The 230686-nt window shown below is 64.1% G+C and carries 184 protein-coding genes, 1 tRNA gene and 7 pseudogenes (2 of these 192 only partly in view); 109 read left to right on the top strand and 83 right to left on the bottom strand.

Features of this window, described 5'->3' with window-relative positions; genetic code table 11:
• Window positions 1–1108, bottom strand: the 5' portion of a protein-coding gene (locus ACFOPO_RS09310; protein ID WP_386702925.1) for a sensor histidine kinase. 17 nt of this gene lie to the left of the window's left edge; the window shows 1108 of its 1125 coding nt (coding positions 1–1108); it begins with the start codon at window positions 1106–1108; the stop codon falls past the left edge of the window.
• A gap of 216 nt (window positions 1109–1324) precedes the next feature.
• Between ACFOPO_RS09310 and ACFOPO_RS09305 the strand changes: the two genes are divergently transcribed.
• From ACFOPO_RS09305 to ACFOPO_RS09275, 7 genes are all read left to right on the top strand, one after another.
• Window positions 1325–1831, top strand: a complete 507-nt coding sequence (locus ACFOPO_RS09305; protein WP_386702924.1) for a YybH family protein — start codon at window positions 1325–1327, stop codon at window positions 1829–1831.
• Complete coding sequence (locus ACFOPO_RS09300) at window positions 1828–2289, top strand: DUF3617 domain-containing protein (RefSeq protein WP_386702923.1); 462 nt, start codon at window positions 1828–1830, stop codon at window positions 2287–2289. Before ACFOPO_RS09305 ends, ACFOPO_RS09300 begins: the two co-directional genes overlap by 4 nt.
• Before the next feature lie 50 nt (window positions 2290–2339).
• Window positions 2340–3332, top strand: a complete 993-nt coding sequence (locus ACFOPO_RS09295; RefSeq protein WP_386702922.1) for an aspartyl protease family protein — start codon at window positions 2340–2342, stop codon at window positions 3330–3332.
• A 759-nt stretch (window positions 3333–4091) separates the two neighbouring features.
• Window positions 4092–5150 (top strand): alpha/beta fold hydrolase, encoded by a 1059-nt coding sequence (locus tag ACFOPO_RS09290; RefSeq protein WP_386702921.1) that lies wholly within the window; start codon window positions 4092–4094, stop codon window positions 5148–5150.
• Between the two features lie 18 nt (window positions 5151–5168).
• Window positions 5169–5675 (top strand): cytochrome P460 family protein, encoded by a 507-nt coding sequence (locus ACFOPO_RS09285; protein ID WP_386702920.1) that lies wholly within the window; start codon window positions 5169–5171, stop codon window positions 5673–5675.
• 15 nt (window positions 5676–5690) lie between these two features.
• The gene (locus ACFOPO_RS09280) at window positions 5691–6536 is read left to right on the top strand and encodes an oxidoreductase (RefSeq protein WP_386702919.1); all 846 of its coding nucleotides are present in this window, start codon (window positions 5691–5693) and stop codon (window positions 6534–6536) included.
• Between the two features lie 27 nt (window positions 6537–6563).
• A complete protein-coding gene (locus tag ACFOPO_RS09275; protein WP_386702918.1) occupies window positions 6564–7340 on the top strand; it encodes an alpha/beta fold hydrolase in 777 nt (258 codons plus the stop codon).
• 128 nt (window positions 7341–7468) lie between these two features.
• Here the strand turns inward: ACFOPO_RS09275 and ACFOPO_RS09270 are convergent, their stop codons facing one another.
• The 4 genes from ACFOPO_RS09270 to ACFOPO_RS09255 all read right to left on the bottom strand — a co-directional run bounded on the left by ACFOPO_RS09270 (window position 7469) and on the right by ACFOPO_RS09255 (window position 11484).
• Window positions 7469–8299, bottom strand: coding sequence for an alpha/beta fold hydrolase (locus tag ACFOPO_RS09270; RefSeq protein WP_386702917.1), 831 nt, complete (start codon window positions 8297–8299; stop codon window positions 7469–7471).
• Window positions 8300–8362: 63 nt separating this feature from the next.
• Entirely contained in the window at window positions 8363–8764 is a 402-nt protein-coding gene (locus ACFOPO_RS09265) for a response regulator transcription factor (protein WP_386702916.1), read from the bottom strand.
• A 108-nt stretch (window positions 8765–8872) separates the two neighbouring features.
• A complete protein-coding gene (locus ACFOPO_RS09260) occupies window positions 8873–9523 on the bottom strand; it encodes a response regulator transcription factor (protein ID WP_386702915.1) in 651 nt (216 codons plus the stop codon).
• Complete coding sequence (locus ACFOPO_RS09255) at window positions 9520–11484, bottom strand: ATP-binding protein (RefSeq protein ID WP_386702914.1); 1965 nt, start codon at window positions 11482–11484, stop codon at window positions 9520–9522. Before ACFOPO_RS09255 ends, ACFOPO_RS09260 begins: the two co-directional genes overlap by 4 nt.
• A gap of 209 nt (window positions 11485–11693) precedes the next feature.
• On the opposite strand from ACFOPO_RS09255, the gene ACFOPO_RS09250 reads away from it, so the two are divergent.
• The 5 genes from ACFOPO_RS09250 (at window position 11694) to ACFOPO_RS09230 (ending at window position 15857) form a co-directional block, all read left to right on the top strand.
• Window positions 11694–12212 carry a Dps family protein gene (locus ACFOPO_RS09250; protein WP_386702913.1) on the top strand — a complete coding sequence of 173 codons (519 nt, stop codon included), beginning with the start codon at window positions 11694–11696 and terminating at the stop codon, window positions 12210–12212.
• Window positions 12213–12228: 16 nt separating this feature from the next.
• Window positions 12229–13548, top strand: coding sequence for an alpha/beta fold hydrolase (locus ACFOPO_RS09245; RefSeq protein WP_386702912.1), 1320 nt, complete (start codon window positions 12229–12231; stop codon window positions 13546–13548).
• Between the two features lie 62 nt (window positions 13549–13610).
• On the top strand, window positions 13611–14528 hold the full coding sequence (locus ACFOPO_RS09240) for an SDR family NAD(P)-dependent oxidoreductase (RefSeq protein WP_386702911.1): 918 nt from the start codon (window positions 13611–13613) through the stop codon (window positions 14526–14528).
• A 463-nt stretch (window positions 14529–14991) separates the two neighbouring features.
• Window positions 14992–15315 (top strand): hypothetical protein, encoded by a 324-nt coding sequence (locus ACFOPO_RS09235; protein ID WP_386702910.1) that lies wholly within the window; start codon window positions 14992–14994, stop codon window positions 15313–15315.
• A gap of 107 nt (window positions 15316–15422) precedes the next feature.
• Complete coding sequence (locus ACFOPO_RS09230) at window positions 15423–15857, top strand: hypothetical protein (RefSeq protein WP_386702909.1); 435 nt, start codon at window positions 15423–15425, stop codon at window positions 15855–15857.
• A gap of 2357 nt (window positions 15858–18214) precedes the next feature.
• On the opposite strand, the gene ACFOPO_RS09225 is transcribed toward ACFOPO_RS09230, so the two are convergent.
• The 8 genes from ACFOPO_RS09225 to ACFOPO_RS09190 all read right to left on the bottom strand — a co-directional run bounded on the left by ACFOPO_RS09225 (window position 18215) and on the right by ACFOPO_RS09190 (window position 25328).
• Complete coding sequence (locus ACFOPO_RS09225; RefSeq protein WP_386702908.1) at window positions 18215–18649, bottom strand: cupin domain-containing protein; 435 nt, start codon at window positions 18647–18649, stop codon at window positions 18215–18217.
• A 25-nt stretch (window positions 18650–18674) separates the two neighbouring features.
• Window positions 18675–19433 (bottom strand): 2-dehydro-3-deoxy-D-gluconate 5-dehydrogenase KduD, encoded by a 759-nt coding sequence (gene kduD / locus ACFOPO_RS09220; protein ID WP_386702907.1) that lies wholly within the window; start codon window positions 19431–19433, stop codon window positions 18675–18677.
• Window positions 19434–19441: 8 nt separating this feature from the next.
• Window positions 19442–20287: a 5-dehydro-4-deoxy-D-glucuronate isomerase gene (kduI, locus tag ACFOPO_RS09215; RefSeq protein WP_386702906.1), complete on the bottom strand. Its 846-nt coding sequence runs from the start codon at window positions 20285–20287 to the stop codon at window positions 19442–19444.
• 227 nt (window positions 20288–20514) lie between these two features.
• Window positions 20515–21612, bottom strand: a complete 1098-nt coding sequence (locus tag ACFOPO_RS09210) for a LacI family DNA-binding transcriptional regulator (protein ID WP_386702905.1) — start codon at window positions 21610–21612, stop codon at window positions 20515–20517.
• Window positions 21613–21643: 31 nt separating this feature from the next.
• The gene (locus ACFOPO_RS09205; protein ID WP_386702904.1) at window positions 21644–22924 is read right to left on the bottom strand and encodes a TRAP transporter large permease; all 1281 of its coding nucleotides are present in this window, start codon (window positions 22922–22924) and stop codon (window positions 21644–21646) included.
• Window positions 22924–23481, bottom strand: coding sequence for a TRAP transporter small permease (locus tag ACFOPO_RS09200; protein ID WP_386702903.1), 558 nt, complete (start codon window positions 23479–23481; stop codon window positions 22924–22926). The genes ACFOPO_RS09205 and ACFOPO_RS09200 overlap by 1 nt, the downstream gene beginning before the upstream one ends.
• Window positions 23482–23490: 9 nt before the next feature.
• Window positions 23491–24489 carry a TRAP transporter substrate-binding protein gene (locus tag ACFOPO_RS09195; RefSeq protein ID WP_386702902.1) on the bottom strand — a complete coding sequence of 333 codons (999 nt, stop codon included), beginning with the start codon at window positions 24487–24489 and terminating at the stop codon, window positions 23491–23493.
• Window positions 24486–25328, bottom strand: a complete 843-nt coding sequence (locus ACFOPO_RS09190; RefSeq protein WP_386702901.1) for a 2-keto-4-pentenoate hydratase — start codon at window positions 25326–25328, stop codon at window positions 24486–24488. The genes ACFOPO_RS09195 and ACFOPO_RS09190 overlap by 4 nt, the downstream gene beginning before the upstream one ends.
• A gap of 227 nt (window positions 25329–25555) precedes the next feature.
• Between ACFOPO_RS09190 and ACFOPO_RS09185 the strand changes: the two genes are divergently transcribed.
• The gene (locus ACFOPO_RS09185) at window positions 25556–26824 is read left to right on the top strand and encodes a polysaccharide lyase family 1 protein (RefSeq protein ID WP_386702900.1); all 1269 of its coding nucleotides are present in this window, start codon (window positions 25556–25558) and stop codon (window positions 26822–26824) included.
• 171 nt (window positions 26825–26995) lie between these two features.
• On the opposite strand, the gene ACFOPO_RS09180 is transcribed toward ACFOPO_RS09185, so the two are convergent.
• The 4 genes from ACFOPO_RS09180 to ACFOPO_RS09165 form a co-directional block, all read right to left on the bottom strand.
• Window positions 26996–27736 (bottom strand): rhamnogalacturonan acetylesterase, encoded by a 741-nt coding sequence (locus ACFOPO_RS09180; protein WP_386702899.1) that lies wholly within the window; start codon window positions 27734–27736, stop codon window positions 26996–26998.
• Window positions 27737–27749: 13 nt separating this feature from the next.
• Window positions 27750–28886 (bottom strand): pectinesterase family protein, encoded by a 1137-nt coding sequence (locus tag ACFOPO_RS09175; protein WP_386702898.1) that lies wholly within the window; start codon window positions 28884–28886, stop codon window positions 27750–27752.
• Window positions 28887–28913: 27 nt separating this feature from the next.
• Window positions 28914–30266 (bottom strand): polysaccharide lyase family 1 protein, encoded by a 1353-nt coding sequence (locus ACFOPO_RS09170; protein WP_386702897.1) that lies wholly within the window; start codon window positions 30264–30266, stop codon window positions 28914–28916.
• Between the two features lie 145 nt (window positions 30267–30411).
• Window positions 30412–33252 (bottom strand): TonB-dependent receptor, encoded by a 2841-nt coding sequence (locus ACFOPO_RS09165; RefSeq protein ID WP_386702896.1) that lies wholly within the window; start codon window positions 33250–33252, stop codon window positions 30412–30414.
• A 247-nt stretch (window positions 33253–33499) separates the two neighbouring features.
• On the opposite strand from ACFOPO_RS09165, the gene ACFOPO_RS09160 reads away from it, so the two are divergent.
• From ACFOPO_RS09160 to ACFOPO_RS09150, 3 genes are all read left to right on the top strand, one after another.
• On the top strand, window positions 33500–34510 hold the full coding sequence (locus tag ACFOPO_RS09160) for a sugar kinase (protein WP_386702895.1): 1011 nt from the start codon (window positions 33500–33502) through the stop codon (window positions 34508–34510).
• On the top strand, window positions 34497–35132 hold the full coding sequence (gene eda / locus ACFOPO_RS09155) for a bifunctional 4-hydroxy-2-oxoglutarate aldolase/2-dehydro-3-deoxy-phosphogluconate aldolase (RefSeq protein WP_386702894.1): 636 nt from the start codon (window positions 34497–34499) through the stop codon (window positions 35130–35132). The genes ACFOPO_RS09160 and eda overlap by 14 nt, the downstream gene beginning before the upstream one ends.
• Before the next feature lie 184 nt (window positions 35133–35316).
• Entirely contained in the window at window positions 35317–35703 is a 387-nt protein-coding gene (locus tag ACFOPO_RS09150) for an HU family DNA-binding protein (protein WP_386702893.1), read from the top strand.
• A gap of 101 nt (window positions 35704–35804) precedes the next feature.
• Here the strand turns inward: ACFOPO_RS09150 and ACFOPO_RS09145 are convergent, their stop codons facing one another.
• Both ACFOPO_RS09145 and ACFOPO_RS09140 read right to left on the bottom strand, forming a co-directional pair.
• The gene (locus ACFOPO_RS09145; protein WP_386702892.1) at window positions 35805–36407 is read right to left on the bottom strand and encodes an NTP transferase domain-containing protein; all 603 of its coding nucleotides are present in this window, start codon (window positions 36405–36407) and stop codon (window positions 35805–35807) included.
• On the bottom strand, window positions 36404–37384 hold the full coding sequence (locus ACFOPO_RS09140) for an XdhC family protein (protein ID WP_386702891.1): 981 nt from the start codon (window positions 37382–37384) through the stop codon (window positions 36404–36406). Before ACFOPO_RS09140 ends, ACFOPO_RS09145 begins: the two co-directional genes overlap by 4 nt.
• Window positions 37385–37494: 110 nt before the next feature.
• Here ACFOPO_RS09140 and ACFOPO_RS09135 point away from each other — a divergent pair, with 110 nt between their 5' ends.
• Genes ACFOPO_RS09135 through ACFOPO_RS09125 form a run of 3 tightly spaced genes read left to right on the top strand, consistent with a single transcriptional unit; the run spans window position 37495 to window position 40734 of the window.
• Window positions 37495–37950, top strand: coding sequence for a (2Fe-2S)-binding protein (locus ACFOPO_RS09135; protein WP_386702890.1), 456 nt, complete (start codon window positions 37495–37497; stop codon window positions 37948–37950).
• A 17-nt stretch (window positions 37951–37967) separates the two neighbouring features.
• Window positions 37968–40133, top strand: coding sequence for a molybdopterin cofactor-binding domain-containing protein (locus tag ACFOPO_RS09130; protein ID WP_386702889.1), 2166 nt, complete (start codon window positions 37968–37970; stop codon window positions 40131–40133).
• A gap of 10 nt (window positions 40134–40143) precedes the next feature.
• Entirely contained in the window at window positions 40144–40734 is a 591-nt protein-coding gene (locus ACFOPO_RS09125) for a hypothetical protein (protein ID WP_386702888.1), read from the top strand.
• A 50-nt stretch (window positions 40735–40784) separates the two neighbouring features.
• On the opposite strand, the gene ACFOPO_RS09120 is transcribed toward ACFOPO_RS09125, so the two are convergent.
• Genes ACFOPO_RS09120 through ACFOPO_RS09105 form a run of 4 tightly spaced genes read right to left on the bottom strand, consistent with a single transcriptional unit; the run spans window position 40785 to window position 46940 of the window.
• Window positions 40785–43949, bottom strand: coding sequence for an efflux RND transporter permease subunit (locus ACFOPO_RS09120; protein ID WP_386702887.1), 3165 nt, complete (start codon window positions 43947–43949; stop codon window positions 40785–40787).
• 10 nt (window positions 43950–43959) lie between these two features.
• Window positions 43960–45219 (bottom strand): efflux RND transporter periplasmic adaptor subunit, encoded by a 1260-nt coding sequence (locus tag ACFOPO_RS09115; protein WP_386702886.1) that lies wholly within the window; start codon window positions 45217–45219, stop codon window positions 43960–43962.
• Window positions 45216–46499 (bottom strand): TolC family protein, encoded by a 1284-nt coding sequence (locus ACFOPO_RS09110; RefSeq protein ID WP_386702885.1) that lies wholly within the window; start codon window positions 46497–46499, stop codon window positions 45216–45218. Before ACFOPO_RS09110 ends, ACFOPO_RS09115 begins: the two co-directional genes overlap by 4 nt.
• Window positions 46500–46553: 54 nt before the next feature.
• Window positions 46554–46940, bottom strand: a complete 387-nt coding sequence (locus tag ACFOPO_RS09105; RefSeq protein WP_386702884.1) for a hypothetical protein — start codon at window positions 46938–46940, stop codon at window positions 46554–46556.
• Between the two features lie 170 nt (window positions 46941–47110).
• Here ACFOPO_RS09105 and ACFOPO_RS09100 point away from each other — a divergent pair, with 170 nt between their 5' ends.
• The 3 genes from ACFOPO_RS09100 (at window position 47111) to hemC (ending at window position 49627) form a co-directional block, all read left to right on the top strand.
• The gene (locus tag ACFOPO_RS09100; protein ID WP_386703288.1) at window positions 47111–47809 is read left to right on the top strand and encodes an alpha/beta hydrolase; all 699 of its coding nucleotides are present in this window, start codon (window positions 47111–47113) and stop codon (window positions 47807–47809) included.
• A gap of 99 nt (window positions 47810–47908) precedes the next feature.
• The gene (locus ACFOPO_RS09095; protein ID WP_386702883.1) at window positions 47909–48649 is read left to right on the top strand and encodes a LytR/AlgR family response regulator transcription factor; all 741 of its coding nucleotides are present in this window, start codon (window positions 47909–47911) and stop codon (window positions 48647–48649) included.
• Between the two features lie 63 nt (window positions 48650–48712).
• On the top strand, window positions 48713–49627 hold the full coding sequence (hemC, locus tag ACFOPO_RS09090; RefSeq protein WP_386702882.1) for a hydroxymethylbilane synthase: 915 nt from the start codon (window positions 48713–48715) through the stop codon (window positions 49625–49627).
• A gap of 164 nt (window positions 49628–49791) precedes the next feature.
• Here hemC and ACFOPO_RS09085 read toward each other — a convergent pair whose 3' ends face one another.
• From ACFOPO_RS09085 to ACFOPO_RS09060, 6 genes are all read right to left on the bottom strand, one after another.
• Window positions 49792–50451 (bottom strand): DUF481 domain-containing protein, encoded by a 660-nt coding sequence (locus ACFOPO_RS09085; RefSeq protein ID WP_386702881.1) that lies wholly within the window; start codon window positions 50449–50451, stop codon window positions 49792–49794.
• 88 nt (window positions 50452–50539) lie between these two features.
• A complete protein-coding gene (locus tag ACFOPO_RS09080) occupies window positions 50540–51526 on the bottom strand; it encodes a dimethyl sulfoxide reductase anchor subunit family protein (protein WP_386702880.1) in 987 nt (328 codons plus the stop codon).
• A gap of 14 nt (window positions 51527–51540) precedes the next feature.
• Window positions 51541–52317, bottom strand: coding sequence for a 4Fe-4S dicluster domain-containing protein (locus ACFOPO_RS09075; RefSeq protein WP_386702879.1), 777 nt, complete (start codon window positions 52315–52317; stop codon window positions 51541–51543).
• Entirely contained in the window at window positions 52314–52532 is a 219-nt protein-coding gene (locus tag ACFOPO_RS09070; RefSeq protein WP_386702878.1) for a hypothetical protein, read from the bottom strand. Before ACFOPO_RS09070 ends, ACFOPO_RS09075 begins: the two co-directional genes overlap by 4 nt.
• The gene (locus ACFOPO_RS09065; RefSeq protein ID WP_386702877.1) at window positions 52529–55384 is read right to left on the bottom strand and encodes a molybdopterin oxidoreductase family protein; all 2856 of its coding nucleotides are present in this window, start codon (window positions 55382–55384) and stop codon (window positions 52529–52531) included. The genes ACFOPO_RS09070 and ACFOPO_RS09065 overlap by 4 nt, the downstream gene beginning before the upstream one ends.
• Window positions 55385–55428: 44 nt before the next feature.
• Window positions 55429–56037, bottom strand: a complete 609-nt coding sequence (locus tag ACFOPO_RS09060; RefSeq protein ID WP_386702876.1) for a hypothetical protein — start codon at window positions 56035–56037, stop codon at window positions 55429–55431.
• 200 nt (window positions 56038–56237) lie between these two features.
• Between ACFOPO_RS09060 and ACFOPO_RS09055 the strand changes: the two genes are divergently transcribed.
• The 12 genes from ACFOPO_RS09055 to hslU all read left to right on the top strand — a co-directional run bounded on the left by ACFOPO_RS09055 (window position 56238) and on the right by hslU (window position 67857).
• Window positions 56238–57206, top strand: coding sequence for a helix-turn-helix transcriptional regulator (locus tag ACFOPO_RS09055; protein WP_386702875.1), 969 nt, complete (start codon window positions 56238–56240; stop codon window positions 57204–57206).
• A 220-nt stretch (window positions 57207–57426) separates the two neighbouring features.
• Entirely contained in the window at window positions 57427–57747 is a 321-nt protein-coding gene (locus ACFOPO_RS09050; protein ID WP_386702873.1) for a hypothetical protein, read from the top strand.
• 161 nt (window positions 57748–57908) lie between these two features.
• Window positions 57909–60041, top strand: coding sequence for a prolyl oligopeptidase family protein (locus tag ACFOPO_RS09045; RefSeq protein ID WP_386702871.1), 2133 nt, complete (start codon window positions 57909–57911; stop codon window positions 60039–60041).
• A gap of 48 nt (window positions 60042–60089) precedes the next feature.
• Entirely contained in the window at window positions 60090–62237 is a 2148-nt protein-coding gene (locus ACFOPO_RS09040) for a S9 family peptidase (protein WP_386702869.1), read from the top strand.
• On the top strand, window positions 62237–62623 hold the full coding sequence (locus ACFOPO_RS09035; protein ID WP_386702867.1) for a YbaN family protein: 387 nt from the start codon (window positions 62237–62239) through the stop codon (window positions 62621–62623). Before ACFOPO_RS09040 ends, ACFOPO_RS09035 begins: the two co-directional genes overlap by 1 nt.
• Window positions 62624–62708: 85 nt before the next feature.
• Entirely contained in the window at window positions 62709–63005 is a 297-nt protein-coding gene (locus ACFOPO_RS09030) for a lipoprotein (protein ID WP_386702866.1), read from the top strand.
• Entirely contained in the window at window positions 62998–63867 is an 870-nt protein-coding gene (gene dapF, locus ACFOPO_RS09025; protein ID WP_386702865.1) for a diaminopimelate epimerase, read from the top strand. Before ACFOPO_RS09030 ends, dapF begins: the two co-directional genes overlap by 8 nt.
• Window positions 63864–64538: a DUF484 family protein gene (locus tag ACFOPO_RS09020; protein ID WP_386702864.1), complete on the top strand. Its 675-nt coding sequence runs from the start codon at window positions 63864–63866 to the stop codon at window positions 64536–64538. Before dapF ends, ACFOPO_RS09020 begins: the two co-directional genes overlap by 4 nt.
• Before the next feature lie 4 nt (window positions 64539–64542).
• A complete protein-coding gene (xerC, locus tag ACFOPO_RS09015; protein WP_386702863.1) occupies window positions 64543–65478 on the top strand; it encodes a tyrosine recombinase XerC in 936 nt (311 codons plus the stop codon).
• Between the two features lie 135 nt (window positions 65479–65613).
• Window positions 65614–65832: a DUF3079 domain-containing protein gene (locus ACFOPO_RS09010; protein WP_386702862.1), complete on the top strand. Its 219-nt coding sequence runs from the start codon at window positions 65614–65616 to the stop codon at window positions 65830–65832.
• 78 nt (window positions 65833–65910) lie between these two features.
• Entirely contained in the window at window positions 65911–66462 is a 552-nt protein-coding gene (gene hslV, locus ACFOPO_RS09005) for an ATP-dependent protease subunit HslV (protein WP_200607354.1), read from the top strand.
• 6 nt (window positions 66463–66468) lie between these two features.
• Window positions 66469–67857, top strand: coding sequence for an ATP-dependent protease ATPase subunit HslU (gene hslU / locus ACFOPO_RS09000; RefSeq protein ID WP_386702861.1), 1389 nt, complete (start codon window positions 66469–66471; stop codon window positions 67855–67857).
• A gap of 55 nt (window positions 67858–67912) precedes the next feature.
• Here the strand turns inward: hslU and ACFOPO_RS08995 are convergent, their stop codons facing one another.
• From ACFOPO_RS08995 to ACFOPO_RS08965, 7 genes are all read right to left on the bottom strand, one after another.
• A complete protein-coding gene (locus ACFOPO_RS08995) occupies window positions 67913–68362 on the bottom strand; it encodes an OsmC family protein (RefSeq protein ID WP_386702860.1) in 450 nt (149 codons plus the stop codon).
• Window positions 68363–68407: 45 nt separating this feature from the next.
• Window positions 68408–69475: a hypothetical protein gene (locus ACFOPO_RS08990; RefSeq protein ID WP_386702859.1), complete on the bottom strand. Its 1068-nt coding sequence runs from the start codon at window positions 69473–69475 to the stop codon at window positions 68408–68410.
• A 43-nt stretch (window positions 69476–69518) separates the two neighbouring features.
• Window positions 69519–70235, bottom strand: coding sequence for a helix-turn-helix domain-containing protein (locus ACFOPO_RS08985; protein WP_386702858.1), 717 nt, complete (start codon window positions 70233–70235; stop codon window positions 69519–69521).
• A 115-nt stretch (window positions 70236–70350) separates the two neighbouring features.
• Complete coding sequence (locus ACFOPO_RS08980) at window positions 70351–70806, bottom strand: nucleoside deaminase (RefSeq protein ID WP_200607345.1); 456 nt, start codon at window positions 70804–70806, stop codon at window positions 70351–70353.
• A gap of 27 nt (window positions 70807–70833) precedes the next feature.
• Window positions 70834–71310, bottom strand: a complete 477-nt coding sequence (locus ACFOPO_RS08975) for a GNAT family N-acetyltransferase (RefSeq protein WP_386702857.1) — start codon at window positions 71308–71310, stop codon at window positions 70834–70836.
• 31 nt (window positions 71311–71341) lie between these two features.
• On the bottom strand, window positions 71342–72460 hold the full coding sequence (locus ACFOPO_RS08970; protein ID WP_386702856.1) for an HlyD family secretion protein: 1119 nt from the start codon (window positions 72458–72460) through the stop codon (window positions 71342–71344).
• Window positions 72457–74121, bottom strand: coding sequence for an MFS transporter (locus ACFOPO_RS08965; RefSeq protein WP_386702855.1), 1665 nt, complete (start codon window positions 74119–74121; stop codon window positions 72457–72459). Before ACFOPO_RS08965 ends, ACFOPO_RS08970 begins: the two co-directional genes overlap by 4 nt.
• 70 nt (window positions 74122–74191) lie before the next feature.
• Here ACFOPO_RS08965 and ubiE point away from each other — a divergent pair, with 70 nt between their 5' ends.
• From ubiE to ACFOPO_RS08930, 7 genes are all read left to right on the top strand, one after another.
• Complete coding sequence (ubiE, locus tag ACFOPO_RS08960; RefSeq protein WP_386702854.1) at window positions 74192–74968, top strand: bifunctional demethylmenaquinone methyltransferase/2-methoxy-6-polyprenyl-1,4-benzoquinol methylase UbiE; 777 nt, start codon at window positions 74192–74194, stop codon at window positions 74966–74968.
• 181 nt (window positions 74969–75149) lie between these two features.
• The gene (locus ACFOPO_RS08955; RefSeq protein WP_386702853.1) at window positions 75150–77093 is read left to right on the top strand and encodes a M1 family metallopeptidase; all 1944 of its coding nucleotides are present in this window, start codon (window positions 75150–75152) and stop codon (window positions 77091–77093) included.
• An 81-nt stretch (window positions 77094–77174) separates the two neighbouring features.
• On the top strand, window positions 77175–78149 hold the full coding sequence (locus ACFOPO_RS08950) for an alpha/beta fold hydrolase (protein ID WP_386702851.1): 975 nt from the start codon (window positions 77175–77177) through the stop codon (window positions 78147–78149).
• Window positions 78146–78883 carry a hypothetical protein gene (locus ACFOPO_RS08945; RefSeq protein ID WP_386702850.1) on the top strand — a complete coding sequence of 246 codons (738 nt, stop codon included), beginning with the start codon at window positions 78146–78148 and terminating at the stop codon, window positions 78881–78883. Before ACFOPO_RS08950 ends, ACFOPO_RS08945 begins: the two co-directional genes overlap by 4 nt.
• A gap of 40 nt (window positions 78884–78923) precedes the next feature.
• Entirely contained in the window at window positions 78924–79589 is a 666-nt protein-coding gene (locus ACFOPO_RS08940) for a transcriptional regulator (RefSeq protein ID WP_386702849.1), read from the top strand.
• The gene (locus tag ACFOPO_RS08935) at window positions 79567–80016 is read left to right on the top strand and encodes a hypothetical protein (RefSeq protein ID WP_386702848.1); all 450 of its coding nucleotides are present in this window, start codon (window positions 79567–79569) and stop codon (window positions 80014–80016) included. The genes ACFOPO_RS08940 and ACFOPO_RS08935 overlap by 23 nt, the downstream gene beginning before the upstream one ends.
• Before the next feature lie 121 nt (window positions 80017–80137).
• A complete protein-coding gene (locus ACFOPO_RS08930; RefSeq protein ID WP_386702847.1) occupies window positions 80138–80605 on the top strand; it encodes an aminoacyl-tRNA deacylase in 468 nt (155 codons plus the stop codon).
• A 48-nt stretch (window positions 80606–80653) separates the two neighbouring features.
• On the opposite strand, the gene ACFOPO_RS08925 is transcribed toward ACFOPO_RS08930, so the two are convergent.
• Window positions 80654–81586, bottom strand: a complete 933-nt coding sequence (locus ACFOPO_RS08925; RefSeq protein WP_386702846.1) for a carbohydrate kinase family protein — start codon at window positions 81584–81586, stop codon at window positions 80654–80656.
• Between the two features lie 277 nt (window positions 81587–81863).
• Here ACFOPO_RS08925 and ACFOPO_RS08920 point away from each other — a divergent pair, with 277 nt between their 5' ends.
• From ACFOPO_RS08920 to ACFOPO_RS08860, 13 genes are all read left to right on the top strand, one after another.
• On the top strand, window positions 81864–82910 hold the full coding sequence (locus tag ACFOPO_RS08920; protein ID WP_158732703.1) for a rod shape-determining protein: 1047 nt from the start codon (window positions 81864–81866) through the stop codon (window positions 82908–82910).
• A 173-nt stretch (window positions 82911–83083) separates the two neighbouring features.
• Window positions 83084–84133, top strand: coding sequence for a rod shape-determining protein MreC (gene mreC, locus ACFOPO_RS08915; RefSeq protein WP_386702845.1), 1050 nt, complete (start codon window positions 83084–83086; stop codon window positions 84131–84133).
• Window positions 84130–84615, top strand: coding sequence for a rod shape-determining protein MreD (gene mreD / locus ACFOPO_RS08910; RefSeq protein WP_386702843.1), 486 nt, complete (start codon window positions 84130–84132; stop codon window positions 84613–84615). Before mreC ends, mreD begins: the two co-directional genes overlap by 4 nt.
• A gap of 2 nt (window positions 84616–84617) precedes the next feature.
• A complete protein-coding gene (gene mrdA / locus ACFOPO_RS08905) occupies window positions 84618–86651 on the top strand; it encodes a penicillin-binding protein 2 (protein WP_386702841.1) in 2034 nt (677 codons plus the stop codon).
• Window positions 86648–87760, top strand: coding sequence for a rod shape-determining protein RodA (rodA, locus tag ACFOPO_RS08900; protein WP_386702840.1), 1113 nt, complete (start codon window positions 86648–86650; stop codon window positions 87758–87760). The genes mrdA and rodA overlap by 4 nt, the downstream gene beginning before the upstream one ends.
• Before the next feature lie 244 nt (window positions 87761–88004).
• Window positions 88005–89165 carry a lytic murein transglycosylase B gene (mltB, locus tag ACFOPO_RS08895; RefSeq protein ID WP_386702838.1) on the top strand — a complete coding sequence of 387 codons (1161 nt, stop codon included), beginning with the start codon at window positions 88005–88007 and terminating at the stop codon, window positions 89163–89165.
• Window positions 89166–89176: 11 nt separating this feature from the next.
• The gene (locus ACFOPO_RS08890; protein ID WP_386702836.1) at window positions 89177–90340 is read left to right on the top strand and encodes a septal ring lytic transglycosylase RlpA family protein; all 1164 of its coding nucleotides are present in this window, start codon (window positions 89177–89179) and stop codon (window positions 90338–90340) included.
• A 71-nt stretch (window positions 90341–90411) separates the two neighbouring features.
• The gene (locus ACFOPO_RS08885; protein ID WP_386702834.1) at window positions 90412–91632 is read left to right on the top strand and encodes a D-alanyl-D-alanine carboxypeptidase family protein; all 1221 of its coding nucleotides are present in this window, start codon (window positions 90412–90414) and stop codon (window positions 91630–91632) included.
• A 320-nt stretch (window positions 91633–91952) separates the two neighbouring features.
• Complete coding sequence (locus ACFOPO_RS08880) at window positions 91953–92231, top strand: DUF493 family protein (RefSeq protein ID WP_386702832.1); 279 nt, start codon at window positions 91953–91955, stop codon at window positions 92229–92231.
• 68 nt (window positions 92232–92299) lie between these two features.
• Window positions 92300–92938 carry a lipoyl(octanoyl) transferase LipB gene (lipB, locus tag ACFOPO_RS08875; RefSeq protein ID WP_386703287.1) on the top strand — a complete coding sequence of 213 codons (639 nt, stop codon included), beginning with the start codon at window positions 92300–92302 and terminating at the stop codon, window positions 92936–92938.
• Between the two features lie 13 nt (window positions 92939–92951).
• On the top strand, window positions 92952–93968 hold the full coding sequence (gene lipA / locus ACFOPO_RS08870; protein WP_386702831.1) for a lipoyl synthase: 1017 nt from the start codon (window positions 92952–92954) through the stop codon (window positions 93966–93968).
• A gap of 305 nt (window positions 93969–94273) precedes the next feature.
• Complete coding sequence (locus tag ACFOPO_RS08865; RefSeq protein WP_386702830.1) at window positions 94274–96523, top strand: carboxy terminal-processing peptidase; 2250 nt, start codon at window positions 94274–94276, stop codon at window positions 96521–96523.
• Window positions 96524–96666: 143 nt separating this feature from the next.
• Window positions 96667–97497, top strand: a complete 831-nt coding sequence (locus ACFOPO_RS08860) for a methylated-DNA--[protein]-cysteine S-methyltransferase (RefSeq protein ID WP_386702828.1) — start codon at window positions 96667–96669, stop codon at window positions 97495–97497.
• Between the two features lie 146 nt (window positions 97498–97643).
• Here ACFOPO_RS08860 and ACFOPO_RS08855 read toward each other — a convergent pair whose 3' ends face one another.
• A complete protein-coding gene (locus ACFOPO_RS08855) occupies window positions 97644–98117 on the bottom strand; it encodes an Lrp/AsnC family transcriptional regulator (RefSeq protein WP_386702827.1) in 474 nt (157 codons plus the stop codon).
• Window positions 98118–98332: 215 nt separating this feature from the next.
• On the opposite strand from ACFOPO_RS08855, the gene yedA reads away from it, so the two are divergent.
• The gene (yedA, locus tag ACFOPO_RS08850) at window positions 98333–99277 is read left to right on the top strand and encodes a drug/metabolite exporter YedA (RefSeq protein ID WP_386702826.1); all 945 of its coding nucleotides are present in this window, start codon (window positions 98333–98335) and stop codon (window positions 99275–99277) included.
• The gene (gene rarD / locus ACFOPO_RS08845; RefSeq protein WP_386702825.1) at window positions 99274–100185 is read left to right on the top strand and encodes an EamA family transporter RarD; all 912 of its coding nucleotides are present in this window, start codon (window positions 99274–99276) and stop codon (window positions 100183–100185) included. Before yedA ends, rarD begins: the two co-directional genes overlap by 4 nt.
• A gap of 95 nt (window positions 100186–100280) precedes the next feature.
• On the opposite strand, the gene ACFOPO_RS08840 is transcribed toward rarD, so the two are convergent.
• From ACFOPO_RS08840 to ACFOPO_RS08790, 11 genes and pseudogenes are all read right to left on the bottom strand, one after another.
• The gene (locus tag ACFOPO_RS08840) at window positions 100281–101588 is read right to left on the bottom strand and encodes an ABC transporter permease (RefSeq protein ID WP_386702824.1); all 1308 of its coding nucleotides are present in this window, start codon (window positions 101586–101588) and stop codon (window positions 100281–100283) included.
• Between the two features lie 15 nt (window positions 101589–101603).
• Window positions 101604–102761 carry an ABC transporter permease gene (locus tag ACFOPO_RS08835; RefSeq protein WP_386702823.1) on the bottom strand — a complete coding sequence of 386 codons (1158 nt, stop codon included), beginning with the start codon at window positions 102759–102761 and terminating at the stop codon, window positions 101604–101606.
• A gap of 21 nt (window positions 102762–102782) precedes the next feature.
• On the bottom strand, window positions 102783–103478 hold the full coding sequence (locus ACFOPO_RS08830) for an ABC transporter ATP-binding protein (RefSeq protein WP_386702822.1): 696 nt from the start codon (window positions 103476–103478) through the stop codon (window positions 102783–102785).
• Between the two features lie 60 nt (window positions 103479–103538).
• Window positions 103539–104798 carry an efflux RND transporter periplasmic adaptor subunit gene (locus tag ACFOPO_RS08825; RefSeq protein WP_386702821.1) on the bottom strand — a complete coding sequence of 420 codons (1260 nt, stop codon included), beginning with the start codon at window positions 104796–104798 and terminating at the stop codon, window positions 103539–103541.
• Window positions 104799–104916: 118 nt separating this feature from the next.
• On the bottom strand, window positions 104917–106290 hold the full coding sequence (locus ACFOPO_RS08820; RefSeq protein WP_386702820.1) for a leucyl aminopeptidase family protein: 1374 nt from the start codon (window positions 106288–106290) through the stop codon (window positions 104917–104919).
• On the bottom strand, window positions 106287–107003 hold the full coding sequence (locus tag ACFOPO_RS08815) for an HAD-IA family hydrolase (protein ID WP_386702819.1): 717 nt from the start codon (window positions 107001–107003) through the stop codon (window positions 106287–106289). The genes ACFOPO_RS08820 and ACFOPO_RS08815 overlap by 4 nt, the downstream gene beginning before the upstream one ends.
• Window positions 107004–107131: 128 nt before the next feature.
• Window positions 107132–108148, bottom strand: a complete 1017-nt coding sequence (locus ACFOPO_RS08810) for an AI-2E family transporter (RefSeq protein ID WP_386703286.1) — start codon at window positions 108146–108148, stop codon at window positions 107132–107134.
• A 101-nt stretch (window positions 108149–108249) separates the two neighbouring features.
• Window positions 108250–108684, bottom strand: coding sequence for a hypothetical protein (locus ACFOPO_RS08805; RefSeq protein ID WP_386702818.1), 435 nt, complete (start codon window positions 108682–108684; stop codon window positions 108250–108252).
• Window positions 108685–108840: 156 nt separating this feature from the next.
• Window positions 108841–109269 (bottom strand): annotated as a pseudogene (locus tag ACFOPO_RS08800) (phage holin family protein); the annotation flags it as partial.
• Between the two features lie 9 nt (window positions 109270–109278).
• A complete protein-coding gene (locus tag ACFOPO_RS08795; RefSeq protein ID WP_386702817.1) occupies window positions 109279–109641 on the bottom strand; it encodes a hypothetical protein in 363 nt (120 codons plus the stop codon).
• 68 nt (window positions 109642–109709) lie between these two features.
• Window positions 109710–111143, bottom strand: a complete 1434-nt coding sequence (locus ACFOPO_RS08790; protein ID WP_386702816.1) for a trypsin-like peptidase domain-containing protein — start codon at window positions 111141–111143, stop codon at window positions 109710–109712.
• Between the two features lie 538 nt (window positions 111144–111681).
• Between ACFOPO_RS08790 and ACFOPO_RS08785 the strand changes: the two genes are divergently transcribed.
• From ACFOPO_RS08785 to ACFOPO_RS08770, 4 genes are all read left to right on the top strand, one after another.
• Window positions 111682–113850, top strand: a complete 2169-nt coding sequence (locus ACFOPO_RS08785) for an adenosylcobalamin-dependent ribonucleoside-diphosphate reductase (RefSeq protein WP_386702815.1) — start codon at window positions 111682–111684, stop codon at window positions 113848–113850.
• A 297-nt stretch (window positions 113851–114147) separates the two neighbouring features.
• On the top strand, window positions 114148–114693 hold the full coding sequence (locus tag ACFOPO_RS08780; protein WP_386702814.1) for a hypothetical protein: 546 nt from the start codon (window positions 114148–114150) through the stop codon (window positions 114691–114693).
• A gap of 93 nt (window positions 114694–114786) precedes the next feature.
• Window positions 114787–115572: an NrdJb gene (locus tag ACFOPO_RS08775; protein WP_386702813.1), complete on the top strand. Its 786-nt coding sequence runs from the start codon at window positions 114787–114789 to the stop codon at window positions 115570–115572.
• Window positions 115573–115967: 395 nt separating this feature from the next.
• Window positions 115968–116441, top strand: a complete 474-nt coding sequence (locus ACFOPO_RS08770) for a hypothetical protein (RefSeq protein ID WP_386702812.1) — start codon at window positions 115968–115970, stop codon at window positions 116439–116441.
• 747 nt (window positions 116442–117188) lie between these two features.
• Here ACFOPO_RS08770 and ACFOPO_RS08765 read toward each other — a convergent pair.
• The 5 genes from ACFOPO_RS08765 to ACFOPO_RS08745 all read right to left on the bottom strand — a co-directional run bounded on the left by ACFOPO_RS08765 (window position 117189) and on the right by ACFOPO_RS08745 (window position 123904).
• On the bottom strand, window positions 117189–118286 hold the full coding sequence (locus tag ACFOPO_RS08765; protein ID WP_386702811.1) for a hypothetical protein: 1098 nt from the start codon (window positions 118284–118286) through the stop codon (window positions 117189–117191).
• Window positions 118287–118348: 62 nt separating this feature from the next.
• Complete coding sequence (locus ACFOPO_RS08760; protein ID WP_386702810.1) at window positions 118349–120256, bottom strand: hypothetical protein; 1908 nt, start codon at window positions 120254–120256, stop codon at window positions 118349–118351.
• Window positions 120256–121359, bottom strand: coding sequence for a hypothetical protein (locus ACFOPO_RS08755; protein ID WP_386702809.1), 1104 nt, complete (start codon window positions 121357–121359; stop codon window positions 120256–120258). The genes ACFOPO_RS08760 and ACFOPO_RS08755 overlap by 1 nt, the downstream gene beginning before the upstream one ends.
• 2 nt (window positions 121360–121361) lie before the next feature.
• A complete protein-coding gene (locus tag ACFOPO_RS08750) occupies window positions 121362–123314 on the bottom strand; it encodes an HAD-IIB family hydrolase (protein WP_386702808.1) in 1953 nt (650 codons plus the stop codon).
• Between the two features lie 8 nt (window positions 123315–123322).
• Entirely contained in the window at window positions 123323–123904 is a 582-nt protein-coding gene (locus ACFOPO_RS08745; RefSeq protein WP_386702807.1) for an NADAR family protein, read from the bottom strand.
• 388 nt (window positions 123905–124292) lie between these two features.
• Between ACFOPO_RS08745 and ACFOPO_RS08740 the strand changes: the two genes are divergently transcribed.
• The 6 genes and pseudogenes from ACFOPO_RS08740 to ACFOPO_RS08715 form a co-directional block, all read left to right on the top strand.
• A complete protein-coding gene (locus ACFOPO_RS08740) occupies window positions 124293–124691 on the top strand; it encodes an antitoxin Xre-like helix-turn-helix domain-containing protein (RefSeq protein ID WP_386702806.1) in 399 nt (132 codons plus the stop codon).
• Entirely contained in the window at window positions 124691–125365 is a 675-nt protein-coding gene (locus ACFOPO_RS08735; RefSeq protein WP_386702804.1) for an RES family NAD+ phosphorylase, read from the top strand. The genes ACFOPO_RS08740 and ACFOPO_RS08735 overlap by 1 nt, the downstream gene beginning before the upstream one ends.
• 866 nt (window positions 125366–126231) lie before the next feature.
• Window positions 126232–126795 (top strand): hypothetical protein, encoded by a 564-nt coding sequence (locus ACFOPO_RS08730; protein ID WP_386702803.1) that lies wholly within the window; start codon window positions 126232–126234, stop codon window positions 126793–126795.
• A gap of 43 nt (window positions 126796–126838) precedes the next feature.
• Window positions 126839–127612 carry a hypothetical protein gene (locus ACFOPO_RS08725; protein WP_386702802.1) on the top strand — a complete coding sequence of 258 codons (774 nt, stop codon included), beginning with the start codon at window positions 126839–126841 and terminating at the stop codon, window positions 127610–127612.
• Between the two features lie 378 nt (window positions 127613–127990).
• On the top strand, window positions 127991–130690 hold the full coding sequence (locus ACFOPO_RS08720) for an AAA family ATPase (RefSeq protein ID WP_386702801.1): 2700 nt from the start codon (window positions 127991–127993) through the stop codon (window positions 130688–130690).
• Window positions 130691–130835: 145 nt separating this feature from the next.
• Window positions 130836–131282 (top strand): annotated as a pseudogene (locus ACFOPO_RS08715) (hypothetical protein); the annotation flags it as partial.
• Window positions 131283–131930: 648 nt separating this feature from the next.
• Here ACFOPO_RS08715 and ACFOPO_RS08710 read toward each other — a convergent pair.
• Both ACFOPO_RS08710 and ACFOPO_RS08705 read right to left on the bottom strand, forming a co-directional pair.
• Window positions 131931–132137 (bottom strand): hypothetical protein, encoded by a 207-nt coding sequence (locus tag ACFOPO_RS08710; protein WP_386702800.1) that lies wholly within the window; start codon window positions 132135–132137, stop codon window positions 131931–131933.
• Between the two features lie 99 nt (window positions 132138–132236).
• Window positions 132237–132452, bottom strand: a complete 216-nt coding sequence (locus tag ACFOPO_RS08705; protein ID WP_386702799.1) for a hypothetical protein — start codon at window positions 132450–132452, stop codon at window positions 132237–132239.
• Window positions 132453–132922: 470 nt separating this feature from the next.
• Between ACFOPO_RS08705 and ACFOPO_RS08700 the strand changes: the two genes are divergently transcribed.
• Window positions 132923–133195 carry a hypothetical protein gene (locus ACFOPO_RS08700; protein ID WP_386702798.1) on the top strand — a complete coding sequence of 91 codons (273 nt, stop codon included), beginning with the start codon at window positions 132923–132925 and terminating at the stop codon, window positions 133193–133195.
• 250 nt (window positions 133196–133445) lie between these two features.
• On the top strand, window positions 133446–133685 hold the full coding sequence (locus ACFOPO_RS08695; protein WP_386702797.1) for a Wadjet anti-phage system protein JetA family protein: 240 nt from the start codon (window positions 133446–133448) through the stop codon (window positions 133683–133685).
• 358 nt (window positions 133686–134043) lie between these two features.
• Here the strand turns inward: ACFOPO_RS08695 and ACFOPO_RS08690 are convergent, their stop codons facing one another.
• Window positions 134044–134295: a helix-turn-helix domain-containing protein gene (locus ACFOPO_RS08690; RefSeq protein ID WP_386702796.1), complete on the bottom strand. Its 252-nt coding sequence runs from the start codon at window positions 134293–134295 to the stop codon at window positions 134044–134046.
• Between the two features lie 922 nt (window positions 134296–135217).
• On the opposite strand from ACFOPO_RS08690, the gene ACFOPO_RS08685 reads away from it, so the two are divergent.
• The 5 genes from ACFOPO_RS08685 (at window position 135218) to ACFOPO_RS08665 (ending at window position 144913) form a co-directional block, all read left to right on the top strand.
• Window positions 135218–135784, top strand: a complete 567-nt coding sequence (locus tag ACFOPO_RS08685; RefSeq protein WP_386702795.1) for a cyclin-dependent kinase inhibitor 3 family protein — start codon at window positions 135218–135220, stop codon at window positions 135782–135784.
• Window positions 135785–135787: 3 nt separating this feature from the next.
• Complete coding sequence (locus ACFOPO_RS08680; RefSeq protein ID WP_386702794.1) at window positions 135788–136153, top strand: hypothetical protein; 366 nt, start codon at window positions 135788–135790, stop codon at window positions 136151–136153.
• Window positions 136154–136603: 450 nt separating this feature from the next.
• Window positions 136604–140857: a DUF6531 domain-containing protein gene (locus ACFOPO_RS08675; protein WP_386702793.1), complete on the top strand. Its 4254-nt coding sequence runs from the start codon at window positions 136604–136606 to the stop codon at window positions 140855–140857.
• Complete coding sequence (locus tag ACFOPO_RS08670; RefSeq protein ID WP_386702792.1) at window positions 140809–143352, top strand: RHS repeat-associated core domain-containing protein; 2544 nt, start codon at window positions 140809–140811, stop codon at window positions 143350–143352. Before ACFOPO_RS08675 ends, ACFOPO_RS08670 begins: the two co-directional genes overlap by 49 nt.
• A 706-nt stretch (window positions 143353–144058) precedes the next feature.
• Window positions 144059–144913, top strand: a complete 855-nt coding sequence (locus ACFOPO_RS08665) for a hypothetical protein (RefSeq protein ID WP_386702791.1) — start codon at window positions 144059–144061, stop codon at window positions 144911–144913.
• A gap of 1286 nt (window positions 144914–146199) precedes the next feature.
• Here ACFOPO_RS08665 and ACFOPO_RS08660 read toward each other — a convergent pair.
• Entirely contained in the window at window positions 146200–147405 is a 1206-nt protein-coding gene (locus ACFOPO_RS08660) for a tetratricopeptide repeat protein (protein WP_386702790.1), read from the bottom strand.
• A 175-nt stretch (window positions 147406–147580) separates the two neighbouring features.
• Between ACFOPO_RS08660 and ACFOPO_RS08655 the strand changes: the two genes are divergently transcribed.
• Window positions 147581–149014: a glycosyltransferase gene (locus ACFOPO_RS08655; RefSeq protein ID WP_386702789.1), complete on the top strand. Its 1434-nt coding sequence runs from the start codon at window positions 147581–147583 to the stop codon at window positions 149012–149014.
• A 114-nt stretch (window positions 149015–149128) separates the two neighbouring features.
• Here ACFOPO_RS08655 and ACFOPO_RS08650 read toward each other — a convergent pair whose 3' ends face one another.
• From ACFOPO_RS08650 to ACFOPO_RS08635, 4 genes are all read right to left on the bottom strand, one after another.
• A complete protein-coding gene (locus ACFOPO_RS08650; RefSeq protein ID WP_386702788.1) occupies window positions 149129–149410 on the bottom strand; it encodes a hypothetical protein in 282 nt (93 codons plus the stop codon).
• Between the two features lie 252 nt (window positions 149411–149662).
• Window positions 149663–150259 carry a DUF3011 domain-containing protein gene (locus tag ACFOPO_RS08645; RefSeq protein WP_386702787.1) on the bottom strand — a complete coding sequence of 199 codons (597 nt, stop codon included), beginning with the start codon at window positions 150257–150259 and terminating at the stop codon, window positions 149663–149665.
• Between the two features lie 1521 nt (window positions 150260–151780).
• Window positions 151781–152125 (bottom strand): excalibur calcium-binding domain-containing protein, encoded by a 345-nt coding sequence (locus ACFOPO_RS08640; RefSeq protein WP_386702786.1) that lies wholly within the window; start codon window positions 152123–152125, stop codon window positions 151781–151783.
• Between the two features lie 914 nt (window positions 152126–153039).
• On the bottom strand, window positions 153040–156207 hold the full coding sequence (locus ACFOPO_RS08635; protein ID WP_386702785.1) for an autotransporter outer membrane beta-barrel domain-containing protein: 3168 nt from the start codon (window positions 156205–156207) through the stop codon (window positions 153040–153042).
• Between ACFOPO_RS08635 and ACFOPO_RS08630 the strand changes: the two genes are divergently transcribed.
• Together ACFOPO_RS08630 and ACFOPO_RS08625 are read left to right on the top strand one after the other, a co-directional pair.
• A complete protein-coding gene (locus tag ACFOPO_RS08630) occupies window positions 156200–156700 on the top strand; it encodes an autotransporter-associated beta strand repeat-containing protein (RefSeq protein WP_386702784.1) in 501 nt (166 codons plus the stop codon). The two genes, ACFOPO_RS08635 and ACFOPO_RS08630, sit on opposite strands and share 8 nt — an antisense overlap.
• Before the next feature lie 1039 nt (window positions 156701–157739).
• Window positions 157740–158051 carry a hypothetical protein gene (locus tag ACFOPO_RS08625; protein ID WP_386702783.1) on the top strand — a complete coding sequence of 104 codons (312 nt, stop codon included), beginning with the start codon at window positions 157740–157742 and terminating at the stop codon, window positions 158049–158051.
• Between the two features lie 884 nt (window positions 158052–158935).
• Here the strand turns inward: ACFOPO_RS08625 and ACFOPO_RS08620 are convergent.
• Both ACFOPO_RS08620 and yecR read right to left on the bottom strand, forming a co-directional pair.
• Complete coding sequence (locus ACFOPO_RS08620) at window positions 158936–159253, bottom strand: excalibur calcium-binding domain-containing protein (protein ID WP_386702782.1); 318 nt, start codon at window positions 159251–159253, stop codon at window positions 158936–158938.
• 237 nt (window positions 159254–159490) lie between these two features.
• Window positions 159491–159700, bottom strand: coding sequence for a YecR family lipoprotein (yecR, locus tag ACFOPO_RS08615; RefSeq protein WP_386703284.1), 210 nt, complete (start codon window positions 159698–159700; stop codon window positions 159491–159493).
• A 616-nt stretch (window positions 159701–160316) separates the two neighbouring features.
• On the opposite strand from yecR, the gene ACFOPO_RS08610 reads away from it, so the two are divergent.
• Both ACFOPO_RS08610 and ACFOPO_RS08605 read left to right on the top strand, forming a co-directional pair.
• Window positions 160317–161258: a helix-turn-helix domain-containing protein gene (locus ACFOPO_RS08610; protein ID WP_386702781.1), complete on the top strand. Its 942-nt coding sequence runs from the start codon at window positions 160317–160319 to the stop codon at window positions 161256–161258.
• Between the two features lie 28 nt (window positions 161259–161286).
• A complete protein-coding gene (locus ACFOPO_RS08605) occupies window positions 161287–164142 on the top strand; it encodes a TonB-dependent receptor plug domain-containing protein (RefSeq protein ID WP_386702780.1) in 2856 nt (951 codons plus the stop codon).
• A 909-nt stretch (window positions 164143–165051) separates the two neighbouring features.
• Here ACFOPO_RS08605 and ACFOPO_RS08600 read toward each other — a convergent pair.
• The 4 genes from ACFOPO_RS08600 to ACFOPO_RS08585 form a co-directional block, all read right to left on the bottom strand.
• Window positions 165052–165468 (bottom strand): hypothetical protein, encoded by a 417-nt coding sequence (locus ACFOPO_RS08600; protein WP_386702779.1) that lies wholly within the window; start codon window positions 165466–165468, stop codon window positions 165052–165054.
• A gap of 650 nt (window positions 165469–166118) precedes the next feature.
• Window positions 166119–166355: a hypothetical protein gene (locus ACFOPO_RS08595; RefSeq protein ID WP_386702778.1), complete on the bottom strand. Its 237-nt coding sequence runs from the start codon at window positions 166353–166355 to the stop codon at window positions 166119–166121.
• Between the two features lie 401 nt (window positions 166356–166756).
• The gene (locus ACFOPO_RS08590; protein WP_386702777.1) at window positions 166757–167443 is read right to left on the bottom strand and encodes a response regulator transcription factor; all 687 of its coding nucleotides are present in this window, start codon (window positions 167441–167443) and stop codon (window positions 166757–166759) included.
• Window positions 167444–167730: 287 nt separating this feature from the next.
• Window positions 167731–168138: a hypothetical protein gene (locus ACFOPO_RS08585; RefSeq protein ID WP_386702775.1), complete on the bottom strand. Its 408-nt coding sequence runs from the start codon at window positions 168136–168138 to the stop codon at window positions 167731–167733.
• A gap of 195 nt (window positions 168139–168333) precedes the next feature.
• On the opposite strand from ACFOPO_RS08585, the gene ACFOPO_RS08580 reads away from it, so the two are divergent.
• Both ACFOPO_RS08580 and ACFOPO_RS08575 read left to right on the top strand, forming a co-directional pair.
• A complete protein-coding gene (locus ACFOPO_RS08580) occupies window positions 168334–168504 on the top strand; it encodes a helix-turn-helix transcriptional regulator (protein WP_386702774.1) in 171 nt (56 codons plus the stop codon).
• A 198-nt stretch (window positions 168505–168702) separates the two neighbouring features.
• Window positions 168703–169257 (top strand): AAA family ATPase, encoded by a 555-nt coding sequence (locus ACFOPO_RS08575; protein ID WP_386702773.1) that lies wholly within the window; start codon window positions 168703–168705, stop codon window positions 169255–169257.
• Between the two features lie 390 nt (window positions 169258–169647).
• Here the strand turns inward: ACFOPO_RS08575 and ACFOPO_RS08570 are convergent, their stop codons facing one another.
• Window positions 169648–170010, bottom strand: coding sequence for a hypothetical protein (locus ACFOPO_RS08570; protein ID WP_386702772.1), 363 nt, complete (start codon window positions 170008–170010; stop codon window positions 169648–169650).
• Between the two features lie 6 nt (window positions 170011–170016).
• A pseudogene (locus tag ACFOPO_RS08565) lies at window positions 170017–170223 on the bottom strand (DUF1120 domain-containing protein); the annotation flags it as partial.
• A 365-nt stretch (window positions 170224–170588) separates the two neighbouring features.
• Between ACFOPO_RS08565 and ACFOPO_RS08560 the strand changes: the two are divergent.
• The 6 genes from ACFOPO_RS08560 to ACFOPO_RS08535 all read left to right on the top strand — a co-directional run bounded on the left by ACFOPO_RS08560 (window position 170589) and on the right by ACFOPO_RS08535 (window position 177246).
• Window positions 170589–170942, top strand: coding sequence for a hypothetical protein (locus tag ACFOPO_RS08560; protein ID WP_386702771.1), 354 nt, complete (start codon window positions 170589–170591; stop codon window positions 170940–170942).
• Between the two features lie 8 nt (window positions 170943–170950).
• Complete coding sequence (locus ACFOPO_RS08555) at window positions 170951–171163, top strand: hypothetical protein (RefSeq protein ID WP_386702770.1); 213 nt, start codon at window positions 170951–170953, stop codon at window positions 171161–171163.
• Window positions 171164–171750: 587 nt separating this feature from the next.
• Window positions 171751–172005, top strand: a complete 255-nt coding sequence (locus ACFOPO_RS08550) for a hypothetical protein (RefSeq protein WP_386702769.1) — start codon at window positions 171751–171753, stop codon at window positions 172003–172005.
• Between the two features lie 291 nt (window positions 172006–172296).
• A complete protein-coding gene (locus tag ACFOPO_RS08545) occupies window positions 172297–174402 on the top strand; it encodes a peptidase domain-containing ABC transporter (RefSeq protein WP_386702768.1) in 2106 nt (701 codons plus the stop codon).
• A 280-nt stretch (window positions 174403–174682) separates the two neighbouring features.
• On the top strand, window positions 174683–175948 hold the full coding sequence (locus ACFOPO_RS08540) for an HlyD family secretion protein (protein ID WP_386702767.1): 1266 nt from the start codon (window positions 174683–174685) through the stop codon (window positions 175946–175948).
• A complete protein-coding gene (locus ACFOPO_RS08535) occupies window positions 175945–177246 on the top strand; it encodes a sensor histidine kinase (RefSeq protein ID WP_386702766.1) in 1302 nt (433 codons plus the stop codon). Before ACFOPO_RS08540 ends, ACFOPO_RS08535 begins: the two co-directional genes overlap by 4 nt.
• 48 nt (window positions 177247–177294) lie before the next feature.
• On the opposite strand, the gene ACFOPO_RS08530 is transcribed toward ACFOPO_RS08535, so the two are convergent.
• Both ACFOPO_RS08530 and ACFOPO_RS08525 read right to left on the bottom strand, forming a co-directional pair.
• The gene (locus tag ACFOPO_RS08530; protein ID WP_386703318.1) at window positions 177295–177459 is read right to left on the bottom strand and encodes a hypothetical protein; all 165 of its coding nucleotides are present in this window, start codon (window positions 177457–177459) and stop codon (window positions 177295–177297) included.
• A 132-nt stretch (window positions 177460–177591) separates the two neighbouring features.
• Window positions 177592–178125: pseudogene (locus ACFOPO_RS08525) on the bottom strand (alpha/beta hydrolase family protein); the annotation flags it as partial.
• 182 nt (window positions 178126–178307) lie between these two features.
• Between ACFOPO_RS08525 and ACFOPO_RS08520 the strand changes: the two are divergent.
• Window positions 178308–178706 (top strand): annotated as a pseudogene (locus tag ACFOPO_RS08520) (hypothetical protein); the annotation flags it as partial.
• 48 nt (window positions 178707–178754) lie between these two features.
• Here ACFOPO_RS08520 and ACFOPO_RS08515 read toward each other — a convergent pair.
• A complete protein-coding gene (locus ACFOPO_RS08515; protein ID WP_386702765.1) occupies window positions 178755–178958 on the bottom strand; it encodes a carbon storage regulator in 204 nt (67 codons plus the stop codon).
• Window positions 178959–179310: 352 nt separating this feature from the next.
• Window positions 179311–179574, bottom strand: coding sequence for a hypothetical protein (locus tag ACFOPO_RS08510; protein WP_386702764.1), 264 nt, complete (start codon window positions 179572–179574; stop codon window positions 179311–179313).
• Between the two features lie 236 nt (window positions 179575–179810).
• Between ACFOPO_RS08510 and ACFOPO_RS08505 the strand changes: the two are divergent.
• The 5 genes and pseudogenes from ACFOPO_RS08505 to ACFOPO_RS08485 all read left to right on the top strand — a co-directional run.
• Window positions 179811–179957, top strand: a pseudogene (locus ACFOPO_RS08505) (transposase); the annotation flags it as partial.
• Between the two features lie 445 nt (window positions 179958–180402).
• Entirely contained in the window at window positions 180403–181467 is a 1065-nt protein-coding gene (locus ACFOPO_RS08500; RefSeq protein ID WP_386702763.1) for a hypothetical protein, read from the top strand.
• On the top strand, window positions 181458–182606 hold the full coding sequence (locus ACFOPO_RS08495; protein ID WP_386702762.1) for a hypothetical protein: 1149 nt from the start codon (window positions 181458–181460) through the stop codon (window positions 182604–182606). The genes ACFOPO_RS08500 and ACFOPO_RS08495 overlap by 10 nt, the downstream gene beginning before the upstream one ends.
• Before the next feature lie 27 nt (window positions 182607–182633).
• On the top strand, window positions 182634–183281 hold the full coding sequence (locus ACFOPO_RS08490) for a hypothetical protein (RefSeq protein ID WP_386702760.1): 648 nt from the start codon (window positions 182634–182636) through the stop codon (window positions 183279–183281).
• A gap of 3 nt (window positions 183282–183284) precedes the next feature.
• Window positions 183285–184814, top strand: coding sequence for a CsgG/HfaB family protein (locus tag ACFOPO_RS08485; protein WP_386702759.1), 1530 nt, complete (start codon window positions 183285–183287; stop codon window positions 184812–184814).
• A gap of 1251 nt (window positions 184815–186065) precedes the next feature.
• Here ACFOPO_RS08485 and ACFOPO_RS08480 read toward each other — a convergent pair.
• From ACFOPO_RS08480 to ACFOPO_RS08460, 5 genes are all read right to left on the bottom strand, one after another.
• Window positions 186066–186287 (bottom strand): hypothetical protein, encoded by a 222-nt coding sequence (locus ACFOPO_RS08480; protein ID WP_386702758.1) that lies wholly within the window; start codon window positions 186285–186287, stop codon window positions 186066–186068.
• Between the two features lie 106 nt (window positions 186288–186393).
• The gene (locus tag ACFOPO_RS08475; RefSeq protein WP_386702757.1) at window positions 186394–187278 is read right to left on the bottom strand and encodes a hypothetical protein; all 885 of its coding nucleotides are present in this window, start codon (window positions 187276–187278) and stop codon (window positions 186394–186396) included.
• Window positions 187279–187528: 250 nt separating this feature from the next.
• Window positions 187529–187605 (bottom strand) — tRNA-Met (locus tag ACFOPO_RS08470).
• A gap of 296 nt (window positions 187606–187901) precedes the next feature.
• Window positions 187902–188165, bottom strand: coding sequence for a hypothetical protein (locus ACFOPO_RS08465; protein ID WP_386702756.1), 264 nt, complete (start codon window positions 188163–188165; stop codon window positions 187902–187904).
• A 479-nt stretch (window positions 188166–188644) separates the two neighbouring features.
• Window positions 188645–188947 carry a hypothetical protein gene (locus ACFOPO_RS08460; RefSeq protein WP_386702755.1) on the bottom strand — a complete coding sequence of 101 codons (303 nt, stop codon included), beginning with the start codon at window positions 188945–188947 and terminating at the stop codon, window positions 188645–188647.
• A 467-nt stretch (window positions 188948–189414) separates the two neighbouring features.
• On the opposite strand from ACFOPO_RS08460, the gene ACFOPO_RS08455 reads away from it, so the two are divergent.
• The 6 genes from ACFOPO_RS08455 (at window position 189415) to ACFOPO_RS08430 (ending at window position 198958) form a co-directional block, all read left to right on the top strand.
• Complete coding sequence (locus ACFOPO_RS08455) at window positions 189415–189828, top strand: hypothetical protein (RefSeq protein WP_386702754.1); 414 nt, start codon at window positions 189415–189417, stop codon at window positions 189826–189828.
• Window positions 189829–192124: 2296 nt separating this feature from the next.
• The gene (locus tag ACFOPO_RS08450) at window positions 192125–192778 is read left to right on the top strand and encodes a DUF1120 domain-containing protein (protein WP_386702753.1); all 654 of its coding nucleotides are present in this window, start codon (window positions 192125–192127) and stop codon (window positions 192776–192778) included.
• A gap of 259 nt (window positions 192779–193037) precedes the next feature.
• Window positions 193038–193760: a fimbria/pilus chaperone family protein gene (locus tag ACFOPO_RS08445; protein ID WP_386702752.1), complete on the top strand. Its 723-nt coding sequence runs from the start codon at window positions 193038–193040 to the stop codon at window positions 193758–193760.
• 285 nt (window positions 193761–194045) lie between these two features.
• Complete coding sequence (locus ACFOPO_RS08440; protein ID WP_386703280.1) at window positions 194046–196346, top strand: fimbria/pilus outer membrane usher protein; 2301 nt, start codon at window positions 194046–194048, stop codon at window positions 196344–196346.
• 518 nt (window positions 196347–196864) lie between these two features.
• Window positions 196865–197548: a DUF1120 domain-containing protein gene (locus tag ACFOPO_RS08435; RefSeq protein WP_386702751.1), complete on the top strand. Its 684-nt coding sequence runs from the start codon at window positions 196865–196867 to the stop codon at window positions 197546–197548.
• 678 nt (window positions 197549–198226) lie between these two features.
• The gene (locus ACFOPO_RS08430; RefSeq protein ID WP_386702750.1) at window positions 198227–198958 is read left to right on the top strand and encodes a response regulator; all 732 of its coding nucleotides are present in this window, start codon (window positions 198227–198229) and stop codon (window positions 198956–198958) included.
• A gap of 5 nt (window positions 198959–198963) precedes the next feature.
• On the opposite strand, the gene ACFOPO_RS08425 is transcribed toward ACFOPO_RS08430, so the two are convergent.
• Window positions 198964–199569: a response regulator gene (locus ACFOPO_RS08425; protein ID WP_386702749.1), complete on the bottom strand. Its 606-nt coding sequence runs from the start codon at window positions 199567–199569 to the stop codon at window positions 198964–198966.
• A gap of 351 nt (window positions 199570–199920) precedes the next feature.
• Here ACFOPO_RS08425 and ACFOPO_RS08420 point away from each other — a divergent pair, with 351 nt between their 5' ends.
• The 4 genes from ACFOPO_RS08420 (at window position 199921) to ACFOPO_RS08405 (ending at window position 208193) form a co-directional block, all read left to right on the top strand.
• Window positions 199921–200643, top strand: a complete 723-nt coding sequence (locus tag ACFOPO_RS08420) for an Hpt domain-containing protein (protein ID WP_386702748.1) — start codon at window positions 199921–199923, stop codon at window positions 200641–200643.
• A 112-nt stretch (window positions 200644–200755) separates the two neighbouring features.
• Window positions 200756–203383, top strand: coding sequence for an ATP-binding protein (locus tag ACFOPO_RS08415; protein ID WP_386702747.1), 2628 nt, complete (start codon window positions 200756–200758; stop codon window positions 203381–203383).
• A 1595-nt stretch (window positions 203384–204978) separates the two neighbouring features.
• Complete coding sequence (locus tag ACFOPO_RS08410) at window positions 204979–205617, top strand: DUF1120 domain-containing protein (protein ID WP_386702746.1); 639 nt, start codon at window positions 204979–204981, stop codon at window positions 205615–205617.
• A 2303-nt stretch (window positions 205618–207920) separates the two neighbouring features.
• The gene (locus ACFOPO_RS08405) at window positions 207921–208193 is read left to right on the top strand and encodes a zinc ribbon domain-containing protein (RefSeq protein ID WP_386703278.1); all 273 of its coding nucleotides are present in this window, start codon (window positions 207921–207923) and stop codon (window positions 208191–208193) included.
• Here the strand turns inward: ACFOPO_RS08405 and ACFOPO_RS08400 are convergent.
• From ACFOPO_RS08400 to ACFOPO_RS08390, 3 genes and pseudogenes are all read right to left on the bottom strand, one after another.
• The gene (locus ACFOPO_RS08400; RefSeq protein ID WP_386702745.1) at window positions 208100–211384 is read right to left on the bottom strand and encodes an autotransporter outer membrane beta-barrel domain-containing protein; all 3285 of its coding nucleotides are present in this window, start codon (window positions 211382–211384) and stop codon (window positions 208100–208102) included. The two genes, ACFOPO_RS08405 and ACFOPO_RS08400, sit on opposite strands and share 94 nt — an antisense overlap.
• Window positions 211385–212342: 958 nt before the next feature.
• Window positions 212343–212520: pseudogene (locus ACFOPO_RS08395) on the bottom strand (IS3 family transposase); the annotation flags it as partial.
• A gap of 1141 nt (window positions 212521–213661) precedes the next feature.
• Window positions 213662–214294 (bottom strand): hypothetical protein, encoded by a 633-nt coding sequence (locus ACFOPO_RS08390; protein ID WP_386702744.1) that lies wholly within the window; start codon window positions 214292–214294, stop codon window positions 213662–213664.
• A 1053-nt stretch (window positions 214295–215347) separates the two neighbouring features.
• Between ACFOPO_RS08390 and ACFOPO_RS08385 the strand changes: the two genes are divergently transcribed.
• From ACFOPO_RS08385 to ACFOPO_RS08355, 7 genes are all read left to right on the top strand, one after another.
• Window positions 215348–215929 (top strand): fimbrial protein, encoded by a 582-nt coding sequence (locus ACFOPO_RS08385; RefSeq protein WP_386702743.1) that lies wholly within the window; start codon window positions 215348–215350, stop codon window positions 215927–215929.
• An 89-nt stretch (window positions 215930–216018) separates the two neighbouring features.
• Complete coding sequence (locus ACFOPO_RS08380; protein ID WP_386702742.1) at window positions 216019–216564, top strand: fimbrial protein; 546 nt, start codon at window positions 216019–216021, stop codon at window positions 216562–216564.
• Window positions 216545–217468 (top strand): molecular chaperone, encoded by a 924-nt coding sequence (locus tag ACFOPO_RS08375; RefSeq protein WP_386702741.1) that lies wholly within the window; start codon window positions 216545–216547, stop codon window positions 217466–217468. The genes ACFOPO_RS08380 and ACFOPO_RS08375 overlap by 20 nt, the downstream gene beginning before the upstream one ends.
• Window positions 217469–217558: 90 nt before the next feature.
• On the top strand, window positions 217559–220258 hold the full coding sequence (locus ACFOPO_RS08370; RefSeq protein WP_386702740.1) for a fimbria/pilus outer membrane usher protein: 2700 nt from the start codon (window positions 217559–217561) through the stop codon (window positions 220256–220258).
• 143 nt (window positions 220259–220401) lie between these two features.
• Window positions 220402–221583: a hypothetical protein gene (locus ACFOPO_RS08365; protein WP_386702738.1), complete on the top strand. Its 1182-nt coding sequence runs from the start codon at window positions 220402–220404 to the stop codon at window positions 221581–221583.
• Window positions 221584–221777: 194 nt separating this feature from the next.
• Window positions 221778–223367, top strand: a complete 1590-nt coding sequence (locus tag ACFOPO_RS08360; protein ID WP_386702737.1) for a ShlB/FhaC/HecB family hemolysin secretion/activation protein — start codon at window positions 221778–221780, stop codon at window positions 223365–223367.
• A gap of 303 nt (window positions 223368–223670) precedes the next feature.
• Window positions 223671–230686, top strand: partial view of a hemagglutinin repeat-containing protein gene (locus tag ACFOPO_RS08355; RefSeq protein WP_386702736.1) — the 5' portion only. Its footprint extends 1201 nt past the window's final position; 7016 of the gene's 8217 nt are visible here — the first part of the coding sequence; the start codon lies at window positions 223671–223673; its stop codon lies off the right edge, out of view.

Below are 230686 nucleotides of genomic sequence, written 5' to 3'. Positions count from 1 at the left end.
TCAGGGCTTCCGCGGGCGCGAGCGGGAAACGCACACTGGCACGGAACCCATGCGGCAGCGGCTCCGCTCGCAGCGTGCCGCGCCCACCGTAGAGTACGTCCAGGCGCTGACGCACGTTGGCGAGGCCAACGCCGGTCCCCTTGCGCACATCCGTGACCTTGGCCGGGTCGCCATCGTCCTCGACGGTGACGACGAGATCGTCACCGTCCTGCGCCACGGCGATGCGCAGCGTCACGGCGTACCGGGTCGGCGCCACCGCATACTTCACTGCGTTCTCTACCAGCGGCTGCAGGAGGAAGCTTGGCACAAGCGAATCCTCGAGCTCGGGCGGACAGTCGAGTACGACGCGCAGTCGTTCGCCAAAACGGACCGCCTCGACGTCGAGATAGGTCTCGACGGTGGTGAGCTCCTGCCCGATCGTCACCGTGCTCTGCGGATCGGTGACGAGCGTGCTGCGCAGAAACGCGGACAGCTTCGCGAGCAGCGCTTCGGCCTGTTCGTTGCGGTGGTTGACGACCAGCGAAGAGGCGGCGTTCAGTGCGTTGAAGAGCAGATGCGGATTGAGCTGGTATGTGAGTGCCGCCAGCCGCGCGGCGCTCGCCGCGGCCTCGGCCTTCGCCGCGAGCGCTCGAGCTTCGATCTCGGCTGCACGCGCATCGGCGAGTTCGCGCTCGCGTTCGCGCACCGTCCGGTTGACCTGGATGACGACGAGGATGGCCGCGATCAGCCCGTAGAGCCAGAAATACCCTACGACGTTGTTGAGCGTCCTGGCGATCGTCGCGAACGGGTCATCCCGCGCGGCCAGGCGAAGCCACCACGTGGCCACGAAATCCGCGACGCCGAGAAGAATCGCAGCGACGGCTACGGCGACGAACATCGTGATCAGCTTGGTCGCGATCGAGCGATCCCGGACACGCACGGCGGCGAGATGTATCAGCGTGGTGAGCGCGATCCCGACGACGTAGAGCGCGCTGACGTGTTCGAGTACCCGTGCCGGCAACTCGCCCGCGCCGAAGTACGTCGGCAGCACGAACAGCCCGCATGACACCGTCCAGACACTGAAGCCCAACCATGCAGCTTGTCGCGTGTCCGCGCTGAACCTTTCCATCACTGCCCCTCGTTTCCCAACGGTTGGACCTTAGCGAAACGGCGTCGACGGGGCCCGGTTTTCGTCTCGCCATTCCGGACTTTCGTCGACGCGCCCGGGCTTTGTCGACAGGCTGCGTGTTCCCGTCGAAGCGCGCTCGCGAGGTCCTGCGATGGCTCCTAGCATCCTCTCATCGACACAGCGGTGTCGCCATCCGATTCGCCCGAGGACCCACCGATGATGCGCAAACTGCTCCTGGCCGCCGCGGCGGCCCTCATGGCCCAGGCCGCCTGCGCGGCCCCGCCCAACGATGCCGACCGGGTCGCGCTGGAGAAACTCGCCGCCGACCTGGATGCCGTCTGGGACAGCGGCGACCCCGCGGCGGTGTCCGCGCTCTACGCCGCTGACGGCAGCCTGCGCATGGGCAGCCTTCCGGTCGTCGAGGGGCGTGACGCCGTGCAGCGCTACTTCGTGGAAACGCTTGGCCGGCGGCCCGCCGGCGCGCGGCATGTCACGCGGGTCGAGAACATCGACATGCTCACGCCGGACCTTGCGCTGGTCGATACGCGCGCGAGCATCGAAAGGGACGGTGCGCAGGGAAGCCGGGAAGTGCTGGCCGAGTTCCACAACCAGACCCTGGCCTTGCGCCAGGCCGATGCTTGGCGGTTCCGCGCAGTGCGCGCACAACGGATGGCGGAGCCGGGCCGGGCTGCCGCACCCGTCCAGCAGGGGGGCAAGCGATGAACGCAAAGACGCTTGCCGCCGGCCTGGTCGGCGCGATCACCCTTGGCACCGTGGGCGCGGCCTTCGCCGACGCAATGTTCCTGCCCGGGCTGTACGAGGTGCGGGTGAGCTACCCGGGCGACGGCTCGGGCGTCGAGACGACGCGCGAATGCCTCACGTTGGCCGAGGCGAAGGAGGAATCACTCGAGCGGCAGCTGGGCGAAGTCCTCAACGATGCGAGTTGCCAGTTCACTCAACGGAACATCGGCGCAGGGCGATTCGCAATCTCAGGCACCTGCAACAACGGGGGATTCAGGTCGAATCTCAAGCAGTCCGGCACGTACTCGCCCACCGCCATGACGATGGACATGAGCATGACTCTGGCGCCCGTGCCCGGCGCCGGGCCGGTGAGCATGCAGATGACCATGTCCAGCCGCCGCATCGCTGCGAACTGCCCGGCAGGTAGCGATAACGATTGAGCCGGCGCAGCCCGCTCAGTCCGGCATTCACCAACCAGGAGCACCCGACAATGCACCGCCTGACGATCGGTATCCTCGCGCTCGCCACCGCGCTCTCGCTTGCCGGTTGCACCCAGGTGGAGCTTGCGCGCCTCTATCTCGCGAACAACGGCACGGCGGCCGAAATGACGAAGCCGCTGCCCCTCACCTTGCCCTACAAGGACGTCGACGGCTGGGTGCTGTTACCGGCGCGCGTCAATGGCCGCGCTTCCATCGACTTCGTGCTCGACACCGGCGCCTCGGTCGTGGCGCTCATCGCGGACCAGCGCACGACGCATCTCGATCTCGATATGCGGGGGGTGCGCCGCCTGGGCGCGCCCGACGACCTGGCTGCACCCGTCGGCGCCAGGCAGGACGGGCTGGCCATCGATTTTGGCGGCGTGGTGCTGGAGAACCAGACAGCGCTTGCCATCCCGGCCGAGAGCCTCGACTGCAAGGGCGAACAGCGGAGAGTGGCGCCGTTCAACGGTGTCATCGGCCACGACCTGTTCCGCCGCTTCACGGTGGAGGTCAACCGCGACAACGGAACCGTCACGCTTCACGATCCGGACTCCTATCACTACCGCGGCAGCGGCCGGATCGTGCCCGCGGAGATCGCCGGCCGCCAGCCTTTCATCGACGCCAGGGTTGCTCCGTCAACGGGCGCTCCGTATCGAGCCCGCCTGCATGTCGACAGTGGCGCGGGCATCGATATGACGCTGTTCCCGGGGTCGAGCCCGGCCATCAAAGCGCCGCCCGGCGGGCGCGGGCGAGAGGCGTGCTTCGTGGGCGGCCGCGCCACCTACACGGTCGGTGCACCCGTTCACCTCGGTCTGGCCGGCGGCGTCATCACCACGCCGGTCGAATACGCCACCGGCCGGGAGGTAATCGCCGCCGGACAGAACGGCCGCCTCGGCGCCCGTTTCCTGGCGCGATTCAACGTGGTTTTCGACTACGCGCGCGAACGCATCATCCTCGAGCCTCGGCGCCGGCCCGTGGTCGTCGCGCATGCTCCCGGGCACTGAATCGGAATGACGATCCTGAGTCGGTACTCCGACGCCGACGCAGTGCTAGGGGCCTTTCGCCTTGCCGGCCGCTTTGACTCCAATGAGGCTGTCGCAAGGCTTAAGCTTGTGTCCGCAGGTCTCCCGGGTGGCGAGGCCTAACAGTTCATTCAAGCCGAAGCCGCTCCGCGGCTCGGCTTAATTCAGGCCTCGGCGAATGGCCGCTTATGGCCGATAGCGGACATTCGGACGGCGTGGCCGCTTCCGCGATGCAATGCCCGCCTGCGACCCGGAGCGGAGACAAGGAATGTCCGACAGGAAGGTTCTCGGGCGGCTGGTCGTCGCAGGGTTAGCGTCGTTGTTCGTCTCCCTTGTGACGCTGCTCGGTCTGGTCCCGGCGATGCGCTTGAACTCTCTCCGGGCGCTTCTGCTGGCGCCTTTGGCGCTCCCTGCGATAGTCATCCTCGTGGCGATCCTCGGTCGCACTCCTCACGTCGCGGAAACTGCGGTGACTCCGGGTCATACATGGGTATGGATCCATACCTAGGTGTTATCGCCCCCAGCGCCGTGCGCTGATTACATGGCGACGACCGCCCCGATTGCGTCGCGACACGTCGGTCCGCCGACCGAACATTTCGATACGAAGGGCGGCCTGTCCGGACACACGCCGGATACACGGCCCCACCAGGCTGTACGCACACGGCGCTGCCTGGCGCCGGAGAGCCGCGGATCCTCGCGCAGTGCGGCGGGCTGGCGCCATTCAACGACACGGAGATCACAATGGACCATCACGAAACCCAGTCGTTCGATCCGCTGCGCCGCAAGATGCTGGCTACCGCCGCCCTTGGCGTGGCGGTGGCCCCGCTCGCCATGGTGCGCAGCGCGCACGCCGCCGCGGCACCGTCCACCGCCGTCCCGCTGGCCCGTCGCGCGCAGGCGATTTCGTTCGCGACGTTGAAGCGGATCCGCGCAGGGCTGCTGGACGTCGAGTACGCCGAGGCCGGACCTGGCAACGGGCCGCCGGTGATCCTGCTGCACGGCTGGCCCTACGACATCTACAGCTACGTCGAAGTGGCGCCGCTGCTGGCGAAGCACGGATACCGCGTGATCGTGCCGTTCCTGCGGGGCTACGGCGGCACGCAATTCGTATCGGGTGACACGCTGCGCAACGGGCAGCCCTCGGCGCTGGCCGAGGACGTCGTGCAGTTCATGGATGCGTTGCGCATCCGCACGGCGGTGCTTGGCGGTTTCGACTGGGGTGCGCGCTCGGCCGACATTGTCGCCGCACTCTGGCCGGAGCGCGTCAAGGCGCTGGTGTCCGTCAGTGGCTATCTGATTGGCAGCCAGGCCGCTGGGCAGGTTCCGCTGTCACCGGAGGCAGAGCTGCAATGGTGGTACCAGTTCTACTTCGCCACCGAGCGCGGCCGCGCCGGCTACGAGAAGAACCGTCACGATTTCGCGAAGCTCATCTGGAAGCTCGCCTCGCCGAAATGGAACTTCGACGACGCGACCTTCGATCGCAGTGCGGCGTCGTTCGCCAACGCGGACCATGTCGATATCGTCGTCCACAACTACCGCTGGCGACTGGGCCTAGCCCAGGGCGAGGCGAAGTACGACGCCCTGGAAAGCCGCCTCGCGCAGTCGCCATCCATCCGCGTGCCCACCATCACGATGGAAGGCGACGCGAACGGCGCGCCGCACCCTCAGCCCGACGCGTACGCCAAGCGCTTCACGGGCAAGTACGAGCACCGCCTGGTCACCGGCGGCATCGGCCACAACCTTCCGCAGGAGGATCCGCACGCGTTCGCGCAGGCGATCATCGATGCGGACCGCCTCTGAGCGACGGGGGAGATCGACATGAGAACCCGATGGGTAGCGATTCCTGTCGCGCTGATCGTGTTTTGGCTGATCGCACTCACGGCCGCCGATGATGCGAAAGCCGGCAATCCGGCGTCGCCGATCTACGGCGTCACCGTGCCCGATGGCTACCGTTCCTGGGAGCTCATCGCACCTGCACGCGAGGCCGCGCCGTTCGACGAACTGCGTGTGGTGCTGGGCAACGACATTGCGGTGCGCGCGTACCGCAATGGCACGTTGCCATTCCCCGACGGCAGCGTGCTGGTGAAGCTGGCCTGGAAGGAGGTGCAGTCGCCGGATTTCGCGTCGGCGTCGATTCCGGGCGCGGCCACGACCGTGCAGGTCATGGTGAAGGATTCGAAGAAGTATGCATCCAGCGGTGGCTGGGGCTTCGGCCGCTTCATCGACGGCGTGCCCGCCGACGAAGTCCAGCACCGCACCTGCTTCGCCTGCCACGAAGCACGCGTGAAGAATCGCGATTACGTGTTCACGCGCCTGGCGCCGTGAATCCTGCATCGACTGATGGAGCGCAATGACATGACGCAACGATGGCTGATCACCGGCAGTTCCCGCGGCCTGGGCCGCGCACTCACGCTTTCCGCACTGCAAGCGGGGCATCGCGTGGTGGCGACGGCGCGCGACCCCTCGCAATTGCGGGACCTGGTCGAACGGCATGGCGACGCCGTGCGCGCGGTGGCCGTGGACGTCACCGATCCTGCTGCGGCGGAGGCCGCGGTGCAGGCGGCTTTCGAAGCCTTCGGTGGTCTTGACGTGCTGGTGAACAACGCCGGCTACGGCAACGTCAATTCCGTCGAGGACACCTCGCTCGACGATTTCCGCCGCCAGATCGAAACGAACCTGTTCGGCACCATCATCATGACGAAGGCGGCGGTTCCGCTCATGCGGGAACAAGGCAGCGGCCACATCATCCAGTTCTCCTCCGTCGGCGGCCGCCTGGGCGCGCCAGGGCGGGCGCCGTACTCGGCGGCGAAGTGGGGCGTGGAGGGATTCTCCGAGGTGCTCGCGCAGGAAATGGCCCTGATCGGCGTGCGCGTCACCATCATCGAGCCGGGCGGGTTCCGCACCGACTTCGCGGGCGCTTCGACATCCCTCGTCGAAGGCCGCCCGGAGTATGACGCCGTTGTCGGCAACGCCGCGCGCATGCAGCGCGAGTACGACGGTCGGCAGCCGGGCGACCCGGCGCGCGCGGCCCGCGCGATCCTCGCCATCGCCGCGATGCCCGAGCCTCCGCTGCGGCTTGCGCTCGGCAGCGATGCCGTGGCCGCGATCGAACACGTCGAGCGTGCGCGCCTGGACGAACTCGCGCGCTGGCGCGAGCTGAGTGTTTCCACCGATTTTCCCCGCTGAACCTGCACCCCACGAAAGGAGATCGACATGAATAACCTGCTGGCCGCGATGGCCATGGCCGCCGCCTCGCTCACCGCCACGGCCGTGTCCGCACAAACTGCCAGGCCCACGGTCGTCCTGGTGCACGGCGCCTTCGCCGACGCATCCAGCTGGAACGGCGTCATCCGCATCCTCGAGAAGGACGGCTATCCGGTCGTCGCCGCCGCCAATCCGCTGCGCGGTGTCGCTAGCGATGGTAAGTCCGTGGGCGATATCGTGAGCAGCCTCGGCAAACCGGTGGTGCTGGTCGGCCATTCGTACGGTGGCAGCGTGATCACCGAGGCCGCGCGCGGCAAACCCAACGTGAAGGCGCTGGTATACGTCAGCGCATTTGCGCCGGACGCCGGCGAAACGGCGGCTGGCCTGTCCGGCAAGTTTCCCGGAAGCACGCTCGGGCCAGCCATAGCGCCGCCGGTGAAGCTGTCATCAGGCGACAACGACCTGTACATCCTGCAGGACAAGTTCCACCGGCAGTTCGCAGCGGACGTGCCGGCGGCGGACGCCGCGCTGATGGCCGCCACGCAGCGTCCCATCACCGAAACCGCGCTCAATGAGAAGTCGGGGGCGCCGACGTGGACGGGCATCCCGTCGTGGTTCGTCTATGGCGACAAGGACCTCAACATCCCGCCGAAGGCGTTGGCTTTCATGGCCGAACGTGCGAAGTCGCGCAAGACCGAAGTCGTCGCCGGCGCCTCGCACGTGGTGATGGTGTCGCACCCGGAGGTCGTTGCCCGGTTGATCGAGCGCGCTGCGGAAGCGAAGTAACCCCCCTCACTCTTCGCTCCCCGCGTTGCCCCGGGCCTTGTGCCCGGGGCATTTTTTCTGTTCCTGGAAGAAGAAACGGCAGCCAGTCATGGCTACCGCTTCCGTGTTCCCGGTGGTGCTGCGATCGATCAGCCGCGGATGAAGGCCAGCAGATCGGCGTTGATGACGTCCGCGTGCGTGGTGCACATCCCGTGCGGATAGCCGGGATAGACCTTCAGCGTCCCGTGCCGCAGCAGCTTCACCGACAGCAGCGCCGAATCGGCAATCGGCACGACCTGGTCGTCGTCGCCATGCAGCACCAGCGTCGGCACGTCGATGGCCTGCAGGTCCTGGGTGAAGTCGGTTTCGGAGAAGGCCTTGATGCCGTCGTAGTGAGCCTTCGCGCCGCCGATCATGCCCTGGCGCCACCAGTTGTCGATCACGCCTTCGTCCACTTTGGCACCTGCGCGGTTGAAGCCGTAGAACGGACCGGACGGGAAATCGCGAAAGAACTGCGCGCGGTTGGCGGCGAGCGCGGTGCGGATGCCGTCAAACGTTTCGATCGGCAGTCCGCCGGGGTTGGCGTCGCTCTTCAACATGATAGGCGGCACCGCGCCGATCAGCACTGCCTTCGCGACGCGTCCAGCGCCGTGGCGTGCGACGTAGCGGGCGACTTCGCCGCCGCCGGTGGAATGGCCGATGTGCACGGCGTTGCGCAGGTCCAGATGCTGCACTACAGCGGCTGCATCGGCGGCGTAGTGGTCCATGTCGTGGCCGTCGCTGGCCTGGCTCGAACGCCCGTGGCCGCGGCGATCGTGCGCGACGACGCGATAACCCTTCACGAGGAAGAACAGCATCTGGGTGTCCCAGTCGTCGCTCGACAGCGGCCAGCCGTGGTGGAAGACGATGGGTTGCGCGGTCTTCGGGCCCCAGTCTTTGTAGAAGATGCTGGCACCGTCTGCGGTGGTAACGAAGCTCATTGCAGGTTTCTCCGTGAGGTTGGACACTCGGAAGAAACTACGTCGCGCCCTGCGGCGCGGGAATCAGACCAATGTATAGGGATCGGCTTCAGGAGAGCCGCCATCCAGTGCAGCGGCAATGCAACGCGTGACGGTCGGACCGTCCATCGGCTTGACCAAGTAGGCGAGAGCGCCTGCGGCGAGGACGCGTTCGCGCACCGCGTCGGACGGAAATGCGGTCATCACGATCACCGGGAATCTCCTTGCGTTCACAACCAATGCGTCCAGCAGTTGCGCGCCGGTCATGCCCGGCATCTGCATGTCGGTGATGAGGCAATCGGGATCGCCTGCATCGACATCCGCGAGGAACTGTGTCGCCGACGAATAGGTACGCACGTCGTGGCCGAGCGATCGCACCAGGCTGGAAAGCGATGTCCTGACGCCTTCGTCATCATCGAGAATCGCAATCATGGGTGCGCGCTTCATCAGGGTCCTTCGCGCCGCGCTGCGTACGAAAGGTGCATTGGACCGCGGCACGTACACGTTAACCGCGCACGCGGCACCACGAAATCATACGCAGGTATGGCCACGCGCTCACTTCGCCGCCGCAAGCCCCAGGGCTTCGGCCTGGCGAACCAGGTCGGCGAGCGTGCGCACACCCATCTTCCGCATGAGGTTGCCGCGGTGGATCTTCACGGTGATCTCGCTCAGTCCGATCAGGCCGGCCACCTGTTTGTTCATCAGGCCTGCGGTGACGTGCGCCATCACCTCGCGCTCGCGCGGCGTCAGCGTCGCGTAGTGCGCGCGCACGTCGTCCAGCGCCGCATTGTCGGCGCGGCGTTGCGCGTCGCGTTCGATCGCACCGGCCACGGCATCGAGCATGTCCTGGTCGCGGAACGGCTTGGGCAGGAAGTCGACCGCGCCTGCCTTCATAGCGCGCACCGACATGGGAATGTCGCCGTGCCCGCTCATGAACACGATGGGCAGCGCGATGCCGTTGCGCGCGAGCTGTTCCTGCAGGTCCAAGCCGCTGATGCCGGGCAGCCGCACGTCGAGGATCAGGCAGCCCGGCGAATCGGGCACCGTCGCCTGCAGCAGTTCGGCGGGCGAGGTGAATAGCAGCGTCTGCAGGCCGATCGAACGGAACAGGCTGTCCAATGCTTCGCGGACCGGCGCCTCGTCGTCGACGATCACGACCAGTGGGGCGGGGGCTGCGACACCACCGGAACTCGTGGGCGTGTTCATGCGGCAAGGTCCGTGGGCGTAGTGGAAAGCGAAAGGCGGAACGTCGCGCCGTGGCCGGGCTCGCTTTCGACGGTGAGTCGGCCGCCGTGCGCTTCGGCGATGGTCCGGCAGATCGCCAGGCCCATGCCCATTCCCTGGGGGCGCGTGGTGAAGAAGGGGTCGAACAGGCACTCCAGGTGTTCGGACGCAATTCCGGCTCCGGTGTCGGCCACCGATATCTCGATGCGCGTTTCGTCCGTGCAACCGACGGAGACGACGAGACGACGATGGCCCGCCTGCCCGGACATTGCCTGGCTTGCGTTCATCATCAGGTTGACCAGCACCTGCTGCAGCTGGATCCGATCGCCACGGACGACCGGCAGCTGGGGTTCCAGTTCGAGGTGCAGCTCGACGTTGCCCCGCACCAGTTCGTGCTGGACCAAGCGCGCGGCGTCCTCGACGGTGGCGGCGATATCGAGTGCTCCGTGGCGGGCCGGCGCCTTGCCGAGAAACGCGCGGATCCGCGCCACGATCTCGCCGGCGCGACGACCTTCCGAAACGATCCGCGTGATCGCCGTATCGACTTCGTGCAGGTCGGGCGGGTCGCGACGAAGCCATCGCATGCCGGCCTCGCCATAGGTGACCACGCTCATCAACGGCTGGTTGACTTCGTGCGCGATGGAGGCCGTCAGTTCGCCCAGCGTCGAAACACGCGACGCGTGCGCAAGTTCGGTCTGCGCCAGTAGCAGGGCGTCCTGGGTGCGCTGGCGCTCGGTGTTGTCGACCACGAACACCAGCACGCTCGCATCGCTGTCTTCCGCCGACGGGAAGGTGATGGTGAACAGCACTGGCGCACGCGCGCCGTCGCGTCGAACGATCTCCGTTTCGCCTTCATGGAACGCATCGCCGCGCGCGAATGCGAGCAATGCGGCGGCGAAGGTTCGGTCGGCATCGCCGATGACGTCCTGCACCGATGCCGGTGCCGACATCGGATCGCCAGCGCCGAACATCGCGGCAAATGCCGGGTTGACTTCGTCGATGCGCGCGATCCGGCGCATCTGTCCGACCAGCTCCGGATGTTCGAGGAGGTGTACCGCCAGCGCATCGGCATCGCAGAGTCCACGCGCGTCAAGTTCCGCGCGGACCGCGCTCCAGTCCTGCTGGAGTACGCCGATGCGGCTTTCGTCGAACATGCGGCGGAAGCGACGTTCGCTGCGCACGAGGGCCGCGTACGCCGCCTTCCGTTCGGTGATGTCGGTGTGCGTCTCCAGGACGCCGGTCGCGCGTCCCTTGTCGTCGCGCTGCAACACCCACCGGCTGTCCAGCACGAGCGTGTGGCCGTGGCGGGTGACCTGCTCCAGAACGCCTTCCCATCGTCCGGTGGCCAGCAACGACTGTTCGATGTGCTCGCGATGGTCGGGGTAACGCGTGCCCAGCAGGTCGTCCGCGTTCCGGCCAAGCGCCTGCGCCTGCGACCAGCCGTACACGCTCTCGGCGGTGGCATTCCAGAACGTGATGCCGCCCCCGATGTCGCGCACGAAGATCATGTCGTGCGATACATCCAGCAGCGTGGCCTGTGCCGACAGGGTGCGTACCGCGCTCTGGTTCTGCAGCGCCAGCAGCGCGGCGATGCCGATGGCCGACAGGCTGACGAACGCGCGCACGGTCTGCGAGCCGACGTGTTCGAGTCCATGCGAGTCTGCATAGGCAACGACGGTCAGCAGCACCGCGCCGGAAGCGGCCATGAGGATGTCGCCACGCCGCTGCGTGCCGGCCACTAGCAGCACCGCGACCACGTACAGAACCGCGACCGCACCCTCGAGCGTGGTGAAGGTGTCGAGCAGGAAGATGCCAAGCATCAGCAACACGGCCGACGTGCGAAGCAACCCGGGGCTTGCGCTTCCACGCGCCGCCACGCCTGCGTGGCGCGGGAGCGACGGATGCGGACGTACGTTCGGATGCAGGCGGGGCGGGGCGGACACGGGCGGCTCCATTGCGGTGGTCGCGCGAAACATTATCACCGCACGCACCCTCGCCGGACCGGAACGGCACGGATCGAAACCAAAGTATGAGTCGGCGAAACGATGATCCGATTCAGGCTGTCGGTACGCACGCCTACGCTCGACGACATCGGCCCACGGTCGATTCCGACGCCACGCGTCGGACCATGCCTCAAGCAAAGGATTCGTCCATGAACGCGTTTCCCGTCAAATCGCGGCAGGGAGCACCGTTGCACGCCCGCACGGACCTGCGCGCGCAGGCCGGTATCGACATCGCCGCGGCGCTTACCACGCTGCTGGCGGACATGCTGGCCCTTTACCTGAAGACCAAGAACTTCCACTGGCACATGTCCGGTCCGCACTTCCGCGATTACCACCTCATGCTGGACGAGCAGGCCGAGGAGATCTTCGCCACCACCGACACCATTGCCGAACGCGCGCGCAAGGTCGGCGGTACGACACTGCGCTCCATCGGCCACATCCAGCGCCTGCAGCGGTTGCTCGACAACGATGCCGAGTACGTCACGCCCCAGGACATGCTGGCCGAGCTCGCTGACGACAACCGACGGCTGGTGTCGTTCCTGCGCGCCACCCACGCGGTGTGCGAGCCCTACGGCGACGTGGCGACGACCAGCCTGATCGAGAACTGGATCGACGAGGCCGAGCGCCGCAGCTGGTTCCTGTTCGAGACCACACGCACGCCGCGCTGAGACAAGGAGTATCTACATGCAGTCCAACGACACGAACGCCCCAGTCGACGACGAGCGCCGCCGTTTCCTCGGCACCGCCGCCATGACGATGGCCGCAGCCGGTGCCTTCAGCCTGTTTCGGGGTGAGGCCATGGCGGCGCCTGGCAAAGCAGACGTCCGTCCCTTCCGCGCGCACATCCCGGAAGCGGACGTGCTCGAGATGCGCCGGCGTGCAGGCTCGACCCGATGGCCAGATCGCGAAACCGTCGGCGACGAGTCGCAGGGGCTGCAGCTGGATCGCCTGAAGGCACTGGTGGCGTATTGGGCGAACGGTTACGACTGGCGCAAGGTCGAGCGCGAACTCAATGCGCTTCCACAATTCGTGACCACGCTGGATGGACTCGATGTCCACTTCATCCATGTGCGTTCGCCACATTCTGGCGCGATGCCGCTCATCCTCACGCATGGCTGGCCGGGTTCGGTGCTGGAGTTCCTCAAGGTCATCGGTCCGCTCACCGATCCGGTTGCCCATGGCGGAAAGGCGGAAGATGCCTTCCATCTCGTGATTCCGTCGATTCCGGGATACGGGTTCTCCGAACGCCCGCGGGAGGCAGGTTGGGGCCCCGATCGCATCGGGCGCGCGTGGGACGTGCTCATGAAGCGCCTGGGCTACGCACGCTACGTGTCGCAGGGCGGCGATCATGGCTCGGTGATCTCCGACACGATGGCGCGACAGATGCCGGCGGGCCTGCTTGGCATCCATCTTACGATGCCGGCCACCGTGCCGACCGGGGTCATCCGCGCCATCAACGCGGGCGATCCGGCGCCGTCCGGTCTCAGCGTACCGGAACGGGCGGCGTTCGACGCGCTGAATGCATTCTTCTCGAAGAACGCCGCGTACGGCGCGATGATGGTGACGCGTCCGCAGACCGTCGGCTACGCGCTGAACGACTCGCCGGCCGGCCTCGCGGGCTGGATGTACGACAAGTTCGTCCAGTGGACCGACAGCAACGGCCAGCCCGAACGCGTGCTCACGCGCGATGAGATGCTGGATGACATCAGCCTCTACTGGTTGACCGGAACGGTGGTGTCGGCCGCGCGCTTCTACTGGGAGAACCACAACAACAACTTCAGCGCCATCGCCCAGAAGACCGAGGACATCCGCATCCCGGTAGCGATCAGCGTGTTCCCCGGCGAGATCTACCGTGCGCCGCGCAGCTGGGCTGCGCAGGCGTACCGCACGCTCTACTACTTCAACGAAGTGGGGAAAGGCGGCCACTTCGCCGCGTGGGAGCAGCCGCGCTTGTTCGCCGACGAGTTGCGCTCAGCTTTCAGGCCATTGCGGTCCTCCCTGTGAGGAGCAAGAAAGCCCCCCGGCATCGCCGCCAGATTTGCGACTTTCCCAGCGGACACAGGACCATGACGCCCAATCCCGACAGTATTCTCGAAACACCGTTGCTCCCCCGGCGTGACGGCCAACGCCATGACGCACGAACCTGGTTCATTACCGGCGCATCGAGCGGGCTCGGCAGCGCCCTCGCGGAATGCGCGCTGCTGCAAGGAGATTGCGTTGTGCTGGCAGCCAGAAGCATCGATGCCCTGCGCTCCCTCGCGTCAAGCTTTCCGGGGCGCGCACTCGCCGTCGCGATGGATGTGACAGATCGCCATCAGCGTGCTGCGGCGATCGAACACGCCTTGGCCCATTTCGGCGGGATCGATGTGCTGGTGAACAACGCAGGCATCGATTTCCTCGGGGCGATAGAGGAGCAGCGAGAAGCGGACTATCGCGCCCAGTTCGAGGTCAACTTCTTCGGTCCGGTGGAAATGATCCGTCTCGTGCTGCCAGGAATGCGCGATCGGGGTACGGGAACGATCGTGAACATCTCATCGATGGACGGTCTATCCAGCCTGCCGGCCAATGGCTACTACTCATCGAGCAAGTTCGCACTCGAAGGCCTGACCGAAGCGCTGTGGCAGGAAATCCAGCCGCTCGGCCTGCGTGCGCTTCTCGTCGAGCCTGGTTCGTTCCGCACTGGCATCGAGCATCGGACAAGGTTTTCCGGCGCCCCCATCGCCGCCTATGAGGCAACCTCCGGTGCTTTCCGGAATCTCATGGGCACCCTCACCCCGGACATGTTCCCAGGCGACCCGGCAAGAGCGGCGGCCGCCGTCTTCGAAGTCGTCACCGCCCAGCCGGAACGGCACTGGGTCGTTCTCGGCAGCGATGCGCAACGACGGATCAGGGCAAAGCTCGAGCTGCTGCAAGCCGAGTTGGAGATCGGCGAGCCGATGGCCATGAGCACCGACTTCCCCGGCAGCGGCCGGGCCGTACTGTGACAGGGCAGCGATGTTGATGTCCGCTTCCGACCCAAAGCTGACAGACTGCCGACTATTCCGTAGCACCAATGAGGGGCGGGCATGATGTTTGGATTGGCATTGGCCGCCGTGCTTGGCCTCTGGGCGCCTGGCCTTGCGCTCGTTGGGGAGGCGCTTGCTGGATCGACGCAGGACGCTCCCGCTAGCGGGCCGCTGCTCACTCGGGAGGAAGGCCTAGCTATTGCGAGGAAAGCAGCCGAAGCTCACGGATACGATCTCGCGCGCTACAAGTTGGACACTTTCCCTCTGTCGCTTTCCGAGGATGGAAGCGAGTGGACCGTAGAACGGGCGCCACGCGGGTTTTCCGGGGCGAATAAGCTTATGACCGGTCCTGGCCGATAGCGGTCATAGGGCCGGGCGCTGCGGTCGGACCAGTGCTAACGTCCGCTTCCTACCCAAAGCGGACACCCCAGAAGGGGAGGGAATGATCTGGATCGATTTCAGCATCTTCTATGCCGACAGCTCCTACGGCCACGCGAATGGCACTGTCGACCTCCCCGTTCCATGCGGGACGGGGGCGATCATCAACTTGCTTGATATTGCCGCGCAGCCTCCGCCGACCTCTTTTTCTGGTCAGTTGGTGGTGGATCATATCCTTGAGGCTGAGGGCGGCTGCGGGCAATCGTATGGCTGCGGAGATATTTGGGTGGCATCCGAGGCGGAGGCCCTGGCGCTAGGCCGTTGGCTGGACAAACTGCCGGGTTTAGCCGTGTGGCCAAACGACTCGAATGATCCCGCTTTACGGTGAGGCGTGAGTTGCTGGCGTCTGGTTCAGACTCGTTGACGAAGTTGTGCTTCGCATGTCCGCTTCCGACCCGAAGCGGACATCTTTCGAACACTCGTACGGGGGTATGAATGAAAATTGCATTCCCGCTCGCCTTGGCTGCGTTGGGCGCGTTGTCAGGCACTCAGCATGAGCTGGTCATCGGTGGAATCACGCTTGGTCAATCGGAATCATCTGTGATCGGTACCCTCGGGAAGCCGGCAAGCCGGAGCGTCAGTGAAACCACCGATTACCTGCCCGTTACCCTCACGTACCCCGGCTTCACGATTGGTCTTGACGAGCAGGGCGTTGGACGCTTGCTCTCGTCCAGTAGTCGTTATTGCACTCCCGTGGGCGCATGCCCGGGCATGCGCCTTGTCGACGTCCAACGCATCTACGGGCCCGAGATGAGGGTGGAGCAAGTCGACGGGGCGCCGAAGGGGTATGTCTTCGATGAGGGTTGCTGGCTCGCATTCGCCGTGAAGTCCGGAAACATCGACACCATTGAGGTCACTTGCATGCCTTGAGGGGCGTTGCGAGAAATGGCCGCTTCTGGCCGTTAGCGGTCATAGGGCCGGGCGGAGCGGTCGGACCAGTGCTAACGTCCGCTTCCGACCCATTGCGGACGTTCGGACAGTGGTAGTGGTCCCGAGCGTCGACTTGTCACGGGTGGCCCGGCTGCCTACGCTGAGGTCGGGGAGTTCGCAGACAGGGGCAGGTATGGATTATCTAAAGGCGGGCGGCGCATTACTGTGTTTGGTGAGCTTCTCGGCCAATGCTGCACCGGATCAATCTTTACTCGGGTGCTGGCGATCCGTTGCTGCGACTAGTTACCTCGCAGACGGCTCTGCTCAAGAGAGCAAGGCGAATTGCACGTTGGTTTTCGACGAAGCGACGATCCGATCCGATTGCATTGGCACGCGCGGACCGTTCAATATTTCGTACGTCTACCGGATAGTCTCGCCTGGGAAGTATCAGGCCACGATGGTGGCGCACGATTCCCTTTCAACGGCTGTCGGCTCCGCTCGGGAGTACGACTACAAGGTCGACGGCGATACTCTGCGCATCGAGACCTATTCACAGTCGACGACGCCTGCCCCGCTCAATATGGCAGTGAGAGTGGTTTCTACGTCTATCAGGGATGGAGCGGCTTGCGGGGCGGCAAACGTGCGCGTCGGTCACAAGAGGTGACTGGCTCCGCGAATGACCGCTTTTGGCCGAAAGCAGTCATAGCGCCTGCAAGGGCGGGCAGAGCAGTGCTAATGTCCGCTTCCGACCCATAGCGGTCATTGGCTATAACCGGACCCCCGGGTCCCATCTATTAGGTAGCTAGGCCGCATGAACAGTCCGCAGGCAAACGGTAGCGCTATGAACATCTGGCTTGCTGCAGTAGCTGCTGTCTTGGTGCAGCCGCTGGTCTTCGTGGGACGCTTGGCACCTGACTACATCGTGTCCCCGGGCCCGCTATACGGCATCGGGTTCGCCCTTGTAGCAGTCGTGGTCGTCGCGGCCGCAGCGGTCTTGCTCTTGGGGGTCCCGACTTTCCTTGTGCTTAGGCGGTTCCATCGGCTGAGTTGGGTTTCGCTGGCCATCGCCGGGGTTATGCTCGGTGCCTTGCCCGCTGTCTTTTCCTGGCCGCGAGTGCTCGAGGGGTACTCGGCCGGGCAGAGCTGGCATGGCCGATACGTAGACACATACATCAACGGTCTTCCGTCCCGGTATGCGTGGCTGATCTACGGGGAGGGCGTCGCCTTTTTTGCGCTGCACGGTCTAGTTGGCGCACTCGTGTTCTACGTGGTGTGGCGTGCTCGCGTGCGACCTTACAGTTCATTCAAGCCGAAGCCGCTTCGCGACTCGGCCTAGTTCACGCGTTGGCGAACGCCCGCTTCTCGCCGATAGCGGACATTGGGCCAAGCTCGGAGCAGGTCCCCGGGCAGTCATCGCGAGCGTGTGAGATTGAGGCAGAGTTGCTGCTGTGGCGGTGAGTCGATATCTGGGCGGGGGTACGAAGAGCATGATCGAGAAGGAAACGTTGAGGCTGCACCTCGAGCGGTCGCTGGGTCGAGATGAGCTAAGGAAGTTCCTTCTCTGCCTCCACTCAGCCTCCTTGCAACAGGCCCGCCTCACGTACTGGCAAGAACTGAAGATTGAGTCCATCAGCCGAGGACTCGGCATAGCCACGCTGTCCTTCGAAGAGGTGGCGAGTCTTTTCAACTACTGCTACCTACACAAGGATGAGCTGAGAGAAGACGACGTGCCCATTGTCTATGGGACCAGGGCGCCGGAGGCCGCCGAGGCCGTCGCTCACGCGCTGAATACTTACCCGTACGCGAACGTTGAGATGTTCGGTCCTTGCTGGGTGGAAGGCAAAACGCATTCCAAAGTCTTGTTTTGCCCGAGTTGCAGAGAAGCGTGGTTTCGGAGCCCGGAAGCACGGCGGCAGGCGGAGCATCGCGCGGAGTGCCTGGCTGATCAGGCTTCCCGACGGCAACAGCAGATCGAGTTGTCGCACAGAGTAGGTAGGCGCCAGATTGCACTGTGCGTCACTACAGGAATGGGCCTGGGCGCAATTGCAGCGCACTTCAGCGCCGTCGGTTTGGTCCTGGGTGCAGCCTGTGGCGGGTTGGGAGGGTTCGCTATTGGACTAGCCGCCGCGAGTCATGCAATGAAGCGGACATTGGAGCCATAGGAAGTGCCCCTGGCGCTACGCAAGTAGAGCTGGCCAGATCAGTTCTGTTCTACCTGCCGGTCGCACCGGACGCCGTCTACAGATGAATCGATAATCGCGGCTCGGACATTCCGCCAGCCAGAGACGTCCGCTTCTGGCCGATAGCGGGCGTCGACAAGCCGCCGCGCCTACCAAAACGAGCGCGCAGTGGCGCCGCTACCGACCCTTCACCTGCTTCCGATACGCCACGATGATCACCAGATCCTCCTTGCCGCGCTGGGCCAGCGCATGCGTGCTGCCATCGCGGGTAAGGATCGCGTCACCGGGGCCGACTTCGCGGCGCTGCCCGTCGAGCAGCAGTTCACCGCGTCCGGACAGGACGTAGTAGATCTCGTCCTTGTCGTTGCGGTGCTCGCCAATCGTCGCGCCCGGGTGCAGGGCGCGCTGGCGGAATACGAGATCGAAGTCGGCCGCATCAGCGAAGAACGGATAGGCCGTCGTGGTCCCCTGGCCCTCGTGCGGGCCGGGCTGTTGCACGGCGATATCGCTTGCCTGCTCAACGTAGGAGTCGCGGCGCGGTTCACCGGCGACAGCGTCGCCGCCGGCGAGCATGGCGACGAGGGTGATCACGGTGAAAGTGTATGCACGCATCGTCGCCTCCTTCTTACCCGTAGTGTCAGCGCGCCAGCCAGCCGCCGTCGACCGGGATGATCGCGCCGTTGACGTAGTCCGACGCACGCGACGCCAGGAACACCGCCGCGCCGCCCAGGTCCGACGGTTCACCCCAGCGCCCGGCCGGGATGCGGCCGAGGATCTGCGCATTGCGGTCCTCGTCGGCACGCAGCTGCGCGGTGTTGTTGGTGACCATGTAGCCCGGCGCGATCGCGTTGACGTTCAGGCCCTTGCTGGCCCATTCGTTGGCGAGCAGTCGGGTGATGCCGGCGATGCCACTCTTGCTGGCCGCGTACGACGGCACGCGGATGCCGCCCTGGAACGACAGCATCGAGGCGATGTTGATGATCTTGCCGCTCCCCTGGCCGATCATGTGGCGGCCTGCGGCCTGGGCGAGGAAGAACGCCGACTTGAGGTTGACGTTCATCACGTCGTCCCAGTCCTGCTCACTGAAGTCCACCGCATCGGCGCGGCGGATCATGCCGGCGTTGTTGACCAGGATGTCGAGGCCGCCGAGGCCGTCGATGGCCTCGCCGACGATGCGGTCGACCGGCTCCAGGCTCGACAGGTTGGCTTCGATCGCAATGAAGCGACGGCCGAGCGCACGCACCTTCTCGCCCGTTTCGGTCGGTGCCGAGGTGCCGGCTGCGGCGATGTCGGCGCCGGCCTGCGCCAGCGCCAGCGCGATGCCCTGTCCCAGGCCGGTGTTGGCACCGGTGACGACGGCGACCTTGCCCTGCAGGTTGAAGATGTCCGTGCCCATGCGTCCCCTTACTTCAGCTGGCAGATGTCGAGCTGGTTCATGTCGGTGTAGTCGAGGTTCTCGCCACCCATCGCCCAGATGAAGCAGTAGTTCTTGGTGCCCGAGCCCATGTGGATCGACCACGGCGGCGACACCACGGCCTCGTCGTTGGCGATGACGATGTGGCGCATGTCGGCCGGCTCGCCCATGAAGTGCATGACGCGCTCGCTGCCGAGGTCGAAGTAGAAATAGACCTCCGAGCGACGGTCGTGCAGGTGCGGCGGCATGGTGTTCCAGACGCTGCCGGTCTTGAGGATGGTCAGGCCGAGCAGCAGCTGGCACGACTTGACCGTCGCCGGGACGATGTACTGGTAGATCGTGCGCTCGTTGGACGTTTCCAGCGAACCGCGCTCGAGCGGAACCGCCTGCGAGATCGAGATGTGCTTGGCCTCGTAGCGCGTGTGCGCCGGCGTCGAAGCGAGGTAGAACTTGGCCGGGTTGGCGGCATCGTTCGACGCGAACTCGACCTTGTCGCTGCCCATCGGCACGTACAGGCCGTCCTTGGGTTCGAGCGTGTAGGCGGTGCCGTCGACGGTGACCGTGCCGGTGCCGCCACCGACGTTGACCACGCCCAGCTCGCGACGCTGCAGGAACGGCTGGCCGGCGGCCGAAGCCGGTTCGGTCTGCGCGGGCAGGGCGACCGGCGCGTTGGTCGGGGCAGCGCCGCCGATCACGAAGCGCTCGTTGTGCGAGTAGTTCAGGACGACCTGGCCGGCAACGAACAGGCCCTGGATCAGGTAGCGATCGCGCAGCTGGTCGTTGCTGGCGCCGACCATCATGTCGGGGTGGGTGGCGTGGTAGGTCTTGCAGAACATCGGGCCTCCGAAACGTACTTTTGCCGGGTGCCAACGGGGCGCACGGCGGGATGATGGGTCGATGATAACGGGGTTTTGGTAACCGGTGTCAAAAGCGCAATGCCCCCTCCCTTTCGCGAAGCGAAGGGGAGGGTTGGGGAGGGGTGCTCTTGCGCGTGAAGGGCGACTCGGCCTTCGGCCTCGACCCCCTCCCGGCCTCCCCCTGCCGGCAGGGGGAGGAGCACTTGTCAGGCCTTGGGCCGCTGGCTCGAATCGCGCACGACCAACTGCGGCGTCACCGTGCGCGGCACGGCCGGCGCGGCGGCCTCGTTGGCCAGCAGCATCTGCGCGGCCTGGCGGCCGAGGTCGCGGATCGGCGAGTGGATCGTGGTCAGCGCCGGCCACAGCTGCGAGGCCAGCGGGCTGTCGTCGTAGCCGACGACCGACAGGTCGCCGGGAATCGACAGGCCACGGCGCATCGCCGCCTTGTACACGCCGGCCGCCATTTCGTCGTTGCAGGCGAAGATCGCGGTCGGCCTTGGCGACTTGGCCAACAGGTACTCGGCGCCGGCGACGCCGGATTCGAAGGTGTAACCGCCTTCGAACATGTAGTCCGGCGGCAGCTCGATGTCGCGCTCGGCCAGGCCGGCGAGGAATCCGCCGCCACGCTCGATCGTCGACCGGTAACGGCGCGGGCCGGTGATCAGGCCGATCGTGCGATGGCCGAGCGATTCCAGGTAATTGGCCGCTTCGGTGCCGGCGCGGCGGTCGTGGGTAACCACCATGTTGCTGGCCTGGTCGAGCGGGATCGAGGCGATGCGCACGTAGCGCACGCCGATCTCGCGCAGGGCGGTCGCCAGCTGCTCGTCCTCGGACACGCGCGGGATCAGGATCACGCCGTGCAGCTTCTGCTGCTGGGCGAACCGGCGCACACCGTCGATGTAGTCCTCTTTCGAGCTGTCGCACGGGTGCACGACCAGCTCGTAGCCGGAGTCGCGCAAGGCATCCAGCGCGCCGTACTGCATGTTGACGATGAACTGCGCGGTCGGGTTGTCGTAGACCAGGCCGATCAGGAACGAGCGCCGGAACGCCAGCCCACGCGCCTGCGGGTCGGGCGAGTAGCCCAGCTGCTTCATCAGCGCCAGGACCTTCTCGCGGGTCTCCGGGTGCACCAGCGGCGAATCGTTGATCACCCGCGACACGGTCTTCTTCGACACGCCGGTGAGGCGGGCGATGTCGTTGATCGTCGCCTTGCCCGCCAGCGTCACCGGATCCGACGGCGCCGCCGTGGCGGTGGCCGAAGTGGTGCGGACGCGGCGGCGGGGTCGGGAAGAGGTGTCGGTCATGGGCAGCCCGTGGGTTGGCCCATTCTAGCCCTCACTTCATCATCGCCGGCAGCCACAGCGACAGCTGCGGCACGAAGGTCACCACCAGCAGCACCGCGAAGGCCGCCAGCCAGAACGGCCAGATCGTCTTCAGGGTCTCGCCGATGCTGATCTTGCCAATGGCCGTACCGACGAACAGCACCGAGCCCAATGGCGGCGAGATCAGGCTGATGCCGCCCTTGAGGATCAGGATCACGCCGAAGTGCACCGGGTCCACGCCAATGGCCTTGGCCAGCGGCAGGAAGATCGGCGTGCAGATGATGATCATCGGCGCCAGGTCCATGAAGGTGCCCAGCACCAGCAGGATCAGGATCATCAGCAACAGCAGCAGGTTCTTGTCGGTGGTGATGCTGGTCAGCCCGTCGACCGCGGCCGACGGCACCTGCAGGTAGGCGAGCAGCCAGCCGAACGACGCCGCCGAAGCGATCACGAACAGGATCATGCCGGTGGTGCGGGCGGCGCCGGTGACAGTCTCGAGGAAATCGCGCCAGCGCAGGTTGCGATAGACCAGCGCGGTGACCAGCAGGGCATAGACCACCGCGATCGCGGCGCTCTCCACTGCGGTGAAGATGCCGGCACGGATGCCGATGAAGATGATCGCGACCAGCAACAGGCCAGGCGCCGCGGCGACCAGGCGCCGCAGCACCACGCCGAAGCCGGGGAACGCCTCGATGGCGTAACCGCGGCGGCGGGCGATGATCCAGCAGGTGACCATCAGCGTGGCCGTCATCAGCAGCGCCGGGATGATGCCGGCGGCGAACAGGTCGGCGATGGAGATGCTGCCGCCAGCCGAGGCCGAGTACAGGATCAGGTTGTGCGAGGGCGGCACCAGCAGCGCGACCATGGCCGCGGTCATGGTGACGTTGACGGCGAAGTCGCGGTCGAAGCCGCGCCGCACCATCTGCGGGATCATCGCGCTGCCGATGGCCGACACGTCGGCGATGGCCGATCCCGACACGCCGCCGAAGAACAGCGACGACAGCACGCTGACCTGGCCGAGGCCACCACGCAGGTGGCCGACCAGCGACGACGCCAGGCCGATCAGGCGTTCGGAGATGCCGCCGCGCAGCATGATCTCGCCGGCGAAGATGAAGAGCGGAATGGCGATCAGCGAGGCCGAACCGGCACCGGCGGCGGTCTGCTGCACCATCACGATCGGCGGCAGGCCGATGTAGAGCAGCGTCGCCAGCGCGGCGGAAGCAAGCGAGAACGCGACTGGCACGCCAATGATGAGCAGCACGCCGAACACGACGAACAGGACGGTGACTTCCATCATTTACTCCGCATCGAAGCAGCGGGCGCGGTGACCACCGCGACCAGGCGCTGCAAAGCAAACAGGACCATCAGCGCCCCGGCGACGGACATCGGCGCGTACACCGCGCTCTGCGGCATCGGCGCACCCGCCATCGGGATGTCGATGCCGTCGAGCAGCAGCTCGCCGCCCCACAGCGCCAGCACGAAGCCGATGCCGGCGATCACCAGGTTGGTGATCGACAGCAGCACCTTGCGCACCGTCGGCGGCGCCCAGTGCACGAGGATGAAGAAGCCGAAGTGCGAGCCGCGGTGCACGCCGGCGGCCGCGCCGAAACTCATCGCGGTATTGAGCAGCAGCAGGGCGACAGGTTCGGTCCAGCCCGGTGAATCGTTGAGCACGTAGCGCGCGAACACCTGCAGTGCCTGCACGGCGACCATGCCGACCAGCGCGACGCCGGCGACGCCGGTGGCAATACTGGCGACGCGATCGAGCCAGGTGCGCGGGCCTTCTTCCGCCTGGCTGCCGGAATGTTCGGCATCGACGTCAGGCGCAATTGCAATGGGAGCTTCTGCCATCGTGATGCCTCAGGCCAGTGAACGGATTTCGCGGTACAGCGCTTCAATCGCCGGATCGCGGTGGTAGTCGGCCAGCAGCGGCGCGACGGCCTGGCGGAACGCGCCCAGGTCGCAGTCGTTCATGCGGACCTTGGCGGCGATCAGTTCCTGGCGTGCGGTGGCTTCGGACTCGTCCCACAGCTTGCGCATCACCGCCACGGACGCGCGCGCGATGTCGACCAGCAGGGCGCCGTCGCGCTTGCCCAGCGAATCCAGGCTGCGGCGCGAGATCAGCAGCACGTCCGGCGAATAGGAATGCTCGGTCTGCGACCAGTAGTGCGCGGCCTCGAACTGGCGGCTGGAATGGAAGCTGCGCAGGTTGTTCTCGGCGCCGTCGATCAGGTGCGTCTGCAGGGCCGAGAACACTTCGCCATAGGCCAGCGGCGTCGGATTGCCGCCGAGCAGGCGGATCATCCGCATGAAGATGTCCGAGGCCGGCACGCGGAACTTGAGGCCGTGCATGTCGGCCGGCTCGTGGATCGGGCGGCGCACGTTGTAGAAGCAGCGCGCACCGCTGTCGTAGATTGCCAGGCCGACCAGGTCGCGCTTCTCGAAGCCCTGCAGCACGGTCGCACCGACCTTGCCGTCGAGTGCGGCGCGCAGGTGCGGCACCGAATCGAAGACATAGGGCAGCGACAACGCCTGGGTCAACGGAAACGCGTTGTTGAGTGCACCGGAGTAGACGCGGGTGATGTCGATCGCGCCGAACCGGGCCATGTCGATGGCCTCCGACTCGCGGCCGAGCTGGCCGGAGTGGTACACGCGCAGGCGCAGGCGGCCACCGGTTTCCTGTTCGAGCTGCTTGCCGATCCACTGCACGGCGGCAACGGTCGGGTAGTCCTTCACGTGGACGTCGGTGGCGGTGAGGATGCGGACGTTGGCGTCGTCACGGCCGGCGCCGAGCGCAGGCAGTACCGAGGCGCCGCAGGCGGCGGCCATGCCGGCAAGGAAGCGGCGTCTTTCGATCATGCGCTTCCCTCGTTGCTGCGCTCAGCGGTGGCGATGGTGGTGCGGCACGTCAGCTCGCCCCAGCTGCCGAAGCTGATGCGCGAGTGCTGTCCGGCGATGATGTCGTGGATACCGGTGGCCGCGCCCGTGGTGACCAGCATGCCGGCCTTGAGCGGGTAGCCGCGGCTGGCGCAGCGCGAGAGTGCGAACGAAAGTGCGGCGAGCAGGCCCCCCGGAATCGAATCTGCGCCGCCGGTGCCAACCGACGCACCGTCGATGAAGGTTTCGCAGCGCAGTTGCGCGCTGTCGACGGACTGCCAGTCCGGCACTTCCGCACCGAGGATCAGACCGGTGTTGTTGCCGTAATCGGAGACCACGATCGGCGGACCCAGCACGTTGATCATCGGCAGCGGGCTGCCGGCCAGTTCGACGCCGACCAGCAGCGCATCGACGAGTGCAGCGGCTTCGGCTTCGCTGTAGCGGGTCTTGTCGGCGGGCGCATCGGCGCGCAGGCGGAACACGTACTCGGCCTCCACCGCGGCGAAGCCGCCGGTGATCACCGCGAACTCGCCCATGCCGTCGGCAGGAACCTGCACCGCACCTTCGAAGATCGGACCGACCAGGCGCTCTTCGCCCAGGCGCGCTTCCCAGTCGGCCGGGATGCGACCGACCTTCCAGCCCACGACCGGCTGGCCCCACAGCGCGATGGCGTGGTCCTGGATCGCATAGCCCTGGTCGAGCGTCGCCGGCAGGGCGCCGGGGTAGTCCGGCAACGCCACGGCCTGGCGCCGTGCCGTGACCAGCCGTTGCGCGATTGCTGCGCTGTCGGCGCTGTCCCCATCCGGCGCGAGTCTGTCCATGCGGTGCGATTTCCCCTGGTGATGTCTCTTCGATGGAGTTGTATAGGAAACCGGTGTCATTGACAATCGGGGCCTACACTCGGATCACGACTCGGGGAGAGGCACGGATGGGGACGATGGGGAAGTGGCACGTTTTTCAGGGGCTTGGGCGTGGATTTGCGGTCACCGCACTGGCCCTGGCCATCGCCGGCCCCGGCTTGGCCGCCGAGCCTGCCACGGCCCCGGCCGTGTCCCAAAGGACAGACGCGGCAACGGGCGCACTGGCTTTCCCGGGCGCGCAGGGCTGGGCCGCGCACACGCCGGGCGGCCGCGGCGGCCGGATCATCCGCGTGACCACCCTGGAGGCCTCCGGCCCGGGCTCGTTTGCCGAAGCGCTGGCGGCGAGCGGGCCGCGCATCGTCGTGTTCGAGGTCGGCGGCGTGATCGACCTGGGCATGAAGGAGCTGCGCATCACCGAGCCGTTCCTCACCATCGCCGGCCAGACCGCGCCGCAGCCCGGCATCACCTTCATCAAGGGCGGCCTGACCATCGCCACGCATGACGTGGTCGTGCGCCACATCCGCATGCGCCCGGGCGATGGCAACAAGCCCAAGTGGTCGGGCGACATCGACGCGATCACCACCGTGCGCGGCGCGCATGACGTGATCGTCGACCACTGCTCGCTGACCTGGGCCACCGACGAGAACCTGTCGGCATCGAGCACGCGCTTCTTCGGCGAGAGCGAGAAGGACTGGATGGAGGCGGCCTCGCGCCGCATCACGTACAGCAACAACATCATCGCCGAAGGCCTGGCCAACGCCACCCACGCCAAGGGCGAGCACTCCAAGGGCTCGCTGATCCACGACCACGTCAACGACGTGCTGATCATCGGCAACCTCTACGCGCACAACTACGAGCGCAATCCGCTGTTCAAGGGCGGCGCGCGCGGGCAGGTGATCAACAACCTGATCTACGACCCGGGCCAGCGCGGCGTGCACTACAACCTGATCGCCGAGGAATGGCTCGGGCATCCGTACTCGCGCGGGCAGGTGATCGCGCGCGGCAACGTCATGCGCGCGGGCATCTCGACCGAGGAGGTGGCGTTCTTCAGCGTCGGCGGTTCTGGCGATCTGGATGTCTATCTGGATGACAACCTCGCCGTCGATCGTCTTGGTGCGCCGCTGCCGCAGCAGGGGCGCTACACGACCACGCCGATCAAGGTCGATGCGCTCAAGCGGCCGCCGGCATTGCCGTTCGGCGTGACGGTGCTGCCTTCGGCGCAGGTGCAGGATGCGGTGATCGCCACCGCGGGTGCGCGGCCGTGGGATCGCGATGACGTCGATCGCCGGATCCTTGCCGACACGATCGAAGGACGCGGGCGGATCATCGACAGCCAGGAGCAGGTGGGCGGCTATCCGAAGCAGCAGGCGACGACGCAGGCGTTCGTGCCGGCGGACTGGGACCTGGACACGATGGAGCCGTTGAAGCCGCTGCCGCGGCGCGCTCCGTTGAAATGACCGTCATCCCGGCCCCCGGAACGTCATCCCGGCGAACGCCGGGATCCAGGCCTGCAAGCCCGACGTTCGTGGTGCTCTGATGCCGTGACGCTTCGAGACTGGATCCCGGCGTTCGCCGGGATGACGGTGTCGTGCGGATGACGGTGTCCGCGCGTCGACGGTGTCAGTGCATCACTTCAGCAGCAGCGCCAGCGGCAGCCCCGTCTGCCGCAGCGCAAACGCGAACTCTTCCGCCATCCGCTCCGCACCGGCCGGTGAGAAGTGCGTGTTGTCCTCGACGCCCTTGGGATAGTTCGCGCTCTCGCCAACCGCCACCCACAGGAACAACCGCTTCGACGGCTCCACGCCGGATTCCTGCAGCACCGCCGCGCTGCGTCGCTCCATGTCGATCAGTGCCACCTGCCCACTCGCCGCCAGCGCGCGCACCAGGTCCGGGTACTCACCGTGGCTGTCGAGCACGTGCCCGGCCTCGTCGAAGCGCCGGCGTGCCACCGGCGTCAGCAGCACCGGCGTGGCCTGGCGTGCGCGCACGTCGGCGACGAAGCGGGCAAGGTTGCGCGCATAGTCCGCCGGCGGCGTGTAGCGGTCCTTCTTCTCCACCGACTGGTCGTTGTGGCCGAACTGGATCAGCACCACGTCCCCCGGCCGGGTCGCATCCAGCAGTTCCTGCCAGCGACCTTCTTCGATGAAGGTGCGCGTGCTGCGGCCATTCTTCGCACGGTTGTCGACCTGCACCGTCCCCGGTTTGAACTGCGAGGCCAGGAACTCGCCCCAGCCGGTCTCCGGGCGTTTCTCCGGCAGCTTTTCGGCCATCGTCGAATCGCCGGCAAGATGGATCGTCACGGTGTCGGCCGCGTGCGCAGGCGCGATCAGCAGCATCGAAAGGCACAGCGCCAGCCCCAGCTTCAACATTGCATTCCTTCAGTCAGAGATCGGGGTGCCAGCCGGACAGCACGCGGTCGCGCGAGTAGAGCGACAGCTGGCCTGCATCGAGCTGGCGACGCGCTGGCGACTCGTGTGCGCCCGGCCCCCGGCTGTCGTGTTCGAACAGCCGCGCCAGCTCCGGCTCCAGCATCATGCGCTGGCCGTCGCGCGCGGTGTAACCCATCGCGTCCCAGCCCTTGGCGTCGATGTGCGCGTCCATCCAGCACGACAGGTACACCGCAGCGCCCAACGCATCGGGGTCGCCGTATTTGCCGTCGGCGAAGGTGCGCCCCGGTCGCCATGCGCGGCCGAGCGCAACGCTGCCGTCCGGAATCTGCGCATCGCGGCTCAGCCGGCAGCGCAGGAACGTCAGTCCGTAAGCTTGCGAAGCCTTCGTGGATGGCACCGCGACGTAGCCCTGCCGGTCCTTGCCGGGACGAAAGCGCGAATGCAGCTCGCAGTCCTCGAACAGCGCGTTGCCGCCGCCGAAGACGAAATCGACGCTGCCGCTGATGCGGCAATTGCGGAACAGGCTGCGGCCGGCATCGGCGAACAGCGTGTCCTGGTGGCCGATGAGGTCGACGTCCTCGAACAGGCTGCGATCGGCACCGGCATCGAGCATCAGCGCCACCGCCTGCGCGCCATTGGGGCCGATCGGCTCGAACTTCGGTGCAGCGAGATTGCCGACGTAGTCGAATGCATTCTCGATCGCCAGCCGCTGCACGCGGAAATCCGGGGCCCGCACGATAACGCTGGCGCAGCCCCACGTGCCCCAAGGCTCGCCGTCCGGGCGCTTCATGCCAGCGGCCGCGTCGAAAGTGAGGACGCTGGCGCTGCGGTCCTCGCCGACGAGATGGATCCACGGCCGGTCGATCACCAGTTTCTCGTGCCAGCGCCCGCGCGTGACCAGGATGCGGAACGGCGAGCGCCCGTCTACCGGCGCCGCGGCGACCGCCTCGCCGACGCTGGCGAACGTGCGCACGCCCGGGCGGGGCGTGCGCGCGACGACGGCATCGAACGGTGGCGCGGTGGCCGCGGCGCGAAGCGGCGAAATGGTTGCCATCGAGGCAGCCAGCGACGCCTGCAGCAGGCGTCGCCGTTGCATCCACACGTCATCGTTCCTGCGGTCATCGCTCATGAAGCCCCGCCCCCCGGCGGTTGACGCTCACTTGAATGGACCTGCCCCCAGGATCACCGTCAACGGCACCGACCAGGTCGGATCGATGCGTCGATACAGCGTCGGCGTCCATGTCACGGTCGGCTGCAGCGGCGTGGCGCTGGTCGCGTTGAAGGCGGCGACCACGTCGACTTCGCTGTGGCGCGTGAGTCCGTTCAGCAGGGTTCCCTGTGCCTGCAGCGCGGTGCCGTTGAAGCGTCCCACGAACAGGTCCGGCGTAACCGCGACGGGCATCAGGAAATGGTTGTTCTGGGCGAAGATCTGCCCCTCGATGCCGGCGCCCCAGCTGTAGCCGTAGGTCTGGGCACCGTCGGGGGTCAGGCTGTACTGGTTGTTGTAGACGTGGACCTGGCCGTAGCGCACCCGCGGCACGCGCTGGCCGAGGTCGTGGAACAGGTTGTGGTGCAGCGTCACGCGCAGCTTGCCGCGGTCGGCCACGGCGCTGTCGGACGAGCCGAACAGCATCGCTTTGTCGTGGTTGGCCAGCAGGTTCCACGACACCGTCACCAGGTCCGATTCGTTGGTCACGTCGACCAGACCGTCATGCACCTGGTAGAGCCGGCCGAAGTAACTGGGCTGCGTGCTGTCGGCGGTGTCGATGTCCAGGAAGGCGTTGTGGTCGATCCAGACATGGGTGGCGTTGCGGACCGAGATCGCGTCGTACAGCGAGTTCCAGTTGCCTTCGGCGCCATCGGTCGGCGCCCACTGCGGGAAGCAGTCATGGGTGTCGACCAGACTGAGGTTGCGCACGATCACGTTCATCGGCTGGTTGCCGCTGGTGCTGCTGGGGCGGATGTCGATCCACGCCCCGCGAAGGCCGGCGCCGCGACCCACACCGACGATGGTCGTGTTGGCCGGCACGCGGATGCGAACGCGCGCCTGTTGCGCCGCGGCCGAGGCCACGCGTGCGCGTTCGAGCGGCCCGCTGGGATTCACGCGTCCCCACACCGCCGGATCGTAGGTGGCGAGGAAGGCGTCGAGCGAGTAGGGCGTCGCGGTCTGCGGATCCGGGCGCGCGTAATCGGCGCAGGTCAGCGGGTTGCCGGCGTCGTCGACATTGGCGTCGATCATGCCGGTGATGCGGATGATCTTCGGCGTCGGATCGGGAAAGGCGAGGGCGGCGACCAGCGCATTGCGGTCGCTGACGTCGTGGACGCGGGTGATATCGGCGGCCGAACCACCGGTCGTGCCCTGCGGCAATGCCGCGGTGGGCAGCGCTGCCCAGCCGTCGTTGGCGGACAGGGTCTGGCGTTCAAGGGGTATCGGCGGGGCTGCGATCGCTGCGGGGGCGGACAGGGCCAGCAACAGTGCGGACAGCAGGACGGACTTGCGAGTGCTCATCGGTACCGCTCCTTCGTGGTGTGGACGGAGCGGACGTCGGCAGCGGAGGCGGCACGGCGTCCGCTGGTGGGACACGACATGCGACTGCGGCAAACAAAAACACCCCTCTCCCGCTAGCGGGAGAGGGGCTCAGAGCAAACAACCATCAGAACTTGTAGCGGGCGCCCAGGAAGTACTGGCGACCGGTGTGGTGGTAGACCGAGGCGCGATCGCCGACCGAATCCACCCACTGGTCCTGGAACTCGTCGGTGAGGTTCAGGCCTTCCAGCGTCAGCTCGAAGTGATCGTTGATCTTGTACGACGCCGACATGTCGAAGGTCAGCGTTTCGGCCGTGCCTTCCACGTCGTTGCCGTTGCGGCCCGGCACCGTGGTCAGGTAGTCGTCGCGGTAAGCGGCCGAGACGCGTGCGCTGAACTTGTCGCCTTCGTAGTAGAGCGTGGCGTTGTAGGCGTTCTTCGACAGGCCGGTCAGGTCGGTGCGCAGCGACGGCGCGCCGGTCGAGGTCACGTACTGGATCTTGGAATCGACGTAGGTGTAGTTGAGCTGCACACCGAAATCGCTCCAGAAGCCCGGCAGGAACACGAACGGCTGCTGGTAGGTGAACTCCAGGCCCTTGAGCGGACCGCCCTTGCTGTTGATCGGGACGTTGAACTGGAAGTCGTCGCTGGCCGTGGCGCCGGTGCCGATCAGCAGGCTCTCCGGCAGGCCGGAGGTCGAGTACGGGCGGGTCTCGCGCGAGGTCAGGACGAAGCTGTCGATGTCCTTGTAGAACAGGCCCAGCGCCAGCAGCGATTCCTCGGCGAAGTACCACTCGAAGCTCATGTCGACGGTGGTGGCGCGGAACGGATCCAGCATCGGGTTGCCGCCGGTGACCACGCGATTGCCGCCGCTGACGTTGACCGTGACGCCCGGCGTGAGGTTGCCCAGGCCCGGGCGTGCCATCACCTTCGCCGCCGCCAGGCGGACCAGGAAGTCCGGCGTGACGTCGGCGACCAGGTTGAACGAAGGCAGCGTGTCGCTGTAGCTGCGCGACACGGTGATCTGCTGCGCCGGGCCGCTGGCCGGCGTGGAGAAGCCGGTCGAGCTCTGGCGCGTTTCGACCTGGCGCAGGCCGACGTTGCCGCTCAGCGGCAGGCTGCCGAGCTGCGTGTTGAAGTCGCCCTGGATGAAGAAGCCCTGGTCGCGCTCCTCGACGCTGCGGTTGTTGCCGAGCACCGCCGCCACGCGGTCGCTGGTGGCGAAGATGCCCTGGTCGCTGTAGATGTTGAAGACGCGGTTTAAGGCGTCGATGTCCGGGATCAGCCAGGTGTTGTCGCCAACGCCGCTGATGCCTTCCAGTCCGATCTGCTTGGTCAGGTTGGCCAGCGTAGTGCCGGCCGGCAGCGCCGGAACGATCAGTTCGGAGACACGACGCTCTTCGCGCGTATCGAACGTGTATTCCTTGAACTGGCCACCGGCCTTCAGGCTGAAGCCGTCGCTCAGCTGCCAGGTGAAGCCGAGCTGCGCGTTGTCGATGGTGTTGTCGGCGAACTGCGGACGCAGGCGGATTTCCGAGCCCGGCACCGCGGTGGTGCCGTTGACGAAGGACCACTGCGACGGGTCGTTGACGTCGAAGCCATTGGTGATCACCGGCAGGCGGTTGTCGCCGCGGTAGTCGTAGACGTAGCCCTGCGCGTTGAGCTTGTCGATGGTGATGGTGGTCTGGATCGGATTCTCGAACTCGGACTTGGCGTGCCCGGCCTCGAAGTTCAGGCTGAAGTCGTCGGTGAGCTCGTGGTCGGCGTAGAAGTTGAACTGGGTGAACTTGGTTTCCAGTTCGTCGTAACGCGCTTCCGAACGCACGTCGACGTTGTTGAACTTGCCGTAGACCAGGTTGCCGCGGCTGTCGATGGCGCTGTCCACCACCACGGTCTGCGGCTTGCCGGCGGCGCCGGCGCGGCTGAACGACAGGCCGTTGAGGAAGTTCTCGGTGCGCGTGGCATCGAGGTCGGCGTACATCACGTCCAGGCCCATCGAGGTCTTGTCGGTCGGGTCGAACTGCAGCGACGCCGTCACGCCCAGGCGCTCCTGCTCATGCTCGAGCACGCCGTAACGCGGGATGCGCGGGTGGAACACGGTGGCGCTTTCGGCCGCCGGCGTGCCCGAGAAGCCGCCGTTGGCGTTGCCCGGATCCCAGCGCACCGTGCTGTGGCCTTCTTCGACCAGGCGGCGCTTGGTGTAGGCGACCGAGACCAGCGCGCCGAACTTGTTGTCGAACCAGGTGTTGCTCATCAGCATCGTGGCGCGCGGATCGAGATCCCCGGCCAGGTCGTTGTAGCCCAGCTGCGCACCGGTGACGAAGGTGAAGCCGTCGTAGTCGAACGGGCGCGCGGTCTGCAGGTCGACGGTGGCACCGAGCGCGCCTTCCTCGATGTCGGCCGAGGCGGTCTTGCGCACGGTGATGCTGTTGAACAGCTCGGAGGCGAACACGTTGAAGTCGAAGCCGCGGCCGCGGTTGGCACCGCCGGAACTGTCGGTGCCACCGGTGGTGGTCAACGCTTCCATGCCGTTGATGCGCACGCGGGTGAACTGGCTGTCGAGGCCACGCACCGAAATCTGGCGGCCTTCGCCGGCATCGCGCGCGATCGACACGCCCGGAATGCGCTGCAACGATTCGGCGAGGTTGAGGTCCGGGAAGTCGGCGATGTCTTCGGCGACGATCGCGTCGACCACGCCTACTTCGCTGCGCTTCTTGTCGAGGGCCTTTTCCAGGCTGCCGCGGAAGCCGGTGACGACGACCGCATCCAGATCGGTCGCGTCCTGGCGCTGCGGTGCGGCAGTATTGGCGACCGCCTCATTGGCAACCGCTTGAGCCGGTGCGGTGGTCTCATTGGTCGTGGACGCATCCTGGGCAAGCGCGCTGAGCGCCGCCATCTGGAGCGCCAGGCCTATCGAGGCCGCCAATAAGGTAACCGGTGTCTTTTTGGTGGCACGCTGAAATTGCATAGGTTCCCCTCCCTAATGACTGACAGCTTGTAAGGTGCTTGCTTGTAAGGTGCTTGTTGACTGGTCTGCGACGCTTGCTATCGTGGATTCAGTGGTGTTCGGCAGTGCTCGGCGCTGCAAATGACACCGATGGTCAAAACCCTAACAAAAGGGACAGCGGTTCGCATGCTGCGGTGCGCCATAACCGGCCAGCCGGCATGGCAGGCGCTATCTATAGGGACAACTTTCCTTCCTCCGGGAGCAGGGCGTGAGTCAACGGATCGTGTGTTTTGGGGAACTGCTGCTGCGCCTGTCGGCGCCGGGGCGCGAGCGACTGCTGCAGTCACCGGGCCTGGCGGTCCACATCGGCGGGGCCGAGGCCAACGTCGCCGTGTCGCTGGCGCGCTTCGGCCATGACGCGGCCGTGGTGAGCACGGTGGCCGACAACGCGCTGGGCGAAGCGGCGGTCGGCGAACTGCGCCGGCATGGCGTCGACACGCGACATGTGCGCACAGCGCACGGACGCATGGGCCTGTACTTCCTTTCTCACGGCGCGATGCATCGGCCGAGCGAGGTGCTGTACGACCGCGCCGATTCGGCATTCACCCGCATGACCGATTACGACTGGGATGCGCTGCTCGATGGCGCGGACTGGCTGCACCTGTCCGGCGTGAGCCCGGCGCTGGGCGCCGCCACCGCGGAAGCCACCGTCGCTGCGGCCCAGGCCGCGCGCCGGCGCGGGGCCAGGGTGTCGTTCGACGGCAATTTCCGCGGCAAGCTCTGGCAGGCGTGGAACGGTGACGCCGCCGCGATCCTGCGCCGCATCTTCGCCGAGGCCGACCTGGTCTTCGCCGACCACCGCGACATAGAAGTGGTGCTGGGCAAGCGCAGCACCGCCGAGGGCGAGGACGCCGTGGCCGAAGCCGCCGCCCATGCCTTCGCCGCGTTCGGACACCTGCAGTGGCTGGCGTGCACCCTGCGCAGCCAGCACAGCGTCGACCACCACACGCTGTCGGCGGTGATGGTCGGCCGTGATGGCGCGCGTCATCGCGCACCCGGCTACGAGCTGGAGGCGATCGTCGACCGCATCGGCACCGGCGATGCCTTTGCCGCCGGCGTGCTGCACGGGCTGATGACCGGCATGGCGCCTGCCGATCTGCTGCATTTCGGCCTCGGCGCGGCCTGCCTGAAGCACTCGCTGCCGGGCGATTTCAACCTGGTGTCGCGCGAGGATGTCGAGGCGTTCACCGCACAGGCCGGCTTCCATGTCCGTCGTTGACGCCCAGGCGCTGTTGCGCGGCAGCCGCATCATTCCGGTCTACACCCCCGGCAGCGTCGACGAAGCCGTGGCCGTGGCGCAGGCGCTGCTGCGCGGTGGCATCGATGCGATCGAGGTGACGCTGCGCACGCCGGTGGCGCTGGACGCGATTGCCGCCGTCGCTGCGCAGGTGCCGGGAATGAAGGTCGGCGCCGGCACCGTGCTCGATGCGGCGCAGATGCGCCAGGTGCAGCGCGCAGGTGCGTCGTTCGCGGTGTCGCCGGGGTCTTCGCCACAACTGCTGGCCGCCGCGCGCGAGGAATCGATCGCCTACCTGCCCGGCGTTGCCACCGGCAGCGAGGTGATGGCGGCGATGGCCGCCGGCTTCGATCTGCTCAAGCTGTTCCCGGCGCAGGCGATCAATGCACTGGCATTGCTGGCGGCCTGGCGCGGGCCGTTTGCACACGTGAGATTTTGTCCCACGGGCGGAATCGACGCCGCACGTGCGCCTGAGTACCTGCGCCAGCCCAACGTCGCGTGCCTGGGCGGCTCGTGGCTGACACCCGCCGATGCACTGGCAAACGGCGACTGGGATCGCATCGAAACGCTGGCGCGCGAGGCGTCCGCACTGTCGTCCAATTGACCGGTGAATTGACCGACGGACGGCCAAAACGGGTCGCCTTGGCGGTCAATGGCGAAGAAAGTAGCGAATTCCAGCGTTTTTTTGCCTCTTACCACTTGGCGCCGCCTTTTCCTTGCCCTACATTCCGCTTGCCTAGCGGGGAAATCCGGGCACCCATCAACTAATCGAGTATTACGAGACACATATGGCGAAGACGAAGAAAGTGGCAAAGAAGGCCGCGCCGAAGAAGGCCGCCGCCGCCAAGCCGGCTGCACCGAAGCCGATCAAGGAAGCGCTGACCAAGTCGGGCCTGGTCGCGCACATCGCCGAGGCCGCTGGCGTTGCTGCCAAGGACGTGCGCGCTGTGCTGGCTGCGCTGGAAGGCGCAGTGCACGGCTCGATCAGCAAGAAGGGCGCCGGTGCGTTCACCCTGCCGGGCCTGCTGAAGATCACCGCCGTCAGCGTTGCAGCCAAGCCGAAGCGCAAGGGCATCAACCCGTTCACCAAGGAAGAAGTCTGGTTTGCAGCCAAGCCGGCTTCGGTCAAGGTCAAGGTCCGTCCGCTGAAGAAGCTGAAGGACGCTGCGGCCTAAGCCGTAGTGATCTGCCGGGATGCGGTGAGCGCAAGCCACCGCATCCTCTCCCGGGCCGTCGCACTCGCCGGCCATGGGATGCGTATCCCGCCGATCCGCGCTCAGCGATCGAGCAGCCCCAACGCCAACGCCGCCGTGACGTCATCCTCGTGATCGATGTCCAGCCGCAATTCCGGCGCGTCCATCCGCCACACCGCATCCGCCATCGACGTCAGCCGTGCGCCCAGGCCACGGTCGCCCTGCAGCTGCGTGCTGGCCTGCATCAGCGCCATCGTGACCAGCGCCGGGATGCCGGCGGCATCGCCGTGCACGGTTGCCGCGCAACCCGACGATGCCGTGCCGGCGCCGCGCAACAACGCCTGCAGGTGATGCGCATCGAGCGCTGGCTGGTCGCAGCCGAGCAGCAGCACCGCACCGTCGAAGCCTGACAGCGCCGCTGCCGCGCGCTGCAGGCTGCTGGCCAGTCCTTGCGCCCAGTCGGGATTGTGGAGGACTTCTGCGCCGAGCCCGGCGGCCGCATCGGCGATCGCCTGCGACTCCGCGCCCGTCACCAGCAACAGCCGTTGCGGCCGGGTGGAAGCGGCCAGGCGCACCATCCGATGCACCAGCGTTTCCCCATCGCGGCGCAGCAGCTGCTTGGCGTGCCCGAGGCGTTGGCTGCCGCCTGCGGCGAGCACCACCGCGGCATGCGTCGCATCGCTCACGCACGGCCGCCGTGCAGGTGATTGTGCAGCTGCGCGGCGATGCTCAAGGCGATCGCTTCCGGCCCGCTGCCGCCCAATGCCAGCCCGACCGGCGAATGCAGGCGCGGCATCAATGCCTCGCGCACCGACGCCGGCAACACGCGGAACAGGTCTTCGCGACGCCGTACCGGTCCGAGCAGGCCGATGAAGCGGATGCTGCTGTCCGCCAGCGCCGCCAACGATTCGCGATCGAGTTCGAAATGGTGGTGCATCACCAGCGCCGCATCGAACTGGCCATCGGCCGCAGGCAGCACCTGCGCCGGTGCCAGTGCCAGGGCAACGTCGGCCGCGGTGGCGGCGGATTGCCAGCGCGGGCGACGCTCGACCAGCGTGGTGATGGCGCCGAGCAGGCGCAGCATCGGCAGCAGCAACACCGTCTCCGGCCCGGCGCCGAGCAGCAGCACCGACGGCGGGCGCGCGATGCTGAGCGTCCACGCTGGCGGCACATCCGGCCACGGCACGCTGGCGGCCTTGAAGCGATGCTGGCCCTGCTGCGAACCGACGCTCGCCGCCACCGCGCCGGAGCCATCGAGGATCACTTCGAACGGACCTTGCCGCGAGCGCCAGGCGGTGATCAGCGCCGGCCACGGCGCCAGGGTCGCAAGCGGCAGCAGCGCAATGCGCAGGCGACCACGGCAGCCGACGGCGGACCCGGAGAGCAGGTCTTCGTCGTTGCGCGTGTCGATCTCCAGCCACTGGATCGTCTGCGTGCGCACCGCTTCTTCGGCGCGCAGCGCGATCTCCGGCTCCAGGCATCCGCCGCTGAGCCAGCCGACCTGGCGGCCTTCGCCGCCGAACAGCGCCACTGCCCCGGCGTGGACGTAGGTCGACCCGGAGGTCTCCAGGACCAGGGCAAGTGCCGCCGGCTCGCCGTGGGCGATCGCGTCGGCGGCGGCTTCGAGCACGCCACGGGTGGCGCCGGGCAGGAAGGTGTCCATGGCGCGAGTCTAGAGCCAGTCCGGGCGTGCTTGCCGTGAGTGCCTGCACGCCGCAGCAGCGGGCGCGGTGCTAGGCTGCCGCGATCCCCAGCCGCCGCAAGGGAGTCGCCATGAAGTTGCTCGTCAACGGCAGCGAACACGAAGTCACCGCACCGGCCGACATGCCGCTGCTGTGGGTGCTGCGCGATCTGCTCCACCTCACCGGCACCAAGTTCGGCTGCGGCATCGCCCAGTGCGGCGCCTGCACCGTGCACGTCGACGGCGCACCGCGCCGCGCCTGCGTGACCCCGGTCGCCAGCGTCGAAGGCAAACAGATCACCACCATCGAAGGCCTGTCCAAGGACGGCACGCACCCGGTGCAGCGTGCCTGGGCCGAGCTCGACGTGGTCCAGTGCGGCTACTGCCAGTCCGGCCAGATCATGTCGGCCGCGGCGCTGCTGGCGAAGGTGCCGGCGCCCACCGATACCGACATCGACCAGGCGCTGTCGGGAAACATCTGCCGCTGCGGCACCTACCAGCGCATCCGCGCGGCGGTGCACCGCGCCGCCGACCTCGACAAGGCCTGACTGCCATGAACGCCGCGATGCAAGCCTCCCGTCGTCGTTTCCTGAAGGCCGGCGCCGCAGCGGGCGCGGGCCTGGTCGTCGCCTTCGTCATCCCCGCCGCCAGTCGCTACGCCATGGCCGGGCCCGATGCGGCCGCCGTGCCGGTGTTCGCGCCCAATGCCTTCCTGCGCGTCGGCACCGACGACACGGTGACCGTGCTGATCTCCCATTCGGAAATGGGGCAGGGCATCTGGACCGGCCTGGCGATGCTGATCGCCGAGGAACTAGATGCCGACTGGAGCAAGGTCAGGGTCGAGCACGCACCGGCCGCACCGGCCTACGCGCACACCGCTTTCGGCATGCAGATGACCGGCGGCTCGACGTCGACCTGGTCCGAGTTCGATCGCTACCGGCAGGCCGGCGCCACGGCGCGCGCGCTGCTGGTCGCCGCAGCGGCGCAGCGCTTCGGCGTACCGGTCGACCAGGTACGCACGGAGAATGGCGTCGCCATCGCCGGTGACCAGCGCGCCCGCTACGGCGAGCTTGCGCAGGCCGCCACGCAACTGCAGGTGCCGGCCGCGGTGGCCTTGAAGGACGCCAAGGACTGGAAGCTGATCGGCCAGCCGACCAAGCGCCTGGACACACCGGAGAAGATCACCGGCCGCGCGCAGTTCGGCATGGACGTGCAGTTCGACGGCCTTCTGACCGCCGTGGTCGCGCGTGCGCCGGTGTTCGGCGGCACGGTGAAGTCGTTCGACGCCACTGCGGCGAAGGCCGTGCCGGGCGTGCGCAACGTCGTGCAGGTGCCCAGCGGCGTGGCCGTCGTTGCCGACCACTTCTGGGCGGCCAAGCTGGGCCGCGATGCGCTGCAGGTCGATTGGAACCCCGGCCCGAATGCCGCGCTGGACACCGCCGCGCTGCGCGAACAGTTCCGCTCGCTGGCGGGCAGCGACGGCACCGTCGCCAGCACCGCAGGCGACGCCAAGGGCGGGATCGCGAAAGCCGCGCGCACGCTCGAGGCCGAGTACCACGTGCCGTACCTCGCGCATGCGCCGATGGAACCGCTCAACTGCACCGTCAAGATCGCCACTGACAGCTGTGAGATCTGGACCGGCACGCAGTTCCAGACGCTTGATCAGCAGATCGCGGCGAAGATCACCGGGCTCAAGCCGGAGCAGGTGCAGATCCACACCACCTTCCTCGGTGGCGGCTTCGGCCGGCGCGCGACGCCGACGTCGGATTTCGTCAGCGAGGCCGTGGAAGTGGCCAAGGCCGCCGGCACCGCGGTCAAGACCGTGTGGACGCGCGAAGACGACGTGCGCGGCGGTTACTACCGTCCCATGTACGTGCAGCACGCGCGCATCGGCCTCGATGCGCAGGGCCTGCCGGTCGCCTGGCACCACGTGCTGGTCGGCCAGTCGATCCTCGCAGGAACGCCGTTCGAGGCGATGATGGTCAAGGACGGCATCGACGCGACCTCGGTCGAGGGCGTCGCCGATTCGCCCTACCTCAAGGACATCGCCGACCACCGCGTCGAACTGCACTCGCCGCGCACCGGGATTCCCGTGCTGTGGTGGCGTTCGGTCGGGCACAGCTACAACGCCTTCGTGATGGAAAGCCTGGTCGACGAACTGGCGCACGCCACCGGCAAGGACCCGGTGGACTACCGCCGCACGTTGCTCAAGAACCATCCACGCCATTTGGCCGCATTGAACCTGGCTGCGGAGAAATCCGGCTGGGGCACGCCGCTGCCCGAGGGGCGCGGCCGTGGCGTCGCCGTGCACGAGTCGTTCGGCAGCTTCCTGGCCCAGGTCGCCGAGGTGTCGGTGGAGAACGGCGCGATCCGCGTGCATCGGGTCGTGTGCGCGATCGACTGCGGCCTGGCGGTCAATCCCGAGGGCGTGCGCGCGCAGATGGAATCGGGCATCGCCTTCGGACTGGGCGCGGCCCTGCACAGCGCGCTGACCTTCAAGGATGGCCAGGTGCAGCAGTCCAACTACCACGACTACCAGGTGCTGCGGCTGAGCGAGATGCCGAAGATCGAAGCGCACATCGTCGCCAGCACCGAAAAGATGGGCGGCGCCGGCGAACCGGGTACTGCACCGATCGCACCGGCGGTGGCCAACGCCGTCTTCGCCCTGACCGGCCAGCGCCTGCGCGAACTGCCGCTGCGCCTGTCCACCCCGCCCGCAGCGACCGCCTGAGGAGACGACCATGCGTGTTGCCATCGCATCGCTGTTCGCCTCGGCGCTGATCCTGGCGGCGACGGCCTGTACGCAGAAGGTGAGCCCGGAGCAGCAGGCCAAGGGCGTGGAGGCGTTCGCCACCATCGAGAAAGTGTTCCAGCACCCGCGCTGCAGCAACTGCCACATCCCCGGCGACCAGCCGTTGCAGTTCGATGCGCAGACGCCGCACATGATGAACGTCGTGCGTGGCCCCGACGGCAAGGGCGCAGCGGGGCTGCCATGCGCAAGCTGCCACGGCGACGCCAACCTGCCGGCCAGCTACGGGCCGAACGCACCGCCGGGCGCACCGCACTGGGCGTTGCCGCCGCCGGACCACAAGATGGCCTGGATCGGCGTGCCGGCCGCGCAGCTGTGCGAGATGATCAAGGACCGCAAGCGCAACGGCGATCGCGACTTCAACGCGCTGTTCAAGCACGTCGCCGAGGACAAGCTGGTGCTGTGGGGCTGGGCGCCCGGCGGCAATCGCGCGCCGGTGCCGGTGCCGCACGACCAGTTCGTGCTGGCCTTCAAGACCTGGATGGATGCAGGCGGGCCATGCCCAGCCGGCGCAAAGGGGTAGCGAGTCGATGGTTGCGGGAGCCAGCGTGCTGGCCCCCGCAACTGCATGCCTTAAGCGCGGTCGTTCCGGTGCAGCCAGCGATACAGCACCGGCAGCACCAGCAGGGTCAGCAGCGTCGACGACACGATGCCGCCGATCACCACCGTGGCCAGCGGCCGTTGCACCTCGGCGCCGGCGCCCTGGTTGAATGCCATCGGCACGAAGCCCAGCGACGCCACCAGCGCGGTCATCAGCACCGGCCGCAACCGCCCGAGCGCGCCTTCGACGATCGCCGTTTCCAGCGCGTTGCCCTGTTCGCGCAGCTTGCTGATGAAGGCGATCATCACCAGGCCGTTGAGCACCGCCACGCCCGACAGCGCGATGAAGCCGACGCCGGCGGAAATGGACAGCGAGATGCCGCGCAAGGCCAGCGCCACCACGCCGCCGGTCAACGCCAGCGGCACGCCACTGAACACGATCGTGGCATCGCGCACCGAACCCAGTGACCAGAACAGCAGGGCGAAGATGATCGCCAGCGTCACCGGCACCACCACCGACAGCCGCTGGCTGGCCGAGATCAACTGTTCGAACGTGCCGCCGTAGTCGATCCAGTAGCCGCTGGGCACCTCGACCTGGGTGCCGACGCGTTCGCGCAGCTCGGTGACGAAGCTGCCCAGGTCGCGACCGCGCACGTTGGCCGTCACCACCACGCGGCGCTTGCCGTTCTCGCGGTTGATCTGGTTGGGGCCGAGCTGGGTTTCGATCCTCGCCACTTCGCGCAGCGGCACGGTGCGCGGCGTGCCAGCGCTCCAGCTGCCGGCGAGGCTCGACTCGTCGGCGTCCGTCGAATCGCGCTTGAGCGGAATCGGCAGGTCGGCCAATGCGGCCGGGTCCTGACGCAGGCGCTCGGGCAGGCGCACGACGATGTCGAAGCGGCGGTCGCCTTCGAACAGCTGTCCGGCCACCTCGCCACCGACCGCCGTCGCCAGCGTGGCCTGCACATCACCGGGGTTGAGGCCGTAACGCACCAGCGCCTGGCGATCGGGAACCACGGTCAGCAGCGGCAGGCCGGTGGCCTGTTCGAGCTTGACGTCGGCCGCGCCCGGCACCGCCTTGGCCACTGCCTCGATCCGCCGGCCGACCTCGACCAGCGTGTCGAGGTCGTCGCCGTAGACCTTCACCGCGACATCGGCGCGCACGCCCGAGATCAGCTCGTTCATGCGCATCTGGATGGGTTGGGTGAACTCGTAGTTGTTGCCGGGCAGGCTGCGCGCCGCCGCCTCGAACTCGGCCAGCAGCGCCGCCCTGGGCTTGCCCGGATCGGGCCAGTCCTTGCGCGGCTTGAGCATCACGAAGGTGTCGGTCACCGACGGCGGCATCGGGTCGTTTGCTATTTCGGCCGTGCCGATCTTGCTGAAGACGCGCTCGACCTCGGGCAGCGTGGCCAGCGTGCGCTCCAGCGTCGCCTGCATCGCCAACGCCTGCGTGAGGCTCGCGCCGGGAATGCGCAGCGCGTGGATGGTCAGGTCGCCTTCGTCGAGGTTGGGGATGAACTCGCTGCCCAGCCGCGTGGCCAGCAGGCCGCAGCCCACCACCAGCGTCACCGCGGTGCCGAACACCCAGGCGCGACGGCGCAGCGCCCACGCCAGCAGTGGCGCATAGCGGCGACTGCACCACTGCATCACTCGGTTCTCTTTTTCCTCGACGCGACCGCCAAGGAACAGCGCGACCGCCGCCGGCACGAAGGTCAGCGACAGCAGCATCGCGCCGCTCAGCGCCAGCACCACCGTGATGGCCATCGGGTGGAACATCTTTCCCTCGATACCGGTGAGGGCAAAGATCGGCAGGTACACGGCGGTGATGATGCCGACGCCGAACAGGCTCGGCCGGATCACCTCGGCAGTCGCCTTGGCGGTCAGCTCGAAGCGCTCCTCTTTTTCCAGCGTGCGGCCCAGCGCGTGCTGCATTTCGCCAAAGCGGCGCAGGCAGTTCTCGATGATGATCACCGCGCCGTCGACGATCAGGCCGAAGTCGAGCGCGCCCAGGCTCATCAGGTTGCCAGACACGCCGCCGCGGACCATGCCCCAGACGGTGAACAGCATCGCCAGCGGGATCACGGCTGCAGTGATCAGTGCCGCGCGGAAGTTGCCGAGCAGCACGAACAACACCACGACCACCAGCAGCGCACCTTCGGCGAGGTTCTTCGCCACCGTGGCGATGGTGCGGTCGACCAGCGCGGTGCGGTCGTACACCGCCGTGGCGACCACGCCCGGCGGCAGGCTGGCGTTGACCTGCTTCAGCCGCGCGGCGCTGGCCTGGGCGACGTCGCGGCTGTTGGCGCCGACCAGCATGAAGACCGTCCCCAACACGACTTCGCGGCCGTCCTGGGTGGCGGCGCCGTTGCGCAGTTCGGGTCCTTCGCCGACGCTGGCGACGTCGCGCACGCGGATCGGCACGCCATCGCGGCGGTCGAGCACGATCTCGCCGATCGCGGCGATGTCGGCCACCTGGCCCGGCACCCGCACCAGGAACTGCTGGCCATTGCGCTCGATGTACCCGGCGCCGATGTTCTGGTTGTTGGCGGCGATGGCGGCCACGAGGTCGCGCAGGCTGAAACCCAGCGCCACCATCCGCGCCGGCTCCGGCGTGATGTGGATCTGCCGCGCATAGCCGCCGATCGTGTTGACCTCGGTCACGCCCGGCGTGTTGCGCAGCTGCGGCCGCACCACCCAGTCCTGCAGCGTGCGCAAGTCGGTCGCGCTCCACGGCTTGCCATCGGGCTTGCGCACCTCCGGATTCGCCTCGACCGTGTACATGAAGATCTCGCCCAGGCCGGTGGCAATCGGGCCCATCTCGGGCTCGATCCCCGCCGGCAATTGCGAGCGTGCCTGCTGCAGTCGCTCGGCGACCTGCTGGCGGGCGAAGTAGAGGTCGGTGCCGTCCTTGAACACCACCGTGACCTGCGACAGCCCGTAACGCGACAGCGAACGGGTGTAGTCGAGCCCGGGCAGGCCGGCCATCGCCGTCTCGATCGGGAAGGTGATGCGCTGTTCCGATTCCAGCGGCGAATAGCCGGTGGCTTCGGAATTGACCTGCACCTGGACGTTGGTGATGTCCGGCGTGGCGTCGATGGGAAGTTGCCGGAAGCTCCAGGTCCCCAGCGCGACCAGCGCAAGGGTGAGCACGAGCATCAGCCAGCGATGGCCGATGGCGAAGCGGATGATTTTCTCGAGCATGTCGGCGTCCTCAGTGGTCGTGCGAGGCGCCGGACTTTTCGATGTCCGCCTTGATGAGGTAACTCTGCTCGACCACGACCTGGTCGCCAGGTTCGAGTCCGGACAGCACTTCCACCCGTTGCCCGTCGCGCTTGCCCAGCTCCAGCGGGCGCACCTCGTAGGTGTCGCCGACGCGGATGAACACCACGTCCCAGTCGCGGAAGGTCTGCAACGCCGACAGCGGCACCACCAGCGCCGCCGGTTGCTGGGCGACGGTGATGCGCGCCTGCACGGCCGACCCCGGTCGCCACAGGCCGTCGATGTTGTCGAGGGTGGCGCGGGCGACCGTGCTCTGGCTGGCGGTGGCGGTGTTGGGCAACACGCGCTCGAGCTGCGTGTCGATGCTCACGCCATCGCTCAGCCGCGTGACCCGCACCGGCACGCCCGGCCGGATGTGCTGGGCATCGGCACCGAAGATGTGCAGGTCCACCCACAGCTTCGACAGGTCGGCGATCTCGAACAGCGACGCGCCCTCGGATGCGACGTCACCGACTGCGGCGTTGCGCGCCAGCACGACGCCGTCGATGGGCGAGGTGACGGTGTACGTGCTCAGGCTGAGGTTGCTTTCAATCGTCGCCAGCGCCTGGCCGGCGCGCACGCGATCGCCGAGGTTGGCGCGCAGCGAGCGCACCGGGCCGGGGAAGCGCGCGGCCACTTTCGCCTCGCGGCCCTCGACCGGCGTGAGCAGGCCCTGCACCTCATGCTCGTCGGCGATCATGCCGGCCGCTGCGGGCGCAACCCGGATACCGGACGACTGCGCGGTCGCCGCGGCAATGCGCGTGCGGCCCTCGTAGCTCGGGTAACTCCAGCGCAGCGACTTGCCCTCGACGCTGGCGAGCACTTCGACGTCGAACGAATGCGGCTCGGCGACGACCGTGGTGGCGACCAGGCTGCCGTCCGGCCGTGGCGTGAGCGTGTGGCGCTCGCTGGTGCCACCAAGCCGCCGCAATCGCACTTCGACCGTGCCGGCCGTGGCCGGCAGCGGCTTGTCGTCGCGGTACAGCCAGGCCTGGTAGCGGGGCGGCATGCCGGCTTCGGCAATGGCCAGTTCGACGCGGTAACCGGATTGCTCGAGCAGTCGACCGCCATGGGCGCCCTTGCTCACGGCCTCGGCCTCGTCGTGGGTGTCGCCGGCTTCGTGTGCGTGTCCGGCGTCGGTGGAGCGCTCACCACCGCAGGCGGCCAGCAGAAGCACCATCGCGAGCAGTGCGGTCTTCTTGAAGGTGTTCATGGGGTCTGGCCTCGGGTGGCGGCAACGACGAGTGGCTCGGCGGTAAGCCGCTGGATTTCGATCAGCGCGCGCTGTGCCGACAGCGCGGCATCGAGTTGCTGGCGGCGCGCCGCGGTGGCTTCGGACTGCAGCTGCGCAAGTTCGAGGTAGCTGATGGCGCCGGCGTTGAAGGCACGCTCGGCCGCGGCCTGGGCGCGCGCCAGCTTGGGCAGCACGTCGTCGCGCAGGCGCAGCACTTCCAGTTGCGCCACGCGGTAGCGGCCGTGCGCTTCGACCAGGGTCGAGTACAGCGCCAGCCCTTGCGCTTCGCGTTCGACTTCGTTGACGGCCAGTTCGGCTTCGGCGGCGCGAATCTGCGGCTGCGCCCGCCGGCCACTGGCCAACGGCAGCGAGAGGCCACCGATCAGGGCGACGTCGTTGTCCTCCTTGAAGCCACGCAGACCGGCCTGCCATTGCAGGTCCGGTGCGGCCTGCGCGCGGGCCAGTTGCAGGCGTGCTTCGCCGATGCGGCGCTGGTCGGCGAAGCGGGCCAGCTCTGGCGTGTCCTGCAGCAGCTGCGCGAGCGTGGCGAAGTCGGCGATCTCGGGCAGCGCCAGCAGGTCGGCGCCGGCGACCTCGAAATCGGGTTCGCGTTCGCCCCACAGCGCGGCCAGATGCTGGCGCGCGGCGTCCTGTTCCTGGGTGGTGCGGCGACGGTCGAGTTCGGCGCGTGCGAGTGCGGCCTGTGCGGTCAGCACCACCGACTCCGGCGAGGCGCCGGCCTGCAGTCGCCGTTGCGCGGCGGCGACGGTGCGGCCGCGTTGTGCGATGTCGTCGTTGGCGATCTGCAGTTGCGGGCCGCTGGCGACGACGGCGAGATAACGCCGCGCCGTTTCCGCCAGCAGGTCCAGCCGGGTGGCCTCGCGTTCCACGCCGAGCGCATCGATGCGGCTCTGCGCGAGTGCACGGCGCGCATCGCGCTTGCCGCCGCGCTCCAGCACCGAGGCCAGCGTCAGTGTCAGCTCGGCACGGTCGAGGCCGCGGTAACCGTTGCTGCCGAGCACGTTCTCGAGTTCGGCACCGGCCACCAGGGCCGGTCGTTGCGCCGCGACGTCAAGTTCCGCGGCAAGGATGTCGCCGCGGGCGCTGCCGAGGCGAAGGTCGGGATGCGGGGGCAGTGATGCAGTGCCCAGGACGCGCGCGAACGCATCGTCCAGGGTCAGGCGATCGCCGGCCTGTGCGGGCAGGGCCGCAGCAAGCACGACGACCAACGCGGCACGGGCCGCGAGTCGCGAATACATGGGGAACGCTCCGATGAAAGGGTGGGACGGAAATCCGGCACAGGGCCGGGCCGGTCACACCGCGATCGGAGGACGGAACGGAGCCACCAGGCGCGTCGGCGCGAAGGCGACCGACAGCGTTGCCATCGGCGAAGCCGTCGCCGCGGCGGGAAGATCGAACTGCATGCGCGGCAACACCGCCGCCTGCTGGCCGCAGCAGTGCGTCAGGTGCCAGTGGTCGTCATCGTGGCCGGCCTTGCCGTCGTCGGGCGCGCCGTCGTCGCCATCGACGGCATGCTCGCCAAAAGCATGGTCATGGCCGTGGCTGTCAGCCGCCGCATGCGCGGTCAGCTCGTGCACTTCCTCGGCGAACGCCAATGCCGGCTTCAGCACGAAGCCGGCCAGCAGCACGCCGAGCAGCAGCAGGCGCAGGGCGGCGACGAGGGCGGAGGGCACGGGCATGGCGGCAAGCCTACGCGCCGGGGCCGGCGATACACAATTTCGTCGCTGGCCACGCTGGCATGCCGGGTTTGCCCGAAACGGTGCCCATGTTGGCTGCAGAGGTTGTCCGGAGGCCGCAGCCCGCCCGCAAGGGCATGGCAGGGCAAGGCGGCAGCGGCGACAATGCCGCCATGGATGCCAATGTCGCCCTGCTCGAAACCGTCGAGCACGAAACCGCCCCTTCGCCGACCTGGACCGTGCTGTGGCTGCACGGGCTGGGTGCCGACGGCCATGACTTCGCCCCGATCGTGCCCGAGCTGGTGCGCCGCGACTGGCCGGCACTGCGCTTCGTCTTTCCGCATGCGCCGGTGCGTCCGGTCACCATCAACAACGGCATGCGCATGCGTGCCTGGTACGACATCGTCAGCTTCGACTTCGACGCGCTGGCCGCCGGCAAGCGTGCCGACGAAGCAGGCGTCAACGAGTCGGTGGCCCAGGTCGAAGCCCTGATCGCACGCGAAACCGCGCGCGGCATCCCGCCCGAACGCATCGTGCTGATCGGCTTCTCCCAGGGCGGCGCGATCGCCCTGGCCTCGGCGCTGGGCCGCGAGCAGCCCCTGGCCGGCATCGTCGGACTCTCCACTTATTTGCCGCTCGGGCAGCAGCAGGCGACGGCGAGACTCAAGCCTGCGGCCTTGTCGCAGCCGGTGTTCATGGCCCACGGCCAGTTCGATCCGGTGGTGCCGGCGGTGGTCGGACAGATGGGCGCGGCGACCATGAAGGACCTGGGCTTCGCCCTGGAGTGGCACGACTACCCCATGGCCCACCAGGTCTGCGCCGAGGAGATCCACGCCCTGGGCGACTGGTTGAGCACGCTTTTTGCGGGCTGAGTCGCATCCTCGCTGATCCGGTTGCCGGCCCGATTGGTAGCGGGCGCTGGCGGGGGCTACCATCAGTCCCGAGGCAGTGCCCACCGGGTAGAGGCGCCAATGAGGATAGTGATCGCCGACGACGAGCCGCTGGCGCGCGAGCGCCTGCGGGGACTATTGGCCGAACAGCGCGGCGTTGAAGTCGTCGCCGAAGCGGCCGATGGCCAGCATGCATTGCATGCCTGCGCCGAACACCATCCCGACCTGGTGCTGCTCGATATCGCGATGCCCGGCATCGACGGCCTCGAAACCGCGCGCCACCTGGCCGCGTTCGAGCCACGGCCGGCGGTGGTGTTCTGCACCGCCTACGACGCTCACGCCTTGTCCGCATTCGAAGCCGAGGCGATCGACTACCTGGTCAAGCCGGTGCGCGCCGAGCGCCTGGCGGCGGCACTGGAGCGCGTGCGCACCTTCGCCGCCGGGCGCGACCGCAACGCGCCCGCCGCCGGTGCCGGCGGCGCCGGCCAGCGCCGCAGCCACCTGTGCGCGCGCCTGCGCGGCAGCCTGCGCCTGATCCCGATCGAGGACGTGCACTACCTGCAGGCCGAAGAGAAGTACGTGGTCGTGCACCACGCCCGCGGCGAGGACCTGATCGAAGAATCGTTGAAGTCGCTCGAGGACGAGTTCGGCGAGCGCTTCGTCCGCATCCATCGCAACTGCCTGGTCGCACGCCACGAAATCGTCGAGCTGCGTCGCGCCGCTGATGGCCACGTGCAGGCGGTGCTGCGCCACGGCAAGCAGCCGCTGGAAGTCAGCCGCCGCTGCGTGGCGGGGCTGAAGGAAACGCTCAAGCACCTGTGACCCTCCCGGCGCAAGCCGGGAAGACGCGCGCCGCGAGGGTGGGATCGCTGCGATAATGCCGCCATGACCACGCTCCGCATCGCCACCCGCAAAAGCCCGCTCGCCCTTTGGCAGAGCGAGCACGTCGCAGAGCGCCTTCGCGCCGTCCACCCCGGCCTGACCGTGACCCTGGTGCCGATGAGCACCCGCGGCGACGAAGTGCTCGACCGCTCGCTGGCGGCGATCGGCGGCAAGGGGCTTTTCCTGAAGGAGCTGGAGCTGGCGATGCTGCGCGGCGAAGCCGACTGCGCCGTGCACTCGCTCAAGGACGTGCCGATGGAGCTGGAACCGGGCTTCGCCCTGCCGGCGATCCTGGCCCGCGCCGACTACGCCGACGCCTTCGTCAGCAACCACTTCGCCGACATCGCAGCGCTGCCGCAGGGCGCGCGGGTCGGCACGTCATCGTTGCGGCGCCAAGCGCAGCTGCGCGCGCTGCGTCCCGACCTGCAACTGCTCGACCTGCGCGGCAACGTCAACACGCGCCTGGCCAAGCTCGACGGCGGCGAATACGACGCCATCGTGCTGGCCTGCGCCGGCCTGCAGCGACTGGGCTTCGACGACCGCATCCGTGCACGCCTGCTGGCCCCGGACTGGCTGCCCGCACCGGCCCAGGGCGCGGTGGCGATCGAGTGCCGCGACGACGACATCGCCACCCGCGAACTGTGCGCGCAGCTGGACGACAGCATCACGCGCACCTGCGCCGAAGCCGAGCGGGCGATGAACCGCGCGCTGCATGGCAGCTGCCACGTGCCGGTGGCGGCGTATGCGCAACTGCATGGCGAACACCTGCACCTGGCCGGCCTGGTGGGTTCGGCGGCCGACGGGCGTGTCGTGCGCGCGCAGGGTGAAGGCCGCGGCGATGCGCCGGAATGCCTCGGACTGGAAGTCGCGCAGATGTTGCTGGCGCAGGGCGCCGGCGAGTTCATCGCGGCCAGCTGAGTCCGAACCCCGTACCCAAGAACCACCGACACCCGTTCGTCCTGAGCGTAGCGCCGCAGGCGCGAAGTCGAAGGAGCTGGGCGCGTGTGCCCTCCTGGAGGTCCTTCGACTTCGCTTCGCTACGCTCAGGACGAACGGGGTCCGGGTGCGGCGCGGCGAGTGACTTAGAACCGGCGCCGCAACTCCAGCTTGCTCTCGGCGGTTTCGCTGCCGCCGCCGTTCTGCGTGTCGTGGCGGATCGCGAAGTCGCTTTCCAGCGACCAGTTCGGCCACAGCTCCACGTCCAGGCTCAGCGACTGCTTGACGAAGGCCTCGCCGCGCCCACTCTCGAACTGCACGCGCTGCGTCCACTGCGCGCGCTCGCCGATCTTCTGGCCGAAATTCAGTTCGCCGCGCAGCACCGGGCCGGCCTGGTTGATGCCGTCGTCGTACAGCGGTGCGAGGCGGTAGCCGGCACCGAGGACCAGGCCGAGCTGCGTCGGACCATCGCGCATCGCCTGCACGCCGTACCGCGTGCCGATGCGGAAATCATTGGAGTAGTTGCCGCGACTTTCGCGCGGCGTGGCCGGTGCGCTGAGTTGCGCATAGCGCTGGCTGCCGGGAAGGCGGACCGACTTCGCGCGCGCCGTGGTCGCGGGCACGGTCGTGGCCGAGGTGGTCGCCAGTTGCCATTCCTCGTCGCCACAGCGGGTGGAAAAGCAGTACAGCCGCATCTGCGCCGGATCACTCGCAATGGCGATCAGCGTCGGGTCGCCATTCAACGCTGGCGAGGGCAGGGTGAGGAGGGCGCCACCCAGCAGGGCGGTCCCGAGCGCACCAAGCATGGTCCGAAGCGGTTGTGGTGGAGGGTCAGAATGATGCAGTGAAACCGGTTACAGGTCCACCCGGAAGCACGCAAACTGCTGAATTCGTTCAGTAATAGAGCGTGACCAGGTGCCGCGCCTGGGCAAAAAACAGCCAGCGCTCGACGAAGGCGCCGAGCAGCGCGGCCAGCGCCGCCAGCGGCATCGCCACCGCGGCGGACCCGGGGAGTGCCCACACCAGCACTGCCGCGAGCACCGGAATCAGTCCGAACAGGATCAGCGCGATGGTGCGCAGCTTGTGCGCATGCTTGCGCGCCACGACGAAGCCCATCTCGCGGGTCAGGTAGTTCTGCTCGCTGTGCGGCCGCTCGAACACGCTGACCTCGCGCCCCGGCAGTCCGACCGCATCGCCACGTGTCGCCGGCAGCGCCTGGACGTCGATGTCGCGCCAGTAGCGGATCTTGATTGCCACCAGGACGATGCTCACCGCTGCAAGCGCGATCGCCAACGGCGCCAGAAGTCCGGCGCCCGGCAACAGCGCCATCAACGACCCGACGATGGCCAGGCCGCCCTGCACCGCAAACCCCAGGTACGCAGGGACGACGAGCGTGTGCTGCCAGGCCGGAATCGTCGCGAGCGAGGCATAGATCATCGCCGTGCAGCCCACCGTGACCAGCGCCAGCACGGTCGTGACGATGCCCAGCGTCGCCACCGACGTCGCGAACGTGTCGGCTGCGACTCCGCCGCCGGCCCACGCCGCCAGCGCCAAGGCGACCAGCGCCACCGCCGGTACATAAGTCGCCAGCGCAAGCACGCCTTCACGCGACAGCCACGAGGTGCGCCACTGCGAAAACGCGCGCCAGGCGCGCATCGGCTTGCCCAGGTGGAAGGTGGAACTGAGCAGGCCGACCGTGACCAGGGCCAGTGCCAGCAGCAGCACGCACGCGAGCGGCAGCAGCATCGATGCCGCAGGTTCGTTGTCGCGCGCGAGCAGGTGCGCGCGAGGGCTGGCAAGCATCACGCCGATCAGCGCGAGCACGCCGTAGCCGGCGCCGGACAGCGTGGTGAAGAAAATGACGGACAGGGCGGGATGCATGCTTCAGTTCACTTTCATCGCGACAGCACCCGGTCTACCCACCGCAGCAGCGGCGACAGCGCCGCCGTGTCGAGCGCTTCGACCGGTGCCTGCGGCGCCGCCGGTGCTGCTTCGCCGGCACGGCGCGGGCGCGGCGGCAGGTATTTGTTGACAGGCTGGTAGCCCAGCTGCGGCAGCAGGTCCACGCCGCCACGCTCGGCCACCAGCTTGGACACCTTCGACTCCGGATCGCCGAGGTCGCCGAAATGGCGCGCGCGGGTCGGGCAGGCCTGCACGCACGCCGGCTGGCGTTCGGCTTCTTCGAGGTTCTCGTTGTAGATGCGGTCGATGCACAGCGTGCATTTCTTCATCACGCCTTCGACTTCGCTGTACTCGCGCGCGCCGTACGGGCACGCCCACGAGCACAGCTTGCAGCCGATGCACTTGTCCTCGTCGACCAGGACGATGCCGTCCTCGGCGCGCTTGAAGCTGGCGCCGGTGGGGCAGACCGTCACGCAGGCCGGCTGCTCGCAATGCAGGCACGAACGCGGGAAGTGGAGGGTCATGGCCGGCAGTGCCGCGGCGCTGCCGCACGAACCCGGCTCGGTCGCCGCCACTTCATAGCTGTGCACGCGGTTGAACCAGACTCCGGTCGGGTCCTTGCCATACGGCTGCTCGTCGGTCAGCGGCGCGGCGAAGCCGCCGGCATTCCATTCCTTGCAGCTCACCGCGCAGGCATGGCAGCCGACACAGGTGTCGAGGTCGATCACCAGGCCCATCTTCTTCTTCGATGGCGGTGGCAGGGCGGTCATCGGCGGTGGTCCTTGAGCAGCAACCACACGCCGACGGCAAACAACGCGATCGAGAACGTCGTGCTCGGCAGCAGGCCCATCAGCGTGGGCAGCATCGAGGTGGATCCGGTCGGCGTCACGAATGGCAATTCGAAAGCGCCGAAGCCGAGCAGCACCACCAGCACGAAGCTGAGCAGGATGCAGGTCCAGCCGGCGAGATAACGCACTGCTTTCATCGGGAGGATTTCCTGCGGAATTGCGCGCCGTAGCGCAACGGTTTGTCGTCGGCCTGTCCGAGTTCAAGCGGCGCGAACTGCGGTTCGCTCACCGTCGCCTCGCTGTCGGCCGCCTTGGCGATGCGCACGCGCAGGTCGAACCAGGCCGCCTGCCCGGTCACCGGGTCGGCATTGGCGTAATCGCCGCGCGGGGTGATGTCGGAAATCAGATGGTTGAGCAGGAAGCCCTGCCTGCCTTCCGGCGCGTCCTTGCCAAGTCGCCACGCGCCGCGGCGCTTGCCGATGGCGTTCCATGTCCAGACCGTATCGGGCTGAACGTTGGCGGCGAACTTGGCCTGCACCGTGATCGTGCCGTTGTGCGAGGTCACGTCGATCCAGTCCTCGTCGCCGATGCCGTGGCGCGCACCGGTGTCGGGATGCATGTACAGCCAGTTGCGCGCGGCGATCTGGCGCAGCCACGCGTTCTGCGAACCCCAGGCGTGGTACATGAACATCGGACGCTGCGTGACAGCACTGAGTGGAAACTCGTCCTGAGACGTCTGCGCCCCTTCAAAGGGCTCGAACCACATCGGCAACGGATCGAAGTACGCCGCCACCCGCTTGCGATGCTCCTCCGGCGGCTGCGAAGGCCCGTGCCCCTGCGCCGCCAGCCGGAACTTCTGCAGCGTCTCCGAGTACAACTGCAGCACGATCGGCTCGGCATGGCCGATGAAACCCATCCGCTGCGCCCAGTCCAGATAGCCGCGATTGGCCATCTTGAAGTAGCGCGCGTCCTCGGGCACTTCGCTGCGCCAGAAGCCGCCGTTGTCGATGTAGCGCTGCAACTGGTCCGGGTTCGGCGGTCCCTTGGCTTCTAGTTCACCATCGGCGCCACGCCAGCCGGCGAGCAGGCCCACGCCCGGCGCGCGCTCGTGGCGGGTGATGTAGTCGGCGTAATCGCGGTACTTCGCCGAGCCGTCCTCGTTGACCAGGCCCGGCAGGCCGATGCGCGCGCCCAGTTCGATCAGCACCGACTGGAAGCCGCGCACGTCGCGCCCGGGGCTCTGCTCGGCGGCGTCCAGGACCGGATGGCGGATCGCATCGGCGGCGCCGTCGGCATCGGAGATCGGCCGGTCAAGCAGGCTGATCGCGTCGAAGCGCTCCAGGTAGGTCGTGTCGGGCAGCACCAGGTCGGCGTAGGCGACCATCTCCGATGCATAGGCATCGGCGTAGATGATGCGCGGGATGCGGTACTCGCCCGACTCGTCCTTGTCGGTGAGCCACTGCATGGTCTGCGCGGTGTTCATCGCCGAGTTCCAGCTCATGTTGGCCATGAACATCATCAGCGTGTCGATCTTGTACGGGTCGCCTGCCCAGGCGTTGCGGATGACGGTATGCATCATGCCGTGCGCGGACAGCGGGTAGGCCCAGGAGAACGCATGGTCGATGCGGCGCGGTTGCCCGGCGGCGTCTACGACGAGGTCTTCGGGCGAGTGCACGAAGCCCAGCGGTGCCGCGTCGAGCACGCCATTCTCCTGGCGACGCTTGCCGGGCCGGTTCGGCGGCGGAATCGGCTTGGGGAATGGCGGCTGGTAGCGGAACGAGCCCGGCGTATCCACCGCGCCCAGCAGCAGCTGCAGCAGGTGCAGCGCGCGGCAGGTGTGGAAACCGTTGCTGTGCGCGCTGATGCCGCGCATCGCATGCATAGCCACCGGCCGGCCGCGCATGGTCTTGTGCTCGCGCCCCCAGGCATCGGTCCAGGCGATCGGCAGTTCGATGGCGTGGTCGAACGCTGCTTCGGCCAGCTCGCGGGCGATGCGGCGGATGGTGTCGGCGGGAATGCCGCAGCGTTCGCTGACCGCGTCGGGCGAATACTGCGGATCGAGGTAGCGTTCTGCAATCAGATGGAATGCCGGAACCGCGCGACGGCCGTCGGCGAGCACGACCTCGCCGACCACGGCGGGCGAGACGCCGATGTCGTTGGCATTTGCTTCCGCGCCCGCCTGGCGATCCCAGCACAGCGCATCGCCGTCGCCATTGCGCGCGAACAGGCCGTCATCGGAACCGCCCGGGTTGCGCACGACCAGCCAGTGCGCATTGGTGTAGCGCACCAGGTAATCGAGGTCGATGCGATCGGCCTTGAGCAGTTCGTGGGCGAGCGCGAACGCGAACAGGCCATCGGTGCCCGGACGGATGCCGATCCACTCGTCGGCAATCGCGCCGTAGCCCGAACGCACCGGATTGACCGCGACGATCTTGGCGCCGCGCCCCTTGAGCTGGCCCAGACCGAGCTTGATCGGATTGGAATCGTGGTCTTCGGCCACGCCCCACATCATCAGATAGCGCGTGTGCTCCCAGTCCGGCTCGCCGAACTCCCAGAAGCTGCCGCCGAGCGTGTACAGACCGCCGGCAGCCATGTTCACCGAGCAGAATCCGCCGTGCGCGGCATAGTTGACCGTGCCGAACTGCTGCGCCCACCAGCCGGTCAGCGCCTGCGACTGGTCGCGGCCAGTGAAGAACGCCAGTTCGTCGGGATTGCGCGCGCGGATCGGTGCCAGCCAACCGCTGGCGATCTCAAGCGCCTCGTCCCACTCGATTTCGCGGAACTCGCCGCTGCCGCGCTCGCCCACGCGCAGCAGCGGCTTGTCCAGCCGCGCCGGCGAGTAGTGCTGCATGATCCCGGCCGAGCCCTTCGCGCACAGCACGCCGCGGTTGACCGGATGTTCGGGGTTGCCCTGGATGTAACGGATCTGTCCGTCGCGCAGCCACACCTTGATGCCGCACCGGCACGCGCACATGTAGCACGTGGTGGTCCGGACCTCGTCGGCGGTCCGGGGTGACAGATCGATGGCTGGCTCAACGGGCGCGCGCATCCGGGCATTGTGCCTGCGACGCCAGGCGAATGGACGTCACCCGCTCAAGGTCGGCACAAGCGCTTCTCGAATTCGAGTTGTTGCTGCAGTGCCGCACTGTCGCCGGCGGCGGCGAGTTCGCCGATGTTCCTGCGGTTCTCGCGGCACGGCGCACCCGCATCCTCCGCGCCGAACAGCTTGCCGACAGTGGCGACCACGCCGGCAACGCCAGCCGGCGGTGGCTTCATGCGGAAGCGGCCGGCACCCGCGCCGGGCAAGGTGGCAGCGCGATCGGCGAGCGGGTCGGCGGCCTGGACGGGAACCGCACCGAGCTGATCGCGCGCCTGTGTGAGGTACACCGCCGACATCGGCCGGGTCGACTGCGGCACTTCCACGGCAACGACTGCAGCCGGCTGCGCCGACGGCGCAGGCGTGCGGCGCATGCTCGCCGGGCTATCGAACACGTTGGGTTTCGCTGGGCGCTCGTTCGGCGCGACGGCGACCGGCTGCGCCTTGTGGCGCGGCAACCAGACGATCTGCAGTGGTTTGTCGACTGGCGCTGGGAGCGGCGGGCGCATGGCCCGTGACAGGGCCCAGACCAAAGCCGCATGCACGATTACCGTAACGATCAATGCCAGCGCGGCTTCCAGCCGCAATCCCCGGGTCGAATCCATTCTGCCCCCTGTCGCTCCGGCGGCAGTATGGTCAGCAGGCAGTTAAGCAACAGTTATCCATGTAAACCGGCAGCCGCGCCCCTGGCGGACGCCGTTGGGCTCGGCCCGACCTTGATGGCAGACCCGATTGTCGCGGTCCGCGCTGGCGGCGGATGTGCCGGCAGTGCGATCCTTGCACCTGTTTCCCTGCCGCCACGCCCATGGAACGCATCGAACGCATCCACTCCCTGCACCGAATCCTCAGCGCTTCGCGCTACCCGGTCACGGTGCAGCGCCTGCAGGAGGACCTGGAGTGTTCGCGTGCCACGGTCTACCGAGACCTGGCCTACCTGCGCGATTACCTGATGGCACCGGTGGTGGGCAACGGCGAAGCCGGCTTCCGCTATGACCACAGCGAGGGCGAGCGTTTCGAACTGCCGGGCCTGTGGCTCAGCTCGGAGGAACTGCACTCGCTGCTGGCCGCGCAGCAACTATTGATCCGCAGCGGCGGCGGCGTGCTTTCGAATGCGCTGGCGCCGTTGCAGCACCGCATCGAGAAGCTGCTCGACGAACACGCCGGCGGCCGCCGCGTGCCGGTCGAGCGCGTGCGGGTGATCCCGCATCGCACCCGCAAGCTCGATGAAACCTCGTTCCGTATCGTCGCCACCGCGGTGCTCGACCGCAAGCAGCTGAGCTTCGAGTACCGCGCACGCTCCACCGACGAGCAGACCCGGCGCCTGGTGTCGCCGCAGCGCCTTACGCATTACCGCGAGAACTGGTACCTCGATGCCTGGGACCACAACCGCGAAGCGTTGCGCAGCTTTGCCGTCGACCGCATCAGCGCGGCCAAGCTGGGCGAGCAGGCGGCGCAGGACGTCGCGGACGACCAGCTCGACAGCCATCTGGCCTCCAGCTACGGCATTTTCTCGGGCACGCCCAAGGGCTGGGCAACGATCCTCTTCAGCCCCAAGGCCGCGCGCTGGGTGGCCGACGAGCATTGGCATTCGCAGCAGCAGGGCCGCTACCTGCCCGATGGCCGCTACGAGCTCAAGGTGCCCTATAGCGCCGGGCGCGAGTTGCTGATGGACGTGATGCACTACGGCAGCGATGCGGAGATCGTCGAACCGCCGGTGCTGCGAGAGCAGGCGCGCGCATTGCTGCAGCTGGCGCTGTCGAACTACGACCGCTGAAGATCGTCGTTCCCGCGAAGGCGGGAACCCATGGACGTTGCGTCCGGTCTTGCCGCGGTCTGATCCGTCGAGGGCCTGGATCCCGGCGTTCGCCGGGATGACGACGGACCGGGATGACGGCGGATCGGGATGACGACGGACCGGGATAGCGGCCGATACCGTCGCAACCCCTGAGACCCCGCCCCAGCACGCTCGCTCCATCCATCCAGGAGCCAGCGCCATGAACCTGCACCGCAACGACGCCACCCACCCGGACGCCGACCCGATCCAGCTGGACGACCTGTTGCGCCATGCCGTCGCCATCGGCGCGGTACTGGTGTTGCTGCTCCCGGCCGCGCGCGGTTTCAGCGACACCTTCGGCTGGATGCCGCTGTGGCTGCTGGCGATGCCGCTGTGCGCCTGGTGGGCGCTGCACCGTTTCCGCCTGCCGGCCAAGGAGAACGCGCCTGACGCCCAGCCGCGCATGCGTCGCCGCAGCGGCGAACAGGCCCGCCGCCGGCGCCCGGCCAGCCTGCGCCGGAAGCACTCGCAAGCCGCCTGAGCGGGCAAGAAGGACAGGGCGGGGCGGTCCTCCCGGCTCCTTTCGGCACGGTGTCCGCCGCGGACGCTGTGCTAGCGTTTGGCCCAGCATCTCCAGCTGCAGGTTCGTCGCAGCGCCCCCGGCGCCGACGACACGCCATCCCGCCAAACCACGGACCGCCCATGCCGACGCTGACGCAGGCCTGTCATACGTTGTTGATCACCGCAGGACTTGCCGCCTCGTCGGCCGTGGGCGCCGCCCCCAAGGAATCCCCCAACGTGTCCGAAGACCCCTATGCCTGGCTCGAGGATGTCCAGGGCGAGCGCGCGCTGACCTGGGTCAAGCAGCACAACGCCCAGTCCGAGGCCGAGCTGACGACCACGCCACAGTTCAGGCAGCTCGAGTCCGACATCCGCGCCATCCTCGACTCCGACGCCAAGATCCCCGGCGTGGAGAAGATCGGCGACCACTACTACAACTTCTGGAAGGACAAGCAGCACGAGCGCGGCCTGTGGCGCCGCACCACGCTGGCCGAGTACCGCAAGGACAAGCCGGCGTGGGAAACCATCATCGACCTCGACGCGCTCAACAAAGCGGAAGGCGAGAACTGGGTCTGGCACGGGGCTGACTGCCTCAAGCCCAAGCTCCAAGGCGAGGTGCCCGCGCGCTGCCTAATCGCGCTCTCGCGCGGCGGCGCCGACGCCGACGTCACCCGCGAGTTCGACCTCACCACGAAGACCTGGGTCGAAGGCGGTTTCTTCCGCCCCGAGGCCAAGGGCGGCCTGCAGTGGATCGACCGCGACACGGTGTACGTATTCACCGATTTCGGTGCCGGCTCCATGACCAGCTCCGGCTACCCGCGCATCGTCAAGGAATGGAAGCGCGGCACGCCGCTGGACCAGGCACGCGTGGTCTACGAAGGCGAAGCGACCGATCTGTACATCGCCGCCAGCCACGACCACACGCCGGGCTTCCCGCGCGACTTCGTCAGCCGCACGCTGGCCTTCTACAACGACGAGCTCTACCTGCGCGATGCCGACGGCAAGCTGCGCAAGGTCGACGCGCCGAACTCAGCCAACAAGTCGGTCCACCGCGAATGGCTGCTGCTGGAGCTGCGTGATCCCTACAGCGCAGGCGGCCAGACGTATGTTGCGGGCAGCCTGATCGCCACGCGCTTCGACGATTTCATGGCCGGCAAGCGCGACTTCACCGTCCTGTTCGCGCCGAGCGAGAGCACCTCGCTGGCCGGCTTCAGCTGGACCCGCCACCACCTCGTGCTCAACGTCCTCGACGACGTCAAGAACCGCCTCAGCGTGCTCACGCCCGACGACAAGACCTGGAAGCACGGCGAGTTCACCGGCGCGCCGGGCTTCGGCACGCTCGCCGTGTCGGCCGTCGACGAGGACGACAGCGATGCCGTCTGGCTGACCGCCACCGACTACCTCACCCCGACCACGCTGTCGCTGGCGCAGGTCGGTGAGCGGCCTGAAGTGCTCAAGACCATGCCGGTGTTCTTCGACGGCAGCAACAACCTGATCGAGCAGCACTTCGCCACGTCCAAGGACGGCACCCGCGTGCCGTACTTCCTGGTGCGCCCGAAGGACCTCAAGCTCGACGGCAAGGCGCCGACCCTGCTGTACGGCTACGGCGGCTTCGAGATCTCGCTGACCCCGGGGTATTCCGGCAGCGTCGGCAAGGGCTGGCTGGAGAAGGGCGGCGTGTACGCCGTGGCCAACATCCGCGGCGGCGGCGAGTACGGCCCGCGCTGGCACCAGGCCGCGCTCAAGGCCAATCGCCACAAGGCCTACGAGGACTTCGCCGCGGTCGCGCAGGACCTGGTCGCGCGCAGGATCACCTCGAAGGAACACCTGGGCATCCAGGGCGGCAGCAACGGCGGCCTGCTCACCGGCAACATGCTCACCCAGTACCCCGAGCTGTTCGGCGCGGTCGTGGTGCAGGTGCCGCTGCTCGACATGAAGCGCTACAGCCACCTGCTGGCCGGCGCGTCGTGGATGGCCGAGTACGGCGATCCGGACACCGCCGACTGGGACTACATCCGCACCTTCTCGCCGTACCACCTGTTCGACGCGAAACGCGAGTACCCGCCGGTGATCTTCATGACCTCCACCCGCGACGACCGCGTCCATCCGGGCCATGCCCGCAAAATGGCGGCGAAGATGCTGGAGGCGAACAAGGACGTGCGCTACTACGAGAACATCGAAGGGGGCCACGGCGGGTCGGCCAACAATGCCCAGGCCGCGCACATGAGCGCCCTGGCCTTCACGTTCCTGTGGAAAGAATTGAGCCAGGAATAATTGGCCCAGCGGCCAACCCATTGTGTCGTCCCCTTCCGGACCCCATCCATGAACCCGACTTCCCTCCTGCTTTCGGCTGTCCTGACCATGACCCTCTCCACCCCCACCGTCGCCGCGACGGCCGCCACCCCGCCCGACGCCGCCAAGAAGCCGCACGTGGTCAAGGCGCCGCACGGCGCGCAGCGCAACGACGAGTACTACTGGCTGCGCGACGACAAGCGCACGAACCCGGAGATGCTGGCGTACCTCAATGCCGAGAACGCCTACACCGACGCGCTGATGGCGCCGCTCAAGCCGCTGGAGAACAAGCTGTACGAGGAAATCGTCAGCCGCATCAAGCAGGACGACAGCTCGGTGCCGTACCGCGAGCGCGGCTATTACTACTACAGCCGCTTCGAGACCGGCCAGGACTACCCGATCCATGCCCGCCGCAGCGGCAACATGGACGCGCCCGAGCAGGTGCTGCTCGATGTCAACGCCATGGCCAAGGGCAAGGACTACTTCAGTGTCGGCGACTTCGAAGTCAGCCAGGACAACCAGATCCTGGCCTGGGCCGATGATGCCGTCGGCCGCCGGCAGTACATCATCCGCTTCAAGAACCTCGCCACCGGCGAGGTCTACGCCGACGAGATCCCCGGCGTGTCGCCCAACATCGTCTGGGCCGACGACAACCGCACCCTGTTCTACGTCGAGAACGATCCGGAAACCCTGCTCACCGTGCGCGTGAAGAAGCACGTGCTCGGCACGCCGGCGTCGAAGGACGTGCTGGTGTACGAGGAGAAGGACGACAGCTTCTACATGAGCATCGACCGCTCGCGCGACGACAAGTACATCTGCATCGGCGTGGAGAGCACGGTGTCGAGCGAGATGCGCTGTGCACCGGCCGCCAACCCGGACAAGTTCGTGGTGCTGGCGCCGCGCGAGCGCGACGTCGAGTACCAGGCCGACCACCTCGATGGCCGCTGGGTGATCCGCACCAACGCTGATGGCGCCGCCAATTTCAAGCTCGTCACCGCGCCCAGCGATGCGACTTCGCGCAAGCAGTGGAAGGACTGGGTGCCGCACCGCGAGGATGTCTTCGTCGAAGGCTTCGAGCTGTTCGACGGCTTCACCGCCGTGGCCGAGCGTTCCGACGGCCTCGAGCGCCTCCGCCTGATGAAGAAGGACGGCAAGGAAGAGTTCGTCAAGGCCGACGAGCCGGCTTACGCCATGGGCCTGTCGGTCAACTCCGAGCACGACACGCCGTGGCTGCGCTACAGCTACACCTCGCTGACCACGCCGGGCACCACCTACGAGGTCAATGTCGACACCGGCGAGCGCAAGCTGCTCAAGCGCGACCCGGTGCTGGGCTACGACCCCGAGAAGTACGTCACCGAGCGCGTCTGGGCGACCGCCCGCGACGGCGTCAAGGTGCCGGTGTCGCTGGTCTACAAGAAGGGCTTCGAGAAGAACGGCAAGGCGGCGATGCTGCAGTACGCCTACGGCAGCTACGGCAGCTCGACCGATCCGCGCTTCAACGGCCCGGTGGTGAGCCTGCTCGACCGCGGCATGGTCTACGCCATCGCGCACATCCGCGGCGGCCAGGAAATGGGCCGCAAGTGGTACGACGACGGCAAGCTGTTCCACAAGAAGAACACCTTCACCGACTTCATCGACGTCACCGACGACCTGGTCAAGCAGGGTTACGCCGCCAAGGATCGCGTCGCGGCCTACGGCGGCAGCGCCGGCGGCCTGCTGATGGGCGCGATCGCCAACATGGCGCCGGACCACTACCGCGTGATCCTGTCGCAGGTGCCGTTCGTGGACGTGGTCACGACGATGCTCGACCCGAGCATCCCGCTGACCACCAACGAGTACGACGAGTGGGGCAACCCGGAAAAGAAGGACTACTACGACTACATGCTGTCGTACTCGCCCTACGACAACCTGTCGAAGCAGGCCTATCCGGCGATGTTCGTCGGCACCGGCCTGTGGGACTCGCAGGTGCAGTACTGGGAGCCGGCCAAGTACATCGCGCGCCTGCGCGACCTCGACGCCGGCGCGCAGCCGGTCGTGTTCCGCACCAACATGGATGCCGGCCACGGCGGCAAGTCGGGACGTTTCCGCCGCTACCGCGAACTGTCGGAGATGTACGCGTTCATGCTCGACCAGCTCGGTCTGGCCGGCGCCGGCGCGACGGCCACCGCCGGCAAGTGATGCCGACGCCAGGCCGCTGGCGCTGGGCCTGGTGGCTGCTGGCCTACGCCAGCCTGGGCCTGGGGGTGATCGGCATCGTGATCCCCGGGCTGCCGACGGTGCCCTTCGTGCTGCTGTCGGCCTTTGCCGCTGCGCGTGGTTCGCAGCGGCTGCATGGCTGGCTGCTGGCGCACCGGCAATTCGGGCCGATGATCCGCGACTGGCAGGCACACGGCGCGGTCAGCCGCCGCGCCAAGTGGCTGGCGGTGTCGATGATGTCGGCCTGCGCGGTGATCATGTTCCTGACCGCTCCACGCTGGTGGATGGCGGCCACCGGCACCGCGATCATGACCGTGGTCGCGGTCTGGCTGTGGGCGCGACCGGAGCCGCCGCGGCCGCCGCGCTGACCGGCGGCAGGGCAGCGTCGAATCGTTCATCGCCGCGGGCTACACTGCGGCCATGAACGCTACTCCCGCCCCACGACAGATCCTCATGGCGCTGTCCCTGGTCGCGCTGCCGCTGGTCCTGGCCAGCTGCGGCAACAAGGGCCCGCTGATCCTGGCGCCGAAGTCGATCCCGGTCGACCCGTCGACGCTGCCGCCGATGACGCCGCCGGCCCAGCCGGCGCCCACCAGCGACGACCAGAAGACCGACGAGCCGGCCACGACCGTACCGGCCAGCGATGCCGAAGACGTCGACGGCAAGAAGAAGGGCACCGCCGAGCCGACCACGGTTCCGGGCACGCCTCCCGCCACGCCTCCCAAGCAGGCCGACGAAACCGATGGCTGAGTCCGTGCACGCGCGCAAGCCCGTACGGTTCAGCAAGATGCACGGCGCCGGCAACGACTTCGTCGTGCTGGATCTGCGTGGCGCCGCCGCCGCACCTTCGGCGGAGCTGTGCCGGGCGCTGGCCGATCGCCACGCCGGTGTCGGCTGCGACCAGATCCTGACCGTCGAGGATCCCGAGGGCAGCGACGCCATCGCCCGCTACCGCATCTGGAATGCCGACGGCTCGTCATCGCAGCAATGCGGCAACGGCGCGCGCTGCATCGCCGCGTGGCTGGTGCGCGACGCCCAGGCCAGCGGTCGCGCGCTGGCCACCGATTTCCTGCTCGACAGCCCGGTCCGCACCCACGCGGTGACGCAGCTCGGCGAGGGCCGCTACCGCATCGTCATGGGCACGCCCCGCTTCGCCCCGGCCAGCATCCCGCTGCACGGCTTCACCGGTGCGCAGGACGAATATGTGGTCGAGCATAACGATTCGGTGTTCACCTTCGGCGCCGTGTCGATGGGAAACCCGCACGCGGTGATCGAAGTCGAGGACGTCGACGCCGCGCCGGTCGAGACCGTCGCACCGATGCTGCAGTCGCATGCCGCATTCCCGGAGTCGGTGAACGTCGGCTTCGCCCAGGTGCAGTCGCGCCAGCGCATCCGCCTGCGCGTGTACGAGCGCGGCGTCGGCGAAACGCTGGCGTGCGGCAGCGGTGCCTGCGCCGCCGCCGCGGTGCTGATGCGGCGTGGCCGCGTCGACCGCGACGTCACCGTGTCCTTGCACGGTGGCGACCTGCAGATTTCCTGGCCGGCCGACGACGCGCTGTTGACGATGTCCGGGCCGACCGCATTCGTGTTCGAAGGGGAGTGGAACCAATGAACGAGACCCAGGAAAAGCTTGGCGCGCACGAAGTCGCGGCCTGGCTGCGCCGGCACCCGCGGTTCCTGCAGCAGTTCCCCGACCTGGCCGTCACCCTGGTGGTGCCGCGCGAGGAAGGCTCGGCGGCGTCGCTGGCCAGCTACCAGCTGGAAGTGCTGCGCGACAAGAACCGCGAGCTGTCGCGGCGCCTGCAGGAGCTGTTCGGCAACGCCCAGGAGAACGAACGCCTGTCCGTTCGCACGCACCAGCTCACGCTGGCGCTGATGCGCCAGGACAGCGCGGCCGACACGCTGCGCGCGATGGCGGCCAGCCTGGCCGAGGATTTCAACGGCGACCTGGTGCGGCTGGTGCTGTTCAAGCCGGTCGAAGGCCTGGGCGACGTCGACTGGATGCAGGTCGTGGCGCAGGACGACGCGCGCCTGCAGGCGTTCCGCGACTGCCTCGGCGATGGCGAGCCGCTGTGCGGCCGCCTGCAACCGGAGAAGCATGCACTGCTGTACGGCATGCGCGCCGAGGAAGTGCAGTCGACCGCGCTGCTGCCGCTGCCGGGCGTGGGCATGGTCGCCGTCGGCAGCCGCGATGCGAACCGCTTCTTCCCCGGCATGGGCACGCTGTTCCTGCGCATGATGGGCGAGTCGCTGGTGACGGCGCTGAAGCGGTTCGACGGCTGAGTCGATGAAGGCGAAGCGCGCGCGCGTGCAAGACGAAGCGGGCGCCGCCGGCCCTGAGCCGTCCGACCCGACCGTCGAGCAATACCTCGCCCACCTGCAGGTCGAGCGACGCATGTCGGCGCACACGCTCGATGCGTATCGCCGCGACCTGCTGGCGCTGGTGCAGTGGGCGCGCGTGCAGCCTGCCGACGTTACCGCGTTGCACGCCGAACAGGTGCGCGCGTTCGTCGCATCCGAACACCGCCGCGGCCTCTCGCCCAAGAGCCTGCAGCGCCGCCTGTCGGCCTGTCGCAGTTTCTACGCCTGGCTGGTTCGCCAGGGCCGCTTGAGCGCGAGTCCGGCTGCGGCGATCCGTTCGCCGAAGGCGCCGCGCAAGTTGCCGCAGGTGCTGGACCCGGACGAAGCCAAGGCATTGGTCGAAGTGCCGACCGATGCACCGCTGGGACTGCGCGATCGCGCGCTGCTGGAGCTGTTCTATTCGTCCGGCCTGCGTTTGTCGGAGTTGTGCGGCCTGCGCTGGCGCGACATCGACCTGGCCGACGCGCTGGTGAACGTACTCGGCAAGGGCAGCAAGCAGCGCAGCGTGCCGGTGGGCCGGCATGCGCGCGCCGCGCTGCAGGAATGGCGCGCGTCGACGGGCGCCGCCAATGACGCGGCAGTGTTCCCGGGACGCGGTGGTGGAACGATCACGCCGCGCGCGGTGCAGATGCGGCTACGCCAGCTCGCGCAGCGCCAGGGCTTGTTCAAGCGCGTGCACCCGCACCTGCTGCGACATTCGTTCGCCAGCCACATCCTGGAATCGTCCGGCGACCTGCGCGGCGTGCAGGAACTGCTCGGCCACGCCGACATCGCCACGACGCAGATCTACACCCACCTGGACTACCAGCACCTGGCGAAGGTGTATGACGCGGCGCATCCGCGGGCGAAGCGCAAAGGCTGACTTGCGACTGAACGTTTTCCGTTCTCGAGGATCGCTTTGGGCGTCCGCGGACGCCAGCGTCCTTGCCGATTGATCTGCGTCAATGCCGCGCCACGCGACTGTCCTAGAATTCCGGACAACAGGAGGTGGCCAGCGATGGCGAAGCCGTTCCCATTGAAGCCCAGGCACCCCGAGCGCATCTGCTGGGGTTGCGACCGCTACTGCCCGGCGGACTCGCTGGCGTGCGGCAACGGTTCGGGGCGCACGCAGCATCCGGCCGAGCTGCAGGGCGAGGACTGGTACATCGATTGGGGAATCGAGCCGGCCCCCGACAGCCCGAGTCACGCCCTGCTGTGCCCGCGGGAAGAGCGATAGGTTCTGGCGCCTGAAGGGCCTGGCGCTTGAACCGCCCGGGCGACGCCCCCACCCAAGGAGGCATCCCCCGGAGGTCACATGGACCCGAGCCAGAACCCCAACGTCTTCCACGCCACCACCATCGTGTCGGTGCGCCGCGACGGCCGCGTCGCCGTCGCCGGCGATGGCCAGGTCACCCTTGGCCACACCGTGATGAAAGCCAACGCCCGCAAGGTCCGTCGCCTCGGCCGCGACGGCCAGGTGCTGGCCGGCTTCGCCGGCGCTGCCGCCGATGCCTTCACCCTGTTCGAACTGTTCGAAGCCAAGCTCGAGAAGCACGGGCAGCTTGCCCGCGCCGCCGTCGAACTGGCCAAGGATTGGCGCACCGAGCGCCGCCTCGGCAAGCTCGAAGCGCTGCTCGCGGTCGCCGACCGCGACACCTCGCTCATCATCAGCGGCACCGGCGATGTGATCGAGCCGGAGGACGGCATCATCGCCATTGGTTCGGGCGGCATGTACGCGCTGTCGGCCGCGCGCGCGCTGATCGCGCACACCCAGCTCGACGCCCGCACCATCGCCACCGAGGCCATCAACATCGCCGGCGACGTGTGCATCTACACGAACCGCAACGTCGTCATCGAAGAGCTCTGATCCCCCATGCCCATCAAGCCTGACACCAGCCACGCCACCATGACTCCGCGCGAGATCGTGCAGGAGCTCGACCGCCACATCGTCGGCCAGCACGCGGCCAAGCGCGCGGTCGCGATCGCGCTGCGCAACCGCTGGCGCCGCATGCAGCTCGACGACGATCTGCGCAATGAAGTGATGCCGAAGAACATCCTGATGATCGGCCCCACCGGCGTCGGCAAGACCGAGATCGCGCGCCGCCTGGCGACGCTCGCCAACGCGCCGTTCGTGAAGGTCGAGGCCACGCGCTTCACCGAGGTCGGCTACGTCGGCAAGGATGTCGAGCAGATCGTCCGCGACCTCGCCGACACCGCGGTCAAGCTCTACCGCGAGCAGGCCAAGCAGAAGGTACGCACCCAGGCCGAGGAACGCGCCGAGGAGCGCATCCTCGACGCGCTGCTGCCGCGCCGTGCCGGCGCCACCAGCACCGTGTTCGGCTTCAACGCCACCGAAGCCGCCAGGGACGAGCCCTCGGCGCAGGACAACGAGACCCGCGCCAAGCTGCGCAAGCAGTTGCGCAGCGGCGCGCTCGACGACCGCGAGATCGAGATCGAGACCGCGGTCAACGTCGGCGTCGACATCATGGCCCCGCCCGGCATGGAAGAGATGGGCCAGCAGCTGCGGCAGATGTTCTCGCAGGTCGCCGGTGCCAAGACCCACAAGAAGTCGATGGCGATCCGCGCCGCCCGCTCGCAGCTGACCGAGGACGAGGCCGGCAAGCTGGTCAACGAGGACGACGTGCGCGAGGCCGCGATCGAAGCCTGCGAGCAGCACGGCATCGTCTTCATCGACGAGATCGACAAGGTCGCCAAGCGCGGCGAAAACGTCGGCGGCGGCGATGTCAGCCGCGAAGGCGTGCAGCGCGACCTGCTGCCGCTGGTGGAAGGTTCGACCGTGAGCACCAAGTACGGCCCGGTCAAGACCGACCACATCCTGTTCATCGCCTCGGGCGCGTTCCACCTGGCCAAGCCCAGCGACCTGATCCCGGAGCTGCAGGGCCGCTTTCCGATCCGCGTCGAACTGACCGCGCTGAGCAAGGACGATTTCGTCCGCATCCTGACCGAGCCGAAGGCGGCACTGGTCACGCAGTACATCGAGCTGCTCAAGACCGAAGGCGTCGCCGTGCAGTTCGGTGCCGACGCCGTGGAGCGCCTGGCCGAGATCGCCGCGCAGGTGAACGAGCGCCAGGAGAACATCGGCGCACGCCGACTGCACACGGTGCTCGAGCGGCTGCTCGATACGCTGAGCTATGAAGCGCCGGATCGTGGCGGGCAGGCGATCACCATCGACCGTGCTTACGTGGAATCGCACCTGGGCGAGCTGGTGAAGGATCCGGATCTGAGCCGGTACATCCTGTAGTTGCCTTGAGCCCCTCTCCCGCACGCGGGAGAGGGGTTGGGGTGAGGGCAGCGCCTCAGCGCGCCTCCACGGTCACCTGCGTCTTCACCGAATTGGCAATGAAGCAGTTCCGGTGCGCCGACTCGTGCAGTCTGGTCAGCGCCTCCGCATCCGGCCCCTTGCCCTCGGCGAACTTGATCCGCGGCCGCAACACCACCTTCGTCACCGCCAGTCGCCCGTCGCTGTTCTTCTCCAGCGTGCCGACCGCCTCGTCCTGGTAGTCGTCGACCACCCAGCCCTTCTTCGCCGCAATCGCCAGCAGCGTCAGCATGTGGCACGACGACAGCGCAGCGACCAGGGCTTCCTCCGGATCAACGCCCGCCACGTTGCCGAGATACTCCGGCGCCGCGGAGCCGGTAATGCGCTGGCCACCGTCGAACGCCCATTCGTGGTCGCGCGAATAACCGTCGGAATCGAACTGGCCGCCATTGCGCAGCCAGTGGATTGAAGCGCGATGCTCGGACATGGGCGGCTCCTGCTTGGGGGAGCCGCCACGATGCCACAGCCGCGTTTACTTCGCGTCTGCGGTGCCAGGCGCCTTGGCCTTGCGCTCGCGCGTATCCGCCAGCAGCTGGTCGCGCGCGGCCGCCTGCAGCTCGTCGATGCTGACCGCGTCCGGTGACTTGCCCAGGCGCCGGGTCAGGTCAGCGACCACGCGCTTGTTGGCATAGGTGTGCGGCGAGTTCATGTCGTCGCTCTGCGCAGTCAACATGTAGTCCAGCCGCTTGGCACTGACTTCGCGGCCCTGCGCCAGCTCGACCAGCTTGGCGCGGTACTCCAGTTCCCACGACGCCATGCCCGGAAACGCGTTCTGGTCGGCGAAGTGCTGCGTCTCGTGGCCGAGGAACACGACCCGGAACTCCTCGCTGTCGAGACCCTGGGTGTATCTGCCGACGACGGCATACAAGGCCTTGTCCGTTGCCCAGCCACCGGCGGAGCCGCGATCGCAACGACCGTAGGCCATCCAGCCGCGGCTGACGAAGTCGTCGAGCAGTTCGACGCGGACCGAGTACGGGCCCTCCGGCAGCTGCACGTCGTACATGCGCGTGTCCTGCTTGCGCCACACCATCAATTCGCGGAGCGGCGGGGTGCGGCCGAGCTGGGCGTGGTAGCCGTGCTGTTCCAGCTGCGTCTGCAGCACCGGTTCGATCTCGTCCATGTTTGTCGCCTTGACCGCGCTCGCGCCCAGGCGCTTGTGCAGTTTCGCCAGCAGCGCAGCTTCCTGTTTGTCGCGCTGCGCGGGTGCCGCCAGCGAGCGCCACCAGTAGTCCTGGTAATCGTCGAGCACGCCGCGCAGGAACGGGTCCTCGATCGAGGAGGTGGTCAGCACCGGCTTGCGGGCGTGGTAGCGCTCGAGCATGCAGGCGCGATAGTCGGCGTCCTTGCCCAGGAACTCGGTGGCCGGAGTCGCTTCCAGTGCGGCCAGGGCGCGGGCGCTGTCGCCCTGCAGGATGGCGCTGGTGGATTCGGCGATGGCAGCTATCGCGGTCTTGCTGCTGGTCGGTTCGTCGGCGGCGGTCGCGGCGAACGCCGCGCACAGCAGGGCAGACGACAGGAACACGGTGGCCTTGGACTTCATCTGGATTCCATTCGGGGTGGCGGTCGGGGTGCCGCCTTCGCCCCTATTGCAGTCGAAGGGCGGCCGACCGGTCTTGAACGCATTTGATCTGGTGGCGCAATTGCCGCGGCGTCGCCCCGGTGGCCAGCCGCAGCGTCCGGTTCAGGTGGCTCTGGTCGCTGAAGCCGCTGGCCGCCGCGACCTCGGCCAGGGCCGCGTCGCCGCCGAGCATCGCCAGCGCCTGCCGGCAACGCAGCTCGCGCCGCAGCAGCTGCGGCGGCATGCCGTGCGAACGCAGGAAGCTGCGCGAGGCATGGGCCAGGGAGACCCCGGCGCGGCGCGCCAGCACCGACACCGGCAGGTCGCCGTGCTGCAGTTCGTGCAGGAACGCGGGCTGCCAGTCGTGCAGGGCGGGGGCATCGGCACGCACGCAGGCCCGCAGCAGGTCATCGAGATGATGATGCGCGCGTGCGAACACGGCGCCTGCATCGGCCAGGTTCGCCACCCGCAGGACCCGCAACGCCAGGCCTCCGGCGCCCACCGGAAACACCTCGCCCAGGTCGAGGTTGATCACCTTGGCGCCGTTGCGCCCGAAGCGGTTGCCGTGGGCGTGCCAGCGCGGGTGCAGCACCAGCGTGCCCGGGGTGCACTCGACCGGGCCGTCGGCGCTGGCTTCCACGTAGCTGCCGTCCAGCACCAGCGCCGCATAGGCGCCGTCGTGGCGGTGCGTGCGCAGCGTGTCGCCAGCGTCGTGGCGGGTCTCGTACTCGTGGGCGGGCATGGCGGCATCCTGCGCGACGGCGGCGGTGGAGGGCATCGGGCGGAAGTCACGATCGTCTCGTTCATCCGCGCACCGGGGTTGGATGCCGCGACCGCGGCAACCGTTGAAGCTGCCCTCAATCCTCGCCGATGTCCTCGTTCCACACGTCCGGGTGCGCGGCGATGTAGTCGCCCAGCATGTCGATGCACTCGCCGTCGTTGAGGTCGATGACCTCGACGCCGTTCTCGCGCAGCCAGTCGATGCCGCCGCGGAAGTTGACCGATTCGCCCACGACCACGGTGCCGATGTTGAACTGCCGCACCAGCCCGCTGCAGTACCAGCAGGGCGCCAGCGTGGTGACCATGATGGTGTCGCGGTAGCGGCGCTGGCGGCCGGCCTTGCGGAAGGCATCGGTTTCGCCGTGCACCGACGGATCGCCTTCCTGGATGCGGCGGTTGTGGCCGCAGCCGAGCAGGTTGCCGTCGCGGTGGTACAGCGCCGCGCCGATCGGGATGCCGCCTTCGGCCAGGCCCTGGCGGGCTTCGGCGACGGCGGTGGCGAGCAGTGCGCGGTAGTCGGGCGTGGCGATCATGGAGGCACCTGTGCTTTTGCGCTGAGTCTAGCGGGGAGCGCGGCGGAGCATGTCGATGTGCGGCACGCCGTCGTCCAGATAAGGCTCCGATGACGGCACGAAGCCGTGCTTGCCGTAATAAGCCTGCAGGTGCTCCTGCGCGCCGATCTGGATATCGGCGCCGGGCCAGCGCGCTTCGATCTGTTCGAGTGCGGCATGCAGCATCGGGTCGCCGAGGCCGCGGCCACGGTAGGCCGGTGCGGTCAGCACGCGGCCGAAGCTCACCTGCGGGTAGCTCAGTCCTGGCGGCAGGACGCGAAGGTAAGCGGCCAGGTCGCCGTCGCCGGCATAACCGATCAGGTGGATGGTGTCCGGGTGCCGGTCCTTGCCGTCCGGGTCGAGGTAGACGCAGTTCTGCTCGACCACGAACACTTCAGAGCGCAGCTTCAGCAGCGCATACAGCGTGTCGATGTCGAGTTCGCGGAAGTGCCGCGCCTGCCAGCGGATCGATGGGGTCTCGCTCATGCCGACATGATGCCAGCGACGGCCGGCAATCTCAGTCGCCTTCAGCGGACGTGTCGATCTCCATCACCACCGACATGCCCGGACGCAGACGCGACGCGGCCTCCTGGCCGCCATCGATCGACACCTTCACCGGGATGCGCTGGGCGATCTTGACGAAGTTGCCGGTGGCGTTGTCGGCCGGCAGCACGCTGAACTCGGAGCCGGCGGCGGGCGAGATCTCCTGCACGCGGCCGTTCAATCGCTTGCCGCCCAGCGCATCGACGGAGAAGCGTGCCGGCTGGCCGATGCGCATGTTTTCCATCTGCGTTTCCTTGTAGTTCGCCACCACCCACAAGGTGCCCGGCACGAGCGCCATCAACTGCGTGCCGTTGGTGACATACGCGCCCTCGCGCACCGTGACCTGGCCGAGCTGGCCGTCGCGCGGCGCCTCGATGCGGGTGTGATCCAGATTGATCCGCGCCAGCTTGACCGCGGCCTCGGCACCGGCCACCGCCGCCTGCAGTGCATCGCGATTGACGCTGACGCTGCGCACGCTCTGTTCGGCCGCCTCGACCGCCGCGCGCGACTGGCTGAGCCCGGCCACCGCCTGTGCGTTGGCGGCATAGGCGTTGTCGAGGTCCTGCGCCGACAACAACTGCTGGCCGGCCAGGCTGTCGGTGCGTTTCAACGTCGCTGCCGTGCGCACGTGCAGGGCGCTGTTACTGGCCACGGCGGCACGGGTCTGCGCCACGTTGGCCTGGGCGCTGCGCAGCTGCTGGGTCCAGTTGGACAGATTGGCGCGTGCCGCCTGCAGCTGCGCACTGGCCTGGTCGACCTGCTGCCGGTACAGGCGGTCGTCGATCTGCACGAGCAGTTGTCCCTTGCGCACGTGCTGGAAATCGCGCACCGGCACCTGGGTGACATAGCCGCTGACCTGCGGGCTGATCACCGTGACCTGGCCGCGGACGTAGGCGTTCTCGGTGCTCTGGACCGGCGTGCGGAACGGCGGCAGGTGCCAGGCATACAGCACCACCAGTGCGCCGCCGATGGCCACTGCGGCGAAGATCGCAATCTGCCAGACCGGTCGCGGCGGCGGCATCGGCGGTGCGGCAGCGGCCGGCTGCGGTGGTGCTGTCGGCGGTCCAGGCGGGGTCGGGGTCGGCGTGCTCATGGCGTCGAGGCTGTGGCTGGTGCCGTGGCTGCATGCGCTGCCATCCGGCGTTCGCGCCGGGCCTGCAGGCGTGCCCGGGTGGCGACGATGGTGAGCCAGATCATGGTCATCACGGCGATGGCGGCGATGGCGAAGTACACATCGTTATAGGCAAGCACATTGGCTTCGCGTGAAGCCGTGGCGCCCAGTTGCCGCAGGCCCTGCGCGTTGCGCAGGACCGGGTCGGTGACCGCCTGCCCGTAGACGCTGGCGCCGGACTGGACGCGCGCCGCCACCAGCGGGTCGAGCAGGGTCAGGTGCTCGACCAGCTGGCTGGAGTGGAACTTCTCGCGGATCACCTGGAAGGTGCCCAGGAACGCCGAGCCGAACAGCGCGCCGACGTTCTGGGTGATGGAGAACATCACGAAGAAGGTGATCAGGTTGCGCGGCTGCGCGATCACGCTGCCGACGCCGGCGATCAGCGCCGGGGCGAGGAAGAAGGTGCTGCCGAAGCCGATCAGGAACTGGCTGACCATCAATTGCGGCGGCCGCGTCAGGTTGTTGGAATAGGCGTCCATCAGCGCGCCGGCGAGGATGCAGCCCAGCGCGATCAGTGCCGGCACGCGCGTCAGCACCGGCCTCACCGTCATCGCACTGGTGGCGATGCCGAGGATGCAGCCCAGCAGCACCACCGCGAACAGGCCGCGCATCTGCTCGTTGGTCAGGCCCATCGCCTGCAGGAACCCCACCGCGCCGACACTCTGCTCCGACAGCGCCATCCGCAGCAGGATGATCGCGATGCCCAGGCGCAGCATCAGCCCGCTGCTGAGCCAGCGCGTGTTGATCAGCGGATTGGCGCGGAAGTGTTCCACCGCCACGCCCGCGACCACCAGCACGATGGAGCTGGCCAGGCACCAGCCAATCCACGGCGCCTCCCGCCACCAGACAGTCCGCCCCAGCGACAGCACCGCGCACAGCAGCGCCATGCCGACCGATAGCAGCGTGATCGAAAGCGCATCGAGCTTTTCGAACACCTTGTAGCGATCGCCCGGCGGCAGCCGCAGCAACAGCACGGCGCCCAGCGACAGCAGCGCCAGCCCCAGCTCGAACAGGTACAGGCCGCGCCACTCGCCGAACTCGAGCAGGTCGGGGGAGATCACCCGCGCGATCGGTGCGCCGATCTGGCTCAGGCCGATGCCGACGGCCAGGGCGCGCAGGCGGTGCTGGGCCGGCAGCGCCTGGATCATGTAGAAGATGCCGAGCGTGGTCAGCGCCGCGCCGACGATGCCGTGGGCGGCGCGCACGGCGATCGCCGACCCCAGTCCGTGCACGAACAGGTGCCCGAACGTCACCAGCGCATACAGCACCAGGCTGATCTCGGTGAACAGGCGCAGGCCGAACTGCTGGCGGAACTTGATCAGGATCAGGTTGGCCGAGACGTTGGTCATCACATACGCGGCCGGCAGCCAGGCGGCTTCCACCGCGGTCACGCCCAGTGAACCCTGCAGCTGCAGCAGGTTGGTGGTGACCATGGCGTTGCCCAGGCTGCCGGTGATGGCGACCAGCACCCCGGTCAACCCGAACGCCCAGCGCAGCCAGGTCGGGTGCAGCGGGGTCGAGGGCGAGCCCGGGAACATCGGCCGCTCGTGCGGCAGCCATGCACGGGGCGCCACCTGGCTCATTGCGGTTCCTCCCGGCGCGGCCGGCCCTGGGGCCGGCCCTGAAATTGCACGTTGATGCGATAATCGCCAGATGAGCCATTCAAGCCCAGAAAAGCCCGGCGACAAGACCGGCACCACGCACTTCGGCTTCCGCGACGTTCCCACCGGCGAGAAGCAGAAACTGGTCGGCCAGGTGTTCTCCTCGGTCGCCGGCAAGTACGACCTGATGAACGACCTTATGTCGTTGGGCGTGCACCGGGTGTGGAAGCGCTATTTCGTCGGCACTGCCCAGGTCAAGCGCGGCGACCGCGTCCTCGACCTGGCCGGCGGCACCGGCGACATCGCCCTGCTGCTGCGCGACCGTGTGGGCGACGCCGGCAGCATAGTTTTAGGCGACATCAACGGCGAGATGCTGCGCGTCGGCCGCGACCGCATGACCGACATGGGCAAGGTCGCCGGCTTCGAATACGTGCAGATGAACGCCGAGAAGCTGCCCTTCCCGGATGGCAGCTTCGACCTGGTCACCATTGCCTTCGGCCTGCGCAACGTCACCGACAAGGACGCGGCGCTGCGCGAGATGCACCGCGTGCTGAAGGTCGGCGGCCAGGCGCGCGTGCTTGAGTTCTCGGAAGTGAAGGCCGACTGGTTCAAGCCGATCTACGACTTCCATTCCTTCAAGGTGCTGCCGCAGCTGGGCAAGTTGTTTGCCAACGACTCCGACAGCTACCAGTACCTGGCCGAAAGCATCCGCAAGCACCCGCCGCAGGACGAGTTGAAGGCGATGATGCAGGAGGCAGGCTTCGCCCGTTGCGACTACCGCAACCTGTCCGGCGGCATCGTCGCGATCCACACCGGCTACAAGGTCTAGCCCGTCGTCCCGGCGAACGCCGGGACCCAGACCCCCCCCAGCCTCCTCACCGTCATCCCGGCGAACGCCGGGACCCATCTTGACTGTGCTCCAGTTCACGCTGGAGGCCCCGCCGCGCCCGATGCCCACTGCCCGGCGAGGCGCTAAACTCGACCGCTCACCCTGTCCGTCGTGGGCCCACATGCGTTATTCGATCCTGTCCCTCTGCCTCGCCGCCGCCCTTGCCGCCGGTTGCTCGCGCGATGCCGCGCCCCCGGCCGCCACCGCTTCCCAGGAGGCCGCCGCCGTGGCCGCATCCGACCAGAAGTCGACTGCCATCGTCGACGAGTTCTCGTACGCCGAACCGTCCAAGGTCCGCATCAACGACCTCGCCCTGATGCTCAACGTCGACTTCGACAAGAAGCAGCTCAGTGGCAGCGCGACCTACACCCTGGACTGGACCGACCCGAAGGCGACGCAGCTGGTGCTGGACACGCGCGACATCACCGTCGAGAAAGTCGTCGGCGAGCGGGCCGACGGCAAGTGGGACGACCTGACCTGGAAGGTCGGCGACAAGGTCAAGACTCTCGGCAACAAGTTCGTGATCGATGCGCCGGCGCGCAACAAGCGCATCCGCGTCACCTACCACACCTCGCCCGATGCATCGGGCCTGCAGTGGCTGACGCCGGCGATGACCGAGGGCAAGAAGACGCCCTTCATGTTCAGCCAGTCGCAGCAGATCCACGCACGCTCGTGGGTGCCGCTGCAGGACACGCCGCAGGTGCGCTTCACCTACACCGCGCACGTGACCTCGCCCAAGGACGCGATGGTGCTCATGAGTGCGGACAACGATCCCAAGGCCGTGCGTGACGGCGACTACACCTTCACCATGCCGCAGAAGATCCCGTCGTACCTGCTGGCGATCGCCGCCGGCGACCTGGTGTTCCAGCCGATCAGCGGCCGCGCCGGCGTCTGGGCGGAACCGGCGATGGTGAAGAAGGCGGCGAAGGAATTCGACGACACCGAGAAGATGATGCAGACGGCCGAGCGCCTGTACGGCCCGTACCGCTGGGAGCGTTACGACATCCTCGTGCTGCCGCCGTCGTTCCCGTACGGCGGCATGGAAAACCCGCGCATGACCTTTGCCACGCCGACGGTGATCGTCGGCGACAAGTCGCTGGTGTCGCTGGTCGCGCACGAGCTGGCGCACAGCTGGTCGGGCAACCTGGTGACGTTCTCCACGCCCAAGGACAGCTGGCTCAACGAAGGCTTCACCAGCTACGTCGAGAACCGCATCGTCGAAGACCTGTACGGCAAGGAAGCGGCCGACATGGAGAAGGTGATCTCGCGCAACGAGCTCGCCGCCGAGTACAAGGAGATTGATCCGAAGCTGCAGGTGCTGGCACAGCGCCCGGGCACGGTGAGCGACCCCGATGATTCCAGCAGCTCGACCGTCTACACCAAGGGCGCCTGGTTCCTGCAGTTCCTCGAGGAGCGCTACGGCCGCGACGTGTTCGATCCGTTCCTGAAGGGCTACTTCGACCACTTCGCGTTCCAGAGCATCCCGACCACCACGTTCATCGAGTACGCCAAGGCCAACCTGCTCGCCAAGAACCCGGGCAAGGTCAGCGAGGCCGAACTCGACGAATGGATCTACCAGCCGGGCGTCCCGGCCGATGCGCCCAAGACGGTCTCGCCGCGTTTCGATGCGGTCGATGCCGCGCGCAAGGCATGGCTCGACGCGGGCACGATGCCGGCCAAGGACGCGACCGCGAAGTGGAGCACGCAGGAATGGGTGCACTTCATCGACGGCATGCCGGAAACGCTGAAGCCAGAACAGCTGGCCGCCCTGGATGCCGCGTACCACTTCACCGGCACGCCCAACGGCGAGATCGCCCAGCGCTGGTATCCGCTCGCCGTGCGCAGCGGCTACACGCAGGCCAATGACGCGATCGCCGCGTTCCTCGAGCGCATCGGTCGTCGCAAGCTGATCATGCCGACCTACAACGAGCTGGTGAAAACGCCGGCCGGCCTGAAGCTGGCGCAGGACACCTTCGCCAAGGCGCGACCGGGTTACCACCCGATCACCACCGAGTCGGTGGAAGCCGCGCTCGCCAAGGCGCAGCAGGCGACCGCCAAGCAGTAATCGCTCCGCGCCCTCCCTTTCGCGCCGCGAAGGGGGGGCAGGGCGGCATCGCTTACCGAACGCACACCAGGGGATCCACCCGTGACGCAGCGCAGCCTCAGGCTCCTGGCGATCGTCATTCCACTGTTGCTCGTGCTGGTCGTCGCCATCGTCCTGTGGCGCGATCCCTACAGCGTCGTCCGTGCCGACTTCACCCGCCAGCGCATCGCCGCGGGCCTGTCGCGCGACAGCGCCGTCATCGATGATCATCGCTGGGTCTACGCCTACAGCGACGATGCGCCGAAGGACGCGCCCACGGTGGTGATGCTGCACGGCTTCACCGGCAGCAAGGAGAACTGGTATCCGGTCGCGAAGCTGCTGCGCGGCAAGTACCGGCTGCTGATCCCGGACCTGCCGGGTTGGGGCGAAAGCCAGCGCGTCGACGGCGCCGACTACGGCTTCCTCGCCCAGAGCGAGCGCGTCGACCATTTCATCGGGAAGTTCGCGGCCGATCCGCGCGGCGTGGTGCTGCTCGGGCACTCGATGGGCGGTGGCATCGCCGCGGTCGTCGCCGCGCGCTATCCGCAGCAGGTCGCGCGCGTCGGCCTGATCGACGCTGCCGGCGTACGTTTCGCCGACAACCGCTTCGGTGAGCAGGTGCTGGCCGGCAAGAATCCGTTCGCGGTCGAAGACGAGGCATCGCTCAAGCGCTATCTCGAGACCGTTTTCCACGATGCCAGGGCACGACCATGGGCGCCGTGGCCGGCCAGCAGCATCTACATCAACCGCCGTCGCAGCGATGCGAAGTTCGAGCAGCAGGTGCTCGCGCGCATCGGCCGCAGCGACGAGAGCTTCCTGCCCGGCAAGGCCGCGGCCGCTATCTACCAGCCAACGCTGCTGCTCTGGTGCCGGCAGGATGCGGTGATCGATTTCAGCGCGATGGAGCTGTACGCACAGCGCATCCCTCACGCCAACCGCGTGCTGCTCGATGGCTGCGGGCACATGTCGCTGGTTGAACAACCCCAGATGGTCGCGCAGGCGATCGAGATGCTGATCGAACGAGGACAGACGCAATGATCGAACGCAGCATGGGCTCATTGACGGCAGCGGCGATGCTCGCCGCGACCCTGGCGTTGGCGGCGTGCGGGCCGGCACAGGATCCGAAGGCTGCCGAGGCGCAACAAGCGGCCGCACGCGAACAGGAGGCCGATGCGATGGCCGACGCGTTCGAAGCCGAGTACGGCAAGCAGAACTGGGAACTGGCGCGTGCGCACGGCGACGTGCTGATGGCCAAGTACCCGTCCAGTGCCGCCGCCGCGCGCATCGAGGAGCGCCACAAGGAAGTGAAGGACAAGGCCGCGAAGGCGCGCGAGCAGCGCCGGGTGGCGGCACTGTGGACCTACCAGACGCAGCCGGTGAAGGGCGGCGATCAGCTGTCGGCATCGATCTACGCCAAGGAGTACGTCGACACCGACGGCAGCGGCGCGCGTCCGGTGCAGCTGATCTTCCGCGATCATCCCGACTGGGGCCGCAGCAGCTACCTGGTGCTGGAAGCCGGCGACTTCAATTGCTACGGCGGCTGCAAGGTCAAGCTGACCGTCGACGCCGCCGCGCCCAGGGCCGTGGCCGCGAGCCGGCCGAAGACCGACCAGGCGATCGCGATGTTCATCGAGGACGAGCGCGCGCTGTGGAAGACGGTGAAGTCGGCGAAGACGATCGCCATCGAGTTCCCGGTCAAGGCCGGCGGAACGCGCACGGCGGTGTTCGAAGTCGGCGGCCTGGATCCGACGAAGCTGCCGAAGTGGAACTGACCTTGCGCCGTTACACATAATGGGTATCTAATTACCCGGAATGGGTACCAAGATCCCCGCCAGTTCCGCTTCGCGCCGCGGTCATCGCGCCACGCATCTCGACGATCCGGCGCGCGTGAGTGTCGCCGATGCGCTGTTCACCGCCACGCAGCAACGCGTGCTCGCGCTGCTGTTCGGTCAACCGGAGCGCAGCTTCTTTACCAAGGAATTGATCGGGCTTGCCGGTGGCGGTTCGGGTGCTGTGCAGCGCGAGCTTAGCCGTCTTCAGCACAGCGGCCTGATCACGCAGACCCTGGTAGGCAATCAGAAACACTATCAGGCCAACGCCAGCGCCCCGATCTACAGCGAGTTGCTCGGCATCGTCAGCAAGATGCTCGGACCGGCCGAAGTGTTAAGGGAAGCCTTGGCGCCGCTGGCCGATGAGATACAACTCTCGCTGCTCTATGGATCCGTCGCGGCACGACGCGATACCGCGTTGAGCGATATCGATGTGCTGCTGGTTTCCGACAGCCTGACGCTGGAGCAGGTGTTCTTCGTCCTGGCATCCGCCGAGAAGCGCCTCGGCAGGCCAATCAATCCGACGCTATATACGCCAGCGGAGTTTCGCCGCAGGCAAGTGCGAGGCAGTGCCTTCCTGCTAAAACTGCTGGCAGGGGACACCGTGGCACTGGTCGGGAACAGGGATGAGTTCGTCGCCGCTGGATAACCTGTTGCGCATCGGCCAGCTCAAGGCCGAGCCACCCGCAAACCTCGAGTTCCAAGGCCTGGTCCGTTCTGGGCGTGTTCGCCTTGCTGATGCCAGCAACACAACGCTCAGCCTGGAAAGTCGTTTCGACCTCGCCTACAACGCCGCGCACGCGCTGTCCCTGGCGGCGTTGCGCTGGCACGGCTACCGGTCGGAGAGCCGCTACTTGGTGTTCCAGACACTCCAGCACACGTTGTCACTGGAAAATGTCCAATGGCGAGTTCTTGACCAGGCTCATCGCAAACGCAACCTGGCTGAATACGAGGGCGACATCGAGGTCGACGAGGCGCTGGTTGACGCCTTGATCCGCGTGGCCCAACTCGTTGCCGACCGCGTCGCCGCGCTGGCAGGCGACGATGCTTACGTGGTCATTACACGCCAGGAGTAAAGTCCGGGGTGTGGCGGGACCGACGGTCCTGCCGCTGCGGCGCCCGCCCGGATGCGCGCGCCGGTCCATCCCCAGCGGCACGGCCGTGACTGGAGCGCAGCCGAGCCAGGCGGAGGCCGCCATGCTCTCACCACGCCTGCACAACCTGCTCGACCAGGGGCACGCGCCCTACACCACGCTCAACCACCCGCGCACGATCACCGCGCACGACACCGCGTCGATCGCACACATCGAGCCGGTGCATTTCGCCAAGACGGTGATGATCAAGGCCGACGGCCGGCTGGCGATGGTGGTGATGCCGTCGACGTACCGCGCCGATCTGTATCGACTGGGTCTGGCCCTGGGCGGTGCGACGGTCGAGCTGGCCGAGGAGACCGAGTTCCGCGGCGCGTTCCCCGACTGCGAACCCGGTGCGATGCCGCCGTTCGGGCATCTCTACGGCATGCCGGTGTATGTCGACTCGCGCCTGGCGCACCAGGACGAGATCGCGTTCAACGCCGGCAACCACACCGAGGTGGTGCGGATGCCCTACAAGGAGTTCGAACGCCTCGCGGCGCCCGAACTGCTGTGGCTGGCGCACATGATGTGACGCTACCCCCTCCCGGCCTCCCCCTGCGCGCAGGGGGAGGAGCAACAATTACAGCGAGTAGCCGAACTGCTGCTTGAACTGTTCGTTGAACTCGTCGTAGTCGAAGCGCTGGTTCTGCGTGCCCGGGTGTTCGACCTTGAGCGCGCCCATCAGGTTGCCCATGCGGCCGATGGTCAGCCAGTCGTAGCCCTTCTCGATGCCGAAGATCAGGCCGGCGCGGAATGCATCGCCGCAGCCGGTCGGATCGGTCACGCGGCGCTCGTGCGCCGGCGGGATGTCATAGGTCTTTTCCGGCGTGTGGATCTGCGAGCCGTGCGGGCCGCGCGTGGTGATGTACGCCTTCACCCGCTTGACGATGTCGTTCTCGCTCCAGCCGGTGCGTTCCTGCAGCAGGTTCGACTCGTAGTCGTTGACGGTGACGTAGTCGGCCTGCTCGATGAAGTGGCGCAGCTCTTCGCCGTTGAACAGCGGCATCGCCTGGCCCGGATCGAAGATGAAGGGAATGCCCAGCTCGGCGAACTCGGTGGCGTTCTGCAGCATGCCTTCGCGACCGTCGGGGCTGACGATGCCGAAGCTCACGCCCTTCACGTCGCGCACGTGGTTCTCGTAGCTGCGCATCATCGCGCCCGGATGGAACGCGGTGATCTGGTTGTTGTCGTGGTCGGTGGTGATGAAGGCCTGCGGCGTGAACAGCTCCTCGATCTCCTTCACCTGCGACAGGTTGATGCCCTGCTGCTCGAAGTGCTCGCGGTACGGGCCGAAGTCCTGGCCGACGGTGGCCATCGGAATCGGGTCGCCGCCCAGCAGCTTGAGGTTGTAGGCGATGTTGCCGGCGCAGCCGCCGAACTCGCGGCGCATACGCGGCACCAGGAACGAGACGTTCAGGATGTGAACCTTGTCCGGCAGGATGTGGTTCTTGAACTGGTCCGGAAACACCATGATCGTGTCGTAGGCCAGAGAGCCGCAGATCAGCGCAGACATCGGTCGTACCCCAAAGAAAAAAAGCGGCCGGAGCGCCGCGCGGGCGCTAGGGTAGCCGCTGCGGACCCGTACGGCCAGCAGCCCGGTCGGGCACCTGCGTTTGGCGCGTTTGACCCTGTCCCGGCTCCCCATTGCCGCCGGTTCCGTGACCGCGACCCCCGGGGTGACCACCGGCGGCACGAAGTGCCGGGAAATGCAGGTTTTTTCCTTGCTCGCAAGGGGGGCGGTTGCTAGGCTAGCGAACCCCTCGCGCCCCCATTTGACGGCCTATCCCTCGATGTTCAAGAAGTTTCGCGGCATGTTTTCCAACGACCTGTCCATCGACCTGGGCACGGCCAACACTCTCATCTACGTCCGCGGCCAGGGCATCGTCCTGAACGAACCATCGGTGGTAGCAGTCCGCCAGGACCGCCTGATCGGCGGCAACCGCACGGTCGCGGCGGTCGGCAGCGAGGCCAAGATGATGCTCGGGCGCACCCCGGGGCACATCACCACGATCCGCCCGATGAAGGACGGCGTCATCGCCGACTTCACCTACACCGAGGAAATGCTCAAGCATTTCATCCGCAAGGTGCACAAGTCGCGCTTCCTGCGCCCGAGCCCGCGCGTGCTGGTGTGCGTGCCCTGCGGCTCGACCCAGGTCGAGCGCCGCGCCATCAAGGAATCGGCCGAAGAGGCCGGCGCCCGTGAGGTTTACCTGATCGAAGAGCCCATGGCGGCCGCGATCGGCGCCGGCATGCCGGTCACCGAGGCACGCGGCTCGATGGTCGTCGACATCGGCGGCGGCACCACCGAAGTCGCAGTCATCGCCCTGAACGGCATCGTCTACTCGGCCTCGGTCCGCATCGGCGGCGACCGTTTCGACGAGTCGATCATCAGCTACGTGCGCCGCACCTACGGCACGCTGATCGGCGAAGCCACCTCCGAGCGCATCAAGATCGAGATCGGCTGCGCCTACCCGCAGACCAAGGCGGCCTCGATCGAGGTCTCCGGCCGCAACCTCGCCGAGGGCGTGCCGAAGATGATCACGATCAACTCCAACGAGGTCCTCGAGGCCCTGCGCGAGCCGCTGGCCGGCATCGTCTCGGCGATCAAGCTGGCGCTGGAGCAGACTCCGCCGGAACTGTGCGCCGACGTCGCCGAGCGCGGCATCGTGCTGACCGGTGGCGGCGCCCTGCTGCGCGACCTGGACCGCCTGATCAGCGAGGAGACGGGCCTGCACGTGCAGGTCGCCGACGATCCGCTGACCTGCGTCGCCCGCGGTGGCGGCCGTGCGCTGGAGCTGGTCGACATGCACGGCAACGAGTTCTTCGCGCCCGAGTAAGTGCGGTGCGAGTGGGGATATAAACGAGGCCGGATGGCTGCGGTTGCCGCGGCATCCGGCCCTCGCGTAACAGGCTCGCAAATCCGTTTCCTTGACCGATTCTCGCCCAGGGGCATGCGGGAAACGGGTAAAACAGTGCTCCACCCTCCCACTTCTGTCGACCCAGCCCTCCTGTGCCTTCCTACGCCGGTCCTCCCACCGCTGCCCGCACGGGTGATGTCGCCGGTACGTTGAAGTTGCTGGCCTACCTGGCCCTGGCGGTGATCCTGATCATGCTCGACCACCGCGGTGGCTGGCTGAACCAGGTGCGGCGCCAGGCCACGCTGCTGGTGCAGCCGCTGTGGATGGTCGCCGGCTGGCCCGGGCAGATGGTCGAACGCATCAGCGACGATGCCGGCACGCTGACCCAGCTGACCGCAGAAAACCGCCGCCTGCGCAACGACCTGATGCTGAACCAGGCGCGGATGGCCCGTTTGCAGACGCTTGCGGCCGACAACGCCCGCCTGCGCGGCCTGCTCGACGCCGCCGACCGCGGCAAGCTCGACGTGGTGCTGTCGCCGGTGCTCGACATCGACCTCGACCCGACCCGCCAGCGCCTGGTGCTCGATGCCGGCACGCGCGACGGCGTGCAGGTTGGACAGAGCGTGATCGACGCAGGCGGCCTGCTCGGGCAGATCATTGCGGTCACGCCGATGTACGCCAACGTGCTGCTGTTGACCGACCCTTCGCATGCCGTCCCGGTGGCGGTGGCACGCAACGGCGTGCGCCTGGTGGTCTACGGCGAGGGCCGCAGCGACCTGCTGCGCGTGCCGAGCGTGCCGCTGTCGAGCGACATCAAGGTCGGCGACGTGCTGGTGACCTCGGGCCTGGGCGGGCGTTTCGCCCCCGGTTTCCCGGTCGGCACCATCGCCTCGCTGCGTCCCGACGACAGTCGCGCCTTCCTGATCGGCGAAGTCACGCCCGCCGCCCAGCTCGACCGCGGCCGCGAAGTGCTGGTGCTGCTGAGCCAGCCGAGCCCGCTGCCGGGCGCGACCGCGTTCAACGCCACGACCGCGCCGGCCGGTGCCGCCATCGCGATCGGGCAGGGCACCGCCGCGGTCCCGGCGGCCGCGCCGGCGCAGAAGCCTGCGGCTGCCGCTCCGGCGCCCGCGCAGGAGCCCGCCGCTGCAGCGCCAACGCCCGCAAAACAACCGCAACCCGCAACGACGGAGCCGCGCCGATGACCCGCGTCCGTCCGCAATGGGTGTTGCCGCTGAGCCTGGTCGTGGCGCTGTTCCTCGGCCTGTTGCCGTTGCCGCCGACGCTTGCGCCGTTGCGCCCGTACTGGCTGGCGCTGGTGCTGGCCTACTGGGTGATCGAAGACCCCGACCACATCGGCCTGGGCGTCGCCTTCCTCATCGGCCTGGCCGGTGACCTGGTCTACGGCAGCCTGTTCGGCGAGCAGGCACTGCGGCTGGTGGTGATGGCCTACATCCTGCAGCGCTTCCGCGCGCGCCTGCGCTTCTTCCCGATGTCGCAGCAGGCGCTGGCCATCGGCGGCCTGCTGCTAAACGATCGCATCGTCACCGCCGCGATCCACATCGCAGTGGGTGAACCCACGCTGCCGGCCTCGTTCTGGCTGGCGCCGCTGACGGGCATGCTGCTGTGGCCGCTGCTGTTCGTGGGCCTGGATTCGCTGCGACTGGGCCGCTGGCGGGGGCGTTGACGATGGGTCCGCGTCGTCGCGTCCTCAAGAACGCCGCAGCCGAAGCCAACCAGTTCCGTCTGCGCTCCGCGATCGCCTTCACCTGCGTGTTGCTGGCGCTGGCCGGGCTCGGGCTGTGGTATTTCCGCCTGCAGGTCTGGCAGCACGCCGACTACGCCACGCGCTCGGAAGCCAACCGCATCAAGCTGCGGCCGGTGGTGCCGGGGCGCGGGCTGATCCTCGACCGCAAGGGCCGGGTGCTGGCCGACAACGTGCCGGCGTACCGCATCGAAGTGACGCCGTTCGAAGCCGGCAAGACCGAAACCTGGCTGCCGGAGCTGGCCAAGGTCATCGCGCTGACGCCCGAAGACATTGCCCGCTTCGAGGACGAGCGCCGCGCCACCCGCGGATTCAAGCCGATCACCCTGAAGCTGCGCGTCAGCGAGGAAGAGGCCGCGCACTTCGCCGTCGACCGCTGGCGCTATCCGGGCGTCGACCTGGTGTCCTACCTCAATCGCCGCTATCCCTATGGCGACCTGTTCTCGCACGTGATCGGCTACGTCGCGCGCATCGACGCCGACGACCTCAAGTCGCTCGGCGAAGGCGGCGCGGCGCTGACCCACATCGGCAAGACCGGGCTGGAGCGCTATTACGAAGAAGCGCTGCGCGGCAAGGTCGGTTACGAGCAGATCGAGACCAACGTCGACGGCCGGCCGATGCGCCAGGTCGGCCACGTGCCCGCCACGCCGGGCGCCGACCTGCGCCTGAGCATCGACATGGACCTGCAGCAGGCCATGGTCACCGCGTTCGGCGACATGGACGGTTCGGCCGTCGCGCTCGATCCGCGCACCGGCGAAGTGCTGGGCATGGTCAGCCTGCCGGGCTACGACCCCAACCTGTTCGTCAACGGCATCTCCAACGTCGATTACCGCACGCTGATGGACAACCCGTCGCGGCCGATGTTCAACCGCAACGTGCTCGGTGGCGGCCCGCCGGGCTCGACGGTGAAGCCGCTGATCGGCCTGGCCGGCCTCGACAGCGGCCTGCGCCGTCCCGAGGACAAGTTCTTCTCGACCGGCACGTTCTACATCCCCGGGCAGCGCCGCGGCTGGCGCGACGCCCACGGCGGCGCCGGCTGGACCGACCTGCGCAAGTCGATCTCGGCGTCGGTGAACTTCTATTACTACAAGCTCGCCTACGACATGGGCATCGAGCGCTTCGACCAGTACATGCGCAAGTACGGGTTCGGCGAACCCACCGGCATCGACCTGCTCGGCGAGAAGCCCGGCGTGGTGCCGTCGCCGGAGTGGAAGCGCAAGCGCAGCAAGGAGCCGTGGTACGCCGGCGAGACCGTCAATGCGGGCATCGGCCAGGGGTACTGGGTCGCCACCGTGCTGCAGCTGGCGCGTGGCACGGCCGCGATTGCCAATGGCGGCAACCTGGTGCGTCCGCACATCGTTGCCGACCGCCGCGATGGCTATCTCGCACCGTGGACGCCGCTGCAGCAGCCGGCGCCGACGCGCATCACCGACAACCCCGACAACCTGCGCGCGGTGCAGGAAGGCATGATCGGCACGATCCACGGCCCTGGCGGTACCGGTCGTGCGATGGCGATCGGCGCGCCGTACATGATGGCCGGCAAGACCGGCACCGCGCAGAAGATCAGCCGCAAGGGCAACATCAGCTTCGACCCGCATTCGCTGCCGTACAACCTGCGCCACCAGGCGCTGTTTGTCGGCTATGCACCTGCCGACAACCCGACCATCGTGGTCGCCATCTCGGTCGAGCACGGCGGCTTCGGCGGCAGCACCGCCGCGCCGATCGCGCGCAAGATCTTCGATGCGTGGTTGCTGGGCAAGATGCCTGAGCCGGTGCCGAGCGATCCGAAGTACGTGCGCCCGCCGCTGCCGGTGGCCGTGCTGCCGCCGGATGTCGTGGGCGCAGCGGCAGCAACGCCCGCGGCGACCGCACCCGCAGGCGCGGCGCAGGCTCCCGTGCCGCCAACTTCTCCGCCGGCCAGCGCCCGGAACAACCAGGACGCAGGCCAGACCCGATGAGACAAATCCTGCGCTGGCTGTTCGACCTGCTCGTGCGCTTCATGCGCACGCTCGACCTGCCGTTGCTCGGCGCCATCCTCGCCCTGATGGTGATCGGCATGGCCGTGCTCTACAGCGCCGCCGACCACGCTATCGGCCTGGTCGTGCGCCAGGGCGCCTTCTTCGTCGCGGGCCTGGGATTGATGTGGGCGCTGTCGCGCATTCCGCCCAACCAGCTGCGCAACTGGACGCCGCTCGTTTTCGGGCTGTCGCTTGTCCCGCTGGTGCTGGTGCTGCTGATCGGCACCGGCAAGCACGGCCGCCACTGGATCAACCTGGGCGTGGTCTACGTGCAGCCGGCGGAACTGCTCAAGCTGAGCTTGCCGATGATGGTGGCCTGGTACCTCGACCGGCAGTCGCTGCCGCCGCGGTTCCGCACCGTGCTGGTCGCCGGCGTGCTGATCGCGGTGCCGACCGGGCTGATCCTGCTGCAGCCGGACTTCGGCACGGCGATGCTGGTCGCCGTCAGCGGCGCCTTCGCGCTGTACCTGGCGGGGCTGCCGTGGTGGTGGTTCGGCATGGCCTTCGGCGCGGTCGCGGCAATCGCGCCGGTGGCCTGGTTCTGGCTGCTGCGGCCCTACCAGCAGGACCGCATCCTGACCTTCCTCAATCCCGAGTCCGACCCGCTCGGCACCGGCTGGAACATCATCCAGTCGAAGATCGCGATTGGTGCCGGCGGCCTCACCGGCAAGGGCTGGGGGCAGGGCTCGCAGTCGCACCTCAACTACCTGCCCGAGCACACCACCGACTTCATCTTCGCCGTGCTCAGCGAGGAGTTCGGCTGGGTCGGCGTGGCGACGGTGCTGGCCTTGTACCTGTTCGTGATCGGCCGCTGCCTGTGGATCGCCGCGGAAGCGCGCGACGGCTATTCGCGCCTGATCGCCGGTGCGCTGGGCCTGGCGTTCTGCGTGTACGTGATCGTCAACGGCGGCATGATCTCGGGCCTGCTGCCGGTGGTGGGCGTGCCGATGCCGCTGCTGAGCTATGGCGGCACCTCGGCGGTGTCGCTGCTGGCGGGCCTGGGCGTGGTGATGGCGGTGCGAGCGCACCGGCCGGTGTACGCGCGCTAGCTCCCTCTCCCTGGCGCTGCGCGCCTGTCCCTCTCCCACAAGGGGAGAGGGCAACGCGGATTCTCCGATGGGCTGCTGCAACCTTTACCCCTCTCCCCTTGTGGGAGAGGGACAGGCCACGAACGTGGCCAGGGAGAGGGGATGCTTCACCCTTTCCCATTCAGGTAGCCGAACCTGACTCCCGGTTCAGTCATCCCTGAACACACGGTTTTGACCTTCTTAACCGCGTGCTACCCTCGCGGCGATGACCCGACGCCACACTCTCCGTAGCGCCGCGATCAGCGCGCTCCTGTTCGCGTTGGCCGGCTGCGCCACCCAAGCTTCGGCGCCAGCCCCCCAACAAACTCCCGCCAAACCCGCTGCCCCGGCCACTTCGGTCCCGGGTACGCCGGCGCTGCCCGAGCCGCACGAGCGCAAGGCGCTGCCGGAAGCGCGGGCCGCCTTCGTGCGCGACACCGCCGCCCAGTACGGCATCGACCCGGCCTACATCGAGTCCGTGCTGGACCGCGCCGAGATCCGCGACAGCATCATCGCGGCGATGTCGAAACCGGCCGAGGCCAAGCCCTGGCGCGACTATCGACCGATCTTCATTACCCAGTCCCGCATCGACGGCGGCCGCGCCTTCCTTGCCGAGCACCGCGCCGAGCTTGATCGCGCCCAGGCGAAGTACGGCATTCCGGCGGAAGTGATCGTTTCGATCATTGGCGTGGAAACCAACTTCGGCAAGAACACCGGCAGCTATCCGGTGCTCGATGCCCTGTACACCCTGGCGTTCGCTTATCCGCGCACCGGCGACCCGGCCAAGGCCGATCGCGAGAACCGTCGCGAGGCGTTCTTCCGCGGCGAACTGGGCCAGCTGTTCGCGCTGGGCAAGGAAACCGGCCTGGACATCACCACCCTCACCGGCAGCTACGCCGGCGCGATGGGCTGGGGCCAGTTCATGCCGTCGAGCTACCGCGAGTACGCGGTCGACGGCAACGGCGACGGCAAGCGCGACCTGTTCAACAACCTCGACGACGTCTTCGCCTCGATCGCCAACTACTTCGCCAAGAAGGGCGGCTGGGTGCGCGGCGGGCCGGTCACGGTGCGCGCCAACGCCACCGTCGACGCCAAGCCGATCGATCCGGAAAACCTCGATCCGGTCTACTCGATGGCCGACCTCGCGCAGCGCGGCTTCCGCCCGCTGACCACGGTGCCGCCGGGCCAGACCGCCACGGTGGTCAAGCTCGATGGCGTCGAAGGGCCGGAATACTGGTTCGGCTTCCGCAACTACTACGCGATCACCCGTTACAACATCTCCAAGCACTACGCGATGGCGGTGTACCAGCTGAGCGAACTCATCGCCGGTCGCGCCAACGAACCCGTCGCCGCCACTGCCGCTGTCGTCGTCCCGCCCTCGCCATGAGGTCCACGGCCATGCATCGCAGCCTTGTCCGCTCAACGCTCATCGCCACGATGGCGGTGGGCCTGGTCGCCTGCGCCAGTGCGCCGAAGAAGTCCGTTTCCCAGCCTGCTGGCATCCCCGACAAGGGCGGCGTGCATCACAGCCAGCTGCCGGACGGAAAGGGAAAGAAGAAATCGCCGTACGCGCCGGCGCAGGAAGATCCGCGCACGCGTGGCAATTACACCGCCGGCGGCCTGTACAAGCCGGGCGTGTCCGACAGCACGCCTGACCATGTGCCCGATGTCGACGCGATCCCCGAGCCGGAAGTGACCAACGAACCGCGCTCGCCGATCGGCAACCGCGCGACGTACTCGGTGCTGGGCAAGCAATACAAGGTGCTCGACAACACCAAGGGTTATGTCGAGAAGGGCACCGCCTCCTACTACGGCCAGAAATTCCACGGCCGTCGCACGTCCAACATGGAGGTGTACGACATGTACGCCTTCACCGCCGCGCACAAGACGCTGCCGCTGCCGAGCTTCGCCCGCGTGACCAACCTCGACAACGGCAAGTCGGTGGTGGTGCGGGTGAACGATCGAGGCCCGTTCCACGACGGTCGCGTCATCGACCTGAGCTACGCCGCTGCGGTCAAGCTGGGCATCACCGCGCGCGGCACCGGCCGCGTCGAAGTGCGCGCGCTGCAGCCGGGTGACGACGATCGACCGGTGTACGCGTCGGAACCGGCCAAGCCTGCCGCGCCACCGGCTGCGCCGACCCCCATTGACCGCCTGATCGCCGCGATGCCGGTCGCCAGCGCCCGCGCCGGCGAATTGCCGCCAGGCGTGCGCATCGCCACCGGCAAGCCGACCTCGATGGCGGCCAGCGCCGCGACCGCGGTTGCGAGCGTGGCCACCACGCCGCTGCCAGCGGCGCCCACACCTGCCACTCCCGCCGCCAGGGCCAGCGACGGCGTGGTCCTGCAGGTGGCCAGCTTCACCGCCCGTGCCAATGCCGACCGCGCGCTGACGACGCTGCGCCAGGCCGGCATCGACACCGCCCAGATCAGCGATGCCAGCGCCAACGGCCAGACCATCTGGCGCCTGCGCGTGGGCCCGCTGCAGGCCGCACAGGCCCCGGAACTTGCAGCCCGTATCGCCGGTCTTGGTTTTGGCCAGCCGCAACGCGTGCGCGACTAGCGTGCGCGACTAGAATTCCACCCCTCAGAAAACTGGCCGGCACGCCGCCGGCCTCCGGAGCAGTTGAGACAATGAAAGTACCCGCTCTTGCCAGAGCCGCCGCCCTGGCCGCGGTCACCACGCTGGTGACTGGCCTTGCCATCGCCCAGGCGCCGACGCCGCAGCACGCCGCGCCCGCGCTGCCGGCCGCCAGCGATTCGCTGCCGGTCCCGCCGCCGCCGCAGATCACCGCCGCCGCGTGGGTGCTGATGGATGCCGCCAGCGGCAACATCCTGGCCGGCGAGAACTACGACCAGCGCGTCGAGCCGGCCAGCATCACCAAGGTGATGACCAGCTATGTCATCGCCGCCGAACTGGCTGCCGGCAAGGTCAAGGACACCGACCAGGTGATGATGACCGAGAACGCCTGGCGCACCGGCGGCGCCGGTACCGACGGCAGCTACTCCGGTTTCGAGGTCAACAAGACCGCGCCGCTGGTCCAGATGGAAAAGGGCATGGTGGTGCAGTCCGGCAACGATGCCGCGATCGCCCTGGCCGAACACGTCGCCGGCTCGACCGATGCCTTCGCCGCGCTGATGAACCAGTACGCCGCGCGCATCGGCATGAAGGGCTCGCACTTCGTCAATCCGCACGGCCTGTCGGCGGAAGGCCATTACTCGACCGCGCACGACCTGGCGCTGCTCGGCCGCGCCCTGATCCACGACTACCCGGTCGCGTACTCGTACAACAAGATCAAGGAATTCACGGTCGGCCCGATCACCCAGCCCAACCGCAACCTGCTGCTGTGGCGTGATCCGTCGGTCGATGGCATCAAGACCGGCCACCACTCCGGCGCCGGCTACTGCCTGATGGCTTCGGCCATGCGCGGCGACCAGCGTTTGATCTCGGTGGTGATGGGTTCGAGCAGCGAGAACCAGCGCGCGGTCGATTCGCAGGCGCTGCTGAACTGGGGCTTCCGCTTCTTCGAGACGCACAAGCTGTACGACGTCGGCAAGCAGATCGCCAAGCAGAAGGTGTGGAAGGGTGCTTCCGACGAAGTCCAGCTCGGCGTTGCCGAGCCGCTGCTGGTGACCGTGCCGCGCGGCAAGTACAACCAGCTCAAGCCGATGATGGACGTCCCGAAGACCCTGGTCGCACCGATCGCCAAGGGCCAGAAGATCGGCACCGTGAAGGTGATGCTGGACGGCAAGGTGATCTCGCAGCGTCCGCTGGTGGCGATCAACGCCGTCGAGCAGGGCGGCTTCTTCAAGCGCCTGTGGGACGAGCTGTGGATGTGGTGGGAGTCGGAGTGATCCGCACCTGACTGCAGCATCGAGAAGCCGGCGAAAGCCGGCTTCTTCGTTTCAGAACGTCATCCCGGCGAACGCCGGGACCCATCTTGACGTTGCTTTCGCTCCGGAGCGGCGTCGTCCGCAGGGGCGGGGAGTGCTACGTCCCGCGGACGACATCCTGTCTTTACGCGGGACGCGGGACATCCATGTCCCGCTGCTCCGCACTCCCCGCCCCTGCGGACAACGCTCCGGCAACTCATTGCGTGGTCTTCGGAGGCCACAAACCACCACCGCCCGGCTCAGACTTGGGTTCCCCCACCCTCGGACCCATAATCGCCCTCATGGAAATCAAATCCGACAACCCCGACCACGGCTTCCAATTCCCCGGCACCTTCGAGCTCAGCGCCATGGGCGCGGCCGAGAAGGACCTGGAGACGGTGCTGCCGACGTTGTTGCTGGACGCCGGGATCGAAGTCGTCAACGAATCGGTCAGCTGGAAGCACTCCAGCAACGGCCGCTACGTGTCGGTGCGCATCAGCTTCCGCGCCGAGAGCCGGGAGCAGTACGACCTGGCGCATGCGGTGCTGCGGGAGCATCCGGAAGTGAAGTGGACGCTCTGAGCGACGTGGACGTTCCGGCGGCTGGAACCCATCCCCTCCCCGGCCCTCCCCTTGAAGGGGAGGGGGCTCTGCCTTCGGCTGTTTTGAGGGATCTGGGGCGGCGCGCCTATGAGCCGGTCTGGCGGGCCATGCAGGCTTTCACCGACGAGCGCACTGCCGACACCCCCGACGAGTTGTGGCTGGTCGAGCACGACCCGGTGTTCACCCTGGGCCAGGCCGGCAAGGACGAGCACGTGCTGTTCCCCGGCGACATCCCGGTGCTGCACGTCGATCGCGGCGGCCAGGTGACCTACCACGGCCCCGGCCAGATCGTCCTGTACCCGCTGCTGGACCTGAAGCGGCTCAAGGTCGGCGTCAAGGAATACGTCCACCGGATCGAGCAGGCGATGATCGACACCCTGGCCGACTGGAACATCCACGCCGAGCGCCGCGAAGGCGCGCCGGGGGTGTACGTGAACGGGGCCAAGATCGGCGCCCTCGGCATCCGCGTGCGCCGCGGCTGCACCTTCCACGGCCTGGCCTTCAACATCGCCATGGACCTGGAACCCTTCGCCCGCATCAACCCGTGCGGCTACCAGGGGCTGAAAGTGACCTCGATGCTAGACTTGGGCGGCCCTTCGGGGCTGGACGCAGTCAAGCCGGTGCTGATCGGCCACGTCGCCCGCCAGTTCGGCCTGCAGGTCGAGCCCGCCGCTCCATCACCGTGATTTGCCCGCCCCCATGACCGACTCCACCGCCAAGTCCATCCCGCTCGCCATGGTCGGCGGCACTGCCGTGCCCGAGACCCTGCAACCGGGGGTGAAGCAGGTGGCCGGCGACAAGATCGCGCGCTCGCCGGTGCAGTTCGCCGATGCGCCGGTGCTGCGCAAGCCGTCGTGGATCCGCGTGCGCATCCCGTCGGGCAACTCGGTGCAGCAGCTCAAGGCCAAGCTGCGCGAGAACCGCCTGGTCACGGTGTGCGAGGAAGCCAGCTGCCCGAACATCCACGAGTGCTTCAGCCACGGCACCGCGACCTTCATGATCCTCGGCGAGGTCTGCACCCGCCGCTGCAGCTTCTGCGACGTCGCCCACGGCCGGCCCAAGCCGCCCGATGCCGGCGAGCCGCTGAGCCTGGCCACCACCGTCGCCGACATGGGCCTGAAGTACGTGGTGGTCACCAGTGTCGACCGCGATGACCTGCGCGACGGCGGTGCCCAGCATTTCGTCGACTGCATCGCGGCCATCCGCGAACACAGCCCCAAGACCCGCATCGAGGTCCTCACGCCCGACTTCCGCGGCAAGGGCCGCATGGAGCGCGCGCTGGAGATCCTGGCCACGAATCCGCCGGATGTGTTCAACCACAACGTCGAGACCGTGCCGGACCTGTACCGCAACGTCCGCCCGGGCGCCGACTACCAGTGGTCGCTGACCCTGCTGCAGAAGTTCAAGGCGCAGCACCCGAACGTGGCCACCAAGAGCGGCATCATGCTCGGCCTGGGCGAGACCATGGAGCAGGTGCAGGCCACCCTGCGCGACCTGCGCGCGCACGACGTCGACATGATCACCATCGGCCAGTACCTGCAGCCCAGTGCCCACCACCATCCGGTGCTGCGCTACTGGACGCCGGAAGAGTTCAAGGAGCTCGAGGTCTACGGCATGGCGCTGGGCTTCACCCACGTCGCCTCCGGCCCGCTGGTGCGCTCGTCCTACCACGCCGACCGTTCGGCGATAGAGGCCGGCGTCGTCGCCGCCAACTGAGCCCTGCGCTGCCACGGCGGCGTCACCTCTCGTTGACCGCCAAACCTGCAGCGTGACTGGGTGCCAGCTCGCCTAACGCCCGCGTAACGCCAGCCGTCGCCCAGCTGAACGCTTTTGGGTGAACGGGCGTTTGTGCACGCCATGGCACGGTTTTTCCCACCGGTGGTGGGGTGACAGCCGCTGCAACTTTAGGCACTGTGAGGCTGTCGAACACCGGTCCATGCTGTCGGTTCATGCTGTCGTTGGTTCTGTGTCCGACACCCCCCGCACCAAAGATCAGGCCGCCTGCGGCCGCGAGCCCCGCGATGAATGCCAAGACCACGTTATTCGCTTTCCTGCTGACCACGCCGCTGGCATTGCTCGCGCAGTCCTCCGATAGCGTCGACAAGAAGACCACCCAGGTCGAATTGCCGCAGCACGAGAAGCCGAACCTGATCAAGTCGATGGAACCGTCGCCGCTGCCGCGCGCGCCGACCGCCGACCAGACCACGGCTGCCAAGCTGGTGTACGGGCTGCTCTCCGACAGCCGCTACGCCTATCGCCCGGTGGCGCTCGACGACACGCTGTCGGCCGACATCTACAAGCGCTACCTGGAGTCGCTCGACGGCGGCAAGCAGTTCCTGACCGCGCAGGACGTCGCCAAGTTCGACGCCTACAAGCTCAAGTTCGACGATGCCATCAAGAGTGGCGACCTCGATCCGGCCTACGCGATCTTCGCCACCTACAAGCAGCGCGTGGACCAGCGCGTGACCTTCGCGCGCAACCTGCTCAAGCAGGACATCTTCGATTTCACCGGCAGCGATCGCTACGAGTACGACCGCGAAGACGCGCCGTGGGCCACCGATGCCGCCGCACTCGACACGTTGTGGAAGCAGTCGGTGCGCAACGACTGGCTGCGCCTGAAGCTGGCCGGCAAGAAGCCCGACGACATCCGCAAGACGCTCGACAAACGCTACGCCAACATGGGCAAGTCGATCGCCGAGCTGAAGGGCGAGGACGTCTTCCAGACCTTCCTCAACAGCTACGCCAACTCGGTCGATCCGCACACCGATTACTTCACCCCGAAGACCGCCGACAACTTCAACGTGTCGATGTCGCTGTCGCTCGAGGGCATCGGCGCGGTGCTGCAGAAGCAGGACGACGTGGTCGCGATCCGCGAGATCGTGCCCGGCGGCCCGGCCGGCAAGTCCAACAAGCTCAAGCCCGGTGACCGCGTCGTCGGCGTCGGCCAGGGCGACAGCGGCGCGATGGAAGACGTGATCGGCTGGCGCATCGACGATGTCGTCGCCAAGATCCGCGGCGCCAAGGGCACCAAGGTGCGCCTGGACGTGATCCCGGCCGAGGCCACGCTCGACAGCCAGCCGCAGCGCATCGTGCTGGTGCGCGACAAGGTGCGCCTGGAAGACCAGGCCGCCAAGTCCAAGGTCATCACCATTCCGGCAGTCAACGGCGCGCCGCAGCAGCGCATCGGCGTGATCGAGCTGCCCGGCTTCTACCAGGACTTCGAAGGCCGTCGCAAGAACAACGCCGATTACGCCTCGGCCACGCGCGACGTCGCCAAGCTGCTGACCAAGCTGCGCGAGGAGAAGGTCGACGGCGTCGTCCTCGACCTGCGCAACAACGGCGGCGGTTCGCTCAATGAAGCGATCGAACTGACCGGTCTGTTCATCGACCGCGGCCCGGTCGTGCAGGTGCGCGAATCCGGCGGCCGCGTCAGCGTCGAAGGCGACAGTGACAGCGGCATCGCCTGGGAAGGCCCGCTCGCCGTGCTGATCAACCGCGGCTCGGCCTCGGCGTCGGAGATCTTCGCCGGCGCGATCCAGGACTACGGTCGCGGCCTCGTCATCGGCGAAACCAGCTTCGGCAAGGGCACGGTGCAGAACCTCGTCGACCTCGACCGCTGGCCGGCCAACGAGGAAGCACGCTTTGGCCAGGTCAAGCTGACCATCGCCCAGTTCTTCCGCGTCAGCGGCGGTTCGACGCAGAACAAGGGCGTGGTGCCGGACCTGTCGTTCCCGGTCTCGGTCGACGCCAGCGAGTACGGCGAAAGCACCTACGACAACGCGCTGCCGTGGACCCGCATCGCGGCGGTGCCGCACACCGCGTACGGCAACTTCGCGCCGCTCCTGCCCAAGCTGGAGACGCTGCACACCGCCCGCATCGCCAAGGACAAGGAATTCCAGTGGTGGTCGGACGACGTGGCGCAGTTCCGCGAGGAGCGTGCCAAGAAGTGGGTGAGCCTCAACGAGGCAGAGCGCCGCAGCGAGCGTGACCGCGACGACAGCAAGCGCAAGCAGCGCCAGGACGAGCGCAAGGCGCTGGGCCTGGACCTGGATCCGCTGGCCGACGACTACAACGACGACGGCCTGGCCGCCAACGAGCGCGACATCGCCAAGGATGCCGAGCGCGAGAAGCTGGCCGAGAACCGTCCGGACCCGCTGCTGCGCGAATCGGCGGCGATCCTGTCCGACGCAGTGCGCCTGCTCACCAACGACCGCCAACTGTCCGCACAGGTGCTGCCGACGGCGACGACGGCAGGCCACTGGGCGGACTAAGCCCTTGAGCCCTCCCCTTCAAGGGGAGGGTTGGGTGGGGATGGTCGCGGCAGACCCACCCCCACCCCGGCCCTCCCCCTGAAGGGGAGGGAGCACAAGAATCGGATAGCGGGCGCCTGAGGGCGCCCGTTACGCTTTGAGCCATGAACACCGCCCGCCAGCTCCGCGACAAGCTCGACCACGCCCGGCAACTGCTCGACGCCGGCGAACCGACGCTGACCGACCTCGCCACCACGGTCGGCCTGAGCGCCTCGCACCTGCAGCGCCAGTTCGGCGCGCGCTTCGGCCTGAGCCCGGCCGAGTACCTCGCGCAGCGCAAACTCGGCACGCTCAAGGTCGCATTGCGCGAAGGCAACGATGTCAGCGCCGCGCTGTACGACGCCGGCTACGGATCACCCTCGCGCGTGTACGAAGGCGGCGCCGCCAAGCTGGGCATGACCCCGGCGCGCTATCGCGCCGGCGGTGCCGGCGAGCAGATCCGCTGGAGCATCGCGTCGACCGCGCTGGGGCAAGCGCTGGTGGCGACGACCGAACGCGGCGTGTGCATGATCGAGCTCGGCGAGGATGCAGAGGCCCTGGAAGCCAGGCTGCACGAAGAGTTTCCGCAGGCGCAGCTGGAGCGTGTCGATGCCGGCCGCGACGAGTTCCTCGCGCCGCGACTGCATGCGGTCGCCGATGCACTGGCCGGCAAGCAGGCGCAGGTGCCCATCGACCTCATAGGCACCGCGTTCCAGAAGAAGGTATGGGACGCGTTGATGAAGATCCCGCGCGGCGAGACCCGCAGCTACGCCGAGGTCGCAATGTCGATTGGTCAGCCCCGTTCCACGCGCGCTGTCGCCAGCGCCTGCGCCGGCAACCATCTCGCAATCGTCGTGCCGTGCCACCGCGTCATCCGCGGCGATGGATCCCTCGGCGGGTATCGCTGGGGCCTGCCGATGAAGCAGAAGGTGCTGGCGCGCGAGCGCGCCGCGTAGCAGCCCTCACCCCAACCCCTCTCCCGCAAGCGGGCGGGCGAGGGGCTCAAGCATGCCCTCTCCCGCAAGCGGGAGAGGGGCTCAAGCATGCCTTCTCCCGCTTGCGGGAGAAGGTGCCCGAAGGGCGGATGAGGGCAGCTCTTGACCTACTTCCGTCGCCGCACCGGCGCACGCGTCGGCACATGCAAGCCCGCCTTCACCACGTCGAACACCATCCGCGTTTCATAGCGCTTGATGTTGCCTTCGTCCATGAACAACCGGTCCGCCACTTCGCGGCAATGCGCCACGCCGGTGGTCGACAGGATCACCAGATAGTCCCATTCGCCGGCCAGCGTGTAGCACTGCTGCACTTCCGGCGCGGCACGCATGCGCGCATGGAAGGCGGCGTGCAGCTTGGCCGACTCGCGCTCCATCGCCACCAGCACCGTCGCCAGCGTGGTGCCCAGTTGCCGCGGGTCGAGCACCGCGATCTGCCGCAGCAGCCCGCTCTTGCGATAGCGGGTGAGCCGACGCTGCACGGCGCTGGCCGACAGCCCCACCGCCTCGCCGAGGGCGGTCAGCGTCACCGAGGCATCACGCTGCAGCAGCTCCAGCAAGCGATGGTCGAATTCGTCCAACATGTGCGCCTCGCAAAATTTTTGCGTTTCTGCGCACGATATATCAATCGGATGGCGGCCGCTGCCGTTACGATTCCAGCTATCCGAACGTTCCCAGCACCGGTGGTGCGGCGTCCCGGCCGTCGATGACGGCACGCGAGCGCCGCCTGCGCGGTGCCGGTGGCGTCGGGCAGCAGCACGTCAAGCACGCCTCACTCCCCACCCCACGTGGAATCCGCATGAGCACCGCTGCACCCACTGCCGACCGCGCCGCTCCCGGCGGGCTGGCCGTCGCCTTTGCCCTGGCCTCGGTCTACATCCTCTGGGGCTCGACCTACCTCGCGATTCGCTTCGCGCTGGAAAGCTATCCGCCGTTCCTGCTCGGCGCCGGGCGCATGTTCCTGGCCGGCGCGATCATGTTCGCCGTGCTGCGCTGGCGCGGCGTGCCCAAGCCGACCGGCAAGCAGTGGCGCACGCTGTGGGTGCTGTCGATCTGGATGGTGCTGCTGTCCAACGGCCTGGTGAACCTGGCCGAGACCGAAGTCGGCTCCGGCCTCGCAGCCATCGCCGTCGCCTCGATGCCGCTGTTCGCCGGCGTGTTCGCGATGCTGCGCGGTCGCCATCCGTCGAAGATCGAATGGGTCGGCCTGGTCATCGGCTTCCTCGGCGTCCTCTGGCTCAATGCAGGCGGTGAGCTGTCGTCGTCGATGCTCGGCCTGGTGTGCCTGGTGATCGCACCGATCGCCTGGGCCTGGGGCTCGATCTGGAGCCGCGACCAGGACCTGCCGCAACCGTTCATGTCGGCGGCCGGGCAGATGCTCACCGGCAGCGTGTGGATGCTGATCGCCGCCGTGCTGCATGGCGAACGCATGACCACGATGCCGAGCGTCAGCGCGACCATGGCGATGTTCTACCTGGTGGTCGCCGGCTCGATCTTCGGCTTCACCGCCTACATCTGGCTGCTGCACCACGTGCGGCCGGCTTTGGCCACGAGCTACGCCTACGTCAATCCGCCGATCGCGGTGCTGTTCGGCGCGCTGATCGCCGGCGAGCACTTCACCGCGCACGACCTGGGCGCGATGGCGGTGATCCTGGTCGGCGTGGTGATCATCACGCTGGCCAAGGCGCGCGCCGGCAAGCAGGTGCCGGCGCCCGCAACGGCTTCTTCCGGGCCCGCGGCATGAACGACCACGCTTCCGTGCGCGGCGGCCTCTGGGTCGCCGCGGCGTCCTTCGTGCTCTGGGGCCTGATGCCGCTGTACTGGCACCTGCTCAAGATCGTGCCGTCGCTGCAGATCGTCATGCACCGCATCGTCTGGAGCGCGCTGCTGGTGGCGGCGTGGCTGGTCTGGAAGCAGGGCCGCAGCTGGCTGCGCGCGACCCTGGCGCGGCCGCGCGCAGCGTGGATGCTCGCACTCAGCGGCACGCTGATCGCGTTCAACTGGGGCCTGTACGTGTGGGCGGTGAATGCCGGCCACGTCGTCGAGAGCAGCCTGGGCTACTTCATCAATCCGCTGGTGAGCGTGCTGTTCGGCGTGGTGTTCCTGCACGAGCGGCTCAACCGCGTGCAATGGCTGTCGGTGGCGCTGGCGGCCACTGGCGTGGCATGGCTCACGTGGCAGTACGGCCAACCGCCGTGGATCGCGATTGGCCTGGCGCTGTCCTTCGCGCTGTACGGCCTGATCCGCAAGCTGGTGGCCGTCGATTCGGTCAGTGGCCTGGGCGTGGAGAGCATCTACCTGTTCCTGCCCGCGCTGGCGGTGCTGCTGTGGACCGAAACGCACGGCACGGGCCACTTCGCCAGCGGCTGGGGCCTGGGCGTCGATGCGCTGCTGGTGTTCTGCGGCGTGCTGACCGCGCTGCCGCTGATCGGCTTCGCCTACGCCGTGCGACGCGTGCCGCTGTCGGTGGTCGGACTCATGCAGTACATCGCCCCGACCATCCAGTTCCTGCTCGGCGTGCTGGTGTTCGGCGAAGCATTCGACCGCGACCGCGCCACCGGATTCATCTTCATCTGGGTGGCGCTGGCGATATTCGCGATCGACGGGATGTTGCGCGCGCGGCGCGCGACCGTGGCGGCAGCTGCTGCCTGAAGCAACGTCCATGGGTTCCCGCCTTCGCGGGAATGACGGGCAACAAAAGAACAAGGGCGCCGAAGCGCCCCTGTTCTCACCCAGGCAAGCGCAACTTACGCCGCGCGCAATGCCTCGGTCACCGGCAACCGCGCCGCGCGCAGTGCCGGGAACAGGCCACCGACCAGGCCAATGCCGAGCGCCCACTTCAGGCCGTTCCACAGCAGCTCCGGCGAGACCTTGAACTGGAACACCACCTGGCTGAAGTTCTGCCCCAGCGTGCTGACGCTGTAACCGTTGAACACCAGCCACGCCAGCCCGGCACCGATCAGCCCGCCCAGCAGCGCCAGCAGCATCGTCTCCAGCATCACCGCCACCACCACCGGCACGCCGCGGAAACCGATCGCGCGCATCGTCGCGATCTCGCGTGCGCGCCCGGCGACCGCGGCGAACATGGTGTTGAGCGCGCCGAACACCGCACCGATCGCCATGATCGTGCCGATGACCTTGCCGAGGATGTTGATCAGCTTGGTCAGGCCTTCGGACTGCTTGGCGTAGTAATCGTGCGTGGTCTGCACGTCCAGCTTCAGGCGCGGATCGCCGGCGAGGGCGGCCTTGAGGCGGTTGAACCCGTCCTTGCCATCGAGCTTCACCGTCACCGACTGGAACGCCTGGCGCTGGTAGGCCGGTCCGAGCACGTCGACGTCGGCCCACAGCTCGGAGTCGTGCGAGTCGCCCGACGAGAACGCGCCGACCACCGTCCACATCTGGTTGGCGAGCTTGAGCTGCTTGCCCACCTCCAGGCCGACGAACTGCTTCTGCGCGCCGCGCCCGACCACCAGCTCACGCATGCCCGGATTGAACTTGCGGCCTTCGACGATCTTCAGCTTCGGCCGCAGCGTCCACGCCATCGGGCCGACGCCGCGGAACTGCACGTTGGCGTCGGTGCCGTCGGCCTTGCTGACCAGGTTGACCACCTGCGACAGCTCCGGCGAGATCACCGGCTGGCCGTCGGCACCGCGCGCGATGCCGGCCAGCGACGAGATCAGCGGCACCTGGTCGCGGGTGATGACCGAGTTGGTCTCGGCCTGCGAACCGGCGCGCAGGATGATCGCCGAACTGTCGCTGCCGGTCTGGTTGAGCGTGGCCTTGAAGCCTTCGCCCATCGCCAGCATCGCCACCAGCACGCCGACCACGCCGGCGATGCCGACCACGATCACCGACGAGGCACCCCAGCGCTGCGGCAGGCTGGCCAGGCCGATCTTCGCCGCTTCCCACGCCAGACGCCCGGAGCGGGTCAGCAGCAGCCACAGCACGAACAATGCCACCACGACCAGCACCAGGTACCAGGGCAGGAACGCCCAGGCGACCAGTCCGAGGATGAGCAGCAAGGCGATGCCGAGGTTGATCATGAACTTCTTCATCTGGATCTCCTTGGCTCAGCGGCCGGCGAGGGCATCGACGATGTTCAGGCGCATGCCACGCAATGCCGGCAGCAGTCCCACGATCACACCGATGGCCAGCATCAGCGCCAGTCCCACCGCCCAGGTCTGTCCCAGCACCGTCGGCAGCTGGATCATGCCGCCGCTGGCCTTGCTCACGCCCGGCATCAGCAGCGAGGCGATGGCCATGCCGATCACGCCACCCAGCACCACCAGCAGCACCGACTCGGACAGCACCAGCCACAGCACGCTGCGGTTGGAGAAGCCAATCGTCTTGAGAACCGCCAGCTCCGGAATGCGCTCACGCACGGCCTGCGCCATGGTGTTGCCGGTCAGCAGTAGCAGGGTGAAGAACACCGCGCCCATGATGCCGGTGACGATCAGGCCGATGTCGGCGAACTGCTTGGCGAACGCCTGGTTGAAGGCTGCTTCGGTCTGCGCCTTGGTCTCGTGGTCGGAGTTGGCCGAGAGCGAATCGATCGCCTTGGCCACACCGTCGGAACCGGCGCCGTCGGCGACCTTGACGATGTACCAGCCGACGCGACCCTTGACGTAGTCATTGGCCTCGTCGAAGTACTTCCAGTGGAAGAACAGCACGTTCTCCTGGGCCTTCATCTTCTCGTCGTCGATGCGGAAGATGCCATCGAGACGGAACGACCAGTTGTTGCTGCCCTGGGTCGGGAAGATGGTGGCCTGCAGCGGGATGGTGTCGCCGATCTTCCAGCCGTGGCGCTTGGCCAGCGACTCGCCGACGATGGCGCCGGTGCGGTTGCTCTCCCACGCCTTGCGCTGCGCGGCCGGCAGCTTGAACTCCGGGTACAGGTCCAGGTAGCCCGGCCCCACCGAGAAGTTGGCGAAGAAGTTCTTCGGATCCTGGTAGATGCCGCCGAACCAGGCCGCGTACGCGGACTTCTGCACGCCCGGGATCGCCTTGATCTGCGTGTCCAGGCTGTACGGCAACATCTGCGTGATCGACAGGCGTGAAGCCACGACGAGGCGGTTGGCGCCGGTGACGCTGCCGCCGGAGTTGAATGCCACGCGCACCGAGTCGAGCATCCCGAACAGCAGGAATGCGGTCACCACCGACAACAACGTCAAGAACGTGCGGGTCTTGCTGCGGAACAGCGCGGCCCAGATCAGGTGCAGGTATTTCATGATGCCTCCCGAACTTGGGTGTCAGTGCTCCACTGCCAGCTCACGCTCGACCAGGGTGCCCTTGTCGAGATGGATCGTGCGCTGGGCGTGATCGGCGGCCTTGGGATCGTGCGTGACCATGATGATGGTCTTGCCGTGGTCGCGATTGAGCGACTGCAGCAGTGCCAGGATCTCTTCGGCGGACTGGCGATCGAGGTCGCCGGTGGGTTCGTCGCAGATCAGCAGGGTCGGGTCGGACACGATCGCGCGGGCGATCGCGACGCGCTGCTGCTGGCCGCCGGACAGTTCGTTCGGGCGGTGCTTGCCGCGCTCGGCCAGGCCGACCAGCTGCAGGGCGATCTCGGCGTTGCGCTTGCGCTGCGCCGACGACAGCTTGGTCAGCAGCAGCGGCAGCTCGACGTTCTTCTGCGCATTGAGCGTCGGCATCAGGTTGTAGAACTGGAACACGAAGCCGACATTGTGGCTGCGCCACTGCGACAGCTGGCCGGCACCGAGCGTGTCGATGCGCTGGCCGTCGACCTGGATTTCGCCGCCGGTGGGCGAATCGAGGCCGCCGATGAGGTTGAGCAGGGTGGTCTTGCCCGAGCCCGACGGTCCCATCAGCGCGACGAAGTCACCCTTGGGGATGTCCAGGTCGATGCTGTGCAGCACCTCCACCTTTTCCGGACCGCGTTGATAGGTCTTCCTGAGATTGCGGATCGAAACCAGCGTAGACATTGCGACGTCCTCAAAACGGTAGAAGGAGGAACTGCGTTGATGCTGAGTTGGGGTGCGTGCTTATTCGCTTGCCGAATCGCTCTCGGATTCGCTGCCGGCGACGGCGACCTTGACCTTGTCGCCATCGGCGAGACCGGCGGGAGGGTCGAGCACGACCGTCTCACCGCCTGAGAGCCCTTGGGTGACTTCGCGGTCGTCGCCGAGGCTGCGGCCGACAGTCACCTCATGCTGCTGCACCTTCTCGTCGACGACGACGAAAGTCAGCTGCTTGCCGTCGCGGGTGGTGATCGCCGCAGCGGGCACCAGCACGCCCGGCTTCTGCTTCGGCGCTTCCGGCTTGGCTGCTTCCAGGAAGCTCACGCGCACGCCCATGTCCGGGACGATGCGCGGGTCCTTGGTCTTCAGCGCAACGCGCACCTTGACGGTGGCCTTGCCGCGGTCGGCGGCGGGGATGATCGCGATCACCTCGGCCGGGATCTTCCAGTCCTGATAGGCATTGAGCGTCGCCTCGACCGGCATCTTCGGCTGCACGCGGCCGATGAAGGCTTCGCCGACCTCGACCTCGATCTCCAGCGAATCCATGTCGACGATGGTGCCGATGCCGGTGCGGGTGAAACCGCCGGTTGCCAGCGGCGAAACGATCTCGCCCGGTTGCGCGGCCTTGGCCGTGACCACGCCGGCGAACGGCGCGCGCACGATGGTGTTGTCCACGCCCAGGTCGGCGATGTGCAGGCGGTCGCCGGCGACCTTGGCGTTGCGTTCGGCGGTGGTCAGCTCGGCGCGCAGCGAATCGCGCGCGGCGATGGCCTCGTCGTACTGCGCCTTCGACACCAGCTGCTGGTTGACCAGCGTCGACAGGCGACGGGCGTTGGCGTCGGCCTCGGCCACGCGTGCGCGCACGCTCTCGACCTGGCTGCGCGAAGCGCCGACCTGGGCGTTGGCAAGCGTGCGTTCGGCATCGGCGTCGATCGGATCGAGCGTGGCCATGACCTGGCCTTCCTCGACCTTCTGGCCTTCCTCGATCATCACCTCGCGCACCTTGCCGGTGATCTTCGCCGACACCGTCGCCATGCGGCGGGCGACGACATAACCGGTGGCATCGAGCACGGAGGCACTGCCGCCGTTGCCGATGGCCGTGGCGGTGGCGGTCTTCACTTCGACGCCGTGTTCGCGGCCCAGCACGGCCCACGCCGCAAGTGCCAATACGAGTACTACCGCAGCGACAGCGAGCGCGATCCACAAGCCGCGGCGAGAAGCCGGCGGTGGTGGCGCGCTACGGTCTATGCGCAATTCCTTGAGCAGGTCGGACGAGGCAGTCATATGCACACCAGACGCAAGACGGCGCCTAGTGTGCCGTCAGACGCCCGATTGCGCCAACCCGTTATCGCTACCACGCCCGTAGCCCGGGTAAGCGCAGCGCACCCGGGGAGAGCCTCGATCAAGTCGAGGACAGCTTCCTGAGCAGCCCATACGCCCCGCGCAGCCCTTGCGCTTCACCACCGGCCGGACGGCCCGGACGGTCGCTGTCGTTCCAGCTGTAAACGTCCAGGTGCGCCCACTTCTGCGCGGCCGGGACGAAGCGCTCCAGGTAGATCGCGGCAGTGATGCTGCCCGCCATCTTCGACGGGCCACCGTTGGCGATGTCGGCCACGGTGCTGGTCAGGTAGCGCAGATACGGCCGCCACAGCGGCATGCGCCACAGCGGATCGCGCTGCTCGATGCCGGACTCCAGCCACAGGCGCGCGACGTCCTCGTCGTTGCAGTAGAGCGCCGGCAGGTCCGGACCCAACGCGATGCGCGCCGCGCCGGTGAGCGTGGCGAAGTCGAGCAGCAGCGCCGGCTTCATCTCGCCGGCATAGGTGAGGGCATCGCACAGGATCACGCGGCCCTCGGCATCGGTGTTGTCGATTTCCACCGACATGCCCTGGCGCGTGGCGAGCACTTCGCCCGGGCGGAACGCATTGGGGCCGACCGCGTTCTCGACCGCCGGCACCAGCAGGGTCATGCGCAGCGGCAGCTTGCGCGTCATCACCAGCTCGGCCAGCGCGATGGCATGGGCGGCGCCGCCCATGTCCTTCTTCATGTTGCGCATGCCGTCGGCCGGCTTGAGGTCGAGGCCGCCGGTGTCGAAGCACACGCCCTTGCCGACGATGGCCACGTGCGGGTGGCTTTCATCACCCCAGCGCAGCGAGATCAGCCGCGGCGCACGGTGGCTGGCGCGGCCGACCGCATGGATCGCCGGGAAATTGCGCGTGAGCAGATCCTCGCCGCTGATGACTTCGATCTGCGCGCCGAAGCGCTCGGCCAGTTCGCAGGCGACCTGCTCGAGCTGGTCCGGGCCCATGTCCTCGGTCGGCGTGTTGACCAGGTCGCGCACGCGGATGCAGGCGGCGAGCTGGGCGAAGGCTTCGTCGTCGCCGCCGGTCTGCAACTGCGCCGGCTGCCGCAGCGGCTGCTTGTAGCGGTTGAAGCGGTAGCTGCCCAGGCCCCAGCCCAGGTGCAGGGCCGAGCGCGCCTCGGCCGCCAGGTCGGTCGCCAGCGACCAGGCGCGCAGCGGCAGCGCGTAGGGGGCGTGGCCGTACGAGTAGGGATCGAGCAGGTCGGCAACACCTATGACCGCGGCGGCGATGCCACCGTCGGCGGCGGGCAGGGTGATCGCGGTCCATGGCGACCCGTCGAACGCCTGCGCATCGAGCCAGGCCAGCACCGAAGCCTCCTGCGTCGCGCGCCACTGGCCGATCGTGTCGCGGCTGACCACGTGCAGCGGCAGGCTGTCGATGCTCGCGTCGGCGAAACCGTGCGGGATGCTCATGCGGTGAGGAGTTCCGGTTGTTGTGCCAGGTCCAGCCAGTCGGCCAGTGCGGCGAGTGTGGTGAATTCGAGGTCGGGGCGGAGGTCGGCGTGCGGCCAGCGTGCGCCTTCGCGATTGATCCAGCAGCTGCGCAGGCCGGCGCGATGGGCGCCGACGACGTCCATCTCGATGTCGTCGCCAACGTGCAGCACCTCACTTGGTGCCAGCGCGAGCTGGCGGCACGCGGCGTGGAAGATGCTCGCCGCCGGCTTGGGCGTGCCGTGTTCGCGCGCGCCGAGCTGGAACACGAAGTGCGCCGAGACGCCGACGCGTGCGAGGTCGGCATTGCCGTTGCTGATCGCCGCCAGCGGCACGCGCGCGGCCAGGCGTTCGAGCGCGGCCAGCGAGTCGGGATAGAACTCCACGCGGTTGCGCTCGGCGTAGAAGGTTTCGAACGCGGCGTCGGCGTGGAGCGGATCGTCGCCGCTGAGTTCCATCGCCCGCACCAGGCTCAGCTTGCGCAGTTGGCTGAAGTCGTGGGCGAGGTCTGGTCGCTCGATGAAAACGCGCTCGCGCAGTTCGCGCATGGCGGCGATCGGGAAACGCTGCGCGGTGCCGGGGCAGTGTTGCAGCAGCCACTCATGCAGCACCTGCTCGACCCGCGCCCCGATCGGCGCGAACGGCCACAGGGTGTCATCGAGGTCGAGGGTGATGGCGCGGACGGGGAAATGCATGGCGATATTTTAGCCTGTTATCTCACCGTCATCCCGGCGAAAGCCGGGATCCATCTGCTTTCGCGCCCAGACCGGCAGAAGGCAAGGTCAAAATGGGTCCCGGCTTTCGCCGGGACGACGGTGACCGGTCACTCCAGCAGCCGCGCCCAGCCTCCCAGCCCTTCGATCCGGTCCAGCACCAGCTTCACGCATACCAGCAGCGGCACCGCCAGCAGCAGGCCGACGATGCCCCACAGCCAGCCGAACACCATCAGCGCCAGGATCAGCACCAGCGGCGACAGCCGCATGCGCCGGCCGAGGATGATCGGGGTGACGAGTTGCCCTTCGATGGTGTGCAGCACCAGGTAGATGCCCGCCGGCAACAGCGACGGCAGCAGCTTGTCGAACGCTACGAAGCCCATCAGCAGCATGATCACGATGCCGATCAGCGGGCCCACGTACGGCGCGAAGTTGAGGATCGCCGCCATCGTGCCCCACAGCAGCGCCTCCTGCAGCGGCACGCCGAGCCAGTACAGCGCGCCGGCCAGGGCCAGGCCCACGGCGATGTTGATCAGGGTGATGGTGAGCACGTAGCGCGAGATCGCGCGCTCGATCGAATGCAGGATGTCGACCGTGAGCTTCTTCTGCTGGCGCGTGGGCAGCAGCGCGATCGCGTTGCGCTGCAGGCTGTCGCCGTAGACCATGAAGAAGAACGTCAGCAGCACCACCGCCAGCACCGACGCCACGCGTCGCGGTGTCGCGGTCAGCGCCTTGTAGGGTTCGTTGAGTTCGGTGCGGATCACCTGCACCGGCTTGCCGGTGCTTTCGCCGCCGGCGGCGCGGGCGATGTTCTGCGCGGCCTTGTTGGCGTCGAGCATCGGCTTGGTCAGGTCGCGCAGCTTGGGCGCGATCGACTTCATTTCGCGCGGCACCTGCCGTACCCATTCGCCGGCCGGTTCGATCAGCTGGTTGCCGAGCGCGCCGGCCGCCGCCAGGCCACCGACCAGCACCAGCACTGCGCCGAGGAAGCGCGGGATGAAGAGCTTCTGCAGTGTGCGGATGATCGGGTTGCCGACCAGCGCGAAGAACATCGCCAGCAGCACCGGCAGGATCAGCTCCTGCGCCGCCCACAGTGTGTAGCCGATCGCGAGCGTGGCCAGCACCATCGCGGCACTGGACGAGCGCGGTCTCTGCTGCGCCGGGCTCGGCGCAACCTCGCCGTCGTCGGACAGTACCGGCTCGGCAGGAATCTCGGGTGCTGGGATGCTCAAGGTTCGACCGGATCGACGACGGCGACGCGTGCAGCTTGCACAGTTGCCTCGGCGCGCGCCAGCGTCGCGGCGTCCTCGTCTTCGGTGGTCAGCGTTGCAGTGGCCGGGCCGGATGTGCCCGCTACGGCTTCGGCGCTGGCTGCCGCCTGCTCGGCGCCCTCGGCCGCCACCTGGGCACTGCCGCCGGCGAACAGGCCCGACACCATCGTGATCAACTGCATCAACCCGCCGCCCTTGGCGACGGTCCGCAGCGGTTCGGCGCGGCCGACGACAAATCCGGCGACGAGTCCGGCGATGACGATCCGCCCAGGCGTCCACGCCTCGCGCCAGGTATCGCGCAGCCCGCCCAGTTGCGCGGCGACGCGACGCTCGCTCGCCTCGAGCACGTCCTCGGCCTGGTCGACCTTCTGGATCAGCTGTTCAAAGCGCATGGCGATCCTGTGGACGGTGGTCAGTCATGGCGGCGCGACATCGATGCCTTGCCGGTCTTTCTTCGGCTCGCCCGACGGCGTCTGCGCGTGACGCTTGTGGACCTCGCGCGCCGACTCGCTGGAGCCCGGGCTGGGCATGAGGTCGGACAGCTCGCCGATTCCCAGTCGCGCCAGTTGCCGGCGCGTGGCCTGCAGCCGCGTGTGGTCGAAGTAATGCATCGCGCGCCAGCAGGCATAGCCGGTCACGGCGAGGCTGAGCAGTGCGGCGATGAGCATTGCCAACAACCACGACAAGCCCAGCGCGGTGAGGAAGGCGATCAGGCTGCCCATCAGGAACAACCACGCCGAGGCACCGAACACGATCGCCATGCCGGTGAAGGCCAGGGCGCGACCGAGTGCGCTGCGCGCCAGCGACAGATCGGCCGCGACGAGGCTGCGCAGCGCCTTGGCCGATTCGCCCGCGGCGCCAAGGCTGGCGCGCGCGGATGCGCCCAGCCCGCCCAGCACCTCGCCCAGGTCCGGCGGCCCACCCGGTATTTCGACCCGAGGTCCGTCAGGCTCGCGCTCGTCCCCGGCTTGGCTCACGACGTGTGCTTACTTGTCGCCGCTGCGGGCGAGCTTGGCGATGATCCAGCCGGCGGCGAATGCCACGCCGAAGGACGCCAGCGGACGCTCGCGGATCAGTTCGGCGGCGCTGTCGATCAGGTCGCGTCCCTTGTCCATCAATGCATCCACCTGCTCGCGGGCGACGCCACCGGCCTGTTCGGCCGCAGCGATTCCCGACAGGGCGGAGTCAGCCAGGTCGGCTTTCACGTTGGCCTTGCCGACACGCAGTTCATCGCCGGCCGCAGTCGCCGCGCCGCGCAATGCTTCGCCAGCATCGCTGGCTGCCTGCTTCAGATGGCCGCCGGCTTCGCCGAGGTGTGCCTTCATGCCATCGCTGGGTGTGGAATTCATCAGGTGCTCCTCCGTAAGGGTGCAGGTCGGTCCTGCCCAACATGACCTCGGATCAGGGTGACCCAACGTCACTGCATCGGCAAGTTGCCCTGCCGGCCGCCGCCGCGTACGACGCGCAGGATCAACTGTGCAGGAGCCTGCGTGAAGCTGGCGCGGAAACCTGAAAGATCTTCGAACGAACCGGACGTAGCGGCGGTGATGATGTCGTCCTTCTGCAGGCCGTTCTGCGCGGCGCGGCTGCCGCGCGCGACCGATTCGACCAGCACGCCCGAATAACCCGACTGGCGCAGGCGTTCGGGCAATTCGGCGAACACTGCGCCAGCGAGGCGCGGATCGATCTCCGCACCCTGCGACGACTTGGGTTGTTCGCGCAGCGAAGTGTTCAGCTGGATCACCTTGCCGTCACGACGCACGTCGAGCGCAACGCGGCTGCCGACGGCCTGCAGGCCTTCGAAGTTGCGCAGCGCGTCGGGGTCGTCGATGCGCTCGCCGTTGGCGGCGACGATCACGTCGCCCGGCTTGACGCCAGCCGCGGCCGCGCCGCCACCGGCGTAGACCTGCGTCACCAGCGCGCCACGCGCTTCGTCCAGGCCCAGGCCTTGTGCGAGTCGCGCATCGACGGTTTGGGACTCCAATCCCAGCGTGCCGCGGATGACCACGCCGTTGTTGGCGATCAGCTGGCCCATGATGTTCCGCGCCAGGCTGGTGGGGATGGCGAAGCCCAGGCCGATGTTGCCGGCCATCGAACCGCGCGGGTTGAAGCTGGCGGTGTTGATGCCGACCAGTTCGCCGTTGAGGTTGACCAGCGCGCCGCCGGAGTTGCCGGGATTGATCGACGCATCGGTCTGGATGAAGTTCTGGAAGCCCAGGCCGCGCAGGCCGGTGCGGCCGACCGCGGAGACGATGCCGGACGTCACCGTCTGGCCGATGCCGAACGGGTTGCCGACCGCGACCACGAAGTCGCCCACGCGCAGCGCATCGGAGTTGGCCAGCGGCAGCGCCACCAGGTTGGGCGCGTTGATGCGCATCAGCGCCACGTCCGTGTCGGGATCCGATCCCAGGAACTCGGCCTTGAGCGTGCGGCCGTCGGCGAGCGTCACCGAGACCTCGTCGGCGCCTTCGATCACATGGTGGTTGGTCAGCACGTAGCCGCGCTGGGCGTCGACGATCACGCCCGAGCCAAGCGACTCGTTGATCCGTTCCTGGGTCAGCTCCGGGAACATGCGCCGGAACATCGGGTCGCCGCCGAACGGGCTGACCTTGACCCGCTGCTTGGTGTGGACGCTGACCACGGCCGGGGTGACCTTGGCCAGCATCGGCGCCAGCGACGGCAGCGGCTGGCCGCTGACCACCGCGGGCAGCGCGGCAACGGCCGGCACCGCCGTGGCGGCGGCGGGCGCGGCCTGGGCCGGGGTTTCCAGGCCGTCGCGGATAGCAGTAGCGGCGAAACCACCGAAGGCGGCGGCCAGGGACAGGGTAAGCAGGGTCGGCAGAGGGCGCATGGGCGTCGTTCTGGCTGGAGGGGAGGGGGCGTCGGCCGCAATGCGGCTGAATGGCGCCAGTGTCTGGCAAGACCACTAAATAGGCCATGAAGTTTCCGCCATTCGCGCCGGTGCCGCAGCCCCCCGTAGCGCGCATCGCCGATGGACGGGTGTTGCAAGTGCACCTGCCGCAGTGCATCGCTGACGCCCGTCACGCATTGTGACTGCGATCAAAAAAGCGTTGACTAAATCCAACACCGGGTTTAGCTTGAACCCTCGCCTCTGCCACTACATGTAGTGGTTTGCAGGCGACGGGAGCCCAAAGTCAGGGTTTTCCGGCTTAGAGTTGCAGTACTGTGAGCGTCCTCGGGGGATGGCGCGGAACGGGAGCAAGATGAGCCCTTATTCGAACCAAAACCAATGCTTCGCGGACGTGCAAGACCGGTCGCGGGCATCGCCGTCGGCGGCTGTTGAGCCGTCGTTGGCAGAGCGGCAACCAATATAAGAATCCACCGGCAGCGGTCCCGATCCGCTGCCAGAACGAGGAGAAAGGACAGGCATGAGCACAGTGCGCCTCGAGGCGGTCAAGACGGCCGCGGTTGCAGGGGGGGACCTCGAGAGGGAGATCCCGATGCAGCCCGCTTCCCAGGACATCTGGGACAAGAAGTACCGGCTGAAGACCAAGACGGGGAAGGCAGTCGACGCCGACATCGACGCCACCTACCAGCGCGTCGCCAAGGCCCTGGCCGAAGCCGAGCCCTCTGCCGAGAAGCAGCAGTACTGGAACGAGCGTTTCGTGTGGGCGCTGCGCCGCGGGGCCATTCCCGCCGGCCGCATCACGTCCAACGCCGGCGCGCTCGAGCACAAGCCGGCCACCTCGACGATCAACTGCACCGTCTCGGGCACCATCGAGGACTCGATGGACGGCATCCTCGAGAAGGTCCACGAAGCGGGCCTGACCCTGAAGGCCGGCTGCGGCATCGGTTATGAATTCTCGACGCTGCGTCCGCGCGGCGCGTTCGTCGCCGGCGCCGGCGCCTACACCTCCGGCCCGATGTCCTTCATGGATATCTACGACAAGATGTGCTTCACCGTGTCCTCGGCCGGTGGCCGTCGCGGCGCGCAGATGGGCACGTTCGACGTCTCCCATCCGGACGTGAAGGACTTCATCCGCGCCAAGCGCGAAGACGGCCGCCTGCGCCAGTTCAACCTGTCGCTGCTGATCACCGATGGCTTCATGGAGGCCGTCGACACCGACGCCGACTGGCCGCTGGTGTTCCCGGTCAACATGAAGGAAAAGGGCGACATCAACCTCGACGACGCGACCCAGGTCGTGTGGCGCGAGTGGCCGACCCACCGCAACTACATCGTCCGCGACGACGGCCTGGTGGCCTGCAAGATCTACGGCCACATCCGTGCCCGCCACCTGTGGGACATGATCATGGTCTCGACGTATGACTATGCCGAGCCGGGCTTCATCCTCATCGACCGCGTCAACGAGATGAACAACAACTGGTGGTGCGAGAACATCCGCGCGACCAACCCCTGCGGCGAGCAGCCGCTGCCGGCCTACGGCGCCTGCCTGCTGGGCTCGGTCAACCTGACCAAGTTCGTGCGCGACCCGTTCACCGACCAGGCCTCCTTCGACTGGGAGGAATACAAGGAAGTCGTGCGCGTGTTCACCCGCATGCTCGACAACGTGGTCGAGGTCAACGGCCTGCCGCTGGAGCAGCAGCGCAACGAGATCATGCGCAAGCGCCGCCACGGCATGGGCTTCCTCGGCCTGGGCAGCACCGTGACCATGCTGCGCATGAAGTACGGCAGCAAGGAGTCGTGCGAGTTCACCGAGCGCATCTCCCGCGAGATGGCCGTGGCCGGCTGGGAAATGGGCCTGGCACTGGCGAAGGAAAAGGGCGCCGCGCCGATCATGGACGAGCTGTTCGCCGTCGATGCCGAGATGCTGCGCAAGCGTCCGGAGATGGTGAAGGACGGCTGGAAGATCGGTCAGGACATCCCCGGCCGCGTCCTGCACGCCCGCTACAGCCGTTACATGCAGCGCGTCGCCACCGTGGCGCCGGAGCTGGTGGACGAGCTGGCCGAGACCGGCGCGCGCTTCACCCACCACAGCTCGATCGCGCCGACCGGCACGATCTCGCTGAGCCTGGCCAACAACGCCTCCAACGGCATCGAGCCGTCGTTCGCGCACCACTACAGCCGCAACGTCATCCGCGAAGGCAAGAAGTCGAAGGAAAAGGTCGACGTCTACTCCTACGAGCTGCTGGCCTACCGCGAGCTGGTCAACGCCAAGGCGATGCCGTTCTCCGAAGAGGACCACGCCAGGCTGCCGGAGTACTTCATCTCCGCCGACGACATCTCCCCCAAGGAGCACGTCGACGTGCAGGCCGCGGCGCAGAAGTGGGTGGACAGCTCGATCTCCAAGACCGCCAACGTCCCGACCGACTACCCGTACGAGCAGTTCAAGGACATCTACCGTTACGCCCACCAGCAGGGCCTGAAGGGCTGCACCACGTTCCGCTTCAACCCGGCCGCCTTCCAGGGCGTGCTGGTCAAGGAAGCTGACCTTGAGAACACGACCTACCGTTTCGAGCTGGAAGACGGGAGCGTGCTGGAGGTCAAGGGCAACGAACAGATCGAGTACGACGGCGAGATGCACACCGCCGCCAACCTGTTCGACGCCTTGAAGGAAGGGTATTACGGCAAGTTCTAAGCGCTGGCATCGAGCGCTGCGAGGGGCCTGCTTTCAGGCGTCAAGGAAACATGGCACCCGGGGGAAGCAGGTTCCCCTCGCACTTCGAGTCGACAGTAGCGGAAGTAGCAGCGGCAACAGGCAGGGGGCGGCGTCGACGCCTCCACGCGGAAACCGGGCCGGTTCCGCGTTCATGTACGCGGCCCATATGCGCGACGCATTCATCGTGCCGTGCAGCTGCAGCAGGTATAGCATCGCCTTGCAACACCCCGATTACCGCACCAGGCCAACCAGTTTTGACGCCCGTCAGGAGGGCACATGAGCAATGGCAACGGAGTGACGGCAAGCCTGTCGCAGGCCGCCGATAACGTGAAAGAAACTGCATCGAACATTTCCAGCGCGGTGATGCACCGTGCCGAGGAAGCGGTGGCGTCGGTCAAGACCACCGCCAAGAAGGCACGCAAGGCCGCCAAGAAGGCGGTAGGCACCGCCAAGAAGAAGCTCGCCGCTGCCAGCGCCAAGGCCAAGAAGGAAGCTTCGACGTTGAGGGCGAAGGCCGGCAAGAAGACCGCCAAGAAGGCCACGAAGAAGGCCGCCACCAAGAAGACCGCGAAGAAGGCGGTGAAGAAGGCTGCGGCGAAGAAGACGGCGAAGAAGGCAACGAAGAAGGTTGCCAAGAAGGCCGTGAAGAAGGCCGCCAAGAAGGCCACGAAGAAGACTGCGACGAAGAAGGTCGCGAAGAAATCAGCCGCCAAGAAAGCTGTGAAGAAGGCACCGGCCAAGAAGGCCGTTGCCAAGAAGGCGGCGAAAAAGGCAGCCAAGCGACCCGCCAAGAAGGTTGCGAAGAAAGCTGCCAGGAAGTAAGTGCCCCGATTGGTCGCCGCGTCCCAGCGGCGCGGCGACCGCCTTAAGCGTCACACATAACTAGATCAGCGTTACCGCACCAGGAGCGGGTTCATGGCCGTCAAGATCGACAAGAAAATCAAGGGCTACAGCGTCGTCACCCCGGAAGACAAGGCGAAAGAGGCTGCGCGTCCCGCGCCGGTCGCCGCGATCGAGTCGCTGCCGACGGCCGACGTCATCCAGATGCACGAGCGCATCGAGCGCCCCGAAATCCTGATCGGCTCCACCTACAAGATCAAATCGCCGCTGTTCGAGCACGCGCTGTACGTGACGATCAACGACATCGTCCTCAACGCCGGCACCGAGCACGAGCTGCGCCGTCCCTTCGAGATCTTCATCAACTCGAAGAACATGGACCACTTCCAGTGGATCGTCGCGCTGACGCGCATCATGTCCGCCGTGTTCCGCAAGGGCGGCGACGTGACGTTCCTGGTCGACGAGATGAAGGCCGTGTTCGACCCGAAGGGCGGCTACTTCAAGGCTGGCGGCGTCTACATGCCGTCGCTGGTGGCCGAGCTGGGCAGCATCGTCGAGGACCACCTCAAGTCGATCGGCCTGATGCACGACCCGGAGATGAGCGACGCCCAGCGCGCCCTGATCGCCGAGAAGCGCGCTGCGTACAACCAGCTGTCAAAAAAAAACTCTGACGTAACCGGCGGCCTGTTCCCCGAACCGCGCACCAGCGACACCCCGCGCAGCGAGGACGTCGAAGTGACCGGCGAGGGCGCCAGCTTCCCGCCCAGCGCGACGATGTGCCACAAGTGCAACACCAAGGCGGTCGTCATCATGGATGGCTGCGCGACGTGCTTGAACTGCGGGTACAGCAAGTGTTCCGGCTGATTCAAACTGGATACTTGGTTGTTTGGTGTTGTGTGGGGGCACATAGAAGGCGCTAGTTTGGAAGGCGGAATGGGCTAGTGAACACGCAGTACAGGCTAATGAGTTCGCGCCACCCACTAAGTTGCCAGAGAAATGGAAGGGAAGTGCCGAGGCGGTGGGGCAGGGACCGTGGCCCAGGTGAAGGCACTTTTCACAGCAGATTTGTAGCCACGCGCGCCTTGGTTCGCTTTCACTAGGCGCTAGAGATCAGGGAAGAGGGCCAGGTGACGGACCAGCCGTATGAGCGGGGGGCGGTGTGGCGGCAGTGGGATCTGCACATCCATACGCCAGCTTCTTTCCAGTGGCGAGGGGCGAAATTCGATCCAGACCCAGCATCCCCTGCGAAGAAGGCGCTAGTGGACCAGATGATTCATGCCCTCAATGCCGCCAAGCCTGCGGTGTTTGCATTGATGGATTACTGGACTTTTGATGGCTGGTTCGCGCTGCAGCGTCGTCTGCGGGACGCCGATGCGCCAACACTGACCAAGACGATTTTCCCGGGCATTGAGCTGCGGCTGGCGGCGCCAATGAAAGGGCGTCTAAATGCGCATGTCCTGTTCTCGGATCAAGTCCAGGACGAGGTGCTGCGGGGCTTCCTGTCGAACCTAACGCTCAAACTCGCAAATCGCCCGCTTTCCGATGCCGCCCTGATTGACCTTGCGCGCAATCACGTCGGCGAGGCCAAGTTAGTGCACCATGGTTTCAAGAAAGCCGAGGTTCACGCCGACGACGCGAAGGCGTTCTTGGTCGGGGCCGGGATCGCGGGGTTGAACTGTGAGAGCTACAGGGACGCGATCGCCAAAGTGCCTGATGAGCAGGCCATCGGGTAGATGCCCATGACACTAATGATGGCCTGAGCGAGGCCAAATGGCGGGAGCACTACGCCTACTTCCTTGGCCTAGTACGAAGCTCACCAATTTTCGAGTCGCGCAATTTTGATATTTGCGGCGCGTTTACAAATGAACCCACTCCCGGTAACGGAAAGTATATCAAGGACTTTCAGCAGGGCTTGCGGGGCGTTCCCCGCTTGGTCGTCGCCGGCAGTGATGCCCATTGCTTCGTAGGCGTCGAGGGTGACAACGATCGTCGCGGCTACGGCGACTTTCCATCCGGCAAGGCCACCTGGATCAAGGTGTCTGCCAAAAATAGAGTTCTATCTTGGACAATAGAATTCTATTTCAGGCAATAGAGTTTGCTCCTGTGCAAAACTTTACTGAAGGCAATCGGCGCGCGTTCTCGATCGAGACATCGACGACCGTCTGGCATCTATGTTGTTGACCTTCACCAGCAATGCCGTAGCGTGGCTGCCGCTCCTTGACCATCGGGATCGAGGCGGCGGATCCCACGCTGTCTGGAACATTTTAGCGACCCCATAGGGTCGCACTGGGGCGGCGATGGTTCACCACGTGCTAAAGGGCTTTAGTCGAATGGACTAAGCATGAGAAGCTTAGGTAAAGGCGCGGGCCAACCACTGCAGCGCACGTAGTGCCTGCCTGTGTTTGCTCAGATCCGAAAGCGGCAGATGAGGCGCTACGAGGTTTCCTGCCGATGACCGATCAGGTACCGCCAGAGAGCTTTCAAGCGTAGGCCGCACCAGTCAAGAGCAAGCTGCAAATATCCGGCTTGGATTCGCTGACTGCTTGTGCGGCGACCACATAGCGAGTGGGCTCTGCGTGGGGAATCGCTACGCCGTACTGCGCACCCAGGTCTTGTGGCCGCATCTCAAAGCAAGCTAGTCCCGCTCCGAGAGTAATTAGCTTGCTGCCAAACGGAGTCACGACAAGCCGACAGCCCCCCAGAATGGCCATGCTCTCTCGGTACCGCTTCATCGCTCCCAGCAACTGGCGGTAGGCTTCGAACGGCTGGGCTTCATGCACATATAGGACATTGCTGGTGGGAGTACGCCGTGACTCAAACAGTACTTCCTTGTACTCGACCAGCAAGCGGTCTGCCCGACGTGGATCACGGGAGGGATGCGGCACGACCGGGCACACTTCAGCCTCTCCCGGGATGTCGCTGCCTTTGACGATCTGCTGCAACTGGTTGAGGCGATGCTCGCCCAGGATCGGAAACCAGACCAATGGCCAGTCTTGGACGCTTTCGGCTTGCATGGCGCTGGAGAAGCCGGGTACCCAGACAATCTCACTGCTGGGATCCTCGGCCATGATCTGCCCGTCCAAGGCGGCGTCTTCGGCCACGAGCACCTGAAAGTTGACCCCGCCGGCAGCCAAGGCGTTGTCCGCCTCCTTGTCGGGGATTAAGTGGTGAAGAATGCTCGTCAGCAGCGCTAGGTAGATGACCCTGGGCAGCGAGCTTGCATCAAGAATGATGTCCGTCTGATCGGCCACCATTTGCAGGATCGCATCCCTACCTGCGCGCAGGGCGCTGCTGGAGCTTAGCTCTTCTCCCTCCTCTGAGAGCCCGAATCGAACGTGCTCGACATTGCCAATCGTCGAGAATATGTCTGCCAGCTTTTGGCCGTTCTCTACGGTCAGCTGCTCCAGTTCCTCGTCTAGGCTGTAGTTGGAGAAGTTGATTAGCGCCAGACTGGCAGATTCGACCGTTGCGCTCGATTCGAGAATGCTACCAACGCATTCACGCATGACGACTTGCGCCCTGACGTCGAAGCCGCTTCCGCCTATGTACAGCAATCGCACAGGGCGATTGTCGAACATGTGTTCCCAGAGCTCATTGGCCTCTGACCCGCGCCGGAAAACGTACTGATCCCACAGCATTCCTAGCTCCCTATCGCAAGTCGCTGCCGCGGCTTCCAGCCCCGCAGCATCCAGTCAATCAAATCCAGGCAGGTGACGTCTTGCCATCCTCCCAGCTGCAGGGGCAGGCCGAAGTTGGCGCACAGCGTGCGGTTGAGATAAAAGATGGAACCTGCATCTCGCCCAGTACTCGCCGCGCTGGGACGCAGCACAAGCAAATTCTCCGCCACGCACTCGGAAAGGACTCGCTTCAACAATGTGCCGTGCTCCCCCAGTACCTTGCTCTGCAGCTTCTCCATCTCCGTCTGCGACAGTCTCACTCCGGTCACGCCTGGCGCGTAGGGCGCGTTGGGCAAGAAGGTCCGTTCGCGGCAGTAGCCACCGATCGAAATGATGAGCTTTTGCGCGCGCGTCCCCTCCATATGCTGCTTGGGCACGAATTTGAGGCGCCGCGCTGCGGCATCGCTCAGGATCCTCTCCTGGTCGGCAGGGGACAGTTCCGGGCTACGCTTTCGCAGGACCTGGCTGGCCACAATGCCATCGTAGAGCGCGGCCGCCATCGACAGCAGCTCTTCCACGTTACAAGTCGCCATGGTGCATAGGCGTTCAAGGCCGTAGTAATACGGCAGCTTGAGCTCTTCATGACATTGGATCTCGGCCGCCCCACGCAAGGCGGAACTATCCTTGTCATCGATCTCCTCTGCCGGCAGGGCCATATCGAAGCTCATTTGCTTCTTGCCGGCATCACGGGCCATCAGAATTCGCGTGACAAACAGCTCCAGCAGTGTGTCGACCGTCTGGTCCGCCGACTTCCTCTCAGCCCGGGCGATCCACTCACTGTAGCGCGCAGTCTTTTCATATGGCAGGGTCGCGGCTCGGAAGGCGTCGATTCCGGGCCGGATGAACTTCCGTATTTCCTCGGGCTCGAGTTGCTCTCTTAGGCGTTGCGAGAAGTTGCCCGTCACCGCCACTTGGCGATTCATACGGCGGTCCAAGACATTCAGCGCGAAGGGCACGAACTGATGGCCGCCTTTAAGCCCGCCCCAAAGCTCTTCAAGCGAGTACTCCTGGATGTCCCTGCCAGTTCGTGCGCCTTGCGAAAGAAGCGATTCCTCCAGCACTACCGTTCGCATGGCCAACCACACGGGGATCTGCGGGCGTTGTATGGTCAGTTCGTCGATCAACAACTCGCGTTGCTTTCGGCGAAGTCGGTGCAGGTCATCGATCATCAACAGACGATTGCCGCCGACCGCCACGCCGTCGCGAATGAATCTGACGGATTGGAGCCAGAGCACACTCTCGAACCGACCGCTCGAAGGCAACGCCTGGGTGTTTCGACCCGAGAACGCGTCCAGTTCAGCGTAGATGCGCTTTTCTTGCGTCTCGGCCCATTCTGCCAACGCGCCGGCCGAGGTGAGTTTTGGAATGCCTTGGAGATCCTGAGCAACCTGGTCGTACTCAAGCCCAATGGTGTCTAGCGACTCATCGGCCCCCAGTCCGAGAAACGCGCCCAGGCTTCGAAGGGTCCGCAGGACCACACGGCAATCCAGCAGGGCGCGGAACGGCCCCTCGTCAATGGCTGCCCCTGGAGGAAGATCGGCGTACCCCGAAGCGCAAGAGATGAGCACTCCAAGCAGTTGCGGGCCCTCCAACTCATCCAGAACGCCTTTCTCGACAAACAGGGGAAAGCTTTCCTTCAGCTCGTTGGCGCCCTTGCCGCGCCAGAAGCTGCGCAGAACGCTGGGAGTGAAGGCGCGAAGAATCGTGGTCTTGCCACCGCCGGGCGCACTACGGAAGACGTGCACGCCGCCCTTAAAAGCTTCGCCGGAGAGTTTCTCGAGAATCTTCGGTGAGAAGACCAGCGCAAATTCCTGATCCGAGGTCGTACGCTCCGACCTGCGTTCCAAGAAGGGATTGACGTTGTATGCCATCAGAAATCTCTATGCCTGGCCACGCGGGGGAACAAGCCCGGATACTTCAGGTGCTCAGGTCCCCACAGCAGATAGATCGAATTGTTCGGCGTGTTGTGGGATAGCACAACTGGCAAGGCACAGCTGGCAAAGCCCATCCGGCCGTCGGATCCACCCACCTTCATGTGCTCATCATCGACTTCCGGATCAAAGTACTTGTCCTTGGCCAATAGGGCGGCCAGCGTCGCCGACGGCGCTTGGGTCAGGGCAAGGTTGCGCTCCAAGGGACAGAGCACACGCAGTTGCAGCGGCTTGAATCCCCGTTCGGAGGTAAAACGCTCACTCCAGTACTCGATGTGATCGATGGCTTGTCGGGTGGCCACGTACAGCACCAGGAACACTTCGTAGTGGGTCGGATCGATTAGCCCACCCCGGTGAAGTTGGTCGTATATTTTCTGTAGCTTGCCGCCGAAACTTTTCTCCTCGCTGTCGTAGCGGATGTAGGTGTTGCCGCTGCCAGAAAAGTCGTCGAGCAACCAGATGAGATTGAAATGGGGCTGCTCTTCCTCAAAACCGGCCTTTCCCAATTCAGTCTTGAGAGCCTTGCGCATGGAGGCGGACTTCTGCTCGCCCAATTCGTACGCCTGCCAGATCTGCTCGTTACCGATCTGATGGTTGCTAGCCCTGCGCAATTCGTTGGTGCGGGCGCCATCGCTCAGTCCCAGGTAGAGCGATTTCAGCCTCAATTCCTTAAAGCGCGGATGTCTGCTCAGCCTGCCAACCTCATGAGTCGGTATATCGTGCTCTTCGGCCACCAGCCGCAGCCGTTCCTGGACGATGAGATCGGGGTAGACCATCTCTACCAAGTGGGATATTTCGCGGTCCGAGAAGAAGACCAGTTTGTCTTTTACCAACGCAAGGGCCGCCTGCCGGTCCTCCACATCGAGGCGCTTGAGCCACAGCGCCAGACTTTCGATGAACCGGCGGCCGGGCCCAAACCTCTGATACTGGTCGTATTTGAAGAAGGCGAGCAGCTGCAATTCAGGCACATATTCTTGGACGGGCTCTTGATCCTGCCATCCCATCACCCGTGCCAACAGCTCTGCTGCATTGAGATCCTGCATGGCTACTCATCGGTTGCTTGCTTGTGGGAAAGCTTGACCTTGAACCATCCCGTGTCATCCGTCAGGAATCGGTCCAGGTACCAAATCGTTGCATCGACATCGCGTTTGTGGCCCGGGGCAAGCTTCCATCCCCGATCCAATCGACGCGATGGCATGTCCACACTAAGCGAGAAGCGATGCTCGAGCAGTGAGACATCGTTGCCAGGCCAGGCCCCTTGATCGCCCATCGTCAGAATCTGATGGGGGTCGATCTTCTCCTGCTGGATCATGTGCGCGATGAGACCTGATTTGCTTACTCCCGGGGTCAGCACATCGACCGAATGCTTGCTGCGATACAGCGTGCCGGTCGTCAGGCCCGCTTGGCGCAGTGCATCGGCGACAACGAACCACATTTGGTCTGTGGGCAGTCCATCCCTGAAACGAATGCTGACCTGATACGGATGGGTGGGCTTAATGCGTTCGATCGGAACGCCGAGGGACTTCAACTTCCGGGCAATGCGAGTGACGTGGCTTAGAAATTCCACCGTGCCGGCCGGGATACTCATGGCGGTCGCCGCCGTGCCTATCCATCCGCCGTTGTAGAGTCCCAAATACAGCTTTTCCAGGATTTCGGCCGAGAGTACCTTGGCCAGCTCCTCTTGAATGGAGTCCCCGCGACCTGACGCGATACCAACCAAGACCCCCGCCTCTACGAGGCGCTTGAGGTGGTCGGCCAATGGGGTTGAGGGTGGCGCAGTCTTGCGCTGCGAAGCAGTTAGGGTTCCATCGTAGTCGAAGACCACAGCGCGGAAGTCCTGTTGCTCCAAGGAGTCAACGAACGAATTACGGGCGCGTGCCATTCCACTCAATCGCCGCTGCGAAGGCCAGCGCGCACCAAGGGCGTCGTACTTGGATTGCTCTGCCGCCGACACTCGCTCGCCGGGCGGAGGAATGACCTTTGGCAAGTCGATGTAGTAGATGTCGCGGCCAAATTGGGGAACGTCCGGTCGTCCCGGGTCCTTGCCTAGCTTTTCAGCAATAGCCTGCACCAGGTGCATTTGCCCGACGAGCCCGGCGATGAGATCGCGGGGGGATGCGCCTTGCAGCGGCATGGCGTACATCGGCACGTCCTTAGGGAACAACGCGCTCATCTTCGTCCAGAGCCCGCCCAGGGACGGTTCTATCAAGGCCAAGATGGCTATGTCTCCGGGGCGCTCCGCCAACCACAGATGCCGTCCATGCGCGAAGGAGCGCAGATCGGCCAGCTGGCAATGCAGGAGCGCGCCTTCGGAAAGCTTCGATTCCAGATCAGCGGCGATGGGGTGCAGCAAGGGCGAATAGGTCACCACCACTGCGCCGCGCTGCGTGAGCGCCTCTACGAAGTGGGCTGCCGATTGGACCCATTCTGAGATGGTCTGGTTGCCCAACCGAAGCTCGTCGAGGCTAGCAGGTAGGGCATCTGTGCTGCCGTCAAGCTCACTGTAGGCGCGTGCCACCAGGACCGCATCGAGCAGAAGACTATTGGTGGCGAGATAGCCATCCTTTTCTTGCAATTCAAAAGTATGCGGGCTGACATCGAACAGTTGTAACACCGCGTCCATCAGCGGGCTTGCGCTACGGTTGGTCAGGACGTGGACTTGCCGGGCGCTGTGATGCCTGGCGCGTTCCAGCGCTTCGGTAATATCCGGGTTATTGCCTTCCGCGGAGATCAGGAACACCGGACTTGACGAGGCAAGCGTCGGATTGCATATGATCTCAAGCGGCGTGGAGGGGCGCGAAACGCGGCCGGTGTAAGTCTCGTGCAAACTGCACAGCAGCGATGCAACGGTGAAGGAACCGCCCGAACCCACCCCGATGATACTCGACTCACTCGCGCCGGCGATGGCCTCTTTAAGAGGAGTTACATCCGCCGCCATGGCCGCGGCGTAGGTGGCCGCAAGCTGATCAAGTTCGGTCTGGTAACGACTGGTCGGCATCGCCGTGACTAGGCCACCTGGCGCAGGGAATCGCGAGTGCGAGTAGATGGTTTGCTTTTCTTGCTGGCGGCTTTGATCGGCAACTCAGCGTGGCCACGAAGCTCCTCACGCACCTCCATCAATAGAACTCCCAGCATGTTCTGTCCCTTCCCGTTGACCTCACCCCAGGTTCGATTGACGAGGTTATCCGTGCGACCGGCTTCCACGAGTCGCGCCTCTCCCGTGGCAAGCAGCAGCGTCTTCAGATCCTCGTGTTGGGTGAATTTCGCCCTCAGCACGTCACGCATCCTATCGAACTTTGTTTTCGACCAGTTCGGATTGATGTCCCAGGTGTAGAGACCATGTGCCGCCATCGCCACCAGGGAGGGCGAGGGTGCGCTGAGGATCCATTCGCGCACCGACTCTTTCCTCGCCTTGCCGGCCTGGTAGGCGTGCTCTGCGGTAGGGAATTCGCGCCCCTCAAAGGTCATCGAACGCCGAAACAGATTGCTAAATGCTCCGTAGGGTTTCTCGTTTGATCGGTAGAAGGGAATTTCAGCCTGCTTACTGGCGGCCTTCTTCGGCTTCTGCGATGCCGCAGTTCGGGTCATGGGCTGGTCTCCTTCGTTGAGTCGTTAACGGGAATGTTCTGGTTCTTACAGTGGTTGAGGATCAGGACCTCGATCAGGCCAGTGAGGCTGCGATGGTCCAAATTCGCCGCCTGTTCGGCAGCGGCCTTCAGCCCCGGGCTCACCCGAAGCGTCATTGTCGTGGTCTTGGTTTTGGGGCGTCCCCTTGGCATGGACCAAATGTACTGATTTTGTGAGTACGAAGACAGTATTTTGTACTGCTTTATTTCTCAAGGTCCGAGACTGAACATGTGGGCATGAATCAGTCTCAAAGAGCGCGTCGCGACGGCTCCAACTGGCTGGCTGCACCGCGTTGACATGAGTCCCAATTGGGACTAATGTGCGTATCAAGTCCTTATTGAGACTTCCCATGTCCCAAGGCACCACCGCCGCCTCCACCGTGCGCCGCGATATCGCCGGGCCGGCGCTTCGCGCCTTCTTCAGGATCAGTGAACGCTGGGGCCTGAGTACGGATCAGGAGCGATTGCTCTTGGGCAGCCCGGGGCGCTCGACCTTTTTCCGCTGGAAGCGCGATCTAGCAGGCCAAATACCGCAGGATGTGCTCGAGCGAATCAGCTATGTGCTGGGCATCTACAAGGCGCTGCATCTGATCTTTTCGAATGATCGTCAAGCCGACGACTGGGTAAGTCGACCGAACCTGACGCCCTTGCTCGGAGGTCGCTCCGCACTGGATCGAATGTTGGGCGGCCAGGTGGCCGACTTATTCGTCGTTCGGCAGTACCTGGATGCACAACGGGGTTGGAGTTGATGCCAGCCTCGCTGGCCCACGTAGTTTTCCAGCCGGCCTACCGCCTTGTGTCGAGCCGATTTCCACCCGTCGGCGTTTTCGACGGGATTGCCGACGCTGCCGACCTCGAAGCGCTGTACGAATTGGAGTCAATGACTAATCCCCGCTTGCGCGAGGAATTGGGTGCGATCGAGTCGATTCCCGCACCGCGCCGTATCGCAGGGCCCGGCACTACGCCCATCATGGCCGCCTTTACCCATCGCAACCCGGAAGGGTCGCGTTTCACACCAGGCTGGTTTGGCATTTACTACTGCGCCAAGGAGCAAGGCACGGCGATCGCCGAGACGGTCTATCACAAGGCGCGTTTTTTGAAACAGACGAACGAGCCCGCCTGCGTCTTGGACATGCGGTCCTATGTCGGCGAGGTCGACCGGCCTTTCCACGATATCCGCGGTGCCTATCCCGACCTTCACGATCCGGATAGTTACACGGCCAGCCAACGCTTCGCAGTGGAACTACGCCAGCAAGGCAGCGACGGCGTCGTTTACAACAGCGTACGCTCGCCCGGGGGCACTTGCCTGGCGGCGTTCTATCCCGATGTGATTCAGCCGGTACGCCAAGGACCGCATTTTCAGTACCACTGGGATGGAGAACGTATTTTGCGCGTAACCGAAGCGAGGGATGTGCCCTACTGATAACGCGCAGGGTCCAAGATAACAGCAGATCAGGCCGGCACTCCTGAAGAGGCCGGCCCTCTCCGCCCGACAAGCCATGCAAGGTTGCCGAGCGACCACCGCTAAGCAGCTTGGCTCAGGTCCGCGATTCGGAGTTCTATAAGATCCAGGTCTCGGCTGCGGAACAACTGAAGATCCTCGCAGGCGGATCCGCTGCGGAACAGATGCGCAATATCGTGAGCGGTCACTAGGAGAGCAAATGCGGCAAGTCGAACAAGCCCTCCACCTGATCTCCAAGACACTATCGGGCGACTTGCAGAAAACCCGATGCGGTGATTCCTTTACAAACAAGCTTCCAAGCATTTCTAGCTAATTGATGCACCGCGCCCCAAATGGAACCAAACCCTCGTCGGCAACCGTTGACAGCTTGGAGATGCTGATGCGTGAGAAAGACGTTCGTGCCTAGTTGCTGGAGGTGAAGTAAGCCGTGGGCGGACAAGCTCCGCCACCGACGGCGCAGCCTTGGCGGGTCTACCTCGACCAAAACAAGTGGATCGAGCTTGCACGCACATTCTACGGCAATGGCACGAGCGCGGATTCGTGGGCCCTTCTGGATCGTATGCAGGCCGCCGTTGCCGCCGGGCGCTGGGTACTGCCGCTGAGCGCGGTGCACTACGTGGAGCTGTCGCGCATCTCGAATCCGGAGCGCCGCCATCGCTTGGGCGCGGTGATGTATGCGCTGTCAGGTGCCGTGACACTGGCACCGACGCGGGAGGTCATAGAGCACGAAATTGAAGTGGCGCTCGCCCGGCGGTGGCCCACCGTCCACGTCGCCCCCTTCGCGTTGCTAGGGCGGGAGTGGGCATGCGTTTGGTGTCGGCCTGCCCGTGAGCCTGCATGGCCTGGCACCGGAGCGGCTCGAACGCGCAGTCCTGGCAGGGGATGCCGACTTGGGCGTGGCTTCCCCGACCTTTCACAACACCGAACATCGTGAACGCTTCCAACGGCACCTGCAGGAGTTGAAGGACATCCGCGACCGGCTGCCGCCCACATCATGGGAGGATGCCCTGCACGCCATCAGCATGGTGGACATCTTGGATCCGCTGAATCGTGTCTTCGCCCGTCATGGCTTCGACAAGACGGCGCTGACCTCACTGGATAAGTCCGAACTGACGCGTTGGCTGCAGTCCATGCCCAGCCGTCGGGTCGATCTGCATCTGCATCGTCAGGTGCTGAAGGACCTCCACTACCGCTCGAAGGTGACTGATCTTGAGGACTGGGCCGCCCTGGGCATCGCCAGCGTCGATTGCGACGTGCTGGTGTGTGAAAAACACATGGCGGCGATGCTCCAGCGAGATCACTTTCAGGCGCGGGCGCGCATCGAAACGCGCCTTGCCGCTGCGGTGCAGGCGGCAGAATCGCTCGACGCGGCAGTGCGCCTGGATGGCTGACCCGCGCCTGCGTCCCCATGCGTGTGCTCGACTCGCAGGAGTCGTGACTTCCGGCAATTCGAATCCCAACGCCTCAACGACCAGTTTGGAGAACAATGTGGGTGGAGTAAACATTCCTCGCGAGGTGCGGGATGCGCTGAAAGCGATCGAATCCGACGCCCTGGTTAAGCGCATTGACCAATGTTTGGATGAGAAATGCCTCAGTGCCTTGCGCAGTCTCAGACTCGAAAGTTGCGGTCCGTACGTAGCCTCGAACATTCGAAAATTCGAGACTGCGCTGGCCGAGTACGGATCGGCAAAAGCGGCCAAGAAGCTGGCTGAGACGGAAACCCGCGCCCGTCGCGCGGGCGACAACCTTGCACGCGCGGTCCAAGAGATGAAATACCGAGCGGAAACGGAAGAGACGGAAGACCAACTCTTCCACGTCGAAGATCGTATCACTCCGCCGCACATGTTCAGCGAGCATCTGACGGTGCGCGTGAGCTATCGCTGGCGCCCAACGATCGAGGACGAATGGGGCTGCGGCAGCATCATCTTTAGTCACAACGCCGAGATGCAGCCCGACTACACCGTGCTCGCGCCAAAGCGCAAGCCAAGCGTCGTCCAACAAGCGGGGGATCGCCAAGACGCGCTGTATCGCGAATGGGAGCACCTGATGCGCTTGGCGCTCTATTCGGTCAAGGAGTACTTCCGGGATGGCGGCAGCGCCTTGGCGATCCCAACAACATTCCGGGCGAAAGTGGATGCCCATACCCGAAGACTCAACAATTTCAGTGCCCGATTCTGGCCTGTGCCGTCATCAGTCACCGATGTGTGAACCAGGAGCTGGGGCGCGTAGACCGGCCCGCGCGGGCTTCGAATCGCGAGACGGAAGGGCGCGCAGGCAAGTCCGGGGCGTAATCGCCTTCCCCCACCCCACAAGCAACCCAAGCATCCGTTTCCGGAGGCTGTCAGAGCATCGGGCGGAGGTGGTCGGACAGAGAACGACCGCTTTCGACGCACAGGAGCCATTGAAGATCGTCGGTGCTTTCGCCAGTCAACGCCAGCTTGCCTGCCCCGGAAACGGCGAACAGCGAGTGCCTCTCCAGCGCCGGCATCGATTGCGGCCAGCTAGAATTCCAGCGCGATTGGCGCGAGGGCGACTTCGCCGGGGGGCTCGTAGCAGACCTGACCATTTCATCGATGAGGCACTGTCATGGCGTCAGTTGCAGAACAAATCCAGAGTGCAAACACGGCAATCTGCCAGAACATCGACGCGCTCGGCGAGCAGCGCCCGCTGCTGTCTCAGAACGTGCTCGCGCAGCTTCGCAACCTGGTCGAGGGCGTGCTGGTGCGCCTGCACCTCGGTACGGGCGGCGCCGAGTTCAGCTACGACGCCGTAAATCCGGCGCTGGCGTATGTGCGGAGCCAGGGGAAGCTGAACTTCCTCGGTCGTTTCCATGGCTTGCTTCAAGCCAGCAGCTCGCACTACACCCTCGATGGCGATGCCTCCGAGCGGCTGATGCTCAAATACTATGAATACATGCACCGCCTGCGCAGTTTGGTCCGGACGGCGTGCGCCATGGACGTATTGAGCAACCTGGAATCGTTCCCGGTCGACCTGGATCCGTCGCTGCGCGAGTATCACCTGAAAATCGCCCAGCGGATCGAGGCGGTGCGCGGTGCGAAGCTGGATCGGGAAGCCGGCACGCGCTACTACATTCACAAGATCCGGCCCTTCTTCGTAAAGGGGCGAATCTATTATGAGGTGACGTTCAATCGTGCCGTGAACCGGGCGAGTAAGTTCGATCGCGCCATCGCCTTCACGGATATTGACATGACCGACAAGTACTCGGCCTACCTGGTCCTGCAGCGCGATGCGATCCGCGTGCTCGACCAGAAGATGCCCATCACGCTCATCCGTGCATGGGACGTATCGATACGGCCGTGCGAACTGGACAATTTCGCGCGACTGCTCGGCATCGGGACCAAGGTCCGGAGCGGTTCGGCCGAGTACCGCTATCTGATGCAAGGATTGACGGCGACCTCAGGAAGCCTGCTCGATCTGGTGGACATGGATGAGGAGGAATATCGGTCAGCCCGATTTGCTCCCAAGGTCGGTGACGCCGGTCTGGTCATTTTCCCGATCGTAGACGAAGCGCGCCGGATCATCCGCTCACGGGCACCGGGCCACAACCTCATCCGTTACTTGATGCTCCGCATGCACAACCAGGTGCTCAAGCCACAGTATGCCGCCAATCCGTGCTGGCGGCTGTCTAACCTCCACTTGCAGATGGGCTGCATCCCGTTCGAGACGATGCCGTTTTGTACCTCACCTCGCGACCACAACCCGCGCTCTGCGGACCTCGTCGAGGCGCTTGACGCCGGCGAACGACGGCACGAATTACTTGCGAGACGGCTACAGATCAATGTCGAGCAACACGGCATGCTTTACACGCCGGTGAAGAACCTGGAGGCATTCGGCGACCTTGGCGCGTTAATCGACACATTCAACGGGAATATCTACTACAAGCACGGGCACAGGAAGCTTGCGCAGGACAAGGGTCACGCATTCATCTGCGGCTACGAGGACGAGACGGCTGACATCGTCTCGATATTGCAAGCGGCGGCGGCTAACGGAATCGCTGGCTATACGCAAGCGGTGGCGCGCTGGTTAGAGCAGACGCCTCGAGAGATCGACGACTCGGCGAAAAAGGATGCCCTTGAGCGACTTTTCAGCGACTCCAAGGTCGCCTTGATTTATGGTGCCGCTGGCACAGGCAAGTCGACTATGGTCGATCATATTGCCGCCTACTTCAACGACAAGTCCAAGCTCTTCCTGGCGCACACCAATCCCGCCCTCGACAATCTCAAGCGTAAGGTCAATGTCAAGAATGCCACGTTTCGAACCATCAGCAGCCATATACATCGGGCTGGCGACCCGGAGTACGACCTGCTGGTCATCGATGAGTGCAGTACGGTCAGCAACGCAGACCTGCTCAAGGTACTAAAGAGAACCTCGTTCAAGCTGCTGGTACTAGTTGGTGACGAGTATCAGATCGAGTCCATCCAGTTCGGCAACTGGTTCTCCATCATCCGCGCGTTCCTGGCCGACAGCGCGATCTTCGAGCTGACAACGCCCTTCCGAACAAAGAGCCAGGCGCTACTGCGGTTCTGGAACAAGGTTCGGAACATTGATGACGATATCGACGAAGTGATCGCGAAGAATGGCTATTCCGGCATTCTGGACAAGACTCTCTTTGAGCGCTTCGGCAACGACGAGATCATCCTGTGCCTGAACTACGACGGCCTGTATGGCATCAACAACGTCAACCGCTTCCTTCAGAGCAACAACCCAAATCCCGCGGTCGTATGGCGGGAGGCGACCTATAAGGTGGGTGACCCAATCCTGTTTAACGAGTCCGAGCGTTTTCGCTCGGTCCTGTACAACAATCTTAAAGGTCGCATCGTGGCCATCGAGCAGGGGCTGGACTATTTGCGTTTCGAGGTCGATGTCGAGGTCGATCGCCCGCTCAGTGGTTTCGACGTCCTTGGTACCGAGTTGGAGTGGGTGGCCGACTCGACGGTGCGGTTTACCGTCTTCGATCAGGACACCAGCGATGAGGACGATGACGCGTTGCACACCTTGGTGCCCTTCCAGGTCGCCTATGCGGTCTCCATCCATAAGGCGCAAGGCTTGGAGTACGATTCGGTAAGGATCGTCGTGACCAACGCTAACGAGGAAGATCTGACACACAGCATCTTCTACACGGCGGTCACGCGGGCGCGACGGCACCTGCGGATCTTCTGGACGCCGGAAACCCAGCGAAAGGTGCTGACGAACCTGCGCCGCACTGTCAATCCAAAAGACGTCGCGCTACTTGCAGCCCGTCGTGGACTCATACCCGTGCGCTAGTCTCTTGGGCAGCAAAGTGACGGTCAGAATCGAGTTTCCTGAGTTTCCGTCTCAATGTCCGCTTTTGGCCGAAAGCGGCCGCTGGTTAGTGAGACAAGTCTGTGATCGGCATCGCCTCGTTGCTGCGGAGGACAAGACGGCCGAAGAGATCTACGACTTGCTGTCCGGCATGTCGTATCTGGAGCCTGGCTATTCACTATTGTTCCAGGACGCCCAGATCGAGCAGCTATCGCCGGGCCAGCGCGGCGGGTTGTTGTTGATCTTCTATCTGCTGGTCGACGAGGGAAGGAACCCAATAATTCTGGATCAGCCAGAGGAGAATCTCGACAACGAAACCGTGGTGAGCCTGTTGGTCCCCGTGCTTACGGAAGCCAAAAAACGTAGGCAGATCATCATGGTGACCCACAACCCCAATCTAGCCGTCGTTTGCGATGCGGAGCAGATCGTTTGGTCGCATTTCGACCGCAAGAATCGCTCAAAGATCGCGTACACCGCCGGGGCCACTGAGAATCCCCGCATCAATAAGCCAGTGGTCGATGTGCTGGAGGGTACAAAACCTGCGTTTGACAACCGCCGCATCAAGTATCACTGACTGCCTTTTCTATCAGCAGGTAATCAGCGCAATCGACGCTCAGACTGTGCGCAATGCTATGACGGAGGCAGTGCCCACCTGCCCCGAGGAACGGGTCTTTGTCCGATTGAGCGGCACACCACAACAGATTGCGCCCGCCTTGGCCTTGCTTGGTAGTACATCGATCTAACCTTGGCCGGCTTTTGTCTTCTACAGAACGGATTGTCGGTCGGGACGAACCCGATCGAGTTGAACGGACGCTTAGGGCGGCTTTGCGGCTGCCGACTTACCAGTTCTCCCGCCGGTGACCTTTGCGCCGAGCGTGTTCCTTGCTCGCTGTCGTCCGCTTCTCTTCCTCAGTCCGGGAGGCTCGCAGCAACAGATGGTCAAAGGCCCCGAAGCCATCTTGGGTCTGGCCGGACTTGGATAGGGCGATATCGTCCTCGTCTTGTTGAACGGCATGCGTATGCCGGTGTTCTCTGGAACGGTGAGCCGGCACACGCGTGAAGCGCTACATATTTTCCGCACTTCGCCATGAGCCTTCGACAGCCGAATCCAAGTCGAGGCATGACAGTTGCGAGGGGCGGGACGCAATATGCGTGCAAGCACCGGTCATCACCGTCACGAGCAGCGCCAAAACAAGGCCAGCAATGCGGGGCAGAATCGCGGTCATGGGGCAATGTAGCTCTCGACCTGCAGCGTGAAGAGGCGATGGCACGTGCCATTGAGCTCCATCAGCGCTTCATGAGAGCCCTGCTCGATGATGGCTCCACGCCTTAGCACCAGAATTTCCGATGCAGATCGAACAGTAGAGAGCCGGTGGGAGATGAACAACACCATGCGACCCAACGACAACTCGGCCATCCGGTCGAACACTTCGCGTTCAGCTTGAGCGTCGAGAGCAGAGCTGGGCTCATCCAGGATGAGCAGATGACGCTACGGATCTCCGACCATGAGTTCCAGGGCCACGCGAATCTAGACCCGGGCGGCTAATGGCCGATCGATCACGCCGAGCTGGCGCCGTACTACGGCATCGTCGAGCGCTTCATGCGCGTGCGTGACGACCTGCCGCAGCTGCCGGACAGCTGCTTTGTCGAACAGGAAGCGATGACCAATTGGGAAGCCCGCTTCAAGGCGGCAGTGGAAGGCCAATGGCCGACGCGGCGCGTTGTCGGCGGTCGGGGGATTCATCGCGAGCCTTCGCACCGATCGGCTCTGGTCAGCGGTTGGTCACCGCACACCACGCTGCACGCGCTCCTGTCGACGCGATGTCCAGCGGATACGTCACGCTCAGAACAGATTGCGTGGTGTCGCATCTGATGACCGATGTCGAAGATAGCCGTGTTCGTGCCGTTGCCTGCATAGACCGCGCGTGACGCAGCAGCCCTCCGAAACAAATAGCGGTCGCGCGACTCTGCTCTGGGCGTCCACTCTTGAATAGGTGCGCATCCTGCGGAACTCGCCGATGCGCAGGGGAGGGAGGGTCATCGCCGATCGTCACGGCCTAGTAGGCAAGTACCTGCTGGATCACGCCTCCACATCGCTGCGCGGTATCGTCCCGGAAACAGGTCAATGTGGCTCCGTGGAACAAGGGGCACGGTATCGTCGTACCCCGCTTCCGGCACTTCGGGGATGCATCCGTGGGGCCCGGAGGGTGCGGGATGACCGGCGCGATCCAGCGCGGCCTGGCGGGAAGTGAAGGACCGGCCCAATGGGCCCTGAGCTCGCTGGTCGAGGTATTGCCACGCAAGGAAAACGTGGCCGCGCTGGACGGCGGTCACGACGCTTGGGGCGTTGGTACCTTGCGGATTGACCTCCGTTACAGCGAAGCTGAGCACGCGCTGGTGAACGATGCACGCGAGCGGATGGTCGAGATGATCACTCACGCTGGCTTGGAGGTGACGGGAGGTGGGGAAACTAGTCGGGGTGAGTAACTGCACGAATTGGGCTGGGCACGTATGGGCCGCGATCCGTCAACGTCGCCGAGCTCGGGCGTCTGCCGGTTCTAAGTCGTCGATCAAACAATCGGGTGTTGGATACCGACAACCTCCTCGTGCTGGATGGCGCACGCTTTCCGACATCCGGCTGCAGAATCCGTCCCTGACCAATATGGCTCTTGCTGTACGTGCAACGTAACGCGTAGCGCAACGTTTGTGGCAGAGGGGGCTGTAGTTCGAGCAGTGGTTGGAGAACGACGATGCTTGGGAACTCGAGGATGGGGCCGTCCCGAGCACTTCGCTCAACGGACGCGCGCACAATTACCTGCTCCGTTTCGACGAAGCGGGGTGGTTGCTAGAAGAAAGGGCCGGCCTGCTCACCGTCGTGTCGATGCCTGTGGCCGCGTCGCGGTTTATGGAAGCCTTGCAGGCCTTCATCGAGTTCAGCCCGCCGGCGCTGGGCGCGAGGATGCGCGGCGGGAGCTGATAGGTTCGTGCATCCGAGCTGCCCATCCAGACCATCAACGACCTACGGGTCGTGCAGGTTCTGGCCAGTCTCGCTCGCCGCCAGCGCGATGACTGCTGCGTGGCCTGACCTTGTGGGCAATGCCAGTGCCGTCGGACATGCCCCAATGAGCGTCCGCGAATACTGCTTGTCGGCAATGTGGACCATTGTGCCATTCTGCCGTCCTTGGTGATCGGGCTCCGATGCGGTCGGCGCTGGCAAGGCCTCACATTTGGGGGAGAAGCGCGTTCCGGTCCTGAGTCGTCAGGTCTGCGTCGCAGGATGCTTCGCCCTGCTGACAGGACTTTCAGCCGGCGACGCCCGCAGATCAAAGGCGTCCCTACTTTGATTTAGGGGCGTGAAGGACTAGCCTGACAGCGCGTTGAGCGGTAAGCCCCAGTGCTGAAGTGAGCTGAAAGAATTCGATAATGTCCAGCCGACGGGCGCCCGCCTCAACGGCCGATAGCCTCTGTTGGGGCCACCCCAGCGCTCGAGCGATTTCGCTCTGGGACAAACCCAGTTCCTCGCGGCGATCACGGAGCCGCTTGATCAGCTCTCGGTAATCAACACGATAGATGGTTTTGGGAGCCATGGTCGCCGTCAGTTCGGGGCGACTTGGAATCTATGACCCACCTACCGATTACATGAAAAATGTGTAGCCTATGGCTCGTATGGCTGGTAGGCTTCGCCAATCCGCTTTACGAGAAGGTGCGAGTGGCATGTGCCGGCACCCAACCGACCCTGCTACCCACCGACAGCGACTTGGCGCACTATGCGCGGTCGCTTGGTTTGGTGCGTCTTGCGGCGTGGTACGCGCTTGAGCGCTCGACGGCCGTCCAAGCCCCCCTCAGCACGAGTACTGCGCTGACGCAGCAACTGTTCCGCTCGCTTGAGGATGTCGGACTTTTGCATGCTCCCCAAAGTGGGAGCACTAGGGTTCGCCGCTCGCTCTACGAACCATTGACTTGGTGCTACCTGGTTGACTGGGGCAATCCCACTCGGCTACATGCCGTCCTGCTGATCGCGCTACAGGAGTTGTCGGCCCATGGGGGCTCCGCTCACGCAAAGTCTGAATTGTGGGGGTCTTTGGCCGACGCCGAGGTTGAAACATACTTGGCCCACCTGTTGCGGCGTCACACGCTTGATCCAGCGGATGCCGAGCGGATTGTTCATACGATGGCTGAGGAATGGGCCGAGCACAGCTTGGCTCGCAGGCGCTACCTCGTGTGGGCCGGAACTCGCGGGGCGGCATCGGCGTTGCTCCGGACTGGGATGGACCATGACGCGGCACGGGTTGCATTGCTGGACGAGATGCGCCGCCGGAGTCGTTGGTTAGCCGCAAGAGAGGCCGCCAACGTCCTCCCCAAGCACGAATATTGCTTCCTGCCGGGCCCGCAGTGGCGGCGCCCCATCCTGCTGGATGTCTTGCTGACAGTCGTACTTCAAGAGGAGCAGGTTTACTGGGTCGGCCTTCCTCAAGACCATTGCGCTGCCTAACACGGAGGGCACATGCCATGATCCGAATCAGTCACAGTCATCCCTTGCGGATCGCCGAATTGCCGGTGGGCACAAGCGGTGGAGCCATCGGTGTGACGTTTGCACCTGGTAAGCATCAGGCCAATGCCATGACCGGTCAGTGGGCGCGGGATCTCGATGTCGATCTCGTTGCAATCCGTGACTGGGGCGCGACCAGCCTGATCAGCTTGATCGAGCCTTGGGAGTTCGCCGAGCTGTCCATCACTGCTCTACCAGTGCGTGCTAGCGCGCACGGCCTGCGATGGCATGGGCTCCCGATCACTGACGGGGCTGCGCCCGATGAGCGGTTGCTGGAGGCCTGGCCTTCGCTAAGCCCGGTGTTGGTAAGAGAATTGTTGTCGGGCAAACGAGTGGTGGTGCATTGCAAAGGTGGGCTCGGCCGCGCCGGTACGGTGGCGTGCATGCTGCTGCTGGATTGCGGGGCAGCGGACAGCGCCGAAGAGGCGATGTATTGGGTCCGCACGGCGAGACCTGGAGCGGTCGAGACCGCGGCTCAAGAACACTTCCTGCGCGACTGGTCCCAGAACAGATCACTGTCGAGGTAGTTCGTGAACGCAACCTCTGAGAACGGCGCCACGTCCGATCGGCGCACACGCGGTCGCGGATCGCAGGACGCAGGCGGTGCAGCCGATGCTGAAAAGCGATACATCGCGTTCTGTGACTACTTCGCCACCGGTGAAGGGCGAACGGTGATGGTGGCGGTTGGATGCAGTCCATTCCACGCGGAACAGGTTTTCAAGCAAAGCGCGCACTCGTACTTCCATGCGGGCATGGTGGTGGCGGAGCTGGGCTCGCCGGAGCCCGAGACTCGGCGAATGGCAATGATGATTCCTGACCCTGTGCTGCGCACATTCCAGCGAAAGCCCAGTGGCACGCCGCAGTTCTACTGCGAACTTCATTTCAACATGGCATGAGGCACGCAAGGTCGGATGGACGCGCGGTAGCACGATCGCCCACCGTCCGTAACATCCCGCGTGCTCGATAACAGCGCCGCTGTTATCGAGCAAAATCTCTGTTATGTACTTGCTTCCCTTAGATTTCTCGCGGGATGGCTTCGCACGCCCGCGTGACCACATAGCCTAGAGCAGAGCGGCGACGCCGGCCGACACCGGCACGACCTTGCGTCCCGTGCGTGCGCATTCGGCACGTCAACCCTTGGCTGACTACCTACGCCCAGGCTCACCTCCGGATGGAAACGCGCTCGTCCAGGCTCAAGAGCGGTGGACAATGGCCTGACGAACGTTCGCCTCGACTTCAAGATGAATCCTATATCTCTTCTGTTCGACCGTCGCTAGCTTCGACTCCGGCTGAGCGCTGTTCAGCCGATGCGCACTTGGCCACGGACGACGGAAGGGGATTTACCTGTGAAGCGCAGCATGGGAAGCGACGTCGCAAGCCTTCGTTGGGGTTTTGCATTGACCCGCAGAAGGGAGCGGCGATTACGGGCATTGCTCATTCGGATCTTCTGCCTCTGTGGTTTAAGTTTGGTGGCGTTGTTGGCCTCGCAAGCCGCATCAGCTAACCCCGGTTTCAGCGTCAACCCCGGCGCTGTGGAACAGCCGACTGGCGACGAGAGCAAGCGCGGTGGCGGCGTCGTGCGCGGCGACGGCATCGTCGTTGCAACAGGCAACAAGACCTCGACCGAGCAGGATTTTGCCGTCGATGAGGCGATGGGGCTGTACCTGCAGCGCACCTACAATCATCACTGGAACGGCATCGGGCTGTTCGGCAAACACTGGCTGAGCAACTTCGACTACTCGCTCGCCTTCTCCAATGGCGCGGCTTGGGCGCAGCGCCCCGATGGCCGCCGCATCAAGTTTCTCAGTGCCGGCGCAGGCCGCTGGAACGAGGACAAGGCGCAACCGGTGGCCTATCTGGTCCAGAACGCCGACGGTAGCTACACGCTATACAACGAAGAGCGCGGCACCGAGACCTACAGCGCCGCCGGTTACCTCATCCAGCGCCGTGACGAGCAGGGTGTCACCTGGACATTCAGTTACAACGGCACCTACCTGCAGCGGGTGACGCACTCGTCCGGCCGCAGCGTGCAGTTCGCCTGGGCAAACGGCCAGGTAACGCAGGTCACCGACCCGGCCGGCAGCGTGTACCAGTACGCCTACACCCCTGACGTGTTTGGCACGGGACGCGGACGGCTGGCGGGCGCGACGTTGCCCGGCGCGCCTGCAACGACCGTGGACTACCACTACGAGGACGGCCGCTTTGCCGGCGCCCTGACCGGCACCTCGGTCAATGGCGTGCGCACCTCCACGTTTGCTTATGACGATCAGGCACGTGCGATCCGCAGCGAAGGTCCGGGCGGCGTGGAGCGCTACACCTTCAATTATGTGGTGGAGGACAGCACGCCGGTGCCGTTACCGCCACCGCCACCACCGCCCGGTGGCTTCCAGCGGGACCAGAACGGCGAAGACGAGCGCGCCGGCTGCGTGTACTGGACCGGCGGCGGCAAGATCTGTTATCAGGTCGCCGCGATTGGCGTCGCTCCCATGTATGGCATGGCATCCCTTGCGGTCGCCGCGGTCGCCGCGGTTGCCTCGATCTCGTCTACGCAGGTCAATCCCACGCGGATGCGTGTGACCGAGACCAGTCCACTGGAGCGCCGGACCGTCTACGGCTTCGAGAACGGCCGCCTGGTATCGATCGAGAGCGGCAGCAAGGTTGGCGCACGCACTTACGACGCCAATGGCTACCTCAATCTGGTTCACGACTTCGAAGACGGCATCACCGACTTTGACTACGACGAACACGGGCACCTGACCCGCAAGGTCGAGGCGGTCGGCGCCTCCGCCGCGCGAACCACGACCTTTGTCTGGGATGAAGCTAAGAACCGTTTGCTCCAGGAAACCGTCGTCGGACAGAGCGAAACCACCTACACCTACACATCCGACGGCCGCGTAGCGACGGCCAGTGCCAAGAACCTGTCCACGCACGGCGCCGCCGGGCAGGTGCAACGCACCGCGTATGCCTACAACGCCCAGCCCAATGGCCTTCTTATCTCGCAGGTCGTGGATGGACCGGTGAGCGGTTCGGTCGATGCAGTTACCTATGCCTACGATGCCGCCCACTTCCTGGCTAGTGTCAGGAACGGTGCGGGCCAGAGCACAACGTTCGCCAGCTACAACGGCCTCGGCCAGCCGGGCCGGATCACCGGCCCCAACGGCGCGGTGACCGAATACACCTACGACGCCCGCGGTCGAATCACCTTGGCTCAGGCCATCGTCAATGGCGTCGCGCAACCCACGACCTATGCCTATGATGGGTTCGGGCGCCTAGCCAGCATGCGTACTCCAGACGGCGTCACCATCACGCAGGTCTACGATGCCGCCGGTCGCGTGCTGCGCCAGTTCCGCTCCGACGGCAAAGGCGCCTTCGAGCAAGTCCGATACAGCCACAACGCCGCCTCGCAGGTCACTGCAGCAGTGACGGAAAGTGCTGCGCAGGTCGACATGCCGGCAACGCTTCCCGGCGTGCCGCAGGGATTGTCCGCACCCGGAGTGAATGAGACGGGTAGCTACACCGTGCAGTGGAGTGTCGTCAGCGGCGCCACGGCGTATCGGCTGGAGGAAAGCGTCAACGGTGGTGCTTGGAAATTGGCCCAGGACGCGGCATCGACGAGCCTTGCGTTGACCGGAAAGAGCGCGGCCACGACGTTCGCCTACCGCGTGCGCGCGTGCAATGCCGCCGGTTGCGGCGGCACCGCGAGCCCGATCACGGTGCAGCCGCCCGTCTACGGCGCCCAGTTCATCGGCCAGTCTGTCCCGGCGTCCATGGCGGTCGGCAAGACCTACGCCGTCACGGTGCAAATGAAGAACACCGGCAATGTGGCCTGGACCGGGGTGAACGGCTATCGGCTCGGGTCCCAGAACCCCGGCGACAACACCCGTTGGGGCACGAGCCGGGTCGCGGTGCCAGGCACCGTGGCGCCCGGAGCGGTCGCGTCGTTCACGTTCAACGTAGTCGCGCCCGCCACTGGTGCGAACGCCTTCCAATGGCAGATGGCGCGCGACGGGGGTGGCACTTGGTTCGGCGATCTCACCCCGATCGTGGCCGTGACAACACTGTCGGGCTGGATCAGCGCCTCGCCTAACCCGTGCGCAATCCCCGGTGGTGGCAGCACGTGCACCTCGACTATCAGCTGGGGTGCCAGTGTCGGTGGCGCCGAGGTCTGGGTTACCGACCTCAATAACAGCGGTTCGCAACTGTTCTACGGCAACACCCAGAACGCCAGTGCCCCGGCCTCTTGGATTACCGCCAGCGGCAATCGATTCCACCTCAAGAAGGACGGCCTGACGTTGGCCACTGTCGACGTGCGTGGTCAGCTGACCGCGCACGCGGCGCAGTTTGTCAGCCACAGCGTGCCGACGGTAATGCTGGTCGGGCAGCCGTATCCGGCCAATGTGACGGTCAAAAACACCGGCGCGGCGACCTGGACCAATGCGTCGGGCTTCCACCTAGGCTCGCAGAACCCACTGAGCAACACCAACTGGGGCGCCTCGCGCGTAGCGGTCGCGGGTCAGGTGGCGACTAATCAGAATGCCACCTTCAACTTCACCGCGCGCGCACCGACCACCGCTGGGAACTACAACTTCCAGTGGCAGATGGTGCACGACGGCGTGACCTGGTTCGGTCCGACCACCCCGAACGTGCCGGTGACGGTGCTGTCCGGCTGGATCAACGCCGGTCCGAACCCGTGCACGATCGCCGCTGGCGCCAGTACCTGCTCGGCCACGATCAGCTGGGGCGCGAGCCACGCTGGCGCGGAGGTATGGGTGACGAATCTGGATGGGTCGATGCCGCAGCTGTTCGTCGGCAACACCCAGAGCGGCAGTGCCGCTGCGTCGTGGATCCCGACCGAGGGCAAGCGCTTTCACCTCAAGCGCAGCGGTCTGACCCTGGCCACCGTGGATGTGCGCGGCCAGCTGACGCCGCACGGCGCGCAGTTCCTGTGGCAGTCGGTGCCGAGTTCGATGGTCGCCGGCCAGTGGTATCAGGTGCAGGTCGCCCTGCGGAACACCGGCGCCCTGACCTGGAACAGCTGGGCCGGATTCCACCTAGGCTCGCGCTGGCCGTACGACAACACCCGTTGGGGTATGAGTCGCGTGCCCGTCCCCGGCGACTGGAGCACAAATCAGGACCGGGCCATTACGTTCTCGGTGCGGGCGCCGGACCAGCCCGGCACGCACAACTTCGAGTGGCAGATGGTGCAGGACGGGGTGACCTGGTTCGGCGACACCACGCCGTACGTCCCGGTCACGGTCATGAACGGCTGGATCAGCGCGTCGCCAAACCCGTGCACGATCCCCTATGGCGGCAGCACGTGTACCGCGTCGATCAGTTGGGGCGCCAGTCACGGCGGCGCCGAGATCTGGGTCACCGACCTCAACAACAATGGCGCGCAGCTGTTCTACGGCAACACGCAAAGCGGCTCGGCCTCCGCGTCGTGGATCGGCGCGTCTGGCAACCGCTTCCACCTGAAGAAGAACGGCCTGACCCTGGCCACGGTGGACGTGCGCGGCAACCCGACGACCCAGCCGCCACCGGATCCGCCGAAGTGGACGCCGCCGACGAACTGCCCGACCAGGAACTGCTACGAGCCCTGACCGGCGGCCCCAACGGATTTGGAGGCAAGAACATGATGATCAATAGAAGCACGCTCGCCGTCGGCATCGCGTTGTCGTTGGCAGGGCCGGTTCCGGCTATGGCTGGCGTCACGCATGAGATCCGGTACCAGTACGATGATCTGGGTCGGCTGGTCGCCCAGCACGGCAACGCCGGCCAGGTCACCCGCTACACCTACGACAACGAGGACCGCGTCACCGCAGTCACCGATGCACTCAACCGCACGACGCGGATGAGTTACGACGCACTGGGTCGTGTGGTTCGATCCATCGATCCGTCCGGCGTGGCGAGTGCATTCGCCTACGACGCCAACAACCAACTGGTGTCCGTGACCGATCCGCGCGGCCAGGTCACAGCATACGAGAAGGATGGCTTTGGCCAGACCTGGAAACAGGTGAGCCCGGACACCGGCGTCACAACGGTGGAGTACAACGCGGCAGGGCTGCCAACGCGGATGACGCGTAACAATGGTGGAGTGACCACCTACGCCCACGACGGTCTCGGGCGGTTGACTCAGGCCCGCGCCGGCTCGGCCGAGCGCAATTTCGGCTATGACTCCTGTACGGGTGGACAAGGGCGGTTGTGCGTGGCCGAAGTGCGCGAGACCGGCGCGGTCAAGAACACCGTGACACAGGCATACAGCCCCCAAGGGTGGCTGACACGGCGGCGCGTGAGCGGTGTGGATGAAGCCGGCCAGAGTTACGACGGCACGACCGCGTACGCTTTCGATGGACTGGGCCGGGTGAGCGGCATCAGTTACCCGAGTGGCGTTAGTGTCGGCTACGGCTACCACAGCGGTCGGCTTGCGACGATGACCGCGACGATCAACGGCATCTCACAGACGGTTGCCAGCAACCTCACCTATCAACCGTTCGGGCCGGCCAACGGCTGGAGCTACGGCAACGGCTTGGAGCGGCTGGTAAACTTCGACACCGACGGGAGGGTGTTTGGTATCAGCGCCGGGGATGGCAATGCGTTAGTGCAGAGCCTGACCTACGACCACAACGCTGCCGACGAGATAATCGCGATCACCAACGGACTGGACGCCGGTCAGACTCGCAATTACCAGTACGACGTGCTGGGCCGGCTGGCGAAGGAGACGGCGAAGGGCGCGGAGTGGTCCTACGATGCCAACGGCAACCGCACCCACGGGCTCGAGGCTGGCGTGCTGACCACCTACGATGTCGATCCAGCCAGCAACCGTCTCTTTGGCTATAACAACCCGAGCGGCACGCACAGCTACAGTTACGACGCGCTGGGCAACCGTACAGGCGAAACCGCGCCTGGGCTGACCGCCACCTACACGTATGACGGGTTCAACCGGATGCGCGTCGCGACCATCAACGGCGCAAGCAGTAACTACACCGTCAATGCATTGGGCCAGCGAATTGGCAAGAGCACGGCCGCGGGTCGGACCCGGTTCGTCTACGCCGGCCAGAATCAGTTGTTGGCCGAGCATGGCGGCGCTGGCTGGACCAGCTACCTTTGGCTGGGCAATCAAGTGGTCGGGCTGGTGAAACCGGACCAGCAGTTACGCTTCGTGCATACCGACCACGTGGGCCGACCGGAGGCAGTTACCAACAATGCGAAGCAGGTCGTATGGCGTGCTGGCAACGAGGCATGGGCGCGCGCGACCAAGTCCGATGCAATCGGTGGGCTCAACCTGGGCTTCCCGGGGCAGTACCACGATGCCGAGAGTGGCTTGTGGAGCAATGGCTTCCGTGACGGCTACGACGCGAGCCTGGGTGCCTATACCCAGCCTGACCCTATCGGGTTGGCAGGTGTGAGTTTCTCAACCTACGCATACGCGAATGGCAACCCAGTGCAGCGCATTGACCCGCTCGGCCTTCAGGATACCTTCGTCTACGGCGAGATCGATTTTGTTCCTGTGATCGGTGCTGAGATCAGTGGGGGGTTGGTTATTGACTGGGACACACCGATGGACTCAGGATTATTCGTCTCACCCGCTCTTGCAGGGGGAGTCAACTTCGGCGCCGCGCTTGGCGCAGGCCATGTAACTGGCGATATCGAGGGAGACGGCGAAAGCCTCGACTCCAATATCGTGGAGTACTCGCCGACCGTTCTGATCGACGACAAAGGTGAAATTCAGGGCGGCGCAATCAGCATTGGCCCTGGAATTGGCGCGTCGTACAGCCGTGGCAAGACCTATACGTTGTCTCCTAATGCAATTCTGCGCGCTTTAGGCTTTAGGAGACCGGCGATCAAAAACCCTCTGGTAGCCACGGTATGCACCGATGGGGATTGCGTAACCCAGGAAATCCCCAGGGAGGAAAAGCCCAGCCCACCTAACCCTGCAGGACCAAACGGCGGCGGCCGCGAGGGTGGCGGCGGCAACTATGGTGGGGGAGGAGGATTCATGGGGGGGGGCGGGTGCTATGGAAATTGCGGTGGCGGTGGTGGCCGAGGTCCTGGTCAGGTAAATGTGGGGCCAGATGTGCCAGTCAAAGACAAATAACTATGTTGGTGAAGTTCTTCCTGAAAGGTGCGCGCGCACTGTTGCCTCCCGAAAGGAGGGTTCCGCGCCGGATCCTGCGGAAACTGCAGCGGACGGAGTCCCCCAACGGTCAACGCGTGTCCATGGAAGCCAGTTCAGATGAGTTTTGAAATCGGCAAGATGATGCTTGCTCTCTCTCTCTCTCTCTCTGGTTGGGCTTGGCATGACGTTCCTTCAAATATGGATGGGCAACAATGTCTTTACATCGCGACGTACTGCAGACCATCTTTCTGACCCTCTTCGTCGTACTTTGGGGCGTGGGGGGGAATCTCATCCTTCACTTTCACTATAAGAGAACAGGACGGAAGATGAAGCTGTTCCCATGGGCAGATTTCAACTGGCGCGAATGGCTCATGCTAAGTGTCTTAGCTGCCGCAGCCATGGCATCAGCCTTGGTGGCGGCGAACCTCAACTGAGGTTCGCGCTGGTGGGGAAGCAACGAATGCGCTGGACCGGCACGTCGGCAAGCGCACCGCTACTGGCGTTCTCTGACTCGTCTATGCCGCGCAGAACCGCGCTGGCCGAACACGTTTCCGCGGCTGGACCAACTACTTGTGGCTGGCAATCAACTGGCTGGCCTGTTCAAAGTGTAGTGGCTCGTCTCGATGGTGCGGAAGGGCGGGTCCTTTCGGCTTTTCTCAATTCAAACAATGTGTAGGAAGTGAGCATGGAATGGTTCAAGCATCGATGGTTGGGCGTTGCCCTGATGATGTGGGCCCTATCGGCCACGGCTTCGAGTCGAGACGAAGTGCGTAAACAGGCTGAAATCAGTATGTTGGTAGCCGGTTCCATCAACATTGAGGCGGATGGTTCGGTGAGCGCGCATCGCCTCGATCAGAAGGGCGAACTACCGGATGGTGTCGTGAGGCTGATTGATGCAGCCATAGTAGGTTGGCGCTTCGAGCCGATCGTGGAGAACGGTCGAACGGTGGCTGCGCGTGCACCAATGAGTTTGCGCCTCGTGGCCCGAGGAGTTGGAGCCGATGATTACGCAGTGCGAATCGCCAGCGCGCGCTTTGGCGAGGAGCGCGAAGGCGAGTTTGTGACCACCAACGGCAAGTTGGCGGCTCCCAAGTACCCGGAGGAGGCCGTGCGCTACGGTGTCGGCGGTACGGTTTACCTGGTGCTACAGATCGGGCGCAACGGTAAGCCAATACAGGTGATCGCTGAGCAAGTTAATCTCACCGCTGTTGACGACGAACGCGGCATGCGTAGGTGGCGTGAGATGCTTGGGCGAACGGCTGTGCAGACGGCTCGTCGTTGGCAGTTCGATTTACCCACTTCCGGGCCTGAGGTCGATGCCCCGTACTGGTCGCTCCGCGTGCCGGTCGATTTCGTTCCTCCGGACCAGGAAGGGCCGAAGCACGGTGAATGGCGAGCCTATATTCCCGGATCGAAGGAGCAGATCCCTTGGAAGCTGCGGACGGACGATAACGCCATTGGTGCGGATGCATTTGTAACCAACGGAATCTATCCAATTGGCAAAGGCCCTCGGCTGCTGACGCCGCTGGAAAGCAGCTGATGGCTGCATGCCCGTAGCGGGCGTCTTGGCTTGTAGGCGGCCCAGTTCCGATCACGGCCGGATGCTGAGAGGCTGAGGATAAGACTCTCCAGGTTGCTCGACCAGCTAAGCAGAAGCGTTCTCCCGGCAAGTCAAAGAGTCTAGCCCTAGGGGACGAAATGGCGCAACCAAGTCCGCCTTTGGCCGTAGCCATCCGAATCTGACCGGGGCTAGCCCCTCGCCATTCGCCGTGGGAAGCCCCGACAGAAATGGCTAAACCCGTAGGTACTGGAGTGGTTGCCAGTCGAGTGGACCATCGGCATCCGGCTCCGGCAGGCCCCAGATCCGTGCGTACCTACCCGCGTACTCGGTCCTCGCAGTACCAGAAAGGCTTGAGGCCGACAGGCCCGTTTCCGTGGCAAACCTCGAGTGGCAACTTGCTCAGGGGCCTGCCAGACCAACATTAAATTGCTCCCCAGAACCAGCTGCCGACCTCTGGCGACATCACCGTCGACGGCAGCGCAACGTTCGAAGTCGTCTACCTGTAAGCGCTATCCGGTGGCGGCCTGAGCTGCATTCTGGCCCATGTGGCAAGGGAGCTGCCCCCCCCCGCAGTCCGGTATTGTCGCAATGAATGAGACAAAGGCGAGGGAGAATGAAGACATGGATATCCATCCTGCGGACTACTTTCGCTTGGCATACGCACCACTCGACCTTGAGAAGCTTGCTCCATCAATCAGATGTTATCTGCTTCGAGAGATTCAATCTTCGCGCGAAGGTCCATCAGCTCGCTATCGCGCCGGGGAATCTCAAGCTGGTACATGGATTGAGATGGTGGAAGGAGTAGTCGAACATGCTTGCGTAGCGGGGCTGATGTCGGCTGCTCGATACGGCCATCTTGGTGCTCGGTTGTGAGAACCGCTCTAGCCAAGAGTGAATGTTCTAGCGTACCGCGATGGGTGGAGCCTTGCATGGTAACTGGGTGGAGGCCAGCGCGCCCACACACATCAGCCATGGACAGGCGACCGGAACTTCGAGGGTAGATGCCTTGGTTCTCCACGATCCCCTTTTCGATCGTGGCCATCGCGTCGCAATCAACGGAGGCAATCCGTCCTGTCCGCACCTCGGCCGACTTCTCCACGGGCTCCTAAGCGCTCGCGTCACAGCTGGCGCAATATCAGAACCATCGCGTTGACAGTCCGGCCAATTGATTGCCGCACTCGGGATCTCCGCTCCATGAGCCCACTGACGGAGCCAGCTTCCAGACTTGAAGTAGCGAAGTAGGGGCCGCACGCCGAGCCTGGGGTTCACAAGGAGCGTTCTACGCCAAGCGAAACTCCGTAGCGCGAGTAGAACTCGCCTTGTTCGGACGCCGTTACAGTCCAGTTGAGCCGCCAACTTTCCGCTAGCTTGTGTCGCCCGAACACGGAGCAGGATCGGACGTCACTTGTTACCGGCCCAGTCTCCGTCAATGTAGCTTCCCGACCAAACACAAACTGCACCCCAGCCTCGCTTTGCTTGCCGTAGGGCCTGGCGACCCGAATGTCGTAGCCCAGGGAGTCGACTCCGCCCAAGCGCGTTACATTCACGATGTATGAGGAGCGCCATCGCTCGCCGTACCGATCAGCCTCTATGGCGAATCGATCGACCCTTGCATCAGGATAGTTGCTGGAGCGCATGCTTGCTCTCGCGAGCCAGATTCTGGAGATGGTACGCTGGACACTCATGTCCACATAGTAGTGAGGCAGAAAATCCGCCTCGGAAGCCACGCCAAACTCCGGCTGAAGCTCCCAGTCATTGCCCAGTGGCAATATCAAGCTGACCGCTACGCCATAGTCTACTTCGCCGAAGCGCTGGTCGATGCCTAAGTAGCCGAAACCGCCGATGTGGCCTCGTGCGGTATTCGAGAACGCGACGCGCAACCCGCGCCACGGGTCGTAGCTTCCGGTGAGGGCGTCATACGTGGCCGAGAGACCTGCCGCCTTCTGTCGCACACTGGTAACGCCCACATCGTCGCCCACGGCCAGGGCCGGCTCAACTGTTCTGGACCCGTTACCTGGCCTGCTTACTGCCAGTCGCTCTCGTGCCTGCTCCAAGGCAGCTTCGACGTCTCTGTACATTGGTGCAATATGGTGGGCATGCGACAACACTCTTTCGGCCTCTTCATACCTGCCCGTTGCCAAGAGCGCCTGGCCAAGCCCGAGTAGATAATCGCTATTCTCCGGCCGGGCCTCGGCAAGACGGACGAACAGGGTGAGTGCTTCCTGATGCCGCCCTCCCCAGAGCAGCGCGCGCGCCAGAAGATACCTCGCTTCGAGATCGTTCGGATTCTTGTTGAGGGACTCTTCTAGCAGGTCGATGGCGCCCATGTAGTTGCCAACTTGGAGAAGCGCTTTCGCTTTCTCGTGTGCATCCTGCGCAAAAGCAGCTCCGCCAGAGACTAGCAACGTGAGGGCAATACACAGCCTACAAGTGTTGAGACCGAACGACTCGGCCTGTGATCTATAAGCCATTGCTCGCACCGCGGGCCTCCTCCGTACCGCCCTGGTGGGCGTATGATAGCCCCGGCGGTGCGCTGTCGCATGAGTAGTCGCGGGTTCATTGCGCCGCGAGACTTCCGCTCCGCGCCGTATCTCGTCTCCGCGTATTTCCTGCCTTAGCCTGGTGACACGCCTCCAGCCTGCAGACATGGCAAGCGATGCAATTACCATTGCCGAGTATGTATTCATCGCCTACTACGCGGTGTTCAACTTGTGCTACATAATTCTTGTGATCATGTCGATGTTGGAGCTCCGAGACTACGTCAAGCGTCGTACTCATGAACTCCCGACCGACGAAAATTGCCCGTCGGTTGCCATAGTAGTGCCGTGCTACAACGAGGAACGCGTAGTTCTGAGTTCGGTAACGGCGATGCTTCGTCTGGATTATCCGGATCACACGGTCATCGTCGTGAATGACGGATCCTGCGACAGAACTCTCCAGGTCTTGATGGAGCGGTTCGAACTGACGCTTTGCGCGCAAAAGGTGCCTAACGAAGTGCCCCATCAGGCAATCAGAGGAGTGTATCGATGCCGCAGTGAACCGAAACTCATTGTGATCGATAAAGAGAGGGGCGGTAAGGCAGACGCGCTTAATGCAGGCCTCGACATTATAACGGCAGGCCTGTTTTGTAGTGTGGACGGAGATACGTTCTTGCGGCCAGATAGCTTGCGGCGGCTAGTGCGGCCCTTTGTCCAGGACGCTGAAACCGTCGCTGTTGGGGCTACCATCCGCATAGCGAATGGCGTCAAGATCCGCGGCGGCATGATCAGTCGGATCGACTTACCCAACAGTCTGCTGATCAAGATGCAGATCGTCGAGTATTCGCGCGCCTTCATCTTCGGCCGCCTCGGTTGGTCCAAGCTAGGGGCCACGATGATCATCTCCGGAGCGCTCGGCCTTTTTGACGTAACCAGCGTCAAACGGGTTGGCGGCTATCGCGTAGACACCGTGGGTGAAGACATGGAGCTCGTCGTTCGGCTGCATCGTTGGTTCCGATCGCAAGACACGCATTATCGGATCCTCTCTTTACCGGATCCGATTGCATGGACCGAGGCTCCCAGTGACATCAGCACGCTGGCTCGACAGCGGGTTCGATGGCAGCGCGGTTTGGGCGAAAGCTTGATTCTTCACCCGCCTTGGTGCTTTGGCTGGAAGGGTGGAACGGTCGCCTTTATCGCGTGGCCCTACTGGTTCGCCTTCGAGTTGATTGGACCATTTGTGCAGATCGCTGCGATAGCCTTCACGCTGATCGCCCTGTCGTCGGGCTGGGTGTCGCCCTTGTTTGTGGTCGCGATGCTGGCACTCTCGATTGGGATGGGGGCGATCTTCACCGTGATGGCTCTGGTCATCGACAAAGTGGCGCTCCGCCCTCCAGTTACTGGAGCGCAGATGGCTGTGCTAATCCTCTTTGCGGTCTTTGAGAACGTGGGCTTTGCTCAATTGAACTGCATGTGGCAGTGCAAGGGCACCGCACAATGGTTTTTGGGTCGCAAGCACGGGTGGGGAGCAATGAAGCGCAGCGGCGAATGGACCGGGGCCGCTGAGTCGCCCTCTGCCTCCGAAAGGCACTCCCAGCACTGAACGAACTACTCGAGGGATCCTTCCAGCCTTCTGAACGGTTCCTCCGCAGCAGGACATCCGCGCGATCGAGACCAGGTATTCGAATGTAGGAATCGCTGACAGTGAAGGGGGCATTCAATCAGACAGCAGTTGAATGATCTCAGGAGTTGCCAGGAAGGCTTCAATTTGGACACGGGCTGGCGTGCGCAAGTCGGGGAACGCAGCGTTTAGATAGTCGATGGCCTGCTTGCCCGATAGCGGGCCAAGGAACTCGGCCGCCGATGCATCACGTAGCAAGCTGGCGGGGAACGCGTACGAGCGCTTTGACAGCAAGACCCCGGCCGGCGTGAAGAACAAGTACAGCGAGAGTTCGTTGGCCGGGGAATGCATAGAGAAGTCCGAAAGTGGTTCGCCCATACGACCGCTCGGGGGCGATATTCCGTCAACGCGCAACAGCGAACTTGAGACGTCAAGAGGTCCAATCATGGAGCTCCGGCGGCCATCAAGGCTTTCGCGACTACCACGATCAGTGTGCGGTTGCCGCTCGATCCCGAACGGTCGTACGTGCGCATGGGCCATCGACACGATTGGGTCGACTAGTGCCGGCATGGCGGGCGAATTAAACCCCGCGCGACCATGACGTTGACATTCAATGATGACTTGGTTGATTCAGTCGACCTGGAACTCACCGCGACAGCCCTGATTGACCCAGACACCATCCCGGTCCCAGCCCCAACTGGTTCCTTCGATACAGGGTGCCTTGGATGACTGGTGGGTCATTCGCGCGTCTCGACGCACCGTCACGTTGCAACGCCGCGGCCTGTTATCGTCTGATCCGCAGTAGAGTGTTTGTGCCCGCGGAAACATAGAGCGCTCGTAGCCGCTTCGACCATCATCGCGGTCGTCGTCCCATCGCGAGCGTCTGCCAGGCCGACCTAGGCCAAACTCACCGCGACAGCCTTCATCAACCCAAATTCCATGACGATCATAGTCCCAGCTCCTGCCTCGTATGCACGCACTCTTCGAGAATTGGTCCAGCAGATAGGCGCCATCGCGTGTGTTGGCGCGGCAGTGTCGATAGCCACCACCTTGCGACTCGCAGACGACCGAGGAATCCGTTGCATCTGGAAATCCGAACTCAAACGGAATTCCGGCAGGCTCGTAGATTCTAGGTGATTGTGCGCTCGCCGCCGGAACGACGGCGAGAGCGAAGGCAAGGAGTAGACCGGAACTCCTGTTTTGCTGGCGCGCTACTGTTGTGAGCATGACCATCCAGATTCAAGTCGCAGATCGGACACAGGTCTTCCACGCTAGCGGGGCAGCCACCCTGCTTCTAGGCGATGGATCTGAGATTCCCCGGAGAAGATTCGGTCATTCCTTCCTGGGCCTTAATGCGACGAGTCGCGACTCCAGAAAGTAGCTGATGCAGAGCTCTAGGGAGGGCATTCTCAGCGCCTCACAACTGCTGGGCTGGCTTTCCAACCAGGCCGCCACAATTGGCTGTGCCTCAAGAGGGCGTCTGAACCGAAATACCACATTGGATGAGTGGTCGCGGTCCGCAGGACTATCCACGTCCGGGTCACATTTCCGGGCATCCCACGTTGGGACGGGTGGATCTCGGGATGTTCGCCCGGGCATTCCTGTTGGTTCGGTCAATTACACGCGGGACCATGCGAATCTGGTTCTGGCCTGATATCGGCGAGCGACGTGCGGTGAAGTTTGGCCTGAGCGATTAAGCGATGAGTAAGATCTGCGCAGTTCCAAAAATCGCTCTCCCAGGCGGCGCCTCGGCCCTTCACGCCGGTCATGCAGTTGGACGACCGGAGCGCGCCTCTCATCGATGAAAGCAGGGGCGGAGTGCGCAACCGGCCGTGCCATTGGCCCTTCGACGCGCGGCACGGACGAGGCCATTCATCGAGGGCATGCAGGCACTTCCGGTCGCAGGTGGTTCACCGGCTCTTCGCTGGAGGGGCGGTGCACGCGATGCGTACTGGCGACGCGCGCACGGGACCCGCGATGGAATACGAGATTCGTCACCGTTCGCCTGCAGTTGGCTGAATTGGAGTGCATGGATTGGCAGCCAGGAGTCTGCGAGCGCACTCCGTGCTTCATCATAGAGTCGTAGGGAGCAACGCTTCCTCGGGGGCGCACCCTGTGGCGTTCGGTACTGGTTCGAGAGCTGGATCGCCCTGCCAACCTAGACCTATGCATGCTGCCGGTTCGGGTCCCAAGGAGCCAAAAGTTTGCGGATCATTACTGGTTCGATATGGAGGCCGCTCAGTCATAACGATGTCTATGATTGAGTGCGCGCATGTAACGCTTCGCCGCCCGGCGACCATTCGCCGCTCGGATCTCTCGATAATCCACTTCGAGCATGACGGCGCGCGTGTCGTGTCCCTGCACTAAGTGTTGACGGATGCATTGTAGGGACAGCGCCGGTACGCGCTCGTGCACATCTCGCACGGTAAGGAGTTCCCCTTCGAACCAGTATCGAGTGCCCCTCACGGCCTGGTTGCCTGGAACTTGATCCTTTTCCATGAGTTGATTGTGATCGCGGCAGAGTGGCGGACAATGTCCGATGTTGCTGAGGCTGAATCGGCGCCTTGTCTACTTATTCCGCGGATTTCTCGAATCTTCGCGGAGTGTCGGACGTCAGGGGCATTGCCGAGCTAAAGAAACATTTTGGTCGCAGCGGCCTTCTTTTGCTAGACAAGAACCGCAGCGTTCAGCCGGGTGCCGCAGGGCGGTTGTCATTCAACAAAGTGTTCGCGAGCGGCTGTGCACCTGCTATTCACAGCCAATTCCGTCGCCATCTCGATCCAGGTGCCTACCGTAGCCTGGTTCGCCTTGCATGACCGGCGCGGCGCCAGCATTCCTTGCGGCGGCGCAGTTCTTGTAATAGATCGGACCTATAGTACGAGGCTTGCTACTCGCATTTGACGGCACTGATCCCGAGCGATGGCAATGGTAGCCGCCGTGCTTCTTTTCGTTATGGCAGCCTTCGGCGTTAAGCCGGCCACCGTGGGCCAATGCTGCCGGGGCATGGGTCAAGCAAAGCACGACTGTTAGCAGTGCGAAGCTGTTGAAGAGAGCCCTGTGACGAGCTCGATTGACGCATTCCTGATGGGTCATTTCGTAGTGTCTCCAAATGACCTTAAAGGATGCGGGCGAGATCCGCTGCTTCAGAAGGCCGATTAGTCTCGGAGTGCTCGCGATTGGTCTTTGCTGCTTGACAGGGCCTCGCTCTGGACGGCACAAGTGATCTGAGATGCCGCATTCTGCGAAGGGTCGGCAGCGTATTGGGCCGGGCTCCTGCGCAGGATGGTGCAGGAGCCCGGTTGGTATGCATCCGACCGGCGCGACCATGATGGTCGGGGGCGCCGCCGCCACGCTGACTGTCGCGGTTGTGGACTCACTTCATGCAGGTGTCGTCGAGTACCGCGGCATTGACCGACCTGAGAGCCCTGGAACTGCAGTACTTAGCAAGGCTCGGTCCGACTCGCGCGACTGTGCTAGGCCCTACCAGGGGAGCCGGGCGAATGGAGCAGTCATCGGCGGCTTCGGTGCCTTGATGACGAGTATGACTGTGGGGTTCTTGCCGGTACGCCGATGGCGGCCGGGCTGGCGGCGCTGTAGGTCGCCGTGCAAGCGGTGTCTAACGCCTTCTGTGCCAGTAACACACTTGAAGCGATTGCCATGGGGGTGGGGGCGGTCAACCGACAGGGCTAACGCCGCATGATACGGGCCAATTGTTGATTGGACTGCATCTCGTGCCTCACGGTGGAGCGTCTAGTACTGCAGCGGATGCATTCGCTCTGGCCATGGGTGCACTGATGGGGGAGTCCGCGTTGTATTCCTGCTCAGATTATCGTTCTTGCCAGATCGCCAGATCGCCTGATGGATCTCACGGATGATCCCACCTGGCGACGGATGCCGGCCCCGGCTAGAATCAACAGGCGGTGAGGGCACTTCATCGGCGACAGTACGATGGCGTGAACACCAACGGTATGGGTTCATCGAGAGCAGGTTCACTTTCGGTTACACAGTTACCAGTTGTATTTCACCCCGAGCTGACCGTTTACGCGCTCGTACTGCGCACTGTCCCATTCGCCGCCGAAGCGACCCCATATCACCCAGCCTTCGCCAGTGCGTGCTTGCAGGCCAACGTTGAACTGATAGCGGTTGGTGGGTACGGAATCACTAACAGGGATCCCGTTGAAGGTGATGGTATCGGTGCCACCGCCATTCCACCAATTCGCCTCAATAAACGGGCGCACTTGGTAGCTGGATGTCAGCTGCGGATACACGCGAACGCCTAGCCGCCCGATGGTGCCACTGCCATTGAGCGGTCGCACGCGGGTGCCGGTGCTGTCGGTAAGACTGTCGGCCTGATAGTCGTTGTAGATCATCTGAATCTGCGGCTCGACCACCCAGTCCTTTCCCGTCGCAAAGCCGTAGCCGTACTCGACGGAGGCGGCCCAGTTGGTGGAGTCGTAATGGACATCCGGCAGCATGCTGCTACGTACTTGGTTGTTGAACCAACCCGCTTGCAGCCACATGTCCACGTACGCGCCCAGTCGCTGATCGTTGTTGGCAAACCATGTGGCGTAGGCACCGGCAAAGTAGCCATCCGTATGACCCCTAGCCTGCGCCGGATCGAATTGCGCGGTGACGTCCGCGCGGCCGTCGGCATAACCGGCCATCCATCCCACGTGCAGACGATCAGTCTCGCTGAACGCGGTCCAGCTGCCGAAATCGCCCCCGAGCTGGATTAGCGACTGCCGCCCCTCGGTAGCGAGCAAGCGATCGGCGGCTTGGCTACGCGTGTTGCCACCCTGCACGCGCAACCAGACTTTGCCCAAGGTGCTCGCCGCGTCGGTGGCGCCTTCCCTACTGTACTGCGGATCCCCTTGGCGATCGTGCAGCGTCTGCCTCATGGCATCGGCGGCGCTTTGACGATTGGCGAGATACGCCCCAACTTCGGGTCGGAAGATCGGCTCCGGCTCCGGCAACGGTGGCAGGGGCGTTGGCGTGCTCGGCGGTTCAGGCTGCGCCTGCGATCGCAAATACCACTGACCGTCAGTGGGGTTGGCCACGCCGCCTTGGAACAGCACATACTCGTACGGACCCGCCACCGCCCGCCCGGCCAGCACAAAGGCGCCGGCGGCGGACAAGGGGGCGTCGAGCACATTGACCAGCGCAATGCCATCCCCCGACGTTACCGCACCGGTGCCGCCCAGATTGTGCACCACGATGCGGGTCGGGCTGCCGGCCAGGCTGACTGTGTTGGCGACCAGGCGATCAGATTGCCCTGCCTGGCCCCCTTCGTTCAACACGGCCTCCGTCTCCAGCTGTCCACCGCTAGAGACATAGTTGCCCGATACGATCAGCTGATCAACGGCGGCGCCGTTGACCATCGTGATGGAGCCCATATTCACCAACGGGCCGACGATGGTGAACTGCGCATCAAGATCGTTGGCCAAGGCGGGCAGCGCATTGCCGACACCGAGCGTGCCGGCGTTGTTGACACGACCCACCACTTGGCCATAGCCGCCCAAGAAAGCGCCCGCGGCAACGTTAACGCCCCCATTGCCCGCCAGTTGCGCGCTGGGATGTGCACTGTCACCGACCACCAGCGTACCGGCGGCGACCTCTATCGGGCCGGTGGCATTGGCCACGGTGTTGACAATCAAGGCGCCGCTACCACGCTTTATAAACGCGCCGGTGCCATCGATATGGCCGGTGAGCTCGTTGCGGTCGGTCACATCGATGGTGCCGCCGGCGGTATCGATCAACAGATTACGGTCACTACTAAAGCTCGCCGCAAGCTGTAGCGTGCCGCCGTTCAAGCTCACCGCACTGGACGGGTCGCCAAGATGCTGGTCCGCACTGACGCTGAGCGTGCCCGCGCTGATGAAGGTGCCACCGGTATAACTGCTGGCGCCCGACAGCACCGTGGTTCCCGGCCCCCGTTGGCGTACCCAGCCACTGCCACTGATGGCGCCGGCGTAACCGAGGCTGCCGCTGCGATTGAAGGTGAGGCCACCGTCGTTCACGGTATTGCCAACGAGGGCGCCGGTGCTTCCGCCATCGCCGACCTGCAGCACGCCGCCGGTGATGGTCGTGGTGCCGGTATAGCTGTTGTTGCCCCTCAGTGTCAGCGTGTTGGTGCCCAGCTTGGTCATCGTGCCCACGCCACTGATGACCCCTGCAAAACCGACGTCGTCTGAACGGTCAAATAGCACGGCGCCGTCGTTGAGGACGTTGCCTGCCACGCTGCCGCTCGTGCCGCCGTCACCCAACTGCAACGTGCTGGCGACCATCGTGGTGCCGCCCGTGTAAGTGCTGTCGCCACCCAGCACCAACGTACCGCCGCCCATCACACTGAGCATGCCACTGCCGCTGACGATACCGGCATAGGAGGCCGTGTCGCTGCGGTTGAACACCAGGGCGCCGTTGTCAAGGATGTTACCGACGACGCTCCCGCTCGTGCCGCCATTGCCCAGTTGCACGGTACCGGCTGCAATGGTGGTGCTGCCGCTGAATGTGTTGTCCGCCACCAGTATCAGTGTGCCCGCGCCGAGCTTGGTCAGTGCACCGGCACCATGGATCGATTGCGCAAGCGTGGACGTAAAGCCCTGCGTGTCGATGCTGCCCCCCAGAGCACCGAGCGTCACATCGCGAGTGGCCGCCGGGTCAAAGCCCCCCTCTAAACGCAGGGTGCCACCGTTGAAATCCATGGCGCCTGATGCGGCGCCGAGGTTGGCATCAGCCAGCACTGCCAGGGTGCCGCCTTGAAGGAAGGTGCCGCCGCCATAGCTGTTGCCGCCGCCCAGCGCCAGCGTGCCCGCATCAACTTTGGTGAGCGATCCGGCGCCGCCAATGGGACCGCTCAAGCTCAACGTGGTCCCGGCCACCGGGGCAAACGTGCCACCGGTCGTATCCAGCGTAATGGTACGCGCCGAGGCAAAACTGGCGGTTGTGGCGAGGGTGCCATCATCGAGGCTAAGCCCTCCGCTGGCCGCTCCCAGGTTGGCGTCTTCGCTCGCCTGCAGCGTTCCGCCCCGCAGGGCGGTGCCACCGGTGTACGCGTTGGCGCCCCCGAGTACGAGCGTGCCCGCATCGGTCTTCGTCAGCTGCGCCGCGCCGCCGGCCCCATCGACGATGGTGGCATTGATCGTCGCTGTCGCACCGGGATCAACCCGAATGACCATGCTTGGTCCCGCGGCAGGCAGCGGCGGCACCACGGGCAGCATTGCGGGCAACGTCACCGATAACGGCACACTCACGTTCAACCGCAGCGATGCGGTGACCTACGCGGGCCTGGTGACCGGAACGGGCGCGCTGATCCAGCTTGGCGGGGGCACGCTAACGCTCACCGGCAATAATAGCTATACCGGCGGCACCGCCATTGGTGCCGCCGGCACGTTACAGCTGGGCGATGGTGGTACGACCGGCAGCATCGTCGGCAACGTTACCGACAATGGCACACTGGTGTTCAACCGCAGCGATGTGGTGACCTATGCCGGCGTGGTGGCTGGAACCGGCTCGGTAATCCAAGCCGGTAGCGGCACAACGATTTTGACGGGCAACAATACCTACCTGGGCGGCTCCAACCCTCCAGGGACCCCTAGATCTCGTGTATTGGCGACGGGTTGCAAGCTCCCAGGGACACCGGCAATGCAAGCATCGCGTTCGGCGAGTTGATATCAAACGCCCCGGCGGGCGGAAACGTCGTACTCAAGCAGGCAGGCCGGCCACTTCAAACGTTGCGATTCCCAGCGTTCGGACCTTGCTGTGGTCGCGTATGGCACGGCGTAGCTAACGGCCAATGCGCCACCATGGGATTGGCAATGCACAACCCGCGGTGCTCGTGGTGTCAGGCGGGATCCTTGCCAAACCGAGGCGGCTACGAGCGCCAACGCAGGGATGTACGTCTCGCTCGGAACGAATCGTTCGAGTGGAAGCGACGCGAGTATCACGGACACTGGCGCACCAAATTCCCAACGTCATCCCGAAGCACTCCAGCTACAAGTCGAGCTGCAGGCAAGACGCGGTTCTTGCTCGCGCCACGAGGAGTTGTCGTGCAGGTCCTTGAAGGCCGCTGCAGGCTAACGGTGTTGGGGCTTCAATTGGCCTGCCAACATCCACCATCCGTTGGATCGATTGAGGTTCAGCCATCGGCCCAATCCCCGAAGGTTGGCGGCGCCCCAGTGGCCGGGCTCCGATGGGCCACTCATCGTCATTCCAGTGGGAGCCGCCGATGACCGTGACGGCCTCGCTTTCCGCCCCTCGCCGCAGTCGCAGAACCACAGGCCGCCACAATGGCGACAGTTGCCCTCGCCACTGTCTTTGTCTGGCTGCCTTCTCACGTATGTGGGCGTTGGGCCGCTGACATGGCGGACTTGGCGAACCTCGCACGGCGATTGGCTGCTTCGCCCTAACTGGACTAGCGGCTTCTCGGGGCGGCACTTCGACTCTGGGCATAGACGTTCGCCCCCGGATCGCTGTGCGTGACTCTCCTGCTCCTGCTCCTGCTCCTGCTCCCTGTTCACGTTCTCGGCACTCTTGGTATTGAAAACCGGGCGCATCTCTCGGAGAGAGGATCAACCGACGAGCGGCTACACCAGCAGCCCGAAGCGCGTCCTAATCTTCACGCAACGGAGCGCGCCGCGCTTTCCCATGAGTGCCGTTTACCTCAACCACGCCGATCAACTCACTCCGACGCCACAACGAGGTGCAGGCCATGGGCTCAGCCAAGATTGCAAAACTTCAGCTAACTTCGCGCGAGCAATGGATGGACATTTTTATAAAGCACGCTTCGCAGAAGTACGGAATGGACCGCAACACCGCGACGTATGAAGCAGAGTTCGCCGCTGACGATCAAGAAGAACTGAACGGTGACGAAGTTGGCCAATGGCCTTATCCAACGGAAATCGCGGAGAAGGTTGCGCTCTTCTGGAACGAAGGGTTGTCTTCGGTCGTCGATGACGACGCTAGCGACGATTCACTCGATTCGGCATTCGACTTTTCGCCCCGGTACGGCATTGACCGATGAGCGCATGACAGCCCTGCTCCAGCCGGCAGCGCGCAGGGGGCGATTCGGCAACCGAGACTGTCCCCTCCGCGCCCACTCAACGCGTCGGGCAAGCTGTCCCCCAGGCGGCGGTGCGGCGGACTTCACCGCGGCTCGCCGCACCGCTGGCTATTTCTTGTCCAGAATGTCCGAGCGTGGGACGAGACTTTGTCGGGCGCAGCCAGGATTGCATTGACTAGGTTGAGGCCCGCTATGGACCTAGCCTCCATCGAAGGTAGCGGGAGGCCTCATTTTGGCCAGGCCCGGATGTTCCGGCCATCTCATCCAGCCCACCGGAGCCAACAAGCCCGTGAACGACCGTAGCGGTCGAACAACGCGTCGCCGCATAGCTAGGGCGGTTACGGCCACTACCGTCGCTGTCGTACTGGTTCTGTCCGCTTACTTGCATGGATTGGCATTGCGAAGGGGCTTGGCTGACGTGGCGTTCGTGGTGACCGCGCTGGGATGCCTTACTTTGGCCGGGCTGGCCATAGTTACGGCATCGCTCCGTCTTTGGGCGTGGACATTCGGCCTCACTTGGCTCTGTATTTCCCTGGTGCTCTTGTCCTCGTCCACGGCGTTCTTCCACTGAAGGTCACCTGGGGCCACAAAGGCGAGACGTAGATCCGCTGCGCCGCGCCACTACGCGCCCATTCGCGATCGTGTACCGGATCGGCACCGTCTTCCCCGGCGCAGGTCAGGTGGTCGTTGATGGTTAGTATCGTCCCTCGCGAGACCAGGAGTGTCGCGCCACCGGCGAAGACCCAAGTAAATCGGCGACGGCAATCTGACGCGAATGGTAGCCAGGCTGGCCGCAACGCCAGTGCGTCGAGAGTGTGGCTCTCACAAGGAGGCTTGCCGCTATGCTACTTGCATGCGATTCCGTCGCCGTCATCATCCAGATGGCGCGCGTAGGCTGCATCTCCCTTCCTGATCGTTAGAATCCCAGCCTTCTTGGCGGCGTCACAGTTCTTGAATTTCCTTGCCCCTGGCACTGTTTCACTAACCGAATCGGGGGCAGGCTCAGAAGGATGGCAGTGGTATCCCAAGCTCTTGTTCCAGTTGCATCCGAAAGCATCCCGTACACCGCCGTCATGCGCAGCCGCGGGATCTACGACGGTGACTTGCAATGCGGCACATGCGGCCATCAAGAGGATCAGTTTCAGGAAGTGCTGCTGGACCATTATTCTTAGTCTCCGTTCAGTAGAACGGAGACTAAGATCTAGGCATGAGAGGCGAACAGAGGTTGCATCTCAAATTGGCCAAGAAGCATCTGTGAGCGCCGCGTGCTTGCGTCCGCCATTCAAGCGATACAGCTCCTATTAGTGACAGCATCGAGGCCGGTACTCGAAAGTCGACGACGGGGCTGCGACTTAGTCGGATGACGCCGGGCCCTGCAATCGTGCATTGGCACTGTTTTGTCATTGCCCACCGCAAGCAACACCGCCGTAACCGCCAAGCTGCTTGCATTGGCGAGTGGCGCCGCCAAATGCCTGGGCGCCAGCGTAGCTCCAAGTCTCGCAGCGCTGTTTCGCCAACGTCATTGCCTCCTGGTAATCGAGCAGTGCTATCTCAAACTGCCCAACCTCATATGAGGGTTGCACGACCCTGTCCGAACTGCTGCCACCAATCGCAACCCAGTCTTAAGGCGTTGTGGTTACGCAGCCAGTAAGAAAGATTGCTGTGGCTCCAAAGATTGCCAAACGCTGCATTATGCTCTCCACAATCGTGCACCTGCGTCCAAAGAAGCGGGGGAGGGGCGCTAAGGGTTTGAAGCGATCAGATCCGCCTCAAGCCTTCAGTGCAAAACCCCGTTGGCATCATCCGATGCCTCATCGTCAAGGTTGCCGTCAGTCCGGTGCCGCGACCACCAGAATTCTCCCGGCGTTGGTTAGATGCTTCACCAGCAAATCGAGAGCGCCAGTGCCCCGCCAATCCAGTTCCTACCCTCAGGCTCGTGCAGCGGGCGCTTCTAGCTTGTCTTTCAGTGACCAGTTGCCACGCGCTGGAGGTCCGCCCATTCAAGCCCCGGAGGGGGCATAGCAATCGACACGCTCGAATTGTCCGATTGGCGCTGATTGCCGGGTTGTTCTACCCCTCGATCCACCCCAGAGGCAGTCGATGCGGATCCTTCCAAGTGAATCCGGGAATCGTCCCATTGACCACGTGGGCAAGCAGCGCAAATCTGCCGGCCTCTCAACGAAGACCATGTCTATGAAACGAGCGCACTGGGCGGATCGGCGGCAGATGAAGCATTCAGTTGTTTCGCAGGCGACCTGGGCTACATGCTTGGGGATATCGCGCATGGGAAGCCTCGAAGTACTGAGTGGAGAGCTATCAATCTGGGTTCAGATGCGCGGATGCTCATGGATTGAATCAAAGGAAGGAAAGTTTCTTCTTCGGGCCGGCGGGTGGATCGTGTTTGCCAGGGATTCAATGCCGACTGTCCAAGCTGACGGGCGTGGCATCTGCGTAGGACTCACTGTCTCCGAAAGAGCACTGGAGGCGATGGGCCAGTTCTCGGATTACTACTTGCATGTTGGACAAGGCCAGATGACTGCGAACGAAGTTCGTGAGATATCACGGCTTTGGTACCGGACGAACCATTACCTTCTCGACGACGGCAGCAGCAGGATGCAGGCTTCACTTAGAGCAATTCTCGGGTACCTTGAGCACATCCAAAGCAGGTACCACCATCAGGTTCGCCTTTGTCCTGGCGCGTCGATAGCTCGAAAGCGTCACGTGTTCGATCGAATGCAACGTGCGCGCCAGTACATGGCTGGGCATTGCAATCGAGTAGTGCGGGTCGGCGAGATGGCCGAGCAGACCCAGTTCTCCCCGTGGTACTTCTCAAAGGTCTTCCATCGTCTTTACGGGGATGCGCCGCAGAAGGCCGCAGCAATGATGCGGTTGGAGCACGCTGCAAGTTTACTGGCATCAACGTCTGTAGCGATCGGCGATGTCGGCGTCGCCAGCGGGTTCGACAACAACTGCAGTTTCGCCAGGAGCTTTCGTGCCAAGTACGGGATGACTGCCACGTCATACCGAGAAGTCCACCAGTCCCGTGGCCACGAGATGTGCGTGCGGAGACCCATCTACGCAAACCGCATCGCCACGCGTCGCGAGCTAGCGCAGCCAGCTATGGAAACCGGTATTCCTCGCTCCGGTATAGCTTTTGCGAGCGCTTAACGCGCTCATAACGCTACATGGAGAAGAGATGAAGCAAGTTGATTTTTGCACCAAGGTGCGCGTGGGCCTCCTGCCAGCAGGCATCGCAATCGCATTGGCGCCTACCATCGCAGCTGCCCAAGAGGCGGGCGGAGACGCGACGACCCTCGATCGAATCGAAGTGACCGGGTCGCGCATCAAGCGCGCTGATATCGAAACCTCGCAGCCGATCGTTTCGCTGAGCCGAGACGACATCAGCGCACATGGGCTGACGTCCATTGGTGATGTGATCCAGCGAATCAGCGCTGGCGGCTCGACCCTCAACTCTAGTTACAACAACGGCGGCAACGGCGAAACGCGTGTCAGTCTGCGCAACCTCGGTTCCCAGCGCACCCTGGTGCTGGTGAACGGAAAGCGCTGGGTAGGTGGCACTGGCCTAGGCGGCGCGGTCGATCTCAACACTATCCCGACCGCGGCAGTGGAGCGGATCGAAGTCCTCAAGGACGGTGCATCGACGATCTACGGTTCCGACGCCATTGCGGGCGTCGTCAACGTGATCCTGCGCAAGAATTTCGACGGTGCCGAAGCCAACGCCTATCTCGGCCAATACGACAAGGGGGACGGCGGGCGCCAAGCGTACGACTTTACCCTCGGTTCCATGGGCGACCGCTGGAGTGCGACGCTCGGTGTCGGCTACGTCAAGGAAGAGCCGGTCTTCGCCGGGGATCGCGAGATCTCCGCGGTGCCGTTCTTCGGGGCCTCACCGGGCACGGGTAACAGCTCGACGTCACCCGCCGGCCGCTTCGGCATCCTTGGGTTCAGCGACGGAGAGCCGACAGCTGTGCGTCCCGACGGGGCGCCTGGATATCTGGTGGCGACGGGGACCGAGGCGGACGACTGGCGGCCTTACGGGGTGTCGGACTCGTACAACTTCGCTCCGGAGAACTACCTGCGCACTCCACAGGAGCGCACGTCGCTGTTCGCCAGCGGCTCTCTCGATCTAACCGATAGCGTACGTTTCAAGGTGGCGACGACCTACAACGAGCGCGAATCCAGCCAGCTCCTCGCTGCTGGCCCCCTCGTTCTCGGTCGCAGTAACCCGGGTTCGCTGTCTGAAAACATCGTCATTAGCTTAAACAACATCTACAACCCGTACGGCAGCGATCTGAGCTACATCCAGCGACGCGCGACCGAGACTAACGGTCGTCTCTTCCGCCAAGATGTGGACACGTTTGCATTCAACGGCAACCTGGAAGGCGAGTTCGAGGCTGGCAAGAACCTGTTCTCTTGGGAGGCAGGCTACCTCTACGGCGAGAACAACCAGAAGGACACCGAAACCGGCCTGTTTGATGTTCGCGCGCTCCGCAATGGCCTGGGCCCCTCGTTCCGTGATGGGAACGGCGTGGCTCACTGCGGCACGCCTGGCGCTGAAATCGCCGGTTGCGTTCCCCTGAATTTCCTTGGTGCGAATACGCTCACGAAGGAGATGCTGGAGTACGCAAGCTTCACTGGCATCAACAGCTTTGGCTACGAGCTGAAGAACTACTACGCCAACGTTGGCGGTGAGCTGTTTCCGCTTCAGGGCGGAAAGGCCGCGTTCTCCTTCGGAGCCGAGCATCGCAGCGAGACCGGATTCGACCAGCCCGATCCGATCACCGCATCAAGCAACAGCACGGGCAACAACCGAACCGCCACGGCGGGCGGCTATAGCGTGGATGAAGCCTACCTGGAACTGAGCCTGCCTTTGCTGGCTGATCTTCCGGGCGCGAAATTGTTGGAGCTGAACGCTGCAACGCGCTATTCCGACTACAACACGTTTGGCAACACGCTCAACAGCAAGTTCGGGTTCAAGTGGAAGCCCTTTGATGACTTGCTCGTTCGCGGCAACTACAGCGAGGGGTTTCGTGCGCCATCGATTCAGGAGCTTTACTCAGGCGTCAGTGACACCTTTGAGCAGGTTGCCGACCCTTGTGCCGGCATTGTGGGTGGTACCGCACAGCGGCCGCCGGCGTCCTGCGCGGGTGTCCCCGCTTACGATCAGGCCAACAGCCAGATCCGGACGACGGTAGGCGGAAACGCCGATCTGGGTCCGGAGACTTCGACAAGCAAGACGCTTGGGTTCGTATATAGCCCAAGTTCCGTTGAGGGCCTCGGCCTAGCCCTGGACTGGTGGAATGTCAAAATCGACAACGCGATCTTCTCCCAGACTGCACAGGAAGTACTGGACCGCTGCTACCGCGCCAATGACGCGACAGCGTGCGCACGACAAACGCGTGCGAGCGACGGCCAGATCTCCAACTTGCTCGTGACGTCATTGAACGTTGGTACGTATGAAGTCGAGGGCTTCGACTTCAATGTTGCCTACCAGCTGCCCGAGACGAAGTTCGGTAGGTTTGGGGTCGACTGGGATAGCACCTACCTGACCAAGTACTACGTTGACGTAAACGGCGATGGCGAGGTGACGGACGACCCGGTATCGGGAGAGGGCGGAAACCGCGTCGGCGAGTACAGGAATCGCGACAACCAGTGGCGTATTCGTTCCAACCTTGCCACCAACTGGGCTTACGGCGATTACGGCCTGACTGCGAACCTGCGTTACTACTCGAGCCAGACTGAGAGTTGCGCCTCGCTGCCGGTCTCGTCGACGCAGATTCCGTTGCTCTGCTCGGACCCTGATCGCATCACCGCTGCCGGGGCTCGCCCGGAGAACAAGATCCAGAGCGTGACGTACACCGACGTCAGCGGCTATGTGAATGTTCCGTGGAACGCTCGCATCACCCTGGGCATTAACAACCTCTTCGATCGCGATCCGCCGCGTTCGGCGTCGACGTCCGCCAACAGCTACGACCCGCAATACGAAGTTCCCGGCCAGTTCTTCTACATGCGATACTCCCAGAAGTTCTGATGAATCAGGGAAGCAAGCGATGGCCCCGAAAGGGGCCATCGCTTTATCAGGTAACACGCAGCCGTGGGTGATCCCACCAAGGAAATGCAATGGCAGTGTGCCAAACGCGTGGATCAGCGCCATGGCATTTCTTAGCGCGGATGGCTGATGAGCCTAGGTGCGTCCAACACCGTTTGGTGTCTCCCTTAACCGCTTTGTATCGAGACTCAGGTACTTATCGCCCCAGCATCTATTGGCCGGGCTATCGCATGGTGTCGTGGCAAGCAGGCCGAGCCACCACCCGGCGTAGCCTTATATCTACCTTCCCAGCTTGCGCGCTAGCTAGCCCAGTCCCGACGTCTCCCCGTTTGTCCGCCCTCGGGGTCACGCTGACCGTGCAGCCACATGCGGTTATTCCGGCCGGGAAGCGCGAAGCCTTGGTAACGTCCGCGTAGAGGTAGTCAGGGCGGAGACGCCTCGCTCAAGGCCAAAGCCAAGAAGCGCCCGTCGCGCAGGCTTCCGCCGCGTCCGCCTAGGCTCCTAGGCTGGCCGGTGCGCCTGCGCAGCGCGTTAGCTAGTTTGAGGTCCCGCCAGCAATCCCCCCGCAGGTTGGCGGCGCCCCAGTGGCCGGGCTCGGATGGGGCCCGGCCATTCTTGGACTCTAAGTGGGGGCCCCATGCCCGTGAACGTCTCGTTTCCCTGTCCGAGCCGCTGCCGCACAGCCAACTCGCACATGCGGACATTTGGATTTCCCAGGCTTGCGCCTGGGCCCACGGGAGCAGAGCCCGTCCCGCCCGTCTCTATGCCGATGAGGGAGAGGCGCAGCGCTGCATCGTGTCTGGCGTGGCGCACAGGGGATCAAGGATCCGCACTTGCAAATGCGCGTGCCGCCGGGGGGTCTGCAACCATGACGGGAATCTTGAAACCGATTCAGTGCTTGCGCCACTTAGCGACTCGACGCGCAACCAAGTGCTCGCCGGGTATCACGTTCGACGCACCAGGTATTCGCGCCAACACTGTAATCGGCTTCAATCGCAATGTGGCCGCTCCGAGCCGGGTTAGTACCCAAAGGGCGTCAACGTGCTCTACCAATCCCTTTCTCCGAAGGTTTTCCATCACTTCCGGGGTCACAGCATCTTCCTCCCAGCGGAACAGCGGCCGGCGCTCCGCAAGCGAGTGCAGCGCGAAGTACTCGAACGGATTGAGGCCCGTCCTGTTCATGGCGGAAGGGTACGTCGCCGCTTTCGGGCGGAGCTGCCGCCCGTCGGTTGGCAAGGAATTTGCCTGTCCCATCCGATCGCAGCCGTGATCGCCAAGTTCTACCGCATCGAGATCGTCGAGACCCATTCGGCGTTTATCCGCGCCCAAGGACGCGACGTTTGGGTGGCCGCCACCTTCTCGCCTTCGCAAGCCAAGAGTAAGGCGCTGGCGAACTACAGAATCAAGCCACGCGCCCGCGCCTGCACGTCGAGGTGCGTGCCTCCGCGGCGGCGTGCACCACAACAACGAGCACCGAGCTTTGCGGGTGGTCCATGAAGCGCTCCCCAGTCCCCTCCGGCCCCGGCGCGCTCGCCGAGCTGTGGGCAACCGATGGGCCTCGACCCGTGGGCGTAGGCCGTGTGCCGCGCAGACGCCTCCTGCGTTCACACGCTGCGGCGCTGGGCACGGGATGGGCGCATCTACCCCGCCCAGTCAGAAGGGTCGCAGCTGCTTGGTGCAGGCTGATTCCCTCCGTGGGGCCGCGTAAGCGCGACTCGCGCCAGCGGGGCTGGCCCGCCGATCTGCGAGCGGCATGGCTACCTCTCCTGGGGCAACCCCCCGCACCGGGCGCGAGCACGGCATCGGCCGGAACAGGCATGCCGCGATCGTCCGAGAAGTGGAAACGACGGGAATGTCGCCGGTCGGGTGGCAAGGTCCACTTTGCGACCACTTGACCAGTGAGGCCGACCGTAGCCTCGGCATCTGCTCGATCGCTACGTCGTCATATTCAGAACGGCTTAGCCCCAAAGCTGGATCGACGGCAATCCTGCGCTGATCACTGAAAAGGTCAAGGTGAAGGTGAGGCGCGCGCAGCTGCCGTTCGAGGCCTTCATGCAGGTGTACCAGGCCATGACAGTAGGCTGCGCAATGCCGTGGCGCTGGCCATCGTGACCGCGCAGGGCCGCGAGGAAATTGCCGCGGCTGTTTTCAAAGACGTGCGCGACGACGCCTGGTAGTGAACAGGTCAGGGCCAAGAACCGCGTCTGCCTGCAGCTTGACCTACGGCTGGAGTGCTTCGGGATAGCATTAGGGATGTGGTGCGCGAGTGTCGCGCGACTGGCGTAGTCATCCGCCGCCTCATCCTCCAGATGCGGCTGCTCGGCAACAGCCAGTGGGCCGGCGCATCTTCAAGGACACCATCTCGCGCTACTTCACCGACGATCTCATGAAACTCAAGATCGACTGGGGTGATCGCGAACCGTCCACCTTTTCGCGAGATCCGCAGCTCGCCGGAGCGACTCTACGACAAGCGCGGCGACGTCAAGACGCAGGACCTGTTGGGTCAAAGGGACCGGCTAAGCGCCGAGCTTCTTCATGGCCGAGCGCGGGAGCGAGCGGATCGTGATCAGATGCCCGGCACGAGGCTAGTACTCCTTCACGCAACCAGATGGGATGTGCTCTCTAGCTGGACGCGATAGCCAACCGTCAGCTGGGTTCGGATCAATTGCGTGTCAAAAGGGGCGTCGACGACTTTGCGGAGCTGATAAATGTGCTGGCGAATACAGGTAGGCGCGGGTGCGTCGCCGCCCCACAACAGCAGCTCCAATTCACGATAACGAACAGGAGCCGGTGCTGACTCCATCAGGGCTCGCAGGATCTTTAGCTGGGTATGTGTCAGGGGCAGCACACTTTCGCCTCTCCAGGCGGTATTGATTTCCACGTCCAGTTTCAATGCGCCAGCAAATAGTAGACCGGAGGATTGCCGCCATCTGCGCCGACTTACAGCAGCAAGGCGCGCGTGAACCTCTCGCGGATCGACCGGGGGGCGCAGATAGTCGTCCGCGCCGACCTCGAATGCAGCGATCACATCATTCAACGCGCCGCGCTGCCCCAGTACCAAAATCGGCAGTTGAAGGAAGAGCTCTTGGCGCAAGCGCTTGACCATATCGAAGCAGCTGGGAATACCTGCCTCTACGACAACTGCGTCGAACTGGCATCGAGCCGCGAGCTGCAGGCCAAGTCGTGCCCCTGACGCAAAGTCGACTACGTGCCCGCTACTGCTTAGACATTCGGCAAGATTGATTGCCGAGCCGGCTTTCGATTCAACAAGAAGAATGAGCATCGCTACACGCGGACTGGCCGCATAACGGCGCTCATGAGCAACCAAGCGCGGGAGACTCCTCTCCGCGCTCGCGAAAACGCCTCAGCTTCCCGGGAACATCTCACAACCATAGCCAACGATCCCCCACGATGCGCGAGATACAAAGTGGATGAAGGTAGCGATTGAGACGGGGGGCGGCGGCGCTTACCGCTCGCCGGAAGAGCGCTAACCCACACAAATTCAAAACCCTGGCTCGTTAAGATCAGATGAGGGCAACCCCATGATTCCAAAGGCCTCTAGGAGGGCCGCTACACGGCCGGTTCCGGCCTGGCCGGCGCGCGCGGCCAACCATAGACGCTGGTCAGGATCTTGAAGAAATCCTTCTTCGAGAGCCCTGCTTGATTGAGCATCTGCTTGAGAAGGTTCCGATGGTAAGGCGCCTGCCCTGGCATTGGCGAAACTTCGTTGCGAGATCTGAGACTGTCAGGTGCGAGTTTCGACACGAAGTCGCGCGGACCCATTGTCGATGAGGGTGACCCTGGAGTTGCCGTAACTACCGGGTCGCACCCATTGATACACGGGAACGCAAAGCGGCCGTAGATCTTGGAGGGGTTTCCCCATTCTTCGACGAAGCTGGTGAACGTCCGAGGCGTCACGGCCATCCGATGCACGGAAACTTCTCGCCCGTCGAAAAGCAACTCCAGGATTTCGATCATCTCAGGGCCAATGGCAGAGGAGGCGCCTGAGGTCGGAGCACTCTCAGGAGGACCCGGCGCCGCGCCTACCGTCATCGCGTCATAGGGCGCGTAATCGAGCTCGCAGGCGGTTTCGCTTGCAAGGGCGCCAGAGCGATCGTGTGCAGTCAAGGCACGAATGGAAGATGGTCCGTGCTCCAGCGGCTACCGCGCGTCATGGAACGCACCGGGCTAAGCAGTTCGGAAATCTATCGCCGCATTGCCGCCGGGACGTTCCCGGCACCCGTTAAAATCGGTGCTCGCTGTAGCGCCTGGCAGGCCGCCGAGGTTGACGCCTGGATTGCCGATCGCATCGCAGCGCTCGATGCGAAGGGGCGTGCAGCATGAGCCGGGCGCCCAAAAGAAGACCCCGCGCCGCCCAACGGCGCGGGGTCTCGACGACACGCGCAGGCCTCGACAACCCGCCCGAAAACGATAGCATCGCGACGCCGCTGACGGCGACCGCCAATCGGGTGCACTACGCGCCTCACGCCATTAGTTGCAAGCCGACCCCACGGTCTGGGCTCTTGGCGACTTGGCCTGCCGATGCGCTGGCGCGAGCGGCTACCGCATCCCGCCGACTATTACCCCGCTCATGTCGCGAGGCTGGGGCGCGCCAATGGCGAGGGCTGGGCGCAAGGCCTGTCCCCATTCCACGAGGACAGCAGCGCGAGCCTTAGCGTGCACGTGGACAGCGCGCGCGGGGGCTGGCGCTGCTTTGCCGGGTGCGGTCACGGTGACCTCGTTAGCTTTCACATGTGCCTGCCAGACAAGGGCGATTGCGCGGACTGGCTCGCCACGCATCCAGGAGCGACGCACGCCGACGTGCTGGCGCTGCCGCTCGCACCACGCGTGCTCATCCAAAGGGAATGGCCGGCCGATGACGAAGCGCCGCAAGTGATCCTGGTGGGCGGGTCGGAGCTGCAGCCGGAGCCGGTCGATTGGCTGTGGCCGGGCTGGCTGGCCGCCGGGAAGCTGCACCTCCTCTGCGGACAAACGGGCACCGGCAAGACGACGATTGCCATATGCGGGATTGTCACCGTCGGCGGAAGGTGCCCGAGCGGCCTGTGGAAGCGTGGCGATCTGGAGCGGCGAGGATGACATTGCCGACACGCTCGTCTCGCGTCTGCTGGCCGCTGCTGCGGCTGCACTCACTAGCTACCTGACCCGTTAGACGTGACGGCCGACATAGGCCGTTGCAGCGCGCGCGAGGGCGCCGCGCAGGGAGCGAGGATGTTGCATCGCTGCTCGCACATGCGGCCGGGCGAACCGCAACACGACTGAGCCGATCCCTTAAGCCGCCCCATTGCGTGCGAGGCCATCGAATGCAGGAATGGCCTGGAGGTCCCTTCGTGGTCTGGAGCCGCAGGAGGGCGCGCGATTAGGGTCGTCAACTTCCAGCCCAAAAAATGCCCCGGCGACCTCGCGATCGTCGGGGCACCTCCCTTGCCTCATGGGGCGATGGCGGCTCAGGCCGCCACCGGATAGCGCTTACAGGTAGATGACTTCGAACGTTGCGCTGCCGTCGACGGTGATGTCGTCAGAGGTCGGCAGCTGGTTCTGGGGAGCAATTCTCGGCGACACAACCAGAGTCAGCGCTGCATCCTGAATGGCGCTCGGAACCGTCTCACCAGCCGTCTTGGCGAGGCCGATGATTCGGACGCCATTAGCGCTCGGGCCGCCAAAACTGCCAGTACCGTACTGGTTCCAAGTGGCACTACCATCGGTCGAAGTCATGCCGTGATCTGCCGGGGCCGAATCGGCGATCGCGCCGGCGGCGACGCTCACCGAATAATAGCCAATCTTCTCGCCGCCGGCTGCTGTGCCTAGGCCAAAGTTGTTTACGGTGTCCACGTTGGCCGCCGTACCTGCCCGATTGTCTTGTGCTCGGATTGCGAACGAGGTGGCCGTGGAGCAATGGACGCTCAACGTAACTGACTGGTTCGGGAGCACGGTAGTGCTCGTTGCCGACAGATTGGTGGCCGAAACCTGACCAAGGTCGAGAGTGCCGCCGCCGTCAAAGCTCGGGGTGCAGGCGCCGGGAGTGATCGTGCCGCTGACGGTCAGGTCAGCCGGCGATGCCGCAAAGGCGGCGGGTGCGAAAGCGAGGGCGATAGCGCCTGCGAGAACAGTAGAACATCTTCCTTAAGAGCATTAGAGGGAAGGAGCAGCGCACTCGGCGACCGCTCCGTGCGTCATTCGGCGGGGATTCCCGGCATAGGAACTCAGCGGCGGCTGCGCTACTAACCCCCCCTTGTGTTGATGTCATCGCCGAAAAACGCGCCAATATTTTGTGCTGCGGGAGGAGGGGGGGGCGATGCGATCCTTCTCGACCTGATGGCGAAATCTTCCCAGCGGCAAAGACTGTTGTTTGGACTCGCTAGACGCACGCGTACTGGTCGCCATCGGCGATAGAGGGCAATGCGCGCGACGTGCTCGTGGAGGTCGAGCGACGCGACGACGAGGAGCGCCACGAACAGCGCGGCGCGGCCGACTGGCTGCGGGACACGCTGGAATCCGGTGCCATGTCCGTCAAGGACGTGAAGCGCCAGGCGGACGAATCGGGCTTCGCCTGGCGGACGGTGCAGCGCGCGATGCGGCGCGCTGGGGTGGAATCCCGGCGCGCCGGGTCCGGTCTACCGGCGCAATGGCGGCTCGCTAGTTGCGCCACTGCCAACACAGTCGCGCCGGTGGCGCCAAACAATTTATGCGGCGCGAATGGCGCGACTGGAGGATCAGCTGGAGCAAATGAGACCGCCACCGACTGGGAAACGGTGGAGCCATGAAGCCCGTCATGCTGTCCGAACTGACCGAGGCGGGCATTGTCGCCACGGTGTCGGATGGCAGGCTGCGCCTATCCGCCCCGGTGGGTCGGCTCACCCCCGAACTGCATCAACGGCTCGCCGAACACAGGGACGAATTGCTTGCCCAGCTGGCCGGCGGCGACGTGCGAGCCGAATCGGTCCCGGACCTACGCGCCCGATTGCTGGCCCGTTGCCGCCGATGAGGCGCTGCCTACCGAGCTTGTCCGCCGCCTGGACGATGCCGACGTGGCCGCCTGCGCTGGCGCCCGATGCCACCCTGCGGGCCAAACTGCGTGCGCTAGATCGCACGGGGAGCATGCGCCGGGGCGTGCCGCTGCGATGCGTGCGGGCCTGTTTGGCTTTGTGTGAATTGCCCGGATGTGGTGAAGGCCTGCCCCTGGTGCTGGCAGTGCAAGGCCGGGGGCAGGTGCCACGCCCGACTTGACGCTCAAGGTGTACCCCACACCCCAATGGGTCCCTTCTGGGCTTTCCGATACGGGGGATGCCGACGGTCGGAGGTGCTTACAGAGTAGACGTCCCCCTAGGGGGGGGGCGCCTTTCGCTGCGCTACCGGTCGCCCCTGGGAGTTCAGACGTGCCGCAGCGTCATCAAACGAAGGGCGACATGGTGTCTTGAAGTGCGGGGGGCACTCCAGCCGTCAATAAATCACAAAAGACAATTCCACTATCGAAATGAGATTCATCTTATTGGATGCGACTCACTTCCGGGGGAGGCTCAAGTCGGCCCGCGTTCTGGGGACGAACACACTTACCTACATGGAGTTGAACAGATGCGTGAGTTGACCCTGCAAGAAACTGGCAGCATCGCTGGATGCGGACCGCTTGGCGTTTCCGGTGAGACCTGGGGGTGCGCGGTTGGCGGAGCCATTGGCAGTTCCTTCGGTGGCGGTTGGGGTGGCGCGGCTGGCTGCATCGGTGGTGCAGCGATCGTCAACAACTGGGGCGCCGGCAGTGGCGGTAGCCTTGGCGGCGGTGGTCCAGGGGGCGCGCGATACTTCATCGAAGTGCTCTACAACCTCAATTGACGGAACGAGGGGCCGGCAACTTGCCGGCCCCTTACCCCCATTTTCAAGGGTCAGTGATGAATCGGCTAATTCATAGCGTCATTGTGGGCATAACTATCCTGACTGCGTCTTTCCCACTCAGAGTGTTGGTTCCAGAGGAATGGTTCATCTGTGCACTCGCTGTGGTCGCTTTCCTGACGGCTTGGATCGTGCAGTGGGTGCGCGACAGACCTAGACGGTTGGAATGACTATTGAATGGACGGACGGGGTGCCCGCTCGTTGTTGGCGACTTCCCCATTGGAACAAGTGTGTATGGACTTTGTTCTACAGTCTGAGTCATCCGAATGTGGCCTCGCCTGCGTCGCGATGGTCGCTTCGCACCACGGGAATCGGGTCGGTCTGCGCGAGTTGCGCCGCCGCTATCCACTGTCACTGAAGGGTGCGGGCCTCCAACGGCTGATTGCCATTGGTGGCGAGCTGGGCTTTCAGTGCCGCCCCCTGCGGCTCGACCTAGACGATCTCTCCAAGCTTGCTACGCCCTGCATCCTTCACTGGGATCTAAACCACTATGTCGTCCTGACCAAGGCCGGTCGCGACAAGGTTACGATTCACGACCCCGCCGTCGGTAGGCGAGCTCTCGGCCTAGCCGAGGCATCTGAACATTTCACCGGCGTCGCGCTAGAGCTGACGCCGACTGCCGAGTTCAAGCCGCAGCAGGCGGTTCCGTCCATCTCCGTCCGCCAGCTTACGGGGCGCATCACCGGCCTTTGGCGCTCACTGGCGCTGGTCCTGCTGCTGTCGATGGCGCTGCAGGTCTTCGTGCTGCTTGCGCCATTCTTCATGCAATGGGTTGTGGATCAGGTTCTGATATCGGCCGACCGCGACCTGCTAACAGTGCTTGGGCTAGGATTCAGCTTGGCACTGCTGCTTCAGGTCTCCATTAGCCTGCTGCGCGGTTGGGCTGTGGTGTACCTCTCCACTCGCCTCGGCCTGCAGTGGATGGGCAACGTCTTCACCCATCTACTCAAGCTGCCGCTGGATTTCTTCGAGAAACGTCACCTGGGCGACATCACGTCGCGCATGGGTGCGGTGCAGGCAATCCAGCGAACGCTGACCACCAGCTTCGTCGAAGCGCTAATCGACGGCCTCATGGCAGTGGTGACGCTCGCCATGCTGCTGCTCTATAGCTGGGAGCTCGCGCTGGTCACGTTGCTGGCGGTGGCCCTGTATCTGGGTCTGCGCTGGCTGGCCTATCGCCCGGTGCGCGATGGCACTGAGCAGCAGTTGGTCACTGCCGCCAAACAGCAGAGCCACCTGCTCGAATCCATCCGCGGCATCCAGTCAGTGAAAGTCGCCGGCTGCGAGCCGGCACGGCGTTCGACCTACTTCAGCCTAATGCACGACACCGTCAACAAGGAGGTGGGGCTCGCGAAGCTCAACCTCGGGTTCAGTTCCGCCAGCCAGTTGATCTTTGGGATCGAGCGTATCGCCGTCGTCTGGATCGGAGCAGTTCTCGCGCTACAGAACGTGTTCTCAGTCGGCATGTTGGTTGCCTATCTGGCCTACAAGGATCAGTTCGCCGGTCGGATCAGCGGTTTGATCGACAAGTGGATCGAGTTCCGGATGCTCAAGCTGCATGGCGAGCGGCTCGCAGATATCGTGTTGGCAGCGCCGGAGCGCAACGACAGTCAACCTAAATCGACAGGGGCGTTGATGAGCGCGCGATTGGAAGTGAACGGCCTAGGTTTTCGCTATTCAGACGGCGAGCCGTGGGTGCTGAAGGACTGCAGCTTCACGGTGGAAGATGGCGAGTCCGTTGCCATCGTCGGCGTCTCCGGCTGCGGGAAGACTACCCTGGTCAAGCTGATGTTGGGCTTGCTGACGCCCACGCGGGGAACGATTTCCTTGGACGGCTGGGAGTTGGGCCGATTGGGCCATCGGCAATACAGCCGGTTAGTCGGCGCCGTCATGCAGGACGATCAGCTGTTCGCCGGCAGCGTGGCTGAGAACATCGCCTTTGGTGACGACAGCTACGACCTGCCGCGTGTTGAGGAGTCCGCCCGGCTTGCGTCCGTCCACGACGAGATCCTGGCGATGCCGATGGGCTACCACAGCCTGATCGGCGACACGGGCACCACGCTGTCGGGTGGGCAGAAGCAGCGGGTAATTTTGGCCCGCGCGCTCTACCGCAGGCCGCGCCTGCTGTTCCTGGACGAAGCGACGAGCCACCTCAATGTGGAACGTGAGCGATTGGTCAACGCGGCTGTGCGCGACCTAAAGGTGACCAAGGTCATCATCGCGCACCGTCCCGAGACCATTGCCAGCGCGGACCGGGTGCTGCTGATGCACGGCGGCCGAATCGTGCAGGAAGTGCGTCCCCATGCCCCGTTGATGGCTGTCGCGGAGGCCACCGCGTGACACATTTGGACAAACACCTTGCTGATCGCGTACCCCACGCCGAATTGCGCGCAGCGCTGGTCCAGTTGGACAAGATGAAAGCGGATAAGGTAGCCCGCACACGTGCCAGCCGCCGAGGTCGGTCGGGACGTCGACGCCTGCAGCTCGCCCTCATCGGGCTAGGTGTCGGCGCCTGGGTTGGCGATGCCGCCTTGGGTCAGCCCTTGCCGGTGGCGGTGGTCTTCGCCTCCGTCGGGCTGGTCATGGCTGCCGTGACCGAAATCCGCGTGGCATTTCGACGATGAGCAGTGATCTGTTCCGCCGCGAGGTGCTGGAAGCCAAGCGCAGCAGTCACCTCGGCCGCATCTCGCTCGCGCAACCGCTGCGTCTGTGGCTGCTGGCCGGGTTCGCGGTGCTGGCTGCGTCGATCATCGTCGGTTTCCTGATTCTGGGCGAATACAGCCGGCGGTCACGGGTCCCTGGACAGCTCGTGCCCAGCCTTGGGCTGTCCACAGTCGTAGCCCCGAATAGCGGTGTGGTCGGACGGTTGTTCCAAGAGGAGGGCGATCAGGTGTGGGCCGGCGCGGCATTGGCCCGGATTGACGTCCCGCGTTCCACCACATCCGGCCAAGACGCGCTCGTGGTGATCCGCGACGGCATGGCCACCCGCGACGCCAGCATGCAACAGCTCGGTGCGTCCCAAGTCGCCCAGCTCGATGCGCAGATTTCAGGGACGACCCGTGAGTTGACAGTGGCCCGTCGCGAACTGGATCAGGTCGAGCAAGCAATCGCCACGCGCCGCGAGCAAGTCCGACTGGGCCGCGACACCGTGGAACGGTACCGCCGCATCGCCGGAGAGAAGTACGTCAGTCAGGTGCAGGTGGATCAGCAGGAACAGGCCATGCTCGGTCTCGTCAACGAGCAGCAGGCACTGGAACGGCAGGCGACCGCGATCCGTCGCGGCCTGGTGCAGATGGAACAGACCCTACGCGAACTGCCGGCGCAACGGGCGGCGCAGCAGGCCACTACCCGCCGCGACCTCGCCCTTCTGAGCCAGGAGCGCGTGCAACAGGAGGCCAGCGGCGAACTGCTGATCAAAGCCCCTGTGTCCGGTCTTGTTGCCAGTCGGCTGATTGAGCCCGGCCAGGCCGTACAGACGGGGCAGCCACTGCTGAGTCTGTTGCCGCAGGGCTCGGACCTGCAGGCGCAACTGCTGGTGCCTAGTCGCGCGATCGGATTCGTTGAGCCGGGCAATACCGTATTACTGCGCTACCAAGCGTTTCCGTACCAGAAGTTCGGGCATCACATGGGGCGAGTCCTGCGCGTCTCACGAAGCGCCATCAATCCCGGCGAGTCGGCGGCGCTCGCGGGCAGCGGGCAAACGAGCGAACCCTATTACCGCGTGTTGGTCGCGCTGGACCGCGAGACCGTGACCGCCTACGGCAGGCCCGAAGCATTGCGCCCAGGAATGGCACTAGAAGCCGATATCGTCGGTGAGCGCCGCCGGCTTTATGAGTGGCTGCTAGAGCCGCTCTACTCTTTGAGAGGCACCGTGGGCACGAGATGAGGACCTCGTTCGCAAGGCGATGGGCGGTCTTTCGGCGGCAGGGGCGGTTCAGAAACTGGCTGCGGGTGCGGCTTGTCATTTCGTTCACTCTGTTTGGCCTCGCCCTCACGTCGCTTCTGGGCGCGGCCCTCGTGCTGATCAAGCGCGACATCGAGGCCGACATGATTTCGGATGTATTGAACCGAAACATTGAGGAGCTTGCGCGGCAGCACTCGCTGCAAGGCGGTGGCACGCCAAGCATCCCGTTCTCACCGATGCGCGGGCGGCTGATTCGGGCCGTAGATATGGAGCGTTTCAAGCTCGACGAGCCTGAGTCGTACGGTCTGGTTGACGGCATGCATGATCGTACGGTGACGCTTCCCGATGGCACGGTCGCGAGCTACAAGCTGGCGGTCCGGAGTAGCCCTAGGGGGCGTCTTTTGCTGGCGTACGACCGGACTCTGGTTGCCGAAGCTGCAGCGAGGTTCAATCGAGCTCTGTTGCTGGCGGTTCTTGGTTTTACGGGCATTTCATTGCTAGTCGGTCTATGGGCGGCTTCGCGAGTCATGCGACCTGTAACCAAGCTAGCAAGGCTCGTGGGACTCGCAAGCCCTGGTACCGCGCCTAGCAATCTGGCGAAAGTCTTCGTGGCAGATGAAGTCGGCCGACTTGCGAGCGCGCTGGACGATTTTTCCGACCGCCTCACCGTGGCAGTGCAGCGGGACAAGGAGTTCAACGCTGACGTAAGCCACGAGTTGCGAACGCCTCTGGCGGTAATCCGAGGCGGTGCTGAACTGATCGGCTCCATCGACATGCACAGCGCCAGCGCGTCACGTGAGCTGACCCGCATCCAGATCGCGGAGCGTTGCTGCGCAAACCTAGTAGAAGCAATGTTGATATTGTCTCGCCGCGAGCGAGTGGGTGGCGTCTCAGATGTTGTGGCAGTTGCTCGCCAAGCGGTCGCCAGTTTCAGTGCATCGGCGGGGCTGCCGGTAGTGTTTTGCGACGAGTCCTCAGGGAGCCTGGAAGCGCAGGGCCCCGTCTCCGTCGTGACCGTGGCAGTTGAGAACCTGATTGGGCACGCCGTAAAGCATGCAGGCATGGGCGGCATAACAGTCCGGATCTCGCCATCGACCTTGAACGTTGAGTATCAGGCCTACCTCATCGTTCGGCAGCAAAGCGCTTCGACTGAATTGAGCACGCGCGCAAGCGACGCGGGATTGTCGGTAGCCAAGCGGTTGTGTGACCTCTATCGCTGGAAGATGTTCGGCGAGCATCAAGGGCGAGAGCACGTCCTGTCTATCGCGTTCGCACCATAGAAGAAGGCGCGGTTTCCCGCGCCTGCTTCCAGTGCGCCTTGCGATTTCTCAGACGGGGCGGAAGTAGCAATGCCAGTTGTCGCGAATGCCGATGGTTGCGTTGCCACCTGGGCTCGAGAAAGGATTGGTCGCGCCACCGGCAACGGCGTTGACCTCGGCGGGGTTCAGCTCACGGATGGTGTTCATCTCAGTGTCATTGGAAGACTTCTGCATGTCTTGCTCCATCGTTCTAGTTGTGGGCGAAGCGCCCGTATCGAGTGGAGCAAGGTGAACGGCACACATCCAGACGATGTATCCGGTGATCGAAGGTGAAACGTCTGGCGATGCGGGCGAAATGCCGACACGCAGGCGATTCGGCGATGCCGCGGCCAGTTGCGCTGGGACCCAACCACTCGCGCAGATAAGTCTCGCCCGATACACGCTGCTGCACATCGCCTTGGGTGTGCATGGTCGGCAGGTCGTAGACACCGATGTAGCCCACCGCGCACCGATACAGGTTCGGCTCCTTGGCCGCGCCCATCAGCGCGGCGTAGCCGCCGTAGCTGGCCCCGTAGATGCAGATGCGCTGGCCATCGGCGACACCCTGCTGGATCACCCAGCGCGTGGCGTCGGTCAGGTTGTCCTGCACCGTTCCACCCCACTGGCGTATGCCGGCCCGGGTGAAGGTCCGGCCGTAGCAATCGGAGCCACGGAAGTTTATTGCAGCGCTGCGTAGCCGGGCTGCGCCAGCATCTGAACCTCGCTTCCGAAACTCCAGTCATCGCACACCCAGAATGGGCCGCCGTGCGGCATCACCCTCATCGGCAGTGACTTGCCGTTCGCTCCCTTAGGCACGGTCAGGTGGCCGTGCAGCGGCAGGCCATCCCGGGCGGTCAATTGGACCGGGCGAATCGCCGCCATCTGTTGGGGGGGCAATCCGCAGGCGCCGACGCCACCGGCCAATAACAACGACGCAAGCATCGCCGCGACCGAGTTCGCGCAGGCCGCCATCGTCGCGGCATTGCAGGGCGCGGAATTTTCGGGCTGATTCACCCAATCGTTTCCAAAATACCGCGTTTTCCGTGGCGACCATCGGCTGGAACGGCGCGCCAATCGATCCGCAGGCGGTGGACTGCTACATCCAGTTGCGCTCGTTGGCGCCATCGGCGTTCGGCACCTGTGTCCAGCACCCGGGTGGCAGCAACAACTGCTTTGAAGGTTCTACTCGCTGGCGGTGGGTTCTGATATGGCCGTGTTCTTCAGTGCCTGGACGAGCGGGTTCTACCACAGCGACCTGCATCCGCGCATGCCGCCCGACGTGGTGGACATCACGGAAGAGAAGCAAGCACAGCTGCTGGCCCCGCAGGGACGAGGGCAAGCTATCGCTGCTGACGAGTACGATCAGCCTCGGGCGATGGAAACGTCGCCGCCGACAACGGAAGAGCTGGCGGGCGAATCGGCAGGCGTTGCGGCAAGTGCCAGATCAGGCCGGGTTCCCGGGTGAGGTGGTTTGGCCGCTGCCACCAGATCTAGTCGGAGCGAGATGGCTTGAGCGAAGGCGACGCAGGCGGCCTCGAACGTGCGCGGGGATCGACCTCTTCACGACGCACCGGGATGTCATGCTGCGCCGTGACGCCGAACTGGGTTTGCATTCCACTCACCTCGAGCACTTGCACCCGAATGTTGCCATCGATCAACAGCGTTTCACCTACGCGCCGGCTAAAGACGAGCATGATGGACCTCCTTTCATCGAAGGGTGGCAAAGCGAAGCGGAACCAGCGTCATGCCTTCACACATGCTGCTGACACCGCGACGGAGGTGATTGGCGTGACGCTCCTCGCGAAAAAAATGTCGGGCGAATTGCACGCTGCGTGACCACCCGGGCTCGGGTTTCTGCATCGGGGAATGCATGAGGCAGGGGTGGTCAACCGGCGGGCTATTTGCGCACGCCAAGTAGCCGCTGTCGATTGGCTTGAGTCCCGCAATCAATGACGAAATGGCTTGCGCTCCAGGGGATTCGTCCCCCGATGTAGGGCCAGAACGCCGGTCGTTGCGCGCGCCACAAGAGGCGATGAGCACGAAGCGCTAACGCTCGGACTGCCGTTTCCTCCCCATCGCTTCCTTCCTCTTCCAGGGCGCGTCGTTGAGTTCGCGCTGGCTGCGTCGTGCGCGCGAGCTTGCGGTGGTGCCGAGTCGCTCGACCGTTCCGCCGCGGGCCAGGAACTGCTCGGCCGTTTCCGGGATCGACGGGCGCACGGGCAACAACTGTGGTGGTGCGATCTTGGGGGGGCTTCGACGGTTCGTCGCCATCTTCTTTGCCTCGCGGTTTGATGGCGTATGGGCAGCCATTCGCGATTCCTTCCTAGTTCGACCTTGCATCAGACTGCACCAAGCGGAACCGCTACGCGAGGCATTCCCGACCCCGTGAATGGACGAAACATCTGCGTGCGCTTGGAGATTCGTTGCCGCGGTGGGCAGGGCGCTGCCCGGCGCTTCGGCTACGACCGTCGACTATCACTACGAGGACGGTTGGTTTGCCGGGGCGCTGTCGCCGCTGGCCTAGGGAAGATGTCGTTTAGTCGAAAGTGGCCTTGGCCGCGATCAAGGGCGAGCACACGCTGGCCGAACTGGCCAAGCGTTTCTGGCGTCCATCCCAATCAGATCTCGCAATGGAAGGCGCAGTGTTTGCCGGTGCCGCGAACGTGTTCGGTCAAGAGGTGCGTCTAGCCGACGCGGGCGGGGAATATTCACTGCGTATCACGGGCTTTTTCCTCTAGTCGAATTCGTCGGCCTCGTGGTCAACTCCCTTCTTGGATCAATCCGGTGCTGCGAAGGCTGGTCGCTGCGCGTGCGCGCGTTGCAGAGTCCGATGGGTGCAGGCGGGTCTACCGCATTCCATGACAGGGACAATCAGAAGAACGGTGCATTCATGACTGCCACTGCGTTGCTTGTCGCCACCTTCACCCTTCACCCAGGTGAGAACTTTCCAATGCGACGAGGTGGGGGCGGGTCATCACCGATTGCGCCGGGGCACACTGGAGCGGCATCAGTTCGGTTGAAGCCCGACCAGGGCGACCGATGAAGGACTCGACTGACGCACTTTTACCACGCCTAGTTGTCGTCTTGTGTCTGTGTCTTGGCGCGGTAATGTCAAGTGCTGCGGCGGAGCGGTCGAAGGTGACCTTCGCGGGCATCGCGTACACCGGCGCCGCCGACCACGCGAAGCGTGCGCTGCCGATCGTCGACACCGAGATGAAGGATCGCCTGCCGGAGATCAATCGGCAGCTGCGAGATGGACTGACTGCCAGGCCGCCGGCGAATTTCGACGTGAATGCCTCGCAGTTGGCGGAACTCGCCGGCTCGTCGAGTGCCATCGTCATGGCAGTTGCCTTGGATCGCGAGACCGCAACGGTCGAGCGCATCGGCGACAAATACAAGGTCCTGTTCGAACTGGCTGGTCAGGTGCTGTTCTTCGACTTCCGCGAAAGGCAGGTCCTCTTCAGCTACCCAGTGACGTTGCAGCACATCACTGCGCTGCCCACATCGCCGACACCAACCGAGAAGGCGGCGATCGCCAACCAGATTGTGTTCGGATCCGGTCCTTCCGACTTGACCGCGGTCGTGGCCGATACGGTGGCCAACCTCGCGCTGCCTGGTTCGTCATCGCGTCGTATCCAACTGGTCGATGTCCGCCTGGCTCCCGCGGTCGGCGGCAAGGTTTCGCAGGCCATGGCCGACTCGGCGCTGATTGGCCACGAGTTCTCGAAAATACTCGCTTCGACTCTGCGCCTGCCCATGCTGCCCCACGCACAGGGCCAGGCCATCGGCGGCGCGATGGCTGCGCGCTTCGCCGACGGCACGGCCTACACGCTGAGGATCCCGGAACCCGACTACCGCATGGTTCTGGACGTGGTCGATTTCCGGCAGAAGACGCTCAGCGAAACACCAGCCGTGCGCCGCCAACTCTATGGCGCCTTCTTCAATCTCCGCGTCGAGGAGCCGCTGTCCTCGACGGTCTACTTCGACCAGCCGCTGCGGCAGGGAAGCACCATCGACATTCCGTCTACCCAGGAGGACGTCGACACGGATGCCGCGTACTACGAAACCCTCATTGCCGGTTTCTCCTCCATGTCCCAGGCCATCAACGGTGGTGCAGCCCCATGGGCGGGCGAGCAGACCGGCGGCCGTGACTTCACCAAGCAACTCAAATCCTTGAAGGAGCTGATCGCGAAATGTCGCTGACGTATTTCTTCCGCGGGGCGCTGTGCGCGCTCGCCATGACGTTCTTTTTCTCCACGCCCTCCTTTGCTCAGGTAGTCAGCAGCAAGGGCATGGCCACCGTCGCTTACACCGGACGCCTCAGCGCAGACGAGCGCCAGGCTGCGATGACCCGGGCCAATCTATCGGCACTGGAGACCTACGTCGCCGAAACGAACCTTGCCAAGGTCAAGGTGCTCGAGGCCCGCCGCGACGAATTCGAGTCCAAGCTGGACCGCCTGATCCTGGGGTCGACGGTGCTCAGCGAAACTCCGGACAAGAAGTCCAAGACCTATACCATCGTGGTGCGCGCCGATATCAACGCCGCGCTGCTGCGTGCCGAACTCGACGGCGGATCCGCCACCGCCATGGCTTCCCAGGCGCAGCGCTCGCTCGTCACGTTGCTGTTCATGGCCCGTATGCAGGACAGCGTGCGGAGCTTCCAGGCCCGTGAATACCGCCGGTTGGATGCCAGCCAGACGTCCACGATAGCTGGCTCCTACGTCGAACGGACCAAGGAAGGCGAGAGCATCGGCGGCTCGAGCATCGGCACCACCGGCTCCAGGCAGGTTGACGGCACTGGCAAGGAATCGACGTCCTTGGTCGTCGAGAACGGCGGCAGCACCACGCAGAAAGCGGACAAGGTCGCCTGGACGGTGACCAACGCCGCCGAGATCAACACAGCCATGACCGGCATCTTCAGCAACGCCGGCTACGAGGTCGTGGAAGCCGAGTTCGCCGAAGGCGAGAGCGGCGGACAGCTCAGCGTGGCGCGGGTACGCAAGGATTTCAGCACCGGCAATGACCTGTCCGCCGACGTCCTGCGCTCCACCGCCGCCGGCGTGCGTAACGCAAGGATTCCATTGCTCGCAGTAGGCACCCTCGATGTCGGTATCCGTGACACCGACCCGGTCACTGGGCTCGTGCGCGTCAACGTGACCGTGACCGGAAAGGTCATGGACGTCACTGGCCGCTTCCCCAAAACCGTGTCCTCGGTCGGTCCGGTGCAGTTCGCCGGCTTGGGAAACACCGAAACCGTTGCTCGCAACAACGCCCTCACCCTGGCGTCCGAGAAGGCCGCCCAGACGATGGTCGACGAACTCAACGTTCGCGCCGTCCGCTGATCCAGCTCATCCAGAAGGAATGACACCATGAACAAATTGACCCTCGCCGTTTCCGCCGCTCTCGTCTTCGTGGGCGCTCCTGTCCATGCCCAGTTCAAGTTGCCGGGAATGGGCGCCAAGCCTGCCGCAGCGGAAGCCAGCGCTACCACGACTCCGCAGAGCGGCGACGTGTTGGTGACCTCGTTCCTGCAGTCGCAGGAGCAGGTGGTGGCCGCGCAGACCACTCTCGCGCGCGCTCTGGGCCTGGACGACCAGGCGACGCGGGCGCAGGCCGAGGCAAAGCGACTGTCGTCGGGCCAGTTGGACCAGGAGGACGGCCTGAAGAAGCACCGCCAACTTTCGGAGGCCCTTCAGGTCGATCTCGTCGCGACGATGGAGGCGCAGCCGGCCCTGACCGCCGAAGCCCGCGCCACGTTCGCCACTGGCCTGGTCGAATACCTGAAGGCCGTTGTCGGCGCACGCGACCTGCTGGCGCAGGCGAAGAGCTACACCGCTTCGGTTGGCGCCAATCCGATGGCGCTGGTGGGCAAGGGGGCGTCGGTGTTGTGGGTGGGCAAGCAAATCCCAGGGTACGTGACCGCCTTGGCCACCACGTCGAAGGCGCTGCTGGACTACGCCAAGCGCAACAACATCGAGACGCCGGCGAACGCTACCGCTGCGCTCGACGGCCTCTGATCCATGACGCGCGCGCTCATCGCGACCGCGCTTGCTGCAACCCTGCTGTCGGGTTGCAGCAAGCAGGAAGGAAAGCCCGAACAGGCCGCCGCGACGGCGGCCACCACGGACAAAACCGAATCGTTCGAGGGCAACCCGGATTTCGGCGGGGTCAAGTTCATCACGGTCGAGGCTGAAGGCGTGGGCCAGGGCGCGAGCATTGCGGGCCTTCGCGCCCTCGACCTGGCGATCTCGCTGGTCAATGGCCGTCGTGTGTCGTCGTCGCAGCAGTCGACCGCAATGGGCGTGCGCATCGACGTTGCCGGACTGGGTTCGGCACAGGTGGATTTCTCCGCCTACGCTGAGCAGGTGATCGCGGGTTCGGGGGGCGCGGTGCGCAGCTTCACCGTGCTGTCCAGCGAGGAGATCGAGCGGGTCGACGCCGAGTACGCGATCAGTGACCAACGCGAGACCGGTGGCTGGTTCGGCGACAAGCTGGCGGTCAGCGAAAGCGAGCGCCACTTGTCGCGGTATTGGAAGGTCAGGGTCAAGGCGGAGGTCGCCAGGTTCGAAGGACCCAAGGACAATGGCCGCCCCTCGATCGTGGTTGCCGCACCCCACACCGGCAGCGACAGCTACGAGGTAGGCGATAACCGCGTGGATGCTGGCGGCATCGCCGCCGAGATCCGCTCGCGCCTGTCGGATGCACTCACCCAGACCGGTCGCTTCGTGGTGCTTGATCGCCAGTTCTCGGCGGAGATGCAGTCCGAAGTGGACTTCATCAACTCGGGCAACGCGCGCAACGAGGAAGTCGCGCGTCTCGGCCAGCGCCTGGCAACGGACCTGATCCTGGTGCCGACGATCGAACAGTTCGCTTATCCGCGCAGCAGCCGCAAGCTGCAGATGTCGGGTCGCGAGTTGACTTCGTACTCCGGCGGCGGCCGGATTTCGCTCAAACTGATCAACGCAACCACGGGCGAGGTAGTTCTGTCGGAGAGCTTCGAGCAACCGTTGCCGCCGACTGCACCGAGCACGCTGGCTCGATCGGTGGATGGCCTGGAGTTGGCCGGCAAGCTGATGGATTCGCTTTCCGGTGGCATGATCAAGTCGGTTGTCGGTGAGATTTTTCCGATCTCGGTGGTCGCCATGGCCGGCAGCCAGGTCGTGTTGAGCCAGGGCGGCAAGGCGGTCGCAGTCGGCGATCGCCACGAAGCGGTGCTTCTGGGTGAGGAACTCAAGGACCCGCAGACGGGACGCTCGCTGGGGCGGACTGAATTGCCCTGCTGCGTAATCCGAGTGGACCGCGTGGCGGACCGGACTTCCTACGGCACCATCGAAGGCAGCGTTCCTGCGCAGCTCGATGCGTTCAAGCCGGGAATGGTCGAACTCCGCGGACTGGCTGAATCAGTCGCTGCACTTGAGGCCGTCATGCCTGCAGAGGGCGCGGCACCGGCGGGTGCCGCCACGGGCATGCCTTTACAGAGTGCTCGCGCCTTACGCCCCGGGGCGGCAACGGCCCGGGCCCACAATGCAGCCGACGACGCGAATTGGTAATGCATGATACCGGCCAACTTGCCTTGCCGTAACACAAGAAAGCCCGGCAAGACCGGTTCGAGGTGGAGATTGTTTGGCGATCTCCTTTTTTAGTGCGACTTCGATCACCGGTGAGGCTCGGCGTGGTGCCGGCCAAGAGTCTTAGTAGAAACTCCTAGCGTCCCACGCGCATGGCGGCATTGCCGGAAAAGGGGCTGCTGCCCGCCTCGTTGTTGCCAGCAACTCACTGAGTTATAGGCGGTCCGCTAGTTCGTCCGCGCTGGTCTCGTATTAGATCATCAGGCTCTTGAGGTCGCGGTGACCGATGACGCGCGCCAGCTCCATGACATCAAAATTCTTGGAGAGGCGCCAAATCGCCTCGGCCCGCGAGTCGTGGAAGTGCAGGTCACGGACCCCGCTGGCATCTCGCGCACGCCGCCACAGCACGTCGCGCGTGTCGGCATCTAGGTTGAACGCCGTTGGGTGATCCCGGGCCGCCCGCAGTGATGGCAGCTTGACCGAGGCAGCCCATCGCGTTCGAGCAGGCCGAGTCGGGCGAGCTCCCACTTGTGACCCTTGGGGTAGGCCCGTGTATCAAGGCATTTCGGCCCATTCCGTGAATTCCAAGATTCCTCACCAAAGACAGATTCCAGCCGGAACGCTACACGGACCATGCGATGTCGGGTCTCCCAATTCCGGCTTGTCACGCCGACTAGCCTGCAGCAACCCGGCTTGCCCCCCGTAGTCGTGTTTAGCGGGATCGGCGGCGAGGTCAGCACCGTCGCGCGAAGTGTGGTCGCGGGGTCTATGAGGGGCGCTACGACGGTTTTCTCCATCTCGTCTCTTACCAGGCGCTGAAAAACCAAACGGCCGGCGTGAGTTGGCCCTTGTTCCTTGAATAAATGGTAGCGGGGCGCTACGGCCTCTATAAGCACGTCTCGCCGGACCTCCCACTTTCCAAGTTATTTGGGTCCGCATTCCTGATGTTCAGGTTTTCGCTTTCCCTACCCCTTAGTCAGAGCATGTCTTCCGGTACCCCGACCCCAACGCGCCGTTCGTCTGCGACAACCAGTAAGCGACGGCGAAAGGCGGACCGCCCCCAGAGAACCGCGCTCGGGTCGCCCCCGCTAGCCAAGCCGATTGCATTTTTGGGGGGCAGCCCGCCCAGGCATGCCACTGGCACCGGAGTGCTCAGATCGGACAAATGAGGCTGCCTGAATGAATCAGGCCGAGCCGCAATGCGGCACGGCTTAACAAAACTACTGGCGCGGTTTAGCCGATGCGGACGTCTCGCCCTTGCTCAACCATGAGTTCAGCAAATTTCGCCCACGAGATGCGCTTTTTGTTTACAGAGTTCCCCGAGGGGAGCCATTCGATGTTGCCCTTGCTGATCAACACGGTGCCGAGTTTGCTACCGTCCTTCTTGACCTCGACCTCGACGTCCTTGTGAAGGACGAACTTCGTCGAGATATCCAAGGTTACTTCATGTGCCATGCAACTCCTCCTTGTGGTTGTTGAACGCAAAAACGCCTGCTGTCACGCACTGCCCACTAGGGCCATCTGTCGACGCGCTCTTGTCGGCTTTGGCATGCACCAATTGCTAGGCGTCAGAATCGTCATACACGACATCGTGAACCCGAACGACACGGTAGATCCTTGGGCGGCCCTGCCTATCATTCTCGATGTTCACGTCAACGACGAATCCCGTATGTAACGGATTGTGCGACTTGTCGTCTAACACATACCGAACCTTTTGCTGATCAGTCTCGGGAATGATGTAAACGCTCAACGGCTCTCGGCTAATCGAAGAAATGATCGCCTTGTCTCCGGTGCGGCCGCCAGCCTTCGGGTCTTCGATGTTGGTTTGGTAGAAGTACATTAGGACCTTCTCTCGGTCCGCCTTCTCTCGGACATCTAGGGCAGCAAGTGCGATGGATGCTCCTTGCTCCGCCCGTCGGCACTCAAAGTCAGTGAAGCTAAACTCAAGAACCGCGCGGTCCTGACCACTCTCTTGTTCGTATCGAATCGCCGCAAGGCCAAGATTCGAGTTGTGATTCTTAGCGACTAGCCGGACCACATCACGCAGGTTGGTGATCTGGCGCTTGCCGTAGGGAATCTCGTCCGAAGTGACGCCTTTCTTCTTAGCTACGCCGATCAGCCACCTGATCGCCTTGGCTGTCTTCTCGACAAAATCGTGAACCGTGTTCACGTCTGCTAAGACGGGGGCAATGGCGCCCAGCATAGGAAGTGCCGGCGCTAGCTCTGCAAGGATGCAGTTGCTTTCAATTCGCGTGAGGTAGAGCTTCACCTCGGCCGCGTTGGACTTCGGATCTGTGTCAGCAAAGCGCGCCCGCAAGTAGCTCTGGTACTCGTGACCAAGGCCCTGGAAGGCCAAGGTCATTTCGACTAGCTCGACCGGATCATGGACGTTGAAGTGAAGGCGCATGCGAGGTGCACGCTTCAAGTCTTGTTGGGTCGGTTCCATTGGCTCCCCTGCCGTGGATCTAAAGCCGCGGCGCTGTTCCACCGCCGTGTAGACGCCCCCACCGAGTGGGCGCCCCCTGAATCTCGAGCGAGATTACGGAACCCGGAGCACTCCAACAAGCCGGCGAATTCGGAAGGATGCAAACTGGTAGCGAGGTACCCCCTACCCGCTTTATAAGCAGCGGCCACTCCCCAGAACCCCATAAAACAAAGGGCCAACGGTTAGCTGGCCCTTCGGCTCTGGTGCTCAATGGTAGCGGGGGCAGGATTTGAACCTGCGACCTTCGGGTTATGAGCCCGACGAGCTGCCAGACTGCTCCACCCCGCACCAGAACGAACAGCAACGAGGCCAGTTGGCGCGACGCTCGTCGTGAACGAAATGCCGGGCGAAGTGCACGCTGCATGAGCGCCCGAGCTCCGAAGGGGGGGGCTGCACAGGGGAGTGCAGGAGGCAGGGGGCGATCAACCGGCGACGCTATTTCCGCACGTCAAGTGGCTGCTGTCGATTGGCTTATTTCCCGCAATCAGCGGCGAAGTGTCTTGCGTTCCGAGATTCGTTCCCCGACGCACAGGGCTGGAGCGTCGATCATTGCGCGCGCCGCAGCGGCCGATGAGCGCGGAGCGCTAGCGCTTGGCCTGCCGTCTACTCTCTGCCGCTTCCCTATTCTTCCAGGACGCGTCGTTGATTTCGCGTTGGCCGCGCAGGGCGCGCGAGCTCGCGGTGGTGCAGAGCTGCTCGACCTTTCCACCGCGGGCGAGGAACTGCTCGACCGTTTCCGGGATAGACGGGCGCGTGTGCAACAACTGGGGTGGTGTGATTTGGGGGCGGCTTCGACGGTTCTCCGCCATCTTCATTGCCTCGCGGTTTGATGGCGCGTGGGCGGCCATTCGCGACTCCTTCCTAGTTTTGACCCGCCGTCAGAATGCAACAAGCGAATCCCGTTGCACGAGGCGATCCCGGATCTCTGCGCGGCAGAAACGTCCTTACTCTGTGCGTGATACGTCGTTGGATTGTCGCTTCGCTGCCAGCGCGCGCCGAGACTTCTCGTTCGCAAGGACTCCGCGTTTCGCCTAGATCTAGCTGCCGGTGTTCGATTGACTTTACGCAGTGCCTATTGGATTTGCGCGCCATCGGCGTGCACGGCTGCGCATCCAAGGACACGGAGCATTCATGCACCGAACGGTCACGTGCTTCACACGCCGAGTCTGCGATTTCGTCCAAGGCAAACAACACGCCGCGCGTTCGGCATTGCTGGTTCTGCTGGCCCCATTCTCGGTAGCTCATGAAGCGAAGGTGCAAGATCTCGCGCATCTCCGACTCAATCGGCGCTGGCTAAATTTCCACGTGCATGGGAGCAACCCCCGACTCAATAGAACAGCGCTGTGAACGAGAACAGCAGCACAAGGGCAAGGAGTAGGGAGGCCAAGGCATAGGTCCAGGCCCAAAGTCGAAGCGACGCTGCGAGTAGCGTAAGGCCGGTCAGGGCGAGGCAGCCAATGGCCGTGGCGATCGAGGCCACGTCGGGCATGCCGCGGGCCAATGCCCACATATGCGAGTAAGCGGTCAGGATGACGATAATGGCGACGGTAGCCGTCGCCATCGCCGTGGCAATGCGGCGACGCGCGGGTTTGCGGCGCCAGCTAGGGGGGGAAGAGGCGTTCGCGGGCATGGGCGGCTCCCACTGAGAGGTAAAGAATGGCCGGGCCCATCCGAGCCCGGCCATGGGGCGCCGCCAACCTGCGGGGGATTGGGCCGATGGCGGGCCTTAATCTAGACAACGCGTTGCGGGTGCCAGCCGGCCAAGAGTCACGGCCACTCCATCCTGACTCGACTTGGCCCCGTGGTTGGATCAGCGGTCAGGCGCCGTGCCGCCGCGCAAGGCAGCGTCTTTAGGGGTATCGCACGGCGGCTTTCCCACAAATTGCCTACCGATCGTCGGTTGCGCTGCGCAATATTCGAAGGCTGGCCGCAAGTAACTTCCTTTCGCGTTAGGCAACCTGTTCCACTGGCATCGAACTGGTTGACGTCGAGGTAACCCGCGGGCCTTTAGTGTGGGATGTGGTCATGTGACCGCGGGTGGCCGCGAGGGGCGGCGGACCGACATTGATGCTTGAACGTATCAAAAAGGAAACGTCGATGAGCACGAACACACGCAACCTGATGGTATCCCTCGCAATCGCCACGGCCACTTTCGTCGGCTCAGCGGGCGCCGCCAGCGCAGCCGACGAATGGTTCGTTCTGGGGCAGCAGACGCTTAAGGCCAGCGATCCCAGCGCAGCGATCAAGAGCACCGGAGGCAGGTGGGAAAAGGACGTGAAGCAAGTCAAACTCGCCGTCGAGGGCGCCGACGTGGAGATCACCAACCTTGTCCTGCATTGGGATAACCGTCCGGACGACACAATGAAGGACGTGGGCGTGCTGAAGTCCGGCGGGCAGACGGCACCGGTGAATGCGCCGGGGCTCAAGGGACGACTCAAGTCTGTAACGGTCCAGTACAAGATCCTCGGAAACGCGCAGACCGCCGATCTCAAGGTCATGGGCTACGACTGACCGCGCGCGGCGCGTCGGACACACGGAGCGCCACCTTCAGGTATTCCCTACCGGAGTACGACGCGTGGCACTGAGCTCGCGATGGAGCGGAGCTACTCCCGCGCGCCTCTCACTACGGAGTTCGGCGGGGGGGGCAAGCGCGTCCAAGCACCAGCACCACCACGGCCAACACTGTGCAGCCTAGGCCCTCATGATGGCCGCGCCAGTCCATCCGCTCGCCCCAGCTGGCAGCCTGTTGATCCAGAAGTCCAAGAAGGGAAGATGGCGGGCCAGAAGGCGCCGACCGGAAAGCGGTTGGCGCCTTCTCCAAAATCAAGGGACGTGAGCATGATGTTTCAGCGGCTGACCATATCATTGGTCAAATGCGGCCGGCTGCCATCGCTACCAACGTCGGAGAATCTGGCAATGCAAGCTTCGCCCTCGTTTGAACGTCATGGTCCAATCGGAGTGTGCCGGCTCTCTACCGTCGACTCTTCGGATGATGCGCTAGCCCTGGTGGCTCAGGCAATCGAGAGGACGAGGCGGACAGACGTATCGTATTTGGCTGTCATACTGCCGGACATGGCTAGCGTTGTCCCTCCTGTTCTAGTGACCAGACTTGACGCTATCGAGAAATGGGCGCGAGTGTCCAAAGGTCTGGTGAGGGTTGCAGTGGTTGCTCCTCGGCACTTTCTGGATAGCCCGGCTTACGGAGTTGTGCATGCTGCCCACTCGGGACTGAAGCTCATGGGATTTGAAAGAGAGATCGACGCTCTTGTCTGGCTTTTGGAATCAGCGGAGGCTGAAAAGCAGTGAGGGAGGCCGCGCTGTCACCGCGTCGGATGCCAGGGTTTCGAGAACAGCTTTGGGTCGGAAGCGGGCATTCGCCAGTCACCCTGCTGGATTGTTGCGATTGATCTGATTAGGTGCGTCCAAACGTCTTTGGGACGGGGGGCTGAAGGAAAGCCTTCCAGATCATTCGATTACGACTGTCACAGCACTTGCCGGCCTCGCGAGAAATGGCAGGATCGCCTTCTAGGCCGTCAGTCACCACGATGGCCTGGCCGATAGAGGAGGGGGCCTTGTGTTTCTAGAGTGCCCGGGCAACGTATTAGAATGTGTGGTTGAGCAGAGAGGATGTGATGGTGGTGGACGTTCAACGCCTTGGCGCACCGGCCCAAAGCTCGAACGGTGTCCGAAACGAAGTGGGGATAGTCGACCCGTGAAGCAGGCGGGCGTCCATGTCAGTCCATTCAAACGCCAAGATTCGGGCGCCGCCTGATCGGGGATTCGGACAAGGTTTCGCGGCTAGCCAGCACCATCACGAGGGCGGCACAATTTCGCGATGATCCGAATACCAGAGATTCTTGGCCAGTCGCGACGGGCCAAGGTCGCCGAAACTTTGCATTCCGTTGTGTGTTGCGACCAATGATCACTGACCGATGGGGAGTGACCAGGAAAGTTGGATTGGGGGCGTGGGTCGCCGAGCCCGCGCTCTCGGATAGGTCTTGCACGCGGGACGGATCACTCGGGTTTCCATCCACTCGAATCGAGTGACGGAGACTCCAAGGGCGAGAGAGATTTCGGAAATGAGGCGCAGTTGGCCGCGCGTTAGTGCCTGGCAGGGATGACCTTGATCGCATCCGGCCCGACGCAGATAGAGGCGGTTGCCCCTGCGCACAGCATGCACCTCGACGGGCTGACGAGTGGCATCTAGGCCGCGGGCCACTGCGCACAGCATGTTGCTCTTCCTCACGATGAGCTTCTCGCCTTGAAGTTGCCAGAAGGTGCCGCATCACGGTCCGCATGATCTACGTGATGGATCCGTTTCGAAGTCCGACGGTTCTGAATTGGTTTGTGCGCGGGGCGTGAGCAGGCGGTGGCGTCGCTCTATCGGCGCCTCGATTGAAGGGCAGCACACGCGTCCTGCGAATCGTGCGGCCTGCTTCCTGTCGGGGCGGGGGATGTTCGGTCAGCTGGTTGGCGCAGTGGTCGCGAACCTGGTGGCGAAAAGGGTTAGTTGTTGCGTCCGCTTTGACCCGACAACAGCACTTGGTGCCCCGAGTGTTGTCGAAAGCCCCGGAATGCGGCGTCAAGCATGAGTCGAATGTCTGGTTGCATCCGCCTCGGTGCCGGCGCGTGGCTCGGTGCCGGGGGGGGGGGCGAAAATGCTTTGCTCGCAGGCGAAATTTCCACTCTTTAATGGGCTTGTTTCGCGTATATCGATTGGGGCCTGGCTGGCAATCTGTCGTCACTCAGGCGGTGCGCGATAACACAACTGCCTGAGCACTCCCTCATAGTCCTCAGGTATTTTCCAATGAAGTTCCGCACCTCTATCCTTTCGGGCGTTCTCGCCCTGGCTTGCGCCCCGGCTGCCTTTGCTGCAGACACTGTTGATCTCAGTGTGACTGGCACCATTATTCCCGCTTCCTGCACCCCGACCCTCAGTGGCGGTAGCACCATCGACCTCGGTCAGATCTCGACCGCCAATCTGTCGGCAGCGAGCGCCACGAGTATTCCGGAGCAGTCGGTTACGTTGAGCATTCATTGCCCCACGGCCACCTCGTTCGCAATCCGAGCGCAAGACAATCGCGCGGGTTCTGCGAGCAACGGCGGCGCCAACTTTTATGGTCTTGGCTCAGCTCCCGGCGGTGAGAAGATCGGCTATTACTCGCTGGGTGTCCGGGGGAGCACCACCACCGTCGATGGGGGTGCATTGGGCCAGGGCTTGACTTCGTCCGATGGTGGTACCACGTGGTCCGCGCAGGGCACCGGTGATTTCTGGGGCACGCTTCCGGATGGCAGTAAGATCTTCGCCTTCAGTAAGAGTGCGGGGGCGGTCCCGAGCGCGATTCAGGATGCCGCAGTTACGATGAGGGTGGTGCCGAGTATTGCGCCCCGGAACGGGCTGCCGGCCTCTGATGACATCACCATCGACGGCAGTGTCACCTTCGAAATGGTCTACCTGTAAGAGCTATCCGGTGGCGGCCGTGATCGCTATCGATCCCCTAGATTGGGTGCCCCGGCGGCTTCGGCCGCCGGGGGGCTGCTTTCGGGCGCGGTGTCCTTTCCCGCCCCATTCATGATGGTGGACCTTCGGTCGCGAAGTGATTTTGCGAGTGCGCGGGGCGTCATCCGACCGGCCAAGCAGGGCATGTCAGCACGCGTTGCCGCTCCTCTCGCGACGCTGCGTTTATTCCCCTGAGATCCTTTATTTGAGAGGTGGCCCCATGGTCGTGTTTACGTCGTTCCGCTGCTGGTTCGTCGGCGGTCTGCTCGCATTTGGTTGCCCTGCGTCGGTCTGGGCTGATGGGATGATCCCCGAGACCTCGGTGGTGATCGTCAATGAGGTAGATGGCGAGGGGTCACTGAAGGTCACCAACTCAGACTCGACCGTGGCGCTACTGCACGTCGCGGTGGAGAACGTCCCGGAGGACACCGAGTCGCTGGTGTTCGTCACTCCGCAACTCGCCCGAGTGGAGGCAGGCAAGCAGCAGCTCGTACGCTTTGTTCTGCTGAACAAGGTTCCCCTGAAGGTGCAGCGGCTCAAGCGTGTGATCCTGGAAGGCATCCCCCCGCAGCGTGAGAAAGGCGAGGGGGCTGGGGCCAAGATTGGCTTGGGCGTGCGTCAGAACCTCCCGGTATTGATCAATCCGCGGGGATTGAAGCGAAACCAAGAGCCGTGGACGGGTCTCCAGTGGTCAGTGGAGGGCGGCGCCTTGCGCGTGCGAAACGACACGGCCTACGTCGTTCGTCTCGCCCAATCAGTGCACCTGCTGCCCTCTCAGGCCGCCGTTAACCTGCCACGCACTTACGTGCTGCCGGGTGACGACCTGAAGGTGCCTTTGCCTGCGGGTGCCACCGCCACCGCGGTCCGACTGTATCCGGCGACTGTGTACGGCTATGCCGTGGACGCCTATGAGGCGCCCATAACCCCGGCTGCCGTCCGATGAAGTATTTCTAGGTATTTGTTCGTGCCCTCCATTCTTTCCGTCCGCCGCGAACGCGGTGCTCCTGGTTTGCGCGCGGTCGTCTGTTCCCCGCTCGCGCGGCGGGGCGCGCGAGCGCACCTTGCCGTCGCGTGTAGCCTTGCATTGGGGTTGCTCCAGGCGGCCGAGACCGCGGCCGGGCAGGACCTGCCATCACCACCCGAGTCCTCGCCTCAGCAAGTAGATGATGAATCGAAGCTCGATGCCGAGGTTTCTTCTCTCCCCGAAACAGTGTCCTTCGACACAACTATGCTGGAGCAACGCGGAATAGATCCCACGTTGGCGCAGGCCTTGTCGACAGCTCCGCGGTTCTCCGCAGGTGCACAGCAAGTTAGCTTGCGCGTAAACGCGGCTCCGCGTGGCCATCATGCAGTTCGCTTCGATCCGCAGGGGCGGCCTTGCGTGGACGCCAGCTTCATTGACGCTGCCGGTTTAGTGTCGCCCCCCGCATTGGCGGGTATGGCGAAGGATGACTGCTTAGCATTTCAGGATGCGTTTCCGGCCGCGTACGTCGAACCGGAAGTCGAAACGCTGACCTTGGGGCTGGTGGTGCCCACCGAGGCCTTGCGCGAACCTGAGCGCGCGCCATTGGGATTCGTTACCGGCGGAACTGCGGCCTTGCTCAATTACGAGCTGACCCAATCCGATAATCGTTTCGATGGCAACACGTCGACCTATCGCGCATTGAATGCCGAGTTGGGTCTGAATGCCGGCGAATGGATCTTGCGAAGTCGCCAAGTCTGGACGCAGCAGGATGGCCGCTCCGATACGGCACATCTAGAGACATTCGCTCAGCGCAGTATCCTCGACCATCGTGCTGTACTGCGTGCCGGCCAGATCAATCTGGTCAACCCCATCTTGGCTGGTGTGCAGATGACCGGTGTGCAGGTGGCCAGCGAAGGTGGCTTCGCGGAATCCGGTGCCACCGTCGAGGGGATCGCCCACAGCCAAGCGCGGGTGGAGGTGCGTCAGCAGGGTTCTTTGATCTATGCGACGGTCGTGCCTGCCGGGCCGTTCGTGCTGTCGGGTATACAGTTGCTAAATCCGCACGCGGATCTGGAAGTGACCGTGATGGAGGCCGACGGCACCCCTCGTCAGTACACCGTCCCGTCTGCGCTGTACGGCGCTACGCGGTCACCGCTGGGATACGTATTTGGCGTCGGTCAGGCCCGCAATCTGGGCGATGCAATCGAACAGCCGTGGGTGGCCAGCGCCGGCTGGAGCGGGCCACTACGCAACTGGGGTACGTTGACCACGGGCATACTCGCGGCAAAGGGTTACGGGGCGGTCGGCGGCGGCCTGGCGGTGCCATTGCCGAGCATGCGAGCCAATCTGCAGGGGCAAATCATGCTGTCCCGGGCCAGCGACGAAGGCGTTCAGGGCGTGCAGGCGCGCCTGGCATGGGTCCAGGCGTTGGCCGGTGCGTGGTCGATGACGGTATCGAGTACTCAGCAAAGCTCAGGCTATCGTGAGCTGGTGGATGCCACATTGACGCTATCGGAAGCAGAGCTGCGCACGCGATATCGGCGTCAAGAAAGCGCAGGTCTGAGCTGGGCGTCCGCAGCACTAGGTGCTTTCAGCATGGGCTATTCGAGAACTACGCCGTTCGACGGATCGAGTAGTCAACGCGCTATCGCGTCCTGGAGCAAGACGTGGCGGCGCGTCACGCTGTCAGCCAACGCTGAACGCAACCTCTCGTCAGAGCAGCCGGAGGAAACCCGATTCTATCTGAACGCCAGCATTCCGCTCGGCGAGAATCGCCGAGCGCGCGTTCGCGTTCGCGACGATGGCCGGCGTCAACAGACGGGCTTGGGATGGGACGAAACGGTAAGTCCCACCCTGAGCTACCGCGTCAATGCCGACCGCGACTCCGATACAGGTCAGACCGACTGGTCCGCCAGCGCCTCGTGGCTTCCCCACTACGCCCAGGCAGATTTCAACTACTCACGCTACGGCAGCGGTTCGGTCAGCATGTCGGGGACGCTGCGAGGCGGGGTACTCTGGCACCGTGATGGCCTGACTCTCTCGCCGTATCCGATGGGAGAATCGTTTGCTGTCTTGAGTGTCGGCGACGATGCAGGTGTTCAGGTTACTACCCCAAGCGGTCCCGTCTGGACCGACGCCGGAGGGCGGGCAGTCATTGCCCGATTGAGCCCTTACACCCCAAATCCCGTCGAAGTGGTTACCAAGAGCTTGCCGGCCAATGCCGAACTGCAGGCCGGCTCGGCAATGCTTGAAGTGGGGCGCGGCGCAGTGGATTACTTGAACTTTCCGATTACGACAACGCGTCGCGTATTGCTGACTGCCACGGACGAGGCGGGGCAACCGTTGGCGGCGGGCGCGAGCGTCAGCGACGAAAACGGCCAGTTCGTCGGACTGGGGCAATCCAATGGGCAAATCTTCTTGGACAATCACATTGAGGGGCGTCGACTATGGGTCCAGCGCCCAGGCCTCCCGCGTTGCGAACTAGTATATTCCCTGCCAGAGAAGGCGGACCTAGAGGCAATGTATGAAACTGCACCCGCCGTTTGTCGGAGTGAGCAGGAATGAACATTGCGAGCAGCCAGGCAGCGCCGAGCCACGGTCGTAAATGGAGGCGATGGGCGCCCTCGCCATGGCAGGCTGCTGTGGTCGTGGCTATTGGGTTGAGCGCACTCTGGCTTCCGGTGCAAGCGCAGGAAGTGGGCGAGTGTAGTTTGACGGTTAACACGGCAGTGGTGGACTTTGGCCGGGTTAACAGGGATGTACTGACGGCGCCATCGGGGGAGGCGTCGCTAGGACGGCGCCCCCTCACGCTCACGCTTACCTGTCCGCAAGATCGTGACCTAACTGTCCACTATCGTGCAGTTGCCACAGGTTTGGAGCGCTTTCGTCTCTCTGAAGGAAACGAAGCTAGCTATACCCTTAACGCTAGCGAAGCCGTGCTTGATGGCGAGGCGGTCTCCTTGGGCGTCGTGGCCGCTGATGGTGAGCCTCCGACCGTGATCGCTCCGCGCCTACCCTGGCGACCAGGGGAAGGGCTAGTGCCCATCCGGGGCGGTGTACCGGCACAAGGTCGAAGTCTGAGCATGCATTTGGTGGTCGAGGGGTGGGCTCGAGCGGATTCGTTGCAAGTTCGCGACCAAGCTGAATGGGAGAGCGACGGGTTGCTTGAAGCGGTAGCCGTCAGCGCTCGTCATGACTTGGCGGTTGAAGCCAATCTGGTGCCCGCCGCGTGCAACCCCACGATTGTTGGCGGAAGCACTATCGACTACGGGCGTATTTCAGCAGCCGAACTGGAAGATGCAGCAGAAACAACTCTGCCGGGCAATCGAAGTTTTGACCTAAGCGTGAGTTGTGACGCTGCAACTCAGTTCGCAGTTCGCGCCACGGACAACCGTGCTGGCTCTAGAAGTGCGATGGATGGCGTGTCTTTCGGCCTGGGAACGGCGGCGGGAGGTGAGAGGATCGGTTACTTCCGTTTAAATGTCCAAACGGCCGGAAGCGCCATCGATGCACTTCCGCCTAGCAAGGCCCTGTTGTCCATGGATGGCGGCCTAACCTGGGTGCATGAAGACAACATCGGGTTACGGAATGACGGCACAGGATGGGTCGGGCTCTCGAAGTCGGTCGGCGAAACGACGCCAAGCATGGCCACACACGCCGTCTTTCACATCGCCATTGACACAAAGATCGCCCCCAGGGAGACGCTGCCAACGACCGGAGAGATCAATCTAGACGGTAACGTCACGTTGGAGGTTTTTACCCTGTAGGAATGCGTGAGCGCCTCGCGCCGATAGGCCGTCACAACGCTGCAATTCCTGGGCGGCGACCACTCCGCGGTTCTATTAGTTGACAAGGAATGTAGCTCAGCTCCGTCAATTACGGACGGCGGTGCCGCAGAATGACGCCAGCCCAACGAGTGCCGTCCCGCCAAGCCAAAGAATGCACGATGCTACGGTCAATGGGATGAGAGCCGCTAGCGTCGGATGGGCGATGATTGAGACCAGTGTGAATGTTGCGAGCGCAGCGCCTGCACACTCTAGGCCGGCGCCCACGTGAGCCAGCCACTGAGCGAAGCGCGTGCTATTTGCGAGGTGGCTGGAGCGATAGTTCGGCATGGAGAAGTCCTCGGCAGAGCAACTATTCGACCCGATACCGGCTGTCCGAAAAAGCGGAGTGTTCTTGCTTGTCCCCCGATTTGTCGCAGCTGCAAACGGGTCGGACACGGTGTGCGGGACATTCGTAGCCTCCCCTCCGCGTGATCGATGCGATTGTTCTGGCGCTGCTTCTCAGTCATCCTTTCTGCCGGATTCGGTCGGTTTTATCTCGCATTACCTTCGCTCGCCACCGGAAGCCCTGGATAGTCTGGCTTATCCGCTGGCGAATGATGGCTAGAGTCGCAAGGGAATGCCCTTGAATGTTCGAGGAACCGTCTCCTCCCCTAATCCATGCCCGAAAGATCAAGCGCGAACGGGTATGCTTTCACTCTCTTGAGCGGCAACTTTTGCGAAATGCAAACTCAGCATAGGCGACATCATGTACTCATCATTGACGATGACGTCTTAGTGCGGATGCTGCTGAAGGAGCAGTTTGACAAGCTTGGTGTGCGCGCTTTTGAAGCCGATAGCGGCGAAGAGGCGCTCTTGCTATTCGAGGCTGGTCGCGTTTGCGCCGTCCTGACTGACTGCTGGATGCCGCACATGGATGGCTTCATGCTGGCAAGAGAAATCCGGAAGCTTGAGAGTCGCCTGTCTCGTCAGCCGAGTCAGATCTGGGCGCATACCGCTCATGTCGACGAAGAGATTGAGGGCCGCTGCAGGGATGCAGGGATGCAGGGGTGCATTAGGAAGCCTGCGTCGAATGAAGATCTGAGGCGAATTGTCGAGAATGCACCTCGCGACGTCGGTGTAGATCTGCCCATCGTGGCCCGCGATCGCGAAATGATCCTCTCGCAGTGGTTTGCGCAAGCCAGCCTGGATCTGATGGCTGCCCGGGCGCAACTTGGATCTGGTCGTATTGACGCATTGGCTGCGCAGCTTCATCGAATAAAGGGGGCGGCCAGGATGCTGGATCAGCAGCAGATCGCGCGTCTATGCGAACGCGCAGAGAGACTTACAAAAGACAATGGCAGGCTTAAGGATGCGCTGGATGAGATCCAGCGCATCCTTGAGGGCAATTAACGCGGCTATTGGCGCGCGAACTCGATCAACTCCCGGATGTTCTTCGCGCCCAGCTTCCGCATGATCTTGATTTTGTAGGCGCTCACAGTCTTATTGCTGAGCAGCATGTGTTTGCTGATGTCGCCGTTTGACTGTCCTGCCACCAGTCCCTGGAACACTTCGTACTCCTTCGCCGTTAGCAGGTCATGCACATTGGTCCCCTTGCTTCCGGCGGCCAGTTCCAAGACCTCATGGCTAAAGTACCCTTTTCCTCGAGCCACCAGCAGTGCGGCCATGGATAGCTCACTGAGGTCGCTCGATTTGTGAACGAAGCCATTCGCGCCGGCCCTAAGCGCGCGCAAGGCGGCGCTTATCTCATCAGAGCCCGAAAGAACGAGAATTCGTGCCGGTGAGGAGTCTTTGCGCAATCGTTCAATTACCTCAATGCCGCCGAGCAGCGGCACGCTCAGGTCGAGGATGACGAGGTCGGGGTTCATCTCGCGCACTGCCGCCAAGCCGGCTACGCCAGATTCGCGGGTAGCCACCACTTGGAAGTGACCTTGCGCCTCCAGTATCAGCTGGACAGCAGAGCCAACTAGGGGGTGGTCTTCTATTACAACGACGCGATACATGTCCGAGTCCTCGATTTCACGCCCCAATCACATTCGACTGGCGGCCCCAACTCTGGGCAGTCTAGCGAGGCAGGCGCTCGTTACGGCGCGGATTCTGCTGTAGTCGGTAGCGAATGTTCTACTTTGGATGATTGAAGCGTTATATCCCCGTGAAATGCTCGACACTGCCCCATTCAGCGTGTCGATCCTAGCGCTCGCGGGACGCGATAAGCTTTGCCCAGTCGCGCTAAGCACGCGCTCGCAGCGTCACGATACAAGCTTAATGGCGAGGAGTGCCGTACAGTGGAATCACATTCGAATCACCGGGCTGCGGTCCTCCTAGTCGGCGGCCGAGTTGCTATAGAGGATGAGGTGGCGCTGAAGGTGGGGCACCTTTTGCTGGGCTGCACGTGGGTCAGGACTGGAGAAGAGGCTTGGGGCATTCTCCAGCGGCGCGATCAGATCCTTTCAGCGTTGATTGTCGACTGTACGGACATAAGCGGCTATGAACTCGCTCGTAAGGTTCGACGCTTCGACGAGGGATCGGTGCGGCCGCGCCTTCCGATACTTGGGTTGACGGGCTGCTCCGAAGGGGGCGAACCATCGACGTGCGTCGAGTCGGGCATGGACGCGCTCTTGCCATCCCCCATCACGCTGCAGCGCCTCTGCGGTTCGATTTGGTCGCTGCTACGCAGCGACGACTCCGCTTTAAGCAAGATTCGTTTTCTAGGTCTCTATCAAACGTTCAATGGAGACGCGGCAAGCGTCTGTCGCTTGCTTCGGCTGTTCGTTCTGCAGGCAACGGAAGATTTGTCGCGATTGAGCGAGAGCCTCCGCACGGATGATTCCGTCCAGATCAAGGCCGTCGCGCACAAGTTGCGATCAACCTGCATGATGCTAGGGGAGGCATCTCTTGCCGATCGCCTGGGCGAGGTGGAGTCCCTTGCCAGTGACGGGCCAATGCTTGCTGCGGCTATAGAGTCCGCCAAACGAGAAATTATTGCTCTGCTTGATATCGTTCGAAAGTACCTAGAAGAGGACGCGAAAGGATCAACAACTTCCTGGTCCGGCGGTGAGCAGGGTTCTGCGTCCTGAGTCTTAGGGTGGGATTTGCGCGATCTAGATGTTGCTTCGTCGTTACTGTGGGCCCGGTGCGCATGATGTGCGCTGTCATTGTCCTTAACGGGCTCTCGCCGAGGTGGTTTCCGTGGTGACAAAGAGAGAGGTCTTGCAAGATGGAATTGCCGCTAGGCAGTTGCGTAGCGTCAATCTGTTTTGCCTCGCGCTCGTGGGCCTGTTCTCGTTGTCTATCGTTCTACGCTTGTATGGTCTATTCGGCCACGAGTACGATGGAGCTGTTGCGGAATTCAATCGGCACGCTCAGCGCATCGATGCTGAACTGCGGGCAATAAAGCGAGTGAATGTCCGGCAAGCGCTATGGATTGGCGCGCGCGTGGATACGCCGGAATTGGATACGCCGATTGAAACTGTCCTAGGGGCTCCAGTCAGCACCTCGACGCATTTTGAATATCGATTGCTTGACGAAACGGCTCAACCACTCGGCGCGGTCTATATTGCCTCGATGCCGGACCGATTGTCGCCGGAGGAGAGGCGCCTGCTGCCCGCACTTCAGGAGTTACTTCTGCTCCAGACTGTGAGCCTACGAACAAATCCGCTCCTTCAAAGAACCGTGTTTGTCAGTCGGAGCGGGCATCTGTTGGTGCGCGCACCTGCCATCCGGCCTGAGCAGGAGCCCTTCTGGCCAAACTGGATCGACGATGTTCTGAAGTACCAGTTGAAGCAGTACGGTGACGTTCAACGCCTGCCGCGTGATGGGTGGTGGATTCTCCCTGACGAAAGCAGACCGTCCAGGAGGGGCCGCGTTCGATTCAGTTCGCCAGTGATACACCGTGGCAAAGTCCTTGGGCTTGTGTCGGCGAATGTCGCGACTGCGGCGTTAGCAAGCCATCTCCAAGCGGGCCTAGCGTGCGTTCCGCGGACGAGGCCATGTGCGCTCGTGGACGCGGGGGTGACCTTGGCAAGCATTGGTCCGTGGCCGGCGGATCATCAGCCTGATGCCCTGTCCAAGTCGTCGCTTAAGCCGGGTAATGCTTGGGTTGACTGGGACCTGCGAATGGTCCGGCATCTAAGCGAAGCTCCGTGGCAGATGGTGGGCGAGGTATCGTTCACTCAGCTTGTCGAACCAGTTCTGCCTGCCGCGCTGAAAAGCGTCGGACTGGTGCTGTTGCTACTAGGTATCTTGGGCTACGCGCGCTACCGCTTTATGCGATATGTTCTGCTGCCAGAGATGGAGATGCGACGCGATCTAGCGAAGGCGCGAGACGCGGCTGAGGCCGGGGCGCGGGCCAAAGCCGCATTCTTGGCGGTCATGAGTCACGAAATCAGAACGCCGATGACCGGTGTACTGGGCACTCTGGACGTACTTGAGCGTCTGAGTCCGACAGAGGCCCAATCACGGGCGTTGTGCACAATTCGCAACTCAGGCCAGACGCTGCTTCGGATCATTGATGACATCCTGGACTTTTCCAAGATCGAAGCAGGTCGAATGACGTTGGAACCTGAGCCTTGCGATCTGGCGGAATTGCTTGGGGATGTGATCGAGCTTTACGTGGGGAGCGCGCAGGCTGGCGGGATCCTCCTGAAGTTCTATGCGGCGCCCGAAGTCCGCGCGTATGAGGCCGACCCCATTCGCATTCGCCAGATTGTCGGAAATCTTCTGAGCAATGCCATCAAGTTTACTGCGCCCGGTGGGGCGGTCATGGTCGAGACCGACTTAGACGAAAATGACTTCGTCCGCATCCGAGTTACTGACACCGGAATTGGAATTGCACAAAACAGTCTGCCGCTCCTATTTCAGCCATTCGCACAAGCCGAGGGGATGATTTCACGCAGTTTCGGGGGGACAGGTTTGGGGCTTTCCATCATTAGGCACCTAGTTGATCTAATGAGTGGGGAAGTCCTGGTCGCCTCAACCGTCGGGGTTGGTTCGATTTTTACCGTCAAGCTTCCACTCCTTCGGGCCAAGTCCGCGGTTCGTGGCGAAGGGGTGGACCTCTGCGGGGTACGAGTTTGCTTGGCGGTCGAAGATGCGTTGGGTGAGAAGTGGTACGGCCGATACCTAGTGAGTCATGGTGCCACGATTAAGTTTCACTCTGGCGTAGTTGGCGACGTACGGAGTCAAGATTCTGATGTCATCGTTTGTGATGCATCCCTGCTACCGACTAGCGAAGAGCTGATGCAGCGAATCTCTGCGCGAACAGTCGTCATCTCGAGCCGGAAGGACGCGGCGCCACGCGAAGGAAGGGGCGAATTGGCCTCGATATGCCGCCGTGGTGCCTTTGTAGAGGCGGTAGCCATGGCGGCGGGTCGCTTATCCTTGCCAGATGAGTTGCCAAGCGAAAGTGCGGGACAGCGACAGACCGTCCTCGAGGCAAGTGGTGAGCACCAGCTCGTCCTGTTGGTTGAAGATAGCATTGTCAATCAGGAGGTCATCTCGCAGCAGCTGACTCTGTTGGGCTACGAGGTGCGGACGGCAATCAATGGAAAGGCCGCGCTTGAAGCCTTGGCGCATGGGCGGTATAGCTTGGTACTCACCGATTGCAACATGCCTGAAATGGACGGCTATGAACTTGCAAAGGCTATCCGGCGCAGTGAGAGCGTGAAGGATGCACGCATGCCCGTCATTGCACTTACTGCAAATGCCCACCGGGGAGAGGCTGAGCGCTGCTTTGCCGCGGGTATAGATGACTATCTGGTAAAGCCAGCCGACATGGGAAACTTGCAGCGCGTCATATCCAAGTGGCTAGAGCGGTGACCGGCCCTGATTCGCCCGGAATGCGGGGGTAGAAGAAGGTGGCGGCACCGTGGCGGTGGCTGGGGTGAGTCAAGTCCAGTCGTTAGGGCCTAGTGGCAAGATGCGTTGCGACCGGTGAAACGACATCTCCTGTGGCGGTGCGCTCGCGCTGGGTGAGATTGGGGTACTGGTCACCGTTAGTGCGTGCGCAGCAATGTCGACCGCGTCGTAGTGGTCGCGGCGTCTAACCCGATGCTGCAATGCGCGGCAGGTTCGAGCGGCAACTTTCTGGTAAGGACGAACCCGGCGGCCAGGTCCAAGCGTCATCTATCGCAGTGCATGATGACGCATGGGCCCTCCGCCGGCCTGCGCGTCAATCCAAGTTCTTGCGGTGTCGTTGCGGACGGTTCCTATTGTTGCGCTCGCACGAGTCCGCTTCCATGCGCCGCACCTCGTTGAGCGCGGCGAACGCGAGCCGGTCCAGAGTCCTCGTGCGCACGAAAGATGACTAAGAGGAGATTCTTTCGGCTTCGTTGGACGTGTCGCCTATCGAGACTCGGCGGTAGGCTGGATTCTATCGGTGCCTTGTGCGCGACAGCATTACTTGGCAACTGAGACTTCCAGTTGCAGTTGAGATCGCTTCTGGTGAAACACTGCAGATCTGCCTCCTCGTTGGCGATCCGTGCAATCGACAATCGTGGGGACTCAGTGTTTAACTGGGATAGTGGAGATCCCGCGTGGTTCGGCTTGGGGGATGCGGCGGGTGGCGAGAAGATTGGCGGCTATTTCATAGATGTAAGGGCTCCTGGCTCTATTGCCCTCAGGAACACTTGCCCACTGAGGATGAGATCGAGATTGACGGCAACTCAAAGGTCGGGCTCGTCTACCTGTAACCTGAATCGTTCGATGGCAGCTACGGACTGCCATGGCCCCCGGTGGAAGGGAGTGCCCCGGCGACTTCGGTCGTCGGGGCTTTTTTCTTGAGGCATGAGGACTTCCGCTCTCTCCTTATAGGATTCGACCTACCGCGCGCTCGTGTTGCAGGGAATCCCTAGTCGCAGCTGGCTTTGTCATCTCGACGGTCGCCACACTTTGTCAGCCCCGGGCAAAGGGTCTGCTCCCTCCACGCTGCGGTTGAATCGGGCTCGACCCGGGCATGCGTTTCGTTCCGCTTAGGCCAAGCCCTTTCCGGAGGTGCAGCTCGCGAGTTGACTACCCAACTCTGTGGTCTGGACCGCACCGCTGCGGACTTGACTAGTGGAGGGGGTGTAGTGACGGCTGGCGGGTTGTGATGGGCCCGCTCGGTCAATTGGTCTCGTTGCGCGCGCTTTGTTGGGCGTGAGGAACGCATGCACGGCCTGGCCTGAATACCTGGTTGGCGCCGTAGTGCCCGTAGAAGAGGCGGGGGGTGAGAACGGTCTAAATATCTGGCGGCAGTCAACTGGCTCGGATCCGACTTGGCGAAGGCTCCCTTGACGTAGGCGAATTTTCCGCGCGCCGGTGGGCTTGTTTCGCATATATCGATCGGTGCCTGGCTGGCAATCTGGCGTCACTCAGGCGGTGACGCGACAACACATATGCCTGAGCACTCCTCCATAGTCCTCAGGTATTTTCCAATGAAGTTCCGCACCTCTGTTCTTTCGGGCGTTCTCGCCCTCGCTTGTGCCCCGGCCGCCTTTGCTGCGGACACCGTAGATCTCAGCGTCACTGGCACTATCGTGCCTACTGCATGTACCCCAACTTTCAGTGGTGGTGGTGTAGTCGATCTTGGTCAGATCAATGCTTCCGCTTTGAAGGCGACGGGTGAGACGCAGTTCAACGTCTATAATGCCTCCACGCTCGATATTGACTGCTCCGGTCAGGTGAAGTTTGCAATTCGCACCGTCGACAATCGAGCTGGCACGGAGGCCGGTGCGCAAGCTGCTGATCGGTTTGGTCTGGGCGTGGCTTCCGGTGGTGAGAAGATTGGTCACTTCTCTTTGGCCGCTCATGGCATCAAGCTTGATGGTGTCAGTAACGGGGTACACCTGCTTTCAAATGATGGCGGGGCCACGTGGGTGGACACGTGGAGCGACTCCAGTTTCCAAGACTCGTCCCTCAGGGCGTTCACTGTGAGCGCGTATGCTCCGGAATCTGTTCAGCATGCGTCAATGTCGGTAATGGCAGACGTCTGGATTGCTGATCGGAGCACTTTGCCGCTGTCCACCCAAATCGACATCGACGGCAATGTTACGTTTGAGGTCGTCTATCTGTAAGTGATGGCCATTGCTCCGAGCGGTGTGGATCGCAAATGGCCATAGCGTGGAGTGCCCTGGCGGCTTCGGTCGCCGGGGCAACATATTGAGGTGGGCTTTCATTTTGGCGCGCCGTCAATCACGTGAATTCCCTACGCGGAGGAGTAGGCCCACCCCGGCGGCTATATCGCAGGCGCTGTCGGTCACCCCTGGCGCTGCGTTTATCCCCCTGAGCTCATCTTCAACTTGCGAGATGGGTCCCACGGCCGTGTTCTAGTCGTTCCGCGCTGGTTCGCGGGTGCTCTGCTTGCATTCGCGGCCCTGCTGCACGTAGCGGTGGGGAAGGCCCTGAAGACACTGAATTGCTGGTGTTTGGCACTCCGCAGCAAGCAGCAGCTGGCGTGCCTTGCGCTGATGAAACGATCGGCTTCGGCGTTCGACAGAACATCCTCGGTGCTAATCAACCCGCGTTGAAGCGGAGCCAGGAGCCATGGGTGGCCTGACATGGTCAATTGAGGGTGGCGCCTGTTGTGCTCGCGCTACGCTGCTCACTGGCGATCTCGCCATCCTCCACCCCGATCGCGTTCGCAGCGTCCACTGCATATCTTGGAGTAACTGACTCCACTGTTCCCGGTACATTGCACCCCGAGCTTGGATGGTGGCGGCAGGATTGACCAGGGTAAGATCGCGGAGCCGATCTTTCGTTAGCGAACAGCGTGGAGCTTTTCATCGCATTTGGCCCCCCTTAGCCTCCATCGCACTTCAGCTAGCATCGCTCGCAATTTGAGCCCACCACAATCGGGCGGGTTCGGTGGGGGGGCGCCTTTGCGACGACATCAACAACTTTGTTCTCGGTACGGTTCCCGACGGCGAAATGATTGGTCAGTACCCGCTGGGTGCCGTCGCAGGCGGCGCGGTTGTCGACTCGGCAGCGGCAGGTCACGGGGTTAATACGACCCATGGCGGCGCCGCGTGGAGGGCAGTACGTCTCTTGCTACCGTTGTATCCCGAGCGCGAAGAGTCCCGTGATGAACGGCTTCGCCAAAGCGCCTTCCGAGACGGTCGCCGGCGCCATCCGGGGCAGCCGGCGATTGCGCCGCGCAATAAGTTGCCGACGCCGACGCCATCACCATTGGCGGCAGCGCAACGTTCGAGGTGGTCTATCCGAAGGATCCATCTGGCGCTTGGGCTGCCATCAGCGCATGTGGCATGGGATTGTCCTGGCGACCGCCCAAACGTCGGGACGTTTTCGTTGTGCGTCGGGTTTTCCGTGCCTTCGGGTTCTAGCCTGCTGCGCGCCCATGGTCCAGTCAGTCCGCCATTACGGCTCGCTTCGTCACGTCGGCAGTAACCGCGCTGTCGTTGCCGGCGCAGGTCGGCCTTTACTTCTGTGCTTGCAGATATGGAGGGAGCTGCAGGCACTGCGTGGCGCCCGTCCAGTTGCCGCCGAGCGTGACCGGGTCAGATTCGGCGCGAGAGCCAGGGCGACTCACGGCGTGAATCGGGCGCCAGCAGACAAAGCAAGCGGTCCTAGGAAGTCCACGCCAGCTTCGGTTGCGATGCGTCAGTTGCCTGGGCGGAGGGTGGTCACGTGATTGGCTAATGGCGCTCATTCCGCTGCGACTCAATGAGCAACGTACTTGTCGCCCCTTGCTTCAGCCTTGTGCGTGGACCTGAGGGCGATCCTCCAACTCCAGAACGAGGGACGCGATCCCGCCCCAAGGATCTGCCAACTCCGGAGATCGCGAGTTGGGGGAGGGGCGTCAACAGCTGCATCTTAGGCCAAGTGTCTGGGCGCAATTAGTCTCTGGCTAGCATGTCGTGAACTAGCGATTCCGATATCGATTGATGCGCCACCACGCAGCAGTCGCCGCTAGGAAGACTCCGAAGCTCAGGGGGATGGCGACAAGGCAGGCGTCGATAATCGTATGTGGTGGCGGACAACTCATTCAGTGGCTTGCGGATCAACGGAAAGACGCCATTACCTCATCGTTCGCGAGCATGATCGAGTTAGAACTGTCTGTTCTTGGCGGGCGGCGGGGTGCTTCGACATGCAGAAAATTCTAGGGGTCTGTGGGTCGCCATAGTTGCCCAATGCGACGTTACAGCACAGGTACAGCCGGCGTGCCGATGCGGCCGGCCCGCAAGGCTTGGACCCAAGCGGCTCGCCACGTACAACATTGCCGATGCCCGGCGGGATCGCCAGCACCAAATGGTGGCCAGCGCAGAGTCATCGCATCGAAGATCTAACGGCCAAGGCGATCGCCTGAGGCATGGGCTGCACGGCCTTTCGGTGAATCGACGGCGATACTGGCTCCGCCTAGATTCGCCGGCAACTGACCTACAAGGCCAACTGGCCTGGCTGCCAGCTGGTCGTGGTTAACCGGTTATTTCCGAGCAGCAAGACCTGTGCGGATTGCGGCCAGATCAATGCAGCGGTGCGGCTAGCGACGGCACTTGAAGTGCGGACAATGCAGTGCGCACTACGCGTTTGGCCGCGAAGCTACCAATGCACTTTGACGCCCAGCGCGCACTGCACGGACGACTTCACGTTCGCCTCGCCGGCGAGGTCCCATAGGCTGCCGATCTCGCCATAGAGACGCGCTGTCGGCGTGAACGCCACGGTCGCGCCGACGGCGGCTTCGACGGCCTTGTAGCTGCTCTCGCTGGCGATGACGGTCCGTGCTGGCGGACTTACAAACTGCGCCGCATCAGCATCGAAGGTCGCCCAGTAGAAATTCAGGCGCCCATAGGGCTGAAAGCGCCCGGCTTCAGTAGCCAGGTCGCCCTTAATGCGCGCACCCAATCGCCCGGTCCAGCCGCTGCTCGCGTCTTGGAGTACGCGCGCGCCGACAAGGTCAAGGTTGTCAAAACTGCTGCGCTGCCAAGCCAACTGCGCCTGAGGCTCGATGCTCCAACGCTTGGTCAGCGCAATCGTTTTGCCACCTTCAACCGAGGCCAAGAAGCCGTTGGCTTCGCCCGAGACATGGGGATTGCCTGTCGGCCGAATCTCGTAGTGGTGTCCGGCGCGCTGCAGCACGCCATCGAGGTACCAGCCACCGGCAGCCATCCAGGTCCCATACGCACCGAGGATGTGGACGTTCAGGTCGTTGCTACCAACATTCCCTCTTCTGCCTCGTGCGTTGCCATTGACGTCGGCGTTGCCGTCCAAATATCCGACGTAGATGCCAGATCGCAAGCCATACATGACCAACAGGTCGGTGCCCACTTGCAGGCCACTCACACGCAAGTCGGTCCGAGGCTGGGCGACGCCCGACTGTTCAACCCTAAGATCAGAGTACGCGAGGCGGACCCAAGCCCGGCGAGTGTCTGTTTCGGCCGGGCTCGAAGGGGGCTCGCTGACGGGGGGGGGCGAGGAGTCGGACACTTCGTCCCCCATGCGCCGATGTAGATTGCCGAGCATCGCCAGATCAGCCTGTCGCACCTGCCCCGGCAGGGCCGCCAGAAGCGGCACTTCGGCCCGGAAGGTCGGCACCTGGATTGGTGGGCGTGGGGTTGTAGGCGGTAGGGCGGGTACGAGCGGAGGACCCCCGGATTCACCCGGAGGCGCTGTTGTCGTTGAGCGAAGGTACCAGTTCTCACCGTTGCCTTGCACATCGCCCGCCTGGAGTCGGTATTCATAGGCGCCTGCATCCACATGTCCTCCGGCTAGTGCGAAGGCGCTTCTGGTCGTCTGCGCGGTGGTGGTGGCACCGTTGCGAGCGCTGATAACTTCGATGCCGTCACCCTCGGTCAGTGCGCCAAGCCCATCTAGATTATCGAATTCCACATTAGTGGCGCCGCCCGCCGTGGCCGTCGCGCCATCGATAACAAGCCTGTCACTTGTGGATGGACCCGTGCCCAACTTAAGGACGCTGGCATTTCCTACGTAGGGGCCCGTGACTGTGAGCGTGCTCCCTGCGTTGGCGCTAACCAGGCTAACCGTGCCGCTGCTTGCCAAGGCCGCCACCCGTTGATCGAACCCCCCTGTCTCGATCATCGCGCCTGCGACTACAGTGTGGGACGAGGCCGCGCTGAAGGCATTGGCCGCGCCTCCGCGCAAGCTGCCTGCGGTCACGGCGGTGTCACCGGCGTAGGTGTTGCTGCCGCTAAGTACTAAGGTTCCGCTACCATTCTTCGTCAGGGCCCCGCGGCCGGAGATGACGCCCGACAGTGTCTCGATGAACGTGCCGGTGTCGATGACAGGATCGCTGGTACCAGTTAGCACGACGGCGTTGGCCAGGATTAGACCGTCGCTGGCAAAGCCCAGCGTGGTGCCCTCGTTCATAGCCAGTGTGCCACTGCTCAGCGCAGTGCCATGGCCCACATCAATCTTGCCCTCCTTGAGTATCGTCCCACCGGCGTAGGCGTTGCTGACGCCGAGGACCAAGGTGCCGGCACCAGTCTTGGTGAGCGAGCCACTACCGCTAAGCGTGCCGTTGTGAGTCAGCATCCCTGACTGCGTCTCGATGGTTCCTCCCCCGACGCCCAGCGTCGTCCTTCGTGCAGTCGTCAAGCTTTCCGTCGTGCGCAGAGTGCCGCCATTGAAGCCGAGGAGGCCGGCCGGGGCGCCGACGTTGCCATCGTGTGCGATCTGCACAGTGCCGGCGTTGAGTATCGTGCCGCCGGTATAGGTATTGGCGCCTGTCAGTATGGTCGTGCCGTCCCCGTTTTGCTGAAAGGTGCCAGAGCCGGATATGACGCCGCCAAAGCTAAAGGTGTCCGAGCGATCGATAGCGAAGAGCCCGTTGTTGGAGACATTGCCTGTGATCGAGCCACTCGTTCCGTCAATGCCGAGCTGAAGGGCGCCGGCGCCGATGGTGGTCCTTCCGCTGTAAGTGTTGTCGCCAGTGAAGATGGTTGTGCCGGCAAGTATATTGACGGTGCCGTTGCCACTAATCGTAGATGCGAATACGTAGCTGGCGGACGCATGATTGAAGTTGATGACACCGCTGCCAGCGCCAAATAGGACGCTCGGCGTCGTCAATGTGCCAGGCGCAGCCGCCGACTCGCCAGCACCAGCGCCGATATTGAGAGTCCCGATCGCACCGACATTGGTCGCGATCACAATAGGCCCGGCAACTATGCCGCCATCGGCAACAGTGAGCGTACCGGTGCCCCTATTGCCAATGTTTTTTCCTTCGCTGCTCCCCCAGGCGGAGCCCGGGCCGGTCACAGTCGCCGTACCCCGCGAGCCTGGCCCATTGCCTATATTTGATGCAATGGGGTTCTCTGGGATAGCCAGATTGATGACCTTTCCACCGTTTGCGATCGTCAGTGAGCCGGTGCCGAAGCTGCCAATATTGAGCCCGCCGCTAATTCGGCTGATCCAACTGGAGCCCGGGCCAATCACCGTCACAGCACCTGTCGAACCTGCTGACAATCCGACGGAGCCGCCGCCGCTGTCCACTGTGCCACCGTCTTCAATCAAAAGCGTACCCGTACCCTGACCCCCAATCACGACACTTCCCGAATTTGACCAACTAGCACCGGCTCCGGTTACCGTTAGCGTTCCCACCCCGCCCGGAAAATTGCCGACCACACCGAGTGAGGTGACCAAAGTTCCGCCGGGCCGGATCACGAGCGTCCCTGGGCCGCTCTGCCCGACTGCGAGATTCTGGGCTGTTGCTCCCGCGCCCCCGATCTCCGGCCATAACGTCGTCACCGTGTCGATGATCCCTTCGCTCGTTTGCCTGGGGACACCGCCGAACCAGTTTCCACTAGTGAACCAGTCATTGGAGACCAATCCGCGCCATTCGGAAGTCTGTTGGGCATGGGCAGGAACCATCGAAGCTGCTAGCAGTGCAACGGTAAGCGATAGCCGTCTTTTTCCATTCCACATACAGCCCCCGAACGGATGGTTGGCATGGATCCGGGTCATGGCGGTCGCGTGAGCCAGTGTCGTTGAGGGCCTACATTCCATAAAGCTGCGCACCTTGCCAGCACGCTCTTTGCCTCATTCGGCGCAGCGTCCCGACGGCGATCAAGGTGGAGGCGACTCTGTAGGAACATCATCGAGGAGGGGCTGAAGGGATCCGGTTGGAGTTTTGCGATTCGAGACGGGTCGGAGACTCATACCGCCACGTCCCTGCCCCGATCCTTCCGAGCCCAAGAGGTTGAGCGCTGATTGCTGATTAGGAGTGCTATTCCGGGTCGGATTCGTCGGATGGCTTCGTTGGGTCCAAGGGGGAGGGACCTTAATGAAGCGTGCTGAGCACGAGAGTAGGAGCAGCGACGCCAAGCAGAGTGATGCCGAGGTGAAAAGTCCATGCTCATAGGCGAAGTGCCGCTGCAAGCAGTGCAAATCCAGTCATGGCGAGGCAGCCAAACGCTGTCGCGAAGGACGGCACGTGGCCTGCGGCGCAATGCCCACATATGCGAGTAGGCGGTCAAGGCGAGGACAGCGGCAGCGGCAACTGTCGCCACCTTGTTTAGGCGGCGATGGATCGTCCGACGGCTACGATCAGAGGCGTGTGTCCGAGGCATGGCGGCACCGGAGGGCAGGGCGGTAGATGGGCGGGCTATCCAAGCCCCGCCATGGGCCAGCGCCCTGCAAAGGAGCTCGCCGGACGGGACTTAATCCAGTGAACGCATTCCGGGCGCCGGGCGGCCATGCGCCGAGACAAAACAAGGGCACAGTGCGCTGGTCCGGCATCTCCGGGCCCGACTCTTAGGATTGAGGAAGGATCCGCCCCTATCGCGCTCCGTCAGCGGCTGGCGATCGCGGGCCGGTCCCCTACGAAGCGGCTTTGCCAGTCCTTGCTCGTGAACCGCTACCCAGATCCAGATGCAAGAGTAGGCCAGGATTAGGCTAGTGGCGCCCATACCGCGGCGAGCAGCGCCTGCAGCACGAGATCCGTGTTTTGCGTCGGACGAGGCCCAAACCACGAATTGGTGGGAGAATAAGTCCAGCACTACAGCTAGGGAAGGTCTGAACAAATGACGCGATTCGCCGTTCAAGACCTGCAACTGATACGGAAGCCAACCACTTGACGCTTGACCTTCTCGGGCGCCGAGTACGCTGGCAAGCGCAAGCAGACCCGGGCGAAGCGTTCCTGGCGGATGGAACAGGTGGCCCCATGGTCTGCGGGTGTTCGGCAGCATCGCTGGCGTGAAGGGCTGGGGCGTCGCCTCTCTTTTGAGCCGCATGGCCCATGCCCACGCTGGGAACCGTGACACTCATGTCACGCCGCAGGCAGTTCGACTGGCATTCGCTTGCCGCGCCCGAGTGGCCCCTTCACGCCGCAAATCGGACGAGAAGTCTCACTCATATTCTGTCAACGCAGGATCGCCGCAAGCCAGATTCGGCTTCAACGGCGCCTCCGCCGCGATCTGGTGCCCGTCGTTTCGCGGTCGCAATCAGAGCATAGGGGGTGGGGGTAGTGGCAGCGCGCTCGTCGCCCGGCATCCTCGACGAGGAAGCGGCGCTCTGGCGACTTACCTTCGGTTTGCCGCACTCGCATTGTGCGCACGCTCCCCGTGCGCCCGTCGCGACTCGGGTGGGCCCGCACCCGCAGCCAGGCACGGGACCCGATGGCAGGGTGCGGACTGGGAGTCCAAACGGAGCCAATGCCCGGCCTGTGCACACTGGGCAGAAGGATGAAGCTTGCTCGTCTCGGGCGCTTCACCCTATGAGGTATCTTCGTCCCTGGCTGCCGGCGCAGCTTCCTGCCCACACGCCTCAATCCATGAAAGGGATCTATACGGTATTGCCCGTTTGCTCGCTGGAAATCAGCAGCCAACGTTCGGGCTGCATTTCCGTGATCAGTGGCGGCTGTCCACCGTTACGCCGGCAGCTTCTGCCGCGTATCGACTGACATTTGCGCCCCTTCCCCTCTTGCCTCTATTGGCCGGCCGACTGAGGGGCCGCACCTACCCTTGATTGTCCAGGCCGGCCCCTTCTATCCTGCGCGCTCCCACGGCATCACGCGGCTGCAGCTAGCACTGCGTCACTGATAGGCCTCCAGTCGTAGTTCTAGTTGGCCGGCTACCGCGAAAGATCCTCTGATGCAATGAAGGCCCGGCACGAGGCCGGGCTCCAATCTTTGCGCGGAACCAACGGCGATCAGAACGACGCCCGAACGCCTACTTGATAGCGAGCGTCGACATCGCGGACCATCACGCCACCGGTTGCTCCCCAGCGGTTGCTAAACTTGTACTGCAGCCCGAGGTCGCCGTAGACGTCGCCCTTCAGCGGGATCGAGTGACGAGTGACCTTGATGTTGCCCATGTCTTCATAGCCCAGATATGCATGGCCTTCGAGCTTATCCGACACCATCCCGCGCACGCCGGTGCTGGCACGGAAGCCGCTAAAGTTATCCCGATAGACATCGGGAACATCGACATCCCCAGAATCGAACTGCGCAAGATGCAGATTCACGCCCTTGCGAATATAGGCCGCCTGCGTAACCCAGTCGGCATTGCTGCCAATGGCACTGAAGAAGCCGCCGCCAACGCTCCAGTTGTCAACCGAGTTGTGACCGCCCCAGTTGTTCAACTTATCGCGCCCATAGCTGGCGTGTGCAAAGAAGTGATCACCGATGCCGAGCGAGCCCTTCAGGCCCAAGCCCTGCGAGTCGTTGAAGGTCGCGTTATTGCTGTAGGTGTAGTCAGCCTCGACATAGGTATAGGTCAACTCGGCCGCTTGAGCCCCCAATGACGTGGCAGCTAGCACCAGAAGCACACAGATCTTTTTCATTAATCAGCCTCAAGAATGGGAAGTCATGAAAGTTTGGCAAATTGGTCTACCAAACTTGGCGCGAATGGTCGCGCGGCGCAATCGGGCCCGTCCATGCGATAAGGCTAGTGCTGATGGGCGAGACGTCTGCAGCCAGCGAAGATATCTCCGTGTCGGTAGTGCGAATCGCAGCGTGGGGCCGGATTCTTAGAGGGTTGACGGATCCGGGTCGAACCCGAACGACCTTAATCTCCCTCCCTGGTGCCTGGATCTGAAGCAAGACTTCGTATCGCTGGGTCGCCGAAAGGCATCAACCTACGTGTGAGTTATGCCGTCGCTGCGGAATCAGGGTTCTAATTGGTGACCAGTGGCTTCGTGCGTCGCTAAGCGAAGCGGCACTGGCTTGGTCGAGAAGCCGCGCCGCCGACGCATTCGCCTGCGCACCAGTGGTTTGGAAGAGATCTTGCGGGCGTTACCGCAAGATTGCTGCGTGCATGGTCAGGGCTGCTGCGGAGCGCTCTAGTGCTTTTGACCCGAGCCCGGTCGGCCTATCAAGTGCCACGCGCGCCTGCGCCGACCATTTCGATCCGCGCTTCTCGCATGCCGCCTGGCCCGCGTATCGATTCGCGATCAGTCCGGGATGAGCGATGTCTCATGTTTGCGTGCTGGGGGGGGGGAGGTAACGCCGGCAGGCATCCTTGACGAGAGTTGGTGAGCATCGTCACCCGTGCCCAGATCGAGTGAGGCTGGCGCGTAGGTGCCATGCTGTTTGCTCGATGTCGAAATGCTGGAGGGAGATTGCGAGGGATTGAGTATCAGTGCTCAGGGGCGGGTCGCATTCCAGAGCAGGCAGGCTACGCGTGTGACGATCGGTGCGATTGTTCTTGTTGTTCTGGGGGAATCTTCTTTCGCGCAAATTGTGACGCGAGACGCGCGCTCAATAGTGAATAATCAGGCCGCAAGACCAAGAGTTGAAAGCGGAATTCATGGTGCGCGACGTGCGAGCTGCGTTTGTTAGGGCTGCCCCTGGCTGCATGCGCGTTCAGGTCAACGAAACTCTATCAAAGGAACTTTATGGAAGTTGTAGAAAAGCTGGCGATTGGTGCGCTCTCCTTGGCAATGCTCGGTTCCGGCAGTGCATTCGCGGCGAGCAACGGAACGCTAAACTTCGAAGGTGCGGTCACGGCCGTAACCTGCAATGTGGGTGTAAACGGCTCGGGCGCCTCTGATGCCACTGTCACATTGCCGACTGTCCCCGCGACTACGCTGGATGCGGCAGGTAAGGTTGCTGGTCGTACATTCATGCGATTTGGTCTTCTGGACACGACGTGCAGTGACGGCACAGGTGGCGCCATTCCGGACAGCGTAAGCATCTTCTTCACCGCCAACTCCGATATTGATGTTGCCACGGCCGGAATTGGTCGTTTGCGGAACACCGCTGTTGGTGGCGCACAGAATGTTGCACTTCAAATTCTTGGCGCCGACCTCATGCCGATCAATCTGTATGGTGATGCGGTTGCACAGGCTGCCGGGGCAAACACTGTCGCGGCTCAGCAGGGCGCGGTGCTGAATCGCTATATCGAGTATTACGCAACCGGCGTCTCCACGGCGGGCTCGGTTCGGTCGATTGCGAGGTACGAGCTGAACTATTTCTGATGCTATCGGGGGGCATCGAAACTGCCCCCATTCCCCATGTCGCCAGTCCCAATGCTGTTAATGAGTGGTTCGCGATGAGCTGGATGAGAATGAGCGCGGTAGTCTCAATCTTCGCGATCCTATGTCCTGTCGAGGCGTGGGCTGTTTCGTTCGTGGATGCCAGAGAGCTCGTGATTAGCGGCGAGCTGCAGGGGGCGAGCTGCGATGTGTCGCTCTCCGGCGGAGGGCAAGGTGCTGTTCAATTACCGCCAGTGAATGTCGGCCAGCTGGAAATGCCAGGGAATACGGCGGGCAGGGTGGACTTCCTCATCACGGTAATCAATTGCAGGCACGTGACTAACGGGTTACGCCTATTCTTTGATCATAACGGACTGAGCACTGTTGCTGCTTCTGGGCGCCTACGAAACGTCGCGCCGCTAGGGGCGGCACAGAATGTGGAGCTTGAACTCCTCAATGCGAACTCGGGCCCTATAGATCTGCGCGGCGTAGGTGGAGACGCTCAGGGCACTGGCGACATTGCAGTCCCCGTGAACGGCTCGGCGGCAATCCCATTCTCCGTTCGCTACTACGCTACAGGCTTGGCGACGGTCGGATCGGTTGCCAGTTCTATCATCTATGGAGTCGAGTACGACTGACATGCGCTGGCTCACTCGTCAGGTTGCCCCGCGTTGCATCCGGTGTGCTCAAGCATGCGGGCCAGTATTGCTTCGCTTTCATTTGTTGATGCGTCCGGCCGTGCTTGCCGCGGCCATTCTGTGTGCTCCGTTCTCAGTGACTGCGTCGGTCGTCCTCGACGCCACCAGAGTGATACTTTCTTCCGATAGAGACGGTGCATCGGTGCGGCTAACCAATAAGGATGGAGTGCCAAAACTGATTCAGGCGTGGATAGACGCGGGGAACGCCGACGCTCGCCCGGAACAGGTTCTAGCGCCATTGCAGGTCCTTACTCCGATCTTTCGCCTCGAGCCTGGTGCTGGTCACGTCCTCCGGATTCGAAATCTGGGCGGTGATGAGATGCCTTCGGATCGCGAGAGCGTGTACTGGCTCAATGTGCTCGAACTTCCGCCAAAGCCCCAAGGGGCGACAGCTGAAGGGAACTATCTGCAGTTCTCCTTTCGGACCAGGATCAAGGTCTTTGTTCGGCCCAAAGGTGTGTCTGGCCGGCCGCTCGAGGCTCCTGGTGAGTTGCGCTGGGAGTATCGGTCCGGATGGGCGCGGGCGACCAACCCGACGCCATTTCACATAAGTATTAGCCGTATCGAGACCGCAGCGGGCGAGGTGGGGGCGCGAGTAATGGTCCCGCCCTTCTCGAGCGTGGAGATACCGCTTGCGCGGGATCATCGACAAGTCGCCGGCGATGGGAAGATCGCACCGACAGTGCTCCGCTATAGAAGTATCGATGACTACGGGGCGTCGCGCATGTATGAGAAACCGTGGACTCCTGCTTCCATCCCGGTTGATGGCAAGTCAGGGTCATCCCAGAAGGCGACGTCAGAGCCGGACTCACACCAAATCGGCGTTGCAGATCTGGCGAACTAGCTGACGCCTCCGCCGCTCCTGGGCGTAGCGAGTGGTTTGAGTTCGCCGTCCACGCTCCTCACCAGAACACGTTGGCTCGCAGCGACTCCTTTGAGACTGCTCGACGGTTTGCGCCTGAAATATCTGGAGTTTCCATCCGCGATGCAATCAGTTGGGCACAGCGATTATGGAGTAGCCCGAAAGCAGCGTCGGCCACAAGCGCTTCGGCGCTGGCTTTCCATTCGGGCGGGACTTCCGGCGTTTGGATTTTGCTGGCTGCACGTCGCGAGTGCCGCACCGGCACCCGTGCCGAACTACGCGGAGTACGACGCCCGCATGTTGTGGGGAGCTGCCCGTGACAAAGATTCGGTCGACCTGTCTCGCTTCGAGCGAGGCAACATCGTCGCGCCGGGTCTGCAGTTCGTCGATGTCCATCTCAATGGCGAGCCTCGACTGAAGGAACAGGTCCGATTTGTGGAAGGTGCAGTTGGTGGGAGCGCGCTGCCGTGCTTCTCGCGACGACAGCTGAAGGAATTGCGAATCGCTGCGAGGTCGTTGCCCGAGAAGGGTAGGAAGTGGTTGGACGGGATTGTTCCCACGGAGTCCGTTGAATGTCGAAAGATCGACGATGTCGTCCCTGAAGCGTCAGCGATCTACGAGTTCGGCGAGCAGATCGTCCACGTCGTGGTGCCACAGGCCAATCTAGAGACAAGTCCAGACGACTACATCCCCGCGGCATTGTGGGACTACGGTATCGACTCTGCGCGGATGAACTATAGCTGGAATGTGTCTCACAGCCATTCCGACAAAGGTGGCGAAAGCACGAGTGGCTTCCTACAGCTGGATGCAGGGTTGAATCTAGGGCGTTGGCGCGTGCGACACACTTCCGTGCTGATGGCCGGCCTAGACGATGTTCGCTATCAAGAGCAACGCTTCTACGTGCAAAGGAATATTCCTGACTTGAACTCGACGTTGACGGTTGGAGAAGCATTCGTTGGTGGGCAGGTGATGGACGCGTTCGGGATGAAGGGATTGCTGTTGCGTACCGATGACCGAATGGCGCCACCCTCGCTTCGTGGGTATGCGCCAGTCGTGCGTGGCATAGCGCGAACAAGCGCCAAGGTTACGATCAAGCAAGGCGATGTCATCTTGCGTCAGCAGACCGTCCCGCCCGGTGCATTCGAGATTCGAGACATCAAGCCCATCGGACATGGGGGCGATCTTGACGTCACCCTGGAAGAATCCGATGGTCAGAAGATCGTCAACGCGTTGCCCTTTACTGCAGCCCCACAATTGTTGCGACCTGGCTTTGGTCGCTACTGGCTTGCGGTAGGCCAGGCTGCTGGGCTGGGGCGCTCCGCCGCTTATGAGCCCGCCTTCGCATACGCCGCCGGTCAACGAGGTTTTACGAACGCGCTGACGGCCTATGGTGGGTTGCTAACGGCCAAGGACTACACGGCCGTCAGCGGAGGCGGCGCTGTGGCTACTCGACTCGGTGGCATCTCCGCCGATCTGACGTTCGCACGCAATCGTCGGGCCGATAGTCGTTCGCTTGATGGCGCCAGCTTAAGACTCGCATTTAACAGCTTCATGCCAAGCTACGGAACGAGCGTTCGTCTGACGGGGTACCGATACTCGACTGGGCGGTACTGGTCGTTCTCCGAAGCGCTTCAGTTGGAGGACGCGCGCAGGCAAAACATCATGTCGGAGTATGGCAAGCAAGCATGGTCGCCTTGGACGCATGGAGATCGTCAGCGTGATCGTTTCGAGATCAACTTGGATCAGCCCCTGGTACCGGGGTGGGGGCGGATGTTCGTCTCGGGCTCGTCTCGTCGTTATTGGAACAGGCCTAGCACCGATACGCTGTACCAGATGGGATACAGCGGAAGCCGTCGAGGGGTCAACTTCAGTGTTTCGCTGGGTCGCGCGTTTCAGCATAACGCTGGCAAGTTCAGCGAGGTGATGTTCAGCATAACGGTCCCCCTGTTCGGATCGGGTTCTACCCATTCCAATTACCTGTCCGGTTGGGTGTCAAGCCGTTCGCAAAGTGGCGGCCAAGCACAGGTTGAAGTCTCGGGGGCGGCCGGCTCACGTAGGCAAATCAACTACAACGTATTCTCCAGTCGGCAGTTCTTGAGAACCGGAGCGCCAGCAACTTTTGGCCTGAGCGCCGGATATCAAGGATCGATAGGGAACGTATACGGCGGCATCTCGGGTGGATCGGATTCTTGGCAGGCCAACCTCAATGGGGCCGGTGGGCTGCTTATCCATGACGATGGAGTCATTTTCGGCCAGACTTTGGGCGAAACGGTGGCGCTGGTATCCGCAGAGGGTGCTGGTGGTGTCCAAATCGAGAACGCCGATGGGGCCCGAATCAACAGTCGAGGTTTTGGCTTAGTGCCTTACCTGTCCCCCTACGTTCGCAACCAGGTACTTCTTGACCCAGAAGGCTCCTCGCCGGATCTTCAACTTGAAAGTTCCAATCATGAGGTCATTCCTGCGGCCGGGGCGGTGGTCCGGATCCATGTCAAAACAAGTCGAGCACGTTCGGCGCTGCTGCGAGTCCACTATCTCAATGGCGCAGCGTTACCGTTCGGTGCCGAAGTTCGCGATGTGGCTGACGGCCGAACGCTTGGCTTCGTAGGACAGGGGGGCACTGCGTTTCTGCGCGGTGTCGAGCGCGTAAAGCGAGTCCGCATCGTTCTGGGGAAAGGGCGGGCCTGTGAAGTCGAGCTTCCCTCTCCGAAGGGGTTTGAAGGCGGAGAAGGCATGCCGTCCATTTGCGCGCCATTTGCAATAGGTGGCCTATGAGGGCCATCCCAGCAATATTGTCGAAGCATGGGCGTTGGGTAGTTTTTGCGCTCTGCCTGAGCGTATCGCCTGTCCACGCGGGATGCCAAGTTGGTACTGCCGATGGTTCAACAGCGAACGGGCCGGTCTTCTTCAACAGATCGTTGGACTCGGTAACGGCAGATAAGTTTCTGTTTATGTATAAAGGTGACGACGGAGCGGATGCGTACTACAACGCAGACCAGCTACCCGCAGGCACGTACCTGTCTCGCCCGGCGACTAGCGAAATTGGCACCTTCATGTGCTCCGGGCTGGCCGCTCTTGTCGGCGAAAAGCTCAGTATTGTGTGGGAGCCGCCGCCGGGCGCAATGCCTTTCGCCACACATGATGGAACCATAGGCGGCGTGCTGATTGATTCCGGCACGCCCGGCGTGGCGGTGGGCATCTCCTTCTCGGGGGGCATCACGCTACTCGGAGACGGGACGGTGCTGATTGCGCAAAGCAGTACAAACGTGCCGACGACGGGAGGTATCAATGTTTCCACCATCACTAGGCGGCGATACATCAACTTCGTACTCGTGGCGACAGGAGCGAAGCTTGGCATCGCTCGTGGCGGCGTCCCCTTGGAGCCCGTCGCCCCTATAGTCCGCCTCGGGCGGCTCAAGTACGTCGCAGCTCCGCAGAACGCTGCGTCCGGAGACATGGGTTACACCTCAGATATGTATCTGCGCAACGGGCAGGGCACCGGTACTAGCGGGCCCGTCGCAGGATACGCGCCAAGGTTTAGGAGCAGCACCTGTCATCTCATAGAGCGGGGCGGTGGCGAGATTGGGGCAAGGTCGGTTTCAATAAACCTGCAGCCTGTCGACGTAGGGCGACTATCAACTCGCGGCGCTTCCGTATCTGACCTCGCAACGCTGGACTGGAAGTTCAATTGCGACGGCCTCTTGGATCCGAGCCGATGGCCGGAGCTGTACTTCAGCACGGCCATCCCAGCGCCCGCCGATGTCGGAGTTGCGCTGCCGGATGTGGACGCATTAGTAGGCATTCAGATCATCGATAGCCTAGGCGCTCCGATCCCTTTGGATCTGCGCACTCCCGGACTTGGGTGGACTGCGAACCTGAAAAGCTATCAGTCCCTGGACATCTGCGTTGCAGCCACCGCCGATTGCTCGCCAACCAGCAGCAACTGGACGGCGCTCCCTCGAAACGCAGGGAACGGAACGGCGGAACTGAGCACCTTCTTCCCACTGACCTTCCGATACTACCGTCGTTCCGATAAGGACGGAGAGGTGCAGCCCGGGCCGATCCAAGCCAGGTTCACCGTAACCCTGGAGACCCCGTAAGGCGCGCACCTCCCTAGCTCAACTGAAACTGGAATCTGTACCACATGCATCTTGAACTACCGTGTGCCCGGGGGCCGCGCGCCTCGACCACTGGGCTGTTGACACTAGTGTGTCTCTGCTCTGCCGCAGCTTCCGCTCAAGTGTCTGCCCCAGTCCGGACCAGCAACGAGACCGATCTGCGGAACAAGCTTCGCTTGCAAGAGCAGATCGAGCGCGAATTAGACGACAGCCGGCGCCGAGCGCAGACCCCTTTGGACAAGGCCAAGGGGATTTCTACCGTGTTGCCTGAAAAAGCATTGCAGGGTGCCGCATTTACTGTAAGCGAAATACGCATCGATGCAGGGGGCTTTGATAAGAAAGTTGAGGTCGTCGATGTGATGCGCGGCTATCTGGGACGCACCCTCGACCATCAAGGACTGTTTTCGCTAGTGCGCGACGTCACCAACCGATACGCAGAGGCCGGATACGTCACCACCACGATAGGGCTGGTTCCAGTCAATCTGAGCCAAGGCGTGTTGGAATTGCAGGTCCGATGGGGGTTGGTCGAGGGATGGCGGATCGATGGGCGGCGTCCGGAAACTTTCGCCGAGCGGGCCATGGTGGCCCAGGCAATGCCCGGCGCCATCGGCAGGCCTTTGAACATTCGCGATATCGACCAAGCCATTGAGAACCTCAACAACTTTCACAAGTCGGCTCGGATCGATGTCGAGCCCGCCACGCGCGATGGCTATTCCATCCTCCACCTACGTACCTCTTCAAGTCGCTTGCCATCGCTATCCCTGAATGCTGACAACTCGGGAACACGCTCGCCCACCTTCGGGCGCTACCGCCTAAGTGCAACGGCGAATCTCAGTGATGTCCTTTTGGGTAACGACACGATTAGCGTGAATGGAAGCTCTCGGCGCTACCGTGACGGTGCGGCATTCTACGAGTATAGCGGCGGCGCCAGCTACAACGTCCCGTATGGGCGCGCGCAGGCAGATGTGCGCTTCACCGAGACCCGCTACAAACAGGCCATCAGCGGGTACTACGGCAAGTACAGCACGTACGGCAACTCTCAATTGTACTCGCTCAAGCCGGTTGTCGTGCTCGCCCGCAACAAGACGCGAAAAGTAAGCGCGTTCGCCGAGCTGGAACATCGCACCAGTGCCAACTACGTAGGGGATACCTATCTTGCGGTGAACAGCAAGCCATACACCACGCTGGGCTTGGGGCTCCAATGGGTGACTCAATGGGCTGGTGGTTCGTTGTATGCCGATGCGGCCGTTGTGAGTGGGGTTCCCTGGTTCCGCGGCGAACAGTCAGCGGTGGACAGTGCTGGAGCGAAACGGTACCTCAGAAAGATCATCTTCAACGGCGCATGGGCGCGCTCTTTCGCGATCGGCGAGGAGAGCGTGGAGTACTCGTTACGCTTGGGGGGGCAGTTCTCTGACGATGGCATGCTTTCCGCCTACAAACAGACCCTGGGCGACGAGTTCACCGTGCGTGGGTACAAGGGCGGAGTGCTGTGGGGCGACCGCGGCATCTTTGCTCAGAACACTCTTTCCCTGCCGTTGAAGTTCAACTCGGTAAGCATCTCTCCCTTCTTGGGAGTCGACGCCGGTTATGCACAGAATCGGTTTGAGGCGGATTCAAGGGGACGCACACTGGTTGGGGCATCCGTGGGTGCCCGGATAAACCATCGCAATGCAAACCTGTCGTTCGGCTGGGCGGCGCCATTGCATACGCACGCGCCTGATGCCAAGCCGGTCGTCTACCTGAGCGCCGCAATCAATAGCCGATAGCCAAGTGTCGCACCGGTCCTTCCTTCCTCGGGTGCGTTAGCTAGCCGGCCTGGCCACTTTTCCATTCCAACTTTGGAGAATCGCATGAACAAACGTTGCTATCGACTAATACTCAGCAAGCGGCTGGGATTTCTCATCCCCGTGTCTGAGATCACAACATGCACTGGAAAGGCGGCTCCAGGAAGTGGTGGCGAGTCTGGTCTGGAGCAAGGATCCGAAGTTTGCCCTCGAGGGGATTCGTGCTCGCGCACTTGTCGCCGCGCCTACACGCGTGCAAGCGCAGGGCTTCGCCACGCGCTGTGGATGACCATCGGTGTTGCGCCTAGTCTCGCCGTAGCGCAGTCGACGATTACCGCGGACCAGTCGTCTTCTGGCCAGATGCGGTCATCCGCCAATGGCACGCCGGTTGTAGAAATCGCACCTCCTAACGCGGCCGGGCTCTCGCACAACAAGTTCATAGATCTCAATGTCGGCAATCCTGGTCTGATATTCAACAACAGCACCGTCGATGGCCTCAGCCAGATTGGCGGCTATGTGATGAAGAATCCGCAACTTCATCATGGCGCTCGCGCGATTCTATCGGAAGTCACCGGACCCAACGCAAGCCAGTTCACGGGCACGTTGGAGGTATTTGGTCAGAGCGCTGACTTGTTGGTCGCCAATCCCAATGGCGTGATCCTCAACGGCGTTAGCGCCCTCAACGCCAACAGGCTCACCATCACCACGGGCAAGCCAAATGGTGATCTCAGCTTTGTGGTTGGCGACACGAGTGGCCGAGTTTTGATCGACTCAGGCGGCGTAAGTACCGACGGCTTGTCCTATTTCGATATTGTTGCCCGCGGGGTCGATATCAGAGGGCCGGTAGGGCCTACGCTTGCACCGACCAACCTGGTGACTGACATCAATGTCATTGCCGGTCAGAGCGTCTATGACGCGGGAGCAAGGTCGTGGAAAGCAGCGCCAGTAACGACTGCAACCGTTGGCACAGTGGCAGTTTCAGGCTCGGCGGCTGGCGCCATGCACGGGCGAAACATATCCCTTGTCAGTACCGAAAGCGGCGCAGGAGTGCGTCATCCCGGGTTGATCAAGGGGGCCCGAGACATCGTCATCACTTCTCAAGGTGACATCGAGCTGAGCTCGGTGAGAGCGGATGGAAATGTTCTGCTCGGAAGCGCAGGCTCGACCCAGATTGCCCATGGCAGCGGAATTGCGTCCGGCGGATCAGTGAGGCTTGAATCCACGGAGGCGCTGCGAATCGCCAGCGATATCGACGGTGACATTGTAAACATTCGGGCCGGTCAGCTCTTGGTTGAAGCCGCGCACTTGGCATCGCGGAGTGCCGGTTCGTCGGGCCAGATCAAAGGTATAACTATCAATGCTGGTACTTTTACCCTGAAGGGGGAGCTGGTCGCCCATAACTTGGACGGTTCACTAGTCCCTACAGATCAGCCGTTGGTGGTGAAGGATGGAGAACTTCGAATTCAGCGCGACTCCAGTACGTGGGACACAGACTTTACCCTCACGTCCACGGCGAACGTCATAACGAGCTCGGGATTTGAAATCGCGGCGGACTCGCTCATCAATGACGAGGGTATCCTGCTCGATACAGGAAGCGACGGGAGCTCCTTTCACGTAGGGGCCCTGATCAATCAGGGTCTGCTTTCGACACATGGCAGCTTGAGCCTGCTCGCCAACTCGTTTGATTCCCGTTGCACTGAAGGCGCCGTCGCCGGGCAGCGCCAGCGTCTGTGTGCTGGCTTCACAGCGGACGGCAACATTTCAGCCGACATTGGGAGCATGACAAATCAGGCGGGTCTACTGGCCAATGGCGCCTTGACGCTGTCTCTGGGCGACGGTAGCCACACAAATGCGCAGGGCGGGGGAATCTCAGGTGCGCGTTCGGTGACGCTGGAGCAAACCGGCGCGTCGGCAGGTCTGTCCAGCGGGGGCGAGATCTTCAGTCGAGGCGATCTTTCTGTGAAGTTGCACCGGCTGGAGCAGGCGCTCGGAGGTCGAATCGTTGCAGAAAATGGAGACGCTCACCTTGAGGCGGCCGCTAGTCTGATCAATGCCGGCGAAATCAGGGCGGGCCAGGCGATCTCCATTCTAGCCGGCGACGTCCGCAACGTGACCGGTGCTACCTTGATGTCAGGACAACTTGCTATCGAGGCAGGGGGTAGTCTGATGAACCAGGCCGGCACGATGGTGAGCGTAGCCGATGATCTAACTATGCACGCGGGCGCCGGCATCGATAATGCAGGCATGGTGGAAGCTGGAGGTGATCTGGTGCTCCTTTCGGAAACTGGATTGACGAACGCTGCTGGCAGCATGACCGGCGGCCGAACGGTGAGCATGCTCGGAGATCTCATCAAAAATGAAGCGGGCGCCGTTCTGGAAGCCGCCGAGGAGATTCGTCTGACAAGTCGGGGAGACCTTATCAACACCAGGGGGTCGGCCATATTCAGCGATAATGGAAATGTGACCATCATCGCTGATGGAGATGTGATCAACAACGCCTCCACAATCCAGTCCCATAACGGCATCGACATCCAAGCGGGCGGTGATGTCATCAATGATAGCGGTGCCTCTTTGGTTTCCGCGGATATCCACCTTGATGCCATAGGCAACGTTGTCAACGCCGCTGCCACGATCCAGGCCGACAGGCGTGCCCAGATCAAAGCGGGCGGTGACGCCATCAATCGAGATGGTGCCGCGATGATGGGGGGCGATATCGACATCGATGCAGCCGGCGGCGTAGCCAACGATGCTGGAAAGATTCAGGCAGCGCGCAACGTCTACCTAAGGACGAATGGTGATGTCATCAATCGCGATGGCGCTTCGGTGGTGGCTAACGACATCGACCTTGATATAGACGGCGATTTCGTCAACGACGCAGGGAAGTTCCAGGCGATCAACCGTATAGGACTTCACGCAAGTGGCGGCGCAATCAATCGGACGGGCGCTGCGATAGTGGCCAGCGATATTAGGCTGGACGCTGTCGGAGATGTGACGAACGCCTCCGCCGCATTGCTCGCGACTAATGCCTTCGTTGCCACGGGGCGAAGTGTGACCAATCAAGACGGAGCCGTCGTCTCTGGAGGGAGTATCAACATTGCCGCGTCGGAGGGTGTCGGAAACCTAAACGGTGCTGCCATACTCAGTCCCGCGCAGATCTCTATCGCGGCGGGCAGGAAGCTGACGAACGATAACTCTCTCATTGGTGCGCAGAACCGGGCTGATGAAAGTGGAATCGGTACCGCTGTTACCATTTCAGCAGCGGATCTCGATAATCGAAATGGCGCGGTGATCCAAGGGAAGAGTGTTGAGATTGAGGCGAACGTCGGTGCTGTGCTAAATCAGGCGGCCGCCGTCATTCGAGGCATAGAGCGCACTCAGATCACCAGCGCAGAAGGTGTCGTCAACGACAATGCTGCGATCTCGAGCATGCACTCGATCGTTCACACCAGCGGCATCGTTGACAATCGCAATGGCGCGCAAATCACGGGTGACGTGATTGAGGTGGGCGCCGAGAGCGTCCACAACACTGGCAATGCCAAAGTGCTGGGAGGGAGTATTGGCATCCAAGCCGAGCAGAGCGTCATCAACGACACGGACGGCATGATTCGCGCGGACGATACTGTCCAGATCGATACCGTGAACTTCGAGGCGAGGAGTGGTCAGATTCTCGCGAACCGGCATATCGGGATTGGAACGCTCGAGTTTCACAACACAGCAACGATTCATTCCAAGGACACGGCGTCCCTAACGATCAATGGTGGGCGCAGCCTAGTAATCGATGCGGCGCACTGGTCGCCGACAGCCGATTCCATGCTGACAGTCATCGCAAACGGCATCGTCGTCAATGGTGGAATGCTTAACCCCGGCGGAATCACGATCAATAGTGCGGGTGACGTGAAGAACAACGACCGAATCATCGCCGGCAAAGCTCTCTTCGTAGATGCCAAGGGAAGCATATATAACGACCCCGGAAAATTGATCTGGGCTGGTGACCGTATCGAGATGAATGCGGGGGCCGGCATCTTCAACCGGCAAGACGCCAAATTGATGGCGTGGAAAGGCGGAATTGATCTGACGGCGGAGAGGATTGAGAACAACCTCGGGCGGATATCGGCCGGGAGTGACCTGGATATGGATGCCGCAATCATAACGAATCAAGGGTCGGCGACAATTTCGATGAGTAATGCGTCAGAAGTGCACAGTGATGAGAACTATCTCTGGCACCATTCGGGTCGCCATACGCAGATCTGGCTGGACTTCGATCTTCCGGTTTTTGATGGGGACGTCGAGGTGACACATGCAGTGATGGAGAGCGGTCGTGACATCCGAATCAACCAGCGAGGAAGAAGGGGCGAAAGTCCGAAGGTCACTAACAGCGACGGCCTGATCATGGCGGCCGGCACGATCGCGATCGATGGAGATCTCGATAACATCGCCACCACGCAGGAGACGTCCCTGCAGGACTACCTGAGGGATCCCAAGACGGCTGTGAGTATCCGGGCAAAAGACAGTCTGTCCGTGAAGGTCAGCGAGAGATCATACGGATCGCTTGGTGAGTTCTTGGATGTTGTGCTGGGAAGTAACGATGATTGGAACAAGATCTACGGCGCCTACGGCTACACCGATGGCAACACCATCGCTGGCATGAAGACAGTTCAAGGTAGCCAGTACAACAAGGTTATGAGTGCCGTCCTTGGTCCTGACTGGCGGGACAAGGGTCGAGCTGAGCTGGCGACTCGCTGGAGCAACTTCAGGTCGAATGGAAGTTCGAACTCGTTCAAGGTGTCGGCGTACACCGAGATCGCGGCGGGAGGTAGCTTCAGTCATACGGGCGGTAGCTTCCATAATGGTGGCGAGCTCAAGGAGCGGGAAGCGTTAAGCATCGAGGTTGGATCCGAAAAGGTGGACACAATTGCCGGCGACTTCGATACGGACTTTAGCGCGCAGTTTGACTTGAGCGGAGATTTCAACGTCTCCGATCTGGTTGCGTACTTGAATCCGCCGGAGATGCTACTTGCTCTAACTAAGGACGACGTACTGTTTCAGCGAAAATCTGTGCCGCCGCTGGTGCTCGGCACTGCGGGTGCACCGGCCGTAATGGGGCATGCATCGCCAGCTGTGTCCGTGCCGGGCGGTTTCCCTACCGTCGTCCCGCTGTACGAGACCAGAATCGATTACATCGATCAGAGTCAGTTCTATGGTTCGGACTACTTTTTCAGGAGCGTCGACTACCGCGTCGACAGGACGCTCCCGGTGATTGGCGATGCATTCTTTGACAACGAGATGATCTCGCGGACGATCCAATCTGCGGTCGGAAATTTCTTCGCCGTTCGTGACGGCACGTACGGCGCAGACTTGATCAGAACCTTGATGGATAACGCCGCCTTGGAGGCTGCGCGCTTGGGTTTAGAGATTGGCGCGCCGCTGACGAAGGTCCAGTACGAGAACCTCAACGCAGACATTGTGTGGTATGAGCCTCAGGCCATCGATGGCGTACAGGTCCTCGTGCCTCATGTGTATCTGAGCAAGAGCACCTTAGCGGAGGTGGCCGAAGGCAAGAAGACATCGGGTACTGTCGCTGCTCGCGGTGACGTATCGATCGATGCTGGTGCCGGAGGGGTGCAGAACGTAGATGGTGCCGTGAAAGGGCACAACGTCTTCATCAAATCTGAGGGGGACGTGGTTAACCAGGCCAACGGAGGGGCGGCAGGTGGCATCTTGGCTGGGAACGATGGTGCGCTCAGTATCGACGCGAACGGCAACGTCGACAACACCGGCGCGGCGCTAGAGGGTAACGGCGTGAGCGTTAAGGCCGGCGGCGACATTTCAAGTTCTACGACCCTTCGCTATGACGAAGACGGCAACCTAGTGTCTCGGCACAATGCCGGAATCTTCGGCAATGGGGAAGATTCGCATGTGGTCCTCGATGCTGGCAAGGCAGTTCGACTGACCGGCGCTGAGATGGATGCCGATACTATCAAGCTCAAGGCTGCCGCAGATCTTGATATTCAAGACGTTCACGAGGTGTCGTCGCATTACCAATACACAACGAAGGGACGTGTGTTGGGTCATACCAGTGTAGTGGCCCAGGGTTCCGAGGCCACTTCCGTAGGAAGCAGTGTAAGTGCGGACAAACTCGTGCTGGATGTTGGCGGCGATATGGCCATGGAAGGGGGGGCGATAACAGCGGAGCAAACAACCGGAAAGGTTAAGGGCGATGTGATCATCGTTGCCGGAAAGAACCTGAGGAACGAATCTTACGAGTCTTATTCATCCGGTTTGGAGCTTGGGGCAAGCGTAAGTGGCGGCGGGTACCAAGCGTCCGTCACGCACAAAGCAGGTGAAGGATCATTTAGCGATTCGGGCCGTCTAGGGGACGGAATGAACAGCGGTGCGCTCGGTCAACAACAAGGCGGCAGAACTCCTCACGACCGCCTGGATGGCGGCACGATGGCTAATTCTGGCGGCGCGCAAGCGCGAATTGGTTATGGTGTCGAGAAGACGTCCGTAAAGCGGCAGAGCACCACGTACGATAATGCCCAGCTCGATCTCGGAAATGGTTCTCTTGAGGTGGGCGGGACGTTTGACCTGGGAGGGGCCGATATTAATGCAGCTGAAGGCAAAAAGGATGCCGATTTGGCCATCGTGGCCGCAGAAGTGAAGAGCACCAAGTTCGATGATGTCGTCAAGGAGGAAGTGACCAGTGAATCGACCTTCGTGGGTCACTCATGGGGCGGCAATTCAGCAGTTGTGAATGTATCCAATGAGTGGGGCAAGAAGGGTGTCGATTACGCTGATGGAAAGAAGGAGGATGGCCTGGTCGCGGCGCAGATCGCGGGTGACGTGACACAAATGGCGTTTGATGAGATCGCAGGGGTGTCGGGTGGCGTCGGTTTCAGTCATACCCAAAGCAAGCGCACCTCCGAAAGCCGGGCGGAGAATATCAATCGAATAGGCGGAAACTTTTCACTCAAGTCAACCAAAGGTGACATCACCCTTACCGGGGTGAAGACGTTGAACAACGAAGCGACGATCGAGATTGATTCGGCAGGAGAGCTGAATCTTAATGCCGCCAAGAGCAGTACATCTCAGACGACGTCTACGATGACCAACAGCGTCAATGCCACGGTTAGCGCAGGGTGTACTCGACAGGGTTGCGGTGCGGGCTTGTCGGTCGGCTACGAGGGCGCTGTGGATGCTAGTTCCCGCAGCACGACGACCTACCAGAGCACGCTTGTTCAAGGCGCTAATGTGACACTGAAGTCCAAGGGCGACGCCACGCTTCATGGGGCGGTGGTCAA

It is taken from the genome of Lysobacter sp. GCM10012299 (assembly GCF_042649405.1).
In the GTDB taxonomy this organism is placed as follows: domain Bacteria; phylum Pseudomonadota; class Gammaproteobacteria; order Xanthomonadales; family Xanthomonadaceae; genus Lysobacter_J.
The sequence above is the reverse complement of the archived record's forward strand: the minus strand, read 5'-3'. Positions and strand labels throughout refer to the sequence as shown.

Bases quoted from the DNA above. Each gene is read 5' to 3' on its own strand.
- ACFOPO_RS09305 (WP_386702924.1), top strand. From the start codon at position 1,325: ATGATGCGCAAACTGCTCCTGGCCGCCGCGGCGGCCCTCATGGCCCAG.
- ACFOPO_RS09300 (WP_386702923.1), top strand. From the start codon at position 1,828: ATGAACGCAAAGACGCTTGCCGCCGGCCTGGTCGGCGCGATCACCCTT.
- ACFOPO_RS09295 (WP_386702922.1), top strand. From the start codon at position 2,340: ATGCACCGCCTGACGATCGGTATCCTCGCGCTCGCCACCGCGCTCTCG.
- ACFOPO_RS09290 (WP_386702921.1), top strand. From the start codon at position 4,092: ATGGACCATCACGAAACCCAGTCGTTCGATCCGCTGCGCCGCAAGATG.
- ACFOPO_RS09285 (WP_386702920.1), top strand. From the start codon at position 5,169: ATGAGAACCCGATGGGTAGCGATTCCTGTCGCGCTGATCGTGTTTTGG.
- ACFOPO_RS09280 (WP_386702919.1), top strand. From the start codon at position 5,691: ATGGAGCGCAATGACATGACGCAACGATGGCTGATCACCGGCAGTTCC.
- ACFOPO_RS09275 (WP_386702918.1), top strand. From the start codon at position 6,564: ATGAATAACCTGCTGGCCGCGATGGCCATGGCCGCCGCCTCGCTCACC.
- ACFOPO_RS09270 (WP_386702917.1), bottom strand. From the start codon at position 8,299: ATGAGCTTCGTTACCACCGCAGACGGTGCCAGCATCTTCTACAAAGAC.
- ACFOPO_RS09265 (WP_386702916.1), bottom strand. From the start codon at position 8,764: ATGAAGCGCGCACCCATGATTGCGATTCTCGATGATGACGAAGGCGTC.
- ACFOPO_RS09260 (WP_386702915.1), bottom strand. From the start codon at position 9,523: ATGAACACGCCCACGAGTTCCGGTGGTGTCGCAGCCCCCGCCCCACTG.
- ACFOPO_RS09250 (WP_386702913.1), top strand. From the start codon at position 11,694: ATGAACGCGTTTCCCGTCAAATCGCGGCAGGGAGCACCGTTGCACGCC.
- ACFOPO_RS09245 (WP_386702912.1), top strand. From the start codon at position 12,229: ATGCAGTCCAACGACACGAACGCCCCAGTCGACGACGAGCGCCGCCGT.
- ACFOPO_RS09240 (WP_386702911.1), top strand. From the start codon at position 13,611: ATGACGCCCAATCCCGACAGTATTCTCGAAACACCGTTGCTCCCCCGG.
- ACFOPO_RS09235 (WP_386702910.1), top strand. From the start codon at position 14,992: ATGATCTGGATCGATTTCAGCATCTTCTATGCCGACAGCTCCTACGGC.
- ACFOPO_RS09230 (WP_386702909.1), top strand. From the start codon at position 15,423: ATGAAAATTGCATTCCCGCTCGCCTTGGCTGCGTTGGGCGCGTTGTCA.
- ACFOPO_RS09225 (WP_386702908.1), bottom strand. From the start codon at position 18,649: ATGCGTGCATACACTTTCACCGTGATCACCCTCGTCGCCATGCTCGCC.
- kduD (WP_386702907.1), bottom strand. From the start codon at position 19,433: ATGGGCACGGACATCTTCAACCTGCAGGGCAAGGTCGCCGTCGTCACC.
- kduI (WP_386702906.1), bottom strand. From the start codon at position 20,287: ATGTTCTGCAAGACCTACCACGCCACCCACCCCGACATGATGGTCGGC.
- ACFOPO_RS09210 (WP_386702905.1), bottom strand. From the start codon at position 21,612: ATGACCGACACCTCTTCCCGACCCCGCCGCCGCGTCCGCACCACTTCG.
- ACFOPO_RS09205 (WP_386702904.1), bottom strand. From the start codon at position 22,924: ATGGAAGTCACCGTCCTGTTCGTCGTGTTCGGCGTGCTGCTCATCATT.
- ACFOPO_RS09200 (WP_386702903.1), bottom strand. From the start codon at position 23,481: ATGGCAGAAGCTCCCATTGCAATTGCGCCTGACGTCGATGCCGAACAT.
- ACFOPO_RS09195 (WP_386702902.1), bottom strand. From the start codon at position 24,489: ATGATCGAAAGACGCCGCTTCCTTGCCGGCATGGCCGCCGCCTGCGGC.
- ACFOPO_RS09190 (WP_386702901.1), bottom strand. From the start codon at position 25,328: ATGGACAGACTCGCGCCGGATGGGGACAGCGCCGACAGCGCAGCAATC.
- ACFOPO_RS09180 (WP_386702899.1), bottom strand. From the start codon at position 27,736: ATGTTGAAGCTGGGGCTGGCGCTGTGCCTTTCGATGCTGCTGATCGCG.
- ACFOPO_RS09175 (WP_386702898.1), bottom strand. From the start codon at position 28,886: ATGAGCGATGACCGCAGGAACGATGACGTGTGGATGCAACGGCGACGC.
- ACFOPO_RS09170 (WP_386702897.1), bottom strand. From the start codon at position 30,266: ATGAGCACTCGCAAGTCCGTCCTGCTGTCCGCACTGTTGCTGGCCCTG.
- ACFOPO_RS09165 (WP_386702896.1), bottom strand. From the start codon at position 33,252: ATGCAATTTCAGCGTGCCACCAAAAAGACACCGGTTACCTTATTGGCG.
- eda (WP_386702894.1), top strand. From the start codon at position 34,497: ATGTCCGTCGTTGACGCCCAGGCGCTGTTGCGCGGCAGCCGCATCATT.
- ACFOPO_RS09150 (WP_386702893.1), top strand. From the start codon at position 35,317: ATGGCGAAGACGAAGAAAGTGGCAAAGAAGGCCGCGCCGAAGAAGGCC.
- ACFOPO_RS09140 (WP_386702891.1), bottom strand. From the start codon at position 37,384: ATGGACACCTTCCTGCCCGGCGCCACCCGTGGCGTGCTCGAAGCCGCC.
- ACFOPO_RS09135 (WP_386702890.1), top strand. From the start codon at position 37,495: ATGAAGTTGCTCGTCAACGGCAGCGAACACGAAGTCACCGCACCGGCC.
- ACFOPO_RS09130 (WP_386702889.1), top strand. From the start codon at position 37,968: ATGCAAGCCTCCCGTCGTCGTTTCCTGAAGGCCGGCGCCGCAGCGGGC.
- ACFOPO_RS09125 (WP_386702888.1), top strand. From the start codon at position 40,144: ATGCGTGTTGCCATCGCATCGCTGTTCGCCTCGGCGCTGATCCTGGCG.
- ACFOPO_RS09120 (WP_386702887.1), bottom strand. From the start codon at position 43,949: ATGCTCGAGAAAATCATCCGCTTCGCCATCGGCCATCGCTGGCTGATG.
- ACFOPO_RS09115 (WP_386702886.1), bottom strand. From the start codon at position 45,219: ATGAACACCTTCAAGAAGACCGCACTGCTCGCGATGGTGCTTCTGCTG.
- ACFOPO_RS09110 (WP_386702885.1), bottom strand. From the start codon at position 46,499: ATGTATTCGCGACTCGCGGCCCGTGCCGCGTTGGTCGTCGTGCTTGCT.
- ACFOPO_RS09105 (WP_386702884.1), bottom strand. From the start codon at position 46,940: ATGCCCGTGCCCTCCGCCCTCGTCGCCGCCCTGCGCCTGCTGCTGCTC.
- ACFOPO_RS09100 (WP_386703288.1), top strand. From the start codon at position 47,111: ATGGATGCCAATGTCGCCCTGCTCGAAACCGTCGAGCACGAAACCGCC.
- ACFOPO_RS09095 (WP_386702883.1), top strand. From the start codon at position 47,909: ATGAGGATAGTGATCGCCGACGACGAGCCGCTGGCGCGCGAGCGCCTG.
- hemC (WP_386702882.1), top strand. From the start codon at position 48,713: ATGACCACGCTCCGCATCGCCACCCGCAAAAGCCCGCTCGCCCTTTGG.
- ACFOPO_RS09085 (WP_386702881.1), bottom strand. From the start codon at position 50,451: ATGCTTGGTGCGCTCGGGACCGCCCTGCTGGGTGGCGCCCTCCTCACC.
- ACFOPO_RS09080 (WP_386702880.1), bottom strand. From the start codon at position 51,526: ATGCATCCCGCCCTGTCCGTCATTTTCTTCACCACGCTGTCCGGCGCC.
- ACFOPO_RS09075 (WP_386702879.1), bottom strand. From the start codon at position 52,317: ATGACCGCCCTGCCACCGCCATCGAAGAAGAAGATGGGCCTGGTGATC.
- ACFOPO_RS09070 (WP_386702878.1), bottom strand. From the start codon at position 52,532: ATGAAAGCAGTGCGTTATCTCGCCGGCTGGACCTGCATCCTGCTCAGC.
- ACFOPO_RS09065 (WP_386702877.1), bottom strand. From the start codon at position 55,384: ATGCGCGCGCCCGTTGAGCCAGCCATCGATCTGTCACCCCGGACCGCC.
- ACFOPO_RS09060 (WP_386702876.1), bottom strand. From the start codon at position 56,037: ATGGATTCGACCCGGGGATTGCGGCTGGAAGCCGCGCTGGCATTGATC.
- ACFOPO_RS09055 (WP_386702875.1), top strand. From the start codon at position 56,238: ATGGAACGCATCGAACGCATCCACTCCCTGCACCGAATCCTCAGCGCT.
- ACFOPO_RS09050 (WP_386702873.1), top strand. From the start codon at position 57,427: ATGAACCTGCACCGCAACGACGCCACCCACCCGGACGCCGACCCGATC.
- ACFOPO_RS09045 (WP_386702871.1), top strand. From the start codon at position 57,909: ATGCCGACGCTGACGCAGGCCTGTCATACGTTGTTGATCACCGCAGGA.
- ACFOPO_RS09040 (WP_386702869.1), top strand. From the start codon at position 60,090: ATGAACCCGACTTCCCTCCTGCTTTCGGCTGTCCTGACCATGACCCTC.
- ACFOPO_RS09035 (WP_386702867.1), top strand. From the start codon at position 62,237: ATGCCGACGCCAGGCCGCTGGCGCTGGGCCTGGTGGCTGCTGGCCTAC.
- ACFOPO_RS09030 (WP_386702866.1), top strand. From the start codon at position 62,709: ATGGCGCTGTCCCTGGTCGCGCTGCCGCTGGTCCTGGCCAGCTGCGGC.
- dapF (WP_386702865.1), top strand. From the start codon at position 62,998: ATGGCTGAGTCCGTGCACGCGCGCAAGCCCGTACGGTTCAGCAAGATG.
- ACFOPO_RS09020 (WP_386702864.1), top strand. From the start codon at position 63,864: ATGAACGAGACCCAGGAAAAGCTTGGCGCGCACGAAGTCGCGGCCTGG.
- xerC (WP_386702863.1), top strand. From the start codon at position 64,543: ATGAAGGCGAAGCGCGCGCGCGTGCAAGACGAAGCGGGCGCCGCCGGC.
- ACFOPO_RS09010 (WP_386702862.1), top strand. From the start codon at position 65,614: ATGGCGAAGCCGTTCCCATTGAAGCCCAGGCACCCCGAGCGCATCTGC.
- hslV (WP_200607354.1), top strand. From the start codon at position 65,911: ATGGACCCGAGCCAGAACCCCAACGTCTTCCACGCCACCACCATCGTG.
- hslU (WP_386702861.1), top strand. From the start codon at position 66,469: ATGCCCATCAAGCCTGACACCAGCCACGCCACCATGACTCCGCGCGAG.
- ACFOPO_RS08995 (WP_386702860.1), bottom strand. From the start codon at position 68,362: ATGTCCGAGCATCGCGCTTCAATCCACTGGCTGCGCAATGGCGGCCAG.
- ACFOPO_RS08990 (WP_386702859.1), bottom strand. From the start codon at position 69,475: ATGAAGTCCAAGGCCACCGTGTTCCTGTCGTCTGCCCTGCTGTGCGCG.
- ACFOPO_RS08985 (WP_386702858.1), bottom strand. From the start codon at position 70,235: ATGCCCGCCCACGAGTACGAGACCCGCCACGACGCTGGCGACACGCTG.
- ACFOPO_RS08980 (WP_200607345.1), bottom strand. From the start codon at position 70,806: ATGATCGCCACGCCCGACTACCGCGCACTGCTCGCCACCGCCGTCGCC.
- ACFOPO_RS08975 (WP_386702857.1), bottom strand. From the start codon at position 71,310: ATGAGCGAGACCCCATCGATCCGCTGGCAGGCGCGGCACTTCCGCGAA.
- ACFOPO_RS08970 (WP_386702856.1), bottom strand. From the start codon at position 72,460: ATGAGCACGCCGACCCCGACCCCGCCTGGACCGCCGACAGCACCACCG.
- ACFOPO_RS08965 (WP_386702855.1), bottom strand. From the start codon at position 74,121: ATGAGCCAGGTGGCGCCCCGTGCATGGCTGCCGCACGAGCGGCCGATG.
- ubiE (WP_386702854.1), top strand. From the start codon at position 74,192: ATGAGCCATTCAAGCCCAGAAAAGCCCGGCGACAAGACCGGCACCACG.
- ACFOPO_RS08955 (WP_386702853.1), top strand. From the start codon at position 75,150: ATGCGTTATTCGATCCTGTCCCTCTGCCTCGCCGCCGCCCTTGCCGCC.
- ACFOPO_RS08945 (WP_386702850.1), top strand. From the start codon at position 78,146: ATGATCGAACGCAGCATGGGCTCATTGACGGCAGCGGCGATGCTCGCC.
- ACFOPO_RS08940 (WP_386702849.1), top strand. From the start codon at position 78,924: ATGGGTACCAAGATCCCCGCCAGTTCCGCTTCGCGCCGCGGTCATCGC.
- ACFOPO_RS08935 (WP_386702848.1), top strand. From the start codon at position 79,567: ATGAGTTCGTCGCCGCTGGATAACCTGTTGCGCATCGGCCAGCTCAAG.
- ACFOPO_RS08930 (WP_386702847.1), top strand. From the start codon at position 80,138: ATGCTCTCACCACGCCTGCACAACCTGCTCGACCAGGGGCACGCGCCC.
- ACFOPO_RS08925 (WP_386702846.1), bottom strand. From the start codon at position 81,586: ATGTCTGCGCTGATCTGCGGCTCTCTGGCCTACGACACGATCATGGTG.
- ACFOPO_RS08920 (WP_158732703.1), top strand. From the start codon at position 81,864: ATGTTCAAGAAGTTTCGCGGCATGTTTTCCAACGACCTGTCCATCGAC.
- mreD (WP_386702843.1), top strand. From the start codon at position 84,130: ATGACCCGCGTCCGTCCGCAATGGGTGTTGCCGCTGAGCCTGGTCGTG.
- mrdA (WP_386702841.1), top strand. From the start codon at position 84,618: ATGGGTCCGCGTCGTCGCGTCCTCAAGAACGCCGCAGCCGAAGCCAAC.
- rodA (WP_386702840.1), top strand. From the start codon at position 86,648: ATGAGACAAATCCTGCGCTGGCTGTTCGACCTGCTCGTGCGCTTCATG.
- mltB (WP_386702838.1), top strand. From the start codon at position 88,005: ATGACCCGACGCCACACTCTCCGTAGCGCCGCGATCAGCGCGCTCCTG.
- ACFOPO_RS08890 (WP_386702836.1), top strand. From the start codon at position 89,177: ATGCATCGCAGCCTTGTCCGCTCAACGCTCATCGCCACGATGGCGGTG.
- ACFOPO_RS08885 (WP_386702834.1), top strand. From the start codon at position 90,412: ATGAAAGTACCCGCTCTTGCCAGAGCCGCCGCCCTGGCCGCGGTCACC.
- ACFOPO_RS08880 (WP_386702832.1), top strand. From the start codon at position 91,953: ATGGAAATCAAATCCGACAACCCCGACCACGGCTTCCAATTCCCCGGC.
- lipA (WP_386702831.1), top strand. From the start codon at position 92,952: ATGACCGACTCCACCGCCAAGTCCATCCCGCTCGCCATGGTCGGCGGC.
- ACFOPO_RS08865 (WP_386702830.1), top strand. From the start codon at position 94,274: ATGAATGCCAAGACCACGTTATTCGCTTTCCTGCTGACCACGCCGCTG.
- ACFOPO_RS08860 (WP_386702828.1), top strand. From the start codon at position 96,667: ATGAACACCGCCCGCCAGCTCCGCGACAAGCTCGACCACGCCCGGCAA.
- ACFOPO_RS08855 (WP_386702827.1), bottom strand. From the start codon at position 98,117: ATGTTGGACGAATTCGACCATCGCTTGCTGGAGCTGCTGCAGCGTGAT.
- yedA (WP_386702826.1), top strand. From the start codon at position 98,333: ATGAGCACCGCTGCACCCACTGCCGACCGCGCCGCTCCCGGCGGGCTG.
- rarD (WP_386702825.1), top strand. From the start codon at position 99,274: ATGAACGACCACGCTTCCGTGCGCGGCGGCCTCTGGGTCGCCGCGGCG.
- ACFOPO_RS08840 (WP_386702824.1), bottom strand. From the start codon at position 101,588: ATGAAGAAGTTCATGATCAACCTCGGCATCGCCTTGCTGCTCATCCTC.
- ACFOPO_RS08835 (WP_386702823.1), bottom strand. From the start codon at position 102,761: ATGAAATACCTGCACCTGATCTGGGCCGCGCTGTTCCGCAGCAAGACC.
- ACFOPO_RS08830 (WP_386702822.1), bottom strand. From the start codon at position 103,478: ATGTCTACGCTGGTTTCGATCCGCAATCTCAGGAAGACCTATCAACGC.
- ACFOPO_RS08825 (WP_386702821.1), bottom strand. From the start codon at position 104,798: ATGACTGCCTCGTCCGACCTGCTCAAGGAATTGCGCATAGACCGTAGC.
- ACFOPO_RS08820 (WP_386702820.1), bottom strand. From the start codon at position 106,290: ATGAGCATCCCGCACGGTTTCGCCGACGCGAGCATCGACAGCCTGCCG.
- ACFOPO_RS08815 (WP_386702819.1), bottom strand. From the start codon at position 107,003: ATGCATTTCCCCGTCCGCGCCATCACCCTCGACCTCGATGACACCCTG.
- ACFOPO_RS08810 (WP_386703286.1), bottom strand. From the start codon at position 108,148: ATGGTGCTGGCCACGCTCGCGATCGGCTACACACTGTGGGCGGCGCAG.
- ACFOPO_RS08805 (WP_386702818.1), bottom strand. From the start codon at position 108,684: ATGCGCTTTGAACAGCTGATCCAGAAGGTCGACCAGGCCGAGGACGTG.
- ACFOPO_RS08795 (WP_386702817.1), bottom strand. From the start codon at position 109,641: ATGAATTCCACACCCAGCGATGGCATGAAGGCACACCTCGGCGAAGCC.
- ACFOPO_RS08790 (WP_386702816.1), bottom strand. From the start codon at position 111,143: ATGCGCCCTCTGCCGACCCTGCTTACCCTGTCCCTGGCCGCCGCCTTC.
- ACFOPO_RS08785 (WP_386702815.1), top strand. From the start codon at position 111,682: ATGAGCACAGTGCGCCTCGAGGCGGTCAAGACGGCCGCGGTTGCAGGG.
- ACFOPO_RS08780 (WP_386702814.1), top strand. From the start codon at position 114,148: ATGAGCAATGGCAACGGAGTGACGGCAAGCCTGTCGCAGGCCGCCGAT.
- ACFOPO_RS08775 (WP_386702813.1), top strand. From the start codon at position 114,787: ATGGCCGTCAAGATCGACAAGAAAATCAAGGGCTACAGCGTCGTCACC.
- ACFOPO_RS08765 (WP_386702811.1), bottom strand. From the start codon at position 118,286: ATGTTCGACAATCGCCCTGTGCGATTGCTGTACATAGGCGGAAGCGGC.
- ACFOPO_RS08760 (WP_386702810.1), bottom strand. From the start codon at position 120,256: ATGGCATACAACGTCAATCCCTTCTTGGAACGCAGGTCGGAGCGTACG.
- ACFOPO_RS08755 (WP_386702809.1), bottom strand. From the start codon at position 121,359: ATGCAGGATCTCAATGCAGCAGAGCTGTTGGCACGGGTGATGGGATGG.
- ACFOPO_RS08750 (WP_386702808.1), bottom strand. From the start codon at position 123,314: ATGCCGACCAGTCGTTACCAGACCGAACTTGATCAGCTTGCGGCCACC.
- ACFOPO_RS08745 (WP_386702807.1), bottom strand. From the start codon at position 123,904: ATGACCCGAACTGCGGCATCGCAGAAGCCGAAGAAGGCCGCCAGTAAG.
- ACFOPO_RS08740 (WP_386702806.1), top strand. From the start codon at position 124,293: ATGTCCCAAGGCACCACCGCCGCCTCCACCGTGCGCCGCGATATCGCC.
- ACFOPO_RS08735 (WP_386702804.1), top strand. From the start codon at position 124,691: ATGCCAGCCTCGCTGGCCCACGTAGTTTTCCAGCCGGCCTACCGCCTT.
- ACFOPO_RS08720 (WP_386702801.1), top strand. From the start codon at position 127,991: ATGGCGTCAGTTGCAGAACAAATCCAGAGTGCAAACACGGCAATCTGC.
- ACFOPO_RS08705 (WP_386702799.1), bottom strand. From the start codon at position 132,452: ATGAATCCCCCGACCGCCGACAACGCGCCGCGTCGGCCATTGGCCTTC.
- ACFOPO_RS08700 (WP_386702798.1), top strand. From the start codon at position 132,923: ATGACCGGCGCGATCCAGCGCGGCCTGGCGGGAAGTGAAGGACCGGCC.
- ACFOPO_RS08690 (WP_386702796.1), bottom strand. From the start codon at position 134,295: ATGGCTCCCAAAACCATCTATCGTGTTGATTACCGAGAGCTGATCAAG.
- ACFOPO_RS08685 (WP_386702795.1), top strand. From the start codon at position 135,218: ATGATCCGAATCAGTCACAGTCATCCCTTGCGGATCGCCGAATTGCCG.
- ACFOPO_RS08665 (WP_386702791.1), top strand. From the start codon at position 144,059: ATGGAATGGTTCAAGCATCGATGGTTGGGCGTTGCCCTGATGATGTGG.
- ACFOPO_RS08660 (WP_386702790.1), bottom strand. From the start codon at position 147,405: ATGGCTTATAGATCACAGGCCGAGTCGTTCGGTCTCAACACTTGTAGG.
- ACFOPO_RS08655 (WP_386702789.1), top strand. From the start codon at position 147,581: ATGGCAAGCGATGCAATTACCATTGCCGAGTATGTATTCATCGCCTAC.
- ACFOPO_RS08650 (WP_386702788.1), bottom strand. From the start codon at position 149,410: ATGGGCGAACCACTTTCGGACTTCTCTATGCATTCCCCGGCCAACGAA.
- ACFOPO_RS08645 (WP_386702787.1), bottom strand. From the start codon at position 150,259: ATGCTCACAACAGTAGCGCGCCAGCAAAACAGGAGTTCCGGTCTACTC.
- ACFOPO_RS08640 (WP_386702786.1), bottom strand. From the start codon at position 152,125: ATGACCCATCAGGAATGCGTCAATCGAGCTCGTCACAGGGCTCTCTTC.
- ACFOPO_RS08630 (WP_386702784.1), top strand. From the start codon at position 156,200: ATGACCATGCTTGGTCCCGCGGCAGGCAGCGGCGGCACCACGGGCAGC.
- ACFOPO_RS08635 (WP_386702785.1), bottom strand. From the start codon at position 156,207: ATGGTCATTCGGGTTGATCCCGGTGCGACAGCGACGATCAATGCCACC.
- ACFOPO_RS08625 (WP_386702783.1), top strand. From the start codon at position 157,740: ATGGGCTCAGCCAAGATTGCAAAACTTCAGCTAACTTCGCGCGAGCAA.
- ACFOPO_RS08620 (WP_386702782.1), bottom strand. From the start codon at position 159,253: ATGGTCCAGCAGCACTTCCTGAAACTGATCCTCTTGATGGCCGCATGT.
- ACFOPO_RS08610 (WP_386702781.1), top strand. From the start codon at position 160,317: ATGAAGCATTCAGTTGTTTCGCAGGCGACCTGGGCTACATGCTTGGGG.
- ACFOPO_RS08605 (WP_386702780.1), top strand. From the start codon at position 161,287: ATGAAGCAAGTTGATTTTTGCACCAAGGTGCGCGTGGGCCTCCTGCCA.
- ACFOPO_RS08600 (WP_386702779.1), bottom strand. From the start codon at position 165,468: ATGGGTCTCGACGATCTCGATGCGGTAGAACTTGGCGATCACGGCTGC.
- ACFOPO_RS08590 (WP_386702777.1), bottom strand. From the start codon at position 167,443: ATGCTCATTCTTCTTGTTGAATCGAAAGCCGGCTCGGCAATCAATCTT.
- ACFOPO_RS08585 (WP_386702775.1), bottom strand. From the start codon at position 168,138: ATGATCGAAATCCTGGAGTTGCTTTTCGACGGGCGAGAAGTTTCCGTG.
- ACFOPO_RS08580 (WP_386702774.1), top strand. From the start codon at position 168,334: ATGGAACGCACCGGGCTAAGCAGTTCGGAAATCTATCGCCGCATTGCC.
- ACFOPO_RS08575 (WP_386702773.1), top strand. From the start codon at position 168,703: ATGCGCTGGCGCGAGCGGCTACCGCATCCCGCCGACTATTACCCCGCT.
- ACFOPO_RS08555 (WP_386702770.1), top strand. From the start codon at position 170,951: ATGCTGTCCGAACTGACCGAGGCGGGCATTGTCGCCACGGTGTCGGAT.
- ACFOPO_RS08550 (WP_386702769.1), top strand. From the start codon at position 171,751: ATGCGTGAGTTGACCCTGCAAGAAACTGGCAGCATCGCTGGATGCGGA.
- ACFOPO_RS08545 (WP_386702768.1), top strand. From the start codon at position 172,297: ATGGACTTTGTTCTACAGTCTGAGTCATCCGAATGTGGCCTCGCCTGC.
- ACFOPO_RS08540 (WP_386702767.1), top strand. From the start codon at position 174,683: ATGAGCAGTGATCTGTTCCGCCGCGAGGTGCTGGAAGCCAAGCGCAGC.
- ACFOPO_RS08535 (WP_386702766.1), top strand. From the start codon at position 175,945: ATGAGGACCTCGTTCGCAAGGCGATGGGCGGTCTTTCGGCGGCAGGGG.
- ACFOPO_RS08530 (WP_386703318.1), bottom strand. From the start codon at position 177,459: ATGCAGAAGTCTTCCAATGACACTGAGATGAACACCATCCGTGAGCTG.
- ACFOPO_RS08515 (WP_386702765.1), bottom strand. From the start codon at position 178,958: ATGCTCGTCTTTAGCCGGCGCGTAGGTGAAACGCTGTTGATCGATGGC.
- ACFOPO_RS08510 (WP_386702764.1), bottom strand. From the start codon at position 179,574: ATGGCTGCCCATACGCCATCAAACCGCGAGGCAAAGAAGATGGCGACG.
- ACFOPO_RS08495 (WP_386702762.1), top strand. From the start codon at position 181,458: ATGTCGCTGACGTATTTCTTCCGCGGGGCGCTGTGCGCGCTCGCCATG.
- ACFOPO_RS08490 (WP_386702760.1), top strand. From the start codon at position 182,634: ATGAACAAATTGACCCTCGCCGTTTCCGCCGCTCTCGTCTTCGTGGGC.
- ACFOPO_RS08485 (WP_386702759.1), top strand. From the start codon at position 183,285: ATGACGCGCGCGCTCATCGCGACCGCGCTTGCTGCAACCCTGCTGTCG.
- ACFOPO_RS08480 (WP_386702758.1), bottom strand. From the start codon at position 186,287: ATGGCACATGAAGTAACCTTGGATATCTCGACGAAGTTCGTCCTTCAC.
- ACFOPO_RS08475 (WP_386702757.1), bottom strand. From the start codon at position 187,278: ATGGAACCGACCCAACAAGACTTGAAGCGTGCACCTCGCATGCGCCTT.
- ACFOPO_RS08465 (WP_386702756.1), bottom strand. From the start codon at position 188,165: ATGGCCGCCCACGCGCCATCAAACCGCGAGGCAATGAAGATGGCGGAG.
- ACFOPO_RS08460 (WP_386702755.1), bottom strand. From the start codon at position 188,947: ATGCCCGCGAACGCCTCTTCCCCCCCTAGCTGGCGCCGCAAACCCGCG.
- ACFOPO_RS08455 (WP_386702754.1), top strand. From the start codon at position 189,415: ATGAGCACGAACACACGCAACCTGATGGTATCCCTCGCAATCGCCACG.
- ACFOPO_RS08450 (WP_386702753.1), top strand. From the start codon at position 192,125: ATGAAGTTCCGCACCTCTATCCTTTCGGGCGTTCTCGCCCTGGCTTGC.
- ACFOPO_RS08445 (WP_386702752.1), top strand. From the start codon at position 193,038: ATGGTCGTGTTTACGTCGTTCCGCTGCTGGTTCGTCGGCGGTCTGCTC.
- ACFOPO_RS08440 (WP_386703280.1), top strand. From the start codon at position 194,046: ATGCTGGAGCAACGCGGAATAGATCCCACGTTGGCGCAGGCCTTGTCG.
- ACFOPO_RS08435 (WP_386702751.1), top strand. From the start codon at position 196,865: ATGCATTTGGTGGTCGAGGGGTGGGCTCGAGCGGATTCGTTGCAAGTT.
- ACFOPO_RS08430 (WP_386702750.1), top strand. From the start codon at position 198,227: ATGCCCGAAAGATCAAGCGCGAACGGGTATGCTTTCACTCTCTTGAGC.
- ACFOPO_RS08425 (WP_386702749.1), bottom strand. From the start codon at position 199,569: ATGTATCGCGTCGTTGTAATAGAAGACCACCCCCTAGTTGGCTCTGCT.
- ACFOPO_RS08410 (WP_386702746.1), top strand. From the start codon at position 204,979: ATGAAGTTCCGCACCTCTGTTCTTTCGGGCGTTCTCGCCCTCGCTTGT.
- ACFOPO_RS08400 (WP_386702745.1), bottom strand. From the start codon at position 211,384: ATGGTTCCTGCCCATGCCCAACAGACTTCCGAATGGCGCGGATTGGTC.
- ACFOPO_RS08390 (WP_386702744.1), bottom strand. From the start codon at position 214,294: ATGAAAAAGATCTGTGTGCTTCTGGTGCTAGCTGCCACGTCATTGGGG.
- ACFOPO_RS08385 (WP_386702743.1), top strand. From the start codon at position 215,348: ATGGAAGTTGTAGAAAAGCTGGCGATTGGTGCGCTCTCCTTGGCAATG.
- ACFOPO_RS08380 (WP_386702742.1), top strand. From the start codon at position 216,019: ATGAGCGCGGTAGTCTCAATCTTCGCGATCCTATGTCCTGTCGAGGCG.
- ACFOPO_RS08375 (WP_386702741.1), top strand. From the start codon at position 216,545: ATGGAGTCGAGTACGACTGACATGCGCTGGCTCACTCGTCAGGTTGCC.